At 30.3% G+C, this 230686-nt stretch carries 196 protein-coding genes, 2 pseudogenes, 1 riboswitch and 2 other annotated features (1 of these 201 cut by a window edge); of the genes and pseudogenes, 46 read left to right on the top strand and 152 right to left on the bottom strand.

Annotated features, from left to right (window positions below; translation table 11 throughout):
* Positions 1–200: 200 nt before the first annotated feature.
* The 3 genes from hslO to RSA29_RS00015 all read right to left on the bottom strand — a co-directional run bounded on the left by hslO (position 201) and on the right by RSA29_RS00015 (position 2258).
* On the bottom strand, positions 201–1088 hold the full coding sequence (gene hslO, locus RSA29_RS00005) for an Hsp33 family molecular chaperone HslO (RefSeq protein WP_346941947.1): 888 nt from the start codon (positions 1086–1088) through the stop codon (positions 201–203).
* Positions 1088–1840: a class I SAM-dependent methyltransferase gene (locus RSA29_RS00010; RefSeq protein ID WP_346941946.1), complete on the bottom strand. Its 753-nt coding sequence runs from the start codon at positions 1838–1840 to the stop codon at positions 1088–1090. Before RSA29_RS00010 ends, hslO begins: the two co-directional genes overlap by 1 nt.
* 175 nt (positions 1841–2015) lie before the next feature.
* Entirely contained in the window at positions 2016–2258 is a 243-nt protein-coding gene (locus RSA29_RS00015; protein WP_346941945.1) for a small, acid-soluble spore protein, alpha/beta type, read from the bottom strand.
* Positions 2259–2721: 463 nt separating this feature from the next.
* Between RSA29_RS00015 and RSA29_RS00020 the strand changes: the two genes are divergently transcribed.
* A complete protein-coding gene (locus RSA29_RS00020; RefSeq protein ID WP_346941944.1) occupies positions 2722–4398 on the top strand; it encodes a peptide ABC transporter substrate-binding protein in 1677 nt (558 codons plus the stop codon).
* Between the two features lie 253 nt (positions 4399–4651).
* Here RSA29_RS00020 and RSA29_RS00025 read toward each other — a convergent pair whose 3' ends face one another.
* From RSA29_RS00025 to RSA29_RS00060, 8 genes are all read right to left on the bottom strand, one after another.
* Positions 4652–6349 (bottom strand): peptide ABC transporter substrate-binding protein, encoded by a 1698-nt coding sequence (locus tag RSA29_RS00025; RefSeq protein WP_346941943.1) that lies wholly within the window; start codon positions 6347–6349, stop codon positions 4652–4654.
* 607 nt (positions 6350–6956) lie between these two features.
* Positions 6957–8651, bottom strand: a complete 1695-nt coding sequence (locus RSA29_RS00030; RefSeq protein ID WP_346941942.1) for a peptide ABC transporter substrate-binding protein — start codon at positions 8649–8651, stop codon at positions 6957–6959.
* Between the two features lie 803 nt (positions 8652–9454).
* A complete protein-coding gene (locus tag RSA29_RS00035) occupies positions 9455–11152 on the bottom strand; it encodes a peptide ABC transporter substrate-binding protein (RefSeq protein WP_346941941.1) in 1698 nt (565 codons plus the stop codon).
* Positions 11153–11659: 507 nt separating this feature from the next.
* Positions 11660–13345: a peptide ABC transporter substrate-binding protein gene (locus RSA29_RS00040; protein WP_346941940.1), complete on the bottom strand. Its 1686-nt coding sequence runs from the start codon at positions 13343–13345 to the stop codon at positions 11660–11662.
* 616 nt (positions 13346–13961) lie between these two features.
* Positions 13962–14936 carry an oligopeptide/dipeptide ABC transporter ATP-binding protein gene (locus tag RSA29_RS00045; RefSeq protein ID WP_346941939.1) on the bottom strand — a complete coding sequence of 325 codons (975 nt, stop codon included), beginning with the start codon at positions 14934–14936 and terminating at the stop codon, positions 13962–13964.
* Position 14937: 1 nt separating this feature from the next.
* Complete coding sequence (locus RSA29_RS00050; protein WP_346941938.1) at positions 14938–15960, bottom strand: ABC transporter ATP-binding protein; 1023 nt, start codon at positions 15958–15960, stop codon at positions 14938–14940.
* A 13-nt stretch (positions 15961–15973) separates the two neighbouring features.
* Entirely contained in the window at positions 15974–16894 is a 921-nt protein-coding gene (locus tag RSA29_RS00055) for an ABC transporter permease (RefSeq protein WP_346941937.1), read from the bottom strand.
* Between the two features lie 12 nt (positions 16895–16906).
* Positions 16907–17839: an ABC transporter permease gene (locus RSA29_RS00060; protein ID WP_346941936.1), complete on the bottom strand. Its 933-nt coding sequence runs from the start codon at positions 17837–17839 to the stop codon at positions 16907–16909.
* Between the two features lie 953 nt (positions 17840–18792).
* On the opposite strand from RSA29_RS00060, the gene RSA29_RS00065 reads away from it, so the two are divergent.
* The 3 genes from RSA29_RS00065 (at position 18793) to dapB (ending at position 21534) form a co-directional block, all read left to right on the top strand.
* Positions 18793–19797, top strand: a complete 1005-nt coding sequence (locus tag RSA29_RS00065; RefSeq protein ID WP_346941935.1) for an aspartate-semialdehyde dehydrogenase — start codon at positions 18793–18795, stop codon at positions 19795–19797.
* A gap of 93 nt (positions 19798–19890) precedes the next feature.
* Positions 19891–20769: a 4-hydroxy-tetrahydrodipicolinate synthase gene (dapA, locus tag RSA29_RS00070; protein WP_346941934.1), complete on the top strand. Its 879-nt coding sequence runs from the start codon at positions 19891–19893 to the stop codon at positions 20767–20769.
* Between the two features lie 12 nt (positions 20770–20781).
* Positions 20782–21534, top strand: coding sequence for a 4-hydroxy-tetrahydrodipicolinate reductase (dapB, locus tag RSA29_RS00075; protein WP_346941933.1), 753 nt, complete (start codon positions 20782–20784; stop codon positions 21532–21534).
* Positions 21535–21722: 188 nt separating this feature from the next.
* On the opposite strand, the gene RSA29_RS00080 is transcribed toward dapB, so the two are convergent.
* Both RSA29_RS00080 and RSA29_RS00085 read right to left on the bottom strand, forming a co-directional pair.
* A complete protein-coding gene (locus tag RSA29_RS00080) occupies positions 21723–22865 on the bottom strand; it encodes an aminotransferase class I/II-fold pyridoxal phosphate-dependent enzyme (protein WP_346941932.1) in 1143 nt (380 codons plus the stop codon).
* 168 nt (positions 22866–23033) lie between these two features.
* Positions 23034–23573: a cob(I)yrinic acid a,c-diamide adenosyltransferase gene (locus tag RSA29_RS00085; protein ID WP_346941931.1), complete on the bottom strand. Its 540-nt coding sequence runs from the start codon at positions 23571–23573 to the stop codon at positions 23034–23036.
* Between the two features lie 210 nt (positions 23574–23783).
* Between RSA29_RS00085 and dapD the strand changes: the two genes are divergently transcribed.
* Complete coding sequence (gene dapD, locus RSA29_RS00090; protein ID WP_346941930.1) at positions 23784–24494, top strand: 2,3,4,5-tetrahydropyridine-2,6-dicarboxylate N-acetyltransferase; 711 nt, start codon at positions 23784–23786, stop codon at positions 24492–24494.
* A 97-nt stretch (positions 24495–24591) separates the two neighbouring features.
* Here dapD and RSA29_RS00095 read toward each other — a convergent pair whose 3' ends face one another.
* Together RSA29_RS00095 and pdaB are read right to left on the bottom strand one after the other, a co-directional pair.
* The gene (locus tag RSA29_RS00095; protein ID WP_346941929.1) at positions 24592–25326 is read right to left on the bottom strand and encodes a single-stranded DNA-binding protein; all 735 of its coding nucleotides are present in this window, start codon (positions 25324–25326) and stop codon (positions 24592–24594) included.
* Positions 25327–25626: 300 nt separating this feature from the next.
* On the bottom strand, positions 25627–26385 hold the full coding sequence (gene pdaB, locus RSA29_RS00100; protein WP_346941928.1) for a polysaccharide deacetylase family sporulation protein PdaB: 759 nt from the start codon (positions 26383–26385) through the stop codon (positions 25627–25629).
* A 257-nt stretch (positions 26386–26642) separates the two neighbouring features.
* Here pdaB and RSA29_RS00105 point away from each other — a divergent pair, with 257 nt between their 5' ends.
* Positions 26643–27167, top strand: a complete 525-nt coding sequence (locus tag RSA29_RS00105; protein ID WP_346941927.1) for a DUF4364 family protein — start codon at positions 26643–26645, stop codon at positions 27165–27167.
* Positions 27168–27290: 123 nt separating this feature from the next.
* On the opposite strand, the gene RSA29_RS00110 is transcribed toward RSA29_RS00105, so the two are convergent.
* The 3 genes from RSA29_RS00110 to RSA29_RS00120 all read right to left on the bottom strand — a co-directional run bounded on the left by RSA29_RS00110 (position 27291) and on the right by RSA29_RS00120 (position 32598).
* Complete coding sequence (locus RSA29_RS00110; RefSeq protein ID WP_346941926.1) at positions 27291–28175, bottom strand: YncE family protein; 885 nt, start codon at positions 28173–28175, stop codon at positions 27291–27293.
* Between the two features lie 92 nt (positions 28176–28267).
* Entirely contained in the window at positions 28268–29575 is a 1308-nt protein-coding gene (locus tag RSA29_RS00115) for a folylpolyglutamate synthase/dihydrofolate synthase family protein (RefSeq protein WP_346941925.1), read from the bottom strand.
* 380 nt (positions 29576–29955) lie between these two features.
* Positions 29956–32598, bottom strand: a complete 2643-nt coding sequence (locus tag RSA29_RS00120; protein WP_346941924.1) for a valine--tRNA ligase — start codon at positions 32596–32598, stop codon at positions 29956–29958.
* Between the two features lie 253 nt (positions 32599–32851).
* Positions 32852–33070, bottom strand: a binding site (T-box leader).
* A gap of 473 nt (positions 33071–33543) precedes the next feature.
* Here RSA29_RS00120 and RSA29_RS00125 point away from each other — a divergent pair.
* The gene (locus tag RSA29_RS00125; RefSeq protein WP_346941923.1) at positions 33544–33900 is read left to right on the top strand and encodes a CDC27 family protein; all 357 of its coding nucleotides are present in this window, start codon (positions 33544–33546) and stop codon (positions 33898–33900) included.
* Between the two features lie 58 nt (positions 33901–33958).
* Here RSA29_RS00125 and RSA29_RS00130 read toward each other — a convergent pair whose 3' ends face one another.
* The 3 genes from RSA29_RS00130 to RSA29_RS00140 all read right to left on the bottom strand — a co-directional run bounded on the left by RSA29_RS00130 (position 33959) and on the right by RSA29_RS00140 (position 37667).
* Positions 33959–35167, bottom strand: coding sequence for a transglutaminase-like domain-containing protein (locus RSA29_RS00130; RefSeq protein WP_346941922.1), 1209 nt, complete (start codon positions 35165–35167; stop codon positions 33959–33961).
* 136 nt (positions 35168–35303) lie between these two features.
* Positions 35304–36284: a recombination regulator RecX gene (gene recX / locus RSA29_RS00135; RefSeq protein WP_346941921.1), complete on the bottom strand. Its 981-nt coding sequence runs from the start codon at positions 36282–36284 to the stop codon at positions 35304–35306.
* 123 nt (positions 36285–36407) lie between these two features.
* Entirely contained in the window at positions 36408–37667 is a 1260-nt protein-coding gene (locus RSA29_RS00140) for a pitrilysin family protein (protein WP_346941920.1), read from the bottom strand.
* Between the two features lie 253 nt (positions 37668–37920).
* On the opposite strand from RSA29_RS00140, the gene RSA29_RS00145 reads away from it, so the two are divergent.
* On the top strand, positions 37921–39492 hold the full coding sequence (locus RSA29_RS00145) for a DEAD/DEAH box helicase (RefSeq protein ID WP_346941919.1): 1572 nt from the start codon (positions 37921–37923) through the stop codon (positions 39490–39492).
* A 91-nt stretch (positions 39493–39583) separates the two neighbouring features.
* On the opposite strand, the gene RSA29_RS00150 is transcribed toward RSA29_RS00145, so the two are convergent.
* Positions 39584–40339 carry a 4Fe-4S dicluster domain-containing protein gene (locus tag RSA29_RS00150; protein WP_346941918.1) on the bottom strand — a complete coding sequence of 252 codons (756 nt, stop codon included), beginning with the start codon at positions 40337–40339 and terminating at the stop codon, positions 39584–39586.
* Positions 40340–40666: 327 nt separating this feature from the next.
* Between RSA29_RS00150 and RSA29_RS00155 the strand changes: the two genes are divergently transcribed.
* Positions 40667–40828 (top strand): DUF3006 domain-containing protein, encoded by a 162-nt coding sequence (locus tag RSA29_RS00155; protein WP_346941917.1) that lies wholly within the window; start codon positions 40667–40669, stop codon positions 40826–40828.
* A 78-nt stretch (positions 40829–40906) separates the two neighbouring features.
* Here RSA29_RS00155 and trxA read toward each other — a convergent pair whose 3' ends face one another.
* The 4 genes from trxA to RSA29_RS00175 all read right to left on the bottom strand — a co-directional run bounded on the left by trxA (position 40907) and on the right by RSA29_RS00175 (position 44911).
* Entirely contained in the window at positions 40907–41218 is a 312-nt protein-coding gene (gene trxA / locus RSA29_RS00160) for a thioredoxin (protein ID WP_346941916.1), read from the bottom strand.
* A gap of 214 nt (positions 41219–41432) precedes the next feature.
* Positions 41433–42182: an amino acid ABC transporter ATP-binding protein gene (locus tag RSA29_RS00165; RefSeq protein ID WP_346941915.1), complete on the bottom strand. Its 750-nt coding sequence runs from the start codon at positions 42180–42182 to the stop codon at positions 41433–41435.
* Between the two features lie 14 nt (positions 42183–42196).
* The gene (locus RSA29_RS00170) at positions 42197–43645 is read right to left on the bottom strand and encodes an ABC transporter permease subunit (RefSeq protein WP_346941914.1); all 1449 of its coding nucleotides are present in this window, start codon (positions 43643–43645) and stop codon (positions 42197–42199) included.
* A 438-nt stretch (positions 43646–44083) separates the two neighbouring features.
* The gene (locus RSA29_RS00175) at positions 44084–44911 is read right to left on the bottom strand and encodes a M55 family metallopeptidase (protein WP_346941913.1); all 828 of its coding nucleotides are present in this window, start codon (positions 44909–44911) and stop codon (positions 44084–44086) included.
* A gap of 171 nt (positions 44912–45082) precedes the next feature.
* Between RSA29_RS00175 and RSA29_RS00180 the strand changes: the two genes are divergently transcribed.
* From RSA29_RS00180 to RSA29_RS00195, 4 genes are all read left to right on the top strand, one after another.
* Positions 45083–45310, top strand: a complete 228-nt coding sequence (locus RSA29_RS00180; protein WP_346941912.1) for a hypothetical protein — start codon at positions 45083–45085, stop codon at positions 45308–45310.
* 833 nt (positions 45311–46143) lie between these two features.
* Entirely contained in the window at positions 46144–47172 is a 1029-nt protein-coding gene (locus tag RSA29_RS00185) for an aldo/keto reductase (RefSeq protein WP_346941911.1), read from the top strand.
* A gap of 627 nt (positions 47173–47799) precedes the next feature.
* On the top strand, positions 47800–48546 hold the full coding sequence (locus tag RSA29_RS00190) for a flavin reductase family protein (protein WP_346941910.1): 747 nt from the start codon (positions 47800–47802) through the stop codon (positions 48544–48546).
* A 52-nt stretch (positions 48547–48598) separates the two neighbouring features.
* Positions 48599–50503, top strand: coding sequence for an NAD(+) synthase (locus RSA29_RS00195; RefSeq protein WP_346941909.1), 1905 nt, complete (start codon positions 48599–48601; stop codon positions 50501–50503).
* A 104-nt stretch (positions 50504–50607) separates the two neighbouring features.
* On the opposite strand, the gene RSA29_RS00200 is transcribed toward RSA29_RS00195, so the two are convergent.
* On the bottom strand, positions 50608–51030 hold the full coding sequence (locus RSA29_RS00200; RefSeq protein WP_346941908.1) for a YaaR family protein: 423 nt from the start codon (positions 51028–51030) through the stop codon (positions 50608–50610).
* A 102-nt stretch (positions 51031–51132) separates the two neighbouring features.
* Between RSA29_RS00200 and RSA29_RS00205 the strand changes: the two genes are divergently transcribed.
* From RSA29_RS00205 to RSA29_RS00230, 6 genes are all read left to right on the top strand, one after another.
* The gene (locus RSA29_RS00205) at positions 51133–51732 is read left to right on the top strand and encodes a chromate transporter (protein WP_346941907.1); all 600 of its coding nucleotides are present in this window, start codon (positions 51133–51135) and stop codon (positions 51730–51732) included.
* Positions 51733–52272: a chromate transporter gene (locus tag RSA29_RS00210; RefSeq protein WP_346941906.1), complete on the top strand. Its 540-nt coding sequence runs from the start codon at positions 51733–51735 to the stop codon at positions 52270–52272.
* A 426-nt stretch (positions 52273–52698) separates the two neighbouring features.
* On the top strand, positions 52699–55350 hold the full coding sequence (locus RSA29_RS00215) for a cation-translocating P-type ATPase (protein WP_346941905.1): 2652 nt from the start codon (positions 52699–52701) through the stop codon (positions 55348–55350).
* Positions 55351–55707: 357 nt separating this feature from the next.
* Positions 55708–56982 (top strand): helix-turn-helix domain-containing protein, encoded by a 1275-nt coding sequence (locus RSA29_RS00220; RefSeq protein WP_346941904.1) that lies wholly within the window; start codon positions 55708–55710, stop codon positions 56980–56982.
* Positions 56983–57061: 79 nt separating this feature from the next.
* Positions 57062–57193: a hypothetical protein gene (locus RSA29_RS00225; protein ID WP_346941903.1), complete on the top strand. Its 132-nt coding sequence runs from the start codon at positions 57062–57064 to the stop codon at positions 57191–57193.
* A 241-nt stretch (positions 57194–57434) separates the two neighbouring features.
* Entirely contained in the window at positions 57435–58502 is a 1068-nt protein-coding gene (locus RSA29_RS00230) for a hypothetical protein (protein ID WP_346941902.1), read from the top strand.
* A 100-nt stretch (positions 58503–58602) separates the two neighbouring features.
* On the opposite strand, the gene RSA29_RS00235 is transcribed toward RSA29_RS00230, so the two are convergent.
* Positions 58603–59604: a LacI family DNA-binding transcriptional regulator gene (locus RSA29_RS00235; protein ID WP_346941901.1), complete on the bottom strand. Its 1002-nt coding sequence runs from the start codon at positions 59602–59604 to the stop codon at positions 58603–58605.
* Between the two features lie 15 nt (positions 59605–59619).
* Positions 59620–60657 (bottom strand): aldose epimerase family protein, encoded by a 1038-nt coding sequence (locus RSA29_RS00240; RefSeq protein ID WP_346941900.1) that lies wholly within the window; start codon positions 60655–60657, stop codon positions 59620–59622.
* A 357-nt stretch (positions 60658–61014) separates the two neighbouring features.
* On the opposite strand from RSA29_RS00240, the gene RSA29_RS00245 reads away from it, so the two are divergent.
* From RSA29_RS00245 to RSA29_RS00255, 3 genes are all read left to right on the top strand, one after another.
* Positions 61015–62184 (top strand): galactokinase, encoded by a 1170-nt coding sequence (locus RSA29_RS00245; protein WP_346941899.1) that lies wholly within the window; start codon positions 61015–61017, stop codon positions 62182–62184.
* A 171-nt stretch (positions 62185–62355) separates the two neighbouring features.
* Complete coding sequence (locus RSA29_RS00250) at positions 62356–63864, top strand: UDP-glucose--hexose-1-phosphate uridylyltransferase (protein WP_346941898.1); 1509 nt, start codon at positions 62356–62358, stop codon at positions 63862–63864.
* A gap of 507 nt (positions 63865–64371) precedes the next feature.
* The gene (locus RSA29_RS00255) at positions 64372–66603 is read left to right on the top strand and encodes an EAL domain-containing protein (RefSeq protein WP_346941897.1); all 2232 of its coding nucleotides are present in this window, start codon (positions 64372–64374) and stop codon (positions 66601–66603) included.
* A 57-nt stretch (positions 66604–66660) separates the two neighbouring features.
* On the opposite strand, the gene RSA29_RS00260 is transcribed toward RSA29_RS00255, so the two are convergent.
* The 5 genes from RSA29_RS00260 to RSA29_RS00280 form a co-directional block, all read right to left on the bottom strand.
* Positions 66661–67104: a hypothetical protein gene (locus RSA29_RS00260; RefSeq protein ID WP_346941896.1), complete on the bottom strand. Its 444-nt coding sequence runs from the start codon at positions 67102–67104 to the stop codon at positions 66661–66663.
* A 34-nt stretch (positions 67105–67138) separates the two neighbouring features.
* The gene (locus RSA29_RS00265) at positions 67139–67654 is read right to left on the bottom strand and encodes a hypothetical protein (protein WP_346941895.1); all 516 of its coding nucleotides are present in this window, start codon (positions 67652–67654) and stop codon (positions 67139–67141) included.
* A gap of 18 nt (positions 67655–67672) precedes the next feature.
* Positions 67673–67861, bottom strand: coding sequence for a helix-turn-helix transcriptional regulator (locus RSA29_RS00270; protein WP_346941962.1), 189 nt, complete (start codon positions 67859–67861; stop codon positions 67673–67675).
* Between the two features lie 38 nt (positions 67862–67899).
* Positions 67900–68355 (bottom strand): DUF2975 domain-containing protein, encoded by a 456-nt coding sequence (locus RSA29_RS00275; protein ID WP_346941894.1) that lies wholly within the window; start codon positions 68353–68355, stop codon positions 67900–67902.
* A gap of 379 nt (positions 68356–68734) precedes the next feature.
* Positions 68735–69613, bottom strand: coding sequence for a metallophosphoesterase (locus tag RSA29_RS00280; protein WP_346941893.1), 879 nt, complete (start codon positions 69611–69613; stop codon positions 68735–68737).
* Positions 69614–69859: 246 nt separating this feature from the next.
* Between RSA29_RS00280 and RSA29_RS00285 the strand changes: the two genes are divergently transcribed.
* The 3 genes from RSA29_RS00285 to RSA29_RS00295 all read left to right on the top strand — a co-directional run bounded on the left by RSA29_RS00285 (position 69860) and on the right by RSA29_RS00295 (position 72832).
* Positions 69860–70396, top strand: coding sequence for a sigma-70 family RNA polymerase sigma factor (locus RSA29_RS00285; RefSeq protein ID WP_346941892.1), 537 nt, complete (start codon positions 69860–69862; stop codon positions 70394–70396).
* The gene (locus RSA29_RS00290) at positions 70380–71576 is read left to right on the top strand and encodes a hypothetical protein (protein WP_346941891.1); all 1197 of its coding nucleotides are present in this window, start codon (positions 70380–70382) and stop codon (positions 71574–71576) included. The genes RSA29_RS00285 and RSA29_RS00290 overlap by 17 nt, the downstream gene beginning before the upstream one ends.
* A gap of 134 nt (positions 71577–71710) precedes the next feature.
* Positions 71711–72832, top strand: coding sequence for a DUF4362 domain-containing protein (locus RSA29_RS00295; RefSeq protein ID WP_346941890.1), 1122 nt, complete (start codon positions 71711–71713; stop codon positions 72830–72832).
* A 206-nt stretch (positions 72833–73038) separates the two neighbouring features.
* Here the strand turns inward: RSA29_RS00295 and RSA29_RS00300 are convergent, their stop codons facing one another.
* The 4 genes from RSA29_RS00300 to RSA29_RS00315 all read right to left on the bottom strand — a co-directional run bounded on the left by RSA29_RS00300 (position 73039) and on the right by RSA29_RS00315 (position 76967).
* Positions 73039–73998, bottom strand: coding sequence for a DUF2232 domain-containing protein (locus RSA29_RS00300; RefSeq protein WP_346941889.1), 960 nt, complete (start codon positions 73996–73998; stop codon positions 73039–73041).
* A 923-nt stretch (positions 73999–74921) separates the two neighbouring features.
* On the bottom strand, positions 74922–75758 hold the full coding sequence (locus RSA29_RS00305) for a S1-like domain-containing RNA-binding protein (protein ID WP_346941888.1): 837 nt from the start codon (positions 75756–75758) through the stop codon (positions 74922–74924).
* A 70-nt stretch (positions 75759–75828) separates the two neighbouring features.
* Entirely contained in the window at positions 75829–76326 is a 498-nt protein-coding gene (locus RSA29_RS00310; protein WP_346941887.1) for a GAF domain-containing protein, read from the bottom strand.
* Between the two features lie 140 nt (positions 76327–76466).
* Complete coding sequence (locus RSA29_RS00315) at positions 76467–76967, bottom strand: gamma carbonic anhydrase family protein (RefSeq protein ID WP_346941886.1); 501 nt, start codon at positions 76965–76967, stop codon at positions 76467–76469.
* A 535-nt stretch (positions 76968–77502) separates the two neighbouring features.
* Here RSA29_RS00315 and RSA29_RS00320 point away from each other — a divergent pair.
* The gene (locus tag RSA29_RS00320) at positions 77503–80484 is read left to right on the top strand and encodes a vitamin B12-dependent ribonucleotide reductase (RefSeq protein ID WP_346941885.1); all 2982 of its coding nucleotides are present in this window, start codon (positions 77503–77505) and stop codon (positions 80482–80484) included.
* Positions 80485–80651: 167 nt separating this feature from the next.
* Here RSA29_RS00320 and RSA29_RS00325 read toward each other — a convergent pair whose 3' ends face one another.
* The 6 genes from RSA29_RS00325 to RSA29_RS00350 form a co-directional block, all read right to left on the bottom strand.
* Positions 80652–80876 (bottom strand): hypothetical protein, encoded by a 225-nt coding sequence (locus RSA29_RS00325; protein ID WP_346941884.1) that lies wholly within the window; start codon positions 80874–80876, stop codon positions 80652–80654.
* 234 nt (positions 80877–81110) lie between these two features.
* Positions 81111–82541 carry a hypothetical protein gene (locus RSA29_RS00330; RefSeq protein WP_346941883.1) on the bottom strand — a complete coding sequence of 477 codons (1431 nt, stop codon included), beginning with the start codon at positions 82539–82541 and terminating at the stop codon, positions 81111–81113.
* Complete coding sequence (locus RSA29_RS00335) at positions 82538–83935, bottom strand: HAMP domain-containing sensor histidine kinase (RefSeq protein WP_346941882.1); 1398 nt, start codon at positions 83933–83935, stop codon at positions 82538–82540. The genes RSA29_RS00330 and RSA29_RS00335 overlap by 4 nt, the downstream gene beginning before the upstream one ends.
* On the bottom strand, positions 83936–84622 hold the full coding sequence (locus RSA29_RS00340) for a response regulator transcription factor (protein ID WP_346941881.1): 687 nt from the start codon (positions 84620–84622) through the stop codon (positions 83936–83938).
* Positions 84623–84828: 206 nt separating this feature from the next.
* Positions 84829–85158 (bottom strand): hypothetical protein, encoded by a 330-nt coding sequence (locus RSA29_RS00345; RefSeq protein WP_346941880.1) that lies wholly within the window; start codon positions 85156–85158, stop codon positions 84829–84831.
* Positions 85159–85335: 177 nt separating this feature from the next.
* The gene (locus tag RSA29_RS00350) at positions 85336–86073 is read right to left on the bottom strand and encodes an SDR family oxidoreductase (RefSeq protein WP_346941879.1); all 738 of its coding nucleotides are present in this window, start codon (positions 86071–86073) and stop codon (positions 85336–85338) included.
* Between the two features lie 186 nt (positions 86074–86259).
* Between RSA29_RS00350 and RSA29_RS00355 the strand changes: the two genes are divergently transcribed.
* Positions 86260–86430 carry a 4Fe-4S binding protein gene (locus RSA29_RS00355; protein ID WP_346934094.1) on the top strand — a complete coding sequence of 57 codons (171 nt, stop codon included), beginning with the start codon at positions 86260–86262 and terminating at the stop codon, positions 86428–86430.
* Positions 86431–86653: 223 nt separating this feature from the next.
* Here the strand turns inward: RSA29_RS00355 and RSA29_RS00360 are convergent, their stop codons facing one another.
* The 4 genes from RSA29_RS00360 to RSA29_RS00375 all read right to left on the bottom strand — a co-directional run bounded on the left by RSA29_RS00360 (position 86654) and on the right by RSA29_RS00375 (position 90802).
* Positions 86654–88009, bottom strand: coding sequence for an erythromycin esterase family protein (locus tag RSA29_RS00360; protein ID WP_346941878.1), 1356 nt, complete (start codon positions 88007–88009; stop codon positions 86654–86656).
* Positions 88010–88069: 60 nt separating this feature from the next.
* The gene (locus RSA29_RS00365; RefSeq protein WP_346941877.1) at positions 88070–88777 is read right to left on the bottom strand and encodes a C39 family peptidase; all 708 of its coding nucleotides are present in this window, start codon (positions 88775–88777) and stop codon (positions 88070–88072) included.
* A gap of 298 nt (positions 88778–89075) precedes the next feature.
* Complete coding sequence (locus tag RSA29_RS00370) at positions 89076–89927, bottom strand: YitT family protein (protein ID WP_346941876.1); 852 nt, start codon at positions 89925–89927, stop codon at positions 89076–89078.
* Between the two features lie 563 nt (positions 89928–90490).
* Entirely contained in the window at positions 90491–90802 is a 312-nt protein-coding gene (locus RSA29_RS00375; RefSeq protein ID WP_346934087.1) for a DUF1540 domain-containing protein, read from the bottom strand.
* A 381-nt stretch (positions 90803–91183) separates the two neighbouring features.
* Here RSA29_RS00375 and splB point away from each other — a divergent pair, with 381 nt between their 5' ends.
* Both splB and RSA29_RS00385 read left to right on the top strand, forming a co-directional pair.
* On the top strand, positions 91184–92206 hold the full coding sequence (gene splB / locus RSA29_RS00380) for a spore photoproduct lyase (protein WP_346941875.1): 1023 nt from the start codon (positions 91184–91186) through the stop codon (positions 92204–92206).
* Between the two features lie 208 nt (positions 92207–92414).
* Positions 92415–92993, top strand: coding sequence for a hypothetical protein (locus tag RSA29_RS00385; RefSeq protein WP_346941874.1), 579 nt, complete (start codon positions 92415–92417; stop codon positions 92991–92993).
* Between the two features lie 249 nt (positions 92994–93242).
* Here RSA29_RS00385 and RSA29_RS00390 read toward each other — a convergent pair whose 3' ends face one another.
* The 4 genes from RSA29_RS00390 to RSA29_RS00405 all read right to left on the bottom strand — a co-directional run bounded on the left by RSA29_RS00390 (position 93243) and on the right by RSA29_RS00405 (position 97888).
* On the bottom strand, positions 93243–94418 hold the full coding sequence (locus tag RSA29_RS00390) for an ABC transporter permease subunit (protein WP_346941873.1): 1176 nt from the start codon (positions 94416–94418) through the stop codon (positions 93243–93245).
* Complete coding sequence (locus RSA29_RS00395; protein ID WP_346934083.1) at positions 94419–95330, bottom strand: ABC transporter ATP-binding protein; 912 nt, start codon at positions 95328–95330, stop codon at positions 94419–94421.
* Positions 95331–95342: 12 nt separating this feature from the next.
* Positions 95343–96569, bottom strand: coding sequence for an ABC transporter permease subunit (locus RSA29_RS00400; protein ID WP_346941872.1), 1227 nt, complete (start codon positions 96567–96569; stop codon positions 95343–95345).
* Between the two features lie 530 nt (positions 96570–97099).
* Positions 97100–97888, bottom strand: a complete 789-nt coding sequence (locus RSA29_RS00405) for a carbon-nitrogen hydrolase family protein (protein WP_346941871.1) — start codon at positions 97886–97888, stop codon at positions 97100–97102.
* A 136-nt stretch (positions 97889–98024) separates the two neighbouring features.
* On the opposite strand from RSA29_RS00405, the gene RSA29_RS00410 reads away from it, so the two are divergent.
* Positions 98025–98483 (top strand): LysR family transcriptional regulator, encoded by a 459-nt coding sequence (locus RSA29_RS00410; RefSeq protein ID WP_346941870.1) that lies wholly within the window; start codon positions 98025–98027, stop codon positions 98481–98483.
* Positions 98484–98539: 56 nt separating this feature from the next.
* Here the strand turns inward: RSA29_RS00410 and dnaB are convergent, their stop codons facing one another.
* The 5 genes from dnaB to RSA29_RS00435 all read right to left on the bottom strand — a co-directional run bounded on the left by dnaB (position 98540) and on the right by RSA29_RS00435 (position 104390).
* Positions 98540–99829 (bottom strand): replicative DNA helicase, encoded by a 1290-nt coding sequence (gene dnaB / locus RSA29_RS00415; protein WP_346941869.1) that lies wholly within the window; start codon positions 99827–99829, stop codon positions 98540–98542.
* A gap of 184 nt (positions 99830–100013) precedes the next feature.
* On the bottom strand, positions 100014–100964 hold the full coding sequence (locus RSA29_RS00420; RefSeq protein WP_346941868.1) for a replication initiator protein A: 951 nt from the start codon (positions 100962–100964) through the stop codon (positions 100014–100016).
* Between the two features lie 468 nt (positions 100965–101432).
* On the bottom strand, positions 101433–102617 hold the full coding sequence (locus RSA29_RS00425) for an MFS transporter (RefSeq protein ID WP_346941867.1): 1185 nt from the start codon (positions 102615–102617) through the stop codon (positions 101433–101435).
* A gap of 76 nt (positions 102618–102693) precedes the next feature.
* Positions 102694–103515, bottom strand: coding sequence for a MerR family transcriptional regulator (locus tag RSA29_RS00430; protein ID WP_346941866.1), 822 nt, complete (start codon positions 103513–103515; stop codon positions 102694–102696).
* A gap of 350 nt (positions 103516–103865) precedes the next feature.
* Positions 103866–104390 (bottom strand): nucleoside-triphosphatase, encoded by a 525-nt coding sequence (locus RSA29_RS00435; RefSeq protein ID WP_346941865.1) that lies wholly within the window; start codon positions 104388–104390, stop codon positions 103866–103868.
* Positions 104391–105013: 623 nt separating this feature from the next.
* On the opposite strand from RSA29_RS00435, the gene RSA29_RS00440 reads away from it, so the two are divergent.
* Positions 105014–105295, top strand: coding sequence for a hypothetical protein (locus tag RSA29_RS00440; RefSeq protein WP_346941864.1), 282 nt, complete (start codon positions 105014–105016; stop codon positions 105293–105295).
* A gap of 431 nt (positions 105296–105726) precedes the next feature.
* Here RSA29_RS00440 and RSA29_RS00445 read toward each other — a convergent pair whose 3' ends face one another.
* The 4 genes from RSA29_RS00445 to RSA29_RS00460 form a co-directional block, all read right to left on the bottom strand.
* Entirely contained in the window at positions 105727–106209 is a 483-nt protein-coding gene (locus tag RSA29_RS00445) for a hypothetical protein (protein ID WP_346941863.1), read from the bottom strand.
* Positions 106210–106422: 213 nt separating this feature from the next.
* Positions 106423–106563, bottom strand: a complete 141-nt coding sequence (locus tag RSA29_RS00450) for a hypothetical protein (RefSeq protein ID WP_346941862.1) — start codon at positions 106561–106563, stop codon at positions 106423–106425.
* 169 nt (positions 106564–106732) lie between these two features.
* A complete protein-coding gene (locus RSA29_RS00455) occupies positions 106733–106951 on the bottom strand; it encodes a GNAT family N-acetyltransferase (protein ID WP_346941861.1) in 219 nt (72 codons plus the stop codon).
* A 29-nt stretch (positions 106952–106980) separates the two neighbouring features.
* Complete coding sequence (locus RSA29_RS00460; protein ID WP_346941860.1) at positions 106981–107448, bottom strand: ASCH domain-containing protein; 468 nt, start codon at positions 107446–107448, stop codon at positions 106981–106983.
* A gap of 846 nt (positions 107449–108294) precedes the next feature.
* Between RSA29_RS00460 and RSA29_RS00465 the strand changes: the two genes are divergently transcribed.
* Positions 108295–109413 carry a PDDEXK nuclease domain-containing protein gene (locus tag RSA29_RS00465; RefSeq protein ID WP_346941859.1) on the top strand — a complete coding sequence of 373 codons (1119 nt, stop codon included), beginning with the start codon at positions 108295–108297 and terminating at the stop codon, positions 109411–109413.
* A gap of 187 nt (positions 109414–109600) precedes the next feature.
* Here RSA29_RS00465 and RSA29_RS00470 read toward each other — a convergent pair whose 3' ends face one another.
* The 7 genes from RSA29_RS00470 to RSA29_RS00500 form a co-directional block, all read right to left on the bottom strand.
* The gene (locus tag RSA29_RS00470) at positions 109601–110965 is read right to left on the bottom strand and encodes a HAMP domain-containing sensor histidine kinase (RefSeq protein WP_346941858.1); all 1365 of its coding nucleotides are present in this window, start codon (positions 110963–110965) and stop codon (positions 109601–109603) included.
* Positions 110949–111638 (bottom strand): response regulator transcription factor, encoded by a 690-nt coding sequence (locus RSA29_RS00475; RefSeq protein ID WP_346941857.1) that lies wholly within the window; start codon positions 111636–111638, stop codon positions 110949–110951. The genes RSA29_RS00470 and RSA29_RS00475 overlap by 17 nt, the downstream gene beginning before the upstream one ends.
* An 84-nt stretch (positions 111639–111722) precedes the next feature.
* Positions 111723–114062, bottom strand: a complete 2340-nt coding sequence (locus RSA29_RS00480) for an FtsX-like permease family protein (RefSeq protein WP_346941856.1) — start codon at positions 114060–114062, stop codon at positions 111723–111725.
* Positions 114040–114717, bottom strand: coding sequence for an ABC transporter ATP-binding protein (locus RSA29_RS00485; protein WP_346941855.1), 678 nt, complete (start codon positions 114715–114717; stop codon positions 114040–114042). The genes RSA29_RS00480 and RSA29_RS00485 overlap by 23 nt, the downstream gene beginning before the upstream one ends.
* A 216-nt stretch (positions 114718–114933) precedes the next feature.
* Positions 114934–115794: a GNAT family N-acetyltransferase gene (locus tag RSA29_RS00490; RefSeq protein ID WP_346941854.1), complete on the bottom strand. Its 861-nt coding sequence runs from the start codon at positions 115792–115794 to the stop codon at positions 114934–114936.
* Positions 115795–115954: 160 nt separating this feature from the next.
* A complete protein-coding gene (locus RSA29_RS00495) occupies positions 115955–116218 on the bottom strand; it encodes a hypothetical protein (RefSeq protein ID WP_346941853.1) in 264 nt (87 codons plus the stop codon).
* A 14-nt stretch (positions 116219–116232) separates the two neighbouring features.
* Positions 116233–116430, bottom strand: a complete 198-nt coding sequence (locus RSA29_RS00500; RefSeq protein ID WP_346941852.1) for a hypothetical protein — start codon at positions 116428–116430, stop codon at positions 116233–116235.
* Positions 116431–116873: 443 nt separating this feature from the next.
* Here RSA29_RS00500 and RSA29_RS00505 point away from each other — a divergent pair, with 443 nt between their 5' ends.
* Positions 116874–117443, top strand: coding sequence for a histidine phosphatase family protein (locus tag RSA29_RS00505; protein ID WP_346941851.1), 570 nt, complete (start codon positions 116874–116876; stop codon positions 117441–117443).
* 197 nt (positions 117444–117640) lie between these two features.
* On the opposite strand, the gene RSA29_RS00510 is transcribed toward RSA29_RS00505, so the two are convergent.
* The 18 genes and pseudogenes from RSA29_RS00510 to RSA29_RS00595 all read right to left on the bottom strand — a co-directional run bounded on the left by RSA29_RS00510 (position 117641) and on the right by RSA29_RS00595 (position 137214).
* Positions 117641–117928, bottom strand: coding sequence for a GNAT family N-acetyltransferase (locus tag RSA29_RS00510; RefSeq protein WP_346941961.1), 288 nt, complete (start codon positions 117926–117928; stop codon positions 117641–117643).
* A gap of 15 nt (positions 117929–117943) precedes the next feature.
* On the bottom strand, positions 117944–118561 hold the full coding sequence (locus RSA29_RS00515; protein ID WP_346941850.1) for a hypothetical protein: 618 nt from the start codon (positions 118559–118561) through the stop codon (positions 117944–117946).
* Positions 118562–118784: 223 nt separating this feature from the next.
* Positions 118785–120542: an arginine--tRNA ligase gene (gene argS / locus RSA29_RS00520; RefSeq protein ID WP_346941849.1), complete on the bottom strand. Its 1758-nt coding sequence runs from the start codon at positions 120540–120542 to the stop codon at positions 118785–118787.
* Between the two features lie 348 nt (positions 120543–120890).
* Positions 120891–121538, bottom strand: coding sequence for a hypothetical protein (locus tag RSA29_RS00525; RefSeq protein WP_346941848.1), 648 nt, complete (start codon positions 121536–121538; stop codon positions 120891–120893).
* Complete coding sequence (locus tag RSA29_RS00530; protein WP_346941847.1) at positions 121495–122661, bottom strand: ABC transporter permease; 1167 nt, start codon at positions 122659–122661, stop codon at positions 121495–121497. Before RSA29_RS00530 ends, RSA29_RS00525 begins: the two co-directional genes overlap by 44 nt.
* A 74-nt stretch (positions 122662–122735) precedes the next feature.
* The gene (locus RSA29_RS00535) at positions 122736–123620 is read right to left on the bottom strand and encodes an ABC transporter ATP-binding protein (RefSeq protein WP_346941846.1); all 885 of its coding nucleotides are present in this window, start codon (positions 123618–123620) and stop codon (positions 122736–122738) included.
* Between the two features lie 141 nt (positions 123621–123761).
* The gene (locus RSA29_RS00540) at positions 123762–124934 is read right to left on the bottom strand and encodes a HAMP domain-containing sensor histidine kinase (RefSeq protein ID WP_346941845.1); all 1173 of its coding nucleotides are present in this window, start codon (positions 124932–124934) and stop codon (positions 123762–123764) included.
* Positions 124922–125596 carry a response regulator transcription factor gene (locus RSA29_RS00545; RefSeq protein ID WP_346941844.1) on the bottom strand — a complete coding sequence of 225 codons (675 nt, stop codon included), beginning with the start codon at positions 125594–125596 and terminating at the stop codon, positions 124922–124924. The genes RSA29_RS00540 and RSA29_RS00545 overlap by 13 nt, the downstream gene beginning before the upstream one ends.
* 415 nt (positions 125597–126011) lie before the next feature.
* Positions 126012–126275 carry a hypothetical protein gene (locus RSA29_RS00550; RefSeq protein WP_346941843.1) on the bottom strand — a complete coding sequence of 88 codons (264 nt, stop codon included), beginning with the start codon at positions 126273–126275 and terminating at the stop codon, positions 126012–126014.
* Positions 126251–126469, bottom strand: a complete 219-nt coding sequence (locus RSA29_RS00555) for a hypothetical protein (protein WP_346941842.1) — start codon at positions 126467–126469, stop codon at positions 126251–126253. The genes RSA29_RS00550 and RSA29_RS00555 overlap by 25 nt, the downstream gene beginning before the upstream one ends.
* A gap of 45 nt (positions 126470–126514) precedes the next feature.
* On the bottom strand, positions 126515–127681 hold the full coding sequence (locus tag RSA29_RS00560; RefSeq protein ID WP_346941841.1) for an MFS transporter: 1167 nt from the start codon (positions 127679–127681) through the stop codon (positions 126515–126517).
* Between the two features lie 120 nt (positions 127682–127801).
* Positions 127802–128323, bottom strand: a complete 522-nt coding sequence (locus RSA29_RS00565; protein WP_346941840.1) for a hypothetical protein — start codon at positions 128321–128323, stop codon at positions 127802–127804.
* 281 nt (positions 128324–128604) lie between these two features.
* The gene (locus tag RSA29_RS00570; protein ID WP_346941839.1) at positions 128605–129030 is read right to left on the bottom strand and encodes a hypothetical protein; all 426 of its coding nucleotides are present in this window, start codon (positions 129028–129030) and stop codon (positions 128605–128607) included.
* A 182-nt stretch (positions 129031–129212) separates the two neighbouring features.
* On the bottom strand, positions 129213–130949 hold the full coding sequence (locus tag RSA29_RS00575; protein WP_346941838.1) for a HAMP domain-containing sensor histidine kinase: 1737 nt from the start codon (positions 130947–130949) through the stop codon (positions 129213–129215).
* 37 nt (positions 130950–130986) lie between these two features.
* Positions 130987–131676, bottom strand: a complete 690-nt coding sequence (locus RSA29_RS00580) for a response regulator transcription factor (protein WP_346941837.1) — start codon at positions 131674–131676, stop codon at positions 130987–130989.
* 305 nt (positions 131677–131981) lie between these two features.
* Positions 131982–133850, bottom strand: coding sequence for an ATP-binding cassette domain-containing protein (locus RSA29_RS00585; RefSeq protein WP_346941836.1), 1869 nt, complete (start codon positions 133848–133850; stop codon positions 131982–131984).
* Entirely contained in the window at positions 133850–135817 is a 1968-nt protein-coding gene (locus tag RSA29_RS00590; protein ID WP_346941835.1) for an ABC transporter ATP-binding protein/permease, read from the bottom strand. The genes RSA29_RS00585 and RSA29_RS00590 overlap by 1 nt, the downstream gene beginning before the upstream one ends.
* A 125-nt stretch (positions 135818–135942) precedes the next feature.
* Positions 135943–137214: pseudogene (locus RSA29_RS00595) on the bottom strand (trypsin-like peptidase domain-containing protein).
* A 283-nt stretch (positions 137215–137497) separates the two neighbouring features.
* Here RSA29_RS00595 and RSA29_RS00600 point away from each other — a divergent pair.
* The gene (locus RSA29_RS00600) at positions 137498–139813 is read left to right on the top strand and encodes a PTS transporter subunit EIIC (RefSeq protein WP_346941834.1); all 2316 of its coding nucleotides are present in this window, start codon (positions 137498–137500) and stop codon (positions 139811–139813) included.
* A gap of 81 nt (positions 139814–139894) precedes the next feature.
* Here the strand turns inward: RSA29_RS00600 and RSA29_RS00605 are convergent, their stop codons facing one another.
* The 8 genes from RSA29_RS00605 to asnS all read right to left on the bottom strand — a co-directional run bounded on the left by RSA29_RS00605 (position 139895) and on the right by asnS (position 152414).
* Positions 139895–141652 (bottom strand): DUF4153 domain-containing protein, encoded by a 1758-nt coding sequence (locus RSA29_RS00605; protein WP_346941833.1) that lies wholly within the window; start codon positions 141650–141652, stop codon positions 139895–139897.
* 16 nt (positions 141653–141668) lie between these two features.
* Positions 141669–142493 (bottom strand): M15 family metallopeptidase, encoded by an 825-nt coding sequence (locus RSA29_RS00610; RefSeq protein ID WP_346941832.1) that lies wholly within the window; start codon positions 142491–142493, stop codon positions 141669–141671.
* 470 nt (positions 142494–142963) lie between these two features.
* A complete protein-coding gene (gene nhaC, locus RSA29_RS00615) occupies positions 142964–144418 on the bottom strand; it encodes a Na+/H+ antiporter NhaC (RefSeq protein WP_346941831.1) in 1455 nt (484 codons plus the stop codon).
* Between the two features lie 749 nt (positions 144419–145167).
* A complete protein-coding gene (locus RSA29_RS00620) occupies positions 145168–146616 on the bottom strand; it encodes a HAMP domain-containing sensor histidine kinase (protein WP_346941830.1) in 1449 nt (482 codons plus the stop codon).
* A gap of 215 nt (positions 146617–146831) precedes the next feature.
* Positions 146832–148556, bottom strand: coding sequence for a methyl-accepting chemotaxis protein (locus RSA29_RS00625; RefSeq protein WP_346941829.1), 1725 nt, complete (start codon positions 148554–148556; stop codon positions 146832–146834).
* Positions 148557–148870: 314 nt separating this feature from the next.
* Positions 148871–149500 carry an NlpC/P60 family protein gene (locus RSA29_RS00630; protein ID WP_346941828.1) on the bottom strand — a complete coding sequence of 210 codons (630 nt, stop codon included), beginning with the start codon at positions 149498–149500 and terminating at the stop codon, positions 148871–148873.
* 297 nt (positions 149501–149797) lie between these two features.
* Positions 149798–150556 carry a class I SAM-dependent methyltransferase gene (locus RSA29_RS00635; protein WP_346941827.1) on the bottom strand — a complete coding sequence of 253 codons (759 nt, stop codon included), beginning with the start codon at positions 150554–150556 and terminating at the stop codon, positions 149798–149800.
* Positions 150557–151019: 463 nt separating this feature from the next.
* A complete protein-coding gene (gene asnS, locus RSA29_RS00640; protein WP_346941960.1) occupies positions 151020–152414 on the bottom strand; it encodes an asparagine--tRNA ligase in 1395 nt (464 codons plus the stop codon).
* A gap of 230 nt (positions 152415–152644) precedes the next feature.
* Positions 152645–152891 (bottom strand) — a binding site (T-box leader).
* A 343-nt stretch (positions 152892–153234) separates the two neighbouring features.
* Here asnS and RSA29_RS00645 point away from each other — a divergent pair.
* Positions 153235–153720: a DUF1648 domain-containing protein gene (locus tag RSA29_RS00645; RefSeq protein WP_346941826.1), complete on the top strand. Its 486-nt coding sequence runs from the start codon at positions 153235–153237 to the stop codon at positions 153718–153720.
* A gap of 142 nt (positions 153721–153862) precedes the next feature.
* Here RSA29_RS00645 and RSA29_RS00650 read toward each other — a convergent pair whose 3' ends face one another.
* The 12 genes from RSA29_RS00650 to RSA29_RS00705 form a co-directional block, all read right to left on the bottom strand.
* Positions 153863–155590, bottom strand: coding sequence for an FAD-binding oxidoreductase (locus RSA29_RS00650; protein WP_346941825.1), 1728 nt, complete (start codon positions 155588–155590; stop codon positions 153863–153865).
* Between the two features lie 81 nt (positions 155591–155671).
* A complete protein-coding gene (locus tag RSA29_RS00655; protein ID WP_346941824.1) occupies positions 155672–157228 on the bottom strand; it encodes an FGGY-family carbohydrate kinase in 1557 nt (518 codons plus the stop codon).
* Between the two features lie 2 nt (positions 157229–157230).
* Entirely contained in the window at positions 157231–157602 is a 372-nt protein-coding gene (locus RSA29_RS00660) for a DUF1667 domain-containing protein (RefSeq protein ID WP_346941823.1), read from the bottom strand.
* A gap of 184 nt (positions 157603–157786) precedes the next feature.
* Positions 157787–159172 carry an FAD-dependent oxidoreductase gene (locus RSA29_RS00665; RefSeq protein WP_346941822.1) on the bottom strand — a complete coding sequence of 462 codons (1386 nt, stop codon included), beginning with the start codon at positions 159170–159172 and terminating at the stop codon, positions 157787–157789.
* A complete protein-coding gene (locus tag RSA29_RS00670; protein ID WP_346941821.1) occupies positions 159159–160952 on the bottom strand; it encodes an FAD-dependent oxidoreductase in 1794 nt (597 codons plus the stop codon). Before RSA29_RS00670 ends, RSA29_RS00665 begins: the two co-directional genes overlap by 14 nt.
* Positions 160953–161768: 816 nt before the next feature.
* Positions 161769–162917, bottom strand: a complete 1149-nt coding sequence (locus tag RSA29_RS00675) for a DHHW family protein (protein WP_346941820.1) — start codon at positions 162915–162917, stop codon at positions 161769–161771.
* 13 nt (positions 162918–162930) lie between these two features.
* Positions 162931–164337 carry an MBOAT family O-acyltransferase gene (locus tag RSA29_RS00680; RefSeq protein WP_346941819.1) on the bottom strand — a complete coding sequence of 469 codons (1407 nt, stop codon included), beginning with the start codon at positions 164335–164337 and terminating at the stop codon, positions 162931–162933.
* Between the two features lie 28 nt (positions 164338–164365).
* Complete coding sequence (locus RSA29_RS00685; RefSeq protein WP_346941818.1) at positions 164366–164842, bottom strand: DUF4358 domain-containing protein; 477 nt, start codon at positions 164840–164842, stop codon at positions 164366–164368.
* A 16-nt stretch (positions 164843–164858) separates the two neighbouring features.
* The gene (locus RSA29_RS00690) at positions 164859–165641 is read right to left on the bottom strand and encodes a GDSL-type esterase/lipase family protein (RefSeq protein ID WP_346941817.1); all 783 of its coding nucleotides are present in this window, start codon (positions 165639–165641) and stop codon (positions 164859–164861) included.
* Positions 165642–165884: 243 nt separating this feature from the next.
* The gene (locus RSA29_RS00695; protein ID WP_346932285.1) at positions 165885–166412 is read right to left on the bottom strand and encodes a QueT transporter family protein; all 528 of its coding nucleotides are present in this window, start codon (positions 166410–166412) and stop codon (positions 165885–165887) included.
* Positions 166413–167143: 731 nt separating this feature from the next.
* A complete protein-coding gene (locus RSA29_RS00700) occupies positions 167144–168358 on the bottom strand; it encodes an N-acetylmuramoyl-L-alanine amidase (RefSeq protein WP_346941816.1) in 1215 nt (404 codons plus the stop codon).
* 311 nt (positions 168359–168669) lie between these two features.
* Positions 168670–169134, bottom strand: a complete 465-nt coding sequence (locus RSA29_RS00705; protein WP_346944337.1) for a hypothetical protein — start codon at positions 169132–169134, stop codon at positions 168670–168672.
* 290 nt (positions 169135–169424) lie between these two features.
* Here RSA29_RS00705 and RSA29_RS00710 point away from each other — a divergent pair, with 290 nt between their 5' ends.
* On the top strand, positions 169425–171056 hold the full coding sequence (locus RSA29_RS00710; RefSeq protein WP_346941815.1) for a Na/Pi cotransporter family protein: 1632 nt from the start codon (positions 169425–169427) through the stop codon (positions 171054–171056).
* A gap of 258 nt (positions 171057–171314) precedes the next feature.
* On the opposite strand, the gene RSA29_RS00715 is transcribed toward RSA29_RS00710, so the two are convergent.
* Positions 171315–172175: a YjjW family glycine radical enzyme activase gene (locus RSA29_RS00715; protein WP_346941814.1), complete on the bottom strand. Its 861-nt coding sequence runs from the start codon at positions 172173–172175 to the stop codon at positions 171315–171317.
* A gap of 128 nt (positions 172176–172303) precedes the next feature.
* Entirely contained in the window at positions 172304–173803 is a 1500-nt protein-coding gene (locus RSA29_RS00720) for a YjjI family glycine radical enzyme (protein WP_346941813.1), read from the bottom strand.
* 531 nt (positions 173804–174334) lie between these two features.
* On the opposite strand from RSA29_RS00720, the gene RSA29_RS00725 reads away from it, so the two are divergent.
* On the top strand, positions 174335–174829 hold the full coding sequence (locus tag RSA29_RS00725) for a metallophosphoesterase family protein (RefSeq protein WP_346941812.1): 495 nt from the start codon (positions 174335–174337) through the stop codon (positions 174827–174829).
* 114 nt (positions 174830–174943) lie between these two features.
* Here RSA29_RS00725 and RSA29_RS00730 read toward each other — a convergent pair whose 3' ends face one another.
* From RSA29_RS00730 to RSA29_RS00765, 8 genes are all read right to left on the bottom strand, one after another.
* Positions 174944–175924 (bottom strand): biotin--[acetyl-CoA-carboxylase] ligase, encoded by a 981-nt coding sequence (locus RSA29_RS00730; protein ID WP_346941811.1) that lies wholly within the window; start codon positions 175922–175924, stop codon positions 174944–174946.
* A gap of 28 nt (positions 175925–175952) precedes the next feature.
* A complete protein-coding gene (locus RSA29_RS00735) occupies positions 175953–176618 on the bottom strand; it encodes an HDIG domain-containing metalloprotein (RefSeq protein WP_346941810.1) in 666 nt (221 codons plus the stop codon).
* A gap of 167 nt (positions 176619–176785) precedes the next feature.
* Positions 176786–178252 carry a VanW family protein gene (locus RSA29_RS00740; protein WP_346941809.1) on the bottom strand — a complete coding sequence of 489 codons (1467 nt, stop codon included), beginning with the start codon at positions 178250–178252 and terminating at the stop codon, positions 176786–176788.
* A 201-nt stretch (positions 178253–178453) separates the two neighbouring features.
* Positions 178454–179836: a VanW family protein gene (locus RSA29_RS00745; RefSeq protein WP_346941808.1), complete on the bottom strand. Its 1383-nt coding sequence runs from the start codon at positions 179834–179836 to the stop codon at positions 178454–178456.
* Between the two features lie 247 nt (positions 179837–180083).
* The gene (locus tag RSA29_RS00750) at positions 180084–181262 is read right to left on the bottom strand and encodes an acetyl-CoA C-acetyltransferase (protein ID WP_346941807.1); all 1179 of its coding nucleotides are present in this window, start codon (positions 181260–181262) and stop codon (positions 180084–180086) included.
* Positions 181263–181643: 381 nt separating this feature from the next.
* Complete coding sequence (locus RSA29_RS00755; protein WP_346941806.1) at positions 181644–183002, bottom strand: sigma 54-interacting transcriptional regulator; 1359 nt, start codon at positions 183000–183002, stop codon at positions 181644–181646.
* Between the two features lie 117 nt (positions 183003–183119).
* Positions 183120–183623, bottom strand: coding sequence for a Gx transporter family protein (locus RSA29_RS00760; protein ID WP_346941959.1), 504 nt, complete (start codon positions 183621–183623; stop codon positions 183120–183122).
* A gap of 74 nt (positions 183624–183697) precedes the next feature.
* Positions 183698–184090 carry a NusG domain II-containing protein gene (locus tag RSA29_RS00765; protein WP_346941805.1) on the bottom strand — a complete coding sequence of 131 codons (393 nt, stop codon included), beginning with the start codon at positions 184088–184090 and terminating at the stop codon, positions 183698–183700.
* Positions 184091–184429: 339 nt separating this feature from the next.
* On the opposite strand from RSA29_RS00765, the gene RSA29_RS00770 reads away from it, so the two are divergent.
* The 3 genes from RSA29_RS00770 to RSA29_RS00780 all read left to right on the top strand — a co-directional run bounded on the left by RSA29_RS00770 (position 184430) and on the right by RSA29_RS00780 (position 187035).
* Positions 184430–184876, top strand: coding sequence for an FMN-binding protein (locus tag RSA29_RS00770; protein WP_346932300.1), 447 nt, complete (start codon positions 184430–184432; stop codon positions 184874–184876).
* Positions 184877–185275: 399 nt separating this feature from the next.
* Positions 185276–185725 carry an FMN-binding protein gene (locus tag RSA29_RS00775; RefSeq protein ID WP_346941804.1) on the top strand — a complete coding sequence of 150 codons (450 nt, stop codon included), beginning with the start codon at positions 185276–185278 and terminating at the stop codon, positions 185723–185725.
* Positions 185726–185997: 272 nt separating this feature from the next.
* The gene (locus RSA29_RS00780) at positions 185998–187035 is read left to right on the top strand and encodes an FAD:protein FMN transferase (RefSeq protein WP_346941803.1); all 1038 of its coding nucleotides are present in this window, start codon (positions 185998–186000) and stop codon (positions 187033–187035) included.
* A 128-nt stretch (positions 187036–187163) separates the two neighbouring features.
* On the opposite strand, the gene RSA29_RS00785 is transcribed toward RSA29_RS00780, so the two are convergent.
* The gene (locus RSA29_RS00785) at positions 187164–190064 is read right to left on the bottom strand and encodes a hypothetical protein (RefSeq protein ID WP_346941802.1); all 2901 of its coding nucleotides are present in this window, start codon (positions 190062–190064) and stop codon (positions 187164–187166) included.
* Positions 190065–190841: 777 nt separating this feature from the next.
* Here RSA29_RS00785 and cysK point away from each other — a divergent pair.
* Both cysK and epsC read left to right on the top strand, forming a co-directional pair.
* Positions 190842–191774 (top strand): cysteine synthase A, encoded by a 933-nt coding sequence (cysK, locus tag RSA29_RS00790; RefSeq protein ID WP_346941801.1) that lies wholly within the window; start codon positions 190842–190844, stop codon positions 191772–191774.
* Positions 191767–192297, top strand: a complete 531-nt coding sequence (gene epsC / locus RSA29_RS00795; RefSeq protein WP_346941800.1) for a serine O-acetyltransferase EpsC — start codon at positions 191767–191769, stop codon at positions 192295–192297. Before cysK ends, epsC begins: the two co-directional genes overlap by 8 nt.
* Before the next feature lie 97 nt (positions 192298–192394).
* Here the strand turns inward: epsC and RSA29_RS00800 are convergent, their stop codons facing one another.
* The 15 genes from RSA29_RS00800 to RSA29_RS00870 all read right to left on the bottom strand — a co-directional run bounded on the left by RSA29_RS00800 (position 192395) and on the right by RSA29_RS00870 (position 210552).
* Positions 192395–192946, bottom strand: coding sequence for an XRE family transcriptional regulator (locus tag RSA29_RS00800; RefSeq protein ID WP_346941799.1), 552 nt, complete (start codon positions 192944–192946; stop codon positions 192395–192397).
* A 438-nt stretch (positions 192947–193384) separates the two neighbouring features.
* Positions 193385–194914, bottom strand: a complete 1530-nt coding sequence (gene yjeM, locus RSA29_RS00805) for a glutamate/gamma-aminobutyrate family transporter YjeM (RefSeq protein WP_346941798.1) — start codon at positions 194912–194914, stop codon at positions 193385–193387.
* A 168-nt stretch (positions 194915–195082) separates the two neighbouring features.
* Positions 195083–196855, bottom strand: coding sequence for an aminopeptidase P family protein (locus RSA29_RS00810; RefSeq protein WP_346941797.1), 1773 nt, complete (start codon positions 196853–196855; stop codon positions 195083–195085).
* Positions 196856–196977: 122 nt separating this feature from the next.
* Positions 196978–197832, bottom strand: coding sequence for a DegV family protein (locus RSA29_RS00815; protein WP_346941796.1), 855 nt, complete (start codon positions 197830–197832; stop codon positions 196978–196980).
* Between the two features lie 253 nt (positions 197833–198085).
* Positions 198086–198901, bottom strand: coding sequence for an adenosylcobinamide-GDP ribazoletransferase (gene cobS / locus RSA29_RS00820; protein WP_346941795.1), 816 nt, complete (start codon positions 198899–198901; stop codon positions 198086–198088).
* A gap of 11 nt (positions 198902–198912) precedes the next feature.
* Positions 198913–199464: a bifunctional adenosylcobinamide kinase/adenosylcobinamide-phosphate guanylyltransferase gene (cobU, locus tag RSA29_RS00825; protein WP_346941794.1), complete on the bottom strand. Its 552-nt coding sequence runs from the start codon at positions 199462–199464 to the stop codon at positions 198913–198915.
* 183 nt (positions 199465–199647) lie between these two features.
* Entirely contained in the window at positions 199648–200238 is a 591-nt protein-coding gene (gene cobC / locus RSA29_RS00830) for an alpha-ribazole phosphatase (RefSeq protein ID WP_346941793.1), read from the bottom strand.
* Positions 200239–200240: 2 nt separating this feature from the next.
* Positions 200241–201326 carry a nicotinate-nucleotide--dimethylbenzimidazole phosphoribosyltransferase gene (gene cobT / locus RSA29_RS00835; RefSeq protein WP_346941792.1) on the bottom strand — a complete coding sequence of 362 codons (1086 nt, stop codon included), beginning with the start codon at positions 201324–201326 and terminating at the stop codon, positions 200241–200243.
* A 313-nt stretch (positions 201327–201639) separates the two neighbouring features.
* Positions 201640–201813: riboswitch (cobalamin riboswitch) on the bottom strand.
* A 29-nt stretch (positions 201814–201842) separates the two neighbouring features.
* Positions 201843–204365 (bottom strand): FtsX-like permease family protein, encoded by a 2523-nt coding sequence (locus RSA29_RS00840; protein WP_346941791.1) that lies wholly within the window; start codon positions 204363–204365, stop codon positions 201843–201845.
* Positions 204358–205044 (bottom strand): ABC transporter ATP-binding protein, encoded by a 687-nt coding sequence (locus RSA29_RS00845; protein ID WP_346941790.1) that lies wholly within the window; start codon positions 205042–205044, stop codon positions 204358–204360. The genes RSA29_RS00840 and RSA29_RS00845 overlap by 8 nt, the downstream gene beginning before the upstream one ends.
* A 332-nt stretch (positions 205045–205376) precedes the next feature.
* The gene (locus RSA29_RS00850; RefSeq protein WP_346941789.1) at positions 205377–205550 is read right to left on the bottom strand and encodes a hypothetical protein; all 174 of its coding nucleotides are present in this window, start codon (positions 205548–205550) and stop codon (positions 205377–205379) included.
* A gap of 52 nt (positions 205551–205602) precedes the next feature.
* The gene (locus RSA29_RS00855) at positions 205603–205884 is read right to left on the bottom strand and encodes a CXXX repeat peptide modification system protein (RefSeq protein ID WP_346941788.1); all 282 of its coding nucleotides are present in this window, start codon (positions 205882–205884) and stop codon (positions 205603–205605) included.
* Positions 205885–205922: 38 nt separating this feature from the next.
* Positions 205923–208061, bottom strand: a complete 2139-nt coding sequence (locus RSA29_RS00860) for a radical SAM peptide maturase, CXXX-repeat target family (RefSeq protein WP_346941787.1) — start codon at positions 208059–208061, stop codon at positions 205923–205925.
* Positions 208051–208764, bottom strand: coding sequence for a S8 family serine peptidase (locus RSA29_RS00865; protein WP_346941786.1), 714 nt, complete (start codon positions 208762–208764; stop codon positions 208051–208053). The genes RSA29_RS00860 and RSA29_RS00865 overlap by 11 nt, the downstream gene beginning before the upstream one ends.
* A 48-nt stretch (positions 208765–208812) precedes the next feature.
* The gene (locus RSA29_RS00870) at positions 208813–210552 is read right to left on the bottom strand and encodes an ABC transporter ATP-binding protein (protein ID WP_346941785.1); all 1740 of its coding nucleotides are present in this window, start codon (positions 210550–210552) and stop codon (positions 208813–208815) included.
* Positions 210553–210784: 232 nt separating this feature from the next.
* On the opposite strand from RSA29_RS00870, the gene RSA29_RS00875 reads away from it, so the two are divergent.
* The 3 genes and pseudogenes from RSA29_RS00875 to RSA29_RS00885 all read left to right on the top strand — a co-directional run bounded on the left by RSA29_RS00875 (position 210785) and on the right by RSA29_RS00885 (position 212452).
* The gene (locus RSA29_RS00875; protein ID WP_346941784.1) at positions 210785–211222 is read left to right on the top strand and encodes a helix-turn-helix domain-containing protein; all 438 of its coding nucleotides are present in this window, start codon (positions 210785–210787) and stop codon (positions 211220–211222) included.
* A 2-nt stretch (positions 211223–211224) separates the two neighbouring features.
* Positions 211225–212085, top strand: a pseudogene (locus RSA29_RS00880) (IS30 family transposase); the annotation flags it as partial.
* Positions 212086–212281: 196 nt separating this feature from the next.
* Positions 212282–212452, top strand: coding sequence for a hypothetical protein (locus RSA29_RS00885; protein WP_346941783.1), 171 nt, complete (start codon positions 212282–212284; stop codon positions 212450–212452).
* 176 nt (positions 212453–212628) lie between these two features.
* Here RSA29_RS00885 and RSA29_RS00890 read toward each other — a convergent pair whose 3' ends face one another.
* Together RSA29_RS00890 and RSA29_RS00895 are read right to left on the bottom strand one after the other, a co-directional pair.
* Complete coding sequence (locus tag RSA29_RS00890; RefSeq protein ID WP_346941782.1) at positions 212629–213363, bottom strand: Bax inhibitor-1/YccA family protein; 735 nt, start codon at positions 213361–213363, stop codon at positions 212629–212631.
* Positions 213364–213563: 200 nt separating this feature from the next.
* A complete protein-coding gene (locus tag RSA29_RS00895; RefSeq protein ID WP_346941781.1) occupies positions 213564–214667 on the bottom strand; it encodes a S41 family peptidase in 1104 nt (367 codons plus the stop codon).
* Between the two features lie 350 nt (positions 214668–215017).
* On the opposite strand from RSA29_RS00895, the gene RSA29_RS00900 reads away from it, so the two are divergent.
* Positions 215018–215884 carry a DMT family transporter gene (locus tag RSA29_RS00900; protein WP_346941780.1) on the top strand — a complete coding sequence of 289 codons (867 nt, stop codon included), beginning with the start codon at positions 215018–215020 and terminating at the stop codon, positions 215882–215884.
* Between the two features lie 249 nt (positions 215885–216133).
* On the opposite strand, the gene RSA29_RS00905 is transcribed toward RSA29_RS00900, so the two are convergent.
* From RSA29_RS00905 to RSA29_RS00990, 18 genes are all read right to left on the bottom strand, one after another.
* Complete coding sequence (locus RSA29_RS00905) at positions 216134–216601, bottom strand: cupin domain-containing protein (protein ID WP_346932320.1); 468 nt, start codon at positions 216599–216601, stop codon at positions 216134–216136.
* 2 nt (positions 216602–216603) lie between these two features.
* Positions 216604–217698: an ethanolamine utilization protein EutH gene (eutH, locus tag RSA29_RS00910; RefSeq protein ID WP_346941779.1), complete on the bottom strand. Its 1095-nt coding sequence runs from the start codon at positions 217696–217698 to the stop codon at positions 216604–216606.
* 15 nt (positions 217699–217713) lie between these two features.
* Positions 217714–218262: a BMC domain-containing protein gene (locus RSA29_RS00915; protein WP_346941778.1), complete on the bottom strand. Its 549-nt coding sequence runs from the start codon at positions 218260–218262 to the stop codon at positions 217714–217716.
* Positions 218252–218524 carry a EutN/CcmL family microcompartment protein gene (locus RSA29_RS00920; RefSeq protein ID WP_346941777.1) on the bottom strand — a complete coding sequence of 91 codons (273 nt, stop codon included), beginning with the start codon at positions 218522–218524 and terminating at the stop codon, positions 218252–218254. Before RSA29_RS00920 ends, RSA29_RS00915 begins: the two co-directional genes overlap by 11 nt.
* A 12-nt stretch (positions 218525–218536) precedes the next feature.
* On the bottom strand, positions 218537–219226 hold the full coding sequence (locus RSA29_RS00925; RefSeq protein WP_346932324.1) for a TIGR02536 family ethanolamine utilization protein: 690 nt from the start codon (positions 219224–219226) through the stop codon (positions 218537–218539).
* A 247-nt stretch (positions 219227–219473) separates the two neighbouring features.
* Positions 219474–220112: an ethanolamine utilization phosphate acetyltransferase EutD gene (gene eutD, locus RSA29_RS00930; protein ID WP_346941776.1), complete on the bottom strand. Its 639-nt coding sequence runs from the start codon at positions 220110–220112 to the stop codon at positions 219474–219476.
* A gap of 16 nt (positions 220113–220128) precedes the next feature.
* Positions 220129–220899 carry a cobalamin adenosyltransferase gene (locus RSA29_RS00935; RefSeq protein ID WP_346932326.1) on the bottom strand — a complete coding sequence of 257 codons (771 nt, stop codon included), beginning with the start codon at positions 220897–220899 and terminating at the stop codon, positions 220129–220131.
* A 73-nt stretch (positions 220900–220972) separates the two neighbouring features.
* Complete coding sequence (gene eutM, locus RSA29_RS00940) at positions 220973–221263, bottom strand: ethanolamine utilization microcompartment protein EutM (RefSeq protein ID WP_346932327.1); 291 nt, start codon at positions 221261–221263, stop codon at positions 220973–220975.
* 52 nt (positions 221264–221315) lie between these two features.
* Complete coding sequence (locus tag RSA29_RS00945; RefSeq protein ID WP_346941775.1) at positions 221316–222788, bottom strand: acetaldehyde dehydrogenase (acetylating); 1473 nt, start codon at positions 222786–222788, stop codon at positions 221316–221318.
* Positions 222788–223393, bottom strand: coding sequence for a BMC domain-containing protein (locus RSA29_RS00950; RefSeq protein ID WP_346941774.1), 606 nt, complete (start codon positions 223391–223393; stop codon positions 222788–222790). The genes RSA29_RS00945 and RSA29_RS00950 overlap by 1 nt, the downstream gene beginning before the upstream one ends.
* 12 nt (positions 223394–223405) lie before the next feature.
* Positions 223406–224059 carry an ethanolamine utilization microcompartment protein EutL gene (gene eutL / locus RSA29_RS00955; protein WP_346932330.1) on the bottom strand — a complete coding sequence of 218 codons (654 nt, stop codon included), beginning with the start codon at positions 224057–224059 and terminating at the stop codon, positions 223406–223408.
* Between the two features lie 18 nt (positions 224060–224077).
* Positions 224078–224965 carry an ethanolamine ammonia-lyase subunit EutC gene (gene eutC / locus RSA29_RS00960; protein WP_346941773.1) on the bottom strand — a complete coding sequence of 296 codons (888 nt, stop codon included), beginning with the start codon at positions 224963–224965 and terminating at the stop codon, positions 224078–224080.
* Positions 224966–224978: 13 nt separating this feature from the next.
* Positions 224979–226343 (bottom strand): ethanolamine ammonia-lyase subunit EutB, encoded by a 1365-nt coding sequence (locus RSA29_RS00965; protein ID WP_346941772.1) that lies wholly within the window; start codon positions 226341–226343, stop codon positions 224979–224981.
* Between the two features lie 17 nt (positions 226344–226360).
* A complete protein-coding gene (eutA, locus tag RSA29_RS00970) occupies positions 226361–227794 on the bottom strand; it encodes an ethanolamine ammonia-lyase reactivating factor EutA (protein WP_346941771.1) in 1434 nt (477 codons plus the stop codon).
* 131 nt (positions 227795–227925) lie between these two features.
* Positions 227926–229353 carry a sensor histidine kinase gene (locus RSA29_RS00975; RefSeq protein ID WP_346941770.1) on the bottom strand — a complete coding sequence of 476 codons (1428 nt, stop codon included), beginning with the start codon at positions 229351–229353 and terminating at the stop codon, positions 227926–227928.
* Complete coding sequence (locus RSA29_RS00980; RefSeq protein WP_346941769.1) at positions 229346–229918, bottom strand: response regulator; 573 nt, start codon at positions 229916–229918, stop codon at positions 229346–229348. Before RSA29_RS00980 ends, RSA29_RS00975 begins: the two co-directional genes overlap by 8 nt.
* A 21-nt stretch (positions 229919–229939) precedes the next feature.
* Positions 229940–230371: a EutP/PduV family microcompartment system protein gene (locus RSA29_RS00985; RefSeq protein WP_346941768.1), complete on the bottom strand. Its 432-nt coding sequence runs from the start codon at positions 230369–230371 to the stop codon at positions 229940–229942.
* Positions 230372–230381: 10 nt separating this feature from the next.
* A protein-coding gene (locus RSA29_RS00990) for a BMC domain-containing protein (protein ID WP_346932337.1) crosses the window boundary here: on the bottom strand, positions 230382–230686 show its 3' portion. Its footprint extends 43 nt past the window's final position; 305 of the gene's 348 nt are visible here — the last part of the coding sequence; its start codon lies off the right edge, out of view; the stop codon is at positions 230382–230384.

Here is a 230686-nt window from a genome sequence, read left to right on the forward strand (position 1 = left end):
AACCTGTGACCCTCTGCTTGTAAGGCAGATGCTCTCCCAGCTGAGCTATGCGACCTAAACTTCATATTTATGTTACCATAATATAAAATAATCTATTGTAAGAAACTTATAAATGAAATTTCAAATATAAATCCTTACAAAGATTATTATATAGAATTCTCATAATAATGTCAATATTGTTTTTTAACTTTTATTCTAATTTATTTTCCTTCGATTTCATCTATTAACATCTTTATGTCCTCAGTTTTAAATTCATAAGATTTATTACAGAAATGACAGGAAATTTCTTCAGTTTTTCCTTCATCATAAATTTCTTGTAGGTCTTTTTTCCCAATACTCATAAGAACTCTATCAACTCTATCTCTTGAGCAATCACACTTATACTCTGGAACTAAAGAATCATAAGTTTTTAAATCCATATCTTCAAATATAAATTCTAATATTTGTTCTATTGTCATACCTTTTTCTATTAAAGATGTTATTGGTGGAATTTCTTCTAATCTATAAGTTATTATATCAGCCAAGAACTCAGATGCACCTGGCATCATCTGTATAATAAATCCCCCTGCTGCTTTAACCGATAAATCAGTATCAACCAATACCCCTAATGCAACCGCAGATGGAGTTTGCTCTGAAACCGTAAAATAATATGCTATATCATCGCCAATTTCTCCAGTATATATGGGTACTTGTCCTGCGTAAGGTTCCTTCATCCCCATATCTTTTATAACTTTTAAATACCCCGATTGTCCTATAGCTCCACCTACATCCAACTTACCTTTTTCATTTAACTCAACATCAACCTGTGAATTCCCTATGTATCCTTTTACAGTTCCATCCGAGTGAGCTGTAACCACTATACCCTTAGCTTCTCCACCGCCATCTATTTGAAGAGTTAAACTATCTTTTTCATTTTTTAGCATAGCCCCCATTAAAACTCCACCAGTTAGCATTCTCCCCAAAGCCGCTGAAGCTGTAGGCATACAATTATGTGTTTTTACAGCCTCCCCTACCATCTCTGTAGTGATTGCTGCTATCACTCTTATTTGTCCATCTTTAGCCGTAGCTCTAATCAATTTATCTGTCATTACTCTAATCCCCTTTCCTTACGTACTACATATGTTATTCTTTCTGTACTTTGATTTATATCTTCATCCCCATAACAATTAAGTTTCTTTTCTACAATAAGACCCGACGATTTCATTACCGTTTCTAAAAATGCTTCACTATAAGCTTTTTCTCTATGGTGTTCATCAAATCTATAGTACACTTGTCCGTTTTTCACAAAGAAAATCAAATACATATTTACTATATCGTCTTCTAATTGATTTTCCCAAACATAAACCACATCTTCATTATCATAATTAAAAGTGTTATTCCCTAATATACTTTTAATTTTATATTCTGTATTTATATCAAAAATAAAAACACCATTTTCTTTAAGATGTTTATTTACAGACATAAAATATTGTTTTAATTTCAAATCATCCGTTATATAATTTGTTGAATCTAGTGCACAAGTTATTAAATCAAACTGTTTATTTAGACTAAGGTTACATATATCCTGGCAAGAAACCTTCACCTTAATATTTTCTTCTTTTAATTTTTCATCCGCTATAGATAACATTTCTTCCGATAAATCCACCGCAGTCGTAAATATAAATTCTTTGCCTATTAGAACTGTAAGATTACCAGTTCCACAAGCTAAATCCAAATAATCTCTTTTTATAATCTTATCCTCTTTACAAATCTCAATTATTCTATCTGCCCAACTTCTATAATCTATGTCTTCATTAATAAGTTCATCATAGATGCTAGCAAAATCATTATAACATTCCATAGGTTCACCAACTTCTCTATATAATTACCTATATCATTTTACCCTACTTTTTTTCTTTTGTCTAAGAAATATTATTTCTATCCATACATCCTCTACACCTCTAAATGTATAACTCCTTTATGCACGTGATACATTTATTTATTTTCTATAACTATTGAAAAAACATCATTAACTATTAAAAAAAACTATCATTTTCAGTGGCTTTAAGTCCTTTTTTTCTCTTTGTCATCATCCCACCAATTCTACCTGTTTCTTCTGCAGTCAGACTACTCCATCCCAAAGCATTAACTTTGTCTCCTAGTCCTAACTCTTCAACTATATCATACTTCATCTGTTCTCTCAAAGTTTCTTGTGGGGTCAATTCTTTATTTGCTTTTAATTTAGATTTTATTACTTTTTTTAACGGAGTTTTACTCATAAATTTCCACCTCACCAAAACCAAATATATTTTATATGCATTAATTATATTTTCCACCGTAGATGTTTTTTTATTCACTGTTATCATAACTTTAACAATTATTTATATACATTATGAAATTAATCACAATTTGTTACATATTTTTTTAATTCGCCTTTATTTTACAAATTCATAATAATGAAATATAAAATAACTATTTTACGCGCAAAATCTTTGTGCTTTTTTTAATATATGTATTAGCAAACTATTTTTTTTCATCAAAATGACTTTTTTTCTAAATATTCTAAACATTTTTTCACTTTAATGTATTGCATGAGTGAACCGTTCAGTGTATACTGTTAATAAATTCTAAATATTATATTATTTTATAATGATGTATTATGTATACATTTCATTGCTGTGAAACACAGCTTATCGTTATATAATTCAGAATTATGATATTATAAAAAAAGGGGGAACTTTTATGAAATCTAAAAAATTATTAGCCTACATGTTTTCTATGACTTTAGCATCCTCTATAATACTTTCAGGCTGCAATAAAGAACAATCAGGCAATGACAAACCAACAGATAAAGCCGATGCAGACCAATACTTAAATGTACTTCTCGGTGCAGAGCCTCAAACTTTAGATCCATCTAAATCCTACGACATTTATTCCGCTGGAATTCATGTTAATACTATGGAAGCATTAACCAGACTTGAAAGTGATGAGAATGGAAATGACATTGTTAAACCCGGTATAGCTGAAAGTTGGAAACAATCAGATGATGGACTAACTTGGACCTTCAAGTTAAGAGATGCAAAGTGGAGTGATGGCGAGCCTATAACTGCCGAGCAGTTCGTTTATGGTATCACAAGAACTTTAGATCCAAATACCGCTTCACCTATGGGGTACCTATTATTCCCTATAAAGAATGGCAAAAACTTTAACTCTGGGAAAGCAAAAGCTGAAGAACTAGGCATTAAAGCTACTGATAAAAACACCTTAGTTATTACTTTAGAATCACCTTGCGCTTATTTTCTTAACATGACATATTTTAAAATCATGGAGCCACAAAGAAGCGATTTAATAACCAAACATGGCGATAAATACGGCTCAGAATCAAATACAATGGCGTATAATGGACCTTACAAAATAACAGATTGGACTCATGACAATAAGATAGAACTCGCTAAAAACCCAGAATATTGGGATGTTAAAAGTGTAAAACTTGAAAAAGCTACAATGAAGGTAATTAAAGAAGAATCTGCAAGAATGAATGAACTATTTAACGGTTCCTTAGATTTAGCAGGTGTAAGTTCTAAAGAGTGGATAACTAAACTTGATGCTACTGGTGAATTTTCTGTTAAAAAAGGCTATAGCACATCAATAAATTATAGTTTTTTTAACCAAGAGAACAAATACTTTAAGAACGCTAAAATCAGAAAAGCTTTTGCTGTAGCAGACGATAGAGCTGGTTCAGTATCTTCACTATATAGAGATCTAGCTGAGCCATGTTATGCATGGGTACCACCAGCAGTTAACATAGGTACAGAAGAATTTAGGAAATCAACAAATTATACTCCTGTGGAGCAACTAATAAAAGAAAATCCTGATCCTAAAGCTTTACTTATAGAAGGCCTAAAGGAAGAAGGACTAGATCCTGATCCATCAAAACATACCATCACTATTTTGCAATCTGGAACTAGCGCTCGTGCTAAAGAAATGGCAGAGTTTACTCAGCAGACATATAACAAATCATTAGGTATAAATATGGCCATAGACTTTACTGAGTGGGCAATATTCCTACAAAGAACCGATGATATGGATTATGAGTTAGCTAGCATGTCTGTTACCGCAGATTACAATGATCCTATGACATATTTTGATATGTTTATGTCTACCGCACCTGTTGTAAAGACAGGTTGGAAAAATACCAAGTTTGACGATATCGTTGAACAAGCCGGAAAAACTGTGGATCAAAACAAACGAAAAGAATTATTTAAAGAAGCTGAAAAGATTTTTATTTACGATGATGCTGTTGTAAGTCCTACTGCATGGGGATTTAAAAACACCTACGTTCATAACTACGTTAAGAACTATATGGCCCCTACCTTCGGATCAGTAGATTTAAAATACACCTACACACAAGGTAGATAATAATACAGTTTAATTTTACGATGATTACATATTATATTTACACCCAATATGTAATCACCGTATTTTTATTTCTTATTTTTCCTTTTATCAATTCCCTTTTTATACACATTTTTTACATTAATGAATCTAACCCCTCTACACCTTAAGTGTTGCAATCCGAACATTAACTTTAAATACTCATAATTCATTAATAAAAATACCCCTTGAAGTAGTTTACCAAGGTAAAACCACTTCAAGGGGCCTTAATTATATTTTATTTTCTTCCTGATATATAAGTGTTTTTCAACTCAATTGTTCCAAATAATGGAGCAGTGTAGTTTTTAACATATTTTCTTACATAAGTGTTTTTAAATCTCCATGCCTCTGGACTTACAACACCATCTTGATATATTAAAACTCTCTCTGCTTTTTTGAACAATTCAGTTCTTGTAGCAGGATCTACTGTTTGTGATGCTTGAGTTAAAAGATCATCATACTCTTTATTAGACCAACCTGTTGGTACAATTCCAGCTCCTGACATCCACATATCAAGGTATGTGTTCGGATCATTATAATCTCCTGTCCATGCCATTGCTGCTATTTCATAATCCAATTGATCTGTTCTTGTTTGGAATATAGCCCACTCAACATACTCTATTTCTACATTGATACCAAGTTTTGTTTGATAAACTTGTTGTTGGAACTCAGCGAATTCCTTAGATGTTGAGTCAGTTCCTGATTGAAGATATTTAACTGTGATTTTTGATGGATCATCTCCAAGTCCTAGTTCCTTCATACCTTCGATAAATAAAGCTTTTGGATCTTTATTTTCATCCATAAGTGCTTTTACTGGTAGATCATTAGCCTTAGTTCTATAATCTTCTCCACCAATTTGTACTTTTGGAGGACAGAAAGATAATGCAGGCTCTCCGAAACCTTTTCTAAGAGTTTTGATTTTTCCTTCTCTATCTTCAGCAATTATAAATGCTTTTCTTATTTTAGCATTGCTAAGTAATTTGTTTTGTTGGTTAAAGAATGTATATGATGTAGAACCATCAAATCCTTTTTTAACATCATATTCACCAGTAGCATCAAGTTTTTGTATCCACTCTGGTTTATTTACTCCAGCCATATCTAATGAACCATTGAACAACTCATTCATAGCTGCTGTAGCTTCTTTTATTATTTTCATTGTAACTTTTTCAAGTTTTACATTTTTAGCATCCCAATATTCTGGATTTTTAACAAATTCAACTTTGCTATCATGTGCCCATTCGCTAATTTTGAAAGGACCACTAAATACCATTGTATTTGCTTCAGAACCATATTTATCTCCATGTAATTTTATTATATCTTCTCTTTGTGGTTGCATTACTTTAAAATATGTTAAATCCAAGAAGAATGCACATGGTGATGATGTTTTAAATTCAACTGTTTTTGCATCTACAGCTTTAACACCTAAATCTTCCGCTTTAGCTTTTCCAGCATTAAATTCAGCTGCATTAGCTATTGGATATAATAAGAATGCATATGGTGATGCTGTTTCCGGGCTTAAAGTTCTTGTAATGCCGTAAACAAAGTTTTCAGCAGTTATAGGCTGTCCATCACTCCATTTTGCATCTCTTAGTTTAAATGTCCAAGTCTTTCCATCCTCTGACTTAGTCCAACTTTCAGCAATACCTGGAACAATTTTATCTTTTCCCGCCTCATCTTGAGTAATTCTTGTAAGCGCCTCTTGAGATTGAGCAAGAATTGTAGACGAATATGAATCACTTGATTTTGATTGATCTATTGTCTTTGGCTCAGACCCTAATAGCATATTTAAATACTGGTCAGCATCCATTTCTTCCTTAGAAGTATTATCCCCTGTTCCTGGAGTTTTTGCATCTTCTTTCTTTCCGCAACCAACTAGTGCAACAGATGCAACCATTGATATAGCTAATAATGATGCTAATATTTTTTTACTTTTCATAATTAATCCCCCTTAATTGTAAAAGTGTATTTTGAAGCTTCAAGCTTCTTTATATCTAAATCCCAAAGCCGTTATTTAAATTAACTCTTTAGAATTTAAAAACGTATTCCAAAAACAATCTAAAATATAAAATTAAATTTCGAGTTTATATTCTTTATTTCTCTATAATCGCCATGGTTTAACACAAATGTAATTTCATATATACATTTCCCTAATTACATTTAAAGTATTTTTTTCACTTTAAATAGTATATTTATATATAAACTTCTAAATATGTATTCATTTGATTTAAATTCATTATATATTAACAAAATAAGTATTGCAATACTTATTTTCTGAATCTTTATAAAATTTAGTAAATTCGACCTATTGGTTTATCATTCACCACCAATCGCATTTCTTGTCACTTTCTACAATCTTTTCAACCTTTTTTTAAATTTTTCCACATGTTTTTGTTATTCATTTTAAATTTAATTGCATTTTGAATTACACATATCGCACGCTTTTAATTTTTCTTAACCGCTATAAGCTTTATTGTTTTTTTATAGCGAAATTTGCAAATAAAAAAATAGGGTAAAGCCAATTAGCCTACCCTATTTTATCTATATTATTTTCTTCCTGAAGTATAAGTATTTTTCAAATCAATTGTTCCAAATAATGGAGCAGTGTAATTTTTAACATACTTTCTTACATATGTGTTTTTAAATCTCCATGCCTCTGGACTCACAACAGCATCTTCATATAATAAAATTCTTTCTGCCTTTTTGAATAATTCAGTTCTTGTAGCAGGATCTACTGTTTTTGATGCCTGAGTTAAAAGATCATCATACTCTTTATTTGACCAACCTGTTGGTACAATTCCAGCACCTGACATCCACATATCAAGGTATGTGTTAGGATCATTGTAATCTCCTGTCCACGCCATTCCAGCTACTTCATAATCCATTTGATCTGTTCTTGTTTGGAATATAGCCCACTCAACATATTCAACCTCAACTTTAACTCCAAGTTTGTTTTGGTAAACTTGTTGTTGGAACTCAGCATATTCTTTAGCTGTTGAATCAGTTCCTGATTGAAGGTATTTAATTGTTATAGTTGATGGATCATCTCCAAGTCCTAATTCCTTCATACCTTCTATAAATAAAGCTTTAGGATCTTTATTTTCATCCATAAGAGCTTTTACAGGTAAATCATTAGCCTTAGTTCTATATTCTTCTCCACCAATTTGAACTTTTGGAGGACAGAATGACAACGCCGGCTCTCCTAGACCTTTTCTAAGAGTTTTAATTTTCCCTTCTCTATCTTCTGCAATTATAAGAGCTTTTCTTATTTTCGCATTGCTGAATAATTTATTTTGTTGATTAAAGAATGTATATGTAGTTGAACCATCATATCCCTTTTTAACATCATACTCTTTAGTTTCATCAAATTTTTGTATCCACTCTGGTTTACTTACTCCAGCCATATCTAATGAACCATTAAGCAATTCATTCATAGCTGCTGTTGATTCTTTTATTATTTTCATTGTAACTTTTTCAAGTTTTACATTTTTCGCATCCCAATATTCTGGATTTTTAACAAATTCAACTTTATTATCATGTACCCATTCGTTTATTTTGAAAGGACCACTGAATACCATTGTATTTGCTTCAGAACCATATTTATCCCCATGTAATTTTACTATATCTTCTCTTTGCGGTTGCATTACCTTAAAATATGTTAAATCTAAGAAGAATGCACATGGTGATGCTGTTTTAAATTCAAGAGTTTTATCATCTATTGCTTTAATTCCTAAATCTTCAGCTTTAGCTTTTCCACCATTATATTCAGCAGCATTAGCTATTGGATATAAAAGGAATGCATATGGTGATGCAGTTTCAGGATTTAAAGTTCTTGTAATACCATAAACAAAATCCTTAGCTGTTATAGATTGTCCATCACTCCACTTCGCGTCTCTTAATTTAAATGTCCAAGTCATTCCATCTTCTGATTTAGTCCAACTCTCAGCAATACCTGGAACTATTTTGTCATTTCCATTTTCATCTTGAGTAATTCTTGTAAGCGCTTCTTGAGATTGCGCAAGAATTGTAGATGAATATGTATCACTTGATTTTGATTGATCTATTGTCTTTGGCTCAGACCCTAGTAACATATTTAAATATTGATCAGAATCTAATTCAGTTCCTGATCCACTTTCTTTACCTGGTTCTTTAGCATCATCCTTCTTGCCACAACCAACTAATGCAACAGATGCAACCATAGATATTGCTAATAATGATGCCAATATTTTTTTACTTTTCATAATTAATCCCCCTTAATTGTAAAAATGTATTAGGAAATTTTTCAATCCCCTTATATATAAACCCCAAAGAGTTTTAAACTTACATTCTCTTTGAAGTTTAAAACATATCCCCTAAGCAGCTGCCAAAATTAAACATTTTTCGAGCCCGCCAGTTACACATTCCCCTATTTTTCTTCACCCTACACATATACTCAAAATTCCTTGCACCACGTTTAATCATCTCAATTTTAAGGAATAGATTCATTCAACCCATGATTTTCCACGAAAATATTCTAAATATGTAGTTCTGTTATTTAAATTTATTATATATTAACATTTTATATATTGCAATAAGTATTTTCTGAATCTTTTCAAAATTTTATTTATTCGACCTATTAATTTATATTTCACCACAAATCGCATATGTCACCACTTGTTATTAATTTTCATTGTTTTTCCAACTTTGCACCACTATTTTTGCGATTATACTTAAATTAAATTTCATTTTCTCTTTTTCACATTCCTTATCTTCTTAATTTCTTGTCATAAATAATGTTTTTATCGCTTATTTTCCCGAAATTAAGTTAAAGCCACTTTAAACATTTCATTAATTAACACATATAGAAATCAACGCTAACGCATTATAAATATACTCATATTCAACTACTAATTTAATTTACATTTTTCACTTTTTTAATTTTTGTTAAGTATTTAAATTCATTTTTTTCCCTAAATTTTTATATTCTAAATCATACATTCTTAATTAGAATACATACGGAAAAAGAGTAAAGCCATCGGCTTTACTCTTTTAAATCGATTATATATTATTTTCTGCCTGAAGTGTAAGTGTTTTTCAAATCAATTGTTCCAAATAATGGAGCAGTGTAGTTTTTAACATATTTTCTTACATAAGTGTTTTTAAATCTCCAAGCTTCTGGACTTATAACACCATCTTGATATATTAAAATTCTTTCTGCTTTCTTGAAGAACTCTGTTCTCTTAGCAGGATCTACTGTTTTTGATGCTTGATCTATAAGATCATCATACTCTTTATTAGACCAACCTGTTGGTACGATTCCAGCTCCTGACATCCACATATCAAGATATGTGTTCGGATCATTATAGTCTCCTGACCATCCCATCGCTGCTACTTCATAATCCATTTGATCTGTTCTTGTTTGGAATATAGCCCACTCAACATATTCTATTTCTACATTAATGCCAAGTTTTGTTTGATAAACTTGTTGTTGGAACTCCGCAAATTCTTTAGATGTTGAATCAGTTCCTGATTGAAGATATTTAATTGTAATTTTTGATGGATCATCTCCAAGACCTAACTCCTTCATACCTTCGATAAATAAAACTTTTGGATCTTTATTTTCATCTATAAGCGCTTTTACCGGTAAGTCATTAGCCTTAGCTCTATAGTCTTCTCCACCAATTTGTACTTTAGGTGGTGTAAACGATAATGCCGGCTCTCCAAAACCTTTTCTAAGTGTTTTGATTTTTCCTTCTCTATCTTCAGCAATTATAAATGCTTTTCTTATTTTAGCATTGCTAAGTAATTTGTTTTGTTGGTTAAAGAATGTATATGATGTAGAACCATCAAATCCTTTTTTAACATCATATTCACCAGTAGCATCAAGTTTTTGTATCCACTCTGGTTTATTTACTCCAGCCATATCTAATGAACCATTGAACAACTCATTCATAGCTGCTGTAGCTTCTTTTATTATTTTCATTGTAACTTTTTCAAGTTTTACATTTTTAGCATCCCAATATTCTGGATTTTTAACAAATTCAACTTTGCTATCATGTGCCCATTCACTAATTTTGAAAGGACCACTAAATACCATTGTATTCGCTTCTGAACCATATTTATCTCCATGTAGTTTTAATATATCTTCTCTTTGTGGTTGCATTACTTTAAAGTATGTTAAATCTAAGAAGAAAGCGCATGGTGATTTTGTTTTAAATTCAACTGTTTTTGCATCTACAGCTTTAATTCCTAAATCTTCCGCTTTAGCTTTTCCAGCATTATACTCTGCCGCATTAGCTATTGGATATAATAAGAATGCATATGGCGATGCTGTTTCAGGGTTCAAAGTTCTTGTAATACCATAAACAAATTGCTCAGCAGTTATAGGCTGTCCATCACTCCATTTTGCATCTCTTAATTTAAACGTCCAAGTCATACCATCATCTGATTTAGTCCAACTCTCAGCGATACCTGGAATAATTTTATCATTCCCTTTTTCATCTTGAGTAATTCTTGTAAGCGCCTCTTGAGATTGCGCAAGAATTGTAGAAGAGTATACATCACTTGATTTTGATTGGTCTATAGTTTTTGGTTCTGACGCTAATAACATATTTAAATACTGATCAGCATCCATTTCTTCCTTTGCAGTACCCTCTCCTGGTGCCGGATCCTTAACTGGTTCTTTCTTACCACAACCAACTAATGCAACGGTAGAAACCATTGATACCGCTAATAAAGCTGCTAATATTTTTTTACTTTTCATGAATAATCCCCCTTTATTGTAATAGTCTAATAAATTAATTATTAATTTACATTTATTTGATTTAAATTCATTATATATTAACAATTTAAGTATTGCAATACTTATTTTCTGAATATTTATAAAATTCTACTAATTCGACTTTTATAGTTTTACAACTTCGTTTTTCGTTATTTTTCCCCACATTTACAAGACACATTGCGAGTTTTTTGAATGATTCATTATTTAATTTTTCATTTTTTTAAATAAAACCTATTAATTTATAACACTCATTCCAGTTATTTGTGCTTCACCACACCAAAACTCCATCATTCATCACCGTAACTCGAAACTTGTATTAATTTTTCAAATTCACTATATTATCTTCCCAAAAATCGACGATTTCTACCCCCGGAAATATTTCACTTCACAATTAATTCATCCTCAACCATAATAATTTGCATAAAAAAAAAGAGTGAAACAACCCGTTTCACCCTTTTCCCATATATACTAATTAACTTCTGATAATTACTATTTTCTTCCTTGAGTATAAGTATATTTCAAATCAATTGTTCCAAATAATGGAGCAGTGTAATTTTTAACATATTTCTTAACATAAGTATTCTTAAATCTCCAAGCTTCCGGACTTACAACACCATCTTCATATATTAATACTCTTTCAGCTTCCTTGAATAACTCAGCTCTCACATTTGGATCAGTAGTTTGTGATGCCTTCGTTAGAAGCTCATCATATTTTGCACTGTTCCAACCTGTTGGAACAATACCAGCACCAGACATCCACATATCTAGGTACGTATTAGGATCATTATAATCCCCTGTCCATGCCATAGCTGCTACTTCATAGTCCATTTGATCTGTTCTTGTTTGGAATATAGCCCATTCAACATATTCAACTTCAACCTTAACTCCCAGAGTATTTTGGTAAACTTGTTGTTGGAACTCAGCATATTCTTTAGCTGTAGAATCAGTACCCGATTGAAGGTATTTAATTGTTATAGTTGAAGGATCTTCTCCAAGTCCTAACTCCTTCATACCTTCTAGAAGCAACGCTTTAGGATCTGGATTCTCTTCCTTAAGTGCTTTTACAGGCAAATCATTTACCTTAGCTCTATATTCTTCCCCACCAACTTGAACAGATGGAGGACAGAATGATAACGCCGGTTCTCCAAGTCCTTTTCTAAGTGTTTTAATCTTTCCTTCTCTATCCTCAGCAATTATAAATGCTTTTCTTATCTTATCATTGCTAAATATTTTATTCTCTTGATTAAAGAAAGTATACGTAGTTGAACCATCATATCCTTTTTTAACATCAAATTCTCCACTTGCATCAAATTTTTGTATCCATTCTGGCTTACTTACTCCAGCCATATCTAATGAACCATTATATAACTCATTCATAGCTGCTGTAGATTCTTTTATTATTTTCATTGTAACTTTTTCAAGTTTTACATTAGATGCATCCCAATATTCTGGATTCTTCACTAATTCAACCTTATTATCATGTACCCATTCTGATATCATAAACGGCCCATTAAACGCCATAGTATTAGCTTCTGAACCATATTTATCACCATGAGTTTTTATTATATCTTCTCTTTGTGGTTGCATTACTTTAAAGTATGTTAAATCTAAGAAATATGCACATGGTGCTTTTAATTTAAATTCAACAGTCTTTTCATCTACAGCTTTAACTCCTAATTCCTCTGCTTTTGCCTTACCTGAGTTAAACTCTTCTGCATTAGCTATCGGATATAACAAGAACGCATATGGTGATGCTGTATCCTGTGATAAAGTTCTTGTAATCCCATAAACGAACTGTTCTGCAGTAACCGCTTTTCCATCACTCCACTTTGCATCTCTCAACTTAAATGTCCAAGTTAATCCATCCTCAGAACTTTTCCAGCTCTCAGCTACTCCTGGTTCTATTTTATCTTTTCCATTTTCATCTTGAACAATTCTTGTTAAAGCTTCTTGAGAGTTTGCAAGAATTAATGAAGAGTAAGAGTCACTTGATTTAGATTGATCTATAGTCTTTGGCTCCTGCCCTAATAACATATTTAAATATTGATCAGAATCAACTTCTCCATTTGATCCACTGTTTGAATTTGTCCCCTCATCCTTACCACATCCAACTAAAGCAACGCTGGCTACCATAGATAACGCTAATAATGACGCTAATATTTTTTTGCTTTTCATAAGTAAATCCCCCTTGAAAGTATTCTTATAGTTTCTTCAAATATGTCTTAACTAAATACATATAGTTAAGACAAACCTTTTTGCTATATTCTGCAAATCGTTAAACTGTTATGAGAAATTTCTACACATTTCTCCATAACTTGAAGTTATATTTATAATACACCGATACATCTTCACTGTCAATAATTATTTTTTCCGACTAAAGACACATGTTTTATATTTTTATTCAATTATTCGAATCTTTATTTATATAATTTTTCCCAAAATAACTCTTTTACTGTACTGTTTTTGTCTTTTTAATGTTTTCACCACTTTAAATATCTTGATTTTACTGTTTTATAAAGCACATCACGCATATTTTGTCGATTATGAAACATTTATATTTTTATTAACTCACATTAAATATTATTTGAAATTGTAATCCGTTTCATATTCATTGTTCAGTATATTCTTTAAATTTTACTTTGTATATAAATATTATTTTGTATACAAACTTTATTTTATACAAATACTTCATCATCACTTTTTTCCACTTAAATCTCTATCATACCCCTATATTAATTCTATAATTCAAAAAAAATAAGAGTAGATTAAATTCTACTCTTATTTTTTCATATTATAATATATGACATGCAGCAAAGTGATTTGGTTCAATTTCCTTCAGTACCGGATTTTGCTCACTACAGATTGGTTTAGCATATCTGCATCTTGGAGCAAATCTACAACCCGGTTTAGGATTGATAGGACTTGGAACCTCACCTTCTAGCGGTATTCTCTCTTTTTTCTTTGCAGCTTCAAAATCCGCAACTGGTATTGCTGATAATAATGCTTGAGTATACGGATGTAATGGCTTAGCATACAAGTCATGACTAGTAGCAAGCTCCACCATATTTCCTAAGTACATAACCCCAACTCTATCAGAAATATGTTTTACCATTGATAAATCATGAGCTATGAATAGGTAAGTTAATCCTAATTCATTTTGTAATTTTATTAATAAGTTAACTACTTGAGCTTGAATAGATACATCAAGTGCAGAAATAGGCTCATCACAAACTATAAAGTCTGGTTCAATAGCAAGTGCTCTCGCTATTCCTATCCTCTGTCTTTGACCACCTGAGAATTCATGTGGGAATCTAGAAGCATGCTCCTTATTTAAACCTACTAATTGAAGCAATTCAAATATTCTCTCTAATCTTTTTTGTCCAGTATATATATTATGAATATCTATACCTTCTCCAACTATATCTCCAACAGTCATTCTTGGATTTAATGAAGCATATGGATCTTGGAATATGATTTGAGCTCTTCTAGCAAATTCTTTTTTCTCTTTTTTACCATATTTGCTGATATCATTTCCATCAAATATTATCTCTCCACCTGTAGCTTCGTATAATCCCATAACAGTTCTACCACAAGTTGTTTTACCACAACCTGATTCTCCAACTAGACCCAAAGTTTCACCTTTGAAAATATTAAAACTAACATCATCTACAGCTTTTAGTGTAGCATTAGATCCAACTTGGAAATATTTTTTAAGGTTTTTAACCTCAATTAAAACTTCTTTTTCCTTGTTATTTGATTTAGTCATATTATTCACCTCTTCTTAATGCTTCAGGAATTTCTACCTTAGGTGCCATTGGATGTTTTAACCAACACGCTACTTCATGAGTATTATTCAAAGTAATAGTTTCAGGCATCTCTTCTAAACAAATCTGCATACAGTATTCACATCTTGCTGCAAATGGACATCCAACTGGTGGTTTTACTAAGTCAGGTGGTGTTCCATCTAAAGAGTATAATGTATCCTTATTTTTAGTGTCTAGTCTTGGAACTGATTGAAGTAATGCCCATGTATATGGGTGTTGAGGATTTTTAAATATCTCTTCAACATCACCTCTCTCAATAATCTTACCAGCGTACATTACTTGAATTCTATCTGCAACGTCAGCAACTACTCCTAAATCATGTGTTACAAGTATAACTGCTGTTCCAAGTTTCTTTTGAAGATCTCCAATAAGATCCATAATTTGAGCTTGGATAGTAACATCAAGAGCTGTTGTTGGCTCGTCCGCTATTAATATCTTAGGATTACAAGCAAGCGCTATAGCTATCATCGCTCTTTGTCTCATACCACCTGAAAACTCATGTGGATATTGGTGAGCTCTTTTGTCAGCATTAGGAATATTAACAAGTGTTAACATCTTTATCGACTCTTGCATTGCCTCTGATTTACTCATCCCTCTATGAATAATTAAACTTTCTGATATCTGTTTACCTATTGTCATAGTTGGATTTAATGAAGTCATAGGATCTTGGAATATCATTGATATATCTGATCCTCTTAATTTTCTAAGTTCCTTCTCATTCATATCTAATATACTTTTACCATCAAACATTATTTTAGAATCTTTTTTAATTTCTGCTGGCATTGGCTCTGGAAGTAATCTCATTATAGCTTTTGATGTAACGGTTTTTCCGCATCCTGACTCTCCAACTATAGCTAAAGTTTCACCTTTATTTAAATGAAAATTAATTCCTCTAACTGATTGCACTTCACCTGCATAGGTATGAAATGAAACCTGTAAATTTTCTACATCTAAAATCTTTTCCATTGCTAATCCCCCCCTATTGACGTAATTTTGGATCTAGTGCGTCTCTCAAGCCGTCACCTAATAACTGGAATGATAACATCGTCAGCGATATAGCTAAAGCTGGGAAGATCAATTGGTAAGCATAGAATATTAAGTTTTGTTGTCCAGCTGATGCAAGTGCACCCCAACTTGTCATTGGTGAAGGTACTCCTAGTCCTAAATAACTAAGGAAAGCCTCTCCAAATATAAATCCTGGTATATCAAAAGTAATAGAAACAATCATTACGCCTAGTGTGTTTGGCACTAAGTGTCTAGCAATGATTCTTGATGGGTTAGCACCAAGAGCTTTTGCCGCTAAAATATATTCCTGTTCTTTAATCTGTAATAACTGACCTCTTATAAGTCTAGCCATTCCGCACCAACCGGTGATTGTCATAGCTAAGATAATCGGAACAAGTCCACCCTTATCAATTATAACTCTAAGAAGAATAACTAATACTAGGTAAGGAATACTAATTAAAATCTCAAGTATTCTCATCATGATATCATCAGTCATACCACCGATATAACCTGCAATACCACCATAAATTACACCGACAACTGTATCAACAACAGCACCGATTAACCCGATCATTATAGATATTCTTCCACCTATCCATACTCTTGTGAATAAATCTCTACCTAATGTATCTGTACCAAACCAATAAGTGCCATTAGGCTTAACATTAACCATATCATTATTGGTGATTTGGTAATCAAAATTACTTATCATTGGTCCAATTATTGTCATTAACGAAATTACACCCAATAATATTAAAGAAAACATAGCTACCTTATTTTTCTTAAGTCTTCTCCAAGCATCTTGCCAATAAGTCATACTAGGTCTAAGTATTCCCTCTGAATCTAAGTCCTTACAACCAATAATCTCGAATTTGTTCTTTGAAAATTCTGCCATACGTATCCCCTCCTAACGCTTTTTGCCTGATACTCTTATTCTAGGGTCAACTAATCCATATACTATGTCAACTAAGAATAATGCTACAATAAGTAATGCTGATACGAATATAGCTTGCCCCATTATCATGGTGTAATCTCTATTAGTAACGGCTCCTACGAAGTTCCCTCCAAGTCCTGGTATAGCAAATATACTCTCAATAACAAAAGATCCTGTGAATATACCCGCAATTTGAGGTCCTAAAATTGTAATACATGGTAAGACTGCATTTCTTATAACATGCTTAAACACTAAACTCATACTAGAAACACCCTTAGATTTAGCAGTTAAAATATAATCTTGTCCTATAACATCTAGACAGTTAGCTCTCATATATCTTGCATAGGTTGCAATAGATCCGAAGCTAAGTGCTACAGTTGGTAGCACAGTATTTTTGAAGTGCCCCCAACCCGTTGTAGGGAACCATCTTAACTGAACCGTAAATCCGTACTGCAATAATGATGCTACAACGAAACTAGGCACCGAAATACCAATAATCGCTACGAACATTACCACATAATCTGGCCACTTCCCTCTATTAAACGCCGCAATTATACCCATCGTTATACCTATCGTTACACCAACTAGTATAGCCTGAGCTCCAAGTCTTGCTGATATAGGTGCATGATTTTTTATTGTATCCGAAACACTTCTTCCTGGAAATGCTAAAGATTCTCCCAAATCACCTTTTACAGTATTCTTGACAAACAACATATATTGTTCAATAACAGGCTTGTTCAAACCATATTTTTCATAGAAGTTAGCCTTAATTTGCTCTGGAAGCTTTCTCGCAGCAACAGCTAGCGGATCTCCAGGCATAGCATGAATAAGCATGAATGTTATTGATGCTGATACGAACAACGTCATTAACATATAGCCAAATCTTTTTAGAGTAAATTTTAACATCATCATCCCTCCATTTTAAGTAAATACATGCAATAAATTCCCCATTTATTGCATCCCTCATGACAACCTTTTTTACCTTGCGCATAGACACTAATATGATTCACACTTCTTATTAATTGAAATGTAAATCTTAACTCTGTACATCAGCTACCAATTTTGCAATTACATGATATCGTATACACTCTTTATCTTCTTTATATTCATATACTACAAATAGCTTGGCCACATTTGCACTTGCGTCTTCAGACTTATTAATTTGAAACTTTACGGATTACTCCCCCTTACTAACACCTCCCACACTGTTAATTAAACTAGTAAGGATTCACCCTTTTGACACTTTCAAAAACATTTAATGGTTCAATATTGAGTGTATTCAACTTTTTTATTTCAATAGTTTGCAGGTTTGAAATATTTAGAAAATTACAACAATAATTTCTCCCATAATCGCTTGCATCAGCAGACCATATGTTTTATCACCTTCTAATAAGCTAATTACTAAATATAATTCCGCATGATACTGATGTAAATTTAAGTAAAATATGACGTCAAAAGTATGAAGAAAATATTATAAATTCATTTTTTATAATATTAACATAGCTTTTCATTAGTTGTCAAACTATTTTAAGATTGAATAAATATAAAATTTTCTAATTTGCAACATTATTTTCACGTTCTGTTACCTAAAACCCCATTTTAATAAATCCGCTCAAATATTTTCCATCATTTTTTTCTTTTCAACAATGTTTTTTCCTATTAAATATAATAATAATATAAAATATTCATTTATTTTTACATGATTTTACTTTTCAAATTTATTATTTTTTTAATATATTTTCATGGTTATGAATCATAAAAATTAAATCACAACTTATTTTTCTAATTAATAATAAAGTATATAACTTTATTCCCATAAGTTATATAATATATATATATAACTTAAATGAGGTGGTATTTTGAAATATAACGTTGCTATAGTAGGTGCTACTGGAATGGTCGGACGACAATTTATAAACATTTTGGCTGAAAGAAATTTCCCAATAGATAATTTATATTTATTTTCTTCAGCCCGTTCAGCCGGAAGCACATTATCTTATAATGAAAGAAATATTATTGTAGAAGAACTTAAAGAAGAGAATATAATTAACAAAAAAATTCACTTTGCCCTTTTCTCAGCTGGTGGAGACATAAGTTTAATTTTTGCTCCCATATTTTCAAAACATGGTGCAGTGGTAATAGATAATAGTAGCGCCTGGAGAATGAATCCTTCAGTACCTTTAGTTGTACCTGAAGTTAACAGTGAAGATATAAGATGGCATAATGGAATTATTGCCAATCCTAACTGCTCTACAATTCAAGCAGTTGTGGCTCTAAAACCTTTAGCTGATAAGTATGGTATTAAAAGAATTGTATATTCCACATATCAAGCGGTATCTGGAGCTGGAGTACAAGGATATAATGATTTAAAAGATGGTATGAATCATAGTTCTCCAAAAAAATTTCAATATCCTATCGCTTATAATGTAATTCCTCAAATAGACGTTTTCTTAGATAACGGATATACAAAAGAAGAAATGAAAATGATTAATGAGACTCAAAAGATTCTTCACAACTCCAGCTTAAAGATAACTGCTACTACTGTGAGGGTACCTGTTTTCCACGGCCATAGTGAAAGTATCAATGTTGAGCTTGAAAAAGATTTTGTACTTGAGGATATCTTTGCACTATTTAATAATTTCCCTGGAATAACATTAATGGATGACGTTAAAAACAATCTATATCCTATGCCTATAGACATCGCAGGTCATGATGATGTTTATATAGGTAGAATTAGACGGGATTTTAGCTTAGATAACGGACTTAATCTTTGGGTTGTTGCTGACAATATTAGAAAAGGTGCAGCTCTCAATGCAATTCAAATTGTAGAAACTTTTATAACTGAAAATCTAATAACTGAATAAATAGTTATATTAAAATAGTTTATATCGGTATTATACTTTAATCAGGAATTTCATATTAATAAAAATATATTAAGTATAAAGAGGTGTATATATATGAGTATTTTTAAAGGTTCTGGTGTTGCTATAGTAACCCCATTTAACGAAGCTGGAATAAACTTTCCTAAACTAAAAGAACTGATTGATTGGCATATTGAAAATAGTACAGACGCTATAATAATATGTGGCACCACAGGTGAAGCTTCTACTATGAGCGATTCTGAAAAAAAATCAGCTATAAAATTCACTGTAGATACAGTAAATAAAAGAATACCTGTAATTGCTGGAACTGGAAGCAATAACACTTTAGCTTCAGTAGAAATGAGTAAATATGCAGAATCTGTAGGTGTAGATGGCCTTCTAGTTATTAATCCTTACTACAATAAGACTTCACCTAAAGGTTTAATTGCTCACTTTAAGACTATTGCTGAAGCAGTTAACACTCCAATAGTAGTTTATAATGTACCTTCTAGAACTGGTATGAATATAACTCCTAAAGCATTAGCTGAACTTTGTGAAATCAAAAATATAGTAGCTGTAAAAGAGGCCAGCGGTAATATAAGCCAAATTGCAGAAATAAAATCACTTTGTGGAAATAAGTTAGATATTTACTCTGGAAATGATAATGAAATACTTCCGACTTTAGCTATCGGCGGTATGGGTGTAATCTCAGTTATTGCAAATATTATCCCTAAAGATGTACATGATATATGCGATTTCTTTTTCAATGGAGATATCAAAGCTTCCCAAGAATTATTCCTTAAAACTATTCCATTAACTAACGCATGTTTCTGTGAAACTAACCCTATTCCTGTAAAAACAGCTTTAAATCTTATGGGAAAAGAAGTTGGCAACCTTAGACTTCCATTAGTCGATATGGATACTAATACTTTAGAATTCTTAAAAGAAGAATTGAAAAATTATAACCTAATATAAAGGAGACTAAATATGATAAAAGTTTTATTAGTTGGATGCAATGGAAAAATGGGTCGTATGATTTCAAGTGTAGCCTCAACGTCTTCTAATATTAAAATCATAGCTGGAGTAGATATGAACACTACTAGTTCATTTAATTACCCTGTTTATGACTGCATTACTAAAGCAATTGAAGATATTGATGTAGTCCTTGATTTTTCTAGACCTTCAAGTTTAGCTTCCATTTCTAAATATGTTTTAGATACTGTAACCCCAGTGGTTTTCTGTACTACTGGATATACAGAAGATGAGATTTCTCACATAAAAAATTTACAAAATTCTATTCCAGTGTTCTTCTCTGCTAATATGTCCATTGGCATAAATATAGTAAATAGCATGTTAAAATCTATTAGTAATACACTTTTCAAAGATTTCGACATAGAAATTATTGAAAAACATCATAATCAAAAAGTTGATGCTCCAAGTGGAACTGCTCTACTTCTTGCAAACACTATAAAAGACTCAATAGATGAGGATACAACCTTTACTTGCGGTAGAGATGGTATCTCTAAAAGAGAGCACAAAGAAATCGGAATCCACGCTATTCGTGGTGGAAATATAATTGGTGATCATGAAGTTATATTTGCTGGACAGGGTGAAGTAATAGAAATTAAACACTCTGCTATTTCCAGGGACGTATTTGCTGTAGGTGCTTTAAAAGCTTGTGAATATGTTTATGATAAACCAAAAGGCTTTTACTCTATGGATAATGTAGTTACTCAATAAAATAAGCTAGGTAGAATTTACTTATAAAATTCTACCTAGCTTATTCTTTTCTTCTATAAACCACAAATAACTTATCTATATTTTAACACCATTAACCTAATTTCATATTTACGTATTATGAATACTATAGGATACCTAATGTTTAAAATCATTGGTATAACTTCAAAATGCACTAGCTTTCAAACCTATTACTTGATAGTTTTTATCCACTGTTCCATAAGGTCTAATGCTGACTTTAACTCTTCCATACTATAGCAGAAGGATATTCTAACATACCCATCGCCGCCTTTCCCAAAAGCTGAACCTGGAACTATAGCAACCTTAGCCTCATTTAAAAGTCTCTCACAAAACTCATCACTACTAATTCCAAACTTCTTAATAGATGGGAATATATAAAACGCTCCCTCAGGCTTTGTAACTTGAAGTCCCATATTTAAAATTCTATCATATATATAATCTCTTCTACACATAAGTTTACTCTTTATATAGTCCAAGTGATATTCGCAACTTTTTAGTCCCTCCAAAACTCCATATTGGCCTATTGAAGGTGCACAGGATACATTGTATTGATGTACCTTTATTATGTTTCCTAGTATCCATTTAGGAGCACACACATACCCTATCCTTATCCCAGTCATTGAAAACATTTTAGAAAATCCACTTATAAGCACTAATCTATCTTTTAAGTCATTATACCTTGATATAGAGTTAAATTCTCCAAAGATAATTGAGCTATAAATCTCATCGCTAATGATTAATATATCCTCAGATTTTAATATTTCAAAAAGTTTATCACATTCAACCTTGGTCATTGCTCTTCCCGTTGGATTTGATGGATGCGACACAACTATAGCCTTAGGTTTTTCTTCCTGTATAAGTTTTTTAACACTATCTAAATTTATAGATAAATCCTCATTTAAATCATAATTCAATATACATCCACCAGCTATTTTTACGCAGCTTTCATAGGCTGGATATGCAATTGAAGGGATTAATACTTTGTCATCAGGATTTAATATGGCTGTAAAAGTAGATAACAAACCCTCACTACCACCAACCGTTATACAAATTTCTTCTGCTGAGAACTCTACTCCTAAGCCTTTTAAATACTTAGATATTTCTTGTCTAAGTGGCAAAATTCCGGCATTGGGAGTATATGTAGTTTTATCTTCATCGATAGCTATTTTCATTGCATTCTTTACTTCAACTGGGATTTTAAAATCAGGCTCACCTAATGTTAAAGATATTGCGCCTTGAACTTCCGCTACTTTATTATAAAACTTCCTTATACCAGATATTTCTATTTTATTTACATTCCTAGATAGCATCATAATACCTTACCCTTACTTCATTTATACTTATATATTTATGCTTATATAATATATATTCTAATTAAATTTACATCTGTGATTCTTTTAAAATCCATTAATAAATTATCATCATTTCCAATTTTTAATCTTTAATCTTTAATCTTTAATCTTTAATCTTTAATCTTTAATTTAAAACTCTATTCCTTTTCTCGCTGGAACACCTTCATTAAAGTAATGTTTAAGATCCTTCATTTCTGTAACAAGGTTAGCCTTATTAAAAATTGCTTCAGGGACGTTTCTTCCAGTCATTATCAACTCTACATCATTAGGCTTTTTATTCATAAGGTGTAACAATTGCTCTTCTGTAATTAATTCATTAGATAATGTTCCCATGATTTCATCCATAATCAGAATATCACAAGTACCTTCTTCTAATTGTTTCAAACAAAAGTTATAAGCTTTTTGTATATCTTCCTTTAATTCAACCTTTTCCTGATCATTCAAAGTCCAGAAAAAACCTCTAGGTCTCTCGAATCTATGAATTTTGAAGTATGGTGCCATAAGTTTTGCTGACTCAAGTTCTCCTGTAACTCCACTCTTTAAATATTGAACCATGCAAACTCTATACTTATTACCTGCAGCCCTTGTAGCAAGGCCAACTGCAGCCGTAGTTTTTCCTTTTCCATTCCCTGTATATATTTGAATATATCCATTTTTTAAATTTCCCATGTCTCTACCTCCTATGGTCTGTTATTTTAATTTTATTATATCATTTATAAATAAAATATTCCATTCTCCCTTAGTTATATGATATAACTATATTAGTAAATTAAGTTTAATAATATCATATTAGAAATATTTAAATTCATATATTATTATGCCAAGTTTGGAGATAATATATAAATCAAATATAAATTATATGTTGAAGGAGTTAAAAATATGGAATATAACTTTACAGACCCCTATGAAATCGCTAGGTTTATAAAAGAATCTAAAAAATCCACTCCTGTTAAAGCCTATATTGATGGAAATATAAAAGATTGTGATTTTGAAAATATAGATTGCTTTGGCGAAGGAAGTTTTTATGTTTTGTTCGGTGATAGTGTTGATATAAAAAACTTTTTAGAAAAAAACAAAGATATTATACATAATTACAGACTTGAATCTGATAGAAGAAATTCCGCTATTCCTATGTTAGATACAAAATATCTAAATGCCAGAATCGAACCAGGTGCAATTATAAGGGATAGAGTTTCTATTGGAAATAATGCCGTAATTATGATGGGCGCAGTTATTAACATTGGAGCTGAAATCGGTGATGAAACTATGGTCGATATGAATGCAGTAGTAGGTGCAAGAGGAAAACTTGGTAAGGGTGTTCACCTTGGCGCTGGTGCTGTTGTTGCTGGTGTCCTTGAACCGCCTAGTAAGGAACCATGTGAAATTGGTGATCACGTTTTAATAGGTGCTAATGCAGTTATTTTAGAGGGCGTTAAAATTGGTAAACATTCAGTTGTTGCAGCCGGTGCAATTGTTACCGAGGATGTGCCTGAAAATGTTGTTGTAGCTGGTTCTCCTGCAAGAATCATCAAACATGTAGATGATAAAACTAGAAGCAAAACTGAAATATTATCCGATTTAAGAAAATAGCAATATAATACAAATAAGAGCCATTACAAGGATTAAACCCGCGTAATGGCTCTAACTTTATTAATTTATTGTTTTACTAATTCACTAATTTATTAATTTAGATAATTTCTTGAATCTTAATGTCCTCTTCTCTAACTTCTATATTTGAATTACTCACAGGCATCCCATTTTCACTCTCTACTCTGCCTATAACCGCTATATTTTCTCTATTTTCATCAGTAACTCTTTCCATTTTAGAAATTGAAACTTCATAGGCAATTTTTTTAACAACCTCTGTATCTGACACTTTTTTTTGGTACTCCCTACTTTGTAGTCTTCCCCAAACTCTTATATTATCGCCTACCTCTAAACTCTTACAAAACCTTGAATTCCTGCCCCAAGCAATAGTAGGAATATAGTCTGACTTATTATATAATCTATTAACAGCTAATAGCATGTCTGCTATTTCTCTTCCAAATGGAGTCGTTCTATAAACTGGCTCTTTGCAAATATATCCATCTAGAAATATTTGATTTGGATTCTTTCCATGCTCTTCAAGTTCACGAATATCTCTTGCAAACACTGTTAAAATAAGCCTATTAGAACCATCTACAAATTTGTTGTAAGATCTAAGTTGTCCATCTACTACAATCTCACTTCCAATACTTACATCAACCCCTGCAATCAATCTTTCCGATACGGTTATCACTAGTGTGTCTGAAGTATCGCTAAGTCTTGAAACCTCAAATTCAAAATTATAGAATCCCTCCCCATACATTTCATGGCTAAACTCTAAATCTGAAATTACTTTTCCTTCTAAGTAGATTTTGTTGTTAAACATATTATTATCCATGGTAACCCCTCTTCCCTTGGTTTTTTAGTAAAATTTACTATAATCTATATTCTCTTAAAATAAAAATATAACTACTCGTAGTAAAAATTATACACTTTTCTTTTAGTTTCTATTTATATTCCCCATTTAATTTATTATAAAATAATTGTCTAAATTTTACAACATTTAATTTTTGAAATTTCTAACTTTTATTAATATTTTCTCAAATAGTTTAAATCTGTCTCATATTATTATTTATTTTTCACATTTATATCTATACGCTCTAATTATTTACCTAAATTAATTACTAATAATTCAATTTTAATTAAGTATTTGTCTCCCTGTGTGATCTAAATGATAATCACTTTGATAAATCAATTCAGATACCGTTACAAAGTTATATCCTACACTTTGATATTTTTCAATAATCTTTGGTAAATTTTCCGGAGTATATTTACCATCATTATGGAACAATAAAATTGATCCTTCTTTAGCCTTTGATACCACTTTATCATATTCTATTTTTAGTCCCTTAGCCTTCCAATCAACACTATCCACATCCCATTGTATGGCTTTAACTCCCAAACCTTCTACTATTTCCACCGATGAATTGTTGTATGCTCCTGATGGAAATCTAAATGTCTTAGGTAACTGTCCTGTTAACGCCATTATCTTAGCATTTGCAATTTCCACATCCTTTTCAATTGCAACTTTATCCATTTTAGTATAGTTAGGATGTTTATTCGAATGATTTCCTATCTCATGTCCTCGCCTAGCAATTTCCTTCACTTGTTCAGGATAATCATCACACCATAGACCAATAACATAAAAAGTTGCTTTAATATTATACTTATCCAATATATCTAGTATCTCTTTAGTATTATCATCTCCCCAATTCACATCAAATGTTATAGCCATTTTTTTCTCCTTAGTTTCTACAGAATAAATTGGCAATTTATTGTTCGAAGGTGCAAATACATCACTATAGAACATTTTTCCTGCCAAACTTACCCAAATAACTAATGCTAACACACCTAAAACAGTTACAATTCTTAATTGAAATCTATTAATTTTTTTCATAATCCCCCTACACATAATCCTGCTTTATATAAAATTATATTCACACTGTATAAATATATGCTATAACATATCTTTTAAAATTAATCCATTTTTTAAGATTATATGATATAATTAAATAATTAATTAATTGATGTATATATAAACTCTAATTAAGCATGTAAAATTTAAAATTAAGGAAAAACTCCTTAATAGATTCTTAAAGTTAAATGTGCAAATTTAATTAGAACATATATGCATAGTTTAAAGGAGGGTACCTTATGTTTGATAATTCTTTGAACTTAGCAGAAAATAAACTTCTATTACTACACATAATAGATAAAATTGACTTACCTATTTCAAATAGCCAACTTACAGAAATTGTACTTGAAAATAATTTTATAAACTACTTCACTCTTCAAGAGTATATTGATGAACTACTTTCTTCTAACCTTCTTATGAAAATAAGCCAGAATGATAAAGTTAGATTATCAATCTCTGATAAAGGCAAGGAAGTATTATCACTTTTTCAAAATAGATTGTCAGAAAAAGCTTTAGATGCACTTGATTCATACATTAACGTAAAAATGAATATGATAAAAAAAGAAGCTACTATATTTGCTGACTATACTATTGAAAATTCCAATAGTTATATTGTTAGCCTAGGAGCTTCTGAAAATAATATTCCTCTTATGGAAGTAAAGGTAACAGTTGCATCAAATAAACAAGCCAGAGAGTTGTGTACCAAATGGAAAAACAACCCTTCTGACTTATATACTAAAATTATTAAAGTATTAACTGAATAATTATAAACTTAAAATTCAGGATAAAATCCTTAATGGATTTTGAAGAATGAAATGTATAAGTTTAATTTTAAAATATATACTATTAATAATTTTGTCTAAGATAACTGCTGTAAGTAATATAAACTATACAATAATCATCCCTGTAGGTTGACCCTTTAGTTGGATGATTATCTTTTTTTGATTATCTTCTTTATCAATGCCTATTAATAGGTAGTTATAACTATCTCCTACATAAATATATTTTTCATCACAAGCTATTCCCCTCGGCATTACACCAACTCTTATGTTCTTTATATTTTCAAACTCCAGCATATCAATAATTGATATACTTCCATCACCATAGTTAGATACATAACAATATCTATCATCACAATACATATCAAATGGACAATTCCCAACAGGCACTCGCTTTATAATTTTGTAACTTTTGCTAGATATAACACATATACATCCCTTATCTGAGGTTCCTGCCCTACTTTCACACACCAAAATATAATCTCCATTAGGTGTAAACAAAGCCTTTGTTGGCGCTGCTCCAACTTTTATATTCTTAATGTCACCACCATATAATGAATCAAATATCGTTATTGAATCATCACCATTATTCGCTACAACTATTTCACTTGTAGTACTACAGCAATGAATACTGTGTGGTGAATCACCACAAGGAATAATCTCAATTATTTCCTTTTTCTCCAAATCAAAAGTCACTACATCATTCGAGTCACCACAAACAATATATAGATGGTTCCCAAGGGCGCAAATATCTCTACAATTTCTTCCCAAATAATAACTATTAGATATTAAAGTTTCCATGTCTATTATGGACACAGACCCATCATAAGAATTTGAGGTAAATAATAAGTCCCCTTGTACACATAATCCATGAGGACCTATTTTACTTCCATTAACTCCTACTAAGTTTATAATGGTTTCTAATTCAAACTTATCTACACTCACCTTATCAACTCGGTCTTGAGTTGTATTACAAATATATAAGTACCTCATCGGAATCCCTCCTCACATTCATACTATGAAGAGAATCTTACTTTTGATACGGAAATCTCAAATTTATATATTCAATTTAATCTATCGGTTTACTATTCAACATAATGTCTAATTAATTTCCTCATATCTCCAACCATATATAGGGATCCTGAAATAATTAAAAGTGTATCCTTATCACAATAGGATAAAGCTACCCTATAAGCCTCTTCATAATCCATTATAGCTTCACAATTGTCATTGCATATATTTATCCTCGCCTTTAAATCCTCACATAGTTCTGCCCTTTCACTATGTGGTGTAACTGCTATAATTCTGTCTGCCTTAGGGCATATTATATTTATCATTTCATCAACTTGTTTATCTGCTAAAATTCCAATAATGAGTACAAGTTTCTCATACTTAAAATAAGCATCTATACTTTCCGATAATTTCTTTATACCATCAATATTATGGGCACCATCAAGTACAACTAAAGGTTCCCTTCTCATGATTTCTAATCTACCTGGCCATTTAACTGTCTTTAATCCCATTATAATGCTTTCCATCGTAATCTTTATTCCCATGTCTATAAGAGCCTCACAGCTATTTATAACCACATTACAATTTTGTATTTGATGAACACCTAAAAGGGCTAATGATATTTCGTACAGATTACCTTCTGTTCTAATTTTTATATTTTGTACAATGTCTTTCTCATGATTATCTTTCACATCTACTAACATTGCATTTTCCCTTAATACCTTTGTAAGAGGAGCATTTTTTTCTTTACAAATCTTTTCTATAACCTCAGTAACATTATCTTCCTGAGGATATAAAACCACTCTTGTATTAGGTTTTACAATCCCACCCTTTTCAAATGCAATTTCCTCTATGGTATTTCCCAATATATTCATATGATCTAAACTAATGGACCCAATTATTGAAATCTCTGGACTTATTACATTTGTAGAATCTAGTCTTCCCCCAAGTCCAACTTCAACTACCGCAAAATCAACTTCTTTTTTAAAGAAATATAAAAAACCTGCACAAGTTATTATTTCAAACTCTGTAGGATTTCCATACCCAAGGTCTGCAACCTTAGTGACAGCTTTAGATACTTCAGTAACAATACTCGCCAAATCTTCTTTTAATATATTACTATTATTTATTTGTATTCTCTCTTCAAATTCTTCAATATATGGGGAAATATAACTTCCAACCTTATATCCACTATGTACTAATATATTTGTAAGCATTGCAGTAGTTGAACCTTTTCCATTAGTTCCTGCAATATGTATAGTCTTTACTTTCTTATGAGGATTCCCAAGTAACTCTAATAACTTTTCAGTTCTCTCTAAACCAAGCTTGCTGCCAAACTTCGCTGTATCTTTTATATAATTAATAGCTTCTGTATAATTCATAATAAGCCTCCTAAAATCCAATTTTCCATTCTTATTTTACCTTATAATAATCCTATACTCAATAATGGTATTTTTTAAGAAGTTAATACGCTAAACTCTTATCCCGCACATTTGTACAATTTGAAACACTTCTTCACTTTTCTCTGACTAGTAAGTTCGATTTACTTAATAATACATCTAAAATTTCACTTAATTTCCACTTACCTAAATATAAAATTCGTAGTTTCACTAAATAAAGGGTAAGTTACATCTATAATGATGTTACTTACCCTTTATCGCTACTTAATATTTGAATCTTTTTACTTAATGTTGAAATCACCATTTAAAACATTCTGTCTCAAATAAATATCAATCTATACCATACCTAATTTGTCTATAAATTATTGTAGCTTAGCTATACTTTCTAGAACTGAGTTATACATTTCTTTGTACTTCTCACCCTTAGCTTTTTCTTCTTCTACAACTTCTGCTGGAGCTTTAGAAACAAATCTTTCGTTAGCTAATTTCTTTTCAACTCTATCTATTTCTGCAGCCCATTTAGCTTTTTCTTTATTTAATCTTTCGATTTCTTTTTCTGCATCTACAAGTTCTAAAAGTGGCATATATATTTCTGCTCCCTTAGAAACAACTGATACTATATTTTCTGGTGCTTCTTCCTTAGAACTTAATATTATAACCTCACTAGCAGATGCTAATTTTTCAAAATAAACCTTCCCTTCTTTAAATGCATCTGCTGCTTCAGTAGCATAGATGTAAGTCTTAGCTTTTCTTGAAGGTGGTACATTCATTTCAGTTCTAGCATTTCTTGTATTTCTTATAGCATCTATAATATAGTTCATATATTCTTCTGCCTTAGTATCTTCTAATTCAGCTTCAAACTCAGGCCATTTAGAAATAGTTATTGATTCACTCTCTTTACTTAAGTGAGTGTAAATTTCTTCTGTGATATATGGCATTACTGGGTGAAGTAATTTTAGACCAGATATTAAAACTTTATTTAGAACATTTAAAGCTATTCCCTTAGTTTCTTCATTATCACTATATAATGATGGTTTAGCAATTTCTATATACCAATCACAGAACTCAGTCCACATAAAGTCATGAACCTTTTGAAGAGCTATTCCTATCTCATATTTCTCTATATTCTCAGTAACCTCTTTAGTTACTGAATTAAGTCTTGATAATATCCATTTATCAGCTATTGAATAGTTTTTGCAATCCTTATACTTCTCTATAAGCTCTTCATCATTGTACATCATAACAAATCTTGATGCATTCCAAATCTTATTTGCAAAGTTTCTAGCTGCTTCAACTCTTGATTCATAGAATCTAATATCACTTCCTGGAGCGTTTCCTGTTGCAAGGGAGAATCTTAGAGCATCTGCTCCGTAGTTATCTATAACTTCTAATGGATCAACTCCATTATCTAGAGACTTAGACATTTTTCTTCCTTGATCATCCCTAACCATACCATGGAAAAATACTGTTTTAAATGGTACTTCCTCCATATTATACAGACCTGAGAATATCATTCTTGCAACCCAGAAGAATATAATATCTCCACCAGTAACTAGTGTACTCGTTGGATAGAAGTATTTTAAATCCTCTGTGTTATCAGGCCAACCTAAAGTTGAGAATGGCCATAAAGCAGAACTAAACCAAGTATCTAATACATCCTTCTCTTGCTCTAAGTTTGTAGAACTACACTTAGTACAATTAGCTGGTGCATCTGTTTGAACTATTATCTCGCCACAATCTTTACAGTACCAAACTGGAATTCTATGCCCCCACCATAATTGTCTTGAAATACACCAATCTTGTATATTCTCCATCCAATTGTAGTAGATTTTTTCAAATCTTTCTGGAATGAATTTTATATCTTTTTCTTTTACAGCTTTAATTGCAGGTTCTGCAAGTGTATCCATTTTTACATACCACTGTTTAGAAAGCATTGGTTCAACAGTACAGCCACATCTATCATGAGTTCCTACGTTATGGCTGTGATCCTTAACTTTTACAAGGTATCCTTGCTCTTCTAAATCTTTTATCATAAGCTTTCTAGCTTCATATCTATCAAGACCTGAATATTGTCCATATCCCTTTGCTATAGTTCCATTCTCTTCAAGTACAACTATTTGCTCAAGATTATGTCTCTTCCCTACTTGATAGTCATTTGGATCATGAGCTGGAGTTATTTTAACGCAACCCGTTCCAAATTCCATATCAACATAATCATCTGCAACAACTACAATTTCTCTATCTACTAGAGGTAATTTAAGTTTCTTCCCTACTAAATGAGCATATCTTTCATCCTTAGGATTAACTGCAACAGCTGTATCTCCAAGTAATGTTTCTGGTCTTGTGGTTGCAATTTCAACAACCTCATCACTACCTACTACTGGATAGTTAATGTGCCAGAAATGTCCTCCTTGCTCTTCATATTCAATCTCAGCATCTGAAATAGCTGTCATACAATTTGGACACCAGTTTGTAATTCTATTTCCTTGATATATAAGTTTATCATTATATAATTTAACAAAAACTTCTCTAACAGCTTTACTTACATTTTCATCCATAGTAAAAGTTTCTCTTGTAAAATCTGCAGAACAACCCATTTTTTTAAGTTGAGTTTTTATTCTCTCTCTATATTCATCTGTCCATTCCCACACTTTTTCTAGGAATGCTTCTCTACCCATTTCTTTCTTTTTAAGCCCTTTAGCAAGTAACGATTTTTCTACTCTTACCTCTGTAGCTATACTTGCATGATCTTCTCCTGGTAACCATAAAGTACTGTACCCTTGCATTCTCTTTGTTCTTATAAGAATATCTTGTAGCGTGTTATCAAGTGCATGACCAAGGTGCAACTGTCCTGTAATATTTGGTGGTGGCATAATTATTGTATATGGTTCTTTATTTTTATCTACTTCTGGAGTGAAAAATCCACTTTCCTCCCACCATTTATAAAGTCTATCTTCAAATTCTTTCGGGTCATAATTCTTTGCTATATTATTGTTTTCATCCATTATTATTCCCTGCCCTTCTATTAATTTATATTTGCTTGTTCTTGTAACATTTATACAACTTTCAGTAAAACTAAAAGTAATTTGTTATCTTAGTCTCCACATAAAACCATCTGTTTTAAGACCTTTTAAAGTGTACCTTTTAACATTTAATAATTTTATTTTCGATTTGCTTTTTTTAATATTGTTTCAAATGAATAAACTACTTTTTTTAATACTAAAATATTATTTGAAAATAAAAAAAGCGCTACCATCCCCAAAGGACGACAGCGCGCGTTACCACCTTTATTTCTCAAAATCACTTTTAAGACTCTCTTAATTTTAACGATGAGGAACCACCGTCTTTAGCTACTATAACTTCACTAAAGCAACTCCGAAGCTACCTTCAAAATACTTCCTATAGAAAACCTCTCAACCTATGAGTTTTCCTCTCTTAATAGTCCCTATTCCTACTCCTCTTCATCACAGTCAATTTATATATTACTCTTTTAATATATTATATACAATATATTAATTTTGTCAATACATTTGTTTTGCAAAGTTTTTACACACATTTACATTTCAAACATATTGTAATTTTCTTTTATTTTACAAGTGTATTTTTATCACCTTTTTCTTAATATGCATGTTCTAATCAGGTCTATATCCTTCATTTTTTAAATATCTATTAAGTATTTTAGCACTTGATTTAAACTTATAAATTGAACATTCTTAATTAGAATTTATAAATTCCCTCCTAAACACAGTATTTTTCAACCCAAACTTTTGACGAATTTTTTCCTACTTTTATACTATCAAAAGATTTCTAGGCGATTTAGTATATTTTATAACAAATTGGAAATTAATTAAATATATGTATCTATATTGAACTTTTTAAGGTTCAATTAAAAGTATAATGTATATTCGCAAATTGTTTCAAAAAAACACTTTAAATTAGGAGGTTTTCCATTGAATTATTTTACCCACGCTAATGAGTTATATAAACTTAAAGACTATAAATCTGCCATTGATATGTATAAAAAATCTGCAGATATAAATGAATATAAGGCCCCTTCATTATACAACTCTGCCGTATGCTTTATAAAACTTAAAAATTATAAAGGTGCTATACCCTTAATTTGTAAAGCTCTTGATTTAAGACAAGAAAGTAAATATTATTTTAATCTAGGCTATTGTTATTTGATGCTAAATGAAAATGGAAAAGCTCTAAATTACTTTAACACTGCTTGGTCCATGGATAATAATGATGATGAATGTGAAAAGGCTATAAACCTTATACTCTCTAAATATAAAAAACAAGCATAAGCTTGTTTTTATTATTTTACGGAAAATAAATTACAATTATTATATATACTATCCAATTTTATTTCCATTCACCAGCAATCTTTCTATCCCTATGGTCATTATCAAAACCTGTACTATCAAAAAAGTTCCCTGCGTTATAGAATGTTGGGTCTACCTTTATCCACTGCTCTCTCTCTGATATATAAACCTCATTCCAAGAATGACTAATCCATGTGTTTCCATTAAAGCCTTCTCCAACTATTAACCTAACTGGAATATCATTTGCCCTACACATAACAACATAAAGACAAGCGTAATCAAAACACACTCCGCGCCCTGTGTTAAAAGTATTGATAGCACCTGATTTTATACCCCTTGGTATCTCATTTAGCATAACCTCTTTGGCTTTATCATCGTCATAAATTATAGTACTCCCTATCCATTTATAAATAGCTTTGGACTTATCATAGTTGCTATTATAATCCTTCGTTATACTTCTAGCTGCATTATCAATTATTTCATTAGATTTAATACCTTCATCCAAAGTTATTCCATTATAAAATATAAGACCTTGAAGATATCCATCTACAACATCTACACTATCATCAGACTTAGTTTCCGGAATGCTTTTTTTATCTATAATTCTAAATGAATTTTCTAGTATATTAGGAATATTTTTTGCAACCTCTGATTCTGTAACTGGTCTTATTATATTTGAATTTATATAATTATATATATTTGAAGTACTTAATTTATTTTCTAAATCACCATTATCAATAAATAAAGATCCATAACTAATTAACGCTGTTACTATTATTACATAACATATGGATTTTGGTATCTGAAATGCCCCGCCTATCAATGCCTTAGTTCCAGCCCCTTTATCTCTAATCCATTTATCAATAACGTCTGAAATTGGGAATAAAATGAACCTGCTTATTAAATATATAAATAATTGAAGTGCTTTATATATCAATAAAAACACCAATAATAATATAACAGCCATAAATATTTTTGATTCTGTAATAAGAGCTACGAATGAAGATGAAATTTCAGATGATATATATTCAATTACTCCATATTTGTCTAAAGTCACTACATCTCTTACAACTTCAGTCGTCAACATAATTGAGCATACTGCCGCAATAGATGATAAAACACTTCTAATAGTTGTTATAAGACTCTTACTCCTAAATTTAAATATAATACCCATAATTATAGGATAAATAAACGCTATTATTAATATTAGTGACACTATATTTATATCGTTATCCTCTAAAAACCTCACCCTCACACCTCCCTATTACTACTCTACTTTTAATATATATTTTCCACCTAAATCTCCTTATTAAAATGACCTTAGCAACCATCTATAATTAATATAATATTAATGTTCTTCTTAAGCGCAACTCACATATTTTACTTTAATAATCATATTCTTCACCATGGATTACTATGCTTATAACCGATTTTATATCACTATATGTGTATCCTTTTCTAATCAGAAAATCCTGTAACTTTCTTTTTATCTTCATTTTATCACTCTCTGATTTAGATAATCGCTCATATCTTTTTTGTGCTATTTCAATTAGTTCTTTCATGTCTACTTCTTTATTCTCTTCCGTAATTTCCTTAACATCACTCTTTACATTCTTGCCACTATTCCCAAAACTATTTCCTTTATTTCTTAATGAAATTTCACTACTATAATATATTTCTTCGCTTTCCAAAGCTTTCTTTATATTATCATCCTCTGGCCTATCCTCATCCTTTTGAAGATTTATCTCTATTTTCTCAACAACTGATTTTACCGTGTCAAAATCATAGCCCTTAGAAACTAAAAAAGTCTTAAGCTTCATTTTAATCTTTCTTTCGTCAACTTCATTCTTACATAATAAAACAGCTTTTTTTTCTGCAAGCTTCATTGCTACATTTTCTTCAGTATCCATAGGCACCTCTTCTAGAGTTCTTAGAATAATATCTTCACATATACCTCTTTTAATAAGCTTATATTTTATATTTCCTTTTCCCTGTGTTCTGATATTTTGTGCTACAAATGACTTAGCATAATATTCATCATCTATAAATTTATAATCCTTTAAAAATGTTATAACTCTATCTATAGTCTTTTCATCATATTCCTTCAGTTCTAACTTTTCTCTTACTTGAAATTCTGTTTTAAGCGAACTCTCAATATGCTTTAGAGCCTTAGTTTTTGCTGTAAGATAGTTATCTTCATCTATTACACCCTGTAACTCTTCAACATTTATCTCTCTACCTTTAGATAAATTGTGATAGTAAATTAATTCAGTGCTACACCCAAAAGAAAACTCTCCATCTATAAATATATTAACTCTATTCTCCTTTTTCTTTTGAGCCTCTATTTTTGTAATTATTTTACTCATTATTCTTCACTCCCACTCAATTTTAGCCGAACTATTCCATGACGGTACGACTTTTAGTTCCACTTATAAGAAGATAATAGTATTAGCTCCTGTAGACATGGGGTAATTTAACTTTTCATATGTTTAACTAATTTCCTCATCCTTATCACATAAAAGCACATGAATAGTTGGCCTGTTTAATACTTTTTTAGCCGCTTCATACAAGTCTTGTGCCACTATTTCATTTAATTGCTCCATGTCTTCTGAAAATTGATCTAGATTTTCTTTTTCCATAGCCTGATGAACCACATAGTTACCTAAATCAGAAGAATCCTCTAAAGTTGATGCAATGGCGGTTTTAAACACTTTCTTCATAATATCTATAGTATTCCCATCAAATACAATTATTTCCTTTTTAATTCTTTCTATACAATCATTTATAGTATTTATTGTTGCATCTACATCCTCTGGAGATACCGCTGCATAAATATATAGTGATTTCAAATTATGAGTTAAATCTAATGTTGTATACACATCATAAGCAAGTCCCTTTTCTTCTCTTAATTCCCTAAATAATATTGAGTTTGAACTTTCACCAAATTTATGATTTAGTATCCTAAGTGCTAGCTCTTCCTTTTTATCTAAATCCTTAAAGGTATACAAATATAGAACTGTACTCTGCTCCATGTTCTCTCTATGGGTTATCTTAAATTTTTCTTTATTCTGCTCAAAATTTAAAGTAGGTCTACTTACCTTCTTATCTTCCCAATTGCTAAAGAATTTTTTCACTATCTTTATTATATAGTCATGATCATAAGAGGATACAATCGATATAACTACATTACTAGGAACATAATGATTTTTATAATATCTTGTTAGATCTTTCTTATTAAGAGTCTTTACAATTGACTCTTTTCCTATAACATCAATTTTTAATGGGCTGCTTGTAAATGCCATATCATTTATCTTTTGAAATGATAAATCCTCAACATCATCCTTACCACTTCTAACTTCTGCAAGGATTACTCCTCGCTCTTTTTCTATATGCTCCTCCATGAATGTTGGATGTTGAATCAAATCGCTAATTAATTCTATAGCATTCTCTAACTCTTCATTCAATGTTGTAGTATTAAAAACTGTTGATGTGTAATCTGTATAGGCATTATATTCTCCACCTAAACTTTCTAAATCACTGTTTAAGGTTTCATTATCTCTATTTGAAGTTCCCTTAAAAAGCATATGCTCTATAAAGTGTGAAATTCCTCTTTCGCTATCTTCCTCACAGACTGCTCCAACTTTAACCCCCAAGTTAAGTGCTGCAATTTGAGTTTCTCTCTTTATCGTAATTAATTGTAGTCCATTATCTAAAAATGTTTCTACTGTATCAAATAATTTTTTTTTCATATATACTCCTTATACTAAAATTAAAAATTTTATTAATAAATATTAAATATATTGATATATTTATATTTATATCTGTACATACTATAATATATGATTTTTTAGAAATGTAATAGAGTTTTATATTACCACCTAAACATTTTTTATGTATATAGCTACAATAGCAGACATAAATCGCATTTTTATATTTGCTATTATATATATACTATGTTACTATAAGATGTATTAAAGAAAGAGAAAGAGAAGAGGAATATGAATGGTAAAAATTAAATTTGATGAACTTGGACTTAAGGATTCAATATTAAGATCTATAACTGACTTAAATTTTGAACATCCTAGTGATATACAAGAAAAAAGCATTCCGGTAAGTTTACAGGGTTACGATATAATAGGTCAAGCGCAAACAGGAACAGGTAAGACCCTTGCTTTTGGAGCACCTATTCTTAGTAGAATGGGTCCAAAGGGTGGAGCTATCCAAACACTTATATTAGCTCCAACAAGAGAACTTGCTATCCAAGTTAGTGAAGAACTATCAAAACTTTGCAAATATGAGAAGTATAAAATACTTCCTATATATGGTGGTCAATCTTTTGATAGACAACTTAGTGCACTTAAAAGAGGAGTAGACATAGTAGTTGGAACTCCAGGTAGAATACTAGACCACATAAACAGAAGAACTTTAAAACTTCAAGATGTAAAATTCTTAGTTTTAGATGAAGCTGACGAAATGTTAAACATGGGATTCATTGAAGATATCGAAAGTATCCTTTCTAACTTAAGTGAAGAAAGACAAACACTTTTATTTTCTGCAACGATGCCAAGACAAATTAAAATGCTTTCTAAAAACTACATGAAGCAAGATACTCAACACATAGCAATCGCTAAGAAATCTATGACTGTTTCTAAAATAAAGCAATCATACTTCTTAGTTAATTCATCTAACAAGTTTGATTCTCTTTGCAGAGTTTTAGATGTAGATAATCCAACTACAACTATCCTATTCTGTAAGACTAAAAAAGGTGTAGATGAACTAGTTGATTCATTACATAGCAAAGGCTATAGCGTTGAAGGTATGCATGGAGACATGAAGCAAAGTCAAAGAATGAACACTTTAGCTAAATTTAAAAATGGTCAGTTACATTTCCTTATAGCAACAGACGTTGCTGCTCGTGGAATTGACGTTGAAAATGTTACTCACGTTATCAACTATGACCTACCACAAGATATCGAATCTTATGTTCATAGAATTGGTAGAACTGGTAGAGCAAACAAAGAAGGTATTGCTTATAACTTTGCTACAAGAAAAGAAGTGTCTTTCATAAGACAAATCGAAAATCATACAAAGAGCAAAATTGATAAGAAAGAACTTCCTACTTTAGCTGATATATTCTCTGCTAAATCAGGAAGCTTACTTGAAAACATATCAAATGTTTTACAAGAAGATTCTTATAACAACTTCTTACCAATGGCTAAAGAACTTATAACAGAGTATGGTGCAGAAGATGTTGCAGCTTCTCTTCTTAAACTTATGTTTGATAGAGAATTAAACTGTAACTACTCAGATGATAGTTCTTCTGAAGTTGAAGAAACTACTAGATTATTCTTATCTATAGGTAAGCTTGATAAAGCAAAAACTAAAGATGTTATAGAATTCCTAGACAACACTGCTGGAGTTAAAGGTAAAGAAATTGGTAGAATTGATATTCTAGACAAATTTGCCTTCGTAGATGTACCTACAAACCTAGTAGATGTTATAATGAGTAACGCTAAAGGTCAAATGTTTGGAAAAAGAAAAGTTAATATAGAAATTTCAAACAAAAGAAGATAATAATAGAGGAACCATCTCAAACGAGATAGTTCCTTTTTTAATTATTTTTTGTTTCATATATTATGATTATATAATTTAAAAACCTCTTTATTTATTTTATAATCTCTCCACCACTTGAAATAGTAACTTCATTATATGGTACAATTACCTGTGACTTAAGCATAGCATTTTTAACCGCCGAAACTATTCCCGCACAGCAAGGAACTTCCATTCTAACTACAGTTATGCTCTTTATATTATTACTCTTTAATATTTCAGCTATTTTATCCTCGTAATGCTTAACATCATCTAGCTTTGGACAGCCTATTATAGTTATTTTATCCTTCATAAACTCTTTATGAAAATTTCCATAAGCATATGCTGTACAATCTGCCGCTATTAATAAATCTGCATTTTTAAGGTATGGTGCTACTGTATTTATTAAATTAAGTTGCACTGGCCACTGTCTTAACTCTGATTGATTGTTTTCTATATCTTCTACTTTTTTAGTTGATGTTTGTAATGTTGCTATAGTTTTTCTTTCAATAGCCTTTGCCATAGTACCCGGACAGCCACAAGGCATCTTCTTCTCTTCCTTTGGTTTAGCTTCCTGATCCTTATTTTCACTCAACTCTTGAATTCTTGACTTCACTGCATCATCATCGTATTCATCTGCATCTCTTTCAATCATTTCAATAGCTCCCGTTGGACAGTTAGGGAGGCAATCCCCTAATCCATCACAATATATATCACTTACAAGTTTAGCCTTACCATCTACAAGCTCTATAGCCTTTTCATGGCAAGCCGTAACACATAATCCACATCCATTACATTTTTCTTCATGTATTTTTATTATTTTTCTTTTCATTGAAAATCCCCCTTAAATTTTATTTGTTAAACTCCTATATTATAGTCTAATTATACATACATACACTAAGTATGTATGTAACCATTGTTACGTATACATTAAATATTATAATTTATTCTTGAAATTCAGACTGTTTAAATATATAATTCCTATATCAAATGATTCTTATATTCACCCGGAGTTTATTTTTCAAAACCATCTCACTCTAGATGAATGTCATAAGAACTCACCTAGGTTTCGCACCCTATTATTCCAAATTTAAAAGAAGATAGTGGCGTTACAGCTACTAGACCTAAAATAAATCTATTTAATAAGGAAGTGTTTTAAATGATACCGGTAAATTACATAGTAGTTTCCTTTGATGGTGATTATGCTATTTTAAGAGATGAAAATAACAATACAAATAAGGTTGCCTTAGCTTTACTTCCAATGGAAATAAAAGAAGGAACCCACGTTCTATTCGAAAACTTTGAATACACAATTATATAAGTTAAAGGTTGGATGATACTATTTCAAATATCATCCAACCTTTAATATTTTATTCAATTAATAAATTTATAGACATTTTTAGATATGAGCTTCTATTTTTGCTTTAATAACTTCCTTAGGTGAAAATCCTACCATTGTATCTACTACTTCACCATCTTTAAATATTTTTATAGTTGGAACAGAAACAACCTTAAACTCTAGTGCTATCTTACTGCACTCGTCCACATCCGCTTTAAAGAATTTAGCCTTCCCTTCCATCTCTTTTCCTAATTCCTCGAACACTGGTGCTAACATTTTGCATGGTCCACACCAAGTTGCAGAAAAGTCTACAACTGCAACCCCACTTGCTATTTCACTTTTAAATTCATTTGGAACAACTGATTTTACCATTTAAAATTCCTCCTTAGTAACTTTTTGAATCTATATAAGTAAACCACATACAGTTTAACCTTCATGTAGTTTAATTATTCTTAAATTATTATCGATATTTAAACTTCATTTTATTAACCTATTTAAACTTGAATTAAAGTTATTTTAATATAAATTATATAATGTATATAATTTATATAATTTATATACATATAATCTTAATTTTTAGTCACGTCTACTTTTCACTTGATAAACCTTTTACATTAGCTAAAAATTTTCTTGTTCTTTCATTCTTAGGATTTAGAAATATTTCTTCTGGCTTTCCAGCTTCTACAACTATTCCATCCGCCATAAATATAACTCTATCTGCAACATCCCTAGCAAATCCCATCTCATGGGTAACTATTATCATAGTTAGATGCTCTTTTGCTAAGTTTTTTATTACACTTAATACTTCTCCTACTAGTTCTGGATCCAAAGCTGATGTAGGTTCATCAAATAATATAACCTCTGGATTTATTGCCATAGCTCTAGCAATAGCAACACGCTGTTTTTGACCACCTGATAAGTTTTTAGGATATACATCTTTTTTCTCACCCATATTTACCTTTTCAAGCATTTCACTGGCAATATTTTCAGCTTCTTTTTTGCTAAACTTTTTCACTAAAACTAAAGCCTCCATTATATTTTCAATAACCGTTTTATTATTAAATAGATTATAATTTTGGAAAACCATAGCGGACTGTTTTCTTAAATTATTAACTTCATTATTATTAATATGTTTTGCATTTATGCTTGCACTTCCTATGGTTATTTCACCCTCTGTTGGAACCTCCAAGTAGTTTAAACACCTTAAAAATGTAGATTTGCCTGAACCAGATGGACCTATTATTACTACAACTTCACCAGTCTCAACCTCTAAATTTATATTTTTTAGAACCTCTAATTTCCCATAGGTCTTCTTTAAATTTTTAATACTTATCATTCGCTAAACTCTCCTTAATAAGCTGAAATTTTTCTTTCTAGCAACCTCTGAAAATAGTTAACAATACCTATTAGTATCCAATATACTATAGCAATAACTATATAACTTTCAAAGAATCTATAACTAGCAGCCGCACTCATCTGGGCCCTTGATAAAATTTCTGTAACTCCTAGTGTAAATGCTAATGATGACCCCTTAACATTATCAACAAATATATTTCCTAGTGATGGTATCGCTATCCTAAATGCTTGTGGAAGCACTACCCTTCTCATCCCTTGTGATTTAGTCATTCCCATAGACAAACAAGCCTCCATTTGCCCCCTATCTATGGCCTCAATTGCCCCTCTTAATGTTTCCGCAATATACGCTGACGCATTAAGCCCAAGACCTATATATGCAGCTGTAAAGGCACTCATATTCTGTAGTGCTGGAATTATTTGTGGAAGTCCAAAGTACAATAAGAATAATTGAACTAAAAGAGGTGTTCCTCTAAAGAATGAAACATGTATTCCAACTATCTGTTTCAATATTGGAATCTTAAACACTCTTATAACCGCTATTGATATTCCAATCACAAGCCCTATTGCCATAGATATTATTGTAAGATATATGGTAGTTTTAAGTCCTTCCATCACCGACAACATTAATTTTTTTAAATAACTTTCCGAACCATTTGATGTAATATCTGTATTTAGCCATTGCTTAGATATCTTTTCAAAAGTTCCATCATTTTTCATATCAGAAAGAACTTGATTTATTTTTTCTACCAATGCTTTATTTTCCTCTGTCTTTTGAAACGGAAACGCATTGTAAATTTCTTCTATTGGCTCTCCAACCAATTCTAGTTCCAAGCCCTTTTCATTTATTGTAACTAGGGCTGAAATTCTATCTACCACTACCCCTTGAATTCTACCTAACATAAGATCATTAAAGGCCGCATCAGTACTTTGATATGTAATAACCTCAATTTCATTATTTATATCCTTATCCTTAACTATTTTCTCATAATTACTGCCGAGGTCTACACCTACAGTTTTTCCCTTTAAGTCTTCAAATGAATTGATACCTTCACTATTTCCCTTTTTCACTATAATCTGTGCTCCACTATAAACATATGGGTCGGAAAAATAATACTTCTCCTCCCTTTCTGGTGTTACAGTTATCTGATTTGAAATAGTACTTGCTTTTCCTGAATCTAACATCCCAAATAGCCCGCTAAATGATGCGGTTTTAAACTCAATGTCATACCCTAATCTTTTCCCTATCTCATTCCAAACATCCACATCAAAACCTTCTACCTCATTTCCACTTGAAAATGTAAATGGATAATATGTACCAGACATTGCAACCGTAAGTTTTTTATCTTTGATTCTATTTACTTCATTATTATTTTTGAATATACCTACTCCAACTATTATAGTAATTAAAATAAAAATCAATAATATGATTATTTTTTTCTTCAATTTATTATCTCCTTATTGTTATCTTATAATTTATTTTTACACCACTGCTTCCCTATATTGTTTTATCGCAATTTGTTATATTATAATTTATTTTGTCGTTAAAGTATACCAATTTATAAACCCAATAACAACTAGTTATCTTGTGTCAACTTAAGTTAATTTCTAATAATTTATATTCTATATTGCTATTTATGCTTCTTTTACCTTAACCTATGCAAACTCTATAAAAAAAGCTTTATATTCTATATGGTTATTTATACTCCACACACATATGTATTTATAGGGAAATTTAAATTAAAAAGCCACAATTACTCTATAGGCTAGTGCCTATTATAAGTAATTGTAGCTTTTGCTTTAAAAATATCGACTAAACTTTTTGGTTTAATTGTACTAAAGATGATCTCCGTATATAGATAAATCTATCCTTTCCTTATTCGATTATCTTATCCAACTTCCAGCTAGAGTTATTAATCCGCCTCTAATTTTATAAGCCTCTAATATATCTTTAGCTCTATATCTTATTCTATTTGGAGCTATTAACTCTACCCCAGGAATACATAGAGTTCCCTCTGCCATTCCACTATCTGCAAATGCTATTTCAAGATCAATTTCCCCTTTTATAACATTTGGTTTTATTACCTCTTTATAATTTGAAGAAAGTATTTTAACTGCGCCATCTTCTAAAAGTTTATGAACTCTCTTAGGTTGCACGCACTCTGCCACATATCTACTATGGGCTTTTTTAACTTGTACTGCTTCAATATTTTTATTAAAAGCCTTAGATTGTGATGTTAAAACATCGTCTCCAGAAACCATAACTACAGGAACACCAAAATGTCCAGCCACCAAAGAATTAAATTCAAATTCTCCAACAACTTCCCCATTTATCTTAATTTCCGATACTACAGAACCATTATAGCTATGTGCAAGAACCCCTGGAGTATTATGTCTACCATGATAACCTACAAGAAAAACTCCATCGAAGGTTTCATCTATGCCTTCCATCATACCCAGAAGTTTTTTATTTCCACTTATTAAAATTACATCCTCATCAATATTCTCAATAAGAATATTAGTCATTGGTCCATGAGAGTCATTAACTAATATATCCCTGGCACCTGCAGCTTTTGCCCCTCTTATCGCTGCATTTACCTCCTCTGTCATAAGCTTTCTAGCTCTTTCATAATTATGTCCACCTTCATTGGTAAATCCCCAATTTGTTACTCCACTTATCCCCTCAATATCTGCTGAAATATAAATTTTCATAATGATTCCCCCCTATGTAATATTAATATTATATTAGCACACTTATTACATTAATATAAATAAAATCCACATACTGCAAACTACCCCTTTTATATATATAATTATATCAGTATATTAATCCTCAGAAACTTATATACTTATACAAATCCATTTTGATAAGGAGGAATCTATATGTCCAAATTTAGCCCACTTATTTTTCTTTTCAGTTCCCTTAATATATTAATAGTTCTTGGTTCAATCGCTGGTTTTGTATGCCTAGTTGTATGTATTTTCAAAATTAATAAAAGTGTTAAAGTTACTAATTCTAAATTAGATGAAATTATCAAATTGCAACAACAAAATATCACTAATGAAAAACTAGACCAAGTTATATCTCTCTTTAAAAAAGATATAAATTAACTGCTATGTTTTAATCCATTGTTAGTAAAACCTTTAACTATGATGTAAAATATAGCTAAATTTAAAAAGGCTATCTCAAGCTTAAATATGTTTTAAACTCATGTTAAAACATATTTCAATTATCTTGAGATAGCCTTTTAATCTGACCAATAATTAAATTTCATAGTTTCGTTTATTGCGCTTTAAAGCTTAATTTCATTTCATTTTCAAAGTATATAAAATGCCATACGCTGGTATGGCATAATCATAAGTTATATTTAACTTTAATAAATCATTCTTTTTAAACCTTCCAAGAAAAAGCCAATATCTACTTCTCCTCTTTTAAGCATAGCTAACATATTAGTAAAAATAAATTCAGCTAATTTTTCCTTTGTAAATGTATCTGTCCAGGTTTCACTATTTATAGTTTCTTCTGAATCTAGTAACGCTACAATACGTCTACTTATTCTTCCAAAAAACTCATTTTCTTTTATTCTCCCTAGGGATTTTTCACTTGCTAGCTACAGAACGAATACTAATTGATGAAATACTTTGTGCTACTGCAATCTCTTTTGCCGCTTGAGGTATTACTTCTCTTGGAGTTTCTGAAAATTTATTCATTTAAAATAACCTCACATCTGAACATTGTTCACTTTGATTATATGACCCAATTTTTTCCAAGTCAATGGTAATAAAATTAAAAACTCTAGATAGGTGTTATCCACAATATAACACTCACCTAAAGTCTTACTCTCTATACTTTAATTGTAACATAGCACCACTCAAATAAACAGTCTGTTATTTTGGATATTTTTCCTATATGCTTTAAATATATTATTTTAAGGAGGACTATTATGATACGTGGATATGCTACATTAGATAACACTGAAAATTATTTTAACTCTAGAGGAATCCCATTCAAAAACTGTGACTTTTTTGCTGGTTCTGAAATTGCTATAGGTACTCACCTTGGGAATTTTTCTGATGAAGATTCAAATATGTATATAGACACTTTAACCTTAGGCCTACAAAATGGTATTAACTTTATAGATACAGCAGTTAACTATCGTGGGATGCGTTCTGAAGTAGATATCGGTATAGTATTAAAGGATTTAATTTCTACTAGGAAGCTTTTAACCCGTGATGAAATTATAATTTCAACCAAGGGTGGTCAGATTTTTGGAGATATTCTTAAAGGAATTCCTCCAATAAAATATATAGATGACGTTCTAATTAAAAATGGAATTATAAAATATGAAGACCTAAATATTATAGACAATTCTAGATTTACAATGCATCCTAACTTTTATGAATTTACTATAGAACAAAGCCGAAAAAATCTTGGTGTTGAAACTATCGATATTCACTATATTCATGACCCTGAAACTTCTAGACAAGTACTGGGCGAAGAAGTTTTCTACCATCAATTGAAGGAACTAATAAAATTCTATGAAAGTAAAGTTGATCTTGGCCATATCCGTTTCTATGGCATGGCTACTTGGGACTGCTTTATTTCTGACATGGATTCTCCATGGTATATTTCCATGGAAAAAGTAATGAATATTGTTCACAGTGTAGCTGGAGATAATCATCACTTTAAATTTATTCAACTTCCTTATAACAAGATAAATACCAAGGCTAAAACTTTTAAAAATCAACATGTGAGTGGCGAATTATATTCTGCTATAGATGCTGCTAAGGAACTTGGACTTACTGTAACTATAAGCTCACCACTAAATCAAATGGAGGACTTAGATGATTTAAATCTAACCCCTAAAGATTTAATCGAATATGTGACTAGTACTGATGGTGTTTTTTCAACTATGATTGGAATGAAAAACAAAGACCATCTGAAATATAATATGGAAATTTTTAAAAAATAACTTTTCACCATGTTTAAGTGTAATATTTTTCATTGATATAATTTAGTCTCTCTTAGCTTAGATTATAAGTTTAAATATAAATCATCAACACTAACCATACAAATACTAACTTATTAATTATATTCAGCGGTAGTTAGACACACTTTTTATATGTACCCTGTATATACCATTTTAAATTTTACTATTAAAGCTACCGCTTTTGTACTTCCATATTACAATACTTTCTAGTAAATCATGTCTATGAATAGGTTTATCGGAATAATATAAAAATCTTATCAAACCTCAATTTAAACTATAACCTAATATTTAAGTAACCTAATTAATCCTATAAATATTTATTGTTTTTTGATAATTATGCCCTCTTTGCTATATAATACATATGGAGTATTAATAACTTTAATTATTTATTTATATTTATATTTATATTTATTACAAGTTAGTTTATAAATTTGACTCCTTAAAAACCCAAAAGGATTTTATCCTTAATTTTAATTTCCAATATTTTTAATGTTAATTTCTGATTCTAAATCTTAAATTTTAAATTTTTAATTCTTAATTTAACCGTTAAATACTATTCCAGTTTATTTTCAATAAAATTGTGTTAAAATTAGAAAGTGATGTGATATTATGTCTAAAACTACTTTTAAAGGTAGTATTATGCTAAACCCAGTACCTTCAGTACTTATAACTAGTAGAAATTCTGAGGGTAAGAATAATGTTTTTACTGTTGGTTGGATAGGTACTGCATGTACTAAGCCACCTATGATTACGGTAGCCATTAGACCAGAAAGATTATCCTACGATTATATAAAAGATGGAAACTCCTTTGTTGTAAACTTAGCTTCTACTAACCTTGTAAAAGCTGTAGACTACTGTGGAGTGCGAAGTGGAAGAACTACAGATAAGTTTAAGGATATGAATCTTACGTTAAGTGAAGCTAAGGAAATTAACTGTGGGATTATTGATCAGTGCCCTGTTGCCTTTGAGTGTGTAGTAAAATCTATAACTCCCCTTGGCACCCATGATTTATTTTTAGCAGAGGTAGTAAGTTGTCATGTAGATGATAACCTGATAGATAAGGGTAGTAAAATTCATTTTGAAAAGGCTGATTTGCTTACATATTCTCATGGGGAATATTTCAGTGTAAATCCAACTCCTATTGGAAAATTTGGATACTCTGTTGCAAAAAAATCTTCATCTATAACCAAATCTACTGATAAAATTCAAAAACATATATCAAACGATAGTACACCTAAACTTAAGAATAAAGAATCTTCAAAGGATGAATCTTTAAATAAATCGAAGATACATACTAAAAATAATAAGAGTAATAAATCTAAAACAACAAAAACTAAGAAAAGAACGCGTATTTAAATAAAATATAATTAATATTATGGAAAATAATATATGAAAGGTGCGATATTTAATGAACTTTATAAAAGTTGGTTCTGCCTGCCCTATTACTAATGTGGCTGATGTGGACTTCAATTTAGACGAAATTAAAAAATGCCTTAATAAAGCTATTGATGAAGAAGTTAAGGTGTTGGTTTTCCCAGAGCTTTGCATAACTTCATATAGCTGTAGTGATTTATTTTTTCAAGAAAGATTACTAGAGAAATCTCAAATAGCAATTGAAAATCTTTGCGTATATTCTGAGAATAGAGATATTTTATTCACTGTTGGCGCTCCCTTTGAGTATGATGATGTGCTCTATAATGCAGCTTTTATGATATTTAATGGAAAAATTCTTGGTATTGTTCCAAAGAGTTATCTTCCTAATGCTTCTGAGTTTTATGAAAAGCGTTGGTTTAGCAGTGGACTTAACATAACTTCAAGAAGAATAGATTTTCCATTCCAAAAAAGCATTCCTTTTGGAACAAACCTAATGTTTAGAAGTGGGGATGTTTGTGTTGGTGTAGAAATCTGTGAAGATCTATGGGTTACAATTCCACCTAGTAGTTTTCTATCCCTTGCTGGCTGTAATATAATTTGCAATCTCTCTTCCTCTAATGAGCTAGTTAGTAAGGCTGACTATAGAAGAGACCTTATAAGAAATCAGAGTGCTAGATGTATGACTTCTTATATCTATTCTTCTAGTGGAGTTTTTGAATCTAGTACAGATGTATTATTTAGTGGTCATCTACTAATCAGTGAAAATGGCTCAATGTTAGCTGAAAATGAGAGATTTAATCGTGAAAGTGAAGTTATCACTACAATTGTTGATATTGATAAATTAAAGGCTGAAAGATTAAAGAATATAAGCTTTAGAGATAACAAGGCTTTAGTACCCTTTGAAATGGATACTGTAAACTTTAAATTTAATAGCACAAGTATTGAAACCTTTAATAGATATGTAGATAAACACCCTTTTGTACCTTCAAATCCTCTTGAAAGAGATAAACGTGCAAAGGAAATATTCAATATTCAAAGTGCTGCCCTTGCAAAACGATTTACTCATACTGGACTTAATAAAGCAGTAATTGGGATATCTGGTGGTCTTGATTCTACATTGGCACTGCTTGTAGTTGTAAAAACCTTCGATATGCTTAAAATACCTAGAGAAAACATAGTAACTATCACAATGCCTGGTTTTGGTACCACTGATAGAACCTACAATAATGCTCTAGAACTTTGCAAAAACCTTGATACAGATCTAAGAGAAATAAATATTGTGGATGCATGTTTACACCACTTTAAAGATATAGGTCACCCTGTAGATCAACATGATGTAACCTATGAGAATGTTCAAGCAAGAGAAAGAACACAAATCCTTATGGATCTTGCAAATAAAGAAGGTGGACTTTTAATTGGAACTGGTGATTTATCCGAGTTAGCCCTTGGATGGTGCACTTATAACGGTGATCATATGTCTATGTACTCTGTAAACTGCTCTATTCCAAAGACTCTTGTAAGATATCTAGTGGATTATGTTGCTGAGCATGAAAGCACTGAAGAAGTATCTAAAATTCTTTTTGATGTTCTTGATACTCCAGTAAGTCCTGAGCTGCTTCCAAAGGATAAAGACGGCAAAATAACACAAAAGACTGAGGATATAGTTGGACCTTATGAACTCCATGACTTTTTCCTATATAACTTTATGAAGCACGGTGCTTCTAAGGAACGTATAGAATTTTTAGCTAAGGTGGCCTTTAAAGATGTATATTCTGAAGATGAAATTTTAAAATGGTTAAATAAGTTCATGACAAGATTCTTTACACAGCAGTTCAAGCGTTCTGCTCTGCCTGATGGTCCTAAGGTTGGTTCTATCAGCCTATCTCCTAGAGGGGATTTAAGAATGCCATCAGATGCAAGTTATAAAAGCTTTATATAATTTCAAGTAGCAAATATAAAATTAGGAGTTTCATTTTCATGAAACTCCTTCTCACATGCATTCGAATGAGTAAGTTCCACTGACCAAATGTAAAATTTGGAGTGTCACTTATATATGTCTACTATTAGACCTGATATTTCGTCTATGGTGCTTGCTATGTCTAGATTTTCTCTTTCTTCATTTAGTAACATTTGTGTTAATTCTTCTAGTTTGTTATCTACAGTTTCAATTGTTACAAAGTATTGTGTTTGCCAAAAACTTATGTCTTTTTTTACTGAATACATAAATGCAAGAACAGATTCTAGGTATTCTTTTATCTCTTTTTTATAAGCCCTTACATCGGCATAGCACTTAGAAATTACAAGTCTACTACCTTTAGCTTTTATATTTTTAAGCATTTTCTTTAAATCTTCTTCGGATTTTTGTTCTCTAGCAAAATTAAAATTTTTAGAGAAGTCTTGTTTACCACTTACTGGAACTCCCTCTCTTTTTATTGGAGTACTTCTCCCAACTTTTGATATTTCCAAACTAACCCCTCCCTTACAATATAGTTATATTATAAGTAAACTTACGGGGTTTTTCTATAGATTCTTTATTTTAATTGTTAAATTATACTTCGGAGGAAAATTATGAAAAAATTATTAGACATGTTTATTACCTTCTTTAAAATAGGCGCCTTCACTTTTGGTGGTGGCTACGCTATGATTCCACTTATCGAAAGAGAAGTGGTAGAAACTCACCCTTGGATATCTAAAGATGAGTTTATAGATATAATTGCTATATCTCAAAGTTTTCCCGGAGCCTTAGCTATAAATAGTTGCACCTTTATTGGTTATAAAATAGGGGGAACCTTAGGTGCTGTTCTAGGCCTCCTTGGGGTTGCTCTTCCTTCCTTTATTATTATACTAATAATTGCTATGGCTTTTAGTAAATTTCGAGATCTATATGTTATAGAACTCATATTTAAGGGAATTAATGCAGCTGTTCCACTTCTTGTTCTAGTTGGGGTCAATAGCCTCGCTAAGGTTCTCTCAAAAACTACTACAAATATCATTATTATTATAATAACTATAGTTCTTTCTGTATTTTTAAATGTAAATCCTGTTTATATAATCCTTCTCGCTGCCATATACGGAATATTTATAAATAAGGATAATCAAAACTCAACGGATTCTAAAAATCCTAATGATGAATCAACCTCCCAAGTTAATATAAAGGAGGAAAAATAAATGTTATTATTAAAATTATATCTAGCCTTTTTAAAAGTTGGAACCTTTGGCTTTGGTGGTGGATATGCTATGCTTCCTTTAATTCAAAAGGAAATTGTGGATAACAACGCTTGGATTTCCCACTCAGATTTCGTTGATATTATAGGTATATCTCAAATGACTCCTGGGCCAATTGCTATAAATTCTGCTACCTTTGTAGGTTATCGAACTGCTGGATTTATTGGAAGTATAGTTGCAACTCTAGGAGTTGTTACAACATCCTTTATACTTATATCCTTTGCCAATTATTTCTTTACTAAATTCAAAAATTCTAAAATTTTAAGTAATGCACTTAAGGGTATGAGACCTGCACTTATTGGACTTATAATATCTGTATTTTTAACACTTAGCTTTGAATCCTATAGAGATTTAAATAGTTTAATAATAGCAGTAATCATAGGTTTCTTACTATATAAAACTAAAATACATCCTATACTTATCATTGTTATTGCAGCATTACTTGGTATTCTATTTTATGGAATAGTTCCTGCAATATTTTAATCCTTTTTGATTTTAACTGTTCACATTTTCAGTTATATATTTAATTTTCCCTTGCATTTAGCTAAATTGTGGCTTATAATTTTATTTATAAGTATAAGTTCCATATGAGGGAGTAATTACTAGCTTTTAACACTAGGACAAGATCAACATCCTGGCTTTTCAGTCTGGTCTTGGATTAAATAATGAGACTCATATATAGCAGTATAACTGGCTATATATGAGTCTTTTATTTTACATACATATGTGCTTATATTTTAGTTAATATTATATATATATTTTTAATTAAAAGTGTACAATTTATAATTTAAAATTAAAGATAAAATGTATAAATTTAATTAGACTATATATCTATATAAATTAGTAAAATACACTAACTAAATCTTAGATTTAAAGTGTAACCACAATAAAATTTTATGAGGTGATTTTATGTATTTTAATGACTCTAGTGAGGATGTCATAAGTAAATTTAAGACCAATCCCACTACTGGATTAACCACAGCACAAGTTGAGGAAATGAAAGCTAAATATGGTTTAAACAAACTTGCTTCCAAAAAGAGAAAAACCAAAGTTCAGTTATTCTTTGCCCAACTAAATGATATCCTAATTTATATTTTAATAGTTGCTGCTATTCTTTCTGTGGTTGTTGGTAAAGAATTCAGTGATGCAATAATTATAGGTATTGTTATTCTTGTTAATGCAACCGTAGGAATGATTCAAGAATCTAAAGCTGAAAAGGCCCTTGATGCTTTAAAAGAGCTATCAACGCCTAAGGCAATTGTAAAACGTAATGGTGAACTTGTAGAGCTTGCCTCTGAAGAGGTTGTTCCTGGTGATATCATCGTTATTGATGCAGGTAGATTTATTCCTTGTGACATACGTCTTATAGAAAGTGCCAACCTTAAGGTTGAAGAATCTGCTCTAACAGGAGAATCTGTTCCTGTAGATAAGAATGCTTCTTTAGTTATTCAAGATGAAAAAGTATCTCTTGGGGATAAAAAGAACATGGCATTTATGTCTACTTTAGCTACCTATGGCAGAGGTATAGGTGTTGCCGTTGCCACAGGTATGAGTACTGAAATTGGTAAGATAGCAAAAATGCTTGATGAAGGTGAGAATGAACTTACCCCTCTACAAAAGAAACTTGAACAGCTTGGTAAAGTTCTTGGGATTGCAGCTATTGTTATATGTGCTGTAATGTTTGCAGTAGGACTATTCCAAGGTAGAGAAATGGCAGATATGTTTATGATTTCTATCAGTCTTGCCGTTGCCGCAATTCCAGAAGGTCTTGCAGCTATCGTAACTATAGTTCTTGCTATAGGTGTTCAAAAGATGATAAAACAGAATGCTATTATAAGAAAATTACCTTCTGTTGAAACTTTAGGTTCTGTAAATATTATTTGTTCAGATAAAACTGGAACTTTAACTCAAAACAAAATGACAGTAGTTAAATTCTTTGTAGACAATAAATTAAACGAGGCATCAACTCTCGACATAAAAAAACCTAGCGATAAACTTTTACTTGAAAATATAGTGCTTTGTAATGATGCCACATCCACTGCTAGTTCTAAAACTGGTGATCCAACAGAGATAGCCCTTTTAGATGTAGGTAATATGTTTGAAATCTATAAGGATGATTTAAATAATACTCATAAAAGAGTTGACGAAATTCCTTTTGATTCCGATAGAAAACTTATGACTACAGTAAACACCTATGATGATAAGTTCTATGTAATGACAAAAGGTGCTACTGATAATCTTATACCTTTATGTACTTCTGCTTATATAAACGGTGAAATTGTACCTTTAACTGAGGACATTAAAAATAACTTCTTAGAAGCGGCAACCGACATGTCAAATGACGCTATAAGAGTTCTTGGTTCTGCGTTTAAGGTAATTACTTCAACTCATGTGGAAGTTGACACCTTAGAAAACGAATTAACCTTCATTGGCCTTGTAGGAATGATTGACCCACCTAGACTTGAAGTTAAAGATTCTATAGAAATTTGTAAAACTTCAGGAATAAAAACTATAATGATTACTGGTGACCATAAGAATACTGCCTTTGCCATTGCAAAGGAACTTCTAATCGCAGAAGACATAAGTCAGGTTACTAGCGGTGCTGAAATAGATGATATTTCTGATGAGGAACTTGCAAATAGATGTGACAACCTAAGAGTTTTTGCTAGGGTTTCTCCAGAGCATAAAGTTAGAATAGTAAAAGCCTTTAAATCAAAGGGCAATATTGTATCCATGACTGGTGATGGTGTTAATGATGCCCCTTCCCTAAAAGCTGCTGATATTGGTGTAGCCATGGGTATTACAGGTACAGACGTTGCTAAAGGTGCTGCTGATATGGTATTAACCGATGACAACTTCTCTACTATTGTTGCAGCCATTGGAGAAGGTAGAAATATCTTTAACAATATAAAGAAATCTGTAATATTCCTAATTTCTTGTAATGCAGGTGAAATTGTTGCACTATTCTTTGGTATTCTATTTGGATGGGCAGCTCCACTTAATGCAACTCATATATTATGGGTTAACTTAATTACAGACTCCTTCCCAGCTCTTGCCCTTGGTGTAGACCCTGGTGATAAAGATGTAATGAAGCATAAACCAAGAAATCCAAAAGACAGTCTTTTCAAAGGCTCATTATTCACTCTTCTATTTAACGGTGTTTTAATTGGTTCACTAACTCTTATAGGATTCGTATACGGAGTTATGAAATATGGTGACACAGGTGTTACTCTTGTAAATATAGCAAATAACCCTACAGCATTAATGCATGCTCAAACTATAGCCTTTGTAGTTCTTAGCGGAACTCAATTGGTTCATGCTTTAAATATGAGAAGTCCTGATAAATCAATATTCAAAATTGGTATTTTCTCAAACATGTATTTAATTTATGCTATACTCCTTGGAGTAGGCTTACAGGTAGCAGTTATTTATATACCACCAATTGCTAATTTATTTAATGTAATACCACTAACACTAGCAGACTGGGGACTTGTAACAATTCTTAGTTTAATACCATTAGTTGTTAATGAAATAATAAAACTATTTATTAAAGATAAATAAAAAATAAATAGTTATAGATAAGCTCTAAAAGATGCCCTATGAAGTAGACTTTTACTAAGTCACATCATAGGGTATTTTTTATTTTTTTATTAACTCCTAATATAAAATTTCAATGAATTATATTAACTTTTTATCCCATCTCAATTATAAAACCCCAATTAATCAACTCTAATTCTCTACTATATATTCCAAATACCTTCGCACCCCGAAACGTAACTATCCTTTTCAAAGTTTTTGTTACTTTTTTCTAAAATCTATTGTATTTATACAAAATATGCTATAAGATATAATTATAGTAACATTATTAGAATTTTCTTAATACTATAATGTTAATACTAACTAAGGAGATGAAAACATTTGAACTTCTTCAGCCCAGGCGAAAAGATAAAAATATTCAGAAAAAAATTAAACATTAAACAGATTGAGCTTGAAGAAATAGGTGTTTCTAGAAATTACATAAGCATGGTAGAAAGCGATAAGCGCAATCTTACCGGAAAAACTTTAGAAAAATTAGTAGAATTTATAAAAAATAAAGCTACTGCTTTGAATATTAATATTGATATTGATAAAGATAGCCTAGTATTAAGTAGAGAAGAGCAAGCTTTAAACTACTGTAATGATAAATTATTATCTGATTTAGATTTAGCTGGAATTAACCAGATTATATCTATTGGTGAAAAATATAAATTGTTTGATATTTTATCTACTGTTTATTTTCTAAAGGGAGACTTATTATATTCTGAAAATCTATTTGATAAAGCAATTATATTTTATTATGATGCATTAGAGCTTTATGATTCCAATACTGATGATACTATTAAAGCTCAACTATATAATAAACTTGGAAAGTGCAAGCTTCAAACTCTATGTTACGAAGAAGCCCTAGCATATTTCTTCAAGTGTCATTTTCATTTAAATGAAGGTACCGATAAAATCAGTTATCAAAACTGTATATTTAATATAGCTATTACCTATAAAAAGATGGGTGAATTTGATAATGCACTTTTATATATAAATAAACTCTTATCAATATTAAATGCAGATGACAACCTTGATATTTATATTGATATGATGATTTTAGAAGCTAATTGTTATATTAGTAAAAATGAATATACTGCAGCCATAAAAATATATAATCACGCTATAAATGTATATGGCAGTAAGTTAGGGACATCACTTGGGTATATATACAACAATCTAGGATTGATATATACAGATATAAATGAAATTGAAAATGCAATAGACTACTTTGATAAGTCTATTTATATCAGGCAGTTTGAAGATACTTCTACACTATCCCATTCCCTAATTAATAAATCAACAGTATACGTCAAACTTAATTCTAATGATGAGGCTATAGATTTATTAAAAAATGGTATCTCCCTAGCCATCAAATATGGCGATAAAGAATATATGTTAAAAGGATATATGTTACTAGCTGAGTTGTACTCAAATATAAATGATTCTAGAAAATTACAAGAAATTTATTTGAACTTAGTAACTATTCTTAAAGATACTGATTCAGATAAGTTAGTTGATATATACATTAAGCTTTCCGTTCTCTACCTCGATACTGAAAACTATGAAAAATGTAGGGAATATTTAATTAAAGCTCAAGAGTTTACAAAATGATACTGCAAGTTTATTGATTAATTATTTTGCTATACTTATAAAACTTTAAATAAATAATAAATAAAAAGAGGTGATATTAATGAAAAAGAAAATGACTAGAATAGTTGCATGTATTTGTATATTAGCTGTAACTGGATTCTTTGGAATTATGCGTAGTACTGATGATCCAAAACCTAGAGGTGAAGTTACACCAGTAGTTCAAAACGCTTAGTTTTATGAACTCAAACCTTTAATTACTAGACCTAAGTATAGAACTATTCTAAATAATGACATTTAAATTCGTCATATTAGAATAGTTCTTTATTTTTGCATTTAAAATAACTATACCTATTCAACATTAAATTTATTGTAATATTATACAATATAGTGTAAAATATAACTATAATGTCCGGATAATTTGTCGATTGTTCAGAATTATTGTATAAATACTAAAGCAGGATGGTGAGAATTTTATGTTAATTGAAGAAAATAAAGCTAGAATCTATTGCACTGACCAATTGAATTTGAAGTTAACTTCTAATGAGATTGATAAAATCATAGATATTTGCGAAAAATATAATATGTCGGATTTAATATCTTCTGCTCATATCCTTAAAGGCAATCTTTTGTATGAAAAAAACTTATTTAATGATGCATTTTTACAATTTAGCCACGCCTTATCTTCTTATGATAATATTAGTATGATGGATAAAATTTATATATATAATAGGATGGGTGCATGTAAAATTCTTACCTTGCACTATGAAGAAGCTTTAGCTTATCTTTGCAAATGTTACTCTTATGTAATTGATTTTAATGATGTTAATCTTACTCGTAACTGTATTTTTAATCTAGCACTAACCTATAAAAAACTAGGTGAATTTGATAATGCAATTATATATATTGATAAACTTTTAGACCTATCTGATTTAACCCATGATTTTGATAAATATATTGACCATATTATACTAAAGGCTAATTGCTATATTGAAAAAAATGAATATCATACAGCTATCGAGCTTTATACTGAAACATTAAATAAATTTAATCCTACCATTAGTCCATTATCAGGTATTATCTATAATAACCTTGGATTAATTTATCTAGATATAAATGATTTAGATTGTTCTCTTAATTTTTTTAACAAATCCATTTCCATTAAGAATTCTTTAGATATCTCTACATTATGTCGTTCCCTTATAGATAAATCGAAAGTTTATATTAAAAGAAATCTATATTCTGAGGCTATAGAACTACTAGAAAAAGGTATAATCTTAGCCAATGAATATGGAGATAAAGAATACTTATTTAAAGGCTATACTTTACTGGAAGATGCCTATGTAGCCTTAAAAGATCGCAATAAACTTGAAGAGGTTTATCTGCGTTCCCTTCAAGCTCTAAATGACATTGATAGTTGTAAGCTATTATCTATATATAATAAATTAACTATGATTAATCCTAGTTATTTTTCTCACGAAAAACGTAATGAGCTCTTGTTTAATAACAAGTCACTTAAAAATACAGGAATGCATTTTCTATGATCTAAAGATCATTAAAATGCATCCTTTTTTTATTAACACTTATCTATGCGTTAATCATTTCTATGGATTAATATAAAAGAAATTTTTCTGCAATATCACCCTAAAGCTTTTTTGTACTTTCTCTCACTATTAGCTTTGTTGGAATTACAACTTTTCTGCATACTTCACTTCCACATTTTAATCTTCCCATTAAGGTTTCCACAGCAACCTTTCCCATAAAATCTGTATACACTTTTACGGTTGTTAATGCTGGTGTTAAGAACTGAGATGTATATATATCATCAAAGCCTATAATACTTATATCCTCAGGGATTTTATAGCCGCTCTCTAAAGCTGCTCTATATGCACCTATAGCCATGGGATCACTAGCTATAAAAAAGGCTGTTGGAATCTCTTTTTCTTCCATTGCCATTTTCATAAGTTTATACCCATGTTCTGGTAAAAACTCTCCCAAATATATATTGCTGTCCTTTAAATTATTAATGGATTCCATGAATTTCTTATAGGTTTTCTCTCTTTGATCAATTATCTTTTCTTTGCCATTGCTTACATACTCTTCGCCACCTATAAACCCTATGTTTCTATGTCCTTCATCATATAAATGACTTAATGCCCTTGTAACTCCACCTTCATAGTCTATTACTACAGAGTCATATTCTAACTCACTAGGTGAAGAGTCTATAAATACTATTTTATCTGATACTCTTCTTATATTTTGAATTTCTTCCTCACCAAACTTACCTATGGCAACTATTCCATCTATATCTTTATATTGTTTATCCCTATTAAAATTTATATATGTAAAATTAATATTTTCTTCATTACATTTTCCTTCTACAGCCATCCTTATAGACAAAAAATATGGATCTCTAATTTCATCACCTTCAGTATACCAATTAACTATTCCTATATTAAAATATTTTTCCTTAGCCCTCTTTTGCTTACCTGACACATATTTAAGCTTCTCTGCCACCTCAAAAATTTTCTTTTTCGTGTCTGGGGATACATTCAATCCCTCATCAAAATTTAAAACCCTTGAAACTGTTGTCATTGAAACCCCTGCCATGGCTGCAACTTCTTTTATTGTTGCTATAATACTCACCCCTTTGCATTTATTCTAGCTAAATTTAAGTATGGTAGTCCTCCTATATTCTTCTCCTGGTTTTAAAATCGAAGCTTCTTTGAACTCACCATTGTATCCTATTGGCACACTTTGTGTTTCAAAACAACCTGCCATTCTCGGTTTTGCTCTTGTCCCCCCACTCAATAATTTTTCTGTTGGAAAATTCATAGAGTAGAAAACTACAGCTTCAGTGTCTGTTATGACCTCCATAGCTCTCCCTGACTCTTCATCCTTGAAATACACCCCAGTATCCTGATTTTTATTTAGAATCCAACAATGGTCATAGCCACTACCTCTAATAATCTGAATATCCTTAGTTTCATCTATATCCCTTCCAATTTCTTTTCTAATATTAAAATTAAAGGGCGTTTCCTTAACATCTAGTAATCTTCCTGTAACTATAGACTTCTCATCCATTTCAGCAATCTTATCACTATTTATTATAAGTACATGATTTAGTATATCTCTTTTTCCATTCCCAGATAAATTAAAATAGGAGTGATTAGTTAAATTTAATAATGTATTTTTATCCGTAGTCCCAAAATAGCCTATTGAAAGTTCATTTTTATTATTCAAACTATAATAAACTTCCAAATTAACATTACCAGGATAACCACCTTCTCCATGTGCACTTAAACATCTTAATTTTACTCCAACAGTATCCTCAGTTTCCACCACTTCGCCCTTCCATTTTATATCATGAAGCCCAGTTTCACCACCATGAAGTGTGTTCCCATTATTATTTTTAGTTAATACTATTTTCTCACCTTCAATTATTATTTCTCCGCCCCCAATTCGCCCAGCTGTCCTTCCTACAATAGCTCCAAGATAACTATCATTTTCATAATAATCTTCATAATTTTCATATGATAAAACTATATTTTCAAAGTTACCATCCTTATCCCCTGTGAGTATCTTAGTTATAACGCCACCTAAAGACAAAATCTCTACAACCATATTGTTATCATTAACCAATGTGTATATGTCAAAACTTCTATCCCCTTTATTAAATTCACCTACTGATATTTTCATATAAACCCCTCACCTATTTCATCATTTTAAAATTCATTACTGATTCTTCCCCTCATCTTGAATAATGAATTCTAAATCCTAAATCCTAAATCCTAAATTTTAAATTTTAAATTTCAAATTTCAAATCCCACTCTATATTTATTTTACTAAAATAATTGATTATTTTCACTAAATATTTATAATTAAGATATAGACATCTAATAATTCTTATATTCATGTGGAGTTTGATTAAGAAAACACCTTACTGCATTCTGATTATTAGAAGAACCTAGAGTCATTTCCGCCGTTATACCTATATTATACAAGCTTTTAGTGTTATACGGCTAAACATCATATAAATTTAAGGTGGGGATACATGTGGATATAATATCAACGGTTACAAACAAATTTGAAGAAATATTTAATGAAAAGGGCCAAGGTGTATTTTTTAGTCCTGGCAGAGTAAATCTAATTGGGGAACATATTGACTATAATGGTGGTTTAGTATTTCCTTGTGCCATTACTCTCGGTACCTATGGTGTTATTAATCTAAATGAAACTGAAACTATCAGAGCTTATTCATTAAACTTTGATCAAACCGGTATTTTAGAGTTTTCTATAAATGATTTGTCATATAATGAAAATCATGGTTGGGTTAATTATGTAAAAGGAGTCCTAAAAGAATTTAAAGAAGCTGGGCATAATATTAATAAAGGCTTTGATATATTAATTTATGGAACTCTTCCAAATGGAGCTGGACTCTCGTCTTCTGCATCCCTTGAAATGCTTATTGGAAAAATCCTTATAGATTCTTTCCAATTAAATATGAGCAAGGTTGATTTAGCTCTCCTTGGTAAAAGAGTTGAAAATAATTATATCGGAGTTAATAGTGGAATCATGGATCAATTTGCTATTTCCCTTGGCAAAAAACATAATGCCATTGAGCTTGATTGCAATACTTTAAATTATAACTACGCAGAGCTAAACTTTAAAAATGAGAGTATTGTTATAATGAATACGAATAAAAGAAGAGAACTTGCTGATTCAAAGTATAATGAAAGAAGAAGTCAATGTGAATCAGCCCTTGAAAAGCTTAAAGCTATTAAAGATATAAATGCACTTTGTGAATTATCCCTTAAGGATTTCAGGACAATAAAATCAACTATAAATAATGAAATTGAAATAAAAAGAGCTCATCATGCTGTAGCTGAGAATGAAAGAGTTAAACTTGCTATGATTGCTCTTAAAAATCAAGACTTAAATAAATTTGGAAAATTAATGACTGAATCTCATATTTCTCTGAGAGATGATTATGAAGTAACAGGCATAGAGCTTGACACCTTAGTATCTGCAGCTTTAAAACAAGCTGGCGTTCTCGGTTCTCGTATGACTGGTGCTGGCTTTGGCGGCTGTGCTATAGCACTTGTAGATAATAATCATATCGATAAATTTGTAGAAAATGTAGGAATTATATATGAGAATGAAATTGGATATAAAGCTTCATTTTATATTGCTTCAACTTCTGAAGGTCCTAGTTCAATAAGTTAAAGTATTACTTATTGAGCTTCGTTTTATTGAGTTGCGTTTTACCGATTACTCAATTTAGCTGAACTAATCCAGGGTCATATATGCTCTAATGCTCTCACCTATGAAAATATTGTAGTATTACAGCCCTATTAGATATAATATAAATTTTAAATACACAATTGGAGGTACACCATGAATTTACTTTATTCACTAATTAATAGACTAATCGAAATTTCCATAGATAATAAGCTTATAGAACCCTTAGATGAAATATATGTTAGAAATAGACTTCTATCTGCTTTTAACGAGTGTAACTATTCAGAAATTTCAAAGTTATCCACAAACTTCTCTGAAACTTTAGAACAATTAACAGGTATAGCTGTGGATAATGGTATAATCAATGACTATTTACATGAAAAAGATATCTTTTCTAGCAATCTGATGAATTGCTTTCTAGATAAGCCTTCTGTTATAAATAAAAACTTTAAGGGACTGTATAAAAATTCACCTGCTGCTGCTACTGACTATTTTTATAATCTAAGTAAAAACTCAAATTATATTAAGATGGATAGAATCGCTAAAAATGCTTTTTTTAAGACACCTTCTATCTACGGTGATATTGATATTACAATAAATTTATCTAAACCAGAAAAAGATTCTAAGCAAATTGCCCTTGAAAAAAATGTTGTCCGTGGAAACTATCCTAAATGCCTGCTATGTAGAGAGAATGAAGGCTATGATGGTACCATTACTCATCCAGATCGAGGTAACCATAGAACTATTTCATTAGATATAAACAATAAAGCTTGGAGACTACAATATTCTCCTTATGTATATTACAATGAACATTGTATCGTTCTCCTTGATGAACACGAACCAATGCATGTAAGTAAGGAAACCTTTAAAACATTATTGTCCTTCGTAGAGGTTTTCCCACACTACTTCCTGGGTTCTAACGCAGGGCTTCCTATTGTTGGCGGTTCAATCCTTGCCCATGAACATTATCAAGGCGGAAATTATATATTTCCTATGAATAGAGCTAAAAACCTATTCTCCTTTAAACTCAAAAAATACGACAATATTGAGATAACTGCTCTACAATGGCCCTTATCCACGCTTAGATTAAGATGCAAAAATGTAGATGATCTTGTGGAATGTGGAGGTTATATCTTTGATGCCTGGCAAAATTATAGTGATGAAGATCATCATATCCTTGCCTCTACAGAAGGTAATCCTCACAATGCAATCACTCCAATTTGTCGTAAAGAAGATGAGTATTATATTATGGACTTAGCTCTTAGAAATAATAGAACTACTAAAGATTTCCCTGATGGAATCTTCCATCCTCATAAAGATGTTCAACATATTAAGAAGGAAAATATCGGACTTATAGAAGTTATGGGTCTAGCAATTCTTCCTGGTAGATTAAAAACAGAACTAGAGGATATTAAAAACTTTATTCTTTGTAATGATAAAACTGCTGAAGAGAATTTTTCTAAAATTGTCGCCTATCATAAACCTTGGGCTATAGAACTTAAAGAAAAATATAACTCTGATGTTGAAATTAATAGATTTATTGAGATTAACATTGGAAATAAATTTGTTAGAGTTCTTGAAGATGCAGGGGTATTCAAACAAACTCCTCATGGAATAGATGGCTTTAAGAAATTTGCTGATACTATTGGTGCTATGTATCTATAAATATACATAGCTTACCTCCCAAATTTCACAAACACAACACATGGTTTAATAGAAAAAACTTCACATATAACTTCAAATAATAAAGAGTGTCCCTAAATTATTTTAATTTAGAGACACTCATTTTTTTATATTTCCTTCCCTTTAAAATCATATTATACGTTATTTCATATTATATTTCGCAATATTTCTTATTGTGTTTTACGTCGTTTTCATTATATGCTAAAATATTTTTAATTCAGTTATAATTTATTTCAAAATATATATTATTATAATATATAACAGTCAAATTTTGTAGAAAATCCATAGTATAACTTTAAATATTGTTTACACAATTATTTCATTCTATGATATAGTAAAAAATATATATATTATCAATAATTTACTGATACCTTGTAATAATAAAGATTAATTATATCCTTTATTATCTTAAAATTCATATGCGTAAACATTAACTTGTATCGCTAATATAGATTATTACTTAACTAATTTCGAAGCGGGGGGAATTACATGCCTAAAACCAATAGAAATATCTTCAAATTCAGCTTAATCTTTATCTTGTTCCTATTTATACTTTCTCTATTAAGTGCATTTCATATTCACAATACATGGAAAATGCTAAATATAGAAGCTAAATTCAGTTTGGAAGAAGTCACTAAAAAAGGTTCAAATCTAATTGAAAAAGATTTTGAGAACGACTTAGATACTCTTAAAATTATTTCTAATGAATTTATGGCTTATCCTGATATACCCCTATCTGATAAACTCAAAAGACTTAATCTTGAAGCAAATAGACTTAATTGCACTGGTATCGGCTACGCTGATTTAGAGGGCAACGCTATACTAAGTGATGGTACAGAAGCTTATATTGGCGATAGAGATTATTTTATAAATGCCTTAAAAGGAAATGAAACCATTGCAGATTTATTAGTTGATAAAACTGACTTAAATAAACATATTGTTGTTTGCTCTGTCCCTATAATTTTTGACGGAAAAATTACTGGAGTTTTATTTATATCAAACTCAATGGAACAACTATCATCGAAAACTTCATTATCCTTCTTTGACAACCAAGGATATTCATATATTATTAATAATAAGGGTGATATTATTTTAAACCCTAATCAAAGTACAAGCACATTAAACATTTTAAGCTCGATGAAAAATTTTCATCACAATTATGTTGATAACTTCAGGACAGATCTCAGCAATAATGCTTCTGGTGTAACCAGGTTAATGTTTAATAATATTGATACATATATAGGCTACTCACCCATAGACGGTACAGAAAATTGGAGTTTAATATCTATTATACCCACTGATGTATTTTTTGATAATTCTAAGCAAATCATGAATCAAGTATTATTATTATCTGTTATACTAATTTTTATATTTTTATGTATCATAATAAGCCTATACTTTAATCAAATGAAAAATAATAAACTGATGTATGATTTAGCCTTTACTGATAAAACTACTGGTTTATCTAATTATAATAAATTTATTATTGATTATAACGCTAAATCTATAAATGTTAACTCTAAAAAATATGCTCTTATATATTTTGATATTGATAACTTCAAACTTTTTAATGACACCTTAGGATATGAATTTGGAAATAGTGTTCTAAAATTTCTTTCTACTACTTTAGAAGGTATTCTTATAAATAATGAGCTCTATGCTAGACTCTCAAACGACCACTTTGCAATATTTTTAGAATATAAAAATCATAGTAATGAAATTATAGAGTTAATAAATACTATTAACAATAGTCTAACGGATGTAGAAATTGAAAACCATGTGAATATCGACATAGTTCTTTCACTCGGTATTTATTTAGTAGATAACGTTGAAACCGATATAAATAAAATGTTAAATAACGCAAGTATAGCAAGATCTAGTATAAAAGGTAATCAGCATATTCATTATGCCTTCTTTAATGAAAATATAAAAAAAGTATTATCTAGTGAAATACATCTTGTAAATGAAATGAAGGTCGCTCTACTTAAAAATCAGTTTGAAGTCTACTACCAACCTAAATTTTCTCTTACAACTAATGAAATCGTTGGTCTTGAAGCTCTTATACGATGGAAACATCCTACACTTGGATTTATTAGCCCAGCTACTTTTATTCCACTGGCTGAAAAAAGTGGCTTCATTATAGATATAGGCAGATTTGTATTCGATAGTGTATTTAATAACTTAACTCAATGGCAAGAATCTGGCTTTAATAAATTGCCCGTTTCTATAAATATTTCTAGAGTTGAGTTGTATCAAACCGATTTAATAGAATTTTTAGACGCTCTTATACTTAAATATAATGTAGATATAAATTTGATAGAAATAGAAATTACTGAAACTGCAGCTATAAACGACTTGTTATTTACAAATGTTATTGTTGAAAAGTTCAAAAATCTAGGATTTAAAATTTCAATGGATGATTTTGGTACAGGATATTCATCCCTTAGCTTCTTAAGATCAATTCCTATAGATATTTTAAAATTAGACAAAACATTTTTAGATGATATCGAAACTGACCCTAGAAGCAAAAATATAGCTACCGCTATTATAAATCTAGCCAAATCCCTAAACCTCACTGTGGTATCCGAGGGAATAGAAACAGCTGGCCAAGCTGAATTCTTAAAATTAGCGGGTTGTGATATAGCTCAAGGTTTCTACTTTGCAAGGCCTATGCCAAATGAAGAATTATTAAAATTAATGGCAAGTAATTCTAATATATAACTAAAAGGAGCATTCCAATTTCAAATATTGGAATGCTCCTTTTACATTTAACAAATATCATATTTCTCTTGATTTTATACTGCTATATTTCAAAGTTAAGTTTATATATGTTCCCCCTAGTGCTAACACTAAATATATTGATGAAATTAGTATACTTTTATAAAGTTTATATAGAAATATTGCAACCCCAAAATTACATAGGATAATTCCTATTAGTGAAGTAAAATTATTATAAAAGTTCTTATAAATTCTAATTACCATTGGAACTATCATAGAATAGACACTCATAACTACAGCCATAATTATAAATCCAAGTACAAATACTAAAAATATAATATCATTCTCTACGCCACTTTCACCAAATCTTTTCTCCTGAATTTTAAATACCCATTGACTAAAAGACAACATGAATTTTACCATAGCAACAAATATAAATGATGTAACTACATTAATCTTCACACATCTTTTTAAAGAAAAGTTAATAAACTCCCTGTTTTTCATATTTACTCCTCCATGAAATTATTTATCATCATCTCTACATATAGGATTCGTATATAGTCAATTTATTACCTTCTAATATTAATAGGATAATATCATCATTATTGTTAAGTTTCTTTTTATAAAAATACTTAGCCTCTTTATTTAATCCTCGAATTACAGTGTTCGTCTTATCAACCGATCCATTAAAATCTTTTTCTTTAATACCATCCATACCACGCAGTAACATTACTACATCGTAAGTCATCTTCGTTGGTATTTCCTCATATCCAAACCATTGAAAAGAGTTATTTAAATACTTTATGTCTTTTTCATCCTTATATATGAATTCATTAATCTCATCGCCTTCGCCATGAAACTTACCTCTAGTATTCTTTAATAGTTTTTTCTCATTAGGCTTAGGTAACTTAATTTTCCAATTACATTCTATAGTTTCTATCTGTGTTGGAAATAATGCTACCCTCATCTTTGGGCTTGTCTTTATAACCATGTAACATAGTATACCTACACTTATCACAATTGCTATATTAATCAAGATTTTTTTCAGCCGCACTTTAACACCCCCGAACCCTTAAGCCCCTTCCTCATTTCTATATTCTAAAATATCCCCTGGTTGGCAATCTAATGCCTTACATATAGCATCCAAAGTTGTAAACCTAATAGCCTTAGCCTTACAATTTTTAAGAATTGATAGGTTTGCCATGGTTATTCCAACCTTCTCTGAAAGTTCAGTGGAGCTCATTTTTCTCTTTGCCATCATTACATCTAAATTTACAATTATCACTTAGTCCACCGCCTTTATATAGTAAGATCTATTTCTTCTTGAAGCTCAATCCCATTGCCTATAAGCTCCCTAACTATAGAAGAAATAATAAATACCATTAAAGCTGAAAACATTATAGCTAATGAAAGTAGATTTCTATAAATAAATACTGCACCAATAAAATATACAATAAAATCTATAAATGAACATATACTAATTATCTTAAGCTCCTTAATACTTTCCTTGCAAAATGGCTTCCCTTGAAGCAATCTTTTGCTTAATCTCATAACTGACATAAGTATTATTAAAAACGGAACATATGTTATATATAAAAACACTATAATTCCAATTCCTTCTTTTAATCCAATACTTAACATATTTTTTGTATAACAATTCACTAGCACAGGTAGTGTAATTCCACCAACTATGGTTATAACTGTTGATAAAACTGCTATAACATAAAGTATTTTTCTAAATAAAATATTTTTCAAGTTTATCACCTCTATTTTATATTATCACTGATTACATTATATGTAAAGTAATTTTATTGTTTTTCAATATATTTTTATTTGTTATTAATATATATCTCGTAATCGATTAATTAATACAACCTAGTTGGTGTCGGAAGGGTTGCATTTCGATTTACAACTGAGGATTAATTAATACGTTTTATTCTTTGAAAATTTATTAAAATTTTTCCTCCATCTTAAATTATAAATTTCATATTCTTAATTCGAATATATATCCTGAAACATTAAGGGTATGGACGAAATATATTCTATCCATACCCTCATATATAATTAACTTATAATACATTATTACAATTATTTTCCTAGAATATAAAATTACATAGCACCATATATAATTAACCTATAATATATTATCACTTAGTAAAGTAATTACTGAAATCTCCGGTCTATTAAATACTCTTGGAATAATAATTTTACTACCTAACCCTGTATTTAAAATTAGTTTGCTACCTTCAATTGAATACTCTCCCGCACTATATTTCGGGAAAAACTTTCTCTCTGGTGATAAAAGTCCTCCTAAAAGTGGTAGTCTAATTAAACCTCCATGAACATGCCCTGCAATTATTAAATCTGCTCCCCATTTTGCATAGGTATCAAAGTAAAGAGGATTATGTGTAAGTAAAATGTTGTACTCTTTATCATTGCATATGCCTAATATATTTTTCATATTTTCTTCCTTAAAATAAATATCCTTAGAATATTCACTACTCATATCTCTATAATAAGAAAGACTAAACCACATACCATAGAGGTTAATTGTATTACTTCCTTTCGTTAATTTCACCTTTCTATTGTTCAATATCTTTACCCCAATTTGTCTTAACTTCTTCATAAGAAAATCATTTTTATCATTATCTAACTTTTGTTCATTATTTCCTAGAACAAAATATACTTCATATTTTTCTGCAATGATTTTTGCTAAATTTATAAATATATCAAAATTATTGTCCCTTGAATTAACCATATCTCCTGTCATAACAATAATATCTGGATTTTCTTTATCTATATCATTAATTAGCCTATGATTTTCTTTTCCAAAACTCTTCGAATGTAAATCAGATAGTTGTAGAATTTTAAATCCCTCAAAGGCCGATGGTATTTTCGTGGACGTTATATTATATCTTGATGTAGTTAACCTATTATTATCATAATAAAGTGGTACCCCAACAATTGCTACTGCTGGTATCATAACTGCCATAACGCTTAATTTATCAATCATTTTTCCTCCATATTCTTCTTTGTTGTTATATTACTATTATACCCTAATATAAAGAATTCAAAAATTACAATTAAATTAACATTTAAGTGAGAATCGAATCTTTTATTTTACTACAATAACTTACTCATTTGAACATTTCACCTTTATATTTTCTCTCTACTCTTATATGATTAGACTATAAATATTTCTTAAATTTCCCATAAAAATTCTATTCCTCAAACGTATATTAAGAGAGAGGTGAAAAAAATGACTAATGTAGAATTTGAAGCTAGCATCAAACTTATACAAGCCGATGATAAATCAGGTCTTGAAAAAATCTATAAAGAGTATATTACTGTAATATATTCTGTAGTTCTGTCTATTGTGAAGAATAAAGAAAATGCTGAGGATATCACCTCTGATTTTTTTATAAAACTATGGGACAAATCAAAACTCTATGATTTTAGCTATAAACATAAATCATGGCTTATAACCATAGCCCATAATATGTCCATTGATTTTCTTAGGAAAAATAAGAGTGAAGTCTTGACTTCTGAATTTTTTGAAGAAGGGTGTCTGAATGAAAATTCCTTTGAAAATAATATTCATCACAAAATTATTTTTGAGGATGCTCTTAATAATCTTAAGGATGCTGAAAGACAAGTTATTAATATGCGCATATTAGGTGATTTAACATTTAAGGAAATTAGTCGTATTTTAAATAAACCTCTTGGCACCATAACCTGGCAATATCAAAATGCTATTAATAAGTTGAGGAGATATGAATATGAAGAAATTAAGTGAAGATAAGTTAAAACAAAACATTATCAACATTTCAAAATCAAATACACCAGATTTATGGAATAAAATAAGCAAGGAAATTGATAAAAAGTCTGATAGCCTATGTTCTGATGATACTAATTTAACTATTACTGACAAGTATAGTGATCTTGATAAATATACTACTTCTATGGACTATTCTAATGGTGATACTAAATCAACTACTGATACTAACTCTTCAGACATGCCTAATATAGTGAGTATTTCATCAAGCGATTCTAACCCTATTAATTCTAATAAAAGAAAATCTTTAAATTCTAGATATGTGAAAGGTTTTTCTGGAATAGCTGCTATGCTAATATTAGCTCTTGGCATAGGTTTTATTTCAAATATTACCGCTAAAAAAAGTTCCGATTCAGCTTTATCTAATAATAATCTAGAAAATAATACGAATGATAATTCCAATACCACCTCAGAGGATTCATCTAAAATCTTTGACAAGTCTCCTGTGAATTATAGTAAACTAAATTTTGCGCCCTTAGAGGATTTATCAGATACATCTAAGAATGATTATATTAGTATGGAATTTGGTGGTGTCTCTCTATCTATAGCAGCCTTTTCAGAAAATTTTCTAAAGGATATTTCTATAATGAGTAAGGTAACTCTCCTTGATATCTACTTCAAAGATTATAAATATGATACCTATAGTGATAAGTTTGAACCAAATGGACGATTGCATAAATTTGATAAAACCATTGTCTATGAAGTTAGGATTGATGAACTATATTACAATGATAGTGATGTTAAAGTTGGTGACGTTATAAAAATTGAAAATCTATGTTTCAATGGTTGCTACTTTACTGATGAACCTCTACTTAACCTAAAGGTAAACAGGCAATATATTCTTCCTCTATACGATGCTGGTGAAACTATTCTATATTACCTTGATGATTATGCCGAGGGTGATATAACCCGTGATGGCAAATATGGTATTACCTATCAATTTGCACCACAGATTGAGGTAACTCTAGACAATGAATATTTATTTCATGATGGTTGGCAAAGTCTGATAAATGATAAAACTGTAGATGTGGTAATGGATTCCGAAACTTCTATGGAAAACTCATATGATGATAAAATGAAGCTTCGAAGAGATGATAAATTCATAGAGGATTTAAAGTCATTGATTGAAAAACACAAGTAATGTTTTCTAATAAAAAATAACATTAAAGATATGAATTCAAGGTGTTGGACCCTTATTAATTAGCTATATCCGTTCTAAACTTATTCTGCCAAGTTATTTTGTTTATTAATATTGATAAAAATAGGAGGGATTACATGAAAAAGTATAAACTTTTAACTTTACTGCTCTTTATCGTTGTTTCTTTAACCTTTATTGGTTGTTCGAGAAATAATGTTATTGCTATTGACTGGATTGACTTCGTTAAATGGAATGACATATCCTATGAAAATACTAATACAATAGTCCCAAATGAATATATCGGTAATGAAATTGGAGAAGTTTCAAAAATTGCACCTACTGAAGTAACTGGAAAGAAACCTCCTGAATCTGAAAATGGTGAAGCGGGATTTTTAGACATAGGCACTAAATTCTTTGAAATTAAAGGATATAATAGTGAATCCCATATTGCAGTTTTAACAAAAAATCACTACTATCTTTATAAAACCCATGATAGTAACAGTATTTCCTTTACTCAGTCATCACCTTATAAAGAACTTAGTACTTTACCAAAGGAATATCCATTTGAATTAGCTATAAAAAACGGAGATGTTGTTAATGTCCTTGGCAATATTTCCAACACAGAAAATTTTGATGACTTCCTCGAAAGTTTTAATAATAAAAATGATGATATGATAAGGCTAACAGGCTACACTGATGAAGGTGATGCCATAATAAGTGACATGATTATTTCTAATGGAAATACTAAACTTCTTATTGATTCTACAAGGGATAAATTTTCAAGCCCTGATGATAGAAAAATAACTGACTATATAGTTGCTGATATACTAAAACAAACTAAAGGTCATAACATTGAATATATAGCTAAACTAATTAATGGTGAAACGCTACTCTTAATTTCTGTTGAAAACCCACTGGCTTCTAGTGATCTGCCTTTCAAAGATTTGAAAGCTACTGAAGTTGAAAAAATCAGTTTATACGTAGGCATTCCCGAGAAAACCTTAGAAATTAAAGATGCCGAAGATATTAAAGAAGTTGTTGAGATATTAAATAAAGTTGTGACCTATGAGGAAGATCCTTCAAACACTCAATATTATGGACAGCTTATTCAATACACTTTAACCCTAAAAAGTGGAGCTACTTTAAATATCGGAGCATTTAACCCCTTTATTCTCATAAATCAGGTGTCTTATAGAACAAAATATGAGCCATGTGAAGAATTAAATGCTTTAGGTAATAGACTTTTGAATGAAAATTAAACATCTCAATTTCAAAATAATAATCATGCACTATCTCATAATACTCAAAATCACCATCCATATTTTATAAAAAAATACCCTCCTAAGCAAATATAGATTTTAACTATACTTGTTTAAGAGGGTATATAAATAACCTATTACCTTGTGGTGCTTAAAATATCCTTCGCATCCTTGACTTATTACTCCTAATTTATATTACTAATTTATTATCCTAATAAAATCTGGTCTTCTAACATCTTTATCTGTTTTGCTCTCATTCCTAGAGATAAATTTATGTAACTACTCCATAATATCATTGCATATGAGGTTATTCTAAAGCTGACAACTAGCATAACTAAGCTTCCTAGCATAACTATCCTAAGCATTTTCTTTGATTTAGTTTTTACATATATATATTTACCTATAAATGAATACGCATCTTTAATAATCACATATAAAAACATATATTTTACTGCCATCACTACCGTAACAATATAGGTAATATCAGTAGTGTAATTTAATAATCCTAGTATTTCTAAGCCTATTAAATATATAAGTCCTACAAAAATAAGACTTTTTGAACTACAAAGATAGTATCCATATTTCCTAAAATTTTTGACTATAGTAAATTTTCTTTTACCATACTGTTTTAATAGTTTAAGTTTATTACCTAATACTAAAATCCCAACATAGGTTACTGCCACAGTTCCCACTGGTAAACAAGCTACAAGACTATAAACAATAACTTGTGGTTTTATAAATTCATTTGCCAAGTATGCAGCATATCCTTGAGCTTCTTTTATAAAACTAATCCCTGTTAAAGCTGAAAAGTATATATCTATAAATATCATTAAAACACACCCAAATATAGAGCAATAAACTATATCGTCTATTCCAGGTGTATCCTTTTCTATGAAGATTCCACACATAAACCCTAGTAATACACTTTGACTCATCCAGATTGCTGATATCATATCCCCTAATCCTAATATTATTATAAGAAGTGAAGTTATAGCAGATAAAACTGCATATTTAAATCCACATCTCAAATAAATAAGTCCAATAATTATAGGAACTACCATATCTAAGTATAGAGAATATCCAATACCTGTAGTTATAGCTATTACACTCATCACCACAAATAGTGCTGATAGCATAGCCGCCTCTGTCATTTCCCTTGTTTTCAAATTTTATCACCTTTTTTCTATTATATATAAATTGTAATTAAGACTATACAATTTAAATTCAAAATTTAAAATTTAAAATTTAAAATTTAAAATTTAAAATTATAGTTGAAGAACTAAAACCCTTATTGGATTTTCAAAAATTAAATGTATAAATTTAATTGTAACATATATGTACAAATATCAAACACATCCAAACAATTATATCCAAATAATACATAATAAGTTTGCAAAATGTTATAATTATTATAGTACTATTTTAGATATTTTTAAAGCGTAATTTAAAATGGAGGTAATTTTCATATGATTATCCCTAGAGTTATCTGCATCATTATGATTCTACTAAGTCTATGTATAACCTTTAAACCACTAAAGATAATAAATACTATAAGAGTAATGCTCGTCTTGAATGAACTACCCCCTGAAAGTTTTAGCGTGTCCATTTATAGATTCTCTGGAATTATGGGCATTATTATTTTTTCACTATTTTTAATTCAGACCCTATAAGGCATCTTTAAAAAATAAATAAGTCAGTATCCTCGACTATTTTGAGTTATTATTTATTTTCAGATGCCTAAAATAAAAAAGTTATGTATATAAATTATTATTTAATAAAGGAGCTGTTAATTTGGGAAATATACTGTCCATACTATTTTTCTTACCTTTAATCGCCATTCTTGCCCTTATCCCCTACTTTATTATTAAACTAGCAGTAAAACATGCTATAAAAGAAAGTTCCCATATTATATATAATGCCATTAACAAAAGTCTAAATGAATATGAATGGAGAAAGAATAATAAATAATGTAGTCTTAATCTATAAAACAAACTAGGCTAAAGTGAATTTCACTTCATCCTAGTTTATTTTTATTTAGAATAAATCTCTATTCCATATCTATCTATTTGCTCTTTAATATCTTTATTTATTACTTTAATCTAGTTCCTGCCTCATCTTGCTCTATAAGACCTTTTTTCATTAGTGCTCCAAGAGCCCTTTTAAATCCATTCTTGCTGGCTTTAAAATATTTCTTGATATCCATTGGATTACTTTTGTCGTTAAAGCTCATAGCACCTTGGTTTTTCTTTAGGTAGTTCATGATAACTTCTTCAAGTTCACCCATTTCTTCAAGACGTGGCTTTCTTGCAGTAACCTCTGTCTTACCATCATCAAAGTATTGTTTTACCCTTACTTTAATCTTTTCACCCATTTCAATTTCATTAAAGTATTCATTTCTTAAGATGATACCTCTAAATATATTATCGATGGCAATTACTAAGTTACCATTTGTATGTCTTCCATAAACTACACCTTCTACTTCTTGCCCTATATCATAGGTACTAGTGTCATGAAGATGTTGGTCTACTTTTGTTGTAGCAGCTATTCTGTTAGTTTTATCTACATATAAATAGAATAAATAGCTCTTCCCAACTTCTAGCTCATATGCCGCTTCTTTAAATGGTACAAAAACGTCTCTTTCAATTCCTATTTTTACGAAAGCTCCTATTATAGACTTATCTACAACTTCTAGATAAGCTACATCACCAACGTATGCTTCTACTTTTTTCATTGTAGCAATAAGTCTATCTTTAGAATCCTTGTATATAAAGGCTTCTATCTCGTCCCCAATATCTATACTTCCCACTATGCTTCTTGTTGGTATTAGTATATCTTCTGAAGTACTCTGTCCCTTACCATCAAGATAGTATCCAAACTCACAGCTTCTTACTACCTCTAGTTTATTTATTTTTCCTAATTCAATCATTCAAATTCTCCTTATTTTCTTACTTTATTTTTAAAAGATGCCTTATACCTTTAACCCATAGTGTTAAAGTCTATAATTCATTCCAATCAATATACTTGTTAAGCTTCTCTACAAACTTTGTTAAGTACTGCTCTTCTAATTCCGTAAATGTATTAAATTCATAGCTATCTAAGTCTAGTACTCCATAAACAATATCATCCTTTATTAAAGGAAGTACAATCTCAGATTTAGATGCACAATCACAGGCAATATGCCCTGGAAACTCATGTACATTTCCTATTCTTTGAATCTTTTTCTCAGCTACAGCCGTTCCACATACACCTTTACCAATAGCTATCCTGTTGCAAGCTGGCATTCCTTGAAATGGCCCAAGTACTAACTCTTCATTTCTAAGAAAATAAAAACCACTCCAATTTAGTTTATCCATTATAGCGTATATAATAGCGGATGCATTAGAAATATTAGCGTAGATATCCTTCTCTGAACTTAGCTGTCCCTCTAAAACAATTAACATATACTTATATTTTTGTTCCATAGTCATGTTTTTTATTGCATCTAATTTTATCAAAACAATCCCCCCATGATTAAATTTATAAATATTTTTTATGGTATATATACTTTTAATTAAGAATGTATAATTTAGAGTTTAAAATAAAGGAGAGAATCCTTAACTTTAAACTTTCAAATTTCAAATTTTTAATTTTAAATTTACTTATGTTCTTGTGCAAGCTCCACATAGTGAATAGCAGATGTCCTTATTGATTCAATTTCTTCTGTTGTAAGCTCTCTAACTACCTTAGCTGGACTACCTATACAAAGAACTCCTGATGGAATCTTCTTGTTTTGAGTTACAAGACTTCCCGCCCCTATAATAGTATTCTCGCCAATTTCTGCTCCATTTAATACAATTGAACCCATTCCAACTAAAACATTATTTCCTACAGTACATCCATGGATAATACAGTTATGACCTATCGTTACATTATCCCCTATAGTAGTTGAGATTCCAAAATCATCATGTACTGTTGAATTTTCTTGGATATTAGTATTTTTCCCTATAATTGTAGTATCCATATCACTTCTTATCGCCGCACTGTACCATATATTAGATCCTGCACCTATAGTTACATCCCCTACTACTGTTGCATTTTCCGCTATAAAACATGAATCATCTATCTTTGGTGTTTTTCCCTTAACAGTCTTTATCATTTTATCATCCCATCCTTATTCATACTCATATTAACTGTATTCTAGATAAATAAAATAAACATTTATTATCTTCACACATATATATTCCTAACTAAATTTTCACATTTAATTTATTAAAATCCATTAAATATTCTATACTGATTTTAAATTCTAAATTGTAATTTTACCCTATACATAATCATACCATAATTTTATCTCTTATTGTGTAGAAAAATATTCTTTCCCCTTTTTTCACCAAATAATAATGTAAACTATTTTATTTTTTTTGTGCTATCCCATTATTAAACTATAATATAATTTGTAATCTCTATATAAGCCTTTGCTTACCTTGTATTTTTATGAAATATATTAAATTCAAGAATAATTTTCACAATTTATAAGCACACTTTAGATGTAAATTCAATATTGATTATAAATTTTTTTTATAATATAATACAACATATAGTGCTAATGCACATTCGAGACACAATATATAGTGTATAAACTATTTAGGGGGTGAATTGCTAATCATTGATTTATGTGATTAGCTTTTATAATGGAAAATATAAATAATATGATTAAAAGATACTATACTAAAGAACTTGAAACCAATAAAGACCTTACTGTATATGACTTATTTAAGTGGAAAAAAGTTGATGTAGTACTTAAGGATTATAAAAAAGGTACCGTACTTGTGGATATGCATGACTTAGAATTTCCCGTGGATTATTCTCAAAATGCTTGTGACATAATTGCGTCTAAATATTTTAAAAGAGCTCTAGTTCCTAACGAAGTTGGATATGAAAACAGCCTTAAAATGGTTGCACACAGACTAGTTAATTTTTGGTGTGAATCATTAAAAGATGAAGGCTTAATAACAACTGAAGAAGAGTTTACAATACTATATGATGAATTAGTTTATTGTTTCTTAAATCAAATGTATGCCCCAAACTCTCCACAATGGTTTAACACTGGACTTAAACTTTCTTATGATATTGCTGGTGAGCATCAAGGTCATTTCTATTATGACGAAAAAATAGAAGAAGTTGTTAAAGCTGTGGATAACTATACTAGAACTCAAGCTTCGGCTTGCTTCATACTTTCTATAGAAGATAAACTTCTAGGAGCTCACTCAATTTCTGAGCAATATGTAACTGAGACTAAACTATTTAAAGGTGGTTCTGGATGTGGAACTAACTATTCATCTCTTAGAGCTAAGAATGAACATCTTTCTGCTGGTGGAATGTCTTCTGGAGTTATGAGTTTCTTAAAAGGCTTTGATAGAAATGCAGGAACAATTAAATCTGGTGGTACTACAAGACGTGCTGCTAAGATGGTTTGTCTTGATATAGATCACCCTGAAATTTCTGAATTCATAAATTGGAAAGCTAGAGAAGAAGATAAAGTTCGTGCCCTAGGAAAAATGGGATATGATGCTTCCTTTGAAGGTGAAGCTTATGAAACTGTTTCAGGCCAAAATGGTAACAACTCAATAAGATTTAGTGATGAATTTATGAGTAAGGTTGAAAACCTATCTGAGAATCCTGATGAAGTTTTAACTTTAAAAGGAAGAATAGACGAAAGTATCAATAAAGATGTTAAGGTAAGTGAGCTTTGGGATGATTTTAACTTAGCTTCATGGCAATGTGCAGACCCTGCTCCTCAATTTGACGATACCTTCAACGCTTGGCATACATGCCCAGGTGGCGAAGATGGAGAACTTGGAGCAAAGCATAATAGATTAAATTCTACTAACCCTTGTGGTGAGTATGCTTTCCTTGATGATACATCTTGTAACCTAGCTTCAATTAATATATATAAATTCTACGATAAAGATCGTAAAGTATTTGATTTAGATGGATATGTTCACATGGTATCCCTTCTACAACTTATGCTAGAATCTTCTGTTCACTGGGGTCAATTCCCTACAGAGGACATTGCAAGAAAGACTTACTTATTTAGAACTACAGGTCTTGGAATTGCAAACTTAGCATCCCTATTAATGGTAATGGGATATGCTTATGACTCTGAAGAATCAAGAGCTCTAACAGCTGGTCTTATCGGTGTACTTACAGGAGTTTCTTATGCTACTTCTGCTCGTATGGCTGAAAAAGTAGGCCCTTTTGAAAAGTATGAAATAAATAAGGATTCAATGTTAAAAGTTATAAGAAACCATGCAAGAGTTGCTGGTGCTTTAGATAGTGATTATGAAGATTTACACTATGCTCCAATTAAAGTTGCTCATGAAATTCTTGAGAGAGAAGAAGCAACTGAGTTATCTAGCCTTCTAAAAGAAGTTTGGTCAGAAGCTATATCTCTAGGTGAACAATTTGGTTATAGAAATGCACAGGTATCAGTTATTGCTCCAACAGGAACAATCTCTTTTGCCATGGACTGTGGTGCTACTTCTATAGAGCCATATTTCTCACACTTTATATACAAGAAATTATCTGGTGGAGGATTTATGACTATCGTAAATCCAATAATTCAAGATGCACTTGCAAACCTTGGATACAATGAAGAAGAAATTAAAGATATTGTTGACTATATCTTAAGAAAAGAAATGGTTAATGAAAATGGATATGAATATGAAAAAATTGTAGATGGTAAAATTGAAGGTGCTCCACACCTTAAGCCAGAGCATATCCATATATTTGATACTGCAAACAAGTGTGGAAGTGGTGAAAGATATATCATGCCAATGGGTCATGTTCTAATGATGTCTGCCATTACTCCATTAATTTCTGGTTCAGTTTCAAAAACAGTAAACCTTCCTAAGAACGCTACTGTAGAAGATTTTAAAAAGGTAGTTATGGATTCTTGGAAACTTGGAGTTAAAGGTATTTCTCTTTATAGAGATGGATGTAAGGCTAGTCAACCTCTAAATACTGTGTTAGAAGAAGAAAACGATGCTGATTTAGAACAACTGACTTATCAGCAACTTTTAGAAACAGCTAAGAAGTTACAACAGCACTCTAACGTCTCTACTAGAGAAAAACCTATGGGTATTAGAGTTGGAACAACTCACCCTGCTCAAATAGATGATGTTAAAATCTATACAACTGTAAATAGAAGAGCTAATGGTGATATTTCTGAAATTTATATAACAACTGATAGAGAAGGTACTATTATAACTGGACTTTTAAACTCTCTTTCAAAATCAATATCTGTAATGCTTCAATACCATGTTCCAGCAGCAGACATTGCTAAAATGCTTAGAGGTCAAAAATATGAGCCATATGGCTTTGTTCAAAAGCACCCATACATTAAGAGTGTTAGTTCAATCTCAGACTTAATAAGTAAGGTAATTGATATTGAACTTGGAGATTACTCTCGTTGCCAAATCAAACCTGACCTGAATGAAGTTACAACATACAGAAGCCGTAACACTGAAGTATCTGTAACTATAGATACAACTGAAATTGTAGGAGAACGTATCTACTCTGAAACTTGTTCAACTTGTTCAAGTACAAAACTTGTGAAGAATGGTACTTGTAAGGTTTGTCAAGATTGTGGTACTACAACTGGATGTAGCTAAAATAATATAGCTTAAAAATTAGTGGTAGTAGAAAGATTTACATATAAATCTTTCTACTACCACTTTATTATATTTATGTTATAATTTGTTACAAGGAGTTGAATCCATATGTATGAGTCTCTAAGTGCTTTAATAATATTTTTATTCTTATGTCTTCTTCCTATAATTTATATCACAACTTTTTCATTTATTAAATCAAAATCTAATAAAAACTTTGGTAATGAATTCATAAGTTCATCACCAACTCCTAACCGATACACTCTACGTGATATGCGCAATCTGGCTTTTTCAAACAAATACCCCTCTAGCACATGCTCAAAGATAAAAATCATCTGGTTAATACAAATAATATTTCTTATATCTGGCATCATTTTCTTAATACTAAATCTCACACACTTAATTAACACTAAAAACATAGGTCTTGTACCAATAATTATACTTTCCATTAACCCTATTAGTAACAAGCTAATAGAAAAAATTTTAGAAAAAGAGTCTGTCTCAAAATGATTAACTCATATTTTATCTGAATGTTGAAAGTGGACTTAACCATTATTTAATATAAGTCCACTTTCAACACAAGTTAAAACATATTCAATTTTTGTACAGCCTCTTTCTTTAAGTCACTTCTACTTATTACCTTTAAGCAATGCCTCTACCTGATCTGTCCAGTACCCAACATACTCTCCCATTGCCCACTCCGCCATAATTATAGTTTCATAAGCCTCTAAAGGTATAGTAATCTCAGGTTCTTTTTCTAGAACATTGTTATTAATTTTATACACGTGTAAATTAGACTTAGTTTTTATTATAGCCATATTTTTATTAGGTGAAGAGATTGCATCTATTGCTGATGGTACCTCTTTTTTTATTCCTTGCCATGGAATAAATAATTCATCATGTCTTGCTATATTCTTTGATACTCTTAACGGAATTTCAACATTTCTAGATTTTTTAATTCCCTGGCCCTCTTCTAGCATTTTATCAACTGTACTATTTTTATTGCCTAGGGTAAAAAAACACCATCTTCCCTGAGTTCTTTCTATTGCATAGTTTGTAAATCTATTTATATTTTCAATATATATATCACTCGAATTGTTTGGACTAGTTATAATTAAATCCGTTATCGATTTTTGTTCACTTATTTTACCCAAATCAATTGGTGAATTCTCTTTGCTCGTATTCATATCTATTAAAAATGTATTTAACCACTCATTGCTATAATTTGATTCCCTTACTACACTTCTCACGCTCATGTAATCATTCCCAATAAATGTTATGTCAGACTCAACATTTTTATCAAATTGATTCTCCTTATTTACTTCTTCCATAACATTTCCACCTAAAGGTTTAAGCTCTATATTGTCATAATGCCAACCTTCATTATAAATCCGTTTATTATCTACTTTAAAAAAACCACTCTTCCTTGGCAGTAAAATATATGGCAGTTCCTTACTTTCAATAGTTCCATCATGATAAGTTATCCATAAGGTTTTATAATTGGTACCCTCATCTCCAGGTGCCTTAAATCCTAGCAGTACACCACTACTAACTTCATGTCCAGCTTCTTCCTTATTTTCGTAATATATATCATTAATATTTTCCATAGGAATATCACTGATTTTCTCTAGTTTAAGTATAATTTCACCCTGAACTATTAATATATAATCATCTACAACAATAATTTCATTTAAATATATATTATTTGAGCTTATTGTTACAATAATTATTTCTTCTTGATCTATATTTAAATACTTTGGAATTAATCCTAATGTTTTATAAGTATACTCTTCTCCGTCAACAACCTTTGCCTTATATTTTATGTCATTGTACACATCACCAAACATAAGTATCTCTTCGCTACCAAAGCTTGCCACGCTTCCAATGAGATCACAGTTTAAAACTTCATCTTCATTTACCGGCATATATTCTTTAACCCGCCACTGACCTTCTATGATAGTTTTTGTATTAGGACTCTGTATTTCAATATTAAAGCTACCACACCCTGTAATAATAACCGTAATCATAATTATAAGAATTATACTTATCATTCTCTTCATACTGAGCCACCTCCTGGAAGGAGAATAGTTACCTTAGTACCTTTATTTAAGGCACTCTCTACATATAATTTCCCCTCATGTAATGCTACAATTTCATCGCATATAGAAAGTCCTATGCCATTGCTAGAATTTATATTTATTCCCTTATAAAACTTCTCCTTTATATGTGGTAAATCTTTTTGTGAAATCCCATATCCATTATCTTCAATCTCTATCTTCAAATACTTGCTATCATTTGTTAAGTTAACTTTTATCAAAGAGTTATTCGGCGAAAATTTTATAGAATTATCTAATATATTTATTAAAACTTGCTTCATTCTATTTTTATCAACCTGTACCATTGAAGTAGCAGGCTTGATTACTTCGATATTAATACCACGACTTGAAACTCTTGGATTTAACTGCTTTATTATACTTTCAATAAGTTCGCTAATATCTAAAGGTTCCTTTCTAAGAGTTGTCTTTCCTGATATTAACTTTGAGAAATCTAATAATTCCTCCACTAAATATGTAAGTCTTTCAACTTCTTCCTCAATAATCTTAAGTCCATCTCTTACCTCTTCCTTATCCTCTAAATCGGAGGATTCCAGAACTATTGCCCACCCTTTTATAGATGTCAGTGGAGTCCGTAATTCATGAGATATAGAAGAAATAAATTCATTCTTTAGTCTTTCATTCTTAAGAATCTCTTCGGACATATAATTTAAAGTGTCTGCAAGTTTTCCTATTTCATCCTTAGAATACTTCGGTATATGCTCGGTAAAATTACCCTTAGCCATCTTCTCTGCACCTATACACACTTGATTTAGAGGTTTCATTATACTTGAAGATATAAACAAACTCACCGTTGAAGAAACTAGAATTACTACTCCCCCTAGCCATATTATCATCATTAGTATAGAGTCAACACTCTTATCTACTCCCACTGTAGATGATGTAAATCTTAAAGCTCCACATATAGCTGTGTCATAATAAAGTGGATAGGCTACACTTATAGTGTTTTCACTTGTATGAATACCTTGATGTATGGCTGCTTCTGCAGAGTTACGTCCCTCAAGTGCTTCCTTAACTTCCTTTGTTAACAGCTTACTCTTTGGTATATCACCTGAGGAATCCATAATAACCTTACCCTCTAAATTAATTATTTGAACAGTACAATCTGTATTACTCCAAAACATATCTACATTATTAAAAATATTTTGCTCTAAGGAATTTGATGATAGATATGTATTATAAAAATCAGCCGAAATCTTAACCTGTCCGTATATATTGCTCTTTAAACTACTATAGTAGTATCCCTTAATAATTACATACCCCATAATTTGTATAGTTATAACGGTTATTATTATAATCACTATATAACTATTTGATATCTTCTTTTTAATGGACTTCACTTAGCTTTCCCTCCATTTATATCCTGTACCCCATACAGTTTCAATATATTTAGGCTTAGAAGAATTATCTTCAATCTTACTTCTAATCCTTCTTATATTTACATCTATAATTTTATTTTCACCTATATAATTGTAACCCCAAACCATATCCAAAAGCTCATCTCTGCTAAAAGCTCTATTGGGATTTTCTATAAACATCTTCATAATTAAATATTCTTTTGGCGTAAACTCAATCTCATCATTATTTTTATACACAGTTTTGCTATTTAAATCTATTCTAAATACTCCTGAAATTAAATCTCTCCCCCTAAGATTATCCCCTAAATTCATTCTTCTAAGTAATGATTTCACTATGGCTAAAAGTTCTAGTGGATTAAAAGGTTTAATTATGTAATGATCTGCCCCAAACTCTAAACCCATGATTTTATCAGTATCTTGAGCCCTAGCTGTAAGCATAATTATACCTATTTGGGGATAATTCTTTTTAAGAAATTCACACACCTGATATCCATCAATACCCGGTAGCATAATATCAAGAATCACAATATCAGGACTCTCTTTTGCCACTTCCTCAATACCTAACTCTCCATTTTCAGCTTCTATCACCTCAAAGCCTTCTCTTTTAAGACTTATATTAACAAATTTTCTTATATGTTTTTCATCTTCGATTAATAATATTTTACTCAAATTTCTAACCTCCATTCCACAAAAGGGACTATCCCATAATTTCGTATGTCTTATACCAGTGCTGTAGCTTTTGTGTAACATTAACTCCAACACAGCTTTAAAACATATTCCATCATTGAAGACAGTCCCATTAATTTTGCTGCTTGTATATTAAATTTTTATTCAATATTCACCAAATTTGATGCTCACATCTTCTCCTAAGTGAATTATTTATCCTCGTCAATTTCCTCAAACTCTTCCACATCTATAATTGTAGCATCACTATAATCTATATCTACTTTTTCAACAGAAGCCTCATAGTTATCAGTCTTAACCTGATCCTTATCATGGGTAGTATAATATTCTTTAGTCTCTTTTTTAATTTTATGTTTGAAGTACATTATAGAAAGGGTTATTGTAATAACAATGGCTAAAATAATCCACATTATACCCCTAAATACAAATCCAACTACCCCCAAAATTAATGGAGAGAATAAAAATAAAGCTACACATACAATAATAATCTTAATTAATGTTTTCATCTCAATACTATTCATAAACATTATTCTCCTTTTACACTTTTAATTTTACTCCCAATATATTAACATACTGGGTATATCAATACCCTATTATAAGGATACTTTAATTCTACCACAATTTTTTCAAGTTATTATTATGATAAATTATCATCTCATAACTTACTTAATTTATTTTTAATTAAAAATGGGTAATTTTTAAAATCCACCCTTAACATTTAAAATTTCACCTGTAATATAACTACTTTCCTCACTTGCTAAAAACACAGCAGCCCTTCCAATTTCTGAAACATATCCGAATCTACCCATTGGTATTTCTAAGGTAAGTTCTGCTCTCTCCTCTTCATTCATCCAATTGTTCATCTTAGTTTCTATAACTCCTGGTGCAATGGCATTTACCCTTATGTTACTAGGAGCCAGTTCCTTAGCTAAAGCCTTAGTAAATGAATTCATGGCACCCTTTGATGCAGAATATATAACCTCACATGATGCACCTTGCTCTCCCCACATAGAGGATATATTAATTATATTCCCTTCTTGTCTAGAAATCATGTGCTTTACTACAGAATTTGTAGTATTGAATACAGATTTAAAATTAATGGACATGATTTCATCAAAATCCTTCTCATTTAAATCCATAAAAAGTCCCACTTTAGAAATTGCTGCATTATTTATCAAAACATCTATTTTCCCAAGTTTATCTATTGTATCAGCTATTAAACTCTTGGAAAAATTATAATCGCTTACGTCACCTTTAACAATACTGCAATAATTTCCAAGGGATTTTATTTCTTCCAAAGTCTCTATTGCACTATCATCGTCATTTAAGTAATTTAATACCAGCATAGCTCCAGCCTTAGCAAACTCTAAAGCTATCCCCTTACCTATGCCACGAGTTCCACCAGTAATTATCACAACTTTACCTTTTAGTTTCATATCTTACCTCTTTAATATATTTTCGCTTTTTAATTTTCCAACACTATATCTCATCCTAAAATTTAAATTTTAAATCTTAAATTTTAAATTATCTAAATCATTTGTCTGTAAATACTAAATACTCTTTATTATTATATCATATTATGGTATGATATTCATGATTAAATGGCAAAGGAGGTGTTTTTAATGTCATACAAAATATTAGATACTTGCATATCTTGCGGAGCTTGCGAAAGCGAATGCCCAGTTAGCTGCATAAGTGCAGGAGATGGATTATATGTTATCGATGAAAACACTTGTATCGAGTGCGGTGCTTGTGCTAGCGTTTGCCCAGTAAGCGCTCCAGTTCAAGACTAATTGAACATAAAGATAAAGAATTAGCTGTTGAAGAATGATTTTTAATCATTCTTCAACAGCTTTTTCTTTTTAGCATTTACATATTTTTAAACTACTACTTTAAAATGAACTTTTATATTACTTGAGCCTGTAACTTAAATACACATTCTAAGAACCTAATTAATTTTAAAATCAACATATCAAAACTTTGACATTTCCGCATATTAAATTGAGGTTATTAAATTTATCTAATCACCTTAATTGCAGTTGTATCATTAATAAATATCAATCCATCATAACCTTTTATGGGTACCTCTATGCTATAATATTCTTCTTCATATCCGTTATATCCAGCTATATTATGCATTATTCTTGAAGCTGATAATATTTTATTGATTTTTTTATCCTGTGAAGCTGAATTAAGATCTAAAAAACTAATTTGATTTTCAGTAACCTTAAATACATTTGAGAATAATTTTGGATTTCCCTCCGGAATACTATAATTTTTATAAATTTTACTTACTATGGATCCATTCTCTGCTGGCAATGCTGCAAACTCACCTTGATGAAATTCAATTCCTATAGAATAATATTTATCTTTGAACATCTCACTTAACTGTGCTCCCACAGTCTTATACTTAGTTGAGTCCTTACTTACATAACTATTATTTGCCCATATCATGACTTTATTATTTCCTTGTTTACCTTCATGTTCTAAAATCCACTTAACATTTTCAGCCATATACTTTCCTAATGTGTTTATTCCATCTTCTCTACTATGTTCCACACTATTATATATAGCAAAATCTACACATTGAATAATTACCTGTGCCTGATGAAGTATTTCATCATACTCTTCCTCAGAGGTCCTGGAAATAAATATATCTCTCTTTTCTTTTACTATACTAATCAGTTCTTCAGCCTTACTCTTATGCTCTTTTAACTCACTTGGATCCATCATGTATAAATTATCATTTTTTAATGCTTTTAACTTTATATCAAACGCCTTATACATTTCTTCATCATTAACTTGTAAATATTTTAATACATCTCTTGTATTTTGAGAAACTTGGGAAGAATAAATACCATAAAATTTGATTTTTTCCTTATTACTAGGATTCTCATTATATTCTCTCATCCAATTAACTAATGCCAAAGATTCCTCCGCTGACCAAGAAAATAGCACAGCAATTTTCATAACTTTTATTACTTCTTCTGCAGTTCCCGTTCCATTTACTATATAATCATTAATAGTTTTTGCTTGTCCATATTCTCCGTCAATAGCAAAAACCCTGTAACCCATCTCTTCAACTAAAAATTGAAACATGCGATGTTTAACTTTAAAAAATTCGCTAGTTCCATAGGTTGATCCCCCCATCGCTACAATCTGCTTATCCTTTAACACTTCTTTAAGAGGCTCCAAATCCTTAAAGTCACTTCCAGGCTCTACAGTACTTAAAGGCACTATCCTACTCTTCAAAACCTGTGCTACTTCTGCATTACTAAGTTTTTGAAAAAACAATTTATAAACTCCAAACATTACAATTATCACAATGACAACAGTACCAATAACTATTAAAGCATTTTTCTTTTTATCCATATATACTCACCCCAATTATAAATAGATTTCACTTTAAAACCCTTTGTTTCATAATCTATATTAATCCAAGTTTTCTACTACTAATCCCTCAGACCAATAAGCATTTGCTGATTTTATAAACTCTTCTGCCAAATAATACCTATTCATACCAACAAACTCCGAATCATCATAGCGTTGTTCACTACTATATGCGTCATAGGTTTCAAAATATAACTTTTCATCTACCACCTTATATCCTTTAACTATTACGTAATGTGGATAATCTACATCAAAATATTTTCCAACTCTTTCTTTTTTATTAGGGTTATAAGTTATATCTCCTAAATATAACCCAACTATAACTAGGTTTCCTTTATTTATCTCATCCTTTAATGACTCCTGATTTATAACATTTAGCCATCTTACTTTTATATCATAGTCTGTTGCCCAGTTATATAACTCATAAGTGGAAACTCCACGCACTTCCGGTACATACTTATCTCTTAACACCTCAGCTTTTATGTCAGAATCCTTATTCTGCCATTTAGCAACCATCTCTATTGAGGTTGGCCCACAGTTTATATACCCAAATTTACCTGTTGTCCATTGATCCACATACCAATAATAGTCCCTATCATTACTTACTGCTTCTGTTACCTTCGTTCCCATTCCCCATGATGGGTCTAAATCTTCAAATTTAGGATTTGAAACTTTAATGTACACTACACCTGCAACTAAAATAATTGCCATTCCAATTATTAGTGTAATAGCTAAGTTCTTTTTCTTCATAATAATCCCCCATTGATTGTTATTTTATTAACCTTTTTATTCTATTTTATACATTATATATCATGTGTGAATAATTTTCCATCATTATATTTTTTTTACATATTCCATTCTTTTGAAATCCATTGAAGTGTTTATATGCCTTTAATTTTAAACCCTTGATTATACCTACTTAATTAACCTCTATACCCTACCAACTTTATCCTCTGCCTTTTTTGCAATAAAAAAATCAGCAGAGACTAAATTCTACTTAATCTCTACTGACTTTATATTTATTATCTATTTGTTTCATATTTATTGTCTATTCAGATATATCCCCAAAGCCTTCACCTAAAACTTCATGGACATTATGTGTTATTATAAATGCATTTGGATCTTCATTCTTAATAAAATTCTTAAGCTTTATAAATCCCTTCTTGCCCAGTACTGTTACAATAACATCGCTTTCCTTCATATTATAAGCCCCTATAGCACGATATATTGTAGCACTTTTACCTAAATCCTCAATAATAAATTTCCTTATCTTCTCACTATGAGTGCTCATAATTTCAATACGTTTATTTATATTTAGTCCATCTATAATAAAATCCACCATTGATCCATTAATTATAACACCAAGTAATGCATACATTCCTGTAGTTGCTCCGAAAGCTATCACTGCAAGGATAGTTACCATAAAGTCAATTATAAGAAGACCTTTTCCTATATCTATATGAGCATATTTATTTAAAATTTTAGCTGGTATATCCGTTCCACCAGTGGATGCATTTCTATTGAATACTATTGCCATCCCTATGGCTCCAATTAAGATACCAAAGATAAGATTTATCAAAATATCCTCTGATATTGGCTTTGTTACAGGCATAATCTTCTCTAAAAGTGATATAAGCACTGAAAGCATAAGACTTGCATATATAGTTTTTACTCCAAACCCTTTTCCTATAAAAATAAACCCAATTATAAAGAAGAATACGTTACCTATAAGCATTATAATACCCACACTAAAGTTTGGTAAATAATTATTTATTACCATGGCAAGCCCTGTAAGTCCGCCTGCTGCCAAATTATGTGGTACTAAGAAAAAATGAGTTGCTATTGCAACTAATAATAATCCAAAGGTTATTACTATGTAGTTTTTAATTTCTTTTTTCAATTTAATCTCCTCCTCCTTGAATTTAACTAAGGTTATGAACTAAAATTATCATTAAATTTATATATTCCGCTCATTAAAATCCATTAGTGATTCTGTCCTTACCTTTAAATTTTAAATTTTAAATCTTATATATTTAATTATAATTTATGTATGCCTAAATTGTCCTCTAGGTTAATAATATCTTGTTTGCTATAATATTACAATATTTTAGACATATTTATTACGATTTTTACGCTATCCCTATTATAATTCACATAAATTATTCCAGCATTAATATTTAACCTATATTTTACTATATATATAAAGCTAGGGTTTTAAATAATTTTCAATTATTTAAAACCCTAGCTTATTTTTAATTCTATATTCTAATTAAATTAATATAGTTGATTTTTTAAAACCCATTAAGGATTTTATCCTCATTTTAAATTTTAAATTCTATATTTTAAATTAGAACCTATATATTTGCGTCTATCCGCTCCATTACTTTAATCCTTTATGTCATATTTAAAACATAGCTAATATATATTATATTTGATATGACAAAAGAGTTAAAATAAATTTTTCTATTTACAAGAGAATGTTGAACACTCTGTTTCCCTACTGTTGCATGCATGATCTCCACAAATTGATATTTCATTTGCCTCACATTTACAACTTTGATTATGAACACAATTAGTCGCTTGACAGCCAATCTCCATTTGAGGATTTGGTGTCTCAGTAGAATTTGTCATTGCCCCATTATTCTCTACAAAACTAACACAACAGGTAGATGATTTATTAGTTGCCTCTTTCCCTCCTACCGCTATTGATCCTGCACAGCAATAATAATCCTGGTTATGTGAACAACTACAAGCATCACATTTTAATTTAGTCATAATACATTCCTCCTAAAGTTTATTTCTACATTATTGTTTCTTATAGTCGGAATTTTATTCTTTTAATATTATATGTTAATAAATAAGTCATCCATCCTATGATGTCTTTGCATATTTTATTAACTTTTAAAGAGTATTTGAACTAATTATAATTCAAATACTCTTTATTATTTTGCTATTATTTTCAGTTTAATTATATCTTCATCCCTATTACTCTAATAATTTTCCTTCTATATATTAAGCAACCTCCATCTAAATATAATAATACCTTAATACATAATATTGAGTTATATGCTAAAAATAGTTTCATTACTAAATATGAAGGGAGGTGTGTTTTAGTAAGGACTGTAATATTTAATTTAACCTTACTAAAGCTATTTCATGTTTGTTCCAAAACGAATACTCTTTGAAAAAGGAGCCCTAGATTATGAAATTGCTAAAAATATTTATAATACCTTTAAGGACAATACGAATGTAGAAATAATAAAGTTGACCTCTAACAAAATTAAGGATCGCATTCCCGGGGATGACTTACATGATTTTTATAGAGCTGGTAAGGATACCTTAGTTGTGGGTATAAAAAAAGGCTTTAAGTTTCAGTCTTGTAAACCCTCAGCCCACTGGCAATTGCCCCTTGTTTCTGGATGCATCGGTCATTGTCAGTACTGTTATCTAAATACTAATCTTGGTGATAAGCCTTACACAAAGGTTAATGTAAATATTGAAGATATTCTAGCACAGGCTGAAAAATATATTAATGAAAGACTTCCTAAGATAACTATTTTTGAAGGCTCTGCAACCTCAGATCCAATTCCTGTAGAACCTTACACCCATAGTCTTAAGCAAACTATAGAGTTCTTTGCAGCCAGTGAATATGGTAGATTTAGATTTGTTTCTAAATATAATGATGTGGATAGTCTCCTAGATATAACTCATAATGGCCATACCGAAATTCGCTTTACCATAAATACAGCAAAGGTAATAACTGACTTTGAAAATAGAACTGCCTCCATAGATAAACGTATAGAGGCAAGTGCCAAGGTTGCTAAAGCCGGTTATCCCCTTGGATTTCTAATTGCTCCTGTATTTCTTTATGAAGATTGGAAAAAAGATTACAGAGAACTTCTAATTAACTTACATGATAAATTACCAAAAAACTTATCAACTCCAGTAACCTTCGAAGTAATATCCCATAGATATACTCCCAAGGCTAAGGATATAATTTTAGAAGTATTTCCAGATACCTCACTCCCAATGGAAGATGAAGAAAGAAAGTATAAATATGGTCAGTTTGGTTACGGTAAATTTGTATATACAAAGGAGCAACTTCAAGAAATGAAGGAATTCTTCACTACGGAGATAAATGAGATTTTTAAAGACGGAGAGATAAAGTATATTATTTAATTTAACGCAAGAATTTATATAGACTAAAGCCATCACACATTGGTTGGCTTTAGTCTATATCTTTTTTCTATTTATAATACAGCTTCCTATAAATAAAAGGACTATTGGAATATATTTGAAAAGCATGTTAATATGAATATATAAAGTAGTTCAAAACTGTATTAAATTATGAAATAAGAATACTTTATTTTTGGGGAGGTAATTTATAATGAGAAAAATATATTTAATTGCTATGATAATTACTTTTAGTCTTTGTATTGCTGGTTGCAGTAATTCAAGTTCAAACCTTGAAAATTATCTTAATACTGGGACATTAATTGATTCAAAAGCGAAAGGCACTATGCCCGAACTAGAGAATTTACCTAAATATGATAATATAAAATACAAATACACACATAAATCCATGTTAATTTTTGAATCCAACTCCGTTGCCCTCATTATGGATTATGATGATAATACATTTGAGATTGAAAAAGAGAAATTAGATGAACAATATACTTTCTTAAATGAAAAGGTTAATTCTGATTTTGATAAAAGCAAATATTATATTCCTCAACATGAATTCTCAGTAGAAAGTTATGATTTTAGAGTTATAGATAAAAATACTACTTATAATATAGATAATACAGATTTCCCTAAATCCTTTGGAATGATTGGAATATCTGAAGAAAAAAAGAGTATAGCATATTTATATTTTTATGATGGAGATTTAGATTATATAGGAGAAGAAAATGAAAAAAATCCTATGGCTAATTTTGTTAAGAAATATTTTAAGTATAACTTTTAACCATATATTCCCAAACTGTAAATATTATCTTATATTCCATTTGACTGCTAAATAATTATTCTAATAATACAGCTATTTATAGCTTGCTTATAGTATTAATACTTGTAATTCTTTTGTACATTCTCTTAAATTTATTATCATATTAAATTTAAGAGAATGTACTATTAACACTTGAATTTAAACATATTAAATTGATTTTAAGATAACTCTCTTAAATTATTGCACACCCAAAATCCAAACTTAGCACTTCTACACCTTGATATCTATGCTATTAAATCGCTTATACGAAAGTATTAGAAATAATACTGTCCATATTGTACAAACTATTATTCCTAAGGATAAACTTATATTACTTGTAGATAGTCTAAAATTTATTACGCCTTCTAATATTTGAGTTCCATCAGAATAAGTTATGAAGAAATAAGGATATATATGTTTAAGAAATTTTATAGGAGTTATAAAAGTAATAACACTAGTTACTAATGTAATAATTCCACTTAATATAAAGCTAGTACTTACACTTATAGACTTTACTGATATGAATAAAGTCACTGCAATTATAGGAAGTATTGTAATGCCTTGATACAATATGGTCTTCACCAAATATTCACTTATAGTTATTATATAGCTACTATCTGCTATTGCACTAATATTTTTTAGTCTATCTATATCATATAACGTACCTACTATCATAGGATATTTAGCACTTCCAAAATCAAATAACATCCCCATAATTAAGAAACTTATAATTTCAATTATTACTACAGTAATATAACAGACTAAAAACAAAGCTAAAAACTTCGATATAATCACTTCTCCCCTTTTTATAGGCTTAGTTAAAAACATTTTAGCTGTAGAATTCTGCATTTCGCCACTTACGGTATCACAGGCTATTATTACTATAAGCATTGGTAATAATAGTACATTAATAAATTTAATTACCTTTGATATATCCACAAAGGCTTCAATCTTATATGCCTTTTGGGGTTCAATATTATTACTTAATAGATATTCATTTGTAAGGATTTCACCTTTAGATTTTTCCACATCATTATATCTAAAAGCTAATTCATCACTTTTTATCTTGTTATTAAGATTTTCATTTTTCCTTACAAGTTTTTCTTTCCAATTATAATTAGGCTGTTCTATCTCTTCCTTTAACTCTATATTTTCTTCTTCTATTACCTTTATCCTTGCTCTATATTCATTTAATTTATTTTCTGGAATACTTTCATCTTTCACCTTGGCTTTATAATCTATTAGTAAAAGCTCATTATTTTCTAACTTTATTGTTGGAAGTTCATTTTTAGCATCTACATGTATTCCATAAAATTTTATCCCGATTATAACCATGAGTGCCATACAGAAAGCTATATATTTTCTACTTTTCACAAGTTTAAAAACTTCAACTTTAAATATATTCACCTACTTCACACTCCCTGCTATCTCCATAAATCTTTCTTCTAAATTTTGTTGTACCTTGTAAATATCAAGTACTTCTATGCCCCTTGAAGTAAGGAAATTTATTAATATAGGGAAGCAATCCTTATCATAGGTCAAAAGTAGCGTATCGTCTTGACGATTTATTGTTTTTATAAATATAGCTTGTTTCAATTCAATTATAGCTTTTTCTATATCTCTAACTCTAAGCCCGACACTCTCAATATTCTTATACTTTAAGTTTGCTGTATCTTCAACAGAAACTATCCTGCCATTATCGATAAATGCTACCTTGTTACACATCTGCTCAATTTCAGCTAATATATGCGATGAAATTAGCACAGCAGTCCCACACTCTGCAACTAAATCTCTTACAATCTTTCTAAAATCAATAATACCAATAGGATCAAGACCATTAGTTGGCTCATCTAAAATTAGTAACTTAGGTTTTGGTAGAAGTGCTTGCCCAAGGCCTAACCTCTGCTTCATTCCTAGGGAATACTTACTTACCCTATCATCTATTCTACTTCCTAATCCTATTATATCTATGACCTCATCAATTCTTTTTTTATCCACATTTCCATAAAGTGTTGCAAATATCTTTAGATTTTCACGACCTGTAAACTCACCATACATATCTGGATTCTCAACTATACAACCAACGGATTTCATAGCCTTAGTAAATTGTTTTTTAATATCATATCCATCTATATATATACTGCCCCTATCTGGTTTCACAAGACCTGTAATCATCCTTATTGTAGTAGTTTTACCCGCTCCATTAGCACCTAAGAAACCGAATATTTCACCCTTATTTATTTTAAGATTTATCTCCTTTACTATAGGAATTTTCCCATAGCTCTTACATACATTCTCTAAAATTAGCACTTCATTCATCTTTCATTCCCCCTAAGCTTTAATATCGCTTTTAACAAAAATAAAATGGCTTAATCCGTAACATACTATACTCCATGTAAGTAATACCAAAACTCCAAACTTATAGTTTACAAATGTAAGTCCCAATAATTTATTTATACTTCCACTAATTATAGGCTCTGCATCTATATATGTTCCAAATAAGAATGGAAGGATTTTATCAATCATATTTGCAGGCACCAATTTATTACCATCCGTTCTAGCAATTAAGAGAACAAAATTTGCAATCATAGTTATCATAATAATTAACAACGCTTCAACATGACCATGAATTACCGTTGTTACTAAGAAAACAAAGGATATTATAGCTGTTATCACTAATGTTTGTATCACTAACAGCTTAGCTATAAAAGCTAAATTTGATACAAGATACGTGCTTCCAACAACCTCCATCACAACTGCCTTAAATTCTTGCATTTGATAATAAGGTAGGGATCTATATGTGGTTCCTATGCCTATAAGCTTATCCACATTCCCAACACCATACATAGCCGTTACTACAATGGTTCCTACTACTTCGGCTATTAATACCGTTAAATTTGCAACTATAAAACAAGCTAAAAACTTAGCCAATATTATTTTCCATCTACTCACTGGTTTAGTTAAAAGACATTTTATCGTTGCAGGTTTTCTTTCCCCTGCTATGACATCCATTACCATTAACCCGATTATTATCATTAATCCAAGTATACCTAAGGAATGATTAATTTCCTTTAAAAAGTTTATACCACTTAACCCATCTTCTTCCCCATATAGTGGTATATCATTTTTTATACAATCTTTTATAATTTCGATTTTCACTCTATTATTTTCAGCAATACTCTCTGAAAAATTATACTTTTTTATTTCCCCTTCTAAATATTCGATATCCTTCTCTGCCCTTTCCTTCCATGGTATAGATTCATCTGATAACACTTTTATATGTGCAATTCTTTCTTTTTCCCCATCTATTATTCTTTTATAAGCTGCATTTATCCCCTGATCATTTGTCTTTTCTACCTTTGAATTACTTTCTTCCCCTAACTGATTTATATACTGTTCTGCACGCTTTATTTGACCTTTGTGACTAGTGTAACTGTTATAAGCACTAATATAAATAATTACTGAGAGAACCATAATTATGATTAATAACACTACAGATATCCAATACTTTCTCTTTCTTAAAAGCTTTCTAATTTCAATAATTGTAAGACTTACCACCTAGTACACCTCCAAGCTTATTTTGAAACTGTTTCAACCTTACTACTATTATACCCCCCATTGAATTATATTCAATACTTTCAAATATTTAACATATTTATTTTATTCAACGTAAATAAAGTCAGCATGGATTAGTACCCTTGCTGACCTTATTTTTTTAACTTTTATTTAAATTATTTTGATTATCTATCTAACTCTCTTGGACCATGCCGAAATCTTCATAGTTTTTTAAATAATATAAATTAAAATACTATGGCTTTAGATTTTAATATTCCTAGCTTCTTAACTTCCTTCACCATCAAACCCTTGGTATTACTTAAATTGAACCGCCTAGGGCAACGCTAAATTTCCATATGTATTTCCACTTATTTTTCTGCAAAATTTAAGACTTAGATATTATCACATTCCAATAAGTGAATAATATCTAAGTCTTAGTTAAATTTAAAAATCAATATTATATTTGGTATAAGGAAAGTTATAGGTTTATCAATGGTTCTCGTCCGTATAAAGTTATATATTTTCCACCCTTACTAATCTAAATACAAATCCTCATTATATCTCTTTGCATATAATAAAGATGCTTTTTCTAAATCAAGTTCTTGGACTAAAAGCTCCTCTTCGCCATAAGGAACATAAGCTAAGCATTCTCCTTGTGGTGAAATTATGCTGGTAGCAGAATCTTGATATTCCATGGCATAATTAATACTTGCAAAATATATAGCATTTTCTACACTTCTAGAAATCATTGCTTTTTCATAATAAGGTGAATCAACTTGTCCCCATTTTGTGATTTTATTACCATTAATATCCGAACCCGTGCACTGTGGGTGAAACACTATTTGTGCGCCTCTCATAGCAGCCCATCTCACGGTTTCAGGATATCTCCAGCCTTCATGACAAATGGAAATACCAAATTTCACGCCCTTAACTTCGAATATTCTTCGATGAGTTTCTTTACCATATATACTATCTTCTGATGGATCAAGTTGGTTCTTAGCTTGATATCCCAGTATTTCTCCTTTTTCAGATATGACAAAAGCTACATTGTATATAATGTCATCTCCCCATTCCATTGGCAAAATCACAGCAACAGAATATTCTTCAGCCGCCTTTCTAATTTGCTCTAGTGAATCTTCTGCAATTTCTTGATTATGTGGAGGTATATCACCACCTTGATTTCTCATTCCTGGAATATAACATTCTGGAAAACAAACTATATCACATTGTTGCTGCTTTGCTTTTTTAATAAAATATTTAACCCTATCTATGCCCTCTTCTATTGACTTAGGAAATTTTCCTGAAGCAAGTCCTATTTTCATATATACCCTTCTTTCTAAAATAACTATTTGCTCTTTGTTGTTCCATACTTTTATTATAATAAATAGTGTATAATTTGTATAATGAATAATTCAATCAACATTAATCTATATTATCGATAGTAGGAGTTATATAACTATGAACTATGATTTTTATAAAACCTTTGTTGTACTAGCTGAAACTAAAAATTTCTCTAAGACTGCTGAAAAATTAAATATTGTTCAATCTACAGCATCAAATAGAATACAAGAACTTGAAAAATATCTTGGTACTGATTTATTTTGTAGAACCAATAAATCCGTTGCGTTAACTGAAGCTGGTTTAAACTTTCTCCCTTATGCTAAGAGAATCGTAGCCATTGAATTAGAGGGCTTAAGCTTGTTAAATAATTTAAACTACAAAGATACCCTTAAAATAGGAGCTGTCCATTCCCTTTATTCTGGCTATATCAAAGATGCTTTGAAAAAATTAATGATACATATGCCTAACATTTCTATAGAAATCACACTAAGTCATACCCCTAATTTATTAGAAATGTTGCATGATAACCTTATTGATATTGGATTTGTTTTTACTAAGCCAAAGTCAAATAAATAATTAGAATTTTTATTAGCTCAAAATCCATGTGTAACTTTCATGATTTTTCATCTTTTTTACTCATAAAATCTCTGCACTTCAGGCTTCCATTTTAATTTTAAGGTTCCTGTAATTCCATTTCTATTTTTCCCTACTATAACATCGCAAACACCTTTCTCTTTACAGTCATAATCATAATAATCTTGTCTATGAAGCAGCATCACTATATCTGCATCCTGCTCTATACTTCCTGAATCTCTAAGATCTGAAATTGTTGGTCTTTTGTCACCTCTACCTTCAGATGCTCTATTAAGCTGTGCTAGTGCTACCACACATATATCAAGTTCTCTAGCTAGATTTTTTAACTCCCTAGATATTTTAGTTACTTCATTATATCTACTTCCATTTGCATCTTTATCCCCTTTTATAAGTTGAAGATAATCTATCACCACTACATCTAGTCCACCTTTTAACTTCTCCTTCATAACCCTTGCTCTTATCTCACCTACCGTTAATGCTCCTCCATCATATATAAAAGCATATCTGCTACTAAGCCTAGCTGCTGCATTCATTAAAGTTTCAAATTCCTCATCATTTAACTTTCCTGATTTTATCTTCTGCATAGGAATATCTCCATCATCGCTAAGTAATCTATCTGCCAGTTCCTCCTTAGACATTTCAAAGGAGAATATGGCAACTCTATTTTCTATGGCTGCCTTAGAAGCAATATTTAACCCTAAGGCAGTTTTACCCATGGAAGGTCTTCCTGCAATAATATTAAAATTCCCTTTTTTAAGACCTCCCGTAACCTTATCTAAAGATTTCATACCAGTAGTAGCTCCAACCACAGTGCCCTTATTTATATATCTTTTTTCTATGCCATCTATAGATGAATTAAGACATTCCTCTAATGTAAACATTCTGCCTCTATCCTCTACAATCTTATATAATTCATCCCCCATTTTACTTATGATATCTGCTCCTAGAATACTATTATCTTGGCTATTTTTAAGTATTTCATTACACATCATAATTAATTTCCTCTTTATGGCTCTATCCCTTATATTTGCGCAATGATATTTAATATTATCTGCCGCTGTACTGCTTTCATATAACTTTGTTAAGTAGGTAATACCTCCAGTCTCCATAAGCTTTCCCGTATTATTAAGAGCTTCTGCAATGGTTGGTATATCTACTGTTATCCCATCTTCATATATCCTACATATTTCCCTGTAAATTTTTTTATGACTTTCATAGTAAAGTTCTTCAGGTTTTATTAATTCTATAACTTCATCTATTATTCTAGGATAACAAATCATTCCCCCAAGAATTGCTTGCTCCCCTTGTAATGTTTTTGGTAACTCCATACTTAACGCCCCCTAATTTTACTTAGGCATCTTCAAAAATAAATAAGTTAGTACCCTCTACTTTTTTCAGTTATTTATTTTAAGATGCCTTAGCTATTATTCAAACTACACCACGCAGTAAGCATAATCTTAGACTCATGAAAGTCCTAAATCTCACTTGTCTAATACTTGTCTAATACTTGTCCTATAGTTCATCTAAGTTAATAGCTTTTAAATACCCATAATTAAAATTATCCTCATGGCTATACCCTTTATTTACTGAGTTATCATAGCCTTCTTTATAATAATTTTTCTTATAGCCCTCCTTATAATTTCCCTTACCATAACTTTTCTTATAATCCCCATTGTGATCTTTGCTATAATTTTTTTTATAATCTTTTTTAGCCTCTGGCTTATATATATTATTTTCAGGATTATTTAAATCAGGTTTATTAGGGTTCGTTTTTTCACCCTTGGTAGTAATAATATTTGACTCTTCCTTAGGATAATTTTCATCACCTAAAGTATCAACTTTTATCTTATCCTCTTGATAAATTTTATTATCTAAAGTGTTAGTTTCTATGTTCTGATTTTTTAAATTTTCATCACTAAAACTGTTAAGTTTACCTTCTTCATCTTTATAATTGTTATTACCATCTTCTTTATCCACACTTCTACTTTCTGAATTTTGTCCACTTCTATCTTCCAAACCTTCCACATTTTCCACAATTTTAGTTTTTTTCTCTGCTTTAAGCTCTCTGTCTTGTTCAACTTCTACCTCTGTTTCTGCTGCTGTCTCTTCCCTAATTACCGCTCCTAAGTAAAATCTTCTTGAAGCATTATACCCTTCAAATTTCTCAATTCTTAAAAGTCCAACACTCTCAAGCTCCCTTACAATTTTTCTTGCAGTAGCCACTGATACATTCAGCTTCTTACATATACAATCTAATGAAGCTATTATAAATACTTTCCCATATTTATCCCTCATATTATTACGAAAACTAAGATTAAGCCTGTCCTTTAATATCCCATAAAGTAATATAGAATCATTACTAAGAACCTGCCTATATTTTTCAAGTCTATATAAAGCATGAGGAAAAGTTCCAAAACTCTCCCTATCCATATTTTCTTCATTTAACTCCATAAAATTACCCACATTAATCTCTCCCTACATTTTAAAATTATTATTTTCACTGAACATATATGCAGAGAAGGTTTAATATTGTAAAAAAATTTTAAAGTTTTCTAAAGTTTTTTTATTCCATAATCATCGCTCTATATTTTCTCTTTCAAGGTTTAAATTTGAAATTCTTAATTCTTATTCTTAATTCTTAATTTTTAATTCCACGTTTACTTTTCTCCCTTGGATTTTTCTTTTCTTATCACCTAAATGTTTATATAAAAAGAAGAACTGCACCACCTCCTCAGTGGTACAGTTCTCCATATTCTCTATTTTAAATTAAAATAATCGATTGAACTTTTATTTTCTTAAAATGTTTTAAATCATGAATCATAAACTTTTAATTTTTAAATTTTAAATTCATAATTCATAATTCCCAATTTATAATTCTCAATTCATAATTCATAATTTATAATTCATAATTTATAATTCATAATTTCCAATTTAAATAAACCCTTTTTTTCTAGAATTATATAAAAGATAATTCCCCATGGCAAATGCTATACTTGCTACAAAGAATGCCATCTGTATTGATGATACTTTCACTATTATTCCAGATAAAACAGTTCCACTCATTATACCTAAATACATAGTTGTAGAAATTATCCCATTTATTTTCCCTAAGTACTCTTGCTCTGTCATTTTAGTTATAGTAGTCATTATATACCCACTTAACACACCACCTATAACATTATCCACAAATTGAAGTAACATAGTTACCCAAGCTATAGTAGAATACCCCTCAAAAAATACAGTTACAGTAAATATTCCAAGGGTAAAATATAATATCCTCATATCCTTTAATTTCTTAGATATTAGAATATATATTCCTCCACCAATAATAACTCCAACACCTGCTATTCCCGAGAAAAATTGATAATATTTTTCATCCAGTCCAAGCCTCTCTGTCACTAAAAATATATCCAAATTATTTGATATACCAATAGCAAGTGAAATTATAAAAAATAGCTTAGTAAATACCATTAAGGTAGGTTTTTTCTTTAGATAATTATATGTAAGTTTAACATCATTTATAAATCCACCATCTTCAGTCTTAGTAAACTCTACTTTAGGTAAGGTAATTAATATGGATAATGACACCAAAAATAAAACTGCTATTATACTAATTGTCTTATCTATTCCAAATGTAAAATACAAATATGATCCCATAAATGGACCAACTATACTAAATACAGAACCTAATAATTGCGATATACCTATTGCACTATCAATATCATTCTCATCCACATATTCCTTGAAATATTTCTGAGATGCGGGGTACGAAAATTGTGTTACAATAGCTGAAATCAAGGTCGCTAAAAATATTGCAACTATGTATCCATTCTTTATAAACACACCCAATACTAAAAAAGATATAAAGCTTGAAAAATCTCCAATTAGCATTAATTTTTTAGGACAATATTTATCTGCTATTATTCCCCCAATAAAGGTAAGTAAAAACATAGGTAAAAACTCCATAATATTAAGTGCTGATATAGCGATGGGATCTCCATTAGTTACATCCATCATGAAAAGCATTATAGCAATATTTCTTATCCATATTGCCCCCTGCTGTATAATATCCGTAATAAGTATTTTCATAAATACTTTATTTTTAAGTAAATTCATATAATCTTCCTCCTTAAGTACTTCCCACAATTATCATTTTAAAGTGTAGAGTAACTCTAGGGTCAAGAAGAAAATTTTAAACCATTAAATTTAGATTCACAAAATACCTTACCTCTTCGTTTTTTCTAGGTAAATAAAATTCATATTTAATATATAATGTATTATTTTCTGAGCATTTAAAATGCTTATTTAAGCTAATTATATAATTATCTATTTCCGTTACCGTTCCATAAAAATTAACTTCAACCACCTTACCACTTATACTTTTCTTTATAAATTCACACTGGTCTTCTTTAATATATTTTTTAATTAATTCTATATTGCTATCATTTTCCTTGATGAAAACTAGCTCCTCATCCTCTTCCACATATTCATTTTCTACTATATTGCAAATATAAATAAAACATTCTTCATCTAAGTGTTCTTTCTCTACCTCTGATGTTTCAGAGTAAATATTGTAGCTACTTGATCCTAATAACTTTTTAATATTACCACCATAAAGTGTATAACTTTCCTCTTTTATCCCTAGCTTTGTGAAGTCATACTCATTTTCAAAATTTATTATTGTATCTATAATTCTTTGGCTTTCCCTTAGCCCATCTTCTAATTCCTTTAGTTCTTTTATCTTTTTATTTATTATTTCCTCTTGTTTTATAACTATATTTTTATACTCATGTATATCTTCACTCTCTATAGTGCTTTTAATATCTGAGAGAGATATCCCCAAATATTTTATCCCAAGAATTAATCCAAGTTTCTCTAAATGCTTTAATTGATAATGCCTATATCCATTAGCTTCATTTACCTCTGGAGTCAAAATCCCTATTTTATCATAATATCTTAAAGTATCCTTACTTATATTAAATATCTTACTTACTTGCCCAATTGATAACTTCATTTCTCTCTCCTATTTAGTCACCTTCAAAAATAAATAAGTCAGTATCTTCGACTATTCTGAGTTATTACTTATTTTCAGATGACTTAATTCCTCTTTAATATTTTTCTACATAAATAAGTATAGACCATAGAGTAACTCCATAGTCTATACTTATTATATATAATTTTTTAACTTTTCCATCCTCGGATTACTTTAGCCTTTTTCCTAGAAGAAAATATTCAAATGAATATCATTGAATGACGAAGCAAAAATACAGCATATTTATTTGAATAATACGGTATCTTCTTCAAAATCATTTAAATTAGCCAATTAAAAATTTTATCCGTTTCATGAAAACAATATTATATTTACTAAATTAATCCTTGTATTTCATGAAATATATTTTCTAAAATAGTATTTCTATTTTCGTTGTTTATTGAATAAATTTTAATCCCAGAAAGCTTTTTCATCTCATCTATATCAGGATGTTTATCATAAAAAATTGTTCCTATAACACAATTAGTACCACTAAGAATATTACCTATTTGCTGTTTAAATTCTGTTGATAACAATTGAATCGGCCCTATTTCATCAATAATGATTATTTTATTTCTACTAGAATAATTACTAATAGTTTGTAATGCAAAATCTTCAAATGCCTTTATATTGATTCCATATCTACCTATTCTAACATCACTTTGCAAATCAACATCCGCTATTCTTTGTCGTTTCCCATCTAAACTTACGCAATCAAATCCAATCCTATCAAAATCATTTCTTACTTCCTCAGTATAAAAACCTATGCAGTTGCATTCTCCTATCATTTGAACAATCTTCTTTAATATTGTGGTTTTTCCAATTCTAGGCTCACCTGAAAATAATACTTTATTGCCCATTTTATTCTCCTTATTATTAAAAATAATAGCACTCAAGTGGTTTACTATAATTCGGTTAATTATCAGCTTTACAGCTAAGTGTAAATACTCTATTTTTACTTTTTGTCTACTTTTTCATATTATATTTTTCAACATAAAGGGTAACTCTTAGTTTAATGCCATTATGAATTGATTGTAACATATTTTGTAAATATTGTACTGTTCAATTTTCAAAGACAAATTTAAATATTTATTTCGCTTTATCTACAAGTTAAACGCTAAACTATAAATTAAATTTTATATTTACCATTTAAAATTATCTTGGTTTACGTGTTTTTATGTTTTTATGTTTTTATGTTCTTAGCCCCATGTAGCCTTAGAGCCTACAATGTTTAGGGCCTCTAGGGAATTACTACTTTTTAGTCATCTGAAAATAAATAATAAGCCAAAGATGTGAAGAATTTTTTGGGCTCTGTTGACGCAGTGTAACACAAAATAGTCGAACATACTGACTTATTTATTTTTTAATATACCTTAGTCTAATTTTTAAAAATTAATTAAGTATTTTAGTCCTGCAACTCCAATTTTAAATTTTAAAAAGGATATTAATAAAGCATTGGATTAAAACCACAGTAGAAGAAGAGATGGCTGAGACAGCCATTAATATATTATCAGCAATGGAGGAGGAGCTTGAAACCATTGTTGCAAGTAATGCTACAATGTTAAAGGACATGAAAGAAGGCGCTAAGAAAAAAGGAACGCTTGAAGACAAACTTGAGATAGCTAAAAATATGAAATTAAAGGGTATAGATATTTTAACAATAATTGAGAATCGTCAGAGATGTCGGTTCTTTTTTGAAGTTAATAAAATTGCCTACCTGGGGGTAATTATATACTTTTTCAAAATCAATACATGTAATTTTTGACGCTTAAAGTACAACTACTTACCTAACTATATTTTACTATATTTCTACCATGTAGGGTTCTATTAATCTCATAATAGCTACTAGCCTTTAATTTTTCCCCACGTAAATCTATTTCCAAATAATTTAAATTCAACTGATAAATATACTTCGTTAAACATAGAAGAAAAGCTAGTCCATAACAAGTTTAAGTTAAGAGTTGAACCTGTTTATAAACTTGTTTTAAATAATAAAAAATAAGTTGACCGACCATACCTCTGCAAGAGGATCATGGATGCCAACTTACTTTTTTATGGTGTTTTAAATCGGTGGGAGCGTCAGCAAACTGTGGATTTGCAACGCTAATCAAATTTAATGTTTTGTACTTTATATGGATATATAAAATAAACACGAAGGCAAAGGATACAAATTTTTATCAAACGACTATCTACCAATTAAATAGTCTCTGATAGCCATTTCTGTAAAAAATAAAGATTGTTATTATAACTTATCTTCCATTTATTACCCTCTTTTTCTAAATTCATAGTATAATTGGTTACTATTTTTTCTTTATTATTATAATTATTACTTAGTGTGAATGAAACATAATAAGTATGATAAGTTTCATCAGTATTAGGAATTGACTCAATTTTAATATCAGTAATTTTAATATTTTCTATACTCCCTGTAAGCTTATATGGGTAACTTCTATCTGTATAAAATTTTTCATAAGCTTTATTTGTCATATATTTTTCAAAGATTTTAATGTCTGAAATATCATGTGTATTAACAGTAATCTCATTAGTATAATAAGTTTCCAAAAACTCAGATATACATTTTATTTCATTTGACTCATTATCTTTAGAAAATTGAGTAATCGTTAATAATGTAAATAATCCAACAAAAATACATATCCCTAAAACATAAATCTTTTTCATTAAAACATCCCCTTTAATTTATATTATCCATTAACAGTATTTTTATTTGCTTTAAATTGAATATATTGTATAATATTTAATAATTGTAAATATTATACAATATATATTCAAAATATGAAAGGTGTTTTAAGTTAATGAAAAAAACACTGAAAAGTAATCTCCAAATTTTCAGCTTCATTATGGGGTAGCGCCAACATTTTCGACTTAACTATACTAGGAAAAGAGATAGAACTCATAGTAAACTATTGATGCCTTTACAATATCAATTGCACTTAGTTTTGATAAGCATGTACTTATTGTTGATTCATCAACTTTAGTTATGTACTCAAAACAAGTTATTTCTTCTTTTACCATTCTTATTACCTCCTATTTAATTGCTGTGTATGCACACTCCTAAAAGTAATCTCTTGAATCAAATTCAGGACATTTTTTATATACATCTTGCATTATATTGCCCCCCTTCAAAGTCCTATTTTTTTTAGTTAGTGTACGTACTCTTTAATATTATATTTGAGTTCTAAATCTATAATTGCTTTTTTAATAACCAAAACTTTTCACATGCATTAGGTATTTGATTATCATCTACATTAGCAATGAGTTTTGTTCCATATCCTTGACCTCTAAGTTCTTTAATTATTCTGAAGGCACATAAGTAAGCAGTATGTATTCCATCAGCAAATTCACTATCTGATAATTTTTTAAAAACATATAGTTCCCCTACAATTTCATTGCCTCTATTCAATGTCCAAAATTCAGCAACAACTTGGAATTTTATTGACTAAATACCATTTTAAAATCTTCAAATATAACTGGCATATCTTCTGTAAATGTATAGCCTAATTCCTTTCCTTCACTAGAAAAGAAACTAATATGTCCTTTCCTCCATGACTCTAAATTTTCATCTTCGCCTTCTCGCTTGCATATATCAAAAGTAATATCTTTAAAAGGAATAATCATCACATTTCTAGTTTCTATCACACATTTAGGAATACCTTGCCAATCTGTCACAATGCTTAAATCTCCAACCTGAGGGATTCTATCCCCTTCAATTTGATATGCCAGCAAACTACTAGCGGTTGCTTGTTTTTGTCCTATAAGTACTAATCTAAGCAATTCATTTGCCCACTTTTCAGTTAATTCAAAATGAAAGCAATCTATGTACTTAGTATCTTTATCTCTATTTGTTTTCAATAAGAAATTTTCCCAAAATTCACTAATTTTTTTTGCTTTTTCACTCATACTTTTCACCTCTATAAATTTCTATTTAAAGTTCACAATTTGATACAACTATGTTTTAAAGTCATCCATATTATAGCATATTTTCAAATATAGCACTATTCAATTTTCAAAGATCAAATTTGAATGCTATTTCGATTTACCTACCAATTAGACTTTAAATTACTTGATTTTAGAAATCACCGTAGTATGGGAATATAAACGATATTTCAGAGAAAATAAAAACTTAATATTATAATTTAGTATTTAAAATAATCCATTTGTTCCAAAAACAAGATATAATATATATGTTGCAATTCCTAAATACACCTATAATGATGGTGTTAATATTTTAAAGAACCATCTTCAAAATGACAAAAATAACGAATTTTTAATTGATGATACCTTTAGAAGTACCATACCTGTAACTGGTCTTCATAGAGATTTTCCTAAAAATATACTGATGAATAATATATTTTATCTTTATTTAACTGTTAATGAAGGTGAATCAAAAAATTACGTTTTGGACCCTTTAACAGGTGAAATTTTAGAACTTGACAGAAATTATACTAATTAATATTAACCCATTTAACTAAATTAAATTTTAAATAGTTTTATCTCTTTTTTTTATGGGTATTTTCCTTGAATGGTGAATCAAAAATACCGCATATTTATTTTCTAAGATCAAATATTATTAATTGCACTTCCATATAATCAGATTGTTCCTGTAATTCCAATCGCCAAATTGGAATTTGTAGAGATGTACAATCTTTAATCTATTTTTATAGTTTATATAGTTAAGTTCAAGTTGATTATATTAAAGTATTGATTTATTATGATATAATCTTTTTGGTAAAGGATGTGTTTTATATGAAAGAAATTAGTAATGTTAATAATATAAATTATGTATACTCTGAAATAATAAAAGTAATAGATAGAAGCAAAAGTCGACTTGCTACTGCAATAAATTCTGAAATGATAATACTTTATTGGAGTATAGGGAAAATAATTAAAACTGAAATATTAAAAGATGTTAGAGCTAAATATGGAAAAGCTATAATAAAGGAACTTAGTAAAGAACTAAGTAGTAATTATGGGAAGGGATATAGCCAAGCAAATTTATTTAACATGGTTAGGTTATATGATACATTTGGCAGTTTTGAAATTTTACAGACACTGTCTGTAAAATTATCTTGGTCTCATTTGTTAAAATTAATAACTATCTCAGACACTCTAAAAAGAGAATTTTACATAACTATGAGTATAAATGAGAGATGGAGCATTAGGACTTTGACTGAGAGAATCAATTCAATGCTATATGAAAGAACAGCAATTTCTAAAAAGCCAGAAGAAACAATAAAGAATGATTTAAAATTATTAAATGAAGAAAATAAAATGAGTACGGATTTATTCTTTAGAGATCCTTATGTATTGGATTTCTTAGGGTTACAGGATACATATAGTGAGAAGGATTTAGAAAATGCAATATTAGCAGAGCTTGAAAATTTCATTCTTGAAATGGGAAGAGACTTCGCCTTCATGGGACGTCAAGTAAGAATAACAGTTGGAGATACTGACTACTATATTGATTTATTGTTCTATCATAGAAAATTAAGAAGACTTGTAGTCATAGAACTTAAATTAGGTAAGTTCCTACCAGAGCATAAAGGACAGGTAGAACTATATTTGAGATGGCTTAAAAAGAATGAAATGGCAGAAGGTGAAGCAGATCCAATTGCTATAATATTATGTGCTGAAAAAAGTTCAGAAGAAGTTGAACTATTAGAATTAGATGCTAGCGGAATGCATGTGGCAGAATATATGACTCAATTGCCACCTAAAGAAATGCTACAAGGAAAATTACATGCTGCTATCGAAAAAGCTAAAGAAAAGTTTGAACATAAAGAAAATACACCCTTAATTGATTCTATAGTAGATGAATACGATGAAGCTTTAAATGAGCTTTCTAAACAAGGTAGTAAAACATAAAATTGTTTACTACCTTTTCTTTATGTTTCTATAAATGACCTAATTGCAAAATTGGAATTTGTAGGGGAGTTTCTACCAAATAAAAAAACCGGCCCTGTAAATAATTTAGAGCAGCCTTTAGTCTTTCAATTTTGAATTTCTTTATAACAAATGAATAAACACTTAATCTTAATACATTTAAATAGCTTTAAACTTCTGCTATTAATCCAATTTTAAATACAACTTTTCCATTAACTAAATTTACATCTATAAAGCCTCTATGACCTTTAACTATTTCTTGGGTTATAACAAGTCCTAGTCCACTTCCTTCTTCTTTTCTTGATTTATCTACTTTATATAGCCTTCTAAAAAAATTATTTATATTTTCTTCTGTCAACATATTTTTCGTTGTATTTTCAATGTATACTATTCCATAATTTACACCTTCTTTAGACCCTTCTTTTACTACAATATTAATTGTAGTATTTTCTTTTGAGTACTTTATTGCATTGCCTATTACATTGTTAAAGGCCCTTGCAATTAATATTGGATCTCCATAAGTAAATATTTTCTTGTTGTCTATAATTTTATTAATAATTAAGTTTTTATTTTTTAAATTAATCTCTTCTTCATCAAGTAATTGCTTTATCATTTCATTTAAATTGATTGAAGTATTTTCCTTTTCTATATCCTTTGATGATAGCTTTGCATAATCAAAAAAATCATCTAACATAGTTTTTAATAAGTTCCCTTTTTTATTTATTGTACTTATATATTTTTCTAGTTCTTCTTCATTTGAATACACTTTATTTTGAATCATTTTAGAGTAGCCTAAAATAGTAGTTAGTGGAGTTCTTAAATCATGAGAGATGTTTGTTATAAACTGCCTTTGATTCATATCCTGAACTTGAAGCTCACTTGCCATATAATTTATATCGTCACCTAATGTTGTTAGTTCATTTTTATATTTTATATCTACTCTATTAGATAAATTTCCTTTGGCTATTTCTTTTACACCTTCGCTTATTTTTCCTATATACCTTACTCTTGAAGCAACTAGAAGAATAAATATTATAGCGGATAAAATAACCCATACAATCATCATCATTAAATCATTATATAAATAATTTTCATACATATATACCAATAATGTATTTTCATTAACTCTAATGATGTTTGTTGCTATATATTTTGTATTTGTATAACTAATATGTTTTCCTTCTCCTAGAGTAAGATCAATCTGTTTAATAGGGAATTTGCCATTATATTTTTTTACCATACCTGTATTATCAACTAAATAAATATTATCTCTTTCTAAGCCATTTTGATTTTTTGAAAAGATATCAAACCCTTCTTTTACCTTTTCTTCATTCTTACTATTTATATCAATAAAATTATTTAATACACTTATCCTATCTTCATTTCTGTTTATTGCTAATTTTTCTAACTTACTCTGACTATATACAATATCTCTATATCCATTAGCTATTAAGGCTGCTAGAATCCAACCTATAATAATTGAAATAACAATCCCTAGTACTAGTTCTCCCTTTAGTTTAATTCTCTTTTTCAACTTTATATCCAACTCCCCAAATAGTTTTGATGTATATTGATTCCTTAACCCTATCCCCTATCTTATCTCTTAAATTTCTAATATGAGTAATTACAGAATTATCATTTTCTATATATTCTTCTTTCCAAATAAGATTATATATAATTTCTGTAGTATATACCTTGCCTTGATTTTCCATAAGCAAAAGTAAAATATAAAATTCTTTTTTAGTTAGCTTTATTTCCCCTTCATCTTTTGTAACTTTGTATGCTTCTTTATCTATTATTAAATCCTTATATTTAATCTGTGAAGTTGGTAGTGTCTCCACTACTTTTGCCCTCCTTAAAATAGCAAGAATCCTTAAGTTTAATTCTACTAAATCAAAAGGCTTTACTACATAATCGTCACAACCTTTTTTAAATCCAATAACTTTATCTAATTGGTGTCCTCTTGCTGTAATCATTATTACTGGTAGCTCTGAAAAAGCTCTAATCTTACTTAAAGTTTCATATCCATCTATGCCTGGCATCATAACATCTAAAAGTATTAAATCTATTTCCTTACTTTTTAAAACCTCTAACCCTTCTTCACCTGTATTGCAAATAAAAATTTCATATCCTTCTTTTCTTAAATATTCTTTTACCATTATAGCTATATCTATATCATCTTCTATTATCAAAAGCTTATATTCCATTAATGTACCTCCTAATTTGGTGAATTTCATTTATCTTATTAAAATAGGCCTATGCTCTTTTACATAGACCTATCAATTATACCCTTAAGAATCTTCTCTAAGCAAATTCAATTCTTTTTTTCTAATAATATTTCTTATAGCAGGAGCAAAACTTACTATTGTAATTATTATTGATAATAATATATTAATTAATATAATTTCTATTGAAATTTCACCTGAAGCTTTAGTCATAATTGCAAAGAAAAATTTAATTATTAACCCATAGACTCCTAGTGATAAAACAGATGCTAACATTATTGTTATTGCCATTTTTACTACTTGACTCTTTATTATGAAATCTTTACTATAGCCTAGAGCTATTAAAATTTCTTCATCCCTTTCATCTTTACTACAATTCATAAAGACCATATTTATATTAAATAGTATTGTTCCCCAAAAGCATATAATAGAAAGTACTCTAAATACCTTTAAAAAGCTTGATATATAAACTGCCATCCTGTCTCCCATATCAGAAATAGCTACAACAGTGCTATTTTTTAAGTCATCCATAAAACTGCTGCTTTTAGCTTGTACTAGGAATCCAATATCTTCTCCTAAAGACACATTTTCTTTCAATATAGATAATGTATTTATTCCACCTGACTTATATACACCTTTTACTCTTTCTTTTATTATACCCTTGTCTGTTTCAATTTCTAAAATATCTCCAATATTAATTGCTGATCTATCTCTTAAATCATCTGTAATAAGAATTCCTTCTTCTCCCTTAAAAAGATCTTCACCATATAAAATATTATAGTTTACACCATAATCTTCTTTATTTATTTCATTTATTGTAACTACCCTAAATCTATCATTAAATTTTTCATTTAGTATCTTGCCATCTATTGATGAAGATTTTATAAAGCCTTGTATCTGACTATTAGCTTTAAGTATTTTTTCTATCTCAAAGCTATCCATACCTTCTATATAATAATTATAAGGTAGAATACTTTCCAAAGAGCTTTTATAATTATTTTTTATTGAAGCTTCTAAGTTAAATCCTATTAAAACAAACCATAAAGTAATAGTTAAACTCATCAATATTAGAACAAATGATAAGAATCTATTCCTTATTACCTTAAAGCTATAAAATATTAAATTACTTTTAAATGGTAGTTTAGAAAATACTTTTATAGTAATTGATGTTATTATCAAAAATATTAATAGTAACGATATTATTATTAAAACTCCACCAATATTTTCTATAGTTCCACAATATATAGAATATAAAATTAAAAGTATTGGTATAATGAAAATACTCCATATTAAAATTCTTCTATTTTGCTTTTTTATCTCTTCTTCATCTTCTCTAATTATTGCCATTGCTTTAATTCCATCTATAATCTTTAATGCTATTAATATTAGAATCAAAAAAATAAGTCCATTAAATAAAATACCTTTTATCATAAGTAAGAAGCTATCATTGCTAATGTTCTCAACTATAATCCCTCCATACTCTAAAATCCATTGAATACTTATATAACTGACTAATCCACTAATTAGAATAGGTGATAATATCCAAATTGAGAATTCTGCCATAAAAGCTTTTTTAATATCTATTGATTTAAAGCTTAGTAACTTTAATATAGCTATATCCTTTTTTCTTTTCATTATAATCATTAAAGTTGTACTAATTATTGCTAAGGCTGAAAAAATATATCCTACAGTACTTAAGATACTTAAAACTACCTTCTGCAGCATTGTTTCATCTCTATTTTCAATCTCTACATCTTCAACTGTTTTATACTCATTAGAGGGATTAATTTTCACTAAATCCTCATTCAAACTTTTTATATCTTCTCCATTAATGTTTATAAATGTAGTTCCCTTAATATTTTCTAATGCACTCTTTTTATTAACTTTTCCATATCCTAATAGTTTAGCATCTCTATCAACAGCTGAAGCTAGGGTTTCTATAGCTTTAACCTTATATTTAAATTTCCCATTACCTCTAGTATCTAATTCTATGTAATCGCCTATTTCTACCTTTAAGCTATCTGCTAGTGTACTTTGTAAAATTATTTCATCATCATTTAATGAGTAGTCACCAATTGCAATTGTTCCCATTATATAGTTACTGTCTTTTTCATAATAGCAATTTTGAAGAGTGCTTTCCTTTACTTCAAAATTTTCTTCTTTTATTTCATTTACCTTTTCATAAAACTCATTTGGTTGATTACCCCTAACAACTATACTTAAATCTCCACCATTAATCTTTATTAAATTTTTCTCTATATAGTTTTGATTTTCTGCATTAATAACAGGAATTATTAATGAAATACTTGTAGCAATCAATATTGATATGGCAGTAAATAAGAAAAGTAGTTTATCCTTTTTTATCTTTTTTACGCTATATATCTTAAAGATGTTTATCCATTTCATACAGTTCACCATCCTTTAAGAATATTTTCTTCTCACCTAAATTTCCAATATTTTTATCATGAGTTACTATAATTAAGGTACAACCAATTTCTCTTTTTATTTCTACTAATAGTTCTATTATATTCTTACTATTAGTGGAGTCTAAAGCCCCTGTAGGTTCATCACATAATAAAAGCTTTGGCTCATTAATTATAGCTCTAACTACGGATACTCTCTGCGCTTCCCCACCAGATAATGAAGTTACTTTTGCGTAATATTTATCTTTTAATCCAACTTTATCTAATAGTTCTTTACCTTTTTTAACCTTCTCTCTATAACTCTCCTTAGAGTTACTTGCTATGACTATATTTTCAATTACATTAAGAGAAGATATTAAGTTAGGATTTTGAAACACTAAAGATATATTATCCCGCCTTATGGAGTTTATCTTTTTTTCATTTTTGAAACTTACTTTTTCATCATTAAAGTAAATTTCTCCCGTTGTATTGTCTGTTAATAGGGCTATTATTTGTAATAGAGTTGATTTTCCACCTCCGGATGGCCCCATAATAGTTATAAATTCATTGTTTTTGATTTCTAAATTAATATTTTCTAATACTCTCTGTCTAATATTTTCAACTTGAAACTCTTTTGTTACATTTTTTAATTTAATCATTATTCCACATCCTATCTTTTATCTACTACTATTATTTTATATCTCAATAGTTTAGATTTAATGGAATAAAAATAAAGAAATAATAAAGATATTAAAGTAGATAATTGAATTAACTACTTTAATATCTTTATTAATAGTATCTACACTACAAATTCTTTTATATAAAATACAACTTGTACTCCCCGACAAATTCCTATTTATCACTTAGATTTTACATTAAATATTCATAGTATTTAGTGTATGAATATTTTTGCAAGCAAATTCTTCAATGTACATTTCTTTAAAACCTAGACTGTCATATAATTTCCTAGCATTATTTCCAATAACACACCATAACACAACTTCATTATAACCACGATTATATATTTCGTTGCATAAATACATAACAAATTTTTTTCCTATGCCACGTCCTTGTAAATCTGTCCTTACTGATACGCTCCCAATTTCATTTCCTTCTAAATGTCCATGTCCAGAAATTTCACCATTTTCCAAGTATGTAAAACGATTAGCTACATCAAAATTCCACTCTTGTCGATTTTTTTCACTTGGCTGTTCAATCTCAGAATCAGGGAAATCTCCTACTTTAATACGCATTTCATGAAAAGCTTCTGCATACAAAGCATGACTTTGTAAATAGTCTTCATCACTATACACCTTTATTTGAAATTCGCCAATTGGAAACTTTCCTTCTGTATGCTTCATATAAGCACTTGAAAATTTCCGCTCATAACCTAATCTCCTTGCAAACCTTTTTGACACCTCGTTATCTGCATGAAAATTTGTCATGATTTTGCCTGTTTCTTTATTTAGTTTATTTTCACCATACTGGACTATAGATTGTCCAATTCCTTTATGCCGATATTTTGGTGCCACAAATACATTTAAGCTAGACATCTTTTTTCCTGATATTATTAGTGCTACTGCAACAATTTTGCCTTTCATGTATACCACTATCAGTGTTCTAGGTTTATTCTGCAATGCCCATAAAAACTCTTCACTTGTTTCAATATCTTGAAGTAACAATACCATTACCTCATCATACTCATTTTCACTTATTGACTTATACAGAAGTTCCATTTCTCTTTAACCCTCCCATTATTACCCAATGTTGTCCTTTTGTTATTTTTTTGGAACTCGAAGAGTTTCTACCTCTACTGAGTTGGCTTGTATGAAAAATAAGAATTAAAACACAGTGAAATTCACTTCTGAATTAATACGATATCCTGGTTCCTTGATTTTATTTTCTCTCTACAATTTCACCATTACTTTTCAAAATACTCTTCTCTGGAATATAACCTCTTACAGAACTTAATGGATAAACAATACTATCTTTTCCTATTATTGTCCCTGGGTTTAAAACTGAGTTACATCCTACTTCAGCTAAATCGCCTACAATTGCACCAAATTTCCTTAAACCAGTTTCAACAATATCTGTACCATATTTTACTTTTACTAATGTTCCATCAGACTTTAAATTGGAGGTTATTGTACCTGCCCCCAAATGGGCTTTATACCCTAATATTGAATCACCAACATAATTGTAATGGGGAACCTGCGCTTTATTCTTTCAAAATCCCTTGGCAGACTTTTTGCGTATTCAAAAATGAAATCCTTAATTTCTGTAAGAGCTTCCCAAGGATACTTAACCCCTTCAAATATGCCTCTTGCATCTAATTCTTCAATGTTTAATAGTTCGTTTACAGAAACTTTCATTATAATCCTCCTCTGATTTATTTCGTCATACCTACAACTACACTCCAAATCAATTTGTTTTATCCATATTATAGCATATTTTCAAATATAGCACTATTCAATTTTCAAAGAACAAATTTCAATACTGTTTCGCTTTACCTGCAAATTAAATGTTAAACTATAAATTAAATTTTATATTTGCCATTTAAAGTTATTTTGATTTACGTATTTTTATGTTTTTATGTTCTTATGTTTTTATGTTCTTAGCCCAATGTAGCCTTAGAGCCTACAATGTTTAAGGCCTCTAGAGAAATTTTATATTTAATTTAAACCCAAATATGTTAATATATACATGTATGATAATTGAAGCGGTAAACTTTACATTTCCACCTAAATGTAAAATACAACTTAATTTGGTGATTTGTACGAATGTTATTTTTAGTTCAAAAGGAGGAGCTGTTTTTATGAGTATTTTTTTATTAAGACATGGAGAAACTGATTGGAATACTATTGATAGGTTGCAAGGACACACGGATATTTCACTAAATGAAACAGGAAAAAAGAAGATTGAACAAGTTGCTTTTTTCTTCAAAAGAAGCATTGGTGATATTAACTATATTATATCTAGCCCTCTATCTCGTGCCAATGAGAGTGCGTTGATTTTTTCAAATGGCGTTGGTTACAAAGGAGAAATAATAAGTGATAAATTATTTATCGAGAGATCTTTTGGTTTAGCGGAAGGGTTGTTACAAGAAGAGATTAAATTAAAATTTCCCGATTTTGACGTCCCTGAAATGGAGTCCGAAGAGAATGTTTTTTCAAGAGCAATACAAGCTTTAAATTACTACCATAGCGTATATTCTGATGTAAATATATTAATTGTAACCCATGGTGCTGTGTTAAAGACATTAGTAGATAATCAAACACCTTACTGTGGAGAAGACATCAACATAATAGAATCTGTCCCAGGTGGTCTATTTAAATTAGATTTACGAAATGGAGAGTATCAAATTAAAGAAATTAAGGTTATATAATAATTATTAAAAAATCATGTATCATAAAATATAGTATCCTTTCATCTTATATGTTTTTTGTTTCCAATATTATTAACCATATATTTAAGTTAAGGATACTATTCTTTATAAAAATTGGTTTATTATTTATTTTCACGTGCCTTATCCCACTTTACCTACATACTATGCAAGACACTTACTTCAAATTATGCTTATTATTAAAGATTAATCCAATATATTTGTTGTTCTTTTCCTTCATGGAAATTTTCATCTGTTAATATGCCACCGCAACTCATCGCTGTTTGGCTTGAAGCAATATTATCTTTATCACAGATAATCATTACCTTTGGAATTTTCATATCTTTTGCAATTTCTAAAACTAGTAATAATTGTTGCTTACCATAACCTTTTTTTCTCTCAGTGGGACGAATGCCATAGCCTATGTGTCCTCCATGTTTTTCTAATTCCTCAGTTAAAAAGTGACGTAGTTGAATAGTTCCTATAATTCTATTATCAGATTTTCACTCCCTCTCTCTAAAAAAATCATCACAAAACTTATGCCATTTTATTTCATATTCTTCATGAGATATTAATTCAAGGTCAAAGGGTGAATATATCTTTCTCCTTCTTGCCTCGTCTATAAAACCTTCTATGTAGTCTCCAGCTTCCGTTAAATATCCATTCACCTTTGAATACCCTTTACTCACTGCATAATAAAGTCTAGTATGTCCATCTAATGATGTAAAGGAATCACCTATTTTAGTAAGTGGAATAAAAATATCTTCCTCACTTTTTATGAAATCTTCTATTGCTTTAACTTTATCTATATCCACAAAAAATTGAGAAGGTTGAATATCCTTTATATTTATTTCAAATATATCAACTGACGGAAATGACTTTATCAGCTCTCCATGAATATTATAAAATTTAATTATATGCTCTGAATAAAATCTAAATTCATCAATGATTTCAGCCACATCAATTTCTTTATCAAATATAACAATAGCAGAATTTTCACTTATTATATTAAATGCACATTTATACTTTCCTTCAACAATGAAAGCCCCATGCTGTTTTAATATATCAGTATCAAACCTCTTATCATCATAACTGTTAATCCTTTGTATTTTATTCCCCATTTGCCTACCTCCACATATTGCTATTTATACATTTTACATAACAACATATAAATACTTTTTTATATCCAAATTATAACATAAGCCAATGACATATTTAATATCATTGGCTTATGTTTAATATTTCAATTTTGATTTTTATAAATGTAATGAAATGTTGTCATTACTAACCCCTCTCTAATCCCATTTAAAAGATTAGATCCGCAATAGCAATTAAATTCCCATATTACATTCTTTCAACACTTTCCATACCTAATAAATCTAATCCTTGCTCTAATACATCCTTCACAAGATTAATTAGTGTTAGCCAAGATTGTTTTTTACTTTCGTCTTCTTCTGATAAAATCTTTGTATCATTATAGAATTTGTTGAAGTTATTAGATAATTCATAAATAAATTCACAAACTCTGTGTGGTGCTCTGTCTCTAAAGCTTAATTCAATAACTTCATTAAACTTAGCTAATTGTAACATTAAATCTCTTTCAGCATCACTTTTTGGTACTAATATATTAGTATCTTTGTCTACACTACTTGCCTTCTTTAGAATTGATTTAATCCTTACTATAGTATATAGAATATAAGGACCTGTATTTCCTTCAAAAGATGCAAATCTGTCTATATCAAACATATAATCCTTAGAAGCTTGGTTTGATAAATCCCCATACTTTAATGCAGCTAAACCAACCTTTGAAGAAATCTCTTCAACATCTTCAGCTCCTATATTTTTATTATCTTTAAGCTTTTCTTTACCTACCTCTTTAATTATATTAATTAAATCAGCCAGTCTCATTACTCCACCCTCACGAGTTTTAAATGGTTTTCCATCCTTACCATTCATTGTACCAAAGCCTATAAAGTCTAATGCTATATTTTCACTTGCAATACCTGACTTTTTAGCAGCTCTAAAGAATTGCTCATAGTGAAGTCCTTGTCTTTTATCCGCTAAATATATTATCTCATCAGCCTTTAAATCTCTTACTCTCTCTACTACTGTAGCTAAGTCAGTAGTTCCATATAAAGATGCTCCATCTGATTTTAATAATAAAAGTGGTGGAACTGGACTCTTGTCTGTTTCTTCACTTACCTCAAAAACTAAAGCGCCTTCACTCTCTTTTGCATATCCGCCTTCTTTTAAGGATTCAATCATTGGTGAAATAAACTTCTGTGCATCACTTTCACCATTCCATAATTCAAAATCAACATCTAATGCACCATAGTTTTTCTTTAAATCCTTAACAGATACATTTAAAATATGGTTCCAAAGAGCAAAATATCCTCTTCTACCTTGTTGAAGTTCAACTGTAGCTTGTTTTGCTGCTTCCATAACTTTTTCATCACTTTTAGCAAGACTGCTTGCATATGGATATATGTCTTCTAATTCATCTATTGTAAATGGAGCTTCTACCGGATATTCTCCTGTGAAGTTTTCATCAAAATATGGTAAAGAAGGGTTTCTTCTTTCAACTTCTGATATAACCATTCCCATTTGAAGACCCCAATCACCTAAGTGAACATCTCCAATTACATCATGACCCATATATTTAGCTATTCTTTTTATACTTTCTCCAATTATTGCTGATCTTAAATGTCCTATATGCAGTGGTTTAGCAACATTAGCTCCACCATAATCAACAATTATCTTTTTAACTTCAGTAGCCTTTGATAATCCAAAGTTTTCATCCTTATTCACCTTATTAACATACTCTATTAAGAACTCATCATTAATATTCATGTTAATAAATCCAGGTGCTACAGCCTCTAGCTTTGAAAATATCTTATTATCTTTTAATTTTTCAACAACCTCCGCAGCTATTATCATTGGTGCCTTCTTATATTTTTTTGCATTGGCTAAAGCCCCATTACATTGATACTGACATAAATCAGGTCTATTTGATACATTTACCTTACCCGTTTCTCTATCATATCCACACTCCTGAAAAGTGCTTTTAACTAAATCACTTATTTCATCAATAAATATTTTCATAACCTTACCTCCTATAAATTTATATAAAAAAATCCGCCTCTTATCATACAAAGAGGCGGAGTATTTCCACGGTACCACTCAATTTAACTAAAAAAATTAGTCACTCGAAACTTTAACGCAGTTAACGACATACCCTTACAATGCTCAGGCAGTTTCTCAAAGTCCCTCTTCCTCATTCTATATCTTATAAGGCTTCCACTCTATCCTTACTCGCTGTTAGATATTAATAAATAAGTACTCTTCTTTTCATAGAATTTTTATATTTTATATTTTTATGTTTTTTAATCTTTAATTATAAATTCTCAATCTTTAATTTATAATTTTTAATTTAATAATACCTCATCCCAGTTAATTTTTCAAGCTTTTATTTAATAACTGTATTTTAATGTTTCTCAGCATAATCCCTACAGTAATCATTGCAATTCCTGAAATTAATAAATATTTTTTATCCTCAATATTTCCTCTCATCATTGAAAACAAATATAATTTGCCCAAATACTTTTTACCTGCTCCATAACACATAATATAATAAAGCATAGGCACCATATAAGCTACTGCAAGATTATTAAATATACTGTATATCAAAATTCCTAATCCACCAATAAATATACAATTTGCCATTGTTCCATAGAAATACTCTGTAAATGGAAAGTTGCATGATTTTGTTTTGAGATAAAATAAAAATCCCAGGATAAAAATAGTTAAAAATAGTATTGATTCAAGTAACCGTATTATATGAATTACTGCCATTGATTCTTTTTTAGATTTTACTAAATCCAAAATATTTTCATCTTCATCTGGTATAAACAACGGAACCAATAATATAAGCCCTAATAATGATATATATACGTCTAATATTTTAGCAGTTTGCAAATAATTCAAATTTTCCACACCCATAATAAGAGGGGATATCAAGCAAATCATAAATGCAACTATTACGTGTGGAAATAAATTAAACTTCCAATTTACCTTTGCGATTTTTAAATATCTTTCCATTAATGTTTAGTACCCCCCTTCGTTTCATATCATATATAAATATTGTGGCTATTATTAATATAACGCTAATAAAACTATAGAATAAACGATTTACTACTAACTCATTAAACACACTTATATATATGTCATACTCGCCCAAGGTATTAAATCTCGGAATCAAATTTAACCCAACATTACCAACCAAATTTGAAGCCCCTAATGAAATACTTACAAACCACCATATTCCTTGGATCAATATCGCAATGGGTCCATTTGTAAGTTCTGTGAAGAAAAAACCCATAGATACTGAAACCATTGCAATTGGCATCAACCATCCAAAAATATATTTTACAAAGGCAAATAAATCTCCATCAACCCCATTGCTACTTGCAGAATACATAGATTGTAAGGTAGGTGTAATACTAATTATAAGAAGTGGAACTAATATCATTATAATAGTTGCTAAATATCTAGATATAATAATAGTTGTTGACACTGCTTTCTTTGAGAAAATTACATCTGACGATTTTGACCTTTTATCTTTAAGAACTCTCGTAACCGCTAAAAATACAGGAAGAATAGCTAAAACAATTCCCATATAATCGCTAAATAATCTTGCGTAGGCTCCTGATACCTTATCCTTATAAATAATATCTTCATATACCTTAAGTTCATCTTCATAGGTCTCTGGAACCCTTGCATTTTTATTCATAGAATTAATATTATAGTCACTTCCACCGCCGAGCAACTCATCTACTTCATTCATATACTCTGAAAACTCTTTAAACTGAAGTCCATTCTTTAACATTAAACTATCATATAGCGTTAAACTCTCCTTTGAGTTTAAATTGTTCAAAGATTGTTCAATTTCTATCTTTAGTTCTTCTTCTTCAATTCCTGTTACTTCTTGTATGATTTTAAATATATGATTTTGTTTTTCATCATTTAATTTTACTTCTTTATAAAACCCAATTGGATACGTGACATATTGATTTCTGCTAAATTCTCCTATCAGGCTTTGTAATGTTGTTTCCATAATTATATTTGTATCATCACTATATTTGTAACCATAATCTTGCAGCCCTTCTACTGGTTTTGTTACACCTTCAAATTGTCCCATTTGTGTAATAAAAAAAATAATCATACATGCCAAAAATATATAGTAAGTGCTACTCTTTAATATTTCTTTACACTCTTTTAAGAACAGTGTTATAAACATTATTTAGCACCTCTTTTCTCATGCATAAGATACATATATGCATCTTCAACATTTGGTGTGCAAAGTGTAGCACCTTCAAATAAATTTTCCTTATGATCTACAACAAATCTTACATTTACCTCACCAGGCATCATTAACATATTTGTAACAAGATATTTTTTCTTTACTTCATCTAGCTCTACCTTAGATATTTTGGCTGAATATATTTTGCCTTCAGTCTTAACTAAAAGTTCGGTAACTGTGCCATGATAAATTATATTTCCTTCATCCATAACTGCAATCTTGTCACAGGTCGCTTCTATATCTGCAACAATGTGAGTTGATAAAATAACAATTCTATCATTAGCAATTTCAGAAAGTAGATTACGAAAACGTACTCTTTCTTCTGGATCTAGTCCCGCTGTAGGTTCATCTACAATTAAAATCTTGGGTTCATGTAATATAGCTTGTGCAATCCCAAGTCTTCTTTTCATCCCACCTGACATAGCCTTTACCTTAGTGCGCATGTTATTTTGTAGATTTACACTTTCCAATAAATTAGGTATTCGTTCTTTCCTTGTTTTTTTGTCTAACCCTGACAAAACTCCTAGATAGTCCATGGCCTCATATGCAGTCATGTTACCATACATAGAAAAATCCTGTGGCAAATAGCCTACCATTTCTCTTATTTTATTTCCTTCCTTTACATTTACACCACATATGGTAACTTCTCCACCATTAGTAGGTAACAAAGTTGTAATTACCTTCATAAGTGTAGTTTTTCCTGCACCATTTCTCCCTAGTAATCCAAACATACCTTTTTCAATTTTTAAATTTATATTTTTCAAAGCTTGCTTGTTACCGTAAAATTTGTTCACATCACTTAAAATAATTTCGGTATTCATAATTTCACCCTCCCAATATTTTTACTATAAGGCACCTTTTAAAATAGATAAGTCAGTATCCTCGGTTATTTTGAGTTACTATTTATCTTCTTATCTTCAACTGCCTAAATAAATTCTAACAAGCAATTCACTATTTTCTATCTACATAATTAAAAAACTTGCGCATACAATAGCACCACCTCTTGTACTATTTGTAAGCTTCAATTCACCTCCATGTTTTTCACATAATAACTTGCAAATGGTAAGCCCGATTCCAAAATGGTTACCTGACTCTAATCTATTTGTATAGTAAGGTCGTGAGGCAAGATATAAATCCTCCTGTGAAAATCCTTTGCCATCATCCCGTATATAAATAAAAAGTAAATTCTCTTCTTCCTCTAAAATGATATCAACTTTGGACATTGTATAGGAAAGAGCATTAGATAGTAAATTATCTACAACCTCTAAAATAATCCCTTCATTAAAATATGCTTCTGTCACTGGTAATTTATTATCAATTTTTATTTCCATGCTATGATGTAGCTTTAACCCATTGACAATCTCTGTTATCTTTCTGCCTATTATTTCCAAATTATTCTTTTTAGGATTTGTCTCCATTGAATCAAAGGTATGAATATCCTTCATTGTCTCTGAAAATTCCTTTAATCTATTTACCTGGGACTGGATTAATTCAAGGGTTTCCAATAATTTTTCTTCACTGATTTTTCCTTCTGGATAATATTTAACTAGAAGTTCCGTGTATCCTTGAATTACTGTAAGTGGATTACGAAGATCATGAGCAAATGCAGCATTTAATTGTCTTTGACTCTCCATTATGCTCCATACCGTTTCATTATTTTTTGAGAGCTGTATACGCATTTTATCAAAAGCTTCACATATTTCACCCATTTCATCTCCACTTTCATAACAGCATGAAAAACTTAAATCATTGCGACTAATATATTTAGCTTCTTCTTTCAAAATTAAAATTGGTTCTTCAATCTTATTTTTATAAAAAATATTAGATGTAATAACAATTGTAATAATTGAATAAATCAAAATAGAAAACTTTTGAACAATATCAATTAATGTTATTATCATTAGGTCTACTGAATCTAAATTAACAAAAGAACTAATAGGTACGGGGCTATTTTTATCAACTAAATATTTCTGATAGATTAGAGTTCTCCACCCCTCGCAAAATACCACCGTTACTAAATAAACAATTACAACTGAACTAATGGCAATAATTAAATATATACTTAATGCCTTTTTTAGCGATTGCATTTTCAACCTATTCTTAACCTGTAATAATTTCTCATCTATCCAATCCATTTATACCCTACTCCCCAAATTGTTTCTATCAATGTGTTATTAGTGCATTTTGCAAGTTTTACACGTACTCTTCTAATATGTTCAGTGATAATACTACTATCACCATCTTTATCAAATCCCCACAGGTTTTCATAAATTTTTTCTTTAGTAAATATTTGTCCTTTATTCATACTCAGCATCTCAACGATATCAAATTCTGTCTTTGTAAGAGATATCTCTTTTCCCTCATAAAATATCTTTCGTTCTGAATATGATATAACTAATTCTTTTAAAAACCTGACCCTATCTTTGCTCACCTTACGTTCTTCACGTCTTAAATGAGCTTTAACTCTTGCATCTAATTCTTCTATACTAAATGGCTTTAAAATATAATCATCGCCACCTACCATTAGCCCTTTTACCCTATCCTGCTCTTCAATTTTAGCTGTTAAAAATAAAATTGGACATGATACAAAATCTCTTATTCTTTTGCACACCTCTATACCATCCATCTCTGGCATATTAATATCTAATAAAATAATATCTAGGTCTAATGCCGCTTTTTCTAAAGCTTGTACCCCATTGTATGCTGTATATACTGAAAATCCTTGAATTTCAAAGAAGTCTTTTAATAATCTTACTATATTTTTTTCATCATCAATTACAAGAATTTTATAATTCATTTATAATTCCCCCTTCATTTATCCTTTTAATCTTAACTTCTAATTCTCTATACTTTCTCTACATCTATCATATCAATTATAAGTTTCACATCTACTTATTTTCCACTAAACACTCTGCTCTTCTTTTATTAATATAATAAATGCGAATATAAAAATTTCACTAGTTGATTGATATTTGTATTTTATCAATTTTTGCAAATATCTTATAGTGTTTTCTCCATTTTTGAGTAAATCAGGTGTCACCCCTATGTTCCTCCATAGACTCATGCACCCCATCTTAAAGCATACGGCTCACCATAACGAGTATAACATATACTTTTTTTATAGAAAAACTAAATAGGCTTATCCCTTGAGATAAGCCATCTAATATCTTTATAATAAACTAAACACTCTATAGAAAGTTGAGTCAACCAAACTATACATTATGCTCATAACCTTGTTTCATTTTCCTCCATTGTTCAGTCACTATTCTTACCAACTCGTCAGCTGTGTCACGATTAAGTGGCATAACTATACCATTGTAGATATAATAAATTAAATATGAGTGCAATACCTCATATCCTCCTTTATCATATTCAGCAATAGTTGGAAGATACCCATCACAACCATTTGTATATGCTCCAAAATGAATAAGGTCATCATTACATGCCTTAACTACATCAATAGCAAGCTCACACATGACTTCATTGGAAACCCCACAAAAACATCCATGTCAGAATCTACAATTTTAAGAACGCCTACACGTCTATCTAAAATACCATGTTCATCTCTACGGTTAATTCCGATATCAGCTTCTACCTTTCCCCATACGGCTTTAATTGGTGCAATATTTTTTTCTGCCTCACTTACCCCTAAAATCAGTTGAGGTTTCACCTACCCCATTCCTTCATCCATTTTAGTAAAGTTCAATCCTTCTCACTATTTAACAGCCCCATATTTATTCTTAACCATTACAAAGGTTAATCCAGCTACCACAAACATCATAATACCATTTAAATAAAATGGTGCTGCATGTGATACGGTTTCATAAAGTACTCCTCCTATTAAAGGTCCAACTACACCAGCACAGTTTCCCACCATGGTATAAACTCCATACATTTCGCCTCTTGAACCTTCATTTGTTACCTCAGTATATATTCCCTGCTCTGATAGGTTATATAAGCTTCCACCTATTGATGAAAAACACCATAATGCCGCTAGCATAATAACTGAATTAGCACCAGGAGTAATTATCGTTACAACTCCACATACAATAATTCCAATTATCATAGATCTTTTCTTTCCGTTGTTATCTGAGAATTTACCTATTCTTTGAGATAATATACTTTCAATTATAAGTGAAGGTATATATGCATAGGCCACTAAAGTAATATCGTTATTAAACTTATCAAGTAAATATATCATAAATATTGGCCCTAATATTGATCCTCCTAGAGATGTTATAAAGGATATTATCAGAATCTTTATTGTATCTATTGAAAGTTTTTTCTTTTTTTCTCCTTCAAATGCTGAACCATTCTTAGTTTCAGGAACTTTTTTTATAACATAGAAAGCTCCATAAATTGCTGCCAATGAAAATATAATAAATAAAATCTGCCATGCCTTCATAAACTTAGTTGATGAAAACACAATAAATGTTAAAATAATTCCATATAAAATACCTGTAGAACTTGCTGAACCTCTTTTCCCAAATTCCTCTGAAAAATTCTCCACCTTTGTAGTATCCGAAATAATTGCATAGGTTGAAATTGTCATTAACGCTGCTGCAAAGCCTTGAAGTATTCTAGCTATATATATTTCAATAGATGAATCTGCCATTGAAAATACTCCATATGCAATTGCATATCCTACCATAGCGGTAATTAATATAGGCCTTCGTCCAAATTTATCAGAAGCTTTACCGATGATAGGCTTCATAATTAGTAATACTAGTGACAATACCGAAAATAACCCTGTTATTTCTATGGCATTCATATTCAACTCTTTACTATATATAGTTAACAAAAAGGACATCACTCCCGCTGATAAAGATGTCAATATTATTGGTTTTCTTAAGTTAACGCTGCTACGTGATTCATTGTCCATTAATTTTCCCCCCATGATTTAAAAGTAATCGCAACAATTAAGTTACTCCTATAATTGTAAAATATATACTTTGAAATAACAACCTGTCCCAGAAAATAATTTTATCAACAAATAATTAATCTATTTTTTATTTACCTCAAATATTCTCTCATAATTTGAATCAGGAATTTCTATTAAAACCTTGTCCCCATCTAGCCATGTTACCTTTACATCCTCTTTATTATCAATAACTCCCTTTATCCATTGCCACTTTGGATGTGGAATCTCCTTCATAAGAATAAAAAATTTCTTCTCATAAAGTTCTACATAACGCTCTGATCCAATAACTGTCATTTTTTGAGCAGCTATAATTGTAGTTTTTCCATTTGGAGACTTATATATATATTGCTTTGTCACAGTACTTGTAAGTAATAAAAAAATTGATACAAGAATAAATATAGTTGAAACACAAACCACACTAACCTTATGTTTCCCCTTAATAATGAAATAGAAAATAGTTTCTAAAATAATCATTAGTATAAACAATTCATAAGTTTTATCTACATATATTAACTCAAAGTTAAATGCTGTCAACGTAATTATAATATTAATTACAGCAATTAGTATTATATAAGATATGAGAAAAATTCTTTTTAACTTCATAACTCCTCCACTAAAACTCAATATGCTATCTATATTTATTCCCCCTATACAAAAAAATGACACATTCCTGTTAAGATTGTGTCACATATTTTAATCATTGGTTTTATGGTTTTTGTACTTATTGTAATCTTCATATTATCCCCCTTGATTTCCAATTAAGTATAAGGAATATCTCATTACTTATTTTTACTTTATTGTATCATCTAGTAATTTTAATCACAATAACCAGCATAAATAAAACTAGGATTTCTCCTAGCTTTACTTTATATTTTAAATTTTAATTAGCAACCACAACCTTTAATACAATTTATATATTCACATTGTAATTTTTCTAATTTACATCCAAGTTTTTTTGCCTCACATAATTTTTCATAAGACTTTTCTGCAAGACATAAACTTTCTTCTTGTAATTTTTCTATTATACAACTAAGTCTTTCCATTTCTTCAGCTATTTTTTTACATCTGCATGAATTCACATTTAACCCATATTCACAGCCATAGCATTGAAGCCATTTATTAATTTGTTCTAATATTTCTTCCCCTTGTTCATTTAAGCATATGCCTTTTTCTAAATTTTCAATAGCACAATGTAGTTCTTTTAAAGCTTGCTCAAATTTTTCATCTGACATCTCTTCTATCTTCTTATATTCACATAAAAGATTTTCAATATATTCACGGCCACAACCACAATTACATCTAGAACTCATAAACAACACTCCTTTAATTAAAATGTAGGTAAACAAGTACCTATGATATACTATGCTTCTACAATTAAAGGTGTTATCAATACTTGTTCAAAAAAATAATTTATTAATTCAAACTTAACTTACACGCTGTTTAGAGTATAATTTCATTTTTCACCTTTTCAAATTTAGGTTGTAATTCATTTTTAGTATCCCCTACACTTTTTTAATGTAAAATAAAATTTCACGCTATTTTTTTCACTTTCAACACCATAATGGCTATCGTGTAGCTCTAATATTCTTCTTACTATAGATAACCCTAATCCTGTTCCACCAAAACTCTTATTCCTCGACTTCTCTATTCTATAAAATGAATCCCATATTTTCTCTACTTCTTCATCACTTAATGTAACCCCAAAGTTTTCAATGTTAAAGACATATTCATCATAATCTTTTGATTGTGATATAGTTACTTTAATAGTTTCACCTTCTGGGGTGTATTTAATTGCATTAGTAAGTAAATTCGTGATTACCTGATTTATTCTTTTCTCATCGGCAAATACAATCATCTCATCCTCATCATTATCATTAAACTCTATTTGAACCTCTTTATGTTTAATCATAGACCTTAACTTATCTTTTTCCTTTAAAACCATACTCCACAAATCAAATGGACCTTTACTAATCTTAAAATTAGGTGATTCTAGTTTCGACATCTCTAGCATTTCTTTCACTAAATCATTCATCTTACTGGTCTCATCTAAAATATCTTCATACATCTCCGTAGTATACATTCCACTCTTTATTCCATTAATACTACCTTGAATAATAGTAATAGGAGTTTTAAGTTCATGGGATATATTTGAAATTAACTCCTTACGCTTCTCCTCTAATACTTTTTGAACTTCCATTTCATTCTTAAGTTTTAAATTAGTATCTTTTAATTCACTTAAGCTCTTTTCCAAGTTTTCAGAAATTAAATTTAACGAACTACCTAACACACCTATCTCATCTTCACTATTAACATTATACTTATACTGAAAATCACATTCCGATATCCTCTTTGCCATGTTACTCATCTCGACTAAGGGTTTTGTCATTATCTTAGAATATATTAATGAAATTACTATAACCAAAATTAATACTATAAAAAACACCATAAAGTAATAACTATTCATAGTTCCAATTACCTCATTTACCTCAGCAAGTGGAGTTACTGCAACAATATACCCACCATCTACTGCCTTGCTACTAAATAATATTTCATCCACACTAATGTTATTTTTAACTCTAGCACTATAATTTTCATTACTAATTATATTTATTTTTTCTTCATCACTTAAATATAAATCTGCATTAGCTAAACTATTATAACTATTGTCCTCTTTAGTTACCTCTCCTATAATACCATCTACATATATATCTTTTTCTAATGAGTTAATATTATATGATGGAATCACTTGCATAGCTGAATTATTAATTTTGCTAGGTATTATTTCATAGATTTTTTCAAGTTCTATCCCATTGATAAAAATACTTTGGGGAAATACATATCCATAATCACCTTCTATACCTGCTACCTGTATATAATCGTTTCTTTTAATATCTGTATTAGAAAATTGCTCTCCTAAAATAACTTTATATTCTTTCCCATGTTTTTCATCGTTAACTACTACATATCTACTTCCCATATAAGACTCTAGTCCTATGCCATTGCTTAAATCTGAATCTCTAAAGGATAACGCTATGTTGTCTTCACTCTTAACATTTTGAATAAACCTGATTATCTCATCAACATTACTTTCTTTTTTAATAAAACTTTCAAAGGTTTTTATATTATCTTCTAATATGTTTTCTTTCTTATTTAAATAATAACTTTCAAAATATATTACCTGAAAAATAATTTGAGAAATAACTATGGAAACTAAAATTAATAGATTCATAAAAAATAATTTAGAGGTTATACTTTTTTTTAGAAATTTATTCAACATCAAATTTATACCCTACCCCAAAAATAGTCTTGATACAATAAGCTTTATGCTTTAAGCTTTTTCTTAACTTCTTAATTTGAGCATCTACAACTCTAGTGTTTCCATAATAATCATATCCCCATATTGTTTCTAAAAGTTTTTCCCTACTTATAACTATATTTTTATTTTCCATTAAATATTGTAAAATTTCAAACTGCTTTAATTCTATTTCTACTTTTTCACTATCAATATAAACTTCTCTTGTTAGTCTATTTAATTTTATCCCATTAAACTCTAAATCGTGCTCATCATTATTTTCTTTCGAGTTAAACATAGCATCTATTCTATCTAAAATCACCTTACTTTTCGCTATTAAGATTTCTAAGCTAAAGGGCTTTGTAATATAATCATCTACCCTTAGCTCATAACCCATTAAAACGTCCTCTTCATCTGATCTTGCAGTAACCATAATCACAGGAACATCAGATATCTTCCTTATACGTCTCAATACCGTAAACCCATCTAATTTAGGTAACATAACATCTAAAATCATTAAATCTATCTCATCATTAAATTTTTCTACGGCATCTAATCCATCTATGGCACTAACCACATTAAAATTATTAAATTTAAAGTAATCGCATATCATTTTGTTTATTTTTTTTTCATCTTCTACTATTAATACAGTTTTATTTTTCATCAGCTCAACCCTTTCCTTTTTTTTGCTATATATCTTCTACCTCTAATACATTTCACGTGTTAAAATCCTTAATAATTTTATCCCTATTTTCAAATTTCAAATTTCAAATTTCAAATTTTTAATTCTTAACTTTTAACTTTTAACTTTTAATTTTTAACTTCAGACCCTGCCCTTCTAATTATAATATATATTGCAAATAAAGGATGCCCCTATTTTACTGGAGACATCCTTTTAGGCATCCTAAAATAAATAATAACTCAAAATAATCGAACATACTTACTTGTTTATTTATTAAGATTCCTTATTTACTTTCTTAAAGCTTCTGCTATTTCTGTTTTCACTAATTTATTATTAATACATGCAGATAATCCCATTGTTAAACCTAAATTTATAATAATTAAGATTGCAATACTAACAAAATTAACCTCTATACCATATCCAAACTGACCTTTATAGATTAAATCTAAAATGAATATAAATATAAATGCCATAATAGTTGAAAGCCCTGCAAAGTATATACTTTCTCTAAAGATAATTTTATTAATATTACCTTTAGTATATCCTAGTGCTCCAAGAACTCCAATTTCAGTATATCTTTCTATTGTAACTCTATATAGAATTATAGCACTAATAACTAATCCAACTATTAAGATTAAATATGATAAAACTGTATATAGCTTTAATAAACTATTAAATGACTTTTGGAAAGCCTCAACTTCACTAGCTTTTGTAAATACACCTATCCCACTATCCTTTAAACTTTTATCAATTTCAGGTATTTTTTCAAACTCCTTAATTGTGAAGGATATTGAGGTTGGATTCTCTTTATCAATTTTAGCCTTTTCATAAATTTTATTTTCTAAATCACTACTTAAAATAAAATCTTGATATATAGAATTAGTTAATCCTGAAACAGTTACTTTAAGTTCTTCACTTTTACCCTCACTATTTATATATTCAAACACAACTTCTTTACCTATTATACTTTTTATATCATCCACTATTCTCTTTGCTACATTTGATGATATGGCCATTTCATTTTTATTATATCCTGGCATATTTCCGTAGGCCATAGTCTCTTTGGCTATTACTGTTGGAACTTTTACTGGTATATCAATACTTTTGCTACCATTCTTTATTTTTATATTTTCTAAATCATATTGATAATATACATTTTCAAGTTCACCATTAGATTTTAACTCATTATAAACCTTATTTATATCTTCTGAATTTTTTTCTCCACCGACAAGTGTAGGAATACTACCTATATTATAGAATAGATTCTTTGTCTTAAAATCATTTATAATATTATTTGTAATCTTTTGGGTTGAAAGAGAACCCACAAAGGCTGATGATCCAAAGGCTATTATTACTGCTGCTAAAATAAACTTAAGTAGGTGTATTTTAAAGTTTTTAAAGCTAATATGTTTTGCTATTTTACTGCTTAACCTTGGTTCTTTTTTATTTATATTCTCTTTATCACCTTCAGAGGTTACAGCAATTTCTTCATTGTTTTCTGACTTTTTAACTTTAATTTTACTATCATCTAGCTCTATTACTTCATCTGCATACTCTAATACTTCTTCATCATGTGAAATCATTATTACTTGCTTTGTTTTAGATATATTTTTCAGAATTTCCATTATTGATTTTGTTGATTCACTATCTAATGCTCCTGTTGGCTCATCTGCTAAAATTAATTTAGGCTCATTTATAAGTGCCCTAGCAATCGCTACCCTTTGTTTTTGTCCCCCGCTTAAGGTTTCGATTTTTTGATTTGTTTGATTATCTAACCCTAAGGAACTTAATAGTGCTAATGCTTTTTTTCTTTTTTCATCTTCTGTTATATGATTTTCCAAGTTAATCCCCATTAATATATTTTCTAAAGCAGTGTAGCCTCTGAAAAGATTATAATTTTGAAATATAAATCCAATATTGTTAAATCTATATTTGCATAACTCTTCCATACTTAATTTATTTAATTTAATATTATTTACCTCTATTTCACCTTCATAGCTTCTATCAAAACCTGCTATTAAGTTAAATATGGTAGTTTTCCCACTACCACTTGGCCCAAAGAAACACGTTAACCCCTTTTCTCTAAAGGTGTAATTAACATCATCACATATTTCTACATCGCCAAATTTCTTAAATATTTTTTTTAAAATAACCATTATCTATCACCCGTCATTATACTACTTTCTGCTTTTATATTTGAAGTTATAATAGCTGAAACTATTCCCATAACAACACCTTGTACTAATATAATTACTATTCCAGTTACCATGGATTTTGTCCCTGCTACTGACATACTAAATATTTTGCTAGATACATTATTAATCAATGGAGATGCTACCACAAATAAAACTATGGCTGATATTGAAATTAATAAATTTTCAGCAATACTTAAATTAAATATACTTCCTTTTGAATATCCATTTATCTTTAAAATTGCAAATTCTCTCTTTCTTAGGAATCCATTAATTAACACTACTGCAAGAGTAACTACTACTGCTATTGCTGCAATTATTACAGTTATTGCTCCTGACTGTTCCTTTGTTGTACTATTAATTGATAAAACATCCCTTACCTTTTCAAACTCTCCCATTGCAGTTATGCCTTCTTTACTTAATTCATCAACTATAGGCATAATATCTTTAATATCTTTCACTCTAATTGTAAATGAAATATTTTCTTTACTTGAATTTGATTTTTCTTTTATCTCTTTAACTACATCTAACCCATATATAAATGAATCCTCAAGCTCATATTCAACTTTTCCATATTTAGCATCTATATATGATACCGTTGTATCTACTACACCAACTATAGTTAATCCATCTATGTTACTTCTAACTTCCTTCGGTTGTCCACTTGACCAATCATAGTTTGTACCTACCAAAGATAAAGTTTTTCCTATAACATCACCTGCTTTTAACTTTGATCTTTCTATAAATAATTTTGATACAACCACTTCTCTTTCTCCTGATTTTGGCATTCTTCCCTCTACAACCTCATCAACATAAGGCACGCTACCAGAATCTTCCACCTTGTAATCTTTTAATATGCCATCTATATTAACTACCATATTACGAACGCCTTGTTGTGGTACAAGCTGCTCTATCCTTGGATCATCTTTATACTTGTCTAGAACCTTTGAAACATCTTGTTTTATATCTATATTCGGTTTATTAGTTTCATTACCATCTGTTCCACCTGCACTAATTGCATTGCTAACTACCTCTATATCCCGTAAGCGATTTCCACTGGCTTCAACTAACTCATTTAATATTTTCTCTTGTTCATTACCTACAGTACCACTTACATTTAATAATAAAAAGTAGGATGATAACATTAAAATTAATGAAGTCATAACAAATTTCATAAACAGTCCCTTAAAGTTCTTACACCCTAAAGAAAATGCATTTCCAAAAGATAATTTTGGATTAATTAATTTAGTTTTAGATATTTCTGCTTTTTCATTAGCTCCACTAGCTATCTGTAAAATACTTCCTTTATCTAATAAGAAACAATTACTTTCATTATCCATTAAAGATTTATCATGAGTTACAACTATCACTAGTCTTTCCTTGGAAATTTTCTTTAAAGTATTCATTATTATACTAGAAGATTTTTTATCTAAGGCACCCGTAGGCTCATCCGCAATAATCACCTCAGGATCTTTTACTAAAGCTCTTGCTATGGCAACTCTTTGTTTTTGTCCACCAGATAACTTAGATACATTTTTCTTAGCTAAGCCATCTATGGCTAATCTTTTTAAAATAGTACTTACTTTTTTATCTTTTTCGGCATTGCTTAAATTTGATAGGTCGAGTACCACCTTCACGTTATCTTCAACTGATAAATGATTTACAAGCTGAAAGTCTTGCCATATAAATCCAACTGTGTTGTAGTAATAAGAGTTTAAATCTTTCTCTTTAAATTCTTTTAAACTACTTCCCTTATATAAAACTTTCCCGTCATACTCTTTATCCATACCACTTATTATTTTTAACAATGTAGATTTACCACTACCCGATGGTCCCACAATAAAGTTTAATCCACCTTTAAATTCTATATTTAAATCCTTTAATACTCTCGTTTTATTGAACTGTTTACTAATATTCTTTAAAACTAACATACGCTATCTATCCCCTTTTCTTAAATTATTCTATAACCCATTATTTCATTAATTTATGATTTGCAAAGGTTTATTGTGTGACTTTTTTATGACTTTAGTTAGGGCATCTTATAAAAATAAATAGGTCAGTTTCCATTTGGCTTTTGTGCAGGCTTTGCCTTATATACTTCTGCGGCTGGTTGTCCCTCACTGAAATTACCTCCCGATGATCCATTGTTTGGATATACTCCATTATAATCATCTCCTGAAAATTCACCATTTGGATATTCACCATTGAAATCATCTCTTGAAAATCCACCGTTTGGATATCCACCATTGAAATCATCTCCTGAAAATCCACCCTTTGGATATCCTCCATTAAAATTATCCCCATATGGATTCTTTTCATTTCCACTTTGATTCTTGTAGTTTTCTGGATTTTCTATCATAGTTCTAACATACTTTATTGGGACTGCAAATCCCATACCTTCAACATTTTCACCACTTTGCTTAGCTGTGTTTACCCCAATAATCTCTCCCTTAAGGTTTATTAATGGACCACCACTATTTCCTGGATTTATAGCTGCATCAATTTGAATAAAATCTCTACTAAATCCATCTATACTAATCTTTCTGCTAGTTGAACTTATTATGCCCTTTGTAACAGATCCTGAAAACTCTTTACCTAAAGGATTTCATATAGCTATAACCTCTTGACCTGCATTAATTTCATCGCCACTTGCCAATTTAGCTATTCCTGGCATTTCAACCTTGTCTGTTATCTTTAATATGGCTAGATCATCTTTTTTACTAGTACCTACAATTCTTCCATTAACTTCTCTACCGTCATGAAATGTTATCTTTACATTTGAAGCATTTTCAATAACATGATAATTTGTTACTACTGTTCCGTCTTTATTTACAATAAATCCAGTTCCTACATTTTGTTTCCCCCCACTAATGATATTACCTTGTGATGATACCGTTATAGTAACAACGGAAGGCGATACAAGCTTTACCACATCTTCAATTGGCATATTTTCTTTATTATTATTTTTATAAGTATTATTCTCTTTATTATCTAGTTTACTATTTTCTTCACCTTTATTTAGGTTACTGCCATCCAGTTGCATTTTTAGATTTGAAGCTTTGCTATCATTTAGAGTATTCAAATAATCATTTGCTAAAAATCCTCCCGCAAAGGCCATAAGTGTTACTACTGCTGTTAATACTGTTGCTCCAGCTATTATTCTATTATTTTTCCTCCTATTCTTTTTATTTGAATCCGCTATAACATTCTTAATAGCTTTATTGTAATAATTCTCTTCCTTATACTTATTATTAAATTCTTCATCTATTAAACAATTAAAGTTTTCTGATAGTTCATCATCATACATTTCGTCATATTTTCTATTCATATTCTTATTCTCCTTTCCATTTCTTTAATTAAATTATAAGGAGTAGTTATGTATATAAAATGTTGAATTTATGACTTTCAAATGACTTATACCCTAATTTACCGTATTTCTGCAAGCTGCTACCTTTTTATTTACCTAATTTGTAATGTTGTTATTTTATAGACATTTATCCTTTAAATACTATATAATAACAATATACCCATTTGTCAATTTATGCATATATAAGTTGTTAAAGTTAGTATTTTGTTTAAATATATATTATACAGTCATAAAGGGGGAAATTATGAATACTATTAAGTCTACATATAGTACTATCAACGATAAAACTTCTAAAATGCTATACCTCAATTTGGTGAAGGATGCATTTATCGAACTCATTCCTATTATCACTGTGGGTTGTGTCTTTACAATTATAAACAACCTTCCTATACCCTTATATCAAAACGCTATGGTTTCACTATTCGGAGAAAATTGGAAAAATCTCGGTGGTACTATTTGGCAAGGTACCTTTGCTATACTATCCTTATTACTTTTAATCAGCCTCAGTAAAAAGATAGCTGAACATAAGAAAATCCCTACTGATATAGCCATTATTACTGCTATATCTTCACTTATAATCCTCATAGAACCAACCCTTGATGGTGGCATACCTTTATCTTGGCTTGGAACAATGGGATTATTTATAGCAATTTTAAATAGTATTATTAGCGTAAACCTATTTGCATTCTTCTGGAATAAGGACAAGTTAAAAATAAAAGTTCCTGATGGAGAAGTGAGTGCTGCTAGTAAAAGATCCTTCGATGCAATTATTCCAACATTGCTTACCTTATTAATCTTTGGAGTAACACTGCAATTGTTTGGAATGATATTTGGAACTAAAAATATTTATAAATTATTTTATGATTTAATACAATATCCATTTGGATTCTTACAAAGTGGATTTTTAACTTCCATTATATACATATTAATAAATCAAATTCTTTGGTTCTTCGGAATTCACGGCTCTGCTGTTACTGAAGTTCTAAACGAGAACATATTTACTCCAGCCATAACTTCAAATATAGCCGCTGCAGCTAATCATGAGGCTGTGCTTAATATCTTCACAAAGCCATACTTTGATTCTTTTGTCTATATGGGTGGTGCTGGTGCTACTTTATGTTTAGCCATAGCCCTTCTTATATTTAGTAAAAAGAAATTTACTAAACGTTTTGCTATAATTGCTTTAATAATGGGATTATTTAATGTAAATGAACTTTTAGTATTAGGATTACCACTAGTTTTAAATCCGCTACTAGCAATTCCATTTATACTAGTTCCTATAGTTCTAAATATTATTGCTTATATAGCCACTAGCCTACATTTAGTACCAATGACCATTGCTAGCGTCCACTGGACTTCTCCAATTTTAATAAGTGGTGCTGCTGTTACTGGTTCTTTAGCTGGTTCTGCATTACAGCTTATAAACCTTGCTGTCGGCATTATGATTTACATGCCTTTCGTTAAAATCTATGAGAAAAGACGATTTACTTCTCTAAATAAAGTTAATGATTTCTCAAATAAAATTATTTCTGGTGACCTTTCAGTTACTATAGATGAAGATTACCTAAACCGTAATGATGATATTGGAATCATAGCTAATGCCCTTGAGCATACTAGGAAGGATTTTTCAGCTTTAATTCAAAATTTAAAGGTTCAAATTGATAATAGTAGTAAACAATCCGAACTACTATATGATACATCCTCTAAGTTAACTTCTGATTTAGATGATATTAATAATGACCTTGAAACCTCCCTTGATAACTCTAAAAATCAATTTACAAGTCTTGAGGCTATAACTCATATTATTTCTAAGTTTAAGGTAGATTTGTCACATATTATTGAAGATGTAGATGAAGTTGGCAAAAGAGCTGAAGAAGTTAGTAGTTTCTCCTCCTATGGTGAAAAAGAACTTGTAAATGTAGATAAAGCTATAAAGAATACTTCTGAATCCTTTAGTAGTTTTACTGGATTAATGGAAGCTACCTATGGAAGTATAAATGAAATAAATGTTCTTATTGATTCTATAAATGATATCTCCAACATGACAAATATCCTAGCTCTTAACGCCTCCATCGAAGCCGCTAGAGCTGGCGAAGCAGGTCGTGGATTTTCTGTAGTAGCTTCTGAAATAAGAAAACTTTCCGAAGATACAGATACAATCCTAAAGGAAATTATTGATAAAGTTAATATAATAACTAATAATATATCATTTATGGACAATGCGAAAAACGGTCTAGGTGAGCAAATAGACATTCAAGAAAAACATAGTAAATTAATGATTGATTTATTTAATAAAATAGGCACTTTAGTTAAGTCAGTAACTGAAAAAGCTGAGAATGTAAAACTAGTTACCGAAGATATAAAAGATAAGAATGAAGTCATTGAAAATAAAGTAATAGATTCTCGAAATATATCTAAAGGACAATTAGAGTATACAGATAAAATACTTCATTTCTCTCAAGACTTAAATCAAGTATCAAAGGAAATGAATAAAACCTCAGATCAAATCAAAGTGGATACTGATACATTGCAAAACACGGTAAGTAAATATAAGGTGTAATAAAAGGCTGATAATTCTTAATTGAATTATCAGCCTCTTATTATTTATTTTCAGATGCCTTACTTAAATATCAAGTATCACTTACTTAACCTTGATGAAAACATAAAACTGAAGTTCTTTTGATTCTATATTTCCATTAAGTGCAGTTTTACTACCTGATATATTTTTAAATTTAAATTCTACTTTAACCTTGTCCGTTTCATCTTTTAACCTCATACTCTCACTCGGAATGCTGCCACTCTTACTATTTAAACTGTTATCATTTCCATACTTATCTACTAAGGCTTTAATATATTCATTGAAATCATTAGAATATATTTCTTTTCCATCCTTGTATATTATGAATTTGTTAGATGCTTTATTATAATTCACTGTAACTCCAACATCACTTTTCTTATTGTCAGTTTGGTAACTAGTTAAATCAAATAAGTAATCATATTCTTTTATTTCTATTGGTTTTGAAGATTCCTCCACAGTAAAATAAAAATATTCATAATTATCCCCATAATAATACACAGAATCTTCTATCCCTAACTGACTTTTTATATCTCCAATTTTAAAGTTATCTGGTAAATACTTAACATCCTTTAATTCATGTTTATTATTAAAATAATGTAGAATACTACTAATTTCCTGTTGGTCCTCTTTTGAAACCTGACCTGTAGATTTTACAACTTTCCCATTTTCAACCATATTATTTCTATTTGCTATTTTTTCAAACCTTCTATTTTGGCTATATTTAGATATACTATAGCTACTTAAAGGTCCAAAAACTGATACTAGTATAATTATTGCAAGAGATGTTGGAAGGATTATATTTTTTCTTTTTTTACTTGCTGAGAAATATATCATTACTCCAAAAACCCAAATTCCAAGGGCTAAGACAAAATACCTATTTTCTGTTATTCCATAAGCATTAATCCTTATTCCCATGGAAACAAACATCATTCCCATAAGTGGCAATATAGCCTTTGGAAATATATTTATATATTTCTTTACCCACTGGCTTTGGTCACTGACTGCAGATATTAAAAATATTGTTACCGCAGATATTACTCCATACCACAGTACCAAATGGGAAACTAATCCCTCTGGCCAATTCATAGTAATAATTATTTTCCCAAAATATATATAAAGTATAACTGTGTATACAGATATTAATGGCATTATTATATATAGCATTAATACTTTTAAACCCTTTGGATAGGCTTTAACACTAAGTCTTTCACCCTTACTTGGAATTCCACCAAGAAAGAAACAAGGTGCAAACACACCAACTATTATAAGCCAAGTGTAATAGTATATTTCCGGATCAATTTTAATTTCTAAAAGATAATTAATAGTAAATAATATTGCTGCGAGCCCTAGATATAACACCACTGAATATACTACTGTTGTAAAAAAGCGTTGTAAAACTCTTATTACATATATCTCAAAATTTTCTTCTTTATCTATATATGGAATAACTAAAAAGCCTAAAATAAACACCAGATTAAACCCTACGTAACGAGTTATTTCAACCATGTTTACATCCTTAAGAAGAAACCACCCATAGGCTATAAGTAAAATTGCTGAAGTACCATAATATATAATTCTACTTTTTTCATTTTCCTTGTTTTTACTCTCTAAAAATAATTGAATACAAAGATATACTGGAATTCCTAGAGCCATTACCATTGCAATCCGCTGCAAACCATCATCCCATTGCCACTTTTCAGCCTCAGACATATAGATTAATATAATAACCGTGGCCATAGACAAAAGTATTTCTATAGGAAATCTTTTCATAGATTCCTTTATAGCATTTTTCCCCTTATTAAACATATTGCTTATCCCCATACACTTGCCCCCTTATTTAATAACTCTCCCCATACTCTTCTAAACTCTTACCTCCATCAAAGATTTCTTTTGCTGCATTTTTACCTACATATCTAACATGCCATGGTTCATAATTATAGCCTGTTACTTTTTCTTTTCCGGCTTCATACCTTACTATAAATCCATATTTATAGGCATTATTTGCAATCCACTTAGCCTCTTCACAGCCCTCATATATCCATCCCCATGAAGCTGCTAAATCCATTGCTTCTCCCAGTTGATGCTCACTTGACCCTGGTTTTGCTACATATTTATCTGCATATTCCTGCCCTTGAACTTTAACATTATATTCATACAAAGTCTTCTGTGTGTCATAAGATCTATATCCTGAAAGTCCATATAAAATTATATTTTCCTTAGCTGCGCCTTGTACAAGTTTTTCTAAAGCCTTTGAAGCCTCCTTAGTCATATATTGTTCTTCCTCTGTAACCCCCTCTGAAAATGTCACATTTACCTTCACCATATCTTTAGGAACATATTTTTTTTCTAATACATACTGCTTATTTGCAAGAGTTAATGAAGATCCTTTTATCGAAACTACTCCTTTTGTTTTCACCTTAGAGTTGTCTACAACGACTTCTTTGCTTTCGTTAGAATTATCTACACTATCACCAGCCGCATTAACTTTAGAGTAATCTATAAAATATACTACCGTAATTATTGCTAAAAATATAAGTATCATAAATCTTTTCATCATTCGTTTTATCTTAATTCGATTTCTTTTTTTAATAAGCTGTCTTTCATAATAACTCCGATTATTATTTATACTAAGCTTCCCTTTATTTATGTCTTCTTTTTTCATAAATTATATTTAGCAAGTAAATAAGTTATATACACCAAATTCTCGCTAAAGTTCACTTCCTTCCATTTTATATATTTTTCTATTTAAACTATATTTTAATAGTCATATAATTTCAATATTTATATTATCCAATTCTTCCCTAACAATATTTAAAGTTTAACCTTATTTTAAAGCATATTCTTATAAACTTTGTTACATATGTATTACATTTCTATTATTAATGGGCATTTACCTTTAAATTAAATGACAAATAGAAAAAATATTTAGTATAATAAAAACCTAAATCAAATATTCGACATTACAACTTATTTCTTGACATTAATCAAGCTATTATGAATACATAATAAACCTTAACCTATTAGAAATGTAAAGAGGAAGATTACTGAATTTTAACCTCAGTAATCTTCCTCTTTAAATCTTAATCGCCTAATATTAATTGTTATTAATTATATTAATTGTTATTAATTATATTAAGCTGATAACTCTTCATCTTTTCTATTATATTCTTCAACCGATAAAGCTTTAGCTATTGGCTTACTTTCATCTAATGGTTTTAGTGCAAATCCAGTATATCCATAAATTGCAGATATGATTGGATTGATTAATCCTAAGAAGTGGAACGGTGCATATGCAAAGGCACTTACTCCTAATGTTGTAAAGTATATTGCCCCACATGTTGACCATGGTACTAACCCTGATGTTAACGTTCCTGCATCCTCAAGTACCCTTGATAGATTTTTAGGATCTAGGTTTAACTTTTCATATACAGGCTTGTACATTTGTCCCGGTATAACTATTGCCATATATTGATCCGCTGCCATAAAGTTCATAGCTATACAGCTCACTATATTTGATAATATAATACTTCCTCTACTATGACAATGTTGAAGTATTTTTGCAATAATCGTATCTAGACATCCTATTTGTTTAACAAGACCCCCAAAACATAATGCACATATAACTAGAGAAATTGTTTCCATCATTCCAAGCATTCCACCTCTATTAAGAAGTGAATCAACCATGGCATTTCCTGAATTCATTTCAAATCCATAAAATAATGATTGTAAAACATCTGCAATAGCATTACCTTGGCCAAATGCAAAGATAACTCCCACTAATGTTCCACCTATCATACCTGGTATAGCTGGCACTTTAAATATAATCATTAACACAACTGAAAGTGGCGCTATAAATATTATTGGAGTAATATTAAAGTTTGCTTGTATAGTCTCTAATATAGCAGTAATTTGACTAGTATCAGCTGCTGTTCCATTTTTAAATCCTATACCTATAATTGCAAATATAATTACTGATATTATAAAACTTGGTACTGTAGTATATAACATATGTCTTATATGATCAAACACATTTACTCCAGCCACCCCAGCAGCTAAGTTTGTACTATCTGAAAGGGGTGATAACTTGTCTCCAAATGAAGCTCCTGTTACAACTGCTCCTGCAACTATTGGTAGAGGTATTCCAAGTCCTGCCCCTATACCCATTGCCGCTGTTCCCATAGTTCCTGCAGTAGTCCATGCACTTCCTGTTGAAACTGAAACTATTGCACATATTATTGGTAGTAAGAATAAAAACATAGTTGGTGTAAATAACTTAAGTCCATAGAATATCATTCCTGGAACTACTCCTCCAGCAATCCATGTACCTACCAGACATCCAACTATCATAATAATAAAATTCGCTTGCATTGCCATAGAGTTAGTCTTAATCATTGACTGCTCCATGTCATCCCATGTGTGCCCTAAAAATTTACCTATAATTGCAGTGATAACGCAACATATTATTAGCGGTATCTGTGGTGCGGCATCAAAAACTAATACCCCCATTAACATAAAGAAAATTAAGCATATAAACGGTATTACCGATATAAGTAGTGATGGTTTTTTAATTTCTTTTCCTTTGTTCATGATTATCCCCCTTGTTAATTAAATATTTATCTTTAAGTACCTCATATAAAAAAGAAATACCTATAAGCGTAAATAGTTTGCACATAATTGTATCCACTATGTTTATTAATGTATATGTAGTATTAAATTTAAAAAATATATAATATATATTATTTTATACATTAATTCACTTTTAGCACTTCCATTGTGAATATATCATGAATTTATACAAAAATCAAATTTTTCTGCATTTTCATCATTTAAGCTCTTTTTTTACATATTAATTTTAAAATATATCTATGTAAACTATTACTTTTTTATGATATTAAATTTAATCATTTAATTTTCATTAATTTATGTATACATTTTGCACTCATTGTATACAATCAATATTTTATACATACAATTATGCATAAATATTATATTTAGCAATGCGAAATAAATGTATTTTTATGTTACATAAATATATTTTTTTTACAATTAAACCCGAATTTGAATTATAAAAAAAACAGCCTAATTATAAGCTGCTTCACCCTAAACCCATTCATTTTTTGTTATTTTTTTATCAATATTGAATTGTTTTTAGATTATATTAATTTTTATTATATGATTATAAAAGTTATTCGCATGCTTGAATTTCAAATGAAAATCGGGTGTCATCCGCCCATTACTATCTACTACACATTTATACTTTGTTTCTAAAGAAGATATAAGTATGTTAAACCGAGTGATATGCCTATCTACTACACATTTATACTTTGTTTCTTAACTCAATTGTAAATATCCGAAAACTCAACATGTATTCTTTCTACGTTTTTATCCATTAAAGCTACATTAACTATATTCATTTCTGGTTCTTTAGCTAATACTATTGGTAATGTAAATGTAAATGTACTTCCTTTACCCATGTCACTTTCAACTTTTATTTCCCCATCATGAAACTCTACAAGTGATTTTACCAACGCTAGTCCAATTCCACTTCCATCTTTCCTTCTATTTGTTGACTTATCAACTTGTATAAATCTATTAAAAATATCTTTTGTCATATGCTTTGGTATTCCAATACCATCATCTTGTACTGAAATGGAAATGTAATTATTAGTACATATTATATTTACTAATATATTCCCACCTTTTTCTGTGAATTTAATTGCATTAGATAATAAATTAAGAATTATTCTTTCAATACTATCAGGATCACATTCCATAACTAACTCTTCCGTATCAGTATCAAAAATTATGTTTAACCCTTTGCTCTCGATATAACACACAGTTGAAAGCACAATATCTTCTACAATTTTAATAATATCAATACTTTCTAATTTTAACTTAAAGCATGAAGCATCAATTTTAGTTATATCAATTAAATTTCCGATTAATCTATTAAGTCTATTAGTATTTTGCTTAATAATTTTCATGTATTTTCTAAAATCCTCATTGTTATAACCATCATTTGCTGTAGTAATTTCAATCATTTGTTGAGAATTATACAGTATATTTAAAGGCGTTTTCAACTCATGAGAAACATTTGCAAAAAAATCATTTTTACTACTTTCAAGTTCCTCTAATTTCTTATTACTCTTCACTAATCTAACTTTGTTTATATAATCTTTAATATAGTAATAATATATCGTCATTGAAACTACAGTAGAAAATATAAATGTAAATGTTAAATTAACTATGTTGTGCATCCCTATTGGAATATCTCTAAAAATTATGTTCAAGAAAATAAGCATTAATATATATGCTAATCCGTTAGTTACTAATGCAACTATTGGCGAAAAGCAAAATATAGCCGAAATAGTAAAGGAAATTATTATATGAGGAGAAATTTGATGATTGACATCAAATAAATTTACAGACATAAATACACCCCAGTAAATAATTATATTAGTAAATGCGCAATGAATTAATTCATTATGCCTAACTGATATTTTTTCAAATATAGAATGATAAAATATCCATATGACTCCTACTAGTAAAATAACAATATGTGAAATATATAGATAAAAGTATGCTTTATTCGCCGTTGACATACAATTATAATATATCAAATCAATCAAAATAAGAATCGCGTTTAGCGGAATTAACGATACCATAGGATAATTCATTCTACTTATATTGGCCTTAACCCTAATGTTTTCAAACGACTCAAAATCATCTATTGAATCAAAATCAGACTTCAAATTTGTAAATTTATGAAAAATACCATTAATCATGTATAGTCACCCCATTCTTTTTTACATATTATAACATATATTCATATTATAATCAATTTTTCTCTGTAAATATACATTTATATTAAAACTAACATTTTATAACCATATTTTTTTTACTTTTCAAGCTACATAAAAAAGCTCTATCACTAGAGCTTTTTACGTTTTTTAAATATATTTATTGAGAAAGAATTTTCTAGTTTAAATTATTATTAATGTTATATTTTAAACTTTGAGATCTCATTCTTTAATTTTATAATATTATCCTTCGATTCCAAAGATTCATCCACTATCTGATTTGAGTTTTGACTAATTTCTAAAACCTTACCTGCTATATCTGTAGTTGCTTCTGCTCCTTCACTGGCTGCCAGTGATACTCCATCTATTATTTTTAATATATCACCTACAGATGATGTAAATCCTTTCATAGTTGCACTCAAATCTATGGAAAAATCTTTATAATATAAAACATCATTATTATATTCATTGCTGGTATTAACTAAGGTGTCATAGTCCTTTAATACTTTTCCTTCTATAAACTGAAGCATATTATTAGAATTCAAAGTTAAATCTTCAACTGAAGATACTATAAGCCCTGTTGTATCTTGTATTTTTGCTATAGTATCCCTAGATTGTTCTGCAAGTTTCCTTATTTCTTCAGCTACAACACTAAACCCTTTTCCAGCTTCTCCAGCTCTTGCTGCTTCAATTGCTGCATTTAGTGCCAAAAGATTTGTTTGTGCCGTTATCTGCAGTATAGAATCTGCTAAAATATTTATTTCTTCTACCGCCTTAGCTTTTTCAATAGATCTTTTCAAACTAATTTCTGTTTCCTTAAATATTTTTTCAGTTTCTCTTTTACTATTCTCTGAAGTATTCATTATATTTTTAGCTTTTTCACTAATCATTGTTGCTCTTTCAGCAGCATCTTGAGATTTTTTTGATATCCCCTGGACTGCCCTTTCCATCTCCTGAGAAGTTGCTGACATTTCTTCTGCTGAAGCTGCTGTTTCCTCCATATTTGCAGAAAGTTCTTGTGTCGTTGCCGATAAATTTGAGATTGCTTCATCAGCTCCTTCTAAACGACTCACGGACTGACTAAGCTGTAAATCAATACTATTAGAGTTTTCACTTATACTATTTATTAATTCTCTTAATTGAGTTCTTACTTTTTCAATTGCAGTTGCCATAACTTCTATTTCATCTTTTGTTTTAACTTTAACTACCTCTGAAGTAAAATTAAAGTTAGCTATTTCATCTAAATTGCTCTTTAAAGCAGCTAAATATTTCAATATCCTGCTAACCACAAAAAACATTATAATAATACCCAAAATTGCCAGTATTAAATTCACAGCTACAACCTTTATTTCATAACTTCTTATTGATGATTTCACATCACTAAGTTCAAAGTCGCAACCTACAAATCCCACAATTTTACCTGAACTATTTTTTATGTTCGATACAGCACTAACTAAATAACCATATTTTTCACTATATTGAACATCTGAATAGTCATCTTTACCGCTGTTTATAGCTATTCTTAATCTTTCACTCCATTCCTCAAGCTCTTCTTCTTCCCCTATTTCCGAATAATCAACCTCTACCCCATCAACAACGTACATAAGTTTATTCTCAGAAGTTTTACTCATTGTATAAAGATATTTAGCCCCTGTATCAACTCTAAGATTTACTAATTGTTTTCTAATCGATTCAAAATAAGGATTAGTTGCATCCTTGCTTTTAGCAAGTTCCTCAAATTTATCACCATCAATACTAGTTCTCACTGATTTAACCATAGATAATGCTTGCTTACCATAAGCCTCCTCACTGATGTTGCTTATAGCACCAAGTGTAGTTATAGTATTAATTATCAGAACTATCCCCATAATAGCTGCTAACATTATACTAAGTTTAAATTTTAAGCTGTAGAATTTCCCCTTCATGTTTGTTATTCCCCCATATAGTTTTATTAGAATCTATAATTATATTGTTTCTTAATTTTCAATTTATACTTGTTCTTTATTATACTTTGTTTTCCCTTATTCTTCAATATATTTCATTTTTTTTGAATATATTTCAATATTTTTTGTCTACATTTATGATTTTATACTTACTTATAACAGGAAATTCCAACTTTATTATATGTACTTTTACAAAACACAGAGACCATTTCAAAGAAATGGCCTCTGTACAAGAATTATAATGAATTTAAATACATTTTCAAAAGCTCTACTTTTAAGTACCTTTTCAATTAATTTCACTTTCTACAATCCTTAACATAATCAATAGGTCTATAAACTTGTCCAAATCTATATAACCAAAGACCTTCCTCCTTAACTCCGCCCTCAGGATAAGCCTTTTTATTTGCTGAATTTATTATTTTTCCATCACCTACATACATAACCACATGCCCCGGTGTAAATATTATATCCCCCGGTTGTATATCTTTATTTGAAACCTTATAGTCCTTTAGAATTTTCTCCTGCTCTGTAGTTGAATATCCTATAAATACATCCGTAACTGATTTATATGTCCAAAAGGTAAGTCCCGAGCAATCAAAAGCCTGCTTTCCTATATATTCAGCCTTATCTAAAGGATAGTACTCATTTCCATAATAAGAAACTAGTTCCTCTAATCTTTCCTCTGTCATAATTTCACCCTTACCACCCCAAACATATTCAAGCCCTACGCTGTCCCTTGCAAGTTGTATTACTTCATTTACAATCTCAATATCTTCCTTAGACATTTTTCTTTTTTCCTTTTCATAGGTGTCATCTAATATTGCATTACACATCATAAAAACTATTGTAAATACACATATGAAACAAAGAAATTTAATCGCAGTTCTCCTTTTCTCACCTCTTCTATTAACCCTAATCCTTCTCATCTTCACACCCCCATACCCTTATGTATTATTTTACCACCAAACTTTCTTTTATATGTTAATTTTACCATTATATTTTCAACTTTATATCTTTAGGATTATTAATAATATAATTTCAATGAAATATTTCTACCAGTTATATTGTCTCCTAATCTATACACTAATCCCTATCATGACTTTCATCCTTGAACGCCCCATTATTCATACATAAAAAATACCGCATATTTGAATAATGCGGTATTTCTGAACTTCATTTAATTGTATTTTTACTAATTTTATGGTTTGTGAAAAGCGTATAAACTATTTTTTCTTTCTACAAACTAGAATATATCGATGTTCAACACTCTCTACATTCCCATTAGCCTTTAAGATTTCATCCAATTTACATAATTCTTCAAAGCAATTATCCACAGAGAAATTCGGAAACTCCCACTCTATAATCTTAGCAAAATAAACTATTGCCCCAATGTCCTTAAATCTTAATTTTGGAAAATATTCATTGCTATATAAAACATCAAAGAAGTTTTTAGATGCTTGATTTAATGCAACATCTAAAGTGTTATCTGGATATTGTGATTTAAAGTCTTTTATCAACGCTTTCGATAATACTTCATTGTTTTTGCCACCAACTTGTTGAGTAATAAACACACCATTAGGTTTTAATATTCTTCTTACTTCTGCTATATCATAGGATCCATGCCTATTGATAATCATATCAAAGGAATTGTCTTCAAATGGCAATTCAACATCCTCAAACACTTGTTTTACCTCAATTCCAAGTGGTTCTAGCTTTTCCTTGCACAACTTCACATTAGGCTCCCACATTTCCGTGACTGCCGTTTTATTATACGGATGCTTCAATGATAATAAAAATTCTCCTCCACCAGTATCCATATCAAGTAACTTATAATCTGAACTTAAATATTTCTTTAATATATCATTATAATCCCAAGGTAAACTTTCATCTTCCCATCTACTTTGTAAGTAAGAAAAATCCCATCCCCTAAAACTCATTTCTTCTTCTTTTTTCCATAATTCTTTTAGTTTATCATAATTCATAACTATCCCTCTTTTCTTTTATTTTTTACCTATAAGAAAATTAGTGCAGTTAGATGATAGTAGTATAACTAATTCTTGGTACATTCTACTATCAGTTTTTATAACTGCACCAAGTAGTTAATTCGATTTTTTCCCATTTTGAGATTTCACCTACTTTCATATTAGTTTAATAAATAATTAAACTACAATTCAAATCAATATCTAATACATATTGTAACATATTTTCAAATACCATACTAACTTTTCTTTGAAAATCATACTTGTATTACCTGTTTTTCTTTAGGATACTAATGTGCATATATCGTTTATACCATGATTATATCTTTACTTAACCTTTTCTTAAATTCATATTTCAATCATTATTATTTATTCTTTATAATACACTATGTAAAAAGGGACCTGATAAATTATCAGATCCCTTTTCTTATAAAATATATTTAACTTTAGTCTTATTATTTTTCTCTTAGAACTCAGCAGTTCCAGTAGTTCTTGGGAATGGTATTACGTCTCTGATGTTGCTCATTCCTGTTACGTACATTATCATTCTTTCGAATCCTAGACCAAATCCAGCATGCTTAGTTCCACCGAATTTTCTTAACTCTAGGTACCACCAGTAATCTTCTGGGTTTAATCCTAATTCTTTTATTCTAGCTACAAGAAGGTCATGTCTTTCTTCTCTTTGACTTCCTCCGATGATCTCTCCGATACCAGGAACCAATAAGTCCATTGCTGCTACAGTTTTGTTATCATCGTTCATTCTCATGTAGAAGGCTTTAATTTCTTTTGGATAGTCAGTTACGAAAACTGGTCTCTTGAATACTTCTTCTGTAAGATATCTCTCATGCTCTGTTTGAAGATCACATCCCCATGATACTGGATATTGGAACTCCTTATCAGCTTTTAAAAGTATATCTACAGCTTCTGTGTAAGTTACACGTCCAAAGTCTGAAGTAGCTACGTGGTTTAATCTTTCAAGTAATCCTTTATCCACGAAGCTGTTGAAGAACTCCATTTCTTCTGGAGCATTTTCTAGTACATAGTTTATGATATATTTCATCATATCCTCTGCAAGCTTCATGTCATCCTTAAGATCTGCAAAAGCTATCTCTGGCTCTACCATCCAGAACTCTGCTGCATGTCTTCCAGTGTTTGAATTTTCTGCTCTGAAAGTTGGTCCAAAAGTATATACATTTCTAAACGCAAGAGCATAAGCTTCTGCTGCTAGTTGACCACTTACTGTAAGGTTTGTTTCCTTACCAAAGAAATCTTTCTTATAATCTATTTTCTTATCATCAGTCATTGGAATATTTTCAAGGTCCATAGTTGTAACTCTGAACATTTCCCCTGCACCTTCGCAGTCACTTCCTGTGATGATTGGAGTATGAGTATAAACAAACCCTCTTTCGTTGTAGAAGCTATGAATAGCAAATGCAACTAGAGAACGTACTCTAAATACTGCTGAGAAAGCGTTACTTCTTGGTCTTAAGTGAGCTATTGTTCTTAAATATTCAAAAGTATGTCTTTTCTTTTGAAGTGGGTAATCACTACTTGACTCACCTTCAACTGTAATTTTTGTAGCTTTAAGTTCAAAAGGTTGCTTACTATCTGGAGTTAGCACAAGTTTTCCTTCTACTATAATAGATGAGCTTATACTTAACTTCTCAATTTCTTTGAAGTTATCTAGTCCATCCTCAAATACAACTTGAACGTTTTTAAAGAAACTACCATCATTAATTTCTATAAACCCAAAAGTTTTAGAACTCCTTAAAGTTCTAATCCATCCTGAAATGCAAATGTCTTGATTTGCAAATTTTTCACTCTCTCTGTAAAGACTTTTTACTAAAACTGTTTCCATAATAAAATCCTCCTTTTTTAATTTATGCACCTTCAACTTATTATTCATTTTCAGATGCCTTATATAAACTTCACATCTCTCCGTTAGTTCCAGACACTGTAGTGTTCATTTGCAAATTCCACCCCTAGTTCCTTAACCCACTTGAAATGTTTGCTTTATTACCTTGGTTTTTAGTATTGATATTAATAAAATCCTATTTTTAGGCAATAAAAAAACCTTTCCTTCCCTAAAAAAACAGGGACGAAAGGATACATTCCGCGGTACCACCCAAATTATCATAATGATCAACTCAACAAGTACAAAGATTTCTCTTGATACTCTGCCCTTCTAACGGAGGGATTCCGTCTAAGCCTATTCTCCCTTGGGATTTCAGTTAGCAACTCCGAGATGTTCTTCAACAAAAGCTTCATATTGGCCTTCCACCGTCACCAACTCGCTTTAACTACTTCTTTTATCTACTCTTCTCATCTTAGTCTTTATTTTAATTATATATTATTAAATAGTATTGTCAAAACTTTATTGTTTATTCAAACTACTTATTATATATTATATGACTCATATTTTATAATGTCAACCATCCCAAACACTTTTATCTAAAACATATTTATCTATAAACTAACATCATATTAAATCAATATAATCCAACTGACAGTATATAAAATAATATATAAAAATACTTATATTAGACTACTACTAAGTCTTATACTTTCACTCACCATCACAACAAACTTATTTACAATTACACACTATAACCAGTGTTAAAATATGTTAAAATATGATTATATTGATTTCGAAATTATTATAAGTTATTAGGAGGTTTACTATGAAAGAAAAGGTTTCTTTTACTAAATTTCAAAAATTTATTGAATGCATAACGCTTCTTGTGCTACTTGGTTCAATAATCTATTTAGCTGTTTCTTGGAATTCTATTCCTAGCACAATTCCTTCCCATTTTAATGCTAAAGGTATCCCTGATGACTGGAGCGGTAAAGGTTCTCTACTTGCGATGCCTATTATATCTATAATATTATATACTCTTCTTACAACCATAACCTTTTTCCCTGCAATCTGGAACACACCAGTAGAAGTCACAGAAAAAAACCGTGCTTTTGTTCATGACAATTTAAGGACAATGCTATGCATTATAAAGCTAATTACAATATCTGATTTTGCTTATATATCCCTATGCGCTGCAACACAACAAAGTTCGTTAAGTAGTTGGTTTTTACCCATGGTATTAATTTCAACCTTTGGTACTCTCACTATATTTATTACTAGAATCGTCAAAGGAAATAAACATCTTAAGTAAGACTCTAATTTAACGGCCCTGTTATCATAAGTTAATTTATGATAATAGGGCCTGATTTTCTTACTTCTATTTGATTTCTACTTCAATTTACCTTTGCCTCAATTTGCATCTACTTTATCACACTACTTAAATTCCAACTAATTTAATATTTCCTAACTCGTTTTTCCTCTTCCTTTAAATCAAGTCCCAAAGTTCCTCCTGGATTCATAATATTATTAGGGTCAAAATGATTTTTCAACACCCTAAATACATCCATTTGATTTTTTCCAAGCTGACCTTCTAGCCATGGTGCAGTCATCTTCCCTATACCATGGTGATGACTCATAGCTGCTCCATATTTTTGAATGTTATCTAGTATTCCATATTGATAATCTAAGTACTCATCAATCTTATTCATCTTCGCTATGAATATAAAATAAAGGTTAGCTCCCTGTGGATATACATGGGACATATGTGTCATGCATATTGTGTTAGGTCTACTTTTACAGAACTTCCTTACACCTTCATGTACTTCCTTCATGGTTTCCCATGTTACGGAGCATTCTAGTGTGTCTATCATAAGTCCATAATCCTGTAAATCTTCCCTCATGTATGGATCTCTAAATCGTCCATGCTCCCACTTCTTAGTTACATATCCTGTAGAATACATAGCTCCATATTTCTTGCATATTTTATTGACCTTTTTCTTAATCACCTTAGTAAAATCACATTCACCATCGGTAAAGCCTAAGAATAAACATCTTTCTCCTGCTTTATATCCCCTTAAATTCATCATTTTATCTATGACAGTTCCTTCAACACCATAAAGCTTAAGTGCTACATCTGTCTCTTCCGGGTCTGATAGCCTAAACACAGATGGAAATCCAAATTGCCCCTGCATGATTTCTCTAGCCGCATTCATACCATCTTCCCAAGTTTTAAATATATAACTAAATTTTCTTTGATTCTCTGGCATATGTCTAAAAATTTTCAAAGTTGCTGACACTAAAACTCCATAGGCACCTTCACTTCCCATCATGATTTCATCAATGGATGGACCCGTTGCATTAGCTGGATACTCCTCAGTTTTAATAGTTCCTATTGGTGTTACATACTCCTGACAAATAACCATGTCCTCTATCTTTCCAAAGTAGGTTGAGTTTTGCCCTGCTCCTCTAGTTACCACCCATCCTCCTACAACTGAGTATTCAAAGGATTGCGGAAAATGTCCACAAGTATATGCTCTCTTTGCATTGAAAAGTTTTGGTGCATTATTTAAAGTTTCCTCAAGCTTAGGGCCTGACATCCCTGCTTCAACGGTAATTGTTTGATTTATTTCATTAAACTTAATTACCTTATTCATGTGAACTCTCATATCTAAAGAAACTCCACTTTCCATACACTCTGTTCCCCTTGTTACAGAAGAACCTCCACCATAAATATAAACTGGTATTTTCTCTTCATTACAGTACTTAACTATAGCTTGTATATCTTCCTTATGCCTCGGATGTATTACTATATCAGGAATGTTTTCTACAATACCTTCTCTAAGTCTCATAAGATCCATCATAGTTTTTCCATAAGCAATTTGAAGCCTTGAGTACTCGTCAGTCTTCACATTTTCTTCGCCAACTATGGATTTAAATACATTCACCTGGTCCTCGGTTAAAGTCATAGGTTTATTATAAGAAACCATTTCTAAACCTTGATTTTGAGGAGTTTTAAAATCCTCATCAGTCATATTAAAAGTTTCCTTCATAAGAGCATATAGTCTTTTATTTGGATGCTTAAACTCCTTTGGATCTCCCCACTTTAAAATAGATCTATAACTTCCCTGCGGTGGTGCTTCCTCAGACCATTTTGGTATGAATTCATTATTAGCTTTACTCATTTTTTTCTCCCCCTAAACCCTATATTAATTAATTTTGCATTTTGCATTTTCAATTTTTAATTTTTAATTCTCAATTAACCCCTATATATTTGGATAATTAGTTATACATTGTATTTGAGCATATAGTCTTCCTAACCTTGAATATATTTTTTTATATACCTTATGGAACAACTCGTCATAAATCTTAGCATTGTCTTTCCTTGGATGAAATACCTTACTATAATGAACCATTTTTTCTATTGCTTCTTCATAGTTTGTATATACTCCCAAGCCTATAAATCCTATTATTGCAGCTCCTAACCCCGAGGTTTCATAGGTAACACTTTTATAAACTGGCCTATTAAACATATCTGAAGTTATTTGGCAGATTACATCACTTTGTGATCCCCCTCCAGAAACCATAATTTTTTTCACCTTTACCTTTGAACATTTTTCAATCTTATTTACACCATCTATAAGGGCATAGTTGATTCCTTCTATTATAGCTCTGTAAATATGTGCCCTTGTATGAACATCTCCAAACCCGATAATCGCACCCTTCGCCTTAGGCATTTTTAAACCTGGTCCCCAATAAGGCTGAAGCATTAATCCTTGGGAGCCTGGTGGAACTTCCTCTAAAGTTTCATTTAATAAAGCCTCAGGACTAACTCCCATTTCTTCTGCCTGCATAGCTTCCCTCATTCCAAACTCTCTCTTAAACCAACTAATCATCCAATATCCTCTAAATATCTCTAACTCTGGATTGTAGAACCCTTCTATACAAGCTGGATATGCTGGCATGAATTTAATAGGCTCAAAGTAAACTTTTGACGTAGTTTGAACTGTAGCAGTAGTTCCAAAACTTAAATTGGCTGATTCTAAATTTATACAACCAGTACCTATAGTCTCACAACCTTTATCTGAACCTGATGCTATAACAGGTAATCCTTCCATAATTCCAGTATCTTCTGAAGCACCCTTTGTAATGACTCCAATTACCTTTCCTGGTTCAATTAGCTCTGGTAACTTTTCTCTCTCTATTGCAAAGACTTCCCATCTATAATCATTGTCGTTCCTTGGCCAGCATTTATTTTTATAATCAAAGGGAATATGGGCTATCTGTGAAGCAATTGAATCTACTAATTTCCCTGTGAGCCTATAATTTAAGAAGCCTGAAAGTAATAAATATTTATAAGTATTCTCCCATATGTCAGGTTCATTTTCCTTTATCCAATTTGATTTAACCTTTCTTCTAGAGACTTCTATAGCCTTATTCATTCCTACAGCTGCAAACATGAGCTTGTACTTTTTACTTATTGGAGTCTCACATTTAGCCATTCTTTGGTCTAACCAAATTATAGCCGGTCTTAAAACATTTCCATCCTTATCTATATTAATCCCAGTATCTCTCTGGGTAGTAACTGTGACACCTTTAATTTTCCCCCAATTATCCTGATCCTTATCTTTTAATCCCTTACAAACTTTGCAAAGACCCTTCCACCAAATCTCTGGATTTTGCTCTGCCCATCCCGGATGCTCCGAAAAGTATGGCTCAAATTCCTGTTTTTCTTTCCCTATGAGATTTCCTTCTTTATCGAAGATTATGGCCCTTATACTTTGAGTCCCACAATCTATAGCTAATACGTAGCCATCATCCATAGCTATTTTACCTCCTCGGATAAATGCATTAAATCATTTGTTGCAATAAGATTCACATTCATGCTGAGGAAATTTTCTACTATAATCTCTCCACAAGCCACAGGATGATTAATAACAATTTGTGATAGAGCTTTCATGGCACTTATAACTTCCTTTGCCGGTATATCTCCATCTGTTCTAACTGACAATCTAGGATGCTCCCTATAAATTGTTTTAACAGTGGAGCATACACTCCTCATAGGATTCTTCATTTCATTAATAGCAAAATCTTCTCCCCGTTTACATAAGTTACCTTGAATTATCCATTGTTCCTCTTTATTCTCTACCGTCAATTCACAACCATTAGGACATACTATGCAAGTAAGAATTTTCATACCTATCCCCCTTTTAGTTTGATTCATCTGACTTCTATCCCCTTATAACACCACGCTTTCATTAAAGCTTGGAATAACAGCTGACATCCCCAAGACATGGCCTTTTAATATTCAGCTAGAGTGTGATATTTCTCTTAATCAAACTCCATCTTGCTATAAGCATCACTATATATATCTTCAAACACTAATTATCAATAATCAGCTTAAAGCATCCATAAACACCTTCATTAAAACTTAAATCCCTTATGTCAAATTCTATCCTCTCCATTTCCGGTGGTTTTAGATTTGAATAAGTTTTCTTAAATAACACTTTATCTTTACACATTAGGAGCACCTTCACATTTTTTCTAACATCCTTACTTCTAAAATATAAGATTATTTTCTCATTCCTTGAAATATAGTTTACTTGCTGTGGAACCACATATAAAAAATCTTTATCTGAGGAATCTATAGTTATTAGTCTTACTTTCTCTTTATACTTAGCATAGCTAGCAGCATTCTCTCCTGCGTATTTTCCGCTTTCAGATACATAATCTACTAAATCATTTACATGAAGAGCATTTCCACATGAAAATACACCAGGTATACTAGTCATAAAGTTTTGATCCACCACTGGACCCTTAGTATTTTTATCTATTTCTATTCCTAAACTCTCCGCAATCTCATTTTCTGGAATAAGTCCTACTGATAAAATAAGACCATCACATTCAATAATTTCTTCAGTGCCCTTTATAGGTATCATCCTTTCATCCACCTGAGAAATCTCTACAGCTTCAACCCTATAATCTCCAATAACTCTTGTTACTGTATGAGATAAGTGAAGTGGAATTGAAAAGTCATCTAAACATTGTGCTATATTCCTACTAAGTCCCGAAGGCGTAGATTTTGCTTCATACACTCCAACCACATTTGCTCCTTCTAATGTAAGTCTTCTAGCCATAATAAGCCCAATATCTCCACTGCCTAAGATTACGCAATTTTTACAAGGTAGATACCCTAAAATATTAACAAGGTATTGAGCCGTTCCTGCAGTATAAACTCCAACAGGCCTTTCTCCATTTATGAATACCTGCCTTGATGTTCTTTCTCTACATCCACTGGCTAGCACTACAGATTTTGTTAGAACTTGAAATATTCCAAGATTCTCATTTACCAAGGTTATTTTAAATACCCCTTCTCCACTGTCCATAATACATGCTTTCTCTGCTCTGCTTTCTACCATTTGATTATCTAGCTTTTCCCTTACTTCTATATTCTCTTTCTTATTTTCATTTTTCTTACTTACACACTTTTCAACATTTATTACAAAGGTTTTTTTATACACCTGTATACTCTTTTCTTCTACTTCTTTAATATATCTAAAGGCATACTCTGGCCCACTTAGCTTTTCTTTAAAGTTAATTAATCCAAAGCCATCATGGATACATTGCTTAAGTATTCCACCAAGCCTTTCCTCTCTCTCCACTATAAGTGTTGATGCTCCCGTGTCATGAGCTCCTAATGCTGCTGCAAGTCCAGCCGGTCCACCACCTAATACAACCACATCATAACTCCCCTTAAACTCCTTCACACTCCTCACCTCCATTTCCACCGTTGTAATTATGTTTGTTTAAATCCTTACTTTCATCAGATTTATCCTTATATATTTCCTGAATCTCACCAACTATAATATTAGAATTCTTCCCTTTCTTCGTCACATCACTAAGTTTTGCTTCCGTCTCCTCTTCGATTATCTTCATAATTAAAGGCATGCAGAACCCACCTTGACATCTTCCCATCCCAGGTCTAATTCTTCTTTTTATTCCATCGATTGTTCTTGCAGGTATTGGAGAATGTATTGCGTCTATAATTTCACCCTTACTTATTTCTTCGCATCTACAAATAATAGTTCCGTAATCTGTCCTTGATTTTATAAACTTACTTCTCTCTCCCAAACTCATATTGCTAAGATTTGGTATACCTATTCTGTTTGGATTCCAATGTGGATTTCTTTTCATCTCCATTAAAGATGAAAGTACTTTGCATACTATATTTTCTACTTCTGCTGCAATGGCCGGTGCAGATGCAAGTCCTGGTGATTGAATCCCTGCTACATGAATTAGATTTTTAACATATTCTGATTGTTCTATAATAAAATCCTCTTCATAGGTAGCTGCTCTAATTCCTGAAAAGTAAGTAATAACATCTGCATATGACAACTTAGAAACTAAAGGTAAATGACGACTTAAAATACTATCTATTTTATCCTTATCCGTAGAATAATCTTCCCTAAAGGGCTGTTCATAAGCATCTGGTCCCACTAATAAGTTCCCGTCTATAGTTTTTACTATACCTCCGCCCTTAGTGTTTTTACTTGCGGAATTTAAAATCGGCTTTGCAACAACACCATTTAATAGAGAATACTTCTTCTTATCTAAAATGATAATTTGTCCCTTTCTTGGATGAATAGAAAAAAACTGATCCCCTGCCATATTTGCTATATGATCTGAAAAAACACCTGCTGCATTTATCACTACCTTAGGATATATTTTCCCACGATTAGTCTTCACACTTAGGATTTCATCTTTTTCTCTTTCTATCGCCGTTACCATAGTATTAAAATAAAATTCAGCTCCATTTTCTACGGCATTTTCGCCATATGCAACAGTAAGCTTATAGGGTGATATAATTCCTGTAGTATCAAAGTGTACTGCTCCAAAGCCTACATCCCTTAAATTAGGCTCTAACTTTCCTACCTCTTCTTTAGATAACAATGTAACACCCTTTACTCCAGCCTTCCTAGCTCTTGCCATAATAAATGGTTTTCCTAATCTAGCCCATCTATTGTTTAATATTACTGTAGAACCACATCTACTAAATTCAACATCAAGTTCCTTTGAAATCTTTTCATACATACTATTCCCACGAACATTGAATATAGATTTTTTACTACCTGGTCTTGGCTCAATGCCTGGATGAATCATACCGTCATTCCTAGATGAAGCATGCATACATAAATCTTCCTCTTTTTCCACAAGAAGTATAGAAATATTCCATTTTGTTAACTCTCTCGCTATGGAAGTTCCTATAATTCCACCACCTATTACTAACACATCTATTTTCTTGCCCTCTAAACTGCCATCCTCAATTACAGGTTTACTAGCATCTGGTATGTCAAGCCCATTAACCTTTATCCTATTTACAACCCCCTTATATCCTTTATTCCTAGCAAGTTTACCAGCTGTTACAACTTCGCTCCAATTATTAACTTGTCCATCTAGCACTATTGAATTATGCCATTCACTACAGTGAATTTCATTTTGTAAGGTTCGTCTAATCAATTTTTCAATTCCCTTCAAGTCTCTTCCCATATTCAACACCTTCTTTGGAATATTGAACATCTCAAACTATCAAAATTTAACTTTGAAATGTTATTAATTATCTTATGTTTGAACCATATCAATTATGATAATGATAATAACAAAATTTATAATGACTAGTCTGTACAAACTTTTCTAATAGCTAATCTCTGTAATACTCTCATCTTCTTTAAGTTGATAATAACAGACGAGTTCTTATCGACAGATTATTTTGAACGTAAACAAAATAATTTCAGTAAAATTTTCAGTTAACCCCGTACTGAAATTCGATTTTTTCCTAGGATCCTCAAACCCTGTCATATCTAAGTGTTGAACCCTCTAAGAACATAAAAACATAAAAACATAAGAACATCGTAATTCATGTAATTTATTTTGACTTATATATATATTAAAGTTTTTCAAAGAGCTAGGCAGTAGTAATCATGATAAAATTAAACATCTGTACTAAAAAAATGGCTTATGTCCCCATTACTTCGTGGCAACAAATTCGTCACATCGAATCATTAAACCCATTGATTTTACTTGATTTTAGATTGGAAACTTTTTATACTTTCATGCATTAAAAAATAGCCACAGAAATGATTTATTAATCATTTCTGTGGCTATTATCATTACTGATTTTCATCTCATATCCTGTCTCTGTAATCCTTCAATCTTCTTTAAGTTGAAGATAACTACTGTCATAACTCTATGTAAGTTTCTAATATCCATCGCAGTAAGGTATCTCTCTTAAACAAATTCCACCTTATAAATACCATCATATAAATCTAATATAAAGTTCATATTAACATAAATCTACTTATTCATTTACTCCATATTTAAGTTTAATATAGAATCATCTTCATTAAAAGTGTTTACATTATACAAAAATAGTATATCCGTTATTTCCTTTGACTCTATTAGCTTTTCAATATCTTCCATATAATATCTTAAATCTACCACATCTATTTCACCATAGTGAGATGTTAAAAATGGTAGCATACTATTTGCGAAAGAATCCTTTATTACCAGTAGCTTCTTATCTTTATCTGCCAAGGATTTAATATTAATATGTGGATGGTTTCCTCCAGTAAATACCTCATATTTATCCTTCTTGTCTAAGCTTTCACTACTATATAATGTTGGAACCTTCTTCTGCTCATCTACATAGTTTACCACTAACTCATTATCTGGCTTTGGAAAATATATATTTATTGAATCCGGTTGCCCTTCTATAGTTCCTATCTTAGAGCTTAAACTTCCATAGAAATCATTAGCAACTAGCTCTATAGAAAACTCTTCTTCACTCCTTGGTTCTAAGGATAATTCTCTGCATAGCTCTTTATATGCAATATATGCTCCGTTACTCGTCCAGTGATGGTCAGTTCTATAATATAAATATTTATCTTTACTCTTACTTAATGCATCATATGTATCTATAAACTTAACCGTTGGTGATAGCTTAACCTTTACATCATCAATATAATTAAGCTGATCATCCACAGGTGCATATCTCGGCAAATATTCCTCTAATATCTTTGTTGCTGTTGGAACTAACATAAGTGAAGTATTTATATTTTTATGTTTATCTGCAAATCCATTAATTGCTGATACTTTTTCATCTGTTTCTTCATCTGGCCTTCTCTGGAAATCCTCAAGCAATTGATTATTTTTACCTATAAAAACCTTATTACTTGAATCCTTACCACCTAATGAATTTATATTGGACTTAAGCTTTACAAAGAATTCTCTCCCCGGAAATTGATCAGATATATAGCTTTCATATTTTTTTACATAATCTCCACTGACAAGACTACTAAATGAAAATTCCGGATTTCCACTTAAATTTCTATTTTCTTGCTCCGAAAACTCTCGATCCTTCGCAAGTAAATTAATCAAAGATGTTACTCCTATAAATGTAAGAAACACTATTGTTAATAGTGAACAATATATCTTATTATTATTATTTTTATTCACTTAAATCACCTCCCTAAAATCTAAAGTATAGGAAAGGATTATAACTTTCACTAACTAAATAAGTTGTCGAAATAAATAAAATCAATATATTAAGCCCTATAACCACTATCATTCCACTTAGTTTAAACTTTTCTTTTACTAGCTTAACTAAATTTTTGATTAATGGAGTAGCACATAGAATAGCAATTATTAAAATTATTAGATTTGTTTTCAATGTATACTTTGCCATATTATCTATGAAAGAATTTTCTCCTATTCCAAACATTACTTTTATGTACGATATAGCTCCACCAAGGCTCTCTATATCAAAAAATACCCAACTAATCATTACTAAAACTAGGGTATATATATGAGAAATAGCCACCGGTACCTTTTCTAAAAATTTACCTAAAAACAACTTTTCTATAAATATTATCACTCCAAAATATAGTCCCCAAACTATAAAATTCCAGCTAGCTCCATGCCATAAGCCTGTGGTAAACCATACAATCAGTATGTTTCTAAATTGTATTGCAAGCCCTCTTCTATTTCCCCCTAGTGGAATATAAATATAATCTCTAAACCATGATCCTAATGAAATATGCCATCTTCTCCAAAACTCCGTAATACTTTTTGATATGTATGGATATTTGAAGTTTTCTAGAAATTCAAATCCCATCATTTTACCAAGTCCTATAGCCATATCTGAGTATCCACTGAAATCAAAATATATTTGAAGTGTGAAAGCAAGTATACCTACCCATGCGGATATTACTGAAACCTCTCCTATTGGCAAAGTTTTTATACCTGTCCATATAAGCCCTAAATTATTGGCTATAAGCACCTTTTTACCTACACCTGCAATAAATCGTTCTATTCCTACCGCAAATTTATCTACAGATTCTTGCCTATTATTTAATTGTTCTTCTACATCACTATACTGAACTATTGGTCCTGCCACTAATTGTGGGAACATTGCAATGTAAGCTCCAAAGCTAACAATATTCCTTTGTGCTTTCACCTTACCCATATACACATCTGCTATATATGATATTAATTGAAAGGTATAAAAGGATATACCTAGAGGTAATGGCAATTCCCTTATTTGCAAAGTAGTTCCTAGTATCATATTGACATTATCAATTAAGAATCCGTAATACTTAAAAAATACTAGCACACTTAAATTCAGGACAATTACTGTTATAAATATAAATTTCTTTTTTTCCTTATCCTCTTTACAACCCGCTATGAGCAGCCCACCTATATAATCAATTATTATAGATCCCATCATTAAGAATATATATATTGGCTCACCCCAAGCATAGAATCCTAAACTCATTATGAGTATAACAAGATTTCTAATTTTCTTTGGTGCTATATAATAAACTATTAAGGTTATTGGTAAAAAAATAAATAAAAATATTAAACTACTGAAAACCACCTAAATCACTCCAATTAAATCAAAATTTCTATCTAAAGTTCTTATCTATTGCTGTTTTTATTTCTTTCGAATCCTTTGAAATGATTAATATTAAGTATTCACCCTTTACTTCTAATACTCTATCACTGATTATTTCATATTCTTCTGGCCTATAGCTTTTAAAGCTATTAGATTGTTTTTCAACTCTTCCTTCAATCTTGCTTTTAAGCTCGTCTACATCCTTCTCCGATTTTGCTTTTAAAATAAGGATTTCATTTGCATCCATATTTGTTTTAGGTGAGTATAATATAAACTCCTCTACATCGTTCTTATTTATATAATATAATTTTCTTAGCTTCAGGGCATCCCCTTCATCCATTGTGGTAATATCCGCAGTTTCTATTATACTTTGCCTTATCTGTACCATATCCGGTTCTTTTATTTCTAAAACTTTATATAAAACTATAAATGTAACTAATACTATTCCTGCTAATATACAATATGCTCTATTGTAATTACTCTTCATTGTCCATACTCCCTATCTATTTTCCTGTCATGTATCTTTGTAAATAGGTTAACCATTTTAAGTAGAAATCATATTTAAAATGTATCCCATCACCTTCATGCAAGGAATCATTGTTTGCTACTAATGTATCAATATCTACATAATTAACACCTGTTTCTTCACTAACTTCCTTTGCTATAGCTCTAAATTCTGTTAAATTTTCATTAGTAAGCCTAGAATTAATTTTTAAAGCCTTATCATTAACCGGTAAGGGTGCTTGTATATATATATTAGTCTTAGGCAACTTAATTTTAATTTCATTTATAAAGCTTATATAACTATCCTTAAACTCTTTTGGGCCTCTTGATTGACTTGGATTATCAAACTCTATAACATCATTCATTCCATATAAAAGCACTACATTTTTAGGTCTAATGCCTGCTAGTGTACCAATCTTTTCCTTAGCTTTAATTACAGTGTCGCCTTTTCCAGCTATAACATTATATTTATTTATAATTTCCATATCTATAAGACCTTCTGTAATTGAATCTCCCATAAATACTGTATCTTCAAAGAATTTTTTAAAATCTATGTCTGCTACATCATCTTCAACGATTACTACTGGTGCATGATGTGCCTCCACCTTTTCCTCTATAATCGATAAATCAGCTTGTTCTAATTGAAGTAAATGCTTTCGACCTTCACTTATAATCTGAGCTTCTCTTTCTGAAGTCCTCTTACTTTGTATTTTTCCTACTCCAGTTATGATAATTATCACAACTATTATACAACTTCCAATTGCAAAAAATTTATTTTTCATAATTATTATCCTCTTACTTTTACATGTCCTATTAATTATATACTCTAATATAATTTCATTAAAATTAGGTTACAAAACCCTTACAATTTAAGATATTACTTATAGATTTTATAATTGTTCTTTAATTACACTTTTCATCTTGTAAAATAAGGAACAATGTTGAAAATATCCCCTTAAATAACAAACAACTTGATGCGCGTTATTTACACATCAAGTTGTTAATTTACCCAAGTTATTTTCTATTTATTCAATTTTTAATTTATCACATAAACTCTTATTTTTAATTATAATTTTAAATACTAATACCCCTATAACTGAAACTACTACAAACTCCCCTATAGCTACCTGTAAAACCGAAAGCCAGAATGGAAATTGTAATACATAGTAAAGTTCAGCCCCTACTAAAAGTCCATTTACTATAGTTGCCCATATTGAACTTATAAAAAATATCTTTGTACTACTTTCCCCATACTTCTTAATTAAAAGTTCTTTAGTTTTCCAAATTAATACTAAGGCAATTAGTGTTGCAGAAGTTCCTACTACTACATCTACAAAAGCCATTGGACTTAGTAAAAAATTTGATATAGCACACCCTAATGTTAATCCTGGTATGTATAATGGATCAATTAATACAAGTAATATTAACACCTCTGATAACCTAAATTGCAAAGGCCCATATGCAATTGGTGCAATCACCACTGTAACTGCCACATAAATTGCTGCTACAAGCGCTGTTTTTAATAATCTTTTAACATTGTTATTAGTGTTCATAATATAATACCCTCCTTGTTTTCCATAGCTCACGCTCTTAGCATTTCATAGTCCTTGAATAGTATTAATTTAAACAATTAATTAAGCTTAAGATATCTTAACTAACAGTAATTTAATCGTCCTTCTAAGTTTAATTTAAATATTACTTTAAATCCTAACTAAACAACTATACAAGTCTACTAATAAAACAATGGATCTAGTTATGTCACCTTACTAGCCATACACCTGACTTTTACTCAGCATATTATTTTTTCCTTACACCATATGATTTCGATATACAATTGCTACCACTATAATTAGTATCCTCAAAATAATAGCAAGTGATTCTTATATTCAATTATAGTTTACTGAATATACCTGGCTACTCACCTAGATAAATTATATATTCTAACTAACCTTATACATTTCATATTTAAAAATCCATTAATGATTTTCTACTTCATTCTTCATTCCAAATTATACATTTTTAATTAGAATTAATAGGTTCCAGAAAAAATAAAGGCCGCCATAAAAATGACAGCCTTGTAATCTTTGTACGTTAAAGTAAAGCCCTTATAACTAACTGTTAAAAAGGGTTTAATTAAAAGATTTCAATGCCGTAGTTTTATTTAAAGACAGGAGGCTTACGAACTGTCTTGTTTTAACATTATTATACGCTATTTTTTACTTATTTTCAACATTTGTTATTTGGTTATCTTTACAGATTATCACTTTATTGATTTTTATATCTATCATCGACTTGTTGTCGCAGTTTTCTTTATATATCCAGTTCCATACTCTGTTGTATCAATATAATAATATCCACTTATTTCATCTTGAACTGTTATTAAATCATCCTTTTTATATATTCTAACTTCATTTTCCCATACCCTTGTATTATCCTCTTTACACACTAACTTAAACCTACTATCAAAAGGATAATCTACATTTCCATTAAACGTAACATCATCTTTTAGTATCCAACATCTTTTTCCATTCAACTCAATTTCATAAGCATATTTGTTTTCTGCATCTGCCGTCAATAGATCATTTTTCTTGAATTGTGCTACTTCAGTTGTATAAACCATCATATCCTTTAACATTTTTAAAGGTAATGGAAATTTAGAACCATCAGTAATATTAATCATTATATAGTTGTATGCATCCTCATTTTCTGTTGTATTTGATTTATATTTAACATGGCATACAACCTTATAGTCACCCTTAACGCTAGGCATAAAACTGAAGCTATTTGAAATTTGCCAGTCTGTTACCGTAGTCCACTGTTCATTTAACTCATAATAATATTTATACAATACATCTGAAACTGTACAGTGAGCATAAACTGTTATTTTATTTCCAACTTCTGGATCGCCTTCAAAACTCATTTCATCAATAGCAATATCAGGAGCAGGACTTGTATTTTTAAGATCAACTCCTGTAATTCCATATACAAGTGCATTAGCAAACATCTCTATATTATTTGTAAAGAAAGTGCAATCTGCCATGGTATCAACAAAAAAATTCTCTATAAGCATTGCCTTCATAGAAGTTCCATTTATTACAGCAAGCCCACTTCCATCTTTCACACCTGAACTTGCATTTTTAGGACTACTACTGTGCACGCTTCCCCCATTATTTATTATATATTGTAAATATCCAACAGCCTCATTAAGCTTCGCACCATTATTCGTATATACTTCTGCTCCAATTCCGCCGCCCGCATTATTATGGTTACTTATAAATATATCTGCTCCCCACGAATTAGCTTGTTGGCATCTCCAGTTTAAAGATTGTGGAACTGTTAAAAATTCAGTTGGTCTTTGTGCTAATACAGTATGTCCTAAACTTATAAGTTTAGTTACAACTAAATCCGTCATCTTATCCGAATAAACTTCTTCACTAAGAAACCCACTTGCTCCTCTATCTAATCCACAACCATGCGCTTTATCTATATAAATTTTCATACATAAATCGCCTCCTCTATTTAATATATGTATGAAATAATCAATGTTTACTATTATCTTTCATTCACTTGTCAAATACCATTTTTTAATATATATTTCATAAAAATCAACATAACCCGTAAAACAAGTGATACTTACTATACAATAAGACCTAAGAAAAACAATGTCTTTCTTAGGTCTTATCCTTCTATTTAATTAAAAGAGTATTTTAATTGGTTACACCCTTATATTATCGTAGCTTATTAATGGAACTACTTTTCTATATATATTTATAAGTGTAGCTTCAACTGACTAAAATCATATTTAATATGTCAGCTAATTCTCCTCCTTATTTCTTCAATGCATCCCTTAGCAGCATCCATTATTGGGATTAATCGTCCCTTTTTATCTTCTTTAATTTTGCTAATACTTTTATTTAAGTCGCCGTATTTTCTTTCTATTAGCCTTTCTGTTACTATTGGATATTTTTTCAATAATTCAATATCCTCATCTTTGATATTATCATACATTACCATATCGTCGATAGCATCTGCTACCCTATTAAAAATAGTTACTTTTACCAAAGCTGGTGCTCCATCATTTGCACGGTCAAACTTCTTCTTCCTCACAAACCATGGTTCTGGAATGTCTTTTTCAAGGTTATCAGCTTCATTTTCAAAAATAACAAGGTTCTTAATGCATTCCCTTTGCTCGATTATATCAAAATGTCCTAAATATTCAGTCTTTTTAGCCTTTTTTATTATTGTATTAAAGTCCATAAACCCACATCCTTTCACTATATATATAATTCTACGCCTTTCTGTACATTCCTTCTTTATTATATACATTATTTATTAATTAAATACTAACCTTATGAACTAATAATTTTAATTCAATGTTAATTGTTAATTCAATGTTAAATTTGCTTTACGAATTGTTAAATAATTCAATTATATGTTAACTTTATCTATATGTTGATGTATTGTTAGTTTATTCAACCACGCGTTTACGTATTACTTTTACCGGGTTATTTAGTAAATAACTTATTTTATATACATATGTTTTATTTTAATGGAGGTTAACTTTCATGAGCGCTTTCTCCTTAACTTTAGCCATTGATATTTTGGGTGGCCTTGGATTATTTTTATTTGGTATGAAACTTATGGGCGATGGCCTAGAAAGCCTATCTGGTGAAAGATTAAAAAGAATTTTTGACAAAATTACTTCTAATCCATTTGAAGGCGTATTAACCGGAACTATTATTACTGGTATTATTCAAAGCAGTAGTGCAGTAACTGTTATGATTGTTGGTTTTGTTAATGCCGGTATCATGAACTTAACTCAAGCAACCTTTGTAATTATGGGTGCAAATATAGGTACCACAATAACAACGCAATTAATCGCCTTTAATTTTACCAATATAGCTCCAGTATTCATATCCATTGGAGCCTTCATGGTAATTTTCTTTAACAAGAAATTTTTTAAAGAATCAGGAAATATCGCTTTAGGATTTGGATTGCTATTTTTAGGTTTTAATCTAATGTCCGATGCCTTGATTCCGCTAAGAACCTCACCAATGTTCACTCAACTTATATTAATTTTAAAAGAACACACTATACTCAGTCTGCTCTTTGGACTATTCATGACAGCTATAATCCAAAGTTCCACCGCAGTTATCGGAATACTTATAATATTCTCTACAGTTGGAATACTTCCTGTAGAAGTGGCTATTCCATTGATATATGGTACTAATATAGGAACTTGTGCTACTGTGTTATTTGCTTCTGTAGGCACATCTAGAAGCGCTATGAAGGCGGCTCTAATTCATTTGTTATTTAATGTTATTGGTAGTTTAATATTTTTATTTACTCCACTTTCTAAGTTATTGCTAAGCCTGGTAATATTTATTACACCTGGTGTTGATGGTGGTACAGTGGCAAAGCAAATTGCTAATGCCCATACTATATTTAATATATTAAATACAATAATATTATTTCCTTTTACAAAGCAACTTATAGCTTTAGTTAACTTTATGCTTCCAGGAACATTTGAAATTGAAGTTCCTGGTGCAAAATATATAGATGAGAGATTACTTGAAACACCTTCAATAGCATTTGGACAATCTACTAATGAAATTATTAGAATGGGCACCATCGCAAAGAATAACTTGGAAATAGCAATAAAAGCCCTTACTGATGGAGATTTAGAATTGATAAATAATGTATATATCAACGAAAATTTAATAAACCTACTAGAAACTGATATCACAAGTTATCTAGTTAAGATATCAAACTGTGATATTAGCGATGATCAACGAAGGATCATTGCTAGTTATTATCATGTTGTTAATGACATAGAACGTATTGGAGATCATGCCGAAAACATAGCTGATTTAGCCAATGAAAAAATCTTTAAAAATCTTCATTTCTCTCAGGCGGCTATCAACGAGCTAACTGAAATGGCTAATATCTGTATAAAAGCAGTAGATTCAAGCTTAGAATGTTTTGGCAATTATAACGTAGAAAAATCCACTGCAGTTAATGGATTAGAGGAAGAGATTGATACATTAGAAAAGGAACTTAGAGAATCACATATTAAGAGATTAAATAGCGGTGTATGCAGCGCTACTATAGGCGCTATGTTCTTAGACATTGTTAGTAACTTAGAAAGAGTTGGAGATCATGCCATTAATATAGCTGAAATTCTTTCATACAAATAAATAAAGTTTAATAAAATTGCTATATTCAGTGATATATCCCCACTTAATATTAGGGTTTAAATTGTATAATATAAATAAAAGGACTATCTATGAATTATCGACTTATATTTTATCTAAATGATGAAAGTGAATTTAAATATATTTCTACTCTCATCATCAATTTAAAACATAATCATTTTCAAGGTAGTCCTTTTAAACTTATTTGATATTAATTTCCACTACATTTCATCAACTTTTTTTACTTGACTTTTCTGTATTTTAAACAATAATTGTATTTTCGCAGCCATTTTTCCTAACAATGGCTTCAAGCTCCTTCATGTATTCATTAGTAGGTACACTAGTCTCTAATAAATTTTTTCTAACTCCCATGGGTCTATACTTAATAAGCTTATATATAATATTAGGGTTTACTTCTGCAAGTAGTTTACTTCCCATATCTACCGTATATCTATTATCAAGCACTCCTGGAACTACAACAGTTCTGATTTCATATATTTTATCCATTTTTCCTAATTGTCTTATATTTTCTATAACTACTTCATTTGAAATTCCTGTAAGCTTTTTATTTTCTTCTGATTTATATGATTTTAAATCTATCATAGTTTTATCTGTTACTGCTAAAAGTTCTTCATCCTTGTATAACTCCATAGATCCATTGGTATCTATAAATGTAGTAAGTCCTAGCTTTTTAACCTCTGTAAATAACTCCACTAAAAAATCCCTTTGAAGTGTACATTCTCCACCCGAAACGGTTATTCCTGATATGAAAAACTTCACTTTCTCTATCTTCTTAATTAACTCACTAGCAGTTATCTTTGTTATTTTAGGGCTACTATTTTTTTTGCATTCTGCAACGCAGCAATCACAGTTAACACATTTATCAATATCATATTCTACTATTCCATCTATCATTTGAAGTGCCCCAACTTCACATACGGGAATGCACTCACCACAGTTAATGCATCTATTTATAGTCTCTGGATTATGGCAGTAAAGGCAGTTATAGTTACATCCTTGAAGGAATATTGCCATTCTATTACCTTCTCCATCTACATTACTGAACGGTATTATCTTGTTTATAAATCCTATAGTTTCCGCCATCTTTCCCACTCCAGTCATCAAGTAATTTTTAATAATACATAAGCCACTCCAATACTACATTCACTTGATGATGTTGTATTAGAGCGGCTATAGGTCTCCATGAGTTCATATCATGGCTTTAATTATCTAATCTTATTCACAGTAACCTATTTATCACTTTCTCTTAACTTTCTTTCAAGAATCTTAGCGTTTTTAACCGCTCCATAGCCTAGCGCTACTGTATCTTGAAGTACTTGTTCTCCTCTTTCTAAAGCTTCTATATCAGAACGCTTTACAAGGTATCCTGTAATTCTTATAACGTCGCAATCATCACAGTATAATGAGAAATATCTCATGTTAAGTGCAAACGCTCCCTTGATTATATCTAAGATTGATTTTGGATTATTTTTAGCCATTTCATCAAACTTGAATATATCGCCTATTCCTGATGGGAAGTATTTGTGGAATACAGCACTTTGTACTAGATGATCTTGTATTGCTGGTTCTTCTCCTATTGGAATTCTACATCCTGGACTTGATCCAAAATCAGTTTCGATTCCAACTTGAGCATGAAGTAAGAATTTATTATCTGCAACTTCACAGTATTTGTTTTCATGATCATTAACTATATCATACATAGTGCTGATTATAGTTTCACCAAGTTCATTAGCTCTTTCACTATGTCCAAATCTTTCTTTTTCCTCTGTAGCTCCTAGTAATGTATTTACACACTCCGCAAGGCCAACTAGTCCAAACATTGCTGTAAATCTATCTCTAGATATTAATCCTTCTCTTACAAGGAAGCTTGATTCAAAGAAATTACTTTCTTCTACTATAAAATTAACTCTCTTGTCCATATAGTCAAGAGTTGCTTCCATTGCCTCTGGTAATACCTTTTCAAAGAAGTGCTCTTGGTTATAAGCCATATTTGCCAGCTTTGAAAGTACCATTCTAACCAAAGTATAACTTCCTCCACCTATGTGAAGCCCATTATAACAACTTGCTATTCCATACTTTTCGCCTAGTTCTGCACTAAACATATCATGATTTGCAAAGCTTGGTTTTGCACAAGAAAGTCCAGTTTTAATCGCTTCAATCGCAAATTCATCGCTAGTATCTTTTGAATATTTTAAAGTTATATTTGGAGTAGCATTTTGAAGCTCTCTCTCTACTTCTAAAATAATTCTACCTGCTTTTGTAGCTAATGGTCCAATATTTGCATGACAGAAGGAATCTGTTATTGTTCTATCTATGTGTTTAAGGAAGAATTTTATTGCCTGGTATGCTTCCTTTTCATCTTCTATATAAGGCTCTAAAAGAGTGTCTATATTTCCTATATATACTGGGAATGACGTAATTGATGGTACATGCTTATATAATATAAGTAAGTTATTTACCGCATCCCATATATCTGTTGCAGGAGCTAATTTTAAAAACTCACTTCCATTTTTCATAAATACATCATAGTCTGGCACAATATATCTTGGTCTATAAGGTGCTTCACCTTCGCAAAGGTCGCATATAACACCTGCATTTTGATACATTTTAGTTTTGTTTGACTTATTTAAAACATCTAAACTATTCTCTGCTTCTCTAGCTAAATTTACTACCTTCATCTCATAAGTTAATGTTTTGTTTTTTATAATATCCATAACATTATTTTTCATATAAACCACTCCTATCGCCAATTAGTGTTAATTAAACATTCATATGTAAATGTCCCATTACAATGTGCTACTATTCGCATTTTTCTTTATATAATCAAACCACATTCTAAACACTTGTTTAGATTATATATGATTTCTTTACAAAATCTATCTTTACTATATTATACAACATGATAACTGATTTTTCTACCACTAATGAATAATTATTATTGATTAGTTTGATTTTTTCGAATTATATATAAACTAAAATCAAAATCATAATTTTAACATCTTAAATCACTACATTAAAATCATTCTACTTAAGTATAATTTTTCTGTTACCATCTAGCAATTTCATCTATTTAGCATATAATAACTACTAAGATGTAAGTTTATTTGCTAAATATACAAAATTTTTGATAACAAGTATTAAACATGTTAAAACTAGTACTATAACAACATAATAATTATTATATTTCTCATACTGCATTAAGTGTATTGTATAAGTAATATATAACCACAAAATAACACTTACCTAAAGGAGGTCCCCTTGTGAAAATAGGTATTATTTCAGATACTCATCTAAGTAAACATCTCTCAAAGTTAGACAATTTCTTAGATAACCATCTAAAAGGTGTAGATTTAATAATACACGCTGGTGATTATACTTCTACTAACGTTATAGATACCATTAAGCGTCGCACTAAATTTATTGGCGTTTATGGCAATAATGATAATTCTTCCATAAAAAAACTTACTTCCCAAACATATATTTTAATTCTAGAAGGATACAAAATCGGAATTTGCCATGGTGATGGTTGCAAAAGTCAGACCATTGATAATGTAACTGAAACTTTTAAAAATAAAAAATTAGATATTATTATATATGGACATAGTCATAAACCCTGTATCTTTACTAAAGGAAAAACACTTTTTTTAAATCCAGGCTCTTGCACTAATAAACGACGTGAACCTATGTTTTCATATATCATTTTAGATTTAAATGAAAATTGCCCCATCTCTACCTCTATGCACTTCTTTAGTTAACTACTTCTAATCTTTTAAATTTCCCCTTTATAAAAAGAGTATTTCAAAACAGCTATACTATCCACTACTTTGAAATACTCTTTTACCTATAATCTAAGCCTAGACTCTCTATTTTTACACATATCCATAAATCCCTCTTACAGACACTTCTCCCGATAATACCTTATGAATGGTGCCATCAGTATGCTCTACAATTAATTCACCGTCTTCATCAATATCTATAGCCCTACATAGGGTTTCATTTGGTCCATTTATCACTCTTACCTCTTTACTTAAAAGGATAGAGCCCTTTCTACAGATATCTATTACACTTTCAATATTTCCATTTGATTTAAACTCTTCATAGAATTTTTCTATGTTATTAAGTATTTTAGCAACTAATAACTTTCTATCAACTTTACATCCTGCATATTTTCTAAGAGATGTAGCTTTTTCTAATAATTCTTCTGGAAACTCTTCTGTGTTCACATTTATACCAATACCCATTACTATATAATTTACTCTTTCTATTTCCGCATTCATCTCTGTGAGTATTCCACATACCTTTTTACCATCTATAACAATATCATTAGGCCACTTTATACCTGGATTAAACCCCATATCTTTCAAAGCCTCATATACTGCTGCTGCTCCTATCAATGTAGTTCTTGGAGCCAATATAGGTGATATATCTGGTGTCAATGCCACGGACATCCATATACCTGTGGATTTTGGAGAAACCCAATTTCTGCCGAGCCTACCTTTTCCGCTTGTTTGCTCTTCAGCCACTATAACCAATCCCTCTACCAAATTTTTCCCACATTCTTTTCTACATTGAATGTTAGTAGAGTCAACAGTATCATGATGAATGAAACTTCTTCCAACGTACTTTGTCCTTAGTTCACCTTCAATTTCCTCATAGGTAATAATATCTGGACTACCCGATAATTTATATCCCTTATTTGATACTGAATCTATTTCATAGCCTAATTCTTTCAGACTTTTAATATGCTTCCATATGCCTGCCCTTGTAATACCAACTTCTTCGCTAATTCTCTCCCCTGAAATATATTCTTCTTCACTATTTCTTAGTATATTTAATATCTTCTTTTTCATGTACCCCTACCTTTAAGCTTTCATTATTTTATTTCTTTGGCATATTATATATCTCTGCCATTCTTTCCCTTTGCTTTATATAATTGTTACACTTTTTCAAGAAAATTTCAATGTTTGCTTCCTCTTTTTTTACTTCTTCTGCACTTTTGGGTCCCCTTCCAAGCCTATCACAGATACCAAGGAGTCCAATATCTTCTACACATCCACTACCTACAACCCTATTTATATCCGCAAATTCATTATTTTTTACTATAAATAATATCTGCATATGCAACCTTACTAAATGTAGTACATAGTTATAAAACTCTAAATCTTCATTAAGATCTAAATAAGTTAAAAATTCCTCCGTCATTTTTGCCCCTACTTTATCGTGATCGTATGACGTAATCCAACCTCTTTTAACATTTGTAGTTGTAAGCTTCCCTATATCATGTAATAATGCAGCCCACATAAAAGCTTTTGGATTCCTACTCTTATTTCTTATTTTTGCCGCCTCATCAATAACCTGCATTGTATGATTCCATACATTCCCCTCAGGATGATACTTTAGATTTTGGTCTATTCCCTTTAACTTTAATATTTCATCATAAGGATACTTATTAGGATAAGTATTTGTTTCAACCAAATTATTAAAGTATATGGACGGCTTTTCATCTTCAATTAAATGCTTACTAAATTCCTCAGTATAATTCATATTTATACTCCCTTCAAAATTAGACTTCCTTCTATGTATATAATATTATTATTTACTAAAAATCGTTTACTATTATGATAAATTTAATTCAAATAAAAAGTCTAACCCATTTTTATCTAGGTTAGACTTTAATTCCCTATAATTCAAATTCGTTATTACTTAACCCGTTATCCTACCGGTTTTTCAGCTGGCTTTTCAGCTGGTTTTTCAACCGGAGGCTTTGTTCCTTTTTTTATTATTCTCGTTGATGGTTTATAAGTATCATTATTCATTAATTCTCTCGATACTTCTACTCCATTTTGATATGTCACCTTATACGCTCTAACTTTAGAACCTTGTGATCCCGCTTGCTCTACAACTTCTTTTCCAAGTTCTAGCGTTGGCTCATCTTTATATTTTATAGGGGCTGGTGTTGTTTCATAAACTTCAAATGGGAAGCTATAAGTTTTCCCTGCATTTACACTTGAGTGTGAATATATATTAATTGATACTTTTCCTGATCCTGCATACCCCTCAATATATATTGGATGCTCATAGTTATTAGTAAACACATAATCTATAAATCCATAGGCAATAGTTGCATCTAACCCTGGATCAACATAACCTACAGGCATACTGTGATTTAATCTTTGATCTGGAGTTATTCCAGCCCTAAGTACTGCATTATGAAGTGTTGATGAAACCTGGCAAATTCCACCACCATATCCAACCTCAAGTTTGTCACCTACATATACTCCACCTGGTTTATATCCCTTGTCTGGCGTAGTATCTCCTACTATAGTATTAAAACTAAATTTATCACCTGGCATTAAAAGTATACCATTTAAAGTTCTAGCACCTAACTGAATATTAATATTTCTATTTTCATCAGCTGTGCCATAACTAGTAGTGAACGTAGATATTTGGGTATTAATAGCTGCTAACTCTTCCTTCGTTCTATCTGGAACATCATCTTGAATAATTGCATTAACTTCTAAATTACCTTCTTTACTTTCTTTTACTTTAGCGTTTATATCGTCAATCAACGCTTGTACATCCAATGTTTTGCCAACAATATCATCCGTTACAGTAAATCCTGATCCAGATTTTGATATTGTAGCATCTTTCTTTTTAATATTGATTTCACTTTCCATAGTAGCTGCCATAGTGTTTATAATTTCATCATTATAAGTAAAAGTCATTTGTAATTCCTTACTTTCTGGCTTTCTTATAGCATTGAATTTATCAACATAGCCTAATTCTCTATTATATTCAAATGCACTGTTAACAGTATCTTGTATATTATACTCAACCTTTAAATCTGAGTAATTTATAGTATATACCTTGTCTCCAGCCTTAATATTAACAACTCGGTCTCCAATGGTTTCTTGGTGCTTCTCTGTTAATATCTTTACAGCCTCTTCCTTAGTTTTTGATCCCATATCTATACCTTCAACAATTACACCAGGCATAATGATTGATTCATATCTCGATACTGTGGTATAAATGTATGTAGTCACACCAACAAAAACTAAAATAACTATAGTTATTATGGAAGAAACTGCTATGATTTTAGCCTTTTTATTAGATTTTTTTAAATCTTTATTAGTAGAAATATTAGTGTTATCTCCACTATTATTTAGGTTTGGATCCATAGTGACCTTCCTTTCATATCATAAATTTAAAAATAAATTCTTCATATGAATTATATCATATTTCTGTTCTATTTTCATTTATAATATTATTACAACTTTCTTACATAAAAATTTACCATAAGAATTTCATACTTTTCTTTTATTGTTAAATATTAACATAAGCTTGTTGCATTATCAATAGCTCACTAAATTAAATTTTTATCAATAATTTCTTCTGACAATTTTACTTACAGGTTCATAAGAATCATCATAAATTAAATCTTCCTTTATTCTCTTATCATCTTCAAAATATATTCTATATACTTTTACCTTATACCCCTCTGCTCCTTGTTTTTCAATAAATTCTTCCCCTTCTTCAAGTTTAATATCCCTCTTATATGTGACTTCATAAGGTATTTTTTCATACACCTTAGATACTATGTCATATTTCTTGCCTATCAACTCATTATAAGAATAAACGCTAAAAGTTAATTTTCCCGACTCCACCTCTGAATCAATATATATTGGATAAGACAGTGTATTTTTAAATTTATAATCTATCTTATCATAGTAAATAGTTGCATCTTCACCTATAGGAACATATGACACTGGTATAGAATGAGGAGTCCTATCTATGGGTAGTATCCCAGCTCTTAAAACTGCATTATGCAGCGTTGTAGAAACCTGGCAAATACCACCCCCAACTTCTGATTTTATTTCATTCCCTATTATTACTGGTGCCTCTCCATAGCCTTTTTCTTCTGTAGTATCTCCAACTAATTTATTAAAACTATACTCATCCCCAACCATCAAAAGCACACCACTAGCTACCTCTGCTGCTCGCTTAATATTTTCAGCTCTTGAATCCTCATTAAAATTTGTACTATAGGATGCTATTATAGTGTTAATCCTACTTAAATCATCAGGTTTTATACTAGGCTCAGTAGTTTTTACAGGTAACTCCAGCATTACATTTCCCTTATTATTCTCTGTATTATCTCTAATTGTAGCCTCTACTAACCCAAGCAACTCAGCCTTGTCTATTTCTTCTTTAAACTTTCCACCACTAACCATTAGTTTTCCATTTACTTTGGTAAGCGTTGCATTTTCACTTTCTTTGCTCAGTGTTTTATCTATATCTTCTAGGACTAAATTAACAGTCTCTGGATTATATGTATACTTCACTTGCAGATTTTTTTCAACTGGATTTTTTATTAATTTATATTGACTTATAAGCGATAAATTTTTTCCATAATTAACTGCTTCATTTATCACTTCCTCAGAATTGTTTTCTATTTGCAAATCTTTATAATAAATGTTGTAGTCTTTATCCTTTACCTTTATATTAATATCATTATTCATAATTTCATTTGACCTTTCGACTATGGCTCCTAGCGCCTCCTTCTTCCCTTTTCCACCTACATAAATATCTTCTATGTACACCTCTGGGTATATAATTCCATCGTAAGCTTGAACCACCCTTTTCATATATCCATAATATGTGATGGTATATACAATAATAAATGTTATTACTAATAATACTATAAGCATAATCACGTTTTTGTTATCTGTTTTCCTTCTTTTTTGCTTTCTCCCTTTTCTCATAACAAAATCCCTCCCTTATTGTATTTCAATTAGCTTATGTAGTATTTCATTTAATATTCTGCACAACAAAAAAATCAGCTCATTAATTTTAATGAACTGATTTTTATGAATTTATACAAAAGTTTTTAGTTATTTTCCACCAACCAAATTAGAGATTTATCTCTCGCTTCGCTCGAGAGGACACTCCTTCTCACCTTCGTTCGAATGAGTAAGTTCGAGGGGCAAAATCGGAGATTTTGACTCTCACTTATCTTTCTATTACTATTGCTATTCCTTGTCCGCCACCTATGCATAGTGTTGCAAGACCTGTTTTGTTATCTCTTTTAATCATTTCGTGAATAAGAGTTGTTAATATTCTAGCTCCTGATGCTCCAACTGGATGACCAATTGCTATTGCTCCACCATTAACGTTAACTTTATTTGTGTCTAATTTCAAATCTTTAACTACTGCAAGTGATTGTGCCGCAAAAGCTTCATTTGCTTCTACTAAATCTATATCTTCAACTGTTAATTCAGCTTTAGATAATGCTTTTCTTGTAGCTTCATATGGTCCATATCCCATTATTTGTGGATCTAATCCTGCTGATGCATATGATTTTATAGTTGCAAGGTATTTAATTCCTAGTGCTTCTGCTTTTTCTTTAGCCATAACTATAAACATAGCAGCTCCATCATTTATTCCTGATGCGTTACCCGCAGTAACTGTTCCACCTTTTTTAAATGCTGGCTTAAGCTTTCCTAATTTTTCAATAGTTGAACCAAATTTAGGGAACTCATCTGTATCAAATATAACTGGCTCACCTTTTCTTTGTGGAATTTCAACTGGAACTATTTCATCTTTGAATCTTCCTTCTTTTACTGCTTTCTCTGCTTTTAATTGGCTGTTTAAAGCGAACTCATCTTGCATTTCTCTTGTAAGTTCCCATTTCTCAGCTATGTTCTCTGCTGTAACTCCCATGTGATAATCATTAAATGCGTCCCATAGGCCATCTTTAATCATTGTATCAACTATAGCTCCATCACCCATTCTTTGTCCCCATCTTGTAGTTGGTAACACATATGGAGCATTACTCATGCTTTCTGTTCCACCACAAAGTATTACATCTGCATCTCCTGATTTTATTGATTGTGCAGCTAAAGTCACTGCTTTTATTCCAGAACCACAAACTTTATTTATACTAATAGCTGAAGATTCTTCTGATAATCCAGCTTTTAACGCTACTTGTCTTCCAACGTTTTGACCAAGACCTGCACTTAAAACATTTCCTATTATAGCCTCTTCAATAATTGCTGCATCTATTCCAGCTCTTTTTATTGCTTCCTTTGCTGCTACAGCACCAATTTCTGCAGCTGATAATTTAGATAAACTTCCTCCGAATGAACCTACTGCTGTTCTAACAGCACTTACAATAACAACTTCTCTCATTTTAATTTCCACCTTTTCTCTTAAATTTTTTTCATAGATTTATAAATAGTTACACTTTATGCAACATAAAAATTTATGTCATTTGTACTTTCACTATATTATATAGCAATTACCGTGCCAACTTTTGCAACCCTTATAAATACAGGATTATACACAATCCCCTCTTCTATTCACGTCAACTACAGTTTACACTTACTCTTTTGAAAAATCTTTGTTAATCATATAACATTGCCGTTAAATTAATAACTCAGCCTAGTGCCAAGGCTTACAGATTTTTTTATTTCTTTTTATTACGTTACTTCACTAAATTCTTACTTTAATTCCACTAACCAAACAACACATGTAAACTTAGTTTACATGTGTTGTTTAGTTTACACTTTTTTATACCTCAATATCAAATCTTTTTAACTTCTTATATAACCCTTGTCTACTTATACCCAAAACTTTAGATGTTTCATTTTTATTTCCATTAAATTTTTTTAAAGTATCTATAATAACATGTTTTTCTATTTCATCTACAATATCTTTTAGAGGTTTATTTTCATAAGCCACATCATTTCTTTTACACTTCAATATTTTTGCAGGTAAGTGTTTGGGAAGAATTCTAAGTTCAGTATTTAGCAAATTTATAGCCCGTTCAATACAATTCTCTAACTCCCTAACATTTCCTGGCCAGTTATAGCTTTTAAGATACTCCAAAGCCTCAACCGCTATTCCTTCACTATATATTCCATATTTATTACACAACTTTACTCTTAAAGTTTCTGCTAGAACTTCTATATCCTCTCTTCGTTCTCTAAGCGATGGTAGTTTTATATGCATTACATTAAGTCTATAATATAAATCCTCTCTAAACTTTTTTTCTTCCGTAAGTCTTAATAATTCTTTATTTGTTACTGCAATTACTCTAACATTAATTTTTTTCACATCATTACTACCAACTCTTACTATTTCTCTCTCCTGAAGTACCCTAAGCAACTTAACTTGCATGAATAGAGGCATATCCCCAATCTCATCTAGTAGAATAGTACCACCATCTGCTAGTTCAAATTTCCCCTTCATACCAGTTTTTTTTGCCCCTGTAAATGCGCCCTCTTCATAACCAAACATTTCTGACTCAAATAACTCCGGTGGAATAGCACCACAGTTTATTTTTACGAATGGCTTTCTCGCTCTTCTACTACTATTATGTATAGCTTGTGCAAACAACTCTTTTCCCGTTCCACTTTCTCCTGTAATCAGTATTGATGAATCCCCTTTAGCAATTTGCTCTGCAAATTTTGCTACTGATAAGAATGATTCACTACTACCAATGAGTTTATCAAAAGTATATCTAGCTTTATTTCCTTCTGTTAACTCATTTTTGTAAAACTGAACCTCTTTTTCAAGGTCTGATATTTTACTACTAAGGATTTTAAAACTATCTATATCTTTGAACATAACTCTACCTATAGCACCTCTACTTTCCCCGTCAATTATTATGGGTAACCGCATAGAGATCATCTTATGTTCCTTCACTTCCTGTATATCTCCAACTTCCCTATTTCCCATTCTAGCTGTAACATGAAGTTTAGTGTTTGGTATGATTTTTGTAACATGTATCCCTTCCGGGTTCTCACACCCTAAAAATTCTTTATATCCCTCAGTCATCATTGTAATAATTCCATCTTTATCAACTACTACAATAAATTCATTTAAACTATTTAATGCTAAATTAAGTATCTTTTCATCAATTTTCACAAACCACACCTCCTAACAAAATCTTACTATATACTTATCCTTAATTCTATTCATCATTTCATATTACTATTGTATTCTAAATAGATTTTAAATTTTTATACCCTCTCAGTTTTCAGTTCAAATCCACTGTCCATTCGCTCCAAATATTTTCTTCAAATGTAATACTGCAAAATTTCCCGTGATTCCAACAAAAACCCCTGTTCCAATTCCAGCTATACTCATTATAGGCAGGTATAACATAACTCCTATAGTCTTTACTATAAGTGATGCAGCAATAAGTTGTCCCATATTATGAAATACCGCTCCTACACAACTAACTCCAACTATACTTATTTTATCTTTTCCAATCTTTTTTATAAATATCATAAATATAAAACTTAAAATCCCACCTGATAAGCTATATATAAGACGTGAAATACTTCCTCCAAACATTACAGATAGTAATATTCTTAAAAACAATACTAAAAATGCTTCATTATAACTTAAAGTGTATAATGCAATTACTGTAATAACATTTGCAAGGCCTAGTTTTGCACCTGGTGTTATAAATGGCACGGGTATCATCCCCTCAAATATATGCAAAACTAATGACATTGCTACAAGAAGGGATATGTATATCATCTTTCTAATTTTATTACTTATATCTTTATTACTTATATCTTTATTACTTATTACTTTATTATTCATATGTCACCTCACCGAGAAATTATGTCCGTTTCACTATCATCATTACTATGTCCAACAATTTCAATAACTAATTTATTAGGAAGACATACTATTCGCTCTCCGATTTTATCTGTAAATCCTACACTCTTACATATTTCATCCCTACAATTTGATTCAACAATCGCTATTTTCCCATCTCTTACAACAACTTTATTAAATCCATAATCAGATTCAAATATAACCTCCATATCTTGGTGACCCTTTAATTCAAATCTTTCTTTTTCTTCACCATTAATAGAAATAACAGCAAAAGTTTCACCTTCATAATTTTTTTGATATCTTGAAATTATAACGTATGGTACAAAAGATATAATAAGTAATATAACAATTATCACTATATCTGCTTTTTTCATTATTTTCATATGCCATCCCACTCTTTTGTATTATTGAATTAAAATATATTAATTTTAATCTCACCCTATTATTATATCAATATCTTAGTATAAATTAAAACAAAAGTTCATTCTAGTAATACATTTCCAATTAACCTTAAACCTTAATTTTTCATAATCTCTAATTCAAAACATTTCACTTCATAAGTTTGATAAATATATAACGCTATTCAGAAATTCATTAACGTTTAATGTAGTATTTATAACTTTTTACATGTAAACGTATTTACTAAACTACAAAAGTACTGTATAATAAAATTAAGTGATAGAATTTTCACATAATTTGATTAATTTTAGGGGGACTTTACAATGAATAAAAAAGTTATATCCTTATTAGGAGCAGTTGTATTAACTGCAGGAATGCTAGTAGGCTGTGGTTCAAAAGGGATGAAAGACGGAAGTTACAATGCAGAGTTCGATAAATTTGATGATCATGGATGGAAAGGTCAGGTTTCAATTACAGTGGCTAATGGTAAAATTACTAAATCCACCTTCGATTACGTAAATGAATCTGGAAAGTTTAAAAGTAAAGATGAAGGTTATCAGGAAAAAATGGTTAAAGTTTGTAGCATAGGTCCTGTTGAATTCTCTGCTCAATATGCTGAAGCACTTATAGAAAAACAAACTCCATCAACTGTTGATACTATTACTGGTGCAACGACTTCTGGAGATGACTTTAAAATATTAGCTGACGCAGCAATACAATATGCTAACGATGGAAAAACTGAAACTGCAGTAGTTAAGGCAGCTAAGTAATAATAAATATATATAAGGCAATACTTTAGTATCTTCTAAAGTATTGCCTTTTTTATTCCCTTTTTCCACTTTACCCTCACCATTAAAATAACAAGTTATATTTTTGACAAACATATAATATATTCATACCATATTATTCTACATTCATATTATTTAAATGAAATAATATGAATGTAGAAACTTAAATATTTTTCACCACATTTGATATATTTTTGTATTTATTTCAATATTTTGAATTATTTTGTTCGCAATCATTAAAAAGATAGATATTTTTTTAACAATTTTCTTTAAAACTATTTACTCACAAAGATATTTATTATATACTAAGCACATCGATAAGTGCAAATTATTTTAATATTAATTATATTAATCAAGCAATTTTGAGGGGGACTTTAACAAATGAAAAAGAAAACTATAACTTTATTATTATCAGTCGTTTTAACCGCAGGAATGTTAGTTGGATGTGGTAGCTCAAAAGGAATGAAAGATGGAAGCTATAATGCTGAATTTGATACCTTTGACGATCATAATTGGAAAGCTCAAGTTTCAATTAAAGTTTCTGATGGTAAAATTACCGAATCTACTTTCGATTATATAAATCAAGATGGAAATTTCAAAAGCAAGGATGCAGGATACCAAGATAAAATGACTAAAGTTGCTGGAATAGGTCCTGTAGAATTTTCTGCTCAGTACCCACAAGCGTTAGTAGAAAAACAAGATCCAACAACCGTTGATGTTATAACTGGTGCAACCAGTTCTGGCGCAGATTTTAAAGCATTAGCTGATGCAGCAATACAATATGCTAATAGTGGAAAAACTGAAACTGCAGTAGTTAAGGCAGCAAAGTAATAACTTAAAAATTAAATATATATTTATATTAAGACTTTAGGATTTTCCTAAGGTCTTATCTTTATATTAATCATTATTTAAAATATTAAATCTAATATTTTTAATAATTATCTTCAAACTACAATATTAGTATATTATAATGTTATAGATAAATATAAGTTATAACATCTAGCTTTTAAACAAGTATTCCTATATTTCTAATACTTGTTTATTATTAGTTATGTTATGACTACACATTTCTACTAAATTTACATAAATATAAGGAGACTATTATGAAATCTTTTAAAAAAATTTCTGTACTTCTAGTTTTAGTTTTAATAATTATTGTAGGCGTTGGTTGTTCAAAACCAAGTTTACCCAATAGTCCAATTAGTAAAACTGAACTTCTTTTAGGTACTGTTTGTACCATTACACTTTATGATAATTCTGATGTTGCTGTTATTGATAAAGCCTTCACTAGATTGAAAGAACTTGAGGATATTTTAAGTATAAATAAAATGGACACTGAGTTAGATAACGTTAATAATATGTCTGGAATCGCTCCAGTTAAAGTCAGCGATGACACCTTAAAAGTAGTGTCAAAAGGATTAGAGTATTCTAAACTTTCTAACGGCGCCCTTGACATTACCATAGGTCCTCTAGTTAAACTTTGGGGCATTGGAACTGATGATGCTAAACTCCCTTTTCAAAGTGAAATAGATTCCAAAAAAGCATTAGTTGATTACAATTTAATCGACATTGATGAATCTAATCAAACCATCTTTCTCAAAACCGCTGGTATGGTTATAGATTTAGGTGCTATTGCAAAAGGTTATGCCGCTGATGAAGTCACTGAAATTTTGAAGGATAGTGGTGTTTCTAGTGGAATCGTTGATTTAGGCGGGAATATCTTTGTAATTGGGAAAAAAGCAAACAATACCCCTTGGAATGTAGGTATTCAAAACCCTGAAAAATCTGGCGATGACACTATAGGCTTTATAACTACCTCTAACAAATCAGTTGTTACTTCAGGTATATATGAAAGATTCTTTGAGTTTGAAGGAAAAAATTATCATCATATATTAAATCCTGAAACTGGATTCCCTTATGATAATGAAGTTCTTGGTGTATCCATAGTATCTGATACATCCATCGACGGTGACTCTCTTTCAACTACACTATTCGCCTTAGGCGTTGATAAAGGATTAGCCCTTATCGAATCTCTAAATGGAGTTGATGCTATATTTATAACCAAGGATCATAAATTACATATGACTTCTGGATTTAAAGATATATTTACTTTAACTAATAATGATTTCAAAATTGAATAATTTATATTATTTTTACACTCATATTTATCGTAAAACTTATAATTTTAATTTTTATTATATGTTAAGATTAAATAATTTAAGGCCTCAGAATTGCAATTTTACAATTCTGAGGCCTTATTAAACTATCTTTATTCTAATTGATAACATTTATTTTTGCTATATACTATACTATGCTCTACTTGTTTTGTATATTTTGCTACCTCTACCTTAATGAAATTCATTATAGTTTCAATTTCTTCATTTTTTATCATTTTTTCACTATGTTCAGCATCTATATTTTTGATTATATTTTTAACCATAGATTTGTCTAATTCAACCTCTGATATAGCACTTTCAAATAGTTTTTCAACTTCACATTGTAACTTATTTGATACCTCTTCTAAATGTTGCTTTATATTATCACTAAGTGCTCCACTTATATTCTCTTTATTATCCATAACTTGATTTTTTATCTTAACTCTAGAATTTCCAGCCTTCTCTTCTGATTTTAAGAACATCCCCTTAATACCCTCAGTTATAGAAACTAGAAACTTATCATTTGGAATTACTTCTACTTCATAATTAATATTTTTCAAGAATCCATCATAGTGCTCTAAAAAAGTCTTCATTAATTCTTCAAGAGGCTTTAAATATATCTCCTTCATTTTACTACTAAACTCTGAATGTACAGACACTATGCCACTTCTATTTTTATCTATCTTTGCTATACTTTCTTTATGGTAACCATATAAATTAGCGTATTTTGCTATATATACTTCAAATTGTTCTAGCATCAAATCGTATATATTTTTCTTGCACCATCTAGTAATTTTTTCACCAAATATTTTTTCTGCCTCAGCCTTAAGTATTGAAATATCCTCTAAGTTATCAATTGAATCTATGTTTTTTTCTATTAAATCAGGAATTACACTTTCTATTTTAGCATCTGCATACTCCCCTAAAAATTCAATATCACCTTTAATCTTTGAGATAAACTCATTATAATTAGTGTTAATTTCATCCTGAATGTTTTCATATTCCTCTAAACAATCTTTAAGAGTTTGACTTGTTTCTTTATATACAGTTTTATTAAATGTAATATCATCTGATATTATATTTAGTGCTCCCTTAACCACTTCCGTAAAATCTTTAAACTTGGAAGCCATTACTTCTTTTGCGCTCTCACCCATGATAATTTCTAAAATAGTTGTAGAATTTTGTTCTTCCTTAAAGTCCTCTAAATCTATAACTTTAATTTCATTTTCATATCCTAGTAGATTCTCTACTACCATTTTATTATAACTTAATATTTCTTCATTGTAGTTATCACACTTTCTATTGATAACTATAATTACTTCTGTACACTTACTAATTTCAAATATGTGCTTAAGGTATGTAATATCAATGTCTCTTAATTCTTTGTGTCCATCAACTACAATAATATTTTTATCAGCAATATTAGCATGGCTAGATTTATCATAAGTAATAATGCATCTATTTATATCTTTAAATAAATTTTTCTTTATTATTACATCGTAGCTGTAATTTTTCTTTATACTTTCATTTAAAAACAATTCCTCATTACTTATAAATACTAACTCTTTATCTTCTCTAAAAATATTACCTCCAATAATTTTATTTAAGATATCTTCCATAGCCTTGTTTTGTATGGCATTTATTCCAACAATTATTTTCTTACTATTATTTCTAGCCATATCACTAGGATTCAGCTTAGATTCCACTCCATATTTTTCGCAAAGATTTGCTACATTTTTATATAAATATGACCAAGGATATTCCTTCAATTCATATTTATTCCCTTTAATATTATTGCTACATATCTCTTCACACTCAACTACATACTTTTGAATATCCTTGTCTATATTACAAATTTCAATTATGGAAGCTAATTTAGTAGCACTTTCTAATCCTAGCTCATAATCTTTATTCTGTAATGCTGTATTCATAAGATAGAAAACAAAGTCAAATTCATATTTCCTTAGAAATATTTCATTATACTTACGAATTCTTATATCTTCATATATTTCATCAAGCACCATTATAGCCTGGGAACAATTCGAAAAATCATTACGCTTATAATTAATTTTCTTAAATGCACCACCTAAATAGTCTAACAGTTTTATTACAGCGGCTTCATCTGCTCTAATATTTTTATATAGAGTTAATGATATATTGCTCCACTTTACAACTTTCAAATCCTCAATCAATATCCCACAAAATTCTATAACCCTATCTACACATTCTATAGTTAAATTTTCTGAAACTCTACAAATAGTATTTATGGCATTTATCCAATAATTTATATCATTCTTATTGTACTGATCTATTGCAATATCTAATGCATTGTAATAATCCTTAGACACAGTTAGATAGTCTACAACATCCATATTGATATTTTTATAGTTTGGCAGTATTTTCATTATGCTTCTTGCCGCAACATTAGCCTTCTCTACAATGTTTAATTCTTTACATACTCTATATATTGAGTAATGTTTTTGTAAATATAAAAGTTCCTCTTCTCCAAGCATACTTTCATAAAGTTCTAATGCTACCTCAATCTCAACCATATCGCCAAGATTTTTTCTAGCCCACATTAACATTTCAAATAAAGCTACTCCATTTTTATCTTTTACTTCCTCTGTTTGAAATTTATTTCCTACCTTTAGAAATTCTTCAATAGTATCTATAACCTTAGTAAAGTATTCCTTAGATAACTCTAAATCATTTCCTAAATAATATATTTCTCCCAAAGAGAAATAGGCCACCACTAAATTTCTAAAGTCACTATACTCCATGTTAGCTACAACTTTATAATCTAACTTTTCAATTACTTTCAAAAAATAATTTTGACTTTCTTTCTCCTCAATATCTGCATTATATATATTTTTTAAGCTCCACTTATAATATCTTTTAATCACTAAACATGGTTCACAACTAATATCACTGTGGCTCATATCTAAATAAAAATTTAATTTATCTATATTATTTTCACATTGCTCTACAAACTTAATTTGTTTATCTAATGACAATTTATTCACCCTTTCGTTTTTAACCTATAAATTTTAGTATTTTTTTATATAACTATATATAATTTTATCATAATAAATTATTAATATAAATAAACTTTATATTAAGACATATGTTGGAATTGTTTCCGCTCACCTATAAAACCCTACAATGCTATGAGGTTTATTATACTACAATTTACTAATTAGTATATACTAACATATAGTCTAATAACCCTTTCTGAAAAATGAAATTTTAATCTGTATAAATTATTTAATTTTAGGGTTTACAAATTTGATTTTTGTTATATACTATATTATATAGTATTCAGAGTATAATAGTATGATTTAAATGCGATGATGAAGGAGAGTAACATAAATATAAGTTACAGAGAGGAAATGTTGGTGAGAATTTTCCACTGAAGATTTATGCGAAGTGCCCTTTTGAGTTAAAACTTGAAGTTAGACACCTTGAACTGAATAACAAGTTAAATATGTGAAGAATATCTTGAAGTTATACAAGGAAGCTGGTTCCGCAGATGGTAGCACCATCTAAGGGTTCTGCTAACACAGTATAATACAAAATAGTCGAGCATACTGACTTATTTATTTTTCCAAGATCTTATAGTAGAGTTTTTCAGGTTGGCCTGTTATAGCCATAGAGTATATTAGTACTCGAAATTAAGGTGAGATATTTTTATATCTAATTAGGGTGGGACCGCGAAGTTAAGCTTCGTCTCTATAAATGAGATGGGCTTTTTTTTATTGTTTTTTTTACTATATTTTACGAGGAGGTATATTATGATATACGATAATTTATTACAAATGATAGGGAATACACCTATACTAAAACTAAACAGCATCACTGACGACACCATGTCAACTATATATGTTAAGCTTGAAAAATATAATCCTGGCGGTAGCGTTAAAGATAGAGCTGCATTAAATATGATAGAATCTGCCGAAAAAAATGGAATGTTAAAACCCGGCGGTGTAATCATTGAACCTACAAGTGGTAACACTGGTATAGCCTTAGCTATAATAGGAAAATTAAAAGGATATAAAGTTATTATTATTATGCCAGATACTATGACTATAGAAAGACGAAATCTTATGAAATTATACGGCGCTGATTTAATATTAACAGATGGGAAAAAGGGTATGTCTGGAGCAATTGAAAAAGCAAATGAATTGGTATCTAAAAACCCTTCATACTTTTTCCCTAATCAATTTTCTAATCTAGATAATATAAATGCCCATTATGAAAATACCGCTGTTGAAATCCTTGCGGATTTGCCTAATTTAGATGGATTTGTTTCAGGTATAGGCACTAGTGGAACTATAATTGGAGTTGGTAAGAAGCTTAAGGAAACCATTCCTAATATAATTATTAATGGTGTAGAACCTGAGTCTTCACCTGTTATATCAAAAGGTGTAAGTGGCCCCCATAAAATACAAGGTATAGGTGCCGGCTTTGTTCCAGATATATATTTGGAAAATATTGTGGATAAAATAACTACTGTTAAAGACGAAGATGCATTTAATACAAGTCTAACAGTCAGTACTAAGGAAGGTTTATTTCTAGGGCCATCTTCTGGAGCTGCAATATTTGCTGCTATTAGCCTCTCAAAAATATTAGGTCCTAATAAAAATATTCTTGTAATGGCTCCAGATGGAGGCGAAAAATACCTTTCTATGGATTATATTAACAATGTAGGTTCTTCAAATGATTAAATCTTTAATATTAAATATCAAGAAAAAGGACCCTGCTATAAAAAGCACCTTTGAAGTTTTCCTTTATCCTTGTGTATATGCACTATTGTTTCATTATTTCTCATCATTTTTATATGAACACGAGCTCTATTTTTTAGCTAGGCTACTTTCTCAAGTCAGTCGTGGATTTACAGGAATAGAAATCCATCCTGGTGCCAATATTGGTGAAAATTTATTTATTGACCATGGCATGGGTGTTGTAATTGGGGAAACAGCATCAATAGGTGACGATGTAACAATATATCACGGTGTTACCTTAGGTGGTGTAGGCTACGATAAAAATGGTAGGAGACATCCATCGGTAGGCAATAATGTAACCATTGGTGCTGGTGCAAAATTACTTGGTCCTATAACCATTGGTAACAATGTTAAAATTGGTGCAAACTCTGTGGTTCTACACTCTATTCCTGATAATTCCACAGCTGTAGGTTCTCCTGCAAAAGTCGTAGTTAAATCTAAATCCAATTCATTTTATCAAATATAATAGAAAGAAACCTAAGGTTAACATTCCACCTTAGGTTTCCTTATATTATATAACATAATAGTTTACTGCATGCCACTCTTATAATCTAGTGATTCATTTAATCCTGGACACTAATAGTTAGAATTTTACACACTTTATTTGTATAGTTTGCATAATTGTGATTAACTGTAGATTTAAAATGCGCTGAATCCCCTGGATAAAGACATTGACTTTCATCATTTATAAATAATGTAATAATTCCTTCTAATACATATATAAACTCTTCACCACCATGGTGATAAGTGCTAAGTGGTTCGTTTATTTCACAAGGTAATATTTCAATTAATCTAGGTAAAAGTTTCTTATCCTCATGATTATTTGACAATATATAATTTATGTATATTGAATTGTCTATCTTATATACATCTCTCTCATAACTCTTTTGCACAAACCGCTCTCTTCGTTTTGTTGTTGATAATAAAAAATATGACAATTCTACCTCTAATGCATCAGCTATATTAAGTAGCGAGTCTGTAGCTATACTTGTAAGACCTCTCTCAAGCTGTGACAAAAATCCAGTAGAAAGTGATGTCTTTTCACTAAGCTCTTTTAATGTCATTTTTTTATTTGTTCTAAGTTCTTTAATTTTACTCCCAATAATTTTATTCAATAGTTCCACCTCTTTGTATTATTCTCTTTATATTATTAATATTATTACTCAATATCTTATAAATGTCTAGTAATCTTTTAAAGTTGACTGAATATTTTAAAAACTTTATCAGAACTCATTTTAAAACTCCATTTAACAAATCTTACTTTATTCCCCTTTATACTCACCTAATGAAACATCCAAAATCATCATAACTGCTGATATAGGCTCTACAATTCCAGATACTTGTCCATACATGAAACTTTTAATTCTAGACATTCCTTCTCTTCTAAATTTGAACTAACATTCTTTTTTATGGTAATTTAAACCTGCCACTTTTTAGTATATCATGTGAATTAATAAAATCAAAGGATAACCTTATTAACGTTATCCTTTGATTTTACCCTTCATCTCTTCTAAATTCTAATACTTAATTATGATTTATATACTTAAATAAGTTTATCTATTTTTCTTTTTAGGACTTTTACCCATTTTCTCATACCTATAAAACAATATTAATGCAAGGAGAGAGAAAAATATTGGACCAGCTATACTCCAAACAGTTTTAGCTATATCCCCACCTATTGCTGGTTCTATAATCGAAAATACATTGGCAAATCCAATAGTTATAATTACTATTAAAGTAATAATTATAGTAATTGTTTTATTCTTAAAAACTACAAAAGGTTTTGGTATATTATCTTTCATTTTGAAAGATATAAATGCCCCGGCTAAAAACATATATGGAATGGTCATTGCCACATTTGTCATTGCAACAAGTATCGCAAAGAATTCTTCCATGGCATCACCGCCGAAAGATACAAGTAGGATTATTATAATTACTATAATTGCTTGAATTGTCATAGCATTCATAGGCATACCATTTTTCATTGTGGCAATCTTATTTGGAAATAATCCTTTTGGTGATCCTGCTATTAGCTGTTTAAGTGGAGCATATGTCATAGTGAAAAATGCTCCTGTAAGGGCAAGCAACATTGATAATCCAACAAATCTAGCTATCCAATTCCCTATTTGAATACATACAGCTTCAGATCCTCCAAATGCTGCTCCTAGTTGAAATCCTAAGTTATTCATCATAAGATATCCTACATTACCCATGTGTACAATGTCACCATACTTACCATTTGCACCTAGAATGGCATCCCAATTTGTAAATACTCCTGTACAAAATAGTCCAACTGCATATCCAACAGCTATAACTATTGCAGATATTGTGATTCCCTTAGGAAAATTTTTCTCTGGCTCCTCCGTTTGGTCTACTAATCCTCCAACAACCTCTATCCCTCCAAATGCAAAGATTGCAAAAACTAAGAAAGAAAATATAGATATTGTACTTTGATATGCTGGGTTAGGTGAAGTAAAAAACGATGCGGTATTTACTATAGGTTGTGCTAACTGCCCACCATTTCCTATCAAAATTGCTATTGCGCCTATAATTAATACTATATTAAGTGCTGCAACCGCTGTACCGCCTATTGATGTTATTTTTTTGATTTTTTCTATTCCTTTTGTTGAAATATATGTAACAAATATAATCCAAAGTACGCCTAATATACCTAATGTTTTAGTCGCACTAAGGCCAAATAGTTTCCAAGTATTTGTCATATCAGTTCCATATATAGCATTAGATAACGGAACCCATATACCTGATGATACATTTACCATCCATATTACTGCTGATGCATACCACATAAAAGTTCCTACAAATGCATATTTAGCATTCACAGATTTCTCCATCCATGAATATATTCCTCCTGTTTCATTCTTAAATGCAGCTCCATATTCAGCCATCATAAAAGCAAATGGAATAAAGAAAAGTATTGCGGATCCAATGAAAAATGGTATAGATCCATATCCCATTAAATAAAATGACCTTGGCATATTATTAAATCCATACACCGATGTGAAAATCATTAAAATTAATGCTGTAAGCGATAACTTTTGTGTGCTATCATTCTTTGATGACATTGTTTTTCCTCCTTTACATAACTAATTTATACTCTATTACATGTACATTGTTAAATTAGTTACCTATTCTTAATATATTGTTTCACTATAGGTGATAATTATGTAAAAAAAATAAGAAACTATAAATAACACTTTATAGCTTCTCATTTTTATATAGATTTAATTTATCTAGATTGATTTAGTCACATTCTTAAGCCATTCAGCTTCCTCTTTATTTAAATGAGGGCTTAATTTGTTAAATACCTCACTATGGTAGTTATTTAACCATTGTTTTTCCTCTTCATTAAGCAGTTCTACCTTAATTGCATCTAGTTCATATGGGCATACCGTTAACTCTTTAAAACTTAGGAACTTACCAAAATCAGTTTCGCTATGTGGCTGAACAGCTATAAGATTTTCAATTCTTACCCCATGCTTCCCTGATCTATAGATACCTGGCTCATTAGATAAAACCATACCTTCTTCTAAATTTACAGGGTTTAACTCTCTTCTAATTCCCTGAGGTCCTTCATGTACGTTTAATAAATAACCAACTCCATGTCCTGTACCATGTTTATAATCTAATCCATTGCTCCAAAGCGCTCTTCTTGCTAATATATCAAGACTGCATCCCGGAGTTCCCTCTAGAAATATTGCATTACCAAGGTTTAAGTGACCTTTAAGAACCAATGTATAATCTGTTTTTTCTTCTTCCGTTAACTCTCCTAAAGCTAAAGTTCTAGTTATATCCGTAGTTCCATCTAAATACTGTGCTCCTGAATCTACTAAGAATAATCCTTTTGCTTCTAATTTTGAATTTGTTTCTTCTGAAGCTTTATAGTGAATTATAGCTCCATGAGGACCGTAGCCCGCAATGGTACTAAAGCTTATATCTATAAAATCTGCTCCCTCAGCCCTAAAGCTTCTAAGCTTTTCTGAAGCTGACATCTCTGATATTTCTTCCTTGCCAATTCTTTCTTTAACCCACTTTATAAATTTAACTACAGCTACTCCATCTTTAATATGAGCTGCTTCTATATTTTCAAGCTCAACTGGATTTTTTCTTGCCTTTAAATCTGTAGTAATATTTCTTTTCTCTATAACTTTTATTGATGAATTTATAGCTTCTTTAAGCCAACCATTAGTTTTAGCTCCATCATAAGTAATACTTCCCTGTATTTTTCTCAAATCTTCTACAATTTTATTATAGTCCTCTATTTGTATTGAATTATTCTCTAAGAATTTTTCAACTTCACTACTTACTTTTTCCTTATCTACATACAATGTATAACGGTGATCATTAATCAAGAAATAACTCAAAAATACTGGATTACAATCTACGTCACTACCTCTCAAATTTAAAAGCCAAGCTATATCGTCTAACGAAGCTAATAATAAATTGTTTGCATGACATTTTTTCATTTCTACTTTAACTAAATCAAGCTTTGCTGCAACAGTTTTACCTGTATATTTCTCATCATGGATGAAAATTTTGCCCTTTGGCATAGCTGGTCTATCAGTCCAAATCACTTCAAAAATGTCTTCCTGTGATTTTATCTTAATATTCTTTTCCTTCAACGTCTCCTGTAGTCCGTTAATTTCAGAAACTGTAAGAACCTTCCCATTAAAACTGACGATTCCACCCTCTTTTACATTATCTAAAATCCATTCTGTGTAATTCTTAACCCCTGGCTCTCCCATACGTTCTAACACATATTCTGTACCTTTAATTTGCTGCTCGCCTTGCAAAAAATATCTTCCATCTGTCCATAAGTGAGCCTCATTTTCAGTTATAACTATAGTTCCCGCTGAACCCGTAAACCCTGATATCCATTGTCTTACTCTAAAATATTCACTAACATACTCACTTCCATGATTATCAGAGCTTGGAATAATGAATGCATCTATGTTTTTTTCCTTCATTATGCTTCTTAGACTTTCAATTCTTTTATTAATACTCATACTAATCGCCCCTTAAAATAATTTTATATAATACTACTCATCAGTATTATATTTTACACCACTATATTTATATTAATATTCTATATGAAAATTTTATCCCTAAATTTCATAATTGTCTATGGCTATCTCTTTGTATAATATGCTATACCAACTGTTTTAGGCCCTACATGACACCCAATAACAGGTCCTATGCACTGTATCTCCGCATCAACATTGAAAATCTCCTTAACCTTATCTGCTAAAGCTTTACCTTCTTCTTCACAGTTTATATGATGTATTATAAGTTCACCTAGCTCATTATTTTTTATATCCTCATCTATTTTATTTAATATTTTCTGAATAGCCTTCTGCTTAGTCCTCACTTTATCAAACACCGTAGTTTTGCCATCTTCTACAGTAAGTATTGGTCTTATTTGAAGAAGTGTCCCAAATAACGCTGCAGCTCCACCAATACGTCCGCCCTTTTTTAAATATTCTAAAGTATCTGGAACAAATAAGAATCTACTTCTTGTCATTAAATTCTTCGCTCCTTCAACAACTACCTCTATATCCTTTCCTTCCATTGCAAGTTTTGCAGCTTCAATTACTGCATATCCCATCTGCATACAATTAGATTTCGAATCTAAAACTTCCATTTTGGCATCTGGGTATTTTTCCATTATCATAGTCCTTACAATCTGATTACATGTAGAATATGTACCACTCATATCTGACGATATAAATATTCCTACTGCTTCATTACCTTCTGCTATAATTTTTTCAAAGGCACTATATAAATCTTCAATAGTTGGCTGGGATGATGTTGGCATATTTTCAAGCTGTGATAATTTTCTATAAAACTCATCATTACATATCTCAACTTCCTTACGCCCATCACCATCCATAACTATACCTAATGAAACTACGGTAATATCATATTTTTTTATAAGTTCCTTAGGTATATAACTTGTGCTATCGGTTACTATCTTTATACCCATATCTATCCCTCCAGTAATACTAATTCTCTTAACTATTTTTAATACATAAATAACATTATACTACTTATTTTATAAAAAAATTATTAACTTTTAGTCACTTATACAATGTTTTATATGATTTTTAAAACCTAGATTTTATTTTAGTATTAACTTAAGTCGAGAGATATATCAATTTTAAATTTATAATTTAAAATGAACCCTTAATTCATTTTAAAAGTATATGAAACACACGTTTCAGTGTGTTTCATACATTCTAAAAAATACTACTACTTACTAAAATAAATAGCATAAGTTCTACTAGTTCATTGTTTGCTCCTAGAGTGTCCCCTGATTGGCCACCAATTCTACTATTACTAAATGCATTAAATAGCACTGTTACTATAAGACCCCCTAATAAAAGTGTCAGTATAGCTCCTATTCCAAAGAATAAGTTGCCAATAAGTATAGTTAGTGTTAATGCTCCCGTAAAATACATACCAGTTGTATTTCCTATATATAAGTTTCCTGTGCCTTCCTTTTTCGCACTCTTACCTACTAATGCTATAAATACAGTAAACAACCTACTTATCATAGGAATTACTATTATCATATATCCCATGGATTTAATACCAATATAATAAATTCCTAATGTTTTTATAGCTATATCAATAATAACTGCAATTACTCCAAAGGAACCCACTCTACTATCCTTCATTATCTCAATAATTCTTTCCCTACTTCTAAAAGAAAAAAAACCATCACAAGTATCCCCAAGTCCATCCATATGAAGCCCACCAGTAATCATTATTCCAATAAGTACTGTAACTATTGCCGCCATAGGTAATGGAAGCCACAATGAAGTCACATAAAATGCACCATACTCAATAGCCCCTAAAATTGCTCCTACCACTGGAAAATATAACGTTGCTTTTCTAAAATTTTCTCTCTCACAGGCAAGTGATAGATTAACAGGTATTCTTGTTATAAATTGAAATAGTAACAAGAAATTATTGAAAATCACCTTTTCTTTACCTATAGCACCTATAAGCATTATTGCAGTTATAGCTACTATCTCTAATCCTTTTATCATAATTCATTCTCCTATCCCTTTATCTTTAACCCTTGACCACAACACACTAAATATACTTCATCGCAAGTATTTGCTACATGTTGATTAATAAGTCCTTGTATATCTCTAAATATTCTTGATAGCCTATTCTCAGGCACTATGCCCCATCCAATTTCATTCGTAATTAAAACAACATCTTTATCAAGTTCTCTACACTTTTCTAAAAACAATGTAAATTGATCTTTTATGCTATTACATATTAAATCAACCTTTTCATCACTAATACTGTCGTAATTAAGCTCTATATCAAACATTAAATTAGTCGTCATTATAGTAACACAATCTAAAAATATATGTTTCTCTTCATACCTATCAATTTGCAAATATAAATCCTTATAACTTTCTAAAGTTCCCCACTTTTGATTTCTACTAGCTTGATGTTTTTTTATTCTATGCCCCATCTCTTCATCTGTAACTATAGCTGTAGCAATATATAATACATCATCTAACCCTTTAAATATATTCTCTCCAAAAGTACTTTTCCCACTTCTACATCCACCTGTAACTAATGTTAACTTGCTCATAACGCTTCCTCCTTTGACCTTTTACTGATTTCATTTTAAACTAACACTATACCTCTCACAATACCCCAACAACTTCCCCAACCTGTGACAAATAAGATTTCAAACTAATACTATATCTCTCACACTCCATGAGAATAAGCTTTTAGGTTAGTTTATAATCATCAATTTCCTAATTGAATACTTCTACTCCACAGGAATTATACTATCAATATAAAAATACCCATACTCTAAATTAATCACTGATATATCCGCATTTTTAGAAGCAAACCTCCAATAAGTATCAAGATTTTCATCTAAAATATAAGCGTATATCGCCCTTATAATTCCCCCATGGGTACATACAAGAATATTTTTATTCTCATCCTCTTCTTTTTTCATATCCTCCATGAAACTTCTTACTCTCTTATAAACCCCCCGAAAACTTTCCCCATTTTCCGGGCAATAATCCTTCCAATCTACAGTCCATTTATCATATTCTTCTTTTAATTCTATTTGAAGCTCACTAAATGTCCTTCCTTCAAAAATACCAAAATCTCTCTCATTTATTCTAGAATCGATTATGACATCATCCTCTGAGGATATATCTCTCAAAGTTTCTTTTGCTCTAATTCTTTCACTACAAAATATTTTATCAAATTCAATATTCTTTAATTTATTACCTAAAGCTTTAGCCTGAGTTTTACCTCTTTCCGTAAGATTACAGTCTATACTTCCATAATAGGTTTTTTTCACATTTTCCTCTGTTTCTCCATGTCTAACTATATATATTTTCAATTTTAAATTCCCTCTTCCCTTATATCCACATAATCATCACTATCTATACCAGCTTCACCAAATGAATCCATATTATTCATTGTGAAAATAGCGCTTTCCATTATTCCAAAAGCAATAGGACATCCGCTTCCTTCTCCAAGCCTCATTCCTAAACTGAACATTGGATCTAATTCTAAACTCTTCATTGCATATTGCGCTCCCGGTTCTGCGGATAAATGTGAAGCAAACATATACTCCGAAGCCTTTGAACTTAACTCCTTAGCACATATTGCAGCTGCCGATGATATAAGCCCATCTATTACAACTGGAACTTTATATATAGCACCACCTAAAAACACCCCACAAAGTCCAGCTATATCAAAGCCACCTACCTTACTTAGTACATCTATAGCATCACTTCTATCAGGTTTATTTACTTCTATAGCTTTTCTAACCATGGCCTTTTTATGTGCTAGTCCATCATCAGTTAACCCTGATCCCTTCCCTACTATTATGTCACTATGAATTCCTGAAAAAACACTTATAATTGCAGCCGATGTAGCAGTATTACCCACGCCCATTTCTCCAGTTCCAATTAAATCATACCCCTTATCCTTAAGGTCTTTAACAATGTTAATCCCTATTTTTATAGCTCTAATAGCTTCTTCCCTAGTCATCGCAGGTCCCTTAGTCATATTGCTTGTACCATATCTTATTTTTTTATTTATTATCTTAGGATTATTAAAATCTTTGTCTACACCTATATCCACTATAGTTGTATCACTATTATAATAATTACTTAGAATACATACACCTGTAGTTCCCTTTGTGAAATTTTCTGTCACTGTAGCAGTTACCTCCCTTGGACAAGAAGAAACCCCCTCTGCCTGAATTCCATTATCACTACACATTATAACTATATTCTTCTTATTTATTCCTGTTATATGATCACCTTTAATTCCACTAAGCCTTATAACAGTCTCCTCTAATGTCCCAAGACTTCCTATTGGCTTACTCAAATTATCAATATATCTCTTTGACTTTTCCATAGCCTTTCTATCTACCACTTCAATACTCTCTATTAGCTCTCTTAATCTTTCCAATGTCATCACCTCATACAAAATTTATAATTATTACTATATTTAATATTCATACTAATACACTATAATGTGCTTTTTTTAGTTTTAAATTTAAAATTTAAAATGCAAAATTTAGTTTAAAATCCTTTACAATTTCTTTGTATTACTCTAAAATCCTAAAGAAATTTTACCCATAATTTCCGATTATAAATTTAAAATTTCTATTTTAAACTGATGTAAAATTAAAATGCCCTTATCCTAAGGATAAGGGCATTAATACAGACTATCTAAAATAAATTAATTTAAATTTAAAATATCCTGCTTAAAGCTTCCCTCCGAAGTTCTAACTTGCAAAGTCTTAGGCAGGTCTCCTGACTCACGGCTTATCCTCATCATTCCTTCCCAGCTTCAATGCCAGTGGTGTTATGACTTGTATCCGTACACAGTAGCGGGGGCTGTAGTGGATTTTAACCACTTTCCCTATTAAACTTAAAGTACCTTAAAACTATTATTCAACTACTTTAGATTATATACTACTGGTATAACTTATTCAACAATCTTTATAGATTCCACAATAGAATCATTCAAAGCTCTTTTTATTGCTGGTATACATACGACCGTAGTAATTACTATAGTACCTATAGTTACCCCAATAAATGTCGCCCACGGTAATTCATATAGCTCATTCTCAAGTAAAATATATCTTAATTTTTTATATATAATATGTGAAATTCCTCCACCTAAAATACATCCTACAATAGAACTTATAACACCATATATAACACCTTCTTTCAGTATTATTGAAGTTACCTCACCCTTACTCATACCAACAGCTCTTAAAGTTCCAAACTCTCTTCTTCTTAAGATAACACTTATACTCATGGTATTTACTATATTTATTACAGCTATTATTGCTAATATACCTGCAAATCCATAGAGTATTAAACTTGCCACAAGAATTGTGTTTTGACCATTTTTCATCTCTTCTATATAGGTAGTTATTCTCCCACCATTTTTACTTTCAATAATAGGTTCTAAGCTATTCTTTATTTCTCCCACATCTGCATTTCTTTCTACATTTATATTTATATGTTCATAATCCTTTATTCCTAGATGTTTTTCCATAGCCTTATTATTTGTGATCATTATAAAGGGTCTCAAATAATCCACAGGTCTTATGGGTATAGATTTTAGTACAGCCTTAACTTTCACCTTAACATTTTCTATCTTCTTCCATTCCCCATTTTGTGTATCCTGATATGCTGCTGCTAAAGTTGTTTCATCACCTTCCTGAATATTTATATAATCCGTATACCCTAAGTTATCTACAAGAATAACCTCTAACACATCACCATTTTCATCTAAATCTAAGCTGCCTTCCCTCAAATAAGGCTTCATGGCTTCAATTTCATTTTTTTCAGCTCCAATAAGCTCCGTCTCAATATCCCATATCCCTTTGTTTATCCTAGATTTCCAGTCGTATTTTGTAATCAAGTCTGAAATATATACCTTTCCTTCCTGTGTAACCTTACTTTGATCTAGCCCAATAACAACTGAGTTGCTTCTATGTTTTTTAACCTCTTTAACACCCTCAGTATTAATTATCTTATCAATATCCTCTTCGTTATAGGCATAGCCTTCCCTAAGTCCATCAAAAGTGCTTACATTCATATATATGTCCCCACCTGTAGCCTTTTTCGCCTGCTTCTCTGGGTCAAATATAGATAATAAATAAGTAGTTGCTACAAATAGTGTAATACTAATAGTTAAAGATATTATTGTAGCCAGTAGACGCCTCTTAGATTTTTTCATATTATTGTATGCCATAAGTCCTGTAAACCCTGTGGTTCTTTTCACAATTCTATCAATGACACTATCCTTTGATGGCTCTGATTGCACCTTAGTTACATAGTTCTCCTTCATTCCTTCAATCGGATTTACTTTCCCACCAAATATTGCCGGAGTTAAAGCAGAAATTATTATAGCACCAAGTCCTATTCCTGCTGAAAGCATAATATTTTTACCTGTAATAATAGGATTTAATGTTTCACTACCTATTTTAGATATTGCTAGGTATATACCTTTTATTCCAAATACACCAATAGTTATACCTATAGGAATACATACTATGCCTAAGCATATGGCTTCTCCAAGGATTAACCTTATTATATGTCCCTTTGAAGCACCAACTGCTCTTAGCATACTAAATTCTCTTATCCGCTCTATCACAGTGATGTAAAATATATTGTATATTACTGCAACTGCTCCTATGGATACTATAATTATCAAAAAAAGCCCTAGCTTCTCAATAGTTTTCGCTAAGTTTATTGCTTCTATATACTTCTCATTTCCCATAAACTGTACAAATGGATTTTCCCTCTTTAATTCTTGTATTTTATCCTCGGCATTTGGCTCATCCTTAACTCTAAAATAAAAGGTGCATCCAGCATCTACACTCTTAAGCCTTCTAGCCTCTTTCATTGATATAGCTGCTCTTCCTTTTGTATCCATCCTATGATTTCCACTATCTGATAGTACCCCCACTAATGTAAATGTATTTTCGTGATCTATATATTCTGCAACTCTATCATTTACTAAATCATATACAGGTTCCTGAACTTTTAAAGTGATTTTATCCCCTATTTTTTTATCTGAAAACACCTTATCTTTAATCCACTTTTCAATAGCAACTTCACCTTCATTTTGTGGATAAGTGCCTTCTACGGGTTTCATATTTAAAAGATTATAAGTTTCCTCCTCATATCCTCCCAGCTCCACACCAACTTTATACTCACTAAAGTCTTCTGTCCCAACAGGTATATATCTCCCCTTACTTTCTATAAGTTCACTAGCACTTAGTTCATTATTAAAAAGCATCATACCACTTCCGTGGTAAACCCCTCCACCAGATTCTATTGCTGACTTATGAAACTTATCAATTAAAGTATCTGCCATAATATACACTGAATTTATAAGAGCTACACTTAGAGTTATACTTAAAGCTATTAAAAATGTTCTCTTCTTATTTTTAATTAAATACCTTGGTATTAAAGCAAAAAACTTATTCATCTACCTTATCATCTCCTTCAAAGAGAATTCCATCTTCTATGGTTATTATTCTATCTGCCTGAGCTGCCACCTTAGGATCATGGGTTATGATTACTAAAGTTTGATTATATTTTTTAATTGAAGAAATAAGTAGGCTTAATACCTCCTTGCTATTATTGCTATCTAAATTCCCTGTAGGCTCGTCAGCAAATATTATAGAAGGCTTAGTTATAAGTGCCCTAGCTATAGCAACTCGCTGCTGCTGTCCACCTGATAACTGTGAAGGATAATAATATCTCCTCTCAGGCAACCTTAACGTCTCTAAAATCTCATTCATAAATTCCTTGTCCACTTTTTTTCCATCCATTATTAGTGGTAGCCTAATATTCTCATCCACATTAAGTACAGGTACTAAATTGAAAAATTGAAATATAAATCCTATGTTTTTTCTTCTAAACTTCGCTAATTCCTTTTCTTTTAATTCATATATATTTTTATTATCAATGAAAACTTTTCCCCCACTTGGTGTATCTAACCCTGCTAACAAGTGCAAAAGTGTACTTTTTCCTGATCCACTTGGTCCTATTATAGCGATAAATTCACCTTTATTTATAGAAAAATTAGTCCTATCTAGTGCATTAACAAAGCTTCCCTCTGTACCATAAGTCTTATACAATTCCTGTGTTCTTAAAATCTCCATATTTTCCCCCTTCAATACATTATTAAAAATATATTTATATTACCTCTTGTTCTAATTAATATGCTTAATTTATTCAAATATCTCTAAACGTAAAAATTCTATGAATAGCTCACCATGCTCTATATCATGTTCCATTTATTTTCAATTAGTCGTATTTTATTATTAATTCATACATTTTAGGTTGCTTACCTAGTAATTTAAAATACTAAAATAACTTGTATGCTAAAAAGCCAACGCAAGGTTACTTGCGTTGGAATAATTATTACAGTAATCATATTTAGTATTAAAATTACATTAACTTCAAAATTACATTAACTTTAAAATTACATTAACTAGCTGCTAACTTTAGATGTTCCATTACAATGATTATTACACCCTATTGTACATGACCCATAACAGCCTGTACTGCAACTTCCATTACAAATCATATAACATGCTACATCACAATAAAAACCTTTAACATCCATTTTTTCGCTATTTCTATTTTTAAATAAGAATTGTTTCATTTTTATCATCCTCCAATTATAATTTATGATTACTGTAACTATTAGCAATATGCTAAACTAAAAATATTTCATTACTTTCAAAATTTATATTCCATACTTTATTTACACATCTTTTCCATCCATATTTATCTGCATTACTCTTCCACCAATTATTAAACTCTTCTTCTATAAGTGGTTTTATATATGCATACTTTTCTTTCAAAATTCGAAATTCACGCTCACTTAAATCTGTATTATTCATTGATATTTCTAGTTCTTCAAGTGCACATCTTTTTTCAAATATTATCAACATTACTTTCTTTTCCTTTTCACTAACTTGTCCAACTTTCTCCATCTGCTTTTCCTCCCCTATTAATTTTTGTCATGATTTTTTTATATTTTTTCTAATGGATCACTATAATATAATTTAGGAATAACATTATCAGTCTTCAATAACTTCAACTCAACAAGCTGTTCCTGTAATACTCTACTTTCTTCTCTTTCTATATGGCTTATTAAGCATTTATTTTTAGGTGGAATACTAATTTCTCCTGTAGTCATTATGTTTAAGAACTTGCACCTATTGCACTGATAGGCATCACATTGTGAACATATCGGTGCTTCTTTTAATTTCAAAAGATATTTGTTCTTTATGTGGATTCCATCTTTCAAATCTCCAATATTAGAATTAACATCATTATAGTAAAATGCTGGACACATGTAAATTCTACCATTTGGTGCTAGAGTGAAAGTTTCCTCACCACAATCACAATTACTCATATTCCTTAAACTTAATCTATCGGTCAAAACATTAACTTCTGTCTCCAAATTATTCTTTAGCTTCTCTATTATTAGTGTACTTATCTTTTTTAATTCTTGTTTATATTTATCCACATCTGCCTCATCCCATTTTTCCTCGTCCTTTATAACTATATTTACTCTAATAAAATTATTTAATAATAATTTTACACTATCGTATATACTATTTATGCTAACTTTATTTATTATTAATATAGATATATCTCCATTTATTTTACATATATTTATTTTTTCAAGATATTCATTGTAAAATATAGGTATTTCAGTAGAACTATTCTTAAACTCAGTTCCATTTATAAATTTTAAATAGTCATCACTATTTAGTTTTTTATTTTCACCTAAAATTATTGGAACAAAATTATTTTCTTTACTAAAATCTATCCCTTTTGTAAATATATCATTAGACATTTTTTCATCTATCCCATGCCAATTTTCATATCTACAATGAGGTTTCATATTACTATCAACTATAAATTGAAGATATTTAGGTGCATCATCATATTCACCCAGCCTTATTAGCCTATTCTTTTGATATGGAGATAATTCTCCTGTAATCTCACTATATTTCTTCCAAAAATATTGATTTGCTCTTACATTTGCTTTATGCATTTTACATATATACGTGCTTCTTTGATATATTGTATCTGTATCTGAAAAATCATAATTTGCGCCAGTACACCACGCACACCCTGTTGCAACCTCGCAGTTTATACACTCAGTTTTACTTTGTGAACTTAAACTTAAAGCTTTAAAACTTCTCACCTTATCTTTGTTTATTCCTGAGTCTACATTCCCTATATTTCTTCCACTCTTATTACATAATGAAAAATCTAAAAATCTTATACACGGGAAGAAATTACCATTGCAATCTATTGCCAGCATTGTGCCTGCCCCACAATAATTCTTCTTTTTCTCTTCTTCAATAAGTGGCAATCCTATGTTAGAATCAAAAAATCTTACTGAGTAGTCATTCCATAATTTATGTTTAATAATATAATCTGCTAATTCTTTTAATTGTTGTTCAAATATTTCCTCATCACCATCTTGCCAAACATCTTCAAATACTACATTTGCTGATACAATTTTTATTCCTAAATCCCATAAATTTATTATACTATCCTTTAAATATGGTAAATCATCATGTGAGAATGTAGCTTTTGTTGAAGAACCTGGAAATTGTTTAATCCATAATGGAACATTTCTAACGACATCACTGTATGATCCTCTTCCATCTGGATATATTCTCGATTTATTATGTTTAGTTTCATTTCCATCCACACTTAATCCTATACTTATATGTTCTTTATTTTTTCTAATGAAGTCTTGAACTTTAGGAGTGTCATATAAAATTCCATTTGATGAAAAACTAAATCTATATGAGCTGAACCATGGATGATCTAATAAAAACATTTTTTGTTTGATATAATTACAAATTCTATCTATTAAATCTATCTCTAAAAAGGGTTCCCCTCCAATAAAATCCCAAACTACTGAATCACTATTAAACTCATTTCGATCCTCTAAGATATGATCTACACATTTTTTAGCCATCTCAAAAGATAATTTATTTTTTTTATTTTTACCAACCATATAACAATATGTGCAAGCTAAATTACAATCTTCAGTGACGCATAAAGTTATACTTTTCATAGTCTTTCCATTCCCCTCCCATCCTTTGCTTATATTTCCCATCAACACTTCATTAATTTCCATAATAATCTCCTTTCGAATCTAATCTTTTTATTATTTCTTTTTCTATTTCTTCAACTCTCACGTTTTCACTATGTTTTAATATTGTGCAAATATATCCTGTCATATATGCAGTTGCTATGCTATTTCCACATATTTTAATATTTTTCTCCTCTTCACTCTTGGTGTAAAGTATAGTGCCGTTCAAATAAAAATATTTATTATTGTAATTAATTTCATTCACCTGTAAACTGTTATCACATTTTACTCCAATAACATTTTTGAAAGATGCAGGATATGTAGTTCTTCCGTCATTGTCTACTGATGCTACAACTACTACATTTGATTTTATTATTTTATTTATTATTTTTTTCAATATAATCCAATATTTCTTACTGCTTGTCCCTAAACTTAAATTAACTATATCTGGATTTAAATTTTGAGAATATTTTAATGCACTAATTAATACTTTACTATTACTCATTAACTTTTCATCTAGAATATTTATATCTATAATCTCTATATCATTGCAAACATTCTTAATACATGTAGCTACTACTGTTCCATGTATGTTATTACTTACTGATTTTTCTTCAAATACAATCTTTCCATTTTTAAGTCTAATTTGAATACTAGCTATTATATTTTTATGCAAATCATTTTTATTTGAATTAATTCCGCTGTCTATAATCACAACTCTAATTTTTTTATTTTCATAAGTAGACATTGTATATCTATCCTCCTTGTACACTATATACATAAGTCAATATTTATTTCATAATCCATATTTATATAATTGCCTGTAATCATTATTACTATAATATATTTCATCATGCGTGCCTTTCGAAATAATTTTACCATCATCCATTATTATAATCTGATCTACATCTAAAGCAGGAGATATATCATGTGTTATAACTATAACCGTCTTTTCCTTTGAAATATTCTTTATTGCCTTATTTATAAAATACTTGCTTTCTTTATCGATTGCTGAAGTAGCTTCATCCAAAAGTAATATTTTACCTCTTTTTGCTATGCTTAATGCCAATATTAATCTTTGCTTTTGCCCTCCCGACATCTTTTTACCATTTTCTAGTATTATTTCATTGTATTTATTTTCTAAACTTTCTATATAATTATCAATAAATACTTTTTTACAATTTTCTTTTATTGATTCTATTGTAATGTTAGGACATATAAATTCAAAATTTTCTTTAATTGATAAATTAAATATAAATGTATCTTGATGAACTATAGATATATTATCTCTTAATGTTTTTTCATTAACAGTAGCTATATCTATATCGCCTATATATATTTTTCCTTCAATCGGGTTATACAATCTTAAAATTAAATTAAGAATAGTAGTTTTACCACAGCCATTTTTTCCAACTATTGCAGTTATTTTATTAGCCTCTAATGATAATTTAAGATTTTTTATAAGTTGTTTATTCTCTTCATATTCAAAAGTTACATTTTCAAAAAATATATTTCCATTTAAATTTTCAATATATTTTTCTCCAAATTTTTCTTCAGAAAAAGAATAATTATCTATCATATCAAATATTCGCTCTAACGATACTAATGCTTGTTGAATTTTAGAGTTAAAGCTCATTAATGAAGCTAATGAATTATTAAATTGGCTTGAATAAGAAGTAAATGCTATAAAAAATGTAATATCTAATCTACCTTTATATAAAAAATATATTCCTATTATAATAACAATTAACTCACTCAAATAATTTAGTGTTTGAGAAAATGCTTGAGAAATAAGATTTAATAAGTCAATGCCTATCTGCTCATTTTTTAGCTCCTGTGATATATTAGTAAATTTTTTTCTTATATTCTCCTTGATTCCATAAGTCTTAATAAATTTTATACCTGATAGTGTTTGATATACAAAAGAATAATATTTATCATTTAAATTTTTAAACACTTCACTTTTACCACGTAATTTTTTCCCAAAATAATTAAAACATAAATAAGAACTAGGAAACAGTACTAATATACTTAACGATAGAATCCAATCGATTTCAAAAATTATAACCCCTAATATTATTAACCTCATAACATCAATTATTATATTTATAAAATTATTTGTTATAATATTTGATAATATTCCAACATCACCTTCTAGTCTAGATTGAAATTGTCCTAAACTTGTGTTGTCAAATTCTTTCATAGTTGTATTTAAAATTTTACTGAATAAACTAGATTTTAAATCTACAATTATATTTAGATTTATAAATGAACTAAGATAATTTTTTCTTAATACAAATATTGTTCCTAAAAAGTTTATTGCTAATATATATGTTATTGGTATATATATGTTAGCGTAATTATTGGTCGCAATATTTTGAATTATCCTCCCCCAACTTATTGGATATATAATTGATAAGATAATTCCTCCTATAGAATAAAAAAGAAGCGCTATCATCTTTTTTTTGTATCTAAATGCATATGATAAAGCTCTAAGTACTAACTTTTTATCTTTGTTAGAAAAATTGTTAATCATATAACTTCCTTTCTAGTAATTTAGCATTTCCAATTCCAAACTTACATAAATATATTTTTTTTGAAAATAATTACTCTTTTTCATATTATATACTTTAAGTAACTTATTTTCAAGTACTTTTTGTTACTTTAGTAAATTGAAAAATTAAATTCCGTTTTCCAAGTGAAACTGAACTTACTTTTACAAATATTCAATATAATTAATCATCCTAAGAATATTAGGATGATTAATTATGTCAAATTATGAATTATCCAAAGGAAATCACCTAATAATGGAGGACCGACTTATAATTGAATATGGATTAGATCAAAATTATACATTAAAAGAGATTGCTGATAAGCTAAAAAAGGCCCCAACCACGATCTCTAAGGAAATTAAAAGGAATAAATTTCTGAGAGTAAGTAAGGCAAAAGCAAATGATATACAACCATGTAAAAACCGAAGGAGTTGTACTAAAATAAATTTATGTAATAGTGCCTGCGGCAAGCTTTGTAAGAAGTGTACTTTTATAAATTGTTATAGAGCCTGTACTGAATTTTCTATTAAGAAGTGTGTTAAGCTTACCCGTACCCTTACGTTTGTAACGGGTGTAACACTGTCACTACGTGTACGTCTGAAAAGAACTACTATAAAGCTAAGGTTGCAAATACAAAGTATAAAGAATTATTAGCTTCATCTAGAGAAGGTCTTAATATAACTTCAAATGAGTTAAAAAGGATAGACGAAATAATCTCTCCACTTGTTTTAAGGGGACAGTCATTATCACATATTTTTACTCATCATAAGAATGAGATAAACTGCTGTGAAAGAACATTATATTATTATTTTGATAAAAATGCTTTTACTGTTAGAAACATTGATTTGCCTAGAAAAGTGAAATATAAACCTAGAAAGAAATCTACACTTCCTGTAATTAAAGAATCATGTGATAGAGTTGTAAGAACCTTTAATGACTTTGTTAAGTTTATTGAGGGTAATCCTAATATTCCTGTAGTAGAGATGGATACCGTCCACGGCACACGAAGTGGCAAAGTGCTTCTCACTTTTATATTTAGAAACTGTTCATTAATGTTAGCTTTCATTATTTATAGCTGTAGCCAGATGGCTAAGGACGTCATGGATATGCTATATGAGGTATTAGGTCACGGAGTGTTTAAACGTAGTTTTCCTGTTATTCTAACAGATAACGGCTCCGAATTTAAAAATCCAGTAGCTTTAGAAATTGATACTGAAGGAAATCAAAGGACAAAAATATTCTACTGTAACCCTATGGCTTCTTACCAGAAGCCCCATGTAGAAAAGAATCATGAATACATAAGGTATATAATACCGAAAAGGAAATCTTTTGATAATCGTACTCAAGAAGACATTACCTTAATGATGAACCATATTAATAGTACAGCAAGAGCTAGCTTAAACGGAAATACCCCATTTAAACTAGCCCAACTGCTATTAGATAGCTCACTTTTAGACACGCTATCTTTAAAACATATAGCAGCAGATGAAATACATCTAAAACCTGCACTTTTTTAAAAATAAGATATCAAAAATTTAGGGCAAGTATCAGCGGAACTTAATCATGCAAAATAGAAGCAAACGGAACTTAGTTTTTCATTTAACCATTTTGTTACTTTGCATGGATGATTGCCATTAAAATCAACGATTATAACTAATTATTTATTTTCAGATGCCTAATACCCTAGTTTTTTATAAAAAAGGAGGGATTTTAATGACTGGTTATAATATAAATATGTTTCAAAAAGTTAAAGAGGCAGATGCAAAAGAAGCTAACACTGGTATAAATGATAATCGTAAATCTAGTAGCAACTGGAAATTAAGCAAAAGTTTAAAGGTAACTGTTATTTCCGGAATAATTATAGCAGGTGGTTTCTCCTATTAATACTATTTTCTTAACAATTTACAATTAAATTTCTCTATCTTACTACATGACACTATTAAATTAATTCATGAATTATGTTAATATAATGCGAAAATAATTGAACCTGAGATATTTTAATATCTCAGGTTCATAAATTTTTATATTCTAAATACTATTCTTTAAGATAACTTTTAGTTTTAATCATTTCCTCTTATCTTCTCTAAAAGCCTTAATATCTCTAAATACATCCATACCAGCGTCACTAAAATAGAAAATGCACCATACCATTCCATATACTTAGGAGCACCATATCTTGACGCATTATATACAAAATCGTAATCTAGTAAAAGACTTGAGGCTGCTATAAATACTACCACAAGTGATATACCTATTCCTAAAGGTCCACTAGAATGAATAAATGACATTCTTATTCCAAATAAAGATAATAGGAATGTTAGTAAATATGAAATTCCTATTCCCATAACTGCCACGGTTATTATTCTTCTAAACCTATCACTTACTCCACCCATTGCCTTATAAATCATCATTACTGCAAGTGCTGTGGCTATTGTAAGCATAATTGCAGGTAATACTACTCCTGGATACCAACTATCCGCATAATATGAAGCACTTCCTATTGCTAGTCCTTCAAAGACAGCATATAAAATAGATGTTATACTTGCTATTTTAGGAACAAAACACGTTGTTAAAGCTAACACTAAGGATCCAATCACCCCTATAAATGCTAGCCTACTAGCTAATGCTGCATTTCCATTTGATAATAAACTCCATGTATATGATGACGAAATCATAAGAATTACAAGTAAAAATACAGTTTTTACTGAAGTACCTCCAATTGTCATGGTTTTTGAAGTTCTAGTAGCTCTAGCTCTTTCAAATCCACCTCTTAAAAAAACATTTCCATCTTCCATAAAAATCCCCTTCCCTTTTAATCTTTTAGACCTTTGAAAAATAAATTATAACTTAAAATATTTAATAACACTGGCTTTTCTATTTCTTGAAGCTGCCTTATCTTAGATTTTGTCCACATTCTAATTTTACATGCAATGTATGTAAATATTTTCAAACAAAATCCTGTGGTTTATAATCTATGAATATAAACAACCCTTAATTAAGTTAGTTTATAATCATGGATACTTTCCTCAATAATTTCATCTGGATATAATGCCATAATACTATCATCTTCAATAAGCTTATAAAATCTTGTTGAATAGCTTACTACAAATTTACTATTTGGTAATGTAAATCTTAATATTTCTCCATAACAATTTGGTTTTCCACCTGAAGGTTCACCAACTATAACTGCATTAGTTTCCCATTTAAACCTATAAGCATTTAGTAATGCTGAAGAAAAAGTTTCTCTCCCTATTATTATGTTCAAATTTTCTTTTCTATTAATAAGCTCACTAGCCTTTATAAAATCTATGAGTGGATTAATTAAATCTGAATTTCCCCCAAGATTATTTCTTAAATCTATAGTTACCTTACTTATGTGTTTTTCTTCTATACCTCTTATAGTATCCTCAATCTTTTTCTTTATCGAAATGTCTCCGTCTTCTCTACATGAATTATATTTTATATACATTACACCATCGTATTCCAGAAATTTTGACCAATAATTTTCACTTTCTCTCTCTGCATATAATGGAATATTGTCATTCTCTATATACTGAAGTTCTGAACCCATTACCGTTAAAATTTCAACTTGTTTGCCTTCTACCGTTATATTTATTTTATCCACATCATCACATATTAATAATCCATATAAAACCTCAGCAGCTTGTAGATATTTAGCACTATGACTCTTTAAAAAGTATTTATTTTCATAAGATATTATCTTAGAAAGCTCCTCCATAACCTGATTTATATCTGTATCTTCAATTTTATCAACCTTTTTATATAATAAATCTTCGTAGCCTTTCATTACTCCTATTATATAAATTCCATCGCTAAAGTAATAAAACTTTAGTGGAAAATACTTGTTAATAGGGAAAGCTATGGCTGTATGTGCATCCCTAATGGATGCAACAATTCTACTCAACTCAACCTTCATTTCGTTATAATCTAAAGTTCCTACCATAGATTTAAGATTGTTTATTTTATATTCAAATTCTTCTTTACTTATACTAAAAAACAAATTTTTATGTTTTGATGTTAAATTATCTCTTAAATAATCTATATCCTCATTCCACCTGAGCGTCCAATTATCTTCCATATTTAAATCCTCATTCTCTTTATATTTATTCTATTTACTAATATACACTTAATTTTTTATTATACACTTTAAATATCTAATAATACATAAGGTTTTTTAATATTTCCAAAATCCTTCGTAACCTTGCAAAACTTCTAAAATCATGGATAATTATACTTGGGTATCTGAAAATAGATAAGTCAATATCCTCAACTACTTTGTGTTATCTTGCGTCAACAGAACCCTTATATAGTTCTACTATCTGTGAACTCTATTTCCTTGCATAACCCAAAATATCCTTCATATCTTTGACTTATTATTTATTTTTATATGCCTTATAAAAACTATAACTTTTAGATTGGAGAAAACAAATGAGTAATCGAAATAAAGGTATCCTATTAATAATAATATCTGCTTTTGGCTTTGCCATGATGTCTGCTTTTGTAAAGCTTTCAGGAGACTTACCTTCCCTACAAAAAACATTTTTTAGAAATTTAATTTCCTTTGTAATAGCCTTCGGAATGATTATATACCATAAGGAAAGCTTCTTTGGGAAAAGAGAAAATCAAAAACTGCTTCTTACTAGATCTATCTTCGGTACTCTTGGGGTAGTTTTAAACTTTTATGCCATAGATCATTTGATTCTTTCAGATGCAAATATGCTAAATAAACTAAGTCCCTTCTTTGTTATACTTTTCTCAGCTATTTTCTTAAAAGAGAAATTAAAAACAAAGCATTTAACTACCATTGGTATTGCATTTTTAGGAGCACTATTTATAATCAAACCATCCTTTAGCTTAGATGTAATTCCATATCTAATAGGGTTCATCTCTGCCATCTTTGCAGCTGCTGCTTATACCTGTATAAGAGCAATTGGCGGTAAAGAAAAATACTATACTATAGTATTTTATTTTTCCTGTTTCTCTGTAGTAACAATTTTCCCTCTTATGCTAAATGTCTATACTACAATGACAGGACTTCAACTACTCTATCTAATTCTGGCAGGTGTATTTGCAACCATTGGACAATTTGCAATTACTTTAGCATATAAATTTGCTCCAGCAAAAGAAATTTCTATATTTGACTACTCAAATATAATCTTCTCAGCAATTATAAGTATGATTATATTTAATCAAGTCCCTGATGGTTGGAGTGCCCTAGGATATATAGTTATCTTCTCTGCATCATTTTATATGTTTATGTATAATAAAAAGTTAGATAAGGTTCCAAAGTCGTAACATAATTCACTGTAATATATAAACTCTAATTAAACCATGTCCATATGAAAAAAATAAGCCATACTCAGTTTAAAACCTAAGTATGGCTTATTAATGTATTTATAAATATACTATATTCAAAAATATTGTTGAAATTGGACCTCAATATTATCTGAGCGCAACACCATTAGTAAATCAATGTTCCGAAACGGTTCAGCGAAAATAATATGAGGTCCTTATTAACACTGATTTAAATTATAGTCTTTAATATTAAGCTTGAGAAGCCCAATCTGCTGGATATGTTACATATAAAAATCTAGCATAGTTTGGAACTGAGAACTTAATTGTACTTCCTTTTGGTATGAAAATTATTTCTCCTGCATCTGCAGATACTAATCTTCCATCTATTATAACGTCTAGATGACCTTCGATAACATAATCAATCTCATCATAGTTTAATGTCCAATCAAAAGTAGTTTCTTTCATCTCCATCATTCCACAACCAAGTCTTTCGCTTTCCTTAAGTGTGAATATATCTTTTGTGTAAACTACGTCAGTAGGGCATCCTGTATCTAATCTGTTTGACTCATCAACTCTTACAGTTGGAAGTTTTACAGATGTAATTCCACTTATGTCCTTATTTCTTACAAAATCTACTGAATCTTGAGTACCATTAACTTTTTCCTCAATAATTTGTCTTACTAATTTCTCTAGTAAACTTATATCAATGTTTTCCATAATTATTTAGCCTCCTCTTTTTTAGTCATATTTCCAGCTATGAACATAGCAACAAATACTGCTGTTATTCCCCCAACTAATTTACCAACTATCATAGGTAATATCATTTCTGAGTTGAATCCAGCTGTAAATCCTAAGTGGTCTCCGAATACAAAGGCTGCAGATACTGCAAATGCAACGTTGATTATTTTACCTCTGTTATCCATATCTTTCATCATTCCAAACATTGGGATACTGTTTGCAAGAGTTGCAACCATACCTGCTGCTGAAACGTCATTCATTTTTAAAACTTTTCCTAATGCCATTAATGGCTTGTTGAATACTTTAGTTATTACAAATACTAATGGGAATGCTCCAGCTAAAACTATAGCTATTTCTCCAACTATTGCAATACCTTCACCAATTGGATTCATTCCTGGAATTACAACAATTCCTGTTAATGCTTCAATAACTGCAGCTGCAAGGGCTAATGTTATAACTATAACAACACCTTTACCAAATATAGTGAATCCTTTTATTACTGCTTTTTCAAACTTCCAAAGTCCTAATGCAATAAGTAATGCAAATATAACTATTGGAATTAAGTTTTTAAGAACCATCATAACTGGGAATCCAGCTACAAGTCCTCCAACAAAAGCTCCAAGTGGAATTGTTATAATACCAGCAAGTACTCCCATTGCTAAAAATCTTTGATCTTCTTTTCTAATTATTCCAAGTGCAACTGGAATTGTAAATACTATAGTAACTCCCATCATAGAACCTACTATTAATCCTCCAAACATTCCTGCTTGTGGATCTACTGCAAGTGCTTGTGAAAGTGATGCTCCACCCATATCGTTTGCTAGTAAAGTACCACCAAACATACCTGGATCTGCTCCTAAAAAGTTAAAAACTGGTACTACTATTGGCTCTAATATATTTGCAAGTACAGGTGCAAGACATATTACTCCAACCATTGCAAGAGCAAGAGAACCCATTGCCATGAATCCCTCTTCGAACTTTTCACCAAGTCCAAATTTGTTTCCTAAACATTTATCTATAGCCCCAAGTGCCATAAATAAAACCATGATATAAACAATTATCTCATTAATTCCCATTATTTCATCTCCTCGTTAATTCAAATATTTTATAATAATTTCATCTGGCGACGGTATTATTGATATATCTACAATACGTTTATCATCTACAACTTCTTTTGCAATTGACATTCCATATTCTACATCACTAATCCCACCAGAGATAATATAAACAATTTTACCGCTTATTCCTGATGCTACTTGTAGTTTTACAAGATTTAAGTTAGCACCCTTTAAAGTTCTATCTAAAGCCTTAAGTCCACTACTTACAGTATTAGTCTCCATTATTCCAATAGCACCATTTACCTTGCTTACAAACCTATTTTTCAAAGCTTGTATTATGTTCCCATGGGCTGAATTTATTATACAACTATCTAAGACATGCCCCTGACCTGAAATTATACCATGGTCAAGGGTTGTTTTTATGGCTCCTTCATCTCCAGCTAAGATTACAAGAAACCGTCCTGGACATATGTTTCTAAACTGTAGTATTTCTACCTCAGCTTTTTTAACCATTTCATCAGCAACAGCAATTCCTCTACTGATACTTTTAAATTCAATAACACCGATGCTGCTACTCATCATCAACCTCAATTGAATCAATTATACCAATTATAGTTGCATCTACAGGTACATCCCTTTCACCTAAAGAAATTCTAGCCGAACTTCCCTTAGTTATTAGAACATTATCACCTACACCTGCACCCACACTATCAGCTGCAACAAAAAAACCTTCTTCTTCAACATCTTTATCTTTAAGTAATCTTACGATTAAAAACTTCTGTCCGCTTAGCTTTTCATCTTTCCTTGTAGCCCACAATCTACCAACAACTCTACCTATAACCATATTAATCCTCCGTTAAATTCTATTAACCTTCAGATTATGAATTCTTATAAAGTCATTAGCTAATGGAGTAACTATACTTTTCTTATCTATTACAACCGACTTCATGCCATTCATAAAAGGCTTTCTAAGATCTGCTTCACTAATAAGTTTTTTATTTCTAATTTCAAAGCTCATACCCTCAACCTTATTGACTTCCTCAGCTAACAAAGGTGAATGTTCTTTAGTGTTGTTAAACTCTTCTTTTCTCAATCCCTTATTTTCAAGATTGTCAAGAAATTGAACTATATCAATACCATAAACTTTTAGCTCTTTTTCAAAATTTAAATACTTATTATATAGTGCTCTTGGTGCAGTATTTTTATACCTTCTATATTCCAATCCATCCTCTAACACATAAACCTTTTTACCTTGCATTAACATTTTTATAATGAAGTTTTCTTCATCCTTAGTACCTGTTAATGTTGCTAGATTTGCCATAGATTTTATAGAAATTTCAGATACTATAACAATGTCACAGTCCACTGTTTCTTCAGTATATGGAATTAGTTTATACTCAGCTTCCATAGTAGATTTAGTAATAGGATCTAATGATTCTTCCCCAATTACTATAGCAATTTTATTCTTAATTTCTTTTTTAGTTGCTTCTTCTAATTTTTTATAAACCTCTTTAACAATTAAGTCTACAAGTTTATCATAATTCATTTAAATATCCCCCTCTTCGAGGCTTACTTAACTATCATCCAAAGGGTATACTTAGACATCTGAAAACAAATAATAGGGCAAAGATACGAAGGATATTTTGATTTAGACAAGGAAACAGGTTCCGCAGATAGTAGCACTATCTAAAGGTTCTGCTGACGACGTATCAATCAAAATAGCCGAGGACACTGACCTATTTATTTTTTGAAGATGCCTTGCTAAAATATTAAATCTAGTTGCTTGTTAATAATTAATTACAAGTTGATTTAAGTATTCTACATAGTGTTCCTTTAGCAAATCCACAAGCATTAGCCTCATCATAGTCTATATGCATAAATGTTTTAAAGTCTGGGCTTACCCTTATAACAACATCATCAAATATTAATGGTCTGTTGCCATAAATTTTTGCTTGTATGATTTCTTGATCTTTTACACCAAACTTTTCTGCATCTTCAGGAGTTATATGTATATGTCTCTTTGCAACAATTACTCCCTTATCTACAGTAATAGAAGCCCTCTCTGTAGAAATTGTTATTCCTGGAGTGTTCTCTATTTTCCCACTTTCTTTAACTGGCGCTTTAATTCCAAGTGATGTAGCATCAGTTGAAGAAACCTCTATTTGAGTTGCTTTTCTAGCAGGTCCAAGAACAATTACATTCTTAATTGATCCTTTAGGTCCTGTTACTGTAACTCTCTCTTTACATGCATATTGTCCTGGTTGTGATAAATCTTTAATTTTAGTAAGTTCATAACCACTTCCAAATAATATGTCTATATGTTCTTTACATAGGTGAATGTGTCTTCCAGAGGCTTCAACTTCTATAAAAGCTTCTTTTTTAACCCTCTTTATTACTTCATCTATTATCTCTTCTACTAAAAGATTATTCATATTTCACCCTCCTAATCTAACTGTATTCTCCTGTTCTATACTTAAATATCATTATCCAAAACAATGATGATAGTCTATTTAATGATTTAATTATATCTGGTCGTTGAACCTCTCCGTATTCACCTTTAAATGCAGTATAAGCCAAAAGTTCTGTTTCTCTTATAGTAGTTCTACAAGAATTTAAAGCCACAACAGCCTCTCCCATGGAAAACTCTACAGGTTCATGACCTATACCATAATATTTTTTAGGATAGTGAGATTTTTCTCTTAATTCTTCTGGGGTCATCCCTAAAAGTTTAAACTCTCCAACGTCCTCTTTAAGTACTTCACATCTAAGTATCCATCTTACAAAAGTTAATATCTCTTGAAGATCTTCAGTTAGCTTTGTAGAACCTAATCTATGAGTAATTATTTGAGTTTCAAGTATTTTAGATTCCAAAGAATCTAATTTGCCTCTAAGAGCAATTATCTTATGATCCTTAAATACCAATAAATTTCCGTATAGGTGTGTCATATGCTCAGGTTTTTCATTTAGTTCAGCACCAAATACAGTTATATATTTGATTTTTTCTTCATTGGTTTGTGTCTTTTTAGGTACTTCTTTTTTCACTTCTTTTACTACTTCATCTAAAGAATCTACATACTCTAAATTAATATTATTTTCACTTAAAAAAGATTTTGCAGATGGGGTAACTATTTGACCCTTTAAAACTTTAAATTCAGTAAATTCCCTGAAGTTTTTCCCCTTTAACTGTCTTCTTACTTCACTTTCAGTTAATACTGACATAACTTCACATCCCTTATAAGATGTAAGAGCTGTACTGCACTATGCAGTACAGCTCACTACTACCAAATCTAAATTATAATACTTCTTTTATTTTTGGTAGAACTGCATCTACTTCAAAATGTGGTCTTGGAATTACGTGAACAGATACTAATTCTCCAACTCTTTCAGCAGCTGCTGCCCCTGCATCTGTAGCTGCTTTAACTGCTCCAACGTCTCCTCTTACAAGTACAGTTACAAGTCCGCCTCCAACTTGCTCTTTTCCTACCAATTGTACGTTGGCAGCTTTAACCATTGCGTCTGCTGCCTCTATTGCTGCTACTAACCCTTTAGTTTCGATCATTCCTAATGCATTTGCGTTTGCCATAATAATTTCCTCCTTAAATTTAACCATTCTTATTTTTTGTTATTTTGGTTTGTTATCTTAATTCACTTATTATTTTCTTAACAAGTAAGTTAACAAGCTCTTCTGTATCAGAAGATGACATAGAGCAATTTGTATTGCTACTAGTACTTCTACCTCTGAAATGTTCTATTTCTCTCACTCCGTAAGCCACCTTTTTAATATTTAAAAGATGAAGTGGTCCTACGTTATCAGATGTTGCACTTCCACCAATTGCTCCACACCCTAATGTTAAAGCTGGTATGATATTAAGAGATGCTCCGATTCCACCAAGAGTACTTGGAGTATTTACTGGCATTCTTGATACTGGCATGCTAAGTGCAAATCTTTTTACTAACTCTCTATCTTCACAATGCATTGAGAATGTGTGTCCAGCACCTTCATTAAGAAGAATTGCTCTACATTTAGCTTCAACAGCCTCTACATTTTTCTCAACATAGAACCCTAAGATTGGAGCTAGTTTTTCTCTTGAATATGGAACATTGTGTCCTACTTCTGTTTCTTCACCAATTAGTACTCTTGCAGAAGATGGTACATTAGTTAAGTTCGCAAGTTTTGCAATTGTTGCTACACTTTTTCCAACTATTTGTGGATTCATGCTTCCATTAGCTCTCATTATGAATTTACCAAGTTGTTTTGCTTCCTCTGGAGTTAAGAAATAAGCTCCTTGCTTTTTAAGCTCTGCAATTACTTTATCTTTAATACATTCCTCAATAACTATTGATTGCTCAGAAGCACAAATTGTTCCGTTATCAAAAGTCTTAGAATCCATAATTCTCTTAACTGCAAGTGCTAAATCTGCACTCTTATCTATAAATGCTGGGCCATTTCCAGGACCAACACCTAAAGCTGGTGTTCCTGAAGAATATGCAGCTTTAACCATTGGTGTACCACCAGTTGCAAGTATCATAGCTGTATCTTTATTTTTCATTAATTCATCTGTAGCTTGTAATGTTGGAATTGTTATACACCCTATAGCACCTTCTGGACATCCTGCTTTAATTGCAGCTTCATTAAGAATTTTAACTGTTTCTAATATACATTTCTTAGCGTTTGGATGTGGAGAAAATACTATTGTATTCCCACACTTTAAAGATATAAGAGCTTTATACATAGTTGTTGATGTTGGATTTGTTGAAGGAATTAATCCTGCAATAACTCCCATTGGAACAGCAACGTCCATAACTTTTGTCTCTTCATTTTCAGCAATTATCCCTACTGTTTTAATATCTTTAATGTAATCATATATATAAGTTGAACCAAATACGTTCTTAATTACTTTATCTTGCCAAATTCCAAATCCGGTTTCTTCAACTGCCATTTTTGCTAATCTTTCAGCATTTGCAGCTGCCGCTTCAGCCATAGCCTTAATTATTTTATCTATTTCTACTTGAGATTTTTGAGCTAATTTAACTTGAGCAGCTTTAGCTATTTTTATAAGGTTTCTAACCTCTTGTATCGATGCTAAATCTTTATCTATAAGTTCCATTATTTTTCACCCGCTTTGTTATATTCTAATATTGTTTTAACCAGTACATCTTTCTTTGCAAACTTAATCTGCTTGTTTGTCATATTCGGAATTTGTAGACTTCTAACTAATCTTCTTAGTTCTTCAACTTTCATAGCATTATAGTCTATTTCATTCTTAGACCCTTCAACATTTATTTTATTTGCTTTAGGTTCTGGTTTGTTTTCTACTATAGTTTCTTCTTTAGTTTTCGTTTCTTGTACTGGTGACTTTGTTTTTTCATCAAAATCCTTAATAACCTCTTTTTCATTTTTAGATGATAAAGATTTAGAGATTTCCTCTTTTACTTCAGGTTTCTTTTCAAAGAACAGTTCTTGAACTTGAGAATCAACTCTTGGTATTACATGAGCTGTTCTAAATGTTCCAAGCTTTTCAACGGAAGCCTTGGCTGCATCAACTGCAGCCTTTACAGCTCCTACATCTCCAGTTATTTTAATTGTGGTAATACCACCTTTTATTTTTTCTAGTCCAATTAAGGTAACATTTGCAGCCTTTAGAGCAGAATCTGCAGCTTCTACTGCTGCTACGTATCCTCTTACTTCTACTAGACCTAGTGCTTTACTCATCTAAACCTTAACCTAAAAGTTTACTGGTTGTTGAGCAACTGATTTAACAGCTTCTGCAAAAGCGTCACATGCTGCCTTACATGCTGATTGACTACCTGTAAGTAATCCACCACCATAGTTTGTTTCAGTTGGAGGTCCAAAGAATTCTTTAAGCTCTACATCTGCTGCCTTCATAGCTGCATCTAATCCATAGATTGCTTCAAGTGGTGGTGCTACAAGGTAAGCTAATGCTTCTCCTTCTTTAACTCCAGCTACTTTAGAAAGGTAAGTTCCTGTTCTTGAAACACAATGTGCATAGTATGCTATTGAGTTATCATCGTTAGCACTTACAAAGTGTGATCCATTTTCCATAAAGTCAATAGCAGCATTTAATCCGCTTCTAACTTCTGCTGGACTTGGTCCTGCTATTATTCCGATAACTTCACCAGCAAGTTTTGTAGATGCATTTGCAGCACCTGCATACATTGATCTTGCATATACAACATCAACCTCTGCTGACTTAGTAGCTTCGTCAAGTGCAGTGTAAGTTACATCGTCACTATCAGCAGTTATTAATCCTAAACTTTTGTGGTGAGGTTGTAATTCTAATTTTTTAACTAGTTCTGGGCTTACATTTGAAATTATTTTAACGCTTAATACCGTTGGACGTAATGCTTCATTAATCACAATAAATTCCCCCTAAAATTATATTTTTAAATTTATTCCAGATGCTTTCTTATCAAGCATAGTTTTGATAAGCTCAGCTATGTGTGCTCCAGCTTCAACTGCTGTAGTACCACCCTTGTGGATGTTTGATATAACTGTTCTATTTGCTTCTGGCATATTTGCTGTTGGTCTATATGCTATGTAAGCACTCATTGATTCAGCTGTAACTAGACCTGGTCTTTCTCCTACTAGCATGCAAACAACGTCTGCTCCTGTTGCATCACCAACTGCATCCATAGCACCAACTCTGGCATGTTTAATAAATAATATATCTCCAATTTCAATTCCATACATTTTTAAACCTTGTTTAATTGCAGGAATTGAATCTTTTAAATTTGCTTCAATTGCAGCTGAACTTAGTCCATCTCCAACTATTAATAACACTTTTTGACCTGAAAATTTATCTTTTATGAATTTAGTAGTTTCTTCATCAAATCTTCTTCCAAGATCTGGACGAGTAAGGTAGTGATCCTTATCTGTACACATTGTGTTTACTTCTATAAGATTGTTTGCTTTTATAAAATCCTCGGATACATAAGAGAACACTGAGTCTTGTGCCGCAGCATGGTCAGCTCTAACTCTTAATTGAGTTATAGTATTGTATCTTGTACCTGTTCTTCCGATACCTATTCTTGCAGGAGTTCTCTCCTTCATTTTTAGGTACCCTTCTCTGTCGTGTGGATTTTTAACTAAAAGTTGCTTCTTTAAATCTATTTCTGTTATATCTGGAATGCATCCATTCACATCTACTACAGTGTTATTGCTAACTTTACTTGCTATTTCATTTACTAAATCAGTAGTTCCTGTTTTCCCTACCATTTCGCCTAATAATTTTTCAACCATTGATTTTAATTCTTGTTCATTCATCAGTAGTCCCCCCTTATCCTAAGAATATTGAAGCGTCTCCAGCTTTGCTGGTTAACTTACCATTTTTAGATATATCCATTTTTTCCATCCACTCTTCGAAAGCTTTTATAGGTCTTACTCCTAATAACTCTCTTATAGTAGCAGTTTCATGGTGTCCTGTTGTTTGATAGTTAAGCATAACGTCATCTCCATGAGGTATTGCCATGAAGTATGTACATCCAGCTGTAGCAAGTAATACTGCTAAGTTTTCTATATCATTTTGGTCAGCCTTCATATGGTTTGTATAACAAACATCACATCCCATTGGAAGTCCTGAAAGTTTACCCATGAAATGGTCCTCAAGTCCTGCTCTAGTAACTTGTTTTCCATCATATAAATACTCTGGTCCTATAAATCCAACAACTGTATTTACTAGGAACGGATCAAATCTCTTAGCAAATCCATAACATCTAGCTTCCATTGTTACTTGGTCAGCACCATGGTGCGCATCTGAAGAAAGCTCAGAACCTTGACCTGTTTCAAAATACATTACGTTTGGACCTGTAGCTGTTCCTTGTTTAAGTGCAAGTTGTCTTGCTTCTTCTATTGTTGCAGCATTGAATCCAAATGCTGAGTTTCCTTTTTCAGAACCAGCAATTGATTGGAATATAAGATCAGCTGGTGCACCTTTTCTTATTGCTTCCATTTGTGTAGTTACGTGCGCAAGTACACAAGTTTGAGTTGGGATTTCCCACTTTTGTTTGAAATCTTCAAATCTGTTTAATATTTTAACTACACTCTCTACAGAGTCATCAACTGGATTTAATCCAAGTACAGCATCTCCCATACCATAGCTTAATCCTTCCATTAATGAAGCAAGTACTCCATCTGGATCATCAGTTGGATGGTTTGGTTGTAATCTAACTGATAATGTTCCTGGCTCTCCTATTGTTGTATTACAGTGAGCTATAACTTTTATTTTCTTAGCGGCACATATTAAATCTAAGTTAGACATAATTTTTGTAACTGCAGCTACTATTTCTGATGTTATTCCTCTTGAAACTCTTCTTATATCTGATCCTGTAGTCTTATCATCTAATAACCACTCTCTGAATTCAGCTACAGTCCAGTTCTTAACTTCTGCATATATTTTTTCGTTTACATCATCTTGAATTATTCTTGTAACCTCATCCATTTCATAAGGTACTGCTGGACTATTTCTTAAGTCACCCAGCGTAAGGTTAGAAAGTACAACCTTTGCTGCAACCCTCTCTTCTGCTGATTGTGCTGCAAGTCCTGCTAGCTCATCTCCTGATTTTTTTTCATTGGCTTTTGCCATAACTTCCATTACTGTATTGAACTGGTACATTTTTCCAAATAATTTAGTTTTTAAAATCATGATAATCCTCCTCTCGGTTAATTAAATACTAATGTTTTTATAACTACAGGTAATACTTTACCTTCTGCTACTGGTTTACCTATATCTATATAATCTCCATTTTCAACCTTGATTCCATCGATACATACTATATCTTTCTCAAAATTCAAAATAGAGTAAATAGCCTGACCTAAGACCTTTGCCATATCATTTTCAACAATTATAATGAGATCAAGATTACTATCTATTAGCTCCTTCATGCCATCTACAAGACCTTTTGCCATATCTTGTATCTCCATGAAAGAAGGGTTCTTTTTCCCATTTAATGCTACTGCAATACCTTGCAACTCATTTTCATACTTAAACCAATCTAATTTATCTACTATAGCTTTTTGAATTCCTGCTGATCCTTTATTTTCATCATCAACACTAATCTTTAAAATAGGTAAATTTTTTATTGGAAATTTGTCATGAGTATAAGTAATAGTACTACCGCTAATATCCATAGTATGAGAACCTGCCCCAACTACTGTAGCTCTTATAGTTTCTAGTGCCCTTATTACCTTAAGCTTCCTACATAATTCAGAGTTTTTAATTGCATCTCCTAGAAGTATACCTATGTCGCCATACTTAAAGTAATCATCAATAGGTGCTTCATTATAAATGTAATCTGCTACCCCTCCTGAGAACGAAATGCATTTAATTTCTTCCTTTAGTTCTATATTCTTATTTGTAATAATCATATTTAATGTAGATGTTTGTGGCCTTATACCTACACTTTCCTCTAGAACCTTTACCATTTCATTAATAACTGGCTTTAGCATTTCACGAGTCGCTTTATATCCAACACTTACATCGAAGTTGTTATCATCTATAATTTTCTGTATCTTTGGCGCAATATATACTATATTATTTGTATCTTTATCAAGTTTTATAAGTCTGCCACCAATATCTAAACATCCAGTTTCTTTAAGGTCACCTCTATTGAATACCGCTAAATTAGTAGTTCCTCCTCCTATGTCTAGGTTTACAACCACTGTAGAGTGTTCTTCCGAATAAGTGTGAGCGCCAGCACCCTTAGCTGCTATTATGCTTTCTAGATCTGGTCCCGCTGTTGCAACAACAAAATCTCCTGCAAATCCGCTTAATGTATGAAGTACCTCATTAGCATTCTGCTTTCTAGCAGTTTCTCCCGTAATAATTACTGCCCCAGTTTGAATTTCATCTTTATTAACACCTGATTTTTTATACTCTAATGCAACTATATCCTTTACTTTTTCAGCATCAATCTCTGTCATGGATTTAAGTGGTGTAAAGTAAACATCACTTCTATAAATAACTTGTTTATCTACGATTGAAATCCTTGGAACTGAAAAACTTGAAGCAGTATTTTCTATTATTAACTTTGAAAACACTAACTGTGTAGTACTTGTTCCTATATCAATTCCAACACTTAGAAGCTCTTCTCTCATAATTTCACCTCCCAATATAAAAAGACTCAAAGTTACAAATATAAAATCAGCATAAAATGCATGAATTTATATTTTTTTAACCTTAAGCCTCTTTGCTTAAATCAAACTACGTCAGTGTAGTCCTCAATCTATTAATTTTTCATTATAAATTTAAACTTAACTTCTGTCCCAGCTTTACTTGAAGTTATATTTATATCTCCATTTAATTTATCAGAAACATAATTTTTAACTATAGATATCCCTATGCTAGACATTTTATTTATAGAAGTATCAAAACCAACACCATTGTCAGCCACCGATATTTCTCTTAATTCTCCACTTGCTTCAATTTTAACTTTAATAATTCCACTACCCCTATTATGAAAAGCGTGATCATAACAGTTTTGTATTAATTCATTTATAATCAGTGATATAGCCGTAATTCTATCAGTATCAACATAAAAGTCATCACCTGAAACTTCTATTTCTATTTTCTTATGAATATTTGAAAAACACCTTTTCGCATTATCTGCTATAGCATTTATAACCTTCATAATTTTCACTTCATCGCTTATATCTCTAGATAAAAGTTCATGAGTTGCTGCAATTGCAAGAATCCTATTTACACTGTCCTGAAGACTTATCTTCGCTTCTTCACTATTACATCTTCTCCCTTGAATTCTTAAAAGTGAAGCTACAGTTTGTAAATTATTCTTTACTCTATGATGAATTTCTCTTATTGCAACAGACTTTGAAATTATTTCCGCTTCTTTATTTTTCACATCTGTTATATCCTCAATTATTTCAATCACCCTTAGATCTTGTTCTTTAATCAGTATTGTTTTTATCTTGTAATAAAAATTACTAACCTCTACTTCTTTTGTTAAAATTTTTTTCGTCTCTGCAAACTCTAAAAATATATTGATACTAGCAAATTTAGTATCTCCTAAAGCTATATCATCATAATGCATTCCTTCTAATTCCGTATTATATCCTTCACGTTGATAAATCACAGCTGCTTTTTTGTTTTTAATTTTAAGTATTCCATTTTTATCATAAATTAAAATTGCAGAGTCAAGGTTATCATTAATTAGCTTATTAGAATTTATTAAATTCATTAATTGATTTGTCTTATATTTTCTGCTTATAGCTTCATCATTTCTAATTTTAAAATCTGCTCTAATCTCATTACTTATATCAGTCTCTGCAATAATTACACCAATAATTTTGTCATCATTTAGAATTGGATGTATATTCTGCCTCACAAACCTATTTTCTTGAGTTAATGCTTTTATTCCCTTAGACACCTCTCCAGTTTCTAAGGTTCTAAGTACACCCGGTTCATTTTTTCTCAATGCTTTTTTACCAATAACTGAATCATAGTAAATTGATTTTTCATTTCTTCCTTCTGCAACTACTATAGCTTCATCTACATTAGTAGATGGTATATCTAAAAATACATCACATTCCTGCAAATTAGCCATTATATGTATTGATGCAGAAATCTCTATAATTTTCTTTATATCACATTCACTTAAGTCTGAATAATCTTCACATAATTTTTTAATTCTATTATTCATAAGCTACAATCAAAGTCTTTGCAATATCAATCATAGTACATCTTCTATCCATACTTAACTTTCTTATATATCTATAGGCTTCTTCCTCATCAAATTTTAATTCTTTCATAAGTATACCTTTTGCTTTTTCAATTAATTTTCTTTCATTCAGTTTAGATGTGATTGTTTCTAATTCATCTTCAAGCTTTCTAAATTCATCTACCTTTGATAAACACATTTCTACAGTTGGTATAAATGATTTCTCATCTAATGGCTTAACCAAATATCCATAAGCACCTACATTTTTGGCCTTCTCTATAAACTCACTATCATTAAACGCCGTCAAAAGCAGTATTCCTCCAGCCAAATGTTCTAACCTAATTCGTTTACTTGCTTTAATTCCATCTAGTATCGGCATCTGTATATCCATAATAACTAGATCAGGTTTGTGCTCCTTACAAAGTTCTACCGCACTAAACCCATCAGCAGCCTCTGCTACCACATTGTAGCCCTCTGCTTCAAGGATATCTCTGATATCCATTCTAATAATAGGCTCATCGTCGACTATTATAATGTTCTTCTTCATATTACTTTTATTCCCCTTTATCTATGAACTTAAATATTTGTCTAATTCTGCTATTCCAGTTCCATCTAAAGTATTAACTTCAAAAATTGTTGAAACTCCAGCCTCCTGCAATCTTTCTCTAGCTCTTTGAATTTCATCACTATTTAAAGCCATATCTATCTTTGTTATTATTCCTATTGTATCCTTAGAAAACATACTAGCAAATCCAGGAGCTATATATGACTCTTCACTGGTGCAGTCATATACCAACCCAATTATATTAGCATCTGCCGCTGTTACTATCAAAGCCTTATAATAAAATCTATTTTCTAAATATTCACCTGGTGTATCTATTGATTCATCATATATTTCCACCGATTGGGTCTTTTTATACTCTACCTCGTAGTTATTTAGCTTTTGACAAAGAGTAGTTTTACCACTTCCTGTCTTACCAATAAATATTACCTTCTTCATATCCTCACCCCTAAGTTCTCGTGATCTTAGTAGATGCAAATTGAAGTAATCCTTCAAGTACACTTATCACTTCATTTAAAGCAGATTCTATGGAGCTTACATCTCCTGTAATAAGTAGTGACCCACTAAATCTATCTACAAATCCCAGCGTTATTCCAGCAGCTTTTGTAGCTACATCTGCAGCTATTATAGTTCCCTCACTTGGTGTTATAGTTAAAATACCTATAGCATCTCTTTTATCTACCACAAGACCTAATTTCTTATAAAGTTCTTCACTTGGGTTTGCTATTATATGTGCAAGGGTTACTTGTTTAC

It is taken from the genome of Clostridium sp. (assembly GCF_036660475.1).
Taxonomy (GTDB): Bacteria; Bacillota; Clostridia; order Clostridiales; family Clostridiaceae; genus Clostridium_J.

Bases quoted from the DNA above. Each gene is read 5' to 3' on its own strand.
- eutC (WP_346941773.1), bottom strand. From the start codon at position 224,965: ATGAATGAACAAGAATTAAAATCAATGGTTGAAAAATTATTAGGCGAA.
- RSA29_RS00530 (WP_346941847.1), bottom strand. From the start codon at position 122,661: ATGATTATTTTTTTTATTACACAAATGGGACAATTTGAAGGTGTAACA.
- RSA29_RS00560 (WP_346941841.1), bottom strand. From the start codon at position 127,681: ATGGACAATGAATCACGTAGCAGCGTTAACTTAAGAAAACCAATAATA.
- RSA29_RS00645 (WP_346941826.1), top strand. From the start codon at position 153,235: ATGAAAGAAAAGGTTTCTTTTACTAAATTTCAAAAATTTATTGAATGC.
- RSA29_RS00045 (WP_346941939.1), bottom strand. From the start codon at position 14,936: ATGACTAAATCAAATAACAAGGAAAAAGAAGTTTTAATTGAGGTTAAA.
- RSA29_RS00575 (WP_346941838.1), bottom strand. From the start codon at position 130,949: ATGAATCTATTAATTTTAGTTTCCATAGTTATTTCTCAAATTATTTTT.
- RSA29_RS00440 (WP_346941864.1), top strand. From the start codon at position 105,014: ATGGCTGAGACAGCCATTAATATATTATCAGCAATGGAGGAGGAGCTT.
- RSA29_RS00920 (WP_346941777.1), bottom strand. From the start codon at position 218,524: ATGGTTATAGGTAGAGTTGTTGGTAGATTGTGGGCTACAAGGAAAGAT.
- RSA29_RS00845 (WP_346941790.1), bottom strand. From the start codon at position 205,044: ATGGAGATTTTAAGAACACAGGAATTGTATAAGACTTATGGTACAGAG.
- RSA29_RS00605 (WP_346941833.1), bottom strand. From the start codon at position 141,652: ATGGGGATAAGCAATATGTTTAATAAGGGGAAAAATGCTATAAAGGAA.
- RSA29_RS00210 (WP_346941906.1), top strand. From the start codon at position 51,733: ATGTTATTATTAAAATTATATCTAGCCTTTTTAAAAGTTGGAACCTTT.
- RSA29_RS00260 (WP_346941896.1), bottom strand. From the start codon at position 67,104: ATGAAAAACAGGGAGTTTATTAACTTTTCTTTAAAAAGATGTGTGAAG.
- RSA29_RS00810 (WP_346941797.1), bottom strand. From the start codon at position 196,855: ATGAGTATTAATAAAAGAATTGAAAGTCTAAGAAGCATAATGAAGGAA.
- RSA29_RS00540 (WP_346941845.1), bottom strand. From the start codon at position 124,934: ATGGATTGGATAGATGAGAAATTATTACAGGTTAAGAATAGGTTGAAA.
- RSA29_RS00395 (WP_346934083.1), bottom strand. From the start codon at position 95,330: ATGAATGAAGTGCTAATTTTAGAGAATGTATGTAAGAGCTATGGGAAA.
- eutM (WP_346932327.1), bottom strand. From the start codon at position 221,263: ATGGCAAACGCAAATGCATTAGGAATGATCGAAACTAAAGGGTTAGTA.
- RSA29_RS00120 (WP_346941924.1), bottom strand. From the start codon at position 32,598: ATGGATGAAAACAATAATATAGCAAAGAATTATGACCCGAAAGAATTT.
- RSA29_RS00840 (WP_346941791.1), bottom strand. From the start codon at position 204,365: ATGAATAAGTTTTTTGCTTTAATACCAAGGTATTTAATTAAAAATAAG.
- RSA29_RS00095 (WP_346941929.1), bottom strand. From the start codon at position 25,326: ATGGATAATAATATGTTTAACAACAAAATCTACTTAGAAGGAAAAGTA.
- RSA29_RS00445 (WP_346941863.1), bottom strand. From the start codon at position 106,209: ATGAAAAAGATTTATGTTTTAGGGATATGTATTTTTGTTGGATTATTT.
- RSA29_RS00190 (WP_346941910.1), top strand. From the start codon at position 47,800: ATGTCTAAAACTACTTTTAAAGGTAGTATTATGCTAAACCCAGTACCT.
- RSA29_RS00180 (WP_346941912.1), top strand. From the start codon at position 45,083: ATGTCCAAATTTAGCCCACTTATTTTTCTTTTCAGTTCCCTTAATATA.
- RSA29_RS00630 (WP_346941828.1), bottom strand. From the start codon at position 149,500: ATGAGAAGGATTAGGGTTAATAGAAGAGGTGAGAAAAGGAGAACTGCG.
- epsC (WP_346941800.1), top strand. From the start codon at position 191,767: ATGATTAAATCTTTAATATTAAATATCAAGAAAAAGGACCCTGCTATA.
- RSA29_RS00305 (WP_346941888.1), bottom strand. From the start codon at position 75,758: ATGATTGAATTAGGAAAAATAAATAAACTAGAGGTAGTAAGAAGCTGT.
- RSA29_RS00015 (WP_346941945.1), bottom strand. From the start codon at position 2,258: ATGAGTAAAACTCCGTTAAAAAAAGTAATAAAATCTAAATTAAAAGCA.
- RSA29_RS00535 (WP_346941846.1), bottom strand. From the start codon at position 123,620: ATGAATACCGAAATTATTTTAAGTGATGTGAACAAATTTTACGGTAAC.
- RSA29_RS00290 (WP_346941891.1), top strand. From the start codon at position 70,380: ATGAAGAAATTAAGTGAAGATAAGTTAAAACAAAACATTATCAACATT.
- RSA29_RS00365 (WP_346941877.1), bottom strand. From the start codon at position 88,777: ATGAAGAAAAAGAACTTAGCTATTACACTAATAATTGGAATGGCAATT.
- RSA29_RS00385 (WP_346941874.1), top strand. From the start codon at position 92,415: ATGAGAAAAATATATTTAATTGCTATGATAATTACTTTTAGTCTTTGT.
- RSA29_RS00010 (WP_346941946.1), bottom strand. From the start codon at position 1,840: ATGGAATGTTATAATGATTTTGCTAGCATCTATGATGAACTTATTAAT.
- RSA29_RS00905 (WP_346932320.1), bottom strand. From the start codon at position 216,601: ATGGAAAACATTGATATAAGTTTACTAGAGAAATTAGTAAGACAAATT.
- RSA29_RS00635 (WP_346941827.1), bottom strand. From the start codon at position 150,556: ATGAATTATGATAAACTAAAAGAATTATGGAAAAAAGAAGAAGAAATG.
- RSA29_RS00425 (WP_346941867.1), bottom strand. From the start codon at position 102,617: ATGAATTTACTTAAAAATAAAGTATTTATGAAAATACTTATTACGGAT.
- RSA29_RS00145 (WP_346941919.1), top strand. From the start codon at position 37,921: ATGGTAAAAATTAAATTTGATGAACTTGGACTTAAGGATTCAATATTA.
- RSA29_RS00150 (WP_346941918.1), bottom strand. From the start codon at position 40,339: ATGAAAAGAAAAATAATAAAAATACATGAAGAAAAATGTAATGGATGT.
- RSA29_RS00815 (WP_346941796.1), bottom strand. From the start codon at position 197,832: ATGGGTATAAAGATAGTAACCGATAGCACAAGTTATATACCTAAGGAA.
- RSA29_RS00655 (WP_346941824.1), bottom strand. From the start codon at position 157,228: ATGGATGATGGCTACGTATTAGCTATAGATTGTGGGACTCAAAGTATA.
- RSA29_RS00600 (WP_346941834.1), top strand. From the start codon at position 137,498: ATGAATACTATTAAGTCTACATATAGTACTATCAACGATAAAACTTCT.
- RSA29_RS00240 (WP_346941900.1), bottom strand. From the start codon at position 60,657: ATGAAAATATCAGTAGGTGAATTTAATAAAGGGGATAGAAGTTTTGAC.
- RSA29_RS00565 (WP_346941840.1), bottom strand. From the start codon at position 128,323: ATGAAGTTAAAAAGAATTTTTCTCATATCTTATATAATACTAATTGCT.
- RSA29_RS00515 (WP_346941850.1), bottom strand. From the start codon at position 118,561: ATGGGGAATAAAATACAAAGGATTAACAGTTATGATGATAAGAGGTTT.
- RSA29_RS00250 (WP_346941898.1), top strand. From the start codon at position 62,356: ATGAATTTACTTTATTCACTAATTAATAGACTAATCGAAATTTCCATA.
- cobT (WP_346941792.1), bottom strand. From the start codon at position 201,326: ATGACATTGGAAAGATTAAGAGAGCTAATAGAGAGTATTGAAGTGGTA.
- eutA (WP_346941771.1), bottom strand. From the start codon at position 227,794: ATGAGAGAAGAGCTTCTAAGTGTTGGAATTGATATAGGAACAAGTACT.
- RSA29_RS00375 (WP_346934087.1), bottom strand. From the start codon at position 90,802: ATGACTAAATTAAAATGTGATGCTTGTAGTTGTTCACATAACCAGGAT.
- RSA29_RS00545 (WP_346941844.1), bottom strand. From the start codon at position 125,596: ATGAATTATAAAATTCTTGTAATTGATGATGAAAAAAATATAGTAAGA.
- RSA29_RS00710 (WP_346941815.1), top strand. From the start codon at position 169,425: ATGAGCGCTTTCTCCTTAACTTTAGCCATTGATATTTTGGGTGGCCTT.
- yjeM (WP_346941798.1), bottom strand. From the start codon at position 194,914: ATGTCATCAAAGAATGATAGCACACAAAAGTTATCGCTTACAGCATTA.
- RSA29_RS00745 (WP_346941808.1), bottom strand. From the start codon at position 179,836: ATGAGAAAAGGGAGAAAGCAAAAAAGAAGGAAAACAGATAACAAAAAC.
- RSA29_RS00870 (WP_346941785.1), bottom strand. From the start codon at position 210,552: ATGATTAACAATTTTTCTAACAAAGATAAAAAGTTAGTACTTAGAGCT.
- RSA29_RS00405 (WP_346941871.1), bottom strand. From the start codon at position 97,888: ATGAAAATAGGACTTGCTTCAGGAAAATTTCCTAAGTCAATAGAAGAG.
- RSA29_RS00590 (WP_346941835.1), bottom strand. From the start codon at position 135,817: ATGTTAGTTTTAAAGAATATTAGTAAACAGTTCAATAAAACGAGAGTA.
- RSA29_RS00775 (WP_346941804.1), top strand. From the start codon at position 185,276: ATGAAAAAGAAAACTATAACTTTATTATTATCAGTCGTTTTAACCGCA.
- cobS (WP_346941795.1), bottom strand. From the start codon at position 198,901: ATGATAAAAGGATTAGAGATAGTAGCTATAACTGCAATAATGCTTATA.
- RSA29_RS00700 (WP_346941816.1), bottom strand. From the start codon at position 168,358: ATGAAAATTTATATAGATAAAGCGCATGGTTGTGGATTAGATAGAGGA.
- RSA29_RS00865 (WP_346941786.1), bottom strand. From the start codon at position 208,764: ATGTCTACTTATGAAAATAAAAAAATTAGAGTTGTGATTATAGACAGC.
- RSA29_RS00490 (WP_346941854.1), bottom strand. From the start codon at position 115,794: ATGGAACTTCTGTATAAGTCAATAAGTGAAAATGAGTATGATGAGGTA.
- RSA29_RS00480 (WP_346941856.1), bottom strand. From the start codon at position 114,062: ATGAAATGGATAAACATCTTTAAGATATATAGCGTAAAAAAGATAAAA.
- RSA29_RS00435 (WP_346941865.1), bottom strand. From the start codon at position 104,390: ATGGGCAATAAAGTATTATTTTCAGGTGAGCCTAGAATTGGAAAAACC.
- dapD (WP_346941930.1), top strand. From the start codon at position 23,784: ATGGAATATAACTTTACAGACCCCTATGAAATCGCTAGGTTTATAAAA.
- RSA29_RS00780 (WP_346941803.1), top strand. From the start codon at position 185,998: ATGAAATCTTTTAAAAAAATTTCTGTACTTCTAGTTTTAGTTTTAATA.
- RSA29_RS00915 (WP_346941778.1), bottom strand. From the start codon at position 218,262: ATGATGAGTAGCAGCATCGGTGTTATTGAATTTAAAAGTATCAGTAGA.
- RSA29_RS00140 (WP_346941920.1), bottom strand. From the start codon at position 37,667: ATGAAAAAAAAATTATTTGATACAGTAGAAACATTTTTAGATAATGGA.
- eutD (WP_346941776.1), bottom strand. From the start codon at position 220,112: ATGAATAATCTTTTAGTAGAAGAGATAATAGATGAAGTAATAAAGAGG.
- RSA29_RS00345 (WP_346941880.1), bottom strand. From the start codon at position 85,158: ATGAATAGTATTGAGATGAAAACATTAATTAAGATTATTATTGTATGT.
- RSA29_RS00155 (WP_346941917.1), top strand. From the start codon at position 40,667: ATGATACCGGTAAATTACATAGTAGTTTCCTTTGATGGTGATTATGCT.
- dnaB (WP_346941869.1), bottom strand. From the start codon at position 99,829: ATGGAGTTACCAAAAACATTACAAGGGGAGCAAGCAATTCTTGGGGGA.
- RSA29_RS00485 (WP_346941855.1), bottom strand. From the start codon at position 114,717: ATGATTAAATTAAAAAATGTAACAAAAGAGTTTCAAGTTGAAAATATT.
- cobU (WP_346941794.1), bottom strand. From the start codon at position 199,464: ATGAGCAAGTTAACATTAGTTACAGGTGGATGTAGAAGTGGGAAAAGT.
- RSA29_RS00020 (WP_346941944.1), top strand. From the start codon at position 2,722: ATGAAATCTAAAAAATTATTAGCCTACATGTTTTCTATGACTTTAGCA.
- pdaB (WP_346941928.1), bottom strand. From the start codon at position 26,385: ATGAAAAAAATTAATAGATTTCAATTAAGAATTGTAACTGTTTTAGGT.
- RSA29_RS00320 (WP_346941885.1), top strand. From the start codon at position 77,503: ATGGAAAATATAAATAATATGATTAAAAGATACTATACTAAAGAACTT.
- RSA29_RS00945 (WP_346941775.1), bottom strand. From the start codon at position 222,788: ATGGAACTTATAGATAAAGATTTAGCATCGATACAAGAGGTTAGAAAC.
- RSA29_RS00255 (WP_346941897.1), top strand. From the start codon at position 64,372: ATGCCTAAAACCAATAGAAATATCTTCAAATTCAGCTTAATCTTTATC.
- argS (WP_346941849.1), bottom strand. From the start codon at position 120,542: ATGAAAATATTTATTGATGAAATAAGTGATTTAGTTAAAAGCACTTTT.
- RSA29_RS00740 (WP_346941809.1), bottom strand. From the start codon at position 178,252: ATGGATCCAAACCTAAATAATAGTGGAGATAACACTAATATTTCTACT.
- RSA29_RS00410 (WP_346941870.1), top strand. From the start codon at position 98,025: ATGAACTATGATTTTTATAAAACCTTTGTTGTACTAGCTGAAACTAAA.
- RSA29_RS00770 (WP_346932300.1), top strand. From the start codon at position 184,430: ATGAATAAAAAAGTTATATCCTTATTAGGAGCAGTTGTATTAACTGCA.
- RSA29_RS00475 (WP_346941857.1), bottom strand. From the start codon at position 111,638: ATGGAATATAAGCTTTTGATAATAGAAGATGATATAGATATAGCTATA.
- RSA29_RS00500 (WP_346941852.1), bottom strand. From the start codon at position 116,430: ATGAAAGTTTCTGTAAACGAACTATTAAACATTGAAGAATTAGATGCA.
- RSA29_RS00890 (WP_346941782.1), bottom strand. From the start codon at position 213,363: ATGGAAGATGGAAATGTTTTTTTAAGAGGTGGATTTGAAAGAGCTAGA.
- RSA29_RS00110 (WP_346941926.1), bottom strand. From the start codon at position 28,175: ATGAGGTACTTATATATTTGTAATACAACTCAAGACCGAGTTGATAAG.
- RSA29_RS00570 (WP_346941839.1), bottom strand. From the start codon at position 129,030: ATGAGTTCTAGATGTAATTGTGGTTGTGGCCGTGAATATATTGAAAAT.
- RSA29_RS00720 (WP_346941813.1), bottom strand. From the start codon at position 173,803: ATGAAAAATAATGTTATGGATATTATAAAAAACAAAACATTAACTTAT.
- RSA29_RS00935 (WP_346932326.1), bottom strand. From the start codon at position 220,899: ATGTCAGTATTAACTGAAAGTGAAGTAAGAAGACAGTTAAAGGGGAAA.
- RSA29_RS00315 (WP_346941886.1), bottom strand. From the start codon at position 76,967: ATGATAAAGACTGTTAAGGGAAAAACACCAAAGATAGATGATTCATGT.
- RSA29_RS00760 (WP_346941959.1), bottom strand. From the start codon at position 183,623: ATGATATACATATCCCTTCTTGTAGCAATGTCATTAGTTTTGCATATA.
- RSA29_RS00175 (WP_346941913.1), bottom strand. From the start codon at position 44,911: ATGAAAATTTATATTTCAGCAGATATTGAGGGGATAAGTGGAGTAACA.
- RSA29_RS00225 (WP_346941903.1), top strand. From the start codon at position 57,062: ATGAAAAAGAAAATGACTAGAATAGTTGCATGTATTTGTATATTAGCT.
- hslO (WP_346941947.1), bottom strand. From the start codon at position 1,088: ATGACAGATAAATTGATTAGAGCTACGGCTAAAGATGGACAAATAAGA.
- RSA29_RS00610 (WP_346941832.1), bottom strand. From the start codon at position 142,493: ATGAAAAAAGAAGACATAAATAAAGGGAAGCTTAGTATAAATAATAAT.
- RSA29_RS00465 (WP_346941859.1), top strand. From the start codon at position 108,295: ATGAAAGAAATTAGTAATGTTAATAATATAAATTATGTATACTCTGAA.
- RSA29_RS00585 (WP_346941836.1), bottom strand. From the start codon at position 133,850: ATGGTTATTTTAAAAAAAATATTTAAGAAATTTGGCGATGTAGAAATA.
- dapA (WP_346941934.1), top strand. From the start codon at position 19,891: ATGAGTATTTTTAAAGGTTCTGGTGTTGCTATAGTAACCCCATTTAAC.
- RSA29_RS00280 (WP_346941893.1), bottom strand. From the start codon at position 69,613: ATGATTGATAAATTAAGCGTTATGGCAGTTATGATACCAGCAGTAGCA.
- RSA29_RS00330 (WP_346941883.1), bottom strand. From the start codon at position 82,541: ATGAAGAGAATGATAAGTATAATTCTTATAATTATGATTACGGTTATT.
- RSA29_RS00030 (WP_346941942.1), bottom strand. From the start codon at position 8,651: ATGAAAAGTAAAAAAATATTGGCATCATTATTAGCAATATCTATGGTT.
- RSA29_RS00060 (WP_346941936.1), bottom strand. From the start codon at position 17,839: ATGTTAAAATTTACTCTAAAAAGATTTGGCTATATGTTAATGACGTTG.
- RSA29_RS00215 (WP_346941905.1), top strand. From the start codon at position 52,699: ATGTATTTTAATGACTCTAGTGAGGATGTCATAAGTAAATTTAAGACC.
- RSA29_RS00360 (WP_346941878.1), bottom strand. From the start codon at position 88,009: ATGGATAAAAAGAAAAATGCTTTAATAGTTATTGGTACTGTTGTCATT.
- RSA29_RS00690 (WP_346941817.1), bottom strand. From the start codon at position 165,641: ATGAAAAATAAATTTTTTGCAATTGGAAGTTGTATAATAGTTGTGATA.
- RSA29_RS00055 (WP_346941937.1), bottom strand. From the start codon at position 16,894: ATGGCAGAATTTTCAAAGAACAAATTCGAGATTATTGGTTGTAAGGAC.
- RSA29_RS00885 (WP_346941783.1), top strand. From the start codon at position 212,282: ATGACTGGTTATAATATAAATATGTTTCAAAAAGTTAAAGAGGCAGAT.
- RSA29_RS00730 (WP_346941811.1), bottom strand. From the start codon at position 175,924: ATGAAAAAGAAGATATTAAATATACTAAGAAATAGTGAAGAAGAATAT.
- RSA29_RS00925 (WP_346932324.1), bottom strand. From the start codon at position 219,226: ATGAATTATGATAAACTTGTAGACTTAATTGTTAAAGAGGTTTATAAA.
- RSA29_RS00035 (WP_346941941.1), bottom strand. From the start codon at position 11,152: ATGAAAAGTAAAAAAATATTAGCAGCTTTATTAGCGGTATCAATGGTT.
- RSA29_RS00105 (WP_346941927.1), top strand. From the start codon at position 26,643: ATGTTTGATAATTCTTTGAACTTAGCAGAAAATAAACTTCTATTACTA.
- RSA29_RS00715 (WP_346941814.1), bottom strand. From the start codon at position 172,175: ATGACTGGAGTGGGAAAGATGGCGGAAACTATAGGATTTATAAACAAG.
- RSA29_RS00980 (WP_346941769.1), bottom strand. From the start codon at position 229,918: ATGAAGAAGAACATTATAATAGTCGACGATGAGCCTATTATTAGAATG.
- cysK (WP_346941801.1), top strand. From the start codon at position 190,842: ATGATATACGATAATTTATTACAAATGATAGGGAATACACCTATACTA.
- RSA29_RS00355 (WP_346934094.1), top strand. From the start codon at position 86,260: ATGTCATACAAAATATTAGATACTTGCATATCTTGCGGAGCTTGCGAA.
- RSA29_RS00765 (WP_346941805.1), bottom strand. From the start codon at position 184,090: ATGAAAATAATGAAAAAAGCAGATATAGTGATAATTGTTATATTACTT.
- dapB (WP_346941933.1), top strand. From the start codon at position 20,782: ATGATAAAAGTTTTATTAGTTGGATGCAATGGAAAAATGGGTCGTATG.
- RSA29_RS00895 (WP_346941781.1), bottom strand. From the start codon at position 214,667: ATGGAAGATAATTGGACGCTCAGGTGGAATGAGGATATAGATTATTTA.
- RSA29_RS00580 (WP_346941837.1), bottom strand. From the start codon at position 131,676: ATGAAAAATAAAACTGTATTAATAGTAGAAGATGAAAAAAAAATAAAC.
- RSA29_RS00040 (WP_346941940.1), bottom strand. From the start codon at position 13,345: ATGAAAAGCAAAAAAATATTAGCGTCATTATTAGCGTTATCTATGGTA.
- RSA29_RS00195 (WP_346941909.1), top strand. From the start codon at position 48,599: ATGAACTTTATAAAAGTTGGTTCTGCCTGCCCTATTACTAATGTGGCT.
- RSA29_RS00900 (WP_346941780.1), top strand. From the start codon at position 215,018: ATGAGTAATCGAAATAAAGGTATCCTATTAATAATAATATCTGCTTTT.
- RSA29_RS00205 (WP_346941907.1), top strand. From the start codon at position 51,133: ATGAAAAAATTATTAGACATGTTTATTACCTTCTTTAAAATAGGCGCC.
- RSA29_RS00080 (WP_346941932.1), bottom strand. From the start codon at position 22,865: ATGATGCTATCTAGGAATGTAAATAAAATAGAAATATCTGGTATAAGG.
- RSA29_RS00165 (WP_346941915.1), bottom strand. From the start codon at position 42,182: ATGATAAGTATTAAAAATTTAAAGAAGACCTATGGGAAATTAGAGGTT.
- RSA29_RS00460 (WP_346941860.1), bottom strand. From the start codon at position 107,448: ATGAGTGAAAAAGCAAAAAAAATTAGTGAATTTTGGGAAAATTTCTTA.
- RSA29_RS00620 (WP_346941830.1), bottom strand. From the start codon at position 146,616: ATGATTAATGGTATTTTTCATAAATTTACAAATTTGAAGTCTGATTTT.
- RSA29_RS00285 (WP_346941892.1), top strand. From the start codon at position 69,860: ATGACTAATGTAGAATTTGAAGCTAGCATCAAACTTATACAAGCCGAT.
- RSA29_RS00650 (WP_346941825.1), bottom strand. From the start codon at position 155,590: ATGAGTAAAGCTAATAATGAATTCATACCAAAATGGTCTGAGGAAGCA.
- RSA29_RS00115 (WP_346941925.1), bottom strand. From the start codon at position 29,575: ATGAATTATACAGAAGCTATTAATTATATAAAAGATACAGCGAAGTTT.
- RSA29_RS00025 (WP_346941943.1), bottom strand. From the start codon at position 6,349: ATGAAAAGTAAAAAAATATTAGCATCATTATTAGCTATATCAATGGTT.
- splB (WP_346941875.1), top strand. From the start codon at position 91,184: ATGTTTGTTCCAAAACGAATACTCTTTGAAAAAGGAGCCCTAGATTAT.
- RSA29_RS00985 (WP_346941768.1), bottom strand. From the start codon at position 230,371: ATGAAGAAGGTAATATTTATTGGTAAGACAGGAAGTGGTAAAACTACT.
- RSA29_RS00230 (WP_346941902.1), top strand. From the start codon at position 57,435: ATGTTAATTGAAGAAAATAAAGCTAGAATCTATTGCACTGACCAATTG.
- trxA (WP_346941916.1), bottom strand. From the start codon at position 41,218: ATGGTAAAATCAGTTGTTCCAAATGAATTTAAAAGTGAAATAGCAAGT.
- nhaC (WP_346941831.1), bottom strand. From the start codon at position 144,418: ATGAACAAAGGAAAAGAAATTAAAAAACCATCACTACTTATATCGGTA.
- RSA29_RS00750 (WP_346941807.1), bottom strand. From the start codon at position 181,262: ATGAGAGAAGTTGTTATTGTAAGTGCTGTTAGAACAGCAGTAGGTTCA.
- RSA29_RS00975 (WP_346941770.1), bottom strand. From the start codon at position 229,353: ATGAATAATAGAATTAAAAAATTATGTGAAGATTATTCAGACTTAAGT.
- RSA29_RS00855 (WP_346941788.1), bottom strand. From the start codon at position 205,884: ATGGAGAAAGTTGGACAAGTTAGTGAAAAGGAAAAGAAAGTAATGTTG.
- RSA29_RS00670 (WP_346941821.1), bottom strand. From the start codon at position 160,952: ATGGGAAGAGACTTGAAGGGAATTGAAAAATTGATTAGACGAACCTTA.
- RSA29_RS00505 (WP_346941851.1), top strand. From the start codon at position 116,874: ATGAGTATTTTTTTATTAAGACATGGAGAAACTGATTGGAATACTATT.
- RSA29_RS00625 (WP_346941829.1), bottom strand. From the start codon at position 148,556: ATGAAGGGGAAATTCTACAGCTTAAAATTTAAACTTAGTATAATGTTA.
- RSA29_RS00660 (WP_346941823.1), bottom strand. From the start codon at position 157,602: ATGAAAATTCTTACTTGCATAGTATGTCCTAATGGTTGTGAATTGACG.
- RSA29_RS00430 (WP_346941866.1), bottom strand. From the start codon at position 103,515: ATGAAGTTATCAATTGGGCAAGTAAGTAAGATATTTAATATAAGTAAG.
- RSA29_RS00085 (WP_346941931.1), bottom strand. From the start codon at position 23,573: ATGGGAAATTTAAAAAATGGATATATTCAAATATATACAGGGAATGGA.
- RSA29_RS00350 (WP_346941879.1), bottom strand. From the start codon at position 86,073: ATGAAACTAAAAGGTAAAGTTGTGATAATTACTGGTGGAACTCGTGGC.
- RSA29_RS00695 (WP_346932285.1), bottom strand. From the start codon at position 166,412: ATGAACACTAATAACAATGTTAAAAGATTATTAAAAACAGCGCTTGTA.
- RSA29_RS00185 (WP_346941911.1), top strand. From the start codon at position 46,144: ATGATACGTGGATATGCTACATTAGATAACACTGAAAATTATTTTAAC.
- RSA29_RS00850 (WP_346941789.1), bottom strand. From the start codon at position 205,550: ATGAAACAATTCTTATTTAAAAATAGAAATAGCGAAAAAATGGATGTT.
- RSA29_RS00450 (WP_346941862.1), bottom strand. From the start codon at position 106,563: ATGGTAAAAGAAGAAATAACTTGTTTTGAGTACATAACTAAAGTTGAT.
- RSA29_RS00950 (WP_346941774.1), bottom strand. From the start codon at position 223,393: ATGAGTAAAGCACTAGGTCTAGTAGAAGTAAGAGGATACGTAGCAGCA.
- RSA29_RS00965 (WP_346941772.1), bottom strand. From the start codon at position 226,343: ATGATTTTAAAAACTAAATTATTTGGAAAAATGTACCAGTTCAATACA.
- RSA29_RS00875 (WP_346941784.1), top strand. From the start codon at position 210,785: ATGTCAAATTATGAATTATCCAAAGGAAATCACCTAATAATGGAGGAC.
- RSA29_RS00050 (WP_346941938.1), bottom strand. From the start codon at position 15,960: ATGGAAAAGATTTTAGATGTAGAAAATTTACAGGTTTCATTTCATACC.
- RSA29_RS00685 (WP_346941818.1), bottom strand. From the start codon at position 164,842: ATGAAGAGTAATTACAATAGAGCATATTGTATATTAGCAGGAATAGTA.
- RSA29_RS00270 (WP_346941962.1), bottom strand. From the start codon at position 67,861: ATGATGGCAAAGAGAAAAATGAGCTCCACTGAACTTTCAGAGAAGGTT.
- RSA29_RS00525 (WP_346941848.1), bottom strand. From the start codon at position 121,538: ATGGAAAGATATTTAAAAATCGCAAAGGTAAATTGGAAGTTTAATTTA.
- RSA29_RS00295 (WP_346941890.1), top strand. From the start codon at position 71,711: ATGAAAAAGTATAAACTTTTAACTTTACTGCTCTTTATCGTTGTTTCT.
- eutH (WP_346941779.1), bottom strand. From the start codon at position 217,698: ATGGGAATTAATGAGATAATTGTTTATATCATGGTTTTATTTATGGCA.
- RSA29_RS00735 (WP_346941810.1), bottom strand. From the start codon at position 176,618: ATGAATTATACTGAGGAATTTAGTAAGCATTTAATTGAAGATGAAAAG.
- RSA29_RS00860 (WP_346941787.1), bottom strand. From the start codon at position 208,061: ATGGAAATTAATGAAGTGTTGATGGGAAATATAAGCAAAGGATGGGAG.
- RSA29_RS00550 (WP_346941843.1), bottom strand. From the start codon at position 126,275: ATGTGTGAGCTTGCTATTGATGTAGTTAAGGCATGTAATGATGACCTT.
- recX (WP_346941921.1), bottom strand. From the start codon at position 36,284: ATGAGTAAAATAATTACAAAAATAGAGGCTCAAAAGAAAAAGGAGAAT.